A 168971-nucleotide genomic window follows, 5' to 3' on the forward strand; every position below is an offset into this window, starting at 1 on the left:
ACCCTGCGGATAATTATAGGTCCTGATTCTTTCAGAGCGGTCTCCTGTACCTACCTGTGATTTTCTCTCATCAGCAATGCCTTTATTTCTCTCCTGTTCTGCAATCTCATATAATCTGGAACGAAGTATCTTTAGGGCTTTTTCTTTGTTCTTCAGCTGAGATTTTTCATCCTGAACAGCCACCACTAGCCCGGAAGGCATGTGCGTGATTCTGACAGCAGAGTCAGTGGTATTTACAGACTGTCCGCCGTTACCTGAGGAGCGGTACACATCCACACGGATATCATTCATGTTGATTTCCACGTCAACTTCATCCACTTCAGGAAGCACCGCTACCGTTGCTGTGGATGTGTGTATTCTGCCTGAACTTTCTGTATCTGGCACTCTCTGAACTCTATGAACGCCAGATTCGTATTTCATCAGTGAGTAAACACCCTGTCCTTTCACCATGAATACAACTTCCTTGAAACCACCGATATCTGTTTCATTAAGGCTCATAATCTCTACTTTCCATCTTCTGCTTTCTGCATATCTGGAGTACATTCTGAAGAGATTATAGGCAAACAGCGCCGCTTCATCCCCGCCTGCTCCACCTCTGATTTCAACGAAAACATTTTTGTCGTCATTGGGATCCTTTGGCAGCAGCATAATCTGAAGTTCAGACTCAATCTCTTCCAGTTTCACTTTGATATTTCTCACATCTTCATTGATCATTTCACGCATGTCCTGATCGTCTTCCACCTGAAGCATCTCCATATTGGCATCAAGCTCCTCCTGAAGTCCCTTGAATTCACGGTACTTCATGACGATGCTCTCAAGATCGGAATGCTCCTTTACCAGTTTCTGCCATCTTTCATGATCAGCAATCACATTGGGATCACTGATTCTCATGGTCAGCTCTTCATATTTACCTTCTACAAAACTTAATCTGTCTAACATTATTTTTACTCCTTTTTATTTGCACTTCTCCTAAAAATAACATCAGGAAAGCTAAGTCTCCGGAATCAGCAGGCCAGATACTACTCTGGAAAGTCCGGAAAAGTCTTTTATCGTATGAACATTTTTAAATCCATATTCTTTCATCATCTTCTCCACCTCACTGCTCTGATCATAACCGATTTCAAAAATCAGCATCCCGTTTTCTCGAAGATAACTTGAGGCCTGTTGTGTGATCGATCTATAAAAATCCAGACCGCTATCTCCACCATACAGGGCTAAATGCGGCTCATAGTCGCGAACAGTCTTCTCCAGCTTTCTCATATCCTCACCGCTGATATAAGGAGGATTGCTTACAATGAGATCATAGGAATCTTCTATGCTGGAGAATAAATCAGAACACACAATCCGGACTCTTTCTTCAAGTCCCAAACGCACAGCATTCTCCCTTGCCACATCCAAGGCCTCTTTATTTATATCAGAAAGCGTTACATTTGTAAATTCAAAAGAAGCAGCAATGGAAAGACCGATGGCTCCCGAACCACAGCAAAGATCTAAAACCTTTCTGTATCCATGGCTTCTGATGGCTTCCAAAGCCTCTGTCACAGCAATTTCCGTGTCCGGTCTTGGAATAAGAGTGTGTTCATTCACCCTGAACACCATCCCCATAAATTCCTTGCTGCCCGTGATATAAGCTACAGGCATCCCCTGTTCCCGTTTTTGCAAAAAGAGCTCATAAAGATCCTGCTCTTCCTTTGAAAGACTTTCATCCCCATGAACGAGAAGATAGGTATCGTCTTTTTTGAGGACATGCTTAAGGAGCACACGCGCATCTAAAGCAGGTGTCCCAGAAGCTTCTCTGATTCTAGCGGCGCCTTTTCTCAAGGCTTCACGAATGCTGTTCAATTTCCATCAGCCCTTCCGCCTCTTTCAGCGCTCTTATGGAAACCTCAAGCATTTCATCAAGAGGTTCTTTTGTGGTCAGTCTTTGGAGCATCATACCTGGATAGGCAATAGCAGTTTGAAGGGGCCCTTTGGTTTTGCCAAGCCACCTTAAGATTTCGTAGGTAATTCCCGATATGAGAGGCAGCAGCAGTATTCTTGTAACAACTCTTATGACAGGATGTGTCCATCCAGTAAAACTGAACACCACAATACTCACCGCCATCACAAGAAACATAAAGTTGGTGCCGCATCGTTCATGGTACCTTGTACAGGTTCGCACATTCTCCACCGTCAGTTCCATTTCATTTTCATAACAGATGATGGCTTTATGCTCTGCACCATGATACTGGAATACCCGGTAGATGTCCTTAAGCTTGCTGATGCCATAAAGGTATCCAATAAAGATACTGAGTCGAAGCACTGCTTCTGTGATGTTCAGCACGATGGCAGGAAAATCATATCTTCTCAGAAGTCCTGTAATCAGCGTTGGCAGCACAAAAAACAGCAGAACGCTAAGCCCCAGGCTAAAAATGAGCGTCAGTGTCTCTATGATCTTCTCTCCTTTTTCACCGAACTTGGCTTTCAGAAAAACCTCAAATTTTGTAGGTTCCTCTTCCTCTCCAAATATTGACGCGGACCAGTTCAGGCTCTTGATCCCAATTCTCATGGAGTCCACCAGAGCCACAGCGCCTCGAACGAGGGGCCATTTGAAAAAAGCGTGCTTTTGGGACAGGGGCTTTGTGTCATCATGGTGCACTACAATCTCCCCTTCAGGATTTCTTACTGCGGTGGCTATTCCTTTTAGCCCGCGCATCATGACGCCCTCGATCACCGCCTGACCGCCTACTGTTGTATTTCTCATTCCTTCACCTTATCTTTCTATAAATTCTTCTTCTTTTCCTCTGCTTTTTTTCGGTACTTAAAGTAACAGTCTGCGCAAAGCGACTGATACTCCACATCACCTTCCAAATCTATGGCTACTTGAGCACCCTCAAAAATAAATTCCCCATTGATTTTTCTGCCATTTAGCAGCGCTTTTTTCCCACAGGTGCAGATGGTTTTCAGCTCTTCGATGCTATGGGCCAACAGAAGGAGCCTTGCGCTGCCTTCAAAACCATTCATGAGAAAATCGGTTCTCAGACCATAGCAGATGACAGGAACTTTCAGCACAATGGCCACCTTCAGGAGCTGGTCGATCTGCTCTGCTTTTAAAAACTGCACCTCATCCACAAGGATACAATGGATTTTTCCTTCATTCTGAATCCATTTTTCTGTAACTTCATAAAGATCATCCTGGATTTTCACACTGAAATCCGCTTCTCTGACAACACCCAGTCTGGAAACCAGTCTGTTTCCTCCTTTTGTATCCACTTGAGGTTTGAATATTTTTACTTTCATCCCTCTTTCTTCATAATTATATGCCACCTGCATGAGATTCGTGGATTTCCCTGAATTCATTGCACCATAGCGAAAATATAATTTACTCATTCATCTTCCCCCTGTACTCCTTCATACCCAATCCATTATATCATTTTAGGTATCCATTATCCATAATATTGTTGACTCAGAGAATTCTAAGTGTTAGAATTGAATAGTTAAAAAATGATGAAATTGAGGTGAAATAAATGAAAGAAGGCATACATCCAAAGTACAACAATGAAGCTGTTGTTAAGTGTGCATGTGGAAACACATTCGTTACTGGATCAGTAAAGGATGAGCTTAAGGTTGAAATATGTTCTCAGTGCCATCCATTCTTCACAGGTAAGCAGAAGATTGTAGATGTTGGCGGAAGAGTAGATCGTTTCAAGAAGAAGTTCAACATCACATCCACAGAAGAATAGAATCTTCATTTATGAAAGGCCCGATTTTATCGGCCTTTTTTATTTAATGAAAAACAGGAAGTCAGAACTGCTGATTTCCTGTTTTTTTGCTTTATTAGAGTAACCCAAGCTCTTCTGCCAGCTCATTCAGGTAAGTCCATCTCTCCATCGCCTCTTCAAGAGCATTCTCTAACTTAGCTTTCTCTTCAAGTAGAGGCGAAAGTTTTTCAAAATCAGCTGCATGAAGACTCATACGCTCCTCCACAGAAACAAGCTCCTTTTCTAGCGATTCGATCTTTCCATCGATCTCATCAAACTCTTTCTGTTCTTTGTAACTGAACTTTGTTTTAACCTTCTCTTTGGGCTTTTCTTTCTGAGCTTCCTGAGGACTTTTTTCCTCGACAGGCATAAGCTCTGATTCACTCTTTCTTTTTTCTTCAAATTCCGTGTAATTTCCAAAGTAGATTGAAACTTCTCCTTCTCCATCAAAAGAAAAAATCTTCTCTGCCACCCGATCCAGGAAGTAGCGGTCGTGGGACACCGTGATGACTGCCCCAGGAAAAGTCTCCAGGTAATCTTCCAAAACACTCAGCGTTTTGATATCCAGATCATTGGTCGGCTCATCCAGTAGGATCACATTTGGTTTTTCCATGAGCATCCGAAGAAGCATCAGTCTTCTCTTTTCACCGCCTGAAAGAAGCGTAATCGGTGTCCACTGCTCTTCCCCTGTGAAAAGAAATGTTTCCATCATTTCACTGGCACTCACTGTCCCCTCAGATGTTTCGATAACTTCAGCAGCTTCCTTAATATACTCGATGGCTCTCATCTTCTCGTCTGGAATGGTATACTCCTGTGAGAGGTATGCAATCTTCACTGTATCTCCTACATCCACACCTCCTGCGTCAGGTGTGATCTTCCCCGCAAGGATTTTAAGAAATGTGGACTTACCGATGCCGTTCTCTCCCACTATCCCGATTCTGTCACCCCTAGCCACCATATAAGAAAAGTCCTTCAGAAGCGTTTTATCTCCGTAAGCCATTGAAACTCCTTCGATGGAAATGATTTTCTTTCCGAGTCTCGATGATAACGCTTTGATCTCAAGAGCCTCCTCTTTTAAGAGGAGCTCCTTGGATGAGAGCTCTTCAAACCGGTCAATACGGGCTTTCTGCTTTGTGGTACGCGCTTTTGCACCGCGCCTGATCCATGCCAGTTCCTTCACTAGCAGCTTCTGTCTTTTTCTTTCTGAAGCTTCCAGAATGTCTTCTCGTTCTGATTTCATTTCCAGATACTTGGAGTAATTGACGGGATAACTGAAGACCATGCCCCGATCTATTTCCAGGATCCTGTTTGCCACACGTTCCAAAAAATAACGGTCATGGGTCACCATAAGCAGCGCTCCCCTTCTATTTTTCAGATACTCTTCGAGCCATGCAACGGATGCGTTGTCTATATGGTTCGTCGGTTCATCCAGGATCAGCATATCAGAGGGAGTAATGAGCGCCGTGGCCATGGCTACCCGCTTCTTCTGTCCGCCTGAAAGCTCTTTCATTTTTTTATGAAAATCTGTGATACCAAGTTTTGTCAGAATCATTTTTGCTTCCGCTTCAAGGGACCATGCATTCGAGGTCTCCATATCATTGGAAAGCTTCAGCATTTTCTTTTGAAGTTCTTCATTTTGTGGATCTTGTTCCAAAGAAAGGATTCCTTCCTCATAGGCTTGAAGAATCTTCAGGACTGGCGCTTCCCCATGGAATACCTGCTGAAGCACAGTATAGTCTTCTATGATTTGTGGTTCCTGTGAAAGATAGGATAAAGAAGCCTTGGATACTCGCTGCACCAATCCGGTATCTGGTGATACTACACCTGCAAGCACTTTCAGAAGAGTCGATTTGCCAGTCCCATTGACTCCGATGATCCCAATCTTATCTGTATCCGTCAGTGTCAGTGTGACGGAATCAAATAGCTTTTTCATTCCATAATTTTTCGATATATTTTCTGCGGTAATGATATTCAAAATAATTTCTCCTTAGCGAACAAACGATCACCCGTTCTCATGATGAAGCAACTAGAAAACACCTGAAAGACTCATGATATGAATCTTCAGGTGTTTAATTATACCACTAAATTAGTTTGCCATGAAGAGCTCAATGTCTTCATCCACTTCTCCGATGGTGGCGATTCCAAATTTTTCAACCAGAACGTTAGCAACGTTTGGAGAAAGGAATGCAGGCAGTGTTGGTCCAAGGTGAATGTTTTTGACTCCGAGGTATAAGAGGGCGAGCAGTACAATGACCGCTTTCTGCTCATACCAAGCGATGTTGTAGGCGATGGGAAGATCGTTGAGGCTGTCAAGTCCAAAGATTTCCTTGAGCTTCATTGCAATGACAACTAGAGAATAGGAGTCATTACATTGTCCAGCATCCAGTACTCTAGGAATTCCTCCGATATCCCCCAAAGGAAGTTTATTGTATCTGTATTTTGCGCATCCAGCTGTTAAAATCACAGCATCCTGTGGCAATTTTTCCGCGAACTCAGTATAGTAATTTCTTTGGTTCATTCTGCCGTCGCAACCTGCCATAACAACAAATTTACGGATAGCCCCACTCTTCACTGCATCCACTACCTTGTCTGCCAGCGCCACTACCTGTGCATGGGCAAATCCACCAATAATCTTACCTGTTTCAATTTCTGTTGGTGCTTCTAAGGTCTTAGCCAGCTCTATAATCTCAGAGAAATCTTTCACTCCATCCGCATCTGCTTCGACATGTACACACCCTGGGTATCCTGATGCACCAGTTGTAAAGATACGGTTTCTCAGACTCTCATTTCTTGGGGGAACAATGCAGTTGGTTGTGAAGAGAATTGGTCCGTTGAAGGACTCGAACTCTTCCACCTGTTTCCACCATGCATTTCCATAATTCCCCACAAAGTTGTCATATTTTTTGAACTCAGGGTAATAGTGGGCTGGCAGCATTTCACTGTGAGTATATACATCTACACCAGTTCCTCTTGTCTGCTCCAGGAGCTGCTTCAGATCTGTAAGATCATGTCCTGAAATCAGAATTGCAGGTCTGTTACGGACACCGATATTCACCTCTGTCACTTCTGGATTCCCAAACATAGAGGTATTCGCATTATCAAGCAGAGCCATAGCCTGTACACCCAGTTCACCGGTTTTCAGTGTCAGTGCAACCAGGTCATCTGCCCCTAGACTGTTGTCCTGAGTTGCCGCCAAAGCCTCATAGACGAATCCATAAATTTCATGATTCTCTTTCCCAATATTCAGTGCATGATGAGCATATGCTGCCATACCTTTTAATCCATAGATAATCAGTTCTCTAAGGGATCTGACATCTTCATCTTTCGTAGAAAGAACACCAACCAAAGCCGCTTTTTTCAGCATGGAAGCACGATTTGTCACCTCAAAGTTCATCGCATCGGATTTTACGTCCAGATTCAATGAAGACTTCAGTTCATCCCGATAGGCAATCATCTTTCTGATTTGCGCTTCAATGGCATCCTCATCAAAGTTCGCATTGGTAATGGTCATGAAAAGTGAATTGATGACTTCATGATTGACTTTTGTCAGTGTTGAAGCTTCTAAGCCTCCAGCCATAACGACCTGTGAAACTCCTTTCAGGGTATAGATCAGAAGATCTTGAAGATTCGCCACTTCAGGACTTTTTCCACAAACACCAATGATTTCGCAGCCTGTACCACGGGATGCTTCCTGACATTGATAACAGAACATATTTGACATTTTAGTTCCTCCTAGCTCTCGCATATTATATGTAAGCCCATAGACTCCGAATGATACTGACCTTTCGGAACAAGTATGGACTTCTTATCTCTACGTCATCGATTATAATAGAACAGCGGAAGAAAAACTGTAACACCTGTTACACATTTAGAGAAAAAATCGAAAGATAATGGAGCATAACATTAACAGCTTTTAGAAAAAACCCCTCCGAGTGTTTCACTCTGGATTATTCCATTTCCTTTGATTTCAAGCTATAATATTAGGGTCCAGAAGTATGAAAAGAGGTATCAAGATGAAAGAATCCATACAAGGTCTGCTGAAAAACGCACTTTTTAACAATATAGATGAAGATGAACTAAATAGAATTTTGAGCTTCGAAAGCTGTAGAGAAGAAGTCTATGAGAAGGACAGTCTGGTTGTTCAAGAAGGAGACTATTGTGACACCATAGGTTTCGTTCTTGAAGGAACTCTTACCATTCAGCAGTACGGGAGAAGCGGTGATGCCCTTACAATCAATATCTTCCGACATGGTGAATGTTTTGGTGCACCACTTCTATTTACAAAGAAGGCAAAATATCCTTTTACTTTGGTAACCACCTCAAGGAGCAAGGTTCTGTTCATCCCCTTCAAAGAAATGCGACATATGCTTGAATCCAGCAAAATATTCAATTTAAATTACCTTACATTCCTTTCAACACATATCTTTGTATTAAAGAATAAAATTAAAATACTGGCACACAATGATGTCCGCTCCAGATTGATGATTTATCTTGCCAAGGAGATGGAGCATGCCGGAAGCTCCCACTTTAAAATGAGACACAAAAAAACCGAAATCAGTGAGATCATAAAAGTCGCCCGCCCTTCTGTGTCCAGAGAATTATCCAATATGGAAAAAGATGGGCTCATTAAAATTGAAGGCACCCATGTGACTATACTTGCAGAGGATGAGTTTCTGTTGTAGTTTCTGAGCTTGAATCTTTCCCGATCAAAAAAACAGCACCCGATACACAACCGTGCATCGGATGCTGTTTTTATTTACTGAAAACCTGATTGATTTTAAGCGCTTCGATAAACTCTTCATTAGTTCCAGACTGACTCATCATCCTGATCAAATCTTCAGTGACTCTGTCCTGTGCAGAAATAGAGTTCATTTGTCTTCTGATATTCATGGACATTTCGTATTCATCCTGCGAAAGAAGTGCCTTTTCTTTTCTTGTACCTGATTTATAGATATCTATGGCTGGGAATACTCTTCTTTCCTGCAGCCTCCTATCCAGATGAACTTCCATATTTCCTGTGCCTTTAAATTCTTCGAAAATCATATCATCCATTCTGGAGCCAGTTTCTACCAATGCGGTAGCAAGAATGGTAAGGCTTCCACCTTCCTCCATGTTACGGGCTGCTCCAAAAAACTTCTTCGGCATGATAAGTGATGCAGGGTCCAATCCTCCCGATAGTGTTCTGCCTGAGGGTGTCACGGTCAAATTATATGCTCTGGCCAGTCTTGTGATGGAATCCATGAGGATTACCACATCCTGCTTCTGCTCCACCATTCTTTTCGCACGTTCCAGAACCATTCTCGCGACTTTTGTATGATGCTCCGGTTCTTCATCAAAAGTGGAATAAATCACTTCCCCATCGATGCTTCTTTGCATGTCCGTCACTTCTTCAGGTCGTTCATCTATAAGCAAAACAATAATTTTAATGGTAGGATGATTTTTAGCAACATTTTGGGCGATTTTTTTCAGTATCGTTGTTTTACCTGCCTTTGGCGGTGCAACAACAAGCCCACGCTGACCTTTGCCCATGGGTGCCATGAGATCTATGATCCGCATGGATATATCATTCTCTCCAGGTGATTCTAAATGTATCCGCTCTTCGGGATAAATAGGAGTCAGTTTTTCAAAATAAGGTCTGCCAACGGATTTCTCAGGATTCTCTCCATTGATTTTCTCGATGTATGTAAGACCCGCGAATTTTTCACCTTCTCTTGGATACCTGGCATACCCTATGACCTCATCGCCGGTTCTTAAATCGAATCTCCGGATTTGTGGCGGTGACACATACACATCATCTGTACTGGACAAATAATTCGTCCCTCTTAAAAAGCCGAAATTATTTGTTTCCAGGATTTCAATAACACCACGGACATCATACTCATTGCTGTATTTCACTCTACGTCCGCCCTCTGAACGGTTGACTTCCCTAGGTGCTGCATTCTTTTGGGGAACCTCTTCCTGATCATTATCATCTTCAGGATTTACTGAAGGATCCTCTACTGCTGGTGTCTTCACAGGCTGCTCTCTTGTTATCTCTTCCGGTCTATTTTCTTGGTTCTTCTCGTTTTTTTGCGCATAATGCTCTTCCAGTAAAGCAATCAGCTCATTCTTTCTGTACTTCTGAAAACTCTTTATTTGAGCATCTTTAGCAAGCTCACGAAGCTCTGTCAGTTTCAGCTCATGGAACCTGTCTGTTTCAGTAACAGTCATCGGCATGCCCTCCTTTTTTATTCTGTTTCTATGATTGTGCAAATTGTTATGAAATCTATGCGAAGATAGAGATGTGACATTTATAGAAGCTGTTTCATCAGTCTGAATTAATAATCAGGAAACTCACTAGAATAAGCACAGAACTTATAAGATCATTCATAAAGATATTGAGCGAATGTAGCGGAGACATCCCCACAACTTAAAAGATGGGTGTATTTCACGTTACATCTCATTATACCAGATGTTTGCCGTCGAAAAAACAGCATCCATACGGAACCATACGGAATGCTGTTTTGATTTCAGTTATTTTTGAGGTAACCGGTCATGGTAAAGTGCATGCTCAACAAATGAAGCAAACAGTGGGTGAGGGCGATTGGGCCTGCTCTTCAGTTCAGGATGGTATTGAACCGCAACAAACCAGTCTAACTCTGGAATCTCAACAATCTCCACCAAATTCTTCTGAGGGTTCCTTCCACTGAATTTCATACCCGCTTTTTCAAACTCGTCCATGAAGAAATTATTGAATTCAAACCGGTGTCTATGTCTTTCAGAAATATTTTCCTCTCCATATGCCTCAAAAGCTTTAGAAGACCTCTCAACCTTTGCTTCATACTTACCTAGTCTCATGGTTCCACCTAGTCCATGAATGTTTTTCTGCTCTTCCATAAGATCTATCACAGGGTATTTGCCATCCGGAACAAACTCGGTGCTGTGAGCCCCTTCATATCCAAGGACATTTCTCGCAAATTCCACCACGGCAGCTTGCATACCAAGACATATGCCAAAAAATGGTATGTTGTTTTCTCTTGCATAAGAAATGGCTTCAATCTTTCCTTCAACGCCTCTTTCTCCAAAGCCACCAGGAACGAGTATACCATCTACATCTTCAAAGATCTCTTTCGCCCTGTCTTTTCTGACTTCCATGGCGCTGATCCACTTCACACGCACTTCTGCATCATGAACTAGTCCGCCATGGGACAGAGCTTCCACCACAGAAAGATAGGCATCATGGAGCTCCACATATTTCCCAACTAATCCAATGGTTACACGCTTTTTAGGTTTCTTGATTTTTTCCACCATATGTTCCCATTCTGTATTATCAGGTTCCCCGCAGGTAAGGTTCAGCTTTTTACAAACAATGGCATCCAATCCTTCTTTATAGAGCAGAAGCGGAACTTCATACAATGTATCCGCATCCAGATTCTCAATGACCGCTTCTTCTTCCACATTGCAGAAGAGACCGATCTTTCTTTTGAGTTCAGAGGATATCTTCTTCTCAGATCGGCACACAATAAGGTCCGGCTGAATACCGATGCTTCGGAGCTCCTTTACACTGTGCTGTGTAGGCTTTGTTTTCAGTTCCCCAGCTTTACCTAGAAACGGCACCAAAGTCACATGGATGAAGAGCACATTGCTTGAACCAGCGTCATATTTCATCTGTCTGATTGCTTCCAGAAATGGAAGGGACTCGATATCTCCCACAGTTCCACCAATCTCAGTAATCACAACATCCACATCATCACAAGCAGCATCCTTGATCTTCTCTTTGATTTCCGATGTGATATGAGGAATCACTTGGACCGTTCCTCCAAGGTAGTCACCTCGACGCTCTTTAGAAATCACACTGTGATAAATCCGACCTGTGGTGACATTGCTGTTTTGGGAAAGATTCTCATCAATAAACCGCTCATAATGACCCAGATCTAAATCAGTCTCAGCACCATCTTCTGTCACAAACACTTCTCCATGCTGATAAGGGCTCATGGTGCCAGGATCCACATTCAGGTATGGATCAAATTTCTGAAGCGTAACCTTCAACCCTCTGTTTTTCAGCAGACGTCCCAAGGATGCCGCAGTGATTCCTTTCCCCAGAGATGAAACCACACCGCCAGTGACAAAAATAAATTTAGTCTTTTTCATAAAAATACCTCCAAAGATGTTGACAACAATTCCACCTTTGGTATAATAAGAATTACCCCCTTATTGATAACATAGGCTTTTTGTGTCTTTTTGTGCAATAAATATAAAAATAATGATAGCATAGTTTTCGTTCCCATGCTACCATTATTTTTGTATTTATTTTTTTATTTTCTAAAACAGTCCCACTTTCCACACGCCCTTCATTATTATGAAGGATTTACTTGATCCTGACCGATCTTTTCAATCACATGAATCGTCATTTCATTCTGCTCAAAAGAATCCCCTGCAATTTCAAGCTTATACCGAATATAAATCCGCATCTGCCTTCCTTCTCTCCATACACTCACTTTTTCTGTATCCAAAACCATGGACATGGAACCAACTTCCATTTTGTACACAAGTCTGTCTCTGTGGTTCTCTCTGAACACCATGGTCGCCTGAATATTTCCAGTTCGCACCAGTGTGATTTCTTCACCACTCACTTTAATCTGAGTATGGACCCCTTCCATACCCGTAAGCGCACTTTCATCATAAGATAACCTGTCCACACCTTCAGTCATTTCGCGGTATCCCCAGTAGACCACCTCTATGGGATCTTCATTGACTCTGCTGTTCTTAACTTCAATCTTTACTCTCTTCACGATATCACCCCCAAGCCACTTCTACAGTATAAGGTTTTTTTAAGAATCAACACCCTGTTTTTAACATGACATTAATATTTATATTATAAACTAAAATAGAATTGTTACCACATAAGTTGTCAATATTCAAAATCAATGATGATGTGGTAAAATAAACTATCCAAATCAATTACTGCCCTGAAGATCAGATACCATTGGATGAGGTGTACCATGAGAGCTTTAATTCTTTCTGTTTCCACCGGTGGAGGCCACGCCAAAGCCGCAGAAGCAATCAAAGAATCCATTATGAAAAACGAACCCCAATCAGAGGTTCAAATCATTGATACAATAAAATACATCAGCCCGTTTTTGGACAAACTTGTGGTGGGAACCTACCTGAAGAGCATTCGGTATTATCCCTCTTTTTTCAAGTTCTTATATAAACATTCAGACGAAGAGGGCCGCTTTACAAAATCATCCACCTTAGGGAATGATTATCTCACAAATAAGCTGTACCCTACCATCGTTGATTTTGAACCAGACATCCTGATTGCAACCCACGCATTCACCGCACAGATCCTTTCTATATTAAGAAAGAAGTTTCAATGGCACAAGCCATCCCTTGTAGTGATGACAGATTACGCCTCTCACGCTTTCTGGGTTCATAGAAACGTGGATGCTTATATTGTCTCCAATGAGGATATGGTTGAGGAGCTTACATTACGAGGCCGAAATAAAGACCAGATATACCCTTATGGAATCCCAATATCCGAAAAGTTTTTAAACATCAGCAAAAAAGAGAGTATCCTGTCAAAATACAACCTCAGCCAGGACAAAAAGATTATTACCATCATGGGCGGAAGTTTAGGCATCGGAAATATTGAGGAAATCCTCAACGAAATCCTCCAAATTAAGAAACCCTATCAGATCATCGTTCTCACAGGGAAAAATGAAAAACTTTATGAAAAAATGTCCGAACTTCAGGCCAGATGCGACCACTGCCTCACCCCCCTCGAATACTGCGAAGAGATGAACGATATCCTCAGCATCACAGACGTTCTTATCACCAAACCTGGAGGTCTGACCATCACAGAAAGTTTTATTACAGGAACACCGCTGGCCATATACTCTGCGATACCAGGCCACGAAGTTCAGAATGCTGATTATCTTATCAGGCACGGCCTAGCTGTGGATCTTGGCACCGGAGAGCACTGTGGTCCTCTCATCGAGAACCTGCTCGAAGATGACATTTTCCTGCATTCTATGAAAGAAAAATCAAAAAATAACGCAAAACCCCATGCAGCGCAGCACATTTTCGAATTATGCAAAGAGCTTATTGAAGAGAAGTCGCTGCATCGTGACACAAAACGGATTGATTTATAGTTTTATTTAAAAAGAGTAGGAAAGCACTTTCCTACTCTTTTGTATTGCCTCTCGCAAGAAGCACTCAGACCGTCTCTGTCAGAATCACTTCATTTCCATTCTTTCTCAACTCATCCAAAGCACGAACTGCGGTCTCTTTATTTTCATAGATCCCATAAACTGTCGGACCACTGCCACTCATCAGCGTTACTCTCGCCCCAGTTTTCACCACTCTTTGCTTGATGCTCTTAATCACAGGGTAAGACTGTATGACTACATTCTCCAGAAGATTCCTCGAATAATAGTGCACACCATTCAAATCATCTTTCGCAAGGGAATCCATCAGTTTTTCCGTTTCCACATGTCTTTTGATCTTCTCCAGGTTAAATGCTCCATAAGCATCTTTTGTTGATACACCAAAGGGAGGTTTCACCAAAACAACCACATGACCACCGAAGGATTTGAGTTTCGTGATCCGTTCCCCCACCCCTTCACATAAAGCAGTGCCACCCTCAAGGCAGTAAGGGACATCGGCGCCCAGTTTCAAACCTAATGCTTTGAGCTCTTCATGCGAGAGCCCCAAAGAAAACATTGCATTCATGCCTTTAAGCACAGCTGCAGCATCTGTACTTCCTCCAGCAAGTCCAGCTGCTACAGGAATGTTCTTATTGATATGAATATGAATTCCTGACGTCAGCCCGGATGCCTCCATAATCAGTTTTGCCGCTTTATACGCAATATTTCTTTCATCCACAGGTACATAAGCCTTATCACAGGAAAGCGAAATCCCCGACGTTCTTTCCGTAAGAATCACCTCATCATGCAGTTCCACAGTTTGCATGATCATCTCCAGGAGATGATACCCATCATCCCTTTTCCCCACAATATCCAAAGACAGATTAATTTTCGCATATGCTTTTAAAATCAACTCTTACACCTACTTTTCCAATATAGACTCTATTATGGCAAATTCTTTGAAAATATGCAAAAAAAAAAGAAGCGCCAGCACAAGCCAGCACCTTACATACTAATTATTGTATGACAGAGTCACAGTTTTTGTGAGCACATCAGAATAACTGAATGAAACGCATCCCTTAGACTCATTGTCTAACCGGACCACGAAAATACTTGGATAAACCTGCTCAATGGTCCCAGTACTCTCATACATTTTCCGCCTTCCCACATTGGCTTTCAGTTTTACATCGCGTCCTACATTCTTTTCAATTTCTTTGCGAATGTCGGTAATATTTTTTAAATATTCCACATAACCACCTACTTCCATATATGATTATACAGAAAATTTATTCAAATGTCAAATCCATAACTTTTTATATTAGCACCTGACATACCCATTGTCAATAGTTCATGCAAAGTTTTCTTTTGGTTCATATTACCTTTACATATTGACTGAGGAAATAAAAAAGCCGATTGCACTTTCAGCACAACCGACCATCTATTCTAGGACTCTTTCCTGAAGATTTCCCAGTCTTTCAACTGACTGATTTTCTTCACAGCGGTAATCTTTGACATGTGATAGATAATAAAATTCGCCGCAATACCAATAAAGATTCCAGTCCCGATACCAATGAACGTCAGAACCGGGAGATACATCATCACAGACCAGTTGTTGACAATCATCGAAGCCACTACAAGCTGCCCAATATTGTGACTAACCGCTCCTGCGCCGCTGACACCGATGATCGTCACCTTTTCTCTAAATATATTCTTCACTGCAGCCATGGCCAGAAGACTTAAAAACCCCCCACTGATACTGTACAAAAACGAAGAAAGTGTTCCACCAAACATCGTTGCAAGAACAACTCTTAATCCCACCACAAGAACTGTAGACTTAAATCCCAAAATGTACAGAGAGATGATGGTGAAAATATTTGCCAGACCAAGCTTGGCTCCAGGGATGCCTATAGGCAGAGGAATCATTCCCTCTATCACGTGAAGCACAAGAGCCTGCGCAACTATAAGTGAAATGAAAATCATTTTGGTTGTCTTAGTCATGGTTGTCACTTTTAAACCCAGTGATGATGTCCTCATCATCCTCTTGTGGTTTTTCTCCCTTTACTTCAATTACAATTCGATTAGGCAGACAGACAATGGTCTCACCAGGTCTGGAAATATATTCTGGCGAATAACACACTTTGTCAGGACAGTCTGCTTCATACATACCGACTTTCTCATCAATAATCTCCACAATATTGACACCCAGATCAGTTTCAATACGTATTTCATCTCTACCAGTATGCCCTGTCAGTTGAACTCTTTCATAGAATTCTCCCTGAACTTTGATTTCCACATAGTACCCATCTGATGCAGATCTTGTATTCAGCGTGAATATCAATGCTGGAATAAATGAAGCAAGTACAAATATTCCAATGATGATCACATCCCATTTTTTCACTTTCATCGTAACGCCCCCTTGCACTGTATCCCAAAAATATATTATATCAGATATCAGTTCTCCTGTGAATGAAATCAGCTTAACTTTGATAAAAAAGTCACATTCAGTGAACAGTTCAAAATACCACAAAACAAATTGCATAAAATTTAAAATTCAGTTATGATAAAGTAAGAATCCAACTATATGGAGGGATCTGTTTGAAAAAATCAATAATCTCTATTGCTGTATTGGCATTTATTGCCCTGTTTTTGTCCTCATGTACTACAGAACCTGTATCTCCTTTGCAGGACGGTTCTTATTCAGTTACCTTCGATGATTTTGACTCCACCGGTTGGAAAGCTTATCTTGTGTTACACGTGAAAAACCAGAAAATCGGGAGTGTGGAGTATGATTATATCGGTTCCACTTCAAACGGAGGCAAATTGAAATCAGAAGACATCTCCTACGCCGAAGCAATGTTCTCCGTCGCGGGAACCAAGCCAGAACTGTATATCCGCCAGTTGGTGGACAGTCTCTTAACCCATCAGGATCCGGATCAGATAGAAGTTGTATCCGGTGCCACTACTTCCACAAAGGACTTTAAAAAATTTGCGATGCTCGCCATAGAAGCAGCAAGAAAAGGCGATACATCCCCTATTACAGTCTCTCAAAATGAGTAAAGTAAGCACAAAACTGTGCTTACTTTTTTTTACGGTTTACTTTCATTTATCTCATCTGGTTGTGTATCCACTTCAGCACCATCTCCATTGCCCTGATTCTCAAAAGATGTAATGGGTTCTGGCAGATCGTATTCATACTTTCGGACATAGTCAGGATACTCTGTTTTCAGCTGCTCCTCAAAGTACTCTTCAAAAACAGCCAAAGCCGCAGGCACAACAAATGCACCTCTTGTCACATCATAAATCACAACTGCCACGACGATTTCTGGATCATCAATGGGGGCGACAGCCGTATACAATCCGAAGGCATCTCGTCCAACTTCTGCCTGATTGTCTTTAAATGTTGCTGTTCCTGTTTTCCCTCCAGTCGCAATAGGAAAATCTTTAAATGTGCTGTAACTACCACCACCTGGTAAGGTGGAAGCTCGGAGCCCATCAAGCAGCGCATTCACTGAGGATTCTTTAATACCCGTTTCTTCCAGTACAACAGGTTCATTTTCCTGGATGACATTCCCTTCCGTATCCGTGATTCTCTGAACCAGGTTGGTTTTATACCGCGTTCCACCATTGACTATGGTGGCAAGAGCATTGGCAATCTGGAGCAGTGAAGTCTGGTTGTCACCTTGTCCGATGGAAGAGTTCAGAACATTTCTAGGGCTTATGATCTCTGTTGTCTGATCATATACGATCTTAGCAGCAATCTGCTCTGCATAAAACTTGGAGGATTCCAGACCCGTTGCTTCCTCTTCAGGCAGTATCGCAATGTACTCTTCAAAGGCTTCCCGAAGACTCTGCACTACCTCGGCATAGTCCTGTCTGACATACTTGTTTGCATCGTCGATAGAAATATCAAAGGCATCTCTAACCGCTTGTTTGATCTTCTCTTTGCCAAGCGCTTTCTTTTCCTCATCCGCCCGGTTTATACCGATATCAATCGGTGTAAAACTACGGGAGGTATTTCTGGCTTTTCCTGCATTCAAGAATGCGACAACATCAAACATGAAGAGCCTTTTTGTAATTTCTACTTTAGAATAATGATTGTATACATTACCTGATATATTCTCGTTGATTTCTATCCCTGTCGTACTATGGGACTTCTCTTGTGGATCGTGACCCATTCCAAGCTTCCAGGCCCATTCAGCAATGGCGTTGAGTCCTTTTGCTTTATAGAGCCTATATCCTACATCCGCAAAGAAGACGTTGGATGACTTAGCCAGAGCTTTTGCCAGATTGATATTTCCGTAAACTCCTCCACCATCATTGGTGATGGGATTTCCCACTTGGTCATTGGTATAAGCGCCAGTATCACGGATGATCGTATTGGGTGTCAGAATGCCTTCCTCCAGCGCTGCAAGACCTGTTATGACCTTAAATGTGGATGCTGAGGGCACAAGACCCTGAGTCGCATAATTAAAGAAAGGTTTCGCATAGATGTCATTAAAATCTGTCACTGTACCGTCCGCATTGAACCGAAACAGATCTTCCGGCACCGCAGGCCTTGTTTCATTGGTTTTTTCATTCACAGTGGTTCTCAGATTCATTTTACGAATCAGCTCTTCTGCATAGGCTCTATAATCAGGAGTGAAGAACTCCTGATACATTTCATTTGTCAGCCTGCCTGGAACAGCGAAAAGATTCGGATCAAAGCTTGGATTGCTTGCCATTGCCAGAATATTTCCCGTATCTGCCTCCATTACAACAATAGCACCTCTAGTGGCATTGGTGGAATTCTGTGTATATCCGGCAACTCTATGGACTGTATTCACTTGAGAGTACTCATAAATCAGATCACTAAGAACCTTTTCTGCTGTATTCTGAAGATTCGCATCCAAAGTGAGCTGAACATTGTTTCCCGGATAGGTCTCGAGCTCGAACAGTTCACTGATGGTTCTTCCATTCTTGTCCACTTCAACGGTTTTTACCCCTTTACTGCCACGAAGCCAATCTTCATAAGCGGATTCAATCCCAGAAACGCCTATGTAGTCTTTGGAAATATCATACCCTTTTTCCATATAGTAGTTCTGGGAACCTGCAGGAATAGGATTAAGATATCCGATGATGTGGGCTGCGGTAGTCTGATAAGGATATAACCGAATAGGATTCGTCTCCACATCAATACCAGGGAGCTTGCTCAACTGCTGAAAGAAAGTGAACGCTGTCTCCTCTTTCATATTGCTCATAAGCGTAACCGCTTTGGACCCCTGATAACTTTCCATCCTGATACTGTCTCTGATTACCAGGTAGGTTCTGATGGTTTCCCAGTCGAACTTTTTTAGAAGCTCTTCGTGTATTTCACGTCCTGACATCTTTTCATACAGTTTTTTTTCCTCAGCCGTTGGTGTGAGCGCTTCATACATCTTATAGAACTCTATCAGGTAGTAATAGGTATCTTCCGGAGAAAAGGCTAAAATCAATTCGTCCAGCTGATCTGTCTCCTTCTCATTGAGTTCTGATATTTTGCTTTTCCCAGTTTCTTCACGCAGCACTGTTGTAAATAGATAATCGTTGATTCCACGATCTTTCTTCCATCTCAGCTCAGATCGTCTGATGAAATCAGAATCCTCGGACCCAAACTCAAACCGGAAAGGGTCTGTCTTCAGACTGAACGTATCATTGATTTCTTCTCCACTGCTTCTCAGGAGAGCACGCACCTCATCAATGGTCTGATACAGCACTTTTCTGGATTCAGTCGTATCTACATAAATCAGATTATAGCTTTTCAGTGACGTTGCAAGCACCCTGCCATCCGCATCCAGAATTTCCCCTCTTGGTGCTGCATAATCTATGTTTTTGATAAACTCCACATTGGCCCTGGCAGAATATTCTTCTCCATGAATCATTTGAAGAGTCACCATCTCGTTGATCAGCAAGGAGAATATTATAATCATGATGATCAAAAGCCCAGTATATCTATTGAATTTCTTTTTCTTTTTATTATTCATATGCTCACCTTAGCTTTATTTGAAAGATCCCATCCGGATCCCAATCCATTTCTCATTTTCCAATTCAGAATTAATCACACAGAATAGTATACCTGAAAGTTCTTAAGAAGACATTAATCCCTTGTGAAAAACAAAGAATGATTTCTATTGGCTGTATTGATTTTATAGTATAATGTTTTTGAAAGTATTCATTACAGTCAACACCTTCACCAACTTTTAAGGTTTATCCTTCTTCAATTTAAGGTGTTTTACATACAATAGAACTAATAGCTAGGATTCCGGTGACTGAACCGGTGAGCCAATGGAGGTACCAATGGAAAAACAGACCATACTTATTGTAGATGACGAAAAAGAAATCAGAGATCTCATTGAGATCTACCTCAGCAATGAAGGATACGAAACAATCAAAGCCAGCAATGGAGTGGAAGCGTTGGAAACTGTTGAGAAGCATCATGTGGATCTCATCATTCTCGATATCATGATGCCGAAAAAAGATGGTATTCAAGCATGTATGGAGCTTCGAAAGACGAAGAACATGCCGGTAATCATGCTTTCTGCAAAAAGCCAGGATATGGATAAGATTCTTGGCCTTACTTCAGGTGCGGATGACTATCTCACCAAGCCTTTTAACCCGCTGGAACTCATCGCACGAGTGAAGTCACAGCTGAGAAGATATTATACATTGAATGCGGATAAACCTAGAAATGACAGTGTGCTGACTCTAGATGATATCACCATCAATATCAATACAAGAGAAGTCAAAAAGGGAAGTGAGTCCATCAAACTCACCAAGACAGAGTTTGATATGCTTGAGTATATGACAAGAAATACAGGCATAGTTCTTTCTGTGGAAAAAATATATGAGAATGTATGGAAAGAGGAGTTTCTGGAATCTGAAAATACGGTGATGGTTCATATCAGAAAACTTCGCGAGAAGATCGAAGACGACCCTAGAAACCCAAGATATATTAAAACCGTTTGGGGAGTAGGATACAAAGTTGAAAAATAAGTTCATGAAGTCACGGACAAAGAAAGCCCTCCAAAAAGAAAGCAGAATAGACCGTTTCTTTTTGAGAATGGATAACTTCATACGCGCTAAAATCAGCAGCAACATCCAGCTTGAATTGATCTTTGCAGTGGCATTCTGTTTAGTTCTGGCTTTTCTTGCATACAACATCACATTCAATATGACAAGAAAAGTAACACTCAACCAGTTTATTTCTTATGAACAGGGAATGCAGGACATCTCCGCTTCTGCCAACGACATCGCTGAACGCATGCTGAATGATCTGAGATATAAGGAAGAAGAGGAAATCACGGAAGAAATGCGTGACAATGCCAGATATCCTTCTGAAAACAATCCGGATGCCAAACAGTTCAATCTAGAGCACGCCATGCAAAACCTCATCAGGGATTTTTCAAGGACAAGCACCCTAAAGCTCATGGTTACGGATTTACAGGGAGAGATTCTGTTTAAAACCGATAACGTCACGGAAGCTCGTGTGGATATATTTTCTGTCATTAAATCAGCCTACGACATCGACTTTTACAAAGATGGCCAAATTGATGAAGACAGCGCCGGTGAGCTTATTTTTGTGTATCCAATGAACTTCCTGAAGCGTGACATCTACCTCATCATCAAAGATACACCCATCGCTGACATTCAGACAACGCCCTACTATTCCTATAATACTTCCCTCTCCATCTTTGTCGGATTCTTTTTCTTTATTTCTGGATTTTTGATTCTTACCAAAAACAAGATGGACTATATTCAGGAGCTGTCCAATACCGTCCGAATCATCTCCACCGGGAACTTAAAACATAAAGCCCCAGTAAAAGGAAACGACGAACTAACTCATCTGGCTAAGAGCATTAATCTCATGGCTCAGGACATTGACGAACGTATTGAAGAGGAAAGAAATCTTGAAAAGACCAAACAGGAGCTGATCACAAACGTTTCCCATGACTTGCGGACTCCGCTTACTTCGATCATCGGTTATCTCGGACTCGCAAAATCAGAAAAAATAAGTTCGGAACAAAAAAATGAATATATCGATATCGCATATTCCAAATCGGAACGTCTGAAAGAACTGATCAGTGAACTGTTTGAGTATACAAAACTACAAAGCCCTGACAATAAATCCGTTTTCTCTCCGGTGAACGTGGTGGATCTCCTGGATCAGCTCATTGAAGAGATGATTCCAATCGCGGAAGAGCGGGGAATTCAGATTCATAAAGCCGCAAAGTCCAAAGACGTTGTGCTGCAAGCTGATGTCCCTCAGCTCGTTAGGCTCTTTGAAAATCTGATTTCCAACGCAATCAAGTACGCATACACCAACGACCCCATTCTGATTACAGTGGAAGGCGCTGACGCCAGCGGTTTTTCAACTCTGACCTTTGAGAATACCATTGATCATATCACAGATGAGGAGATTGAAAAAATGTTTGAGCGTTTTTACAGATTAGAAAAAAGCAGATCCAGTGAAACAGGTGGAAGTGGTTTAGGTCTTGCCATCTCAGAGAGTATAGTGCATCTTCATCAAGGCAGAATCTACGCAAAGAAGATCACGGATCAGCGGATCAGCATCATAGTGCAGCTGCCTGTTATCCAAATCAGCTGAGTGAAGATACCCACTATATATTTCGTGGATTTCATACTATAATATAAAAAAACGATAATGCAATGTCAGATGGAGGAACTATATGGATATACTCAAAAAGGTCTTCAATAGAAAATTTATCTATGCTTACATTTTTCTATTGTTACTCCTTGCATTTTTATATTTTAACAACAAGTATCAGAAAGACGAAATATTTTACGGAATGATCTATATCCTGGTAGGATTTATGATTTCCCTGTTCTATGTGCTGAAAGATTTTATTTACTCACCTGACAGACTTCAGTATAAACAGGTAATCATGGAAGATGCTCTTTTCAATCATAAAGGTGAAATCATTGAAGATTTCGAAGCATATCCTCTTTATGAAGAATTCATCGCTTTTCATCTTTCAAGAAAAGATGAGGACCCCTATAACGATACTGTCACTTCACTTCAGGCTGTTCGTTATAAGAAGAGCAAAATGATAGACTCTCTTTATATTCCACTGAAACCAGAAGACCCTCTATTGAACAAGTACGTCATCCCGTTAAACGAAGCCATAGGAAGATTTTTAAGATATGCTGACAGCCTGCCCATTATCATCTATAACCAGCCCTTTACGCATACATATCTGAACATCAAACTGGATAAAGAGGTTCATATCTCTTTCATCGATGCAATGAAAATGAGTAAAGATCTGTATGGAATCACAAACAAGCCCATCTCTCATCTTCAGAAATATCTTGGTTTCTATAATCTTGGTGGAGACCTTGTCAAGGATGCAAAAGTAGTAGGCGCAATTTATCTGGACTATATTTATACCGTTTCAAAACACCGGGCAAAACTCGAAAAAAAATCCGGATTGAATCCACTTCAAGGTTTGACACAGAAAGTGAAACACATCACAAATCCTGTCTCTGAAAAACCTTCAGCGCATACTTCTCCGTCAAAAGGCAGCCGTAAGCCGTCACATGAACGCACCGGTTCCATTTTAACCGAAGAGAAAACAAACGAACCATCAAAAAAATAGCAGGTGATTGTATGAAGCGATATCTCATCATATTTCAAGGCCGTGTTCAAGGTGTCGGATTCCGCTTCTTCACGTATGAAACCGCAACGCGTCTCAAGATGACAGGAAAAGTACGGAATATGACAAATGGCCATGTAGAATGCGAAATCCAGGGTGAACCTGAGGCTTTTCAACGCTTTTTCGCTCTGATCATGAAAGGCAACGGCTTTCTCAAAATTGAAGATTACACACTGAAAGAGTTGCCCGTGGTTTCCGAAGAGCAGTCTTTTAAAATTGTTGGCTGATTTCAAAAAGAAGTATCCACATGTAAAATTGTGGATACTTCTTTGTATATACCGCTTTATTTGATATACTACTATCAGAATAATTTGAAAAAGAGGTGCAATATGGATCAACCACAAAAAGCCGGAAACGGTCCGATTCTGATTGATATGAATGCTGGAGAAACTCGTTATTGGTGTGCTTGCGGAAAAAGTTCATCACAGCCCTTCTGTGATGGCAGCCACAAAGGTACAACAGATATTATCCCTCTCTTGTTCACGGTGGAGGAAAGCGGTGCCAAGGCACTCTGCAACTGCAAGCAGACGAAGACTCCTCCCTATTGTGATGGTTCGCATCTTACAGTAGACTAAATCATAGGACAATATAAGAGGAAAAGAAACTCTCCCAACATGGAAGAGTTTCTTTTCATTTCGATGATTTATTTTTTCAGGTTTTCAAGTTCAGTGATCCGATCCACTTTCGCTTGGGATCCTCCACAGGAAAAATCTGATGCCAGCCAAATATCCAAAAGATAGGTGGCCAGTTCAGGAGCTACCACCCTGGCACCCATGGTCATAATCTGGCAGTTGTTGCTTTTTCTTGATCTTTCTGTTGAATAGGGGTCATGGCATACAGCTGCACGGATCCCTGGCACTTTATTGGCTGTGATGGCCATTCCAATTCCAGTCCCACAAAGGAGAATTCCTCTTTCAAATGATCCATCAGCAACTTCACTGGCCACGCTATACGCAACATCGGGGTAAAGTACCGATTCATCTTTGAGGGATCCAAAGTCTTTCACCTCAATGCCTTTCATTTCTAAATGCTTCATTATGATATGCTTCAGATCATAAGCTGCTTCGTCACAACCGATTGCTATTCTCATTCTTCTTTCGTTCCTTTCTTTTATCTTATAATGACAGTATAGATTTAAAATTGTCTTTCAGCTTTGGATACAGTGCATCAAACTCATGATATACACTTTCATATGCAGCGACATTCGCTTCAACCGGTGCATAGATCTCATCACGCATTTTAATGATTCTATTGCATGCATCCACGACACTGTCGTAGGATCCACATCCCACCATAGCCAGTATGGCTACACCAAGAGCCGCACTGTTTTCAGACTTCATGGCTGGGAGTGATACAGGTAGATCATACACATCTGCAAGAAGCTGTCTCCAGAATTCACTCTTAGATCCTCCTCCGCACATGTGCACATGATCTACTTCAACCCCGGTATTTCTGATACCAGACATAATATCCTTCAGCGCATAGGTAACACCTTCCATCACCGCACGGGTCATGTCGGCTTTCGTGTGTATCGCTGCCAGTCCAACAAAGGAACCTCTACAAGTCAGATTGAAATGTGGAGACTGCTCGCCGTTAAGATAAGGCAGATAAACCAGTCTGTTTGCGCCAATAGCCGAAGAAAGTGCATCCTTATTGATGGCCTCATATTCCAGGTCTTCTGGATAGAAATTGTTTCTCCACCATTTCAATGAACCTCCCGCAGAGTTCACACTGCCCATATAATGCCACGCACCTGGAATCGGCATGCAAAATGTGTATACAGATTTATGAGGATCCAGAAGCGGTTTTTCTGAATAAGCAAAGACAGTACCCGATGTGCCGATTGTTGTCATAGCACGTCCAGGGGAAACAATGCCTGTTCCGACCCCCGCGGCCGCATTATCACTGGCACCACCAACAACCGCACAGGCTGTGGTGAGGCCTGAAGCTTCTGCAACTTCAGGAAGGATGTATCCTGTAATCTCATGGGACTCGTATACTTTTCCAAGCATCTCCTCTGTAAGATCCATTTTTCCCAAAATTTCCGTTGCCCATTTTCTGTTGGGAATATCCAGAAGCTGCATTGCTGAAGCATCAGACACCTCAGTTGCATATTCTCCAGTCAGACGGTATCTCAAATAGTCTTTTGGAAGATGGATGTGGGCAACCTTTTTATAAAGTTCCGGCTCATTATCCTTCACCCATTGGATCTTTGCAGCTGTAAGACCTGGTCTTGCAGGTGTAAGGGAATATTTCATAAAAAGATCATCCCCAACGATCTCTCTCACGTGTTCGCAGGCTTCTGAAGTTCTTCCGTCGTTCCATAAGATTGCTCTTCTCAGCTCTTTTCCATCTTGATCCATCATGACAGCCCCCATCATCTGCCCTGAGATACCAAGGCCTTTCACAGACTCTGCAGGCACACCACTCTTCTTCATGACATTTCTTATGGTCTCTATGGATGCCTGATACCAATCTTCCGGATCCTGTTCAGACCAGCCATTCTCTGGCTGATACAAAGGATACTCCATCTCGGAAACAGCAACCTCCTTCCCATTCACATCAAAAAGTACAGTTTTCAGGCTTCCAGTCCCCAAGTCCAATCCTAAAAAATAATTCATGTGTATTACCCCTTTTTATTTATTTGATGTTTATGATTACATGATTTTCTGGAATTTCTTCCATGGGATATTCAGCTTTTCCCCATGATTGAGTAGGCCATCCACATGCATTAGAAGCGGATAATCCTCTACGTTCACAATCCCTCTCTTTGCCAGCGCTTTTACCGCTTCCGCAGTTCTTGTTGCAATAACAACAGCCTCCAAGGTCTGCCCTTTCAGCTCTTCCATAACAGCTTCGATGGGATATCCTTTTCCAAGAAGAAGTCCCACGGTTCTGCTTCTGCCCGCTGCCACAGTAACATTGAGATCTCCTGCGGCAAACATGATATTTTCTGGTCTTCCCCCCACAATCTTGAGAAGCTCCATCATTTCTTTGACACTCTGCTGAAATAGAGCCGCTTCGGAATTATTATGGTCTACACCATCATCTCCAAGTTTTTCAGCCATTCCGATCGCCAAGGCAGTGCCCAAGGCATATCCATTTTTTAAAGCCACTGCCGATTCAAGTCCAACCACATCCTCTGTCAGACTGATCACATAGTAATCCGTCTCAAACAAGGACCTGATCCATTTGAGTTTTTCCAGATTTCTTCCACAGAATCCCACAAAAGACTGATCATGGTCAGACAAGTCTCTGGCTGTACATGGCCCCCCAATGGCGTAAATCCCCAACTTACTGCCTGTCTGCAGTTTTCGTTCCCAGTACTCTGGATAAGTGACAAGGCTGCCATCTTCTTCATTGAGCATCCCCTTTGTCACGGATAAAACCGGGATGTCTTCATCCAGCACGGGAAGGATTTCATCCGCAAACCAGTCTACTCCGAAACTGGAAACTCCGCATACTACCAAATCTGCATCTTGTAATGATTCATTCAGATCCTCTATTTTATAATATCTGATTCCATCATGCAGAGTTCTTTTCAAATTTATATGATATCTGTCCTGTCTTAAGCGATCTATGATGTCTCCATCCAGTGGGCTACCCACCAGCCGGACTTCATGTCCATTCTCTATCAGTGGAAAAGAAAGAGCTGAAGCCATCTGTCCAGATCCAATCAAAGTTACAACACTCATGTTCTACCTCCAAAAACGTTTACTTCTTTTATTTCTCTCATCATAATCCTCGTTTTGGGAAAAATCAATAGGCATCTGGGAATTTTCCCAAATCACAAAAATCCCCCGGATGTAATTACGAGATTTCTCCCAAATACACTGAAAAAATTCCCCAATATTGATTATAATGCTGAAAACCTTGACAGAAACAAGAATTATCTATATTTTGAAATTATCAGTTATCAAACGGAGGAAGTATGGATACAACGAAAATCAGCCAAATATTGCGCATCTCAAAAATGTACTATGAACTGAACATGGGGCAAGTGGAAATCGCTGAAAAAGAAGGTATCAGCAAATCCTCTGTCAGCAGACTCCTTAAAAATGCCATGGACATTGGCCTGATTGAGGTCCGCGTGAAAGAATCTGTATTGTCTTACAGCGAGTTGGAAAAAGAACTGACAGAGAAATTCCCTCTAAGGCGTGCTGTCATTATTCCTGATCTTGTTGGCAACAGACAGGTTCTTCTTCAAGATGTATGTGGTGCTCTTGCTGAAGATCTTCCCCGCTTCCTGAAAAATGACTCCATTTTAGGAGTCCACTGGGGCCATACTCTAGCGGTTCTTGCCAAGCAGCTCCCTTCACTCCGTTTGAAAGGAGTTTCCGTCATTCAGCTCAGTGGAGGTTTTTCGAGAGCTGTATATGAGTCAGGTGCTCTAGATATTTTGAAGAATTTCGTGGACTGTGTCAATGGAACAGGCTATCAGATTCCTGCTCCCGCCATGGTGGATCAGAGTTTCATCGCTGACGCCATTAAGCAGGATGGTCAGATCAAAGAGATTCTCGATATGGCCGATCGCTGTCACACTGCGATTTTTTCTGTTGGAAACTTAGAAAGACCTTCTGTACTGTATGAAATGGGCGTAATCAACGAGGACAGCTATCGTGAAGTCCGTGAAATGGGTGGAATTGGTGACTGCTGCTCACATTTCATCGACAAATCAGGGAATGTGCTGGACGAAAAACTGGACAGCCGTGTCATTGCTACTCCTCTGTCCGTCATAAAAAAAATCCCCAACAAGATGCTCATTGCTGTAGGAAAGGAAAAAACAGAGGTCATCATTGCAGCATTAAAGGGCGGCCTTGCCGATAGTTTATACATAGATGCCCCAACTGCTGAAGAAATCTTAAAACAGTATCAGGGATAATGTACAGGTTGCGAAGGCAACCTGTTTTTTATCTCTTTACCGAAATCGTAAAAAGAACTGAAAATATTAGGCTTCAAACTCATGATTCGAAAAAAACATCAGAATTTCATGATACTTTTCACATCTCTTCTATAAGTATTTGAGAATTTCATGTGGTAAAATTGTTAAATCTAAGATATAATACCTAAGGAAGGCTTAATGAATATTGAAATTTCATATCTATGAAATAGCGCCAGAACCTATAGCGATATAGGTTGACGAGGACGAAGTTATCGAATTTTCGGCGGATGCTTCGCGGTAGACACTACCGATATCTGACAGAGAAATCCAAAAAGTGATTTTTGGGACAAGGCTGTCAGGGTGTATTAAGCCTGTCTAAAAATATTTAGAGAGGTGTTTTTTTATGTGTGGAATTGTCGGTTATGTAGGAAACAAGGATGCGTCGGAGGTTCTCATCAGTGGACTTTCAAGACTGGAGTACAGAGGATATGACTCTGCGGGAATCTCCGTGCTTCACGATGGAGAGCTTACTGTCAAAAAAGCAGCTGGAAGACTTAAAAATCTAGAAGAGAAGCTCCAGGAAGAAAAAGTTCACGGTCATATGGGAATAGGACATACACGTTGGGCTACCCACGGTGCTCCTCTGGACAAGAACTCCCATCCTCACAACAGCAATAATGGCAAGATTTCAGTAGTGCACAATGGTATTATTGAAAACTATATGGAAGTTAAGGAAAGGCTTCAGGGACTGGGCTACGTCTTTTACTCTGATACAGACACAGAAGTGATTCCAAATCTAGTTGATTACTACTACAGTGGAAACCTGCTGGAAGCTGTAAAAAAAGCCGCTGCAGATCTTAAAGGAAGCTATGCTCTAGGAGTCATGGCCCTCAATGAGCCCGATAAAATTGTAGCAACCAGAAAAGATTCTCCACTTGTTGTGGGCGTTGGCGACAAAGAATATTTTATCGCATCGGATGTACCTGCAGTGCTGAATTACACAAAATCCTTTGTATATCTGAACGATGGAGAGTTTGCAGAATTGTGCAAAGACAGCTTGCAGTTCTTCAATCAGGATGGAGAGCAGATCGAAAGAGAAGTCACTGAAATCACTTGGAGCGCAGAGTCTGCAGAAAAAGGCGGTTATGCACATTTCACCATCAAGGAGATTTACGAGCAGCCGAAAGCTCTAAAAGATACCATGACCGGAAGAATTGTTCCTGGCAAGAAGGTTAAGCTTGATGACATCCATATCACGAAGGAAATGCTGGAAGACTACTCCAGAATCTATATCATTGCTTGTGGAACCGCGTATAATGCAGGACTTATCGGTAAAGTAGCCATCGAGAACCTTGCTAGAATCCCAGTGGAAGTAGATGTGGCATCAGAGTTCAGATACAGAAATCCAATCATCGATGCTAAAACTCTTGTGATTGTCATCAGTCAGTCCGGTGAGACAGCTGATACTTTGGCTGTTTCCAGAGAAGCACAAAAGTTTGGTGCTAGAGTAATCGCCATTACAAATGTAGTTGGAAGCTCTATTGCACGTGAGGCAGATGATGTGTTCTACACCTGGGCTGGTCCTGAAATCGGGGTTGCTTCCACCAAAGCATATCTGACGATGCTGGTAGCGATCTATAGCATTGGCATATATTTTGCAGAGCTCCTAGGCACACAGCAAGAGTCTTATCTGGAAAATCTGAAAAAAGAGCTCTTGACCTTACCTGAAAAAGTAGCTTCTATCATAGCAGATACAACGCGAATCGAACACTTTGCTGATAAGATTCACACCGAAAAGGATGTGTTCTTCTTAGGTAGAGGTCTTGATTATCAGATTGCTGTAGAAGCATCACTGAAATTAAAGGAGCTTTCTTACATTCATTCTGAAGCATATCCTGGTGGTGAACTAAAACATGGCTCCATCGCCCTCATCGAAGATGACATCACTGTCATCGCCAGTCTTACACAAAGAGATCTTCTTGAAAAAATGCAGAGCAACATAAAAGAAGTAGTCTCCCGAGGTGCAAAGGTTATGGCCATCACCTTCGAAGACAATCACGATGTGGAGCACTTCTCAGATGAAGTGATCATCATACCAAATACCATGGATCTCATCGCTCCAATTCTTGCAGTAGTACCACTTCAGCTTTTAGCCTATTATGTTGCCTTATATAAGGGCCTGGATGTGGACAAGCCAAGAAATCTTGCAAAATCGGTTACCGTAGAGTAATATATTCAACCGCAACAAAGCCATCTGCTTCTGCAGATGGCTTTTATTCATATACCGTTATCGAATTCTAATATACTTCCATTTATTGGATCGGAATCTTCCATAGACAAAAACCCATCTGATCAGCTGGTCAATCAGCACAGCAATCCAAGCGCCCATCAGTCCCAGTCCTAAAACCTTAACGAGAAGATAAGCAACAACCACCCGGAATCCAAATACACCGATGAAAGTCGCAACCAGTGGCCAGAACGTATCTCCAGCTCCTCTTAACGCACCCGCTAAAATCAGCTGTGAGGACTGAAATGGCTGCACAACTGCTATAATCTTCAGTGCCATGGATGCATTGTCAATGATCACAGGATCCGTTGTATACAGACTGACAATCTGGGGTCCGAAGAAGAAGAAAAGCAGTGCCATCCCCGTAGAAATGATGGAACCGATCTTTCTTGTCTCTTTTGCATAAAGCTCTGCTTTCTTCAGGTTCTGTGCCCCCAGCGATCTTCCTACCATAGAAGATGCTGCTATCCCGAAAGCTTGACCTGGCTGAAAAGAAAGGCCAAGAATACTCAATGCAATTTGGTGTGATGCATATACAACGGTTCCTAAACTTGCAACAATCCTGACAAACATCATGACACCGATTCTTAGGGCCAGTGACTCCAATGAAGCTGGCACCCCTACTTTAATCAGGTTCTGAATCACAATCTTGTTGTATTTGAATTTTTTCCGAAGATCAAGTTTCAGCGGACTGTCCTTTCTCGTAACAAACCGAACCATCAGCACACTAGCCACCACTTGAGACAACGCCGTAGAGACACCAGCTCCTGTGACTCCTAGTGCCGGGAAGAAAAGAAGACCATAGATGAGTACCGCATTTCCTATGACATTTAGAAAATTGACTCTAAGATTAATTCTCATAGGTGCTTTGGTTTCTCCAATTCCACGCAGTGCCGCAGTAATGGACATGTTGAAGCTCTGGAAAAGATACCCCACCATAATGACCTTGAAATAGGTGCTTCCAGCAGATATGGTGTCCGCTTCAGCCCCCATGAACCTCATGATCTCCTCAGTAAAGACAAGACCAAAAGTCGCAAGCGGGATAGCCAAGACAAAGATATTGAGGAGAATCACATGCTTCAACACAGAATCCACTTTATGAGGCTGCTTCGCTCCTACATATCTTGCAATCATTGCTGTTCCCCCGACATTTAGTGCCTGGGCTAAAGAAAGTCCAATAAACATAGGCTGATTTGTGATTCCGACTGCAGCTACTGAAGCTGCGGACAAAGCCTTATCTGCAATCCATCCGAGCATCATCATATCAATCATGCCGAAAAGTGAACCTAATAGAAGTTCAATCAGAATCGGCCATGCCAGTTTCACCACATCTTGCCGTATTGGATTTTTAATCAGCTGATCCCAACTCTTTCTTGTCCGTTCCTCGTGGTTCCACTTGTCATCTGCATCAATATTTTGACTCTGTTTCTCATCATTCATCTGTTAATCCTCTAATTTCATCTCATATTATGTGAACACATGAATCATTATAGCACAGGCATTCAGTAATCTTTGAGTTCAACAATACAAAACAGAGAGGATGTGCAACAGATTCCAATGTAAAAAGCCAGAAGATCAGCTTCTGGCTTAAAGAGTCTTTAATAATCATATTCTGTATACTGTTCACTGATTTTTATCTTAAGTTTCTGGTCCTCCAACAATTTCTTGTAAGAAACCAGAAACTCATTGAGCTCATTATCTGAAAGGTCTACCCTCGTGGCAGAAGTTAAGATGACTGTCGTCCCATCGAGATATATAGACACCTGATTCCGGTCATTTCTGATTTCATAGGAAAATCCTTTGAAATCTTTTATTTTTCCTTTGTACTTCTCCGTGAACCCCAACTGTTTACGATATTTTTCATATTCCGGGTTATTGGTAAGATTATACTGACTCTCCACATCCGCCATGGATACACCATATCGCTCCATGAGCTTATTCTGAATCTCCATAAACTTCTCCATGGAGATATTGTTCTTCTGCATATATTCCATCACGGCACGGTTTATGGAGGCTATAGTTTCTGTTCCCTGTCCCATCTTGCTGTAAAGCGTAAAAATATAGTTTTCAAAATCATCGATATCCTTATCCCGCACTTTATTTTTCAGTTCATTGAAATCAATGACATCACTCAAATTTATTCCTCCTCGAGGCTCTTCAGATAATCCAGAAGATCAGATTTCTGCACCCGGTTCACACCACTATGCTCAATGTCAAAACCTGGATCTATCTTCTCGCCATACTCTCGTTCCATAATCTCAATGACCCTTGGTTTGCAGAACTCCCCTTGGCACCAACCCATGCCCGCTCTTGTTCTTCTTTTTACTCCGTCTACTGTTTTCACTCTGATTCCACGGTGGAGTGCATCCACAATTTCATCTTCTCTTACCTGTTCACATCTGCATACAATTCGGTCCTTTGACCCTAGAGGAAGCTCAATGAACTCTTTTATATCCTTTAAGGGCTGCAGTGGTTTTTTGGTCACAATAGGCTTTCTGTATGGGTCAAAATCATTATTGTCTTCCCATTCTAATCCTGCATCCTTAAGAATTCCTATAACCATTTCTGCAATAGCTGGTGATGAGGTCAGCCCTGGAGACTGAATGCCGGCCACATTGATGAAGCCTTTCACCTTTGTTTCTTCAATGATAAAATCATCCGTTGAACTTCTTGCACGAATTCCAGTGAAACTTCGTATGAACTGCTTAGAATTGATCTTGCCATACAGTGCCTTTGTCTGCTGGTAGATTTTAGCAACCCTTTCAATGTGAGTTGATGTATCGTCTTTTCCACCTTCATCTGATGCATCAGGGCCAATGAGGAGATTACCGTAATAGGTGGATGCCACTAGAACGCCTTTCCCATACTTCGTAGGCAGCTGGAATATCACTGTGTTGATAGGATCTCCAGTGCCTCGGGTGAAAAGTATATATTCTCCTGATCTTGGAAAAATTTCGAAATTGTTCACACCAACCATTTTAGATATTTCATCCGCATATACACCTGCAGCATTCACCACATATCTACCCTGGAACGCTTCTTTATCTGTGGTAACTTTGAACACATCTCCGTCTTTCTCAATACCTGTCACTTGATGCTCAAGCTTAAGCGTCACACCATTTTTGATGGCATTCTCTGCCATGGCGATGGCCATTTCATAGGGGGAGCAGATTCCTGCACCTTTACAGTACAGTGCCCATTTCACATCATGGGTCAGTTCTGGTTCCAGCTCTCTGATCCGTTCAGGTCCAATGATTTCCAGATCGTCCAGTCCATTTTTAATACCATTTGCCATGAGTTTCTCCAGGGGTTCTTTGTCGTCCTCCATGGAAATTACGAGGGACCCTGTTTCTTTGAATCCAAAGTTCAGCTCCTCATCCAATTTTCTAAACTGCACTCTTCCTTTGTAGCACAGCCTTCCTTTTAACGCCTCGTGTTTTTCCGCAAATCCGCCATGGACAATGGCACTGTTTGCCTTGGTTGCTCCCATGGACACATCAATGCCTTTTTCAAGTATCAGAACTTTAGCATTTGATTTAGACAGTTCTCTTGCGATTGTGGTACCTACGATACCTGCTCCAATAATAATTACGTCATACATGACTCATCCCTACCTTCCTTCTCACATTACATGTAAACATTTACTTATTACATTGATTATAACAAAAATATCAATTGTCTGATATTTTTTGTACAAAAAATGTGGGCCTAAGCCCACATTTTCTTACATATCTCTTGTCGCAACAATATTAGCACCAGTACCAAGAATATTTTCAATGATTACTGTGCCTACCTTGATTGGAGAAGTCACTTCAACTTTAGCAAGTTCTTCCATGACTTTGAAATTCAATCCCTTAGGGATATCCATTGAGGTTTTGACTGGAAGTCTCTTATGAATTCCACCGTGAATCTTCACCGTAGATGTGATTACTCTTGTGGGATTTGTCAGTTCTTTCTGAGCATACGGAATTCCACGATTGCATCCATTTCCCATGACGATGATTTCACCATCTGGTTTCTGATCCACACTCAGTCTGCATCCTTTTGGACATACAATACAAATCATTTCTCTCATCTTACATCACCTCTTCCAAAGCTATGGTAAGAAGTCCATTTGCTTTTTCGATTTCTTCTCTCTTCAGCTTGATCTTTTCCATTTCTCCAGGTGCAACCACAGGTCTTCTCAGCTTTTTGATCAGCTCGCCTTCCTGATTACGTACAGTAATGTTCACATTTTTGAACACGTTGGATACTCTGAACATAATTTCCTGACCATCCAGAATGTTCTCCAGTCTGATCTTCTGAGGCACTGTATAGTTCACTCTCTGGCCATTCTTAATTTCAGTAACCGCCTGTCCTTCCAGCAGTTCATTCTTGATGAATCTTGAAGCGCTGAGTCCAGCTTTCTTACCTTCTTCACTAACGAAATCCACCAGGTCATGAACGTGAACAACGTTACCACACGCGAATATACCTTTCACGTTGGTCTCCATGGCTTCATTGACAATAGGTCCTGATGTTCTAGGATCTAATGCGATTCCCGCATTCTTTGTGATTTCATTTTCCGGAATCAGACCAACAGACAGAAGCAGTGTATCACATTCGATGGTCTGCTCGGTGCCAGGTATCGGATTTCTGTTTTCATCCACTTTCTGGATTACAACCGCTTCCAATCTATGTTTACCCACAATATCTGTAATGGTATGTGCAAGAAGCAGTGGAATATTATAATCATCCAGACACTGCACAATGTTTCTGTTCAGTCCGTTGGAGTAAGGCATAAGTTCCACACACGCTTCTACTTTTGCCCCTTCCAAAGTCATTCTTCTTGCCATGATCAGACCAATGTCACCGGATCCTAAGATCACGACTTTCTTTCCTACCATGTATCCTTCCATATTGACATATCTCTGTGCGGTACCTGCTGTAAACACACCGGAAGGTCTTGCTCCTGGAATCTGGATTGCTCCTCTTGTTCTTTCACGGCAGCCCATGGACAAGATGATTGCTCTTGTTTCAAGACTGAGATATCCTTCTTCCATGTTGATGGCTTCCACTTTTTTGATGTCACCATCATTTTCAATGGACAGTACCATGGTATCCAGTTTGGTGGATACTTTTGTTGACTGCAGCATCTCAACATATCTCTGTGCATACTCTGGTCCAGTGAGCTCTTCTTTAAAAGAATGCACACCGAATCCATTATGGATACACTGGTTGAGTATACCGCCAAGTTCCTTGTCTCTCTCCAGAATCAGAATATTTTCGATTCCATTGTTGTACGCTTCATATGCAGCTGAAAGCCCCGCAGGACCTCCACCAATTACGATTAAATCATATATCATCTCATTCACCCCTACTTCTTTGTTTCGCCGATCAGAATATAGGATCCATTGGTATCCTGCATCACTTCTTCCAGAGAAACATTTTTCTCTCTAGCAATGATTTCAAGAACTCTTGGTCCGCAGAATCCACCTTGGCATCTACCCATACCAGGTCTGACTCTTCTCTTCACACCATCCAGGGAAAGCGCTCCCACAGGTCTCTTGATGGCTTCCACAATTTCACCTTCGGTGATGTTTTCACAGCGGCAGATGATTCTTCCAAATCTTGGATCCTCTTTGATCTTTGCTGCTTTTTCCTCAGGAGAAAGGCTCATGAAATGGGTCTGTCTTCTTGTTGGATTAAAGTTGTCTTTTTTCGTTAATGTCAGTCCTGCTTTTTCAAGCAGATCTCTTGCATCTTCTGCAATGGCTGGAGCAGAAGTAAGTCCTGGAGATTTGATCCCCGCAAGGTTGATGAGACCTTTCACAGACTTGGACTCTTCAATGATAAAGTCAGAACGGTCAGATTGTGCTCTTAAGCCTGCAAAGTTTCGAATACTTTCCCTATAATTAATTCCCTTGATCGATTTTTCTGCAGCATCTCTGATAAATTCCATTCTTTCTTTGGTGGTGGTGGTATCATCTCTCTCCACATTATCTTCAGCATCTGGTCCGACAATCAGGTTGCCATGAACAGAAGGTGTCACCAGAACACCCTTTCCAAGCGCGGATGGACACTGGAAAATGACATGATTGGCAAGTGGTCCCTGGCTCTTGTCCAGCACAAAATACTGGCCCTTACGAGGCTTGATCTTAAATTCTCTTTCTCCAACCATTCCTAAAATAACGTCACTGTAGATACCCGCTGCATTGACGATATACTTGGTCTGAATTGGCTCGAGTTCAGGATTGCCTGTGAAAATCGTAAACGTTCCGTTCTCTTTTTTGATATCCACCACTTCAGTGTTGAGATAAAGCTTTACACCATTTACCACAGCATTTTCTGTCAGCGCAATACAGAACTCCCAAGGTCCTACAATACCCGCACTTGGAGAATGCAGAGCCCCTACCGCTTCATCTCCGATGTTGGGCTCCATCTTCAGGAGTTCTTCCCGGTGGATGATTCTTTGATCAGGAACACCATTCTTGTTTCCTCTCTCAAAAAGCTCTTCGATGGTCTCCATCTCTTCCTGTGAGAAAGCCACCACTAAAGATCCAATTTTCTTATATGGAACATCCAGTTCCTTGGCATAGACTTCAGTGAGATGGCATCCCCGCACATTCAGTCTCGCCATGGCTGTACCATTCTCAGGATCATAGCCAGCATGCACAATCGCACTGTTTGCTTTGGTAGCCCCTTCAGAAACATCATTTTCTTTTTCAATCAAACACACATTGAGGTTATACCTGGATAACTCTCTTGCAACCGATGCGCCAACAATACCCGCACCAATAATTGCTACATCAAACATATTTTTCCCTCCTAACACAAAAAAAGAGCAACACAACAGAACCTGTCAAAACAGGCACTTTTTGCTTACTCTTACACTCTTAGCACAATATGAACTTAAGTTAATTTTAACACGTTACCGAATCGTTGTAAACCTTGACATTTACAATGTCCAGATGGTCGTGTCTGTGGAAGATATGGCGGTGGCTCCAGCAGAAAGCGCTGAAATCACATCTTCCTTGTCGGAGATGAGCCCCCCTGCAATGAGAGGAACACTGGCAATGTTGGAAAGCATGGTGATAATTTTGTACATCCCCCCAGGAAGAACTTCATAAGTATCCGCATGTCCTGCTTCGATGTACTTTATGACATTCTTCAGTGAAAGGGAATCGATGAGGAAGAATCTCTGGACGGTAATTAGGCCCAGATCTTTTGCCGCACTGATGATGTTGGCCTTGGTACTGATGATTCCATCTGCCAAAGTATTGTACTTGATAAACTTCGCTGCAATCTCTTTGCTGCCAAGCCCCTCGATGAGGTCCACATGTACAATGGCGATTTTGTTCTTCGCTTTGATTTTCTTTACAATCATAGAAATATCTGTGATATTTCCAAAGAGCACAAAGACAACTTTATTCTCTGTCTCTAAAGCCATTTCCAAACCGTTAAAATCCTTCACAGCGGTAACCACAGGGAAATCTTCCAAGGCGGTATAGAATTCTTCTTTCATACCCTACCTCCTTTTTTATGGTCACATTTCATTATACATATTCTATCCCACTTGTAAACCAATACAATGTTAATAATTTCATGTTTTTTTACCAATACCACAAAAAATCTTGAAAAAATCTCGAAAGACTCTAAATTCTGTGGGTGAGCACAGATATTGTTTCTTCATATGGTGTACAGTAACACTTCTTTCCCCATCTCCAGCAGAACCTTCTTTAGTTCATGCACAATCTCAACTTTCTTCTGATAATTGAATACAAACCCTTCTGACTGATGTGCGGGATTCACAGCCGTTCCCAGCCATATCACTACTTCACTGGCTTCGTTTAGAATCAGTTTTGACAGTTCAGAAGCTCCGTGGTCCTCAAAAAGCTCTTGCAAGATTTCTGTGCTTTTTTTCCCATCTCTGTATCCTTTCAGCAAATCAACCACTCTGCTCATGGTCAGAATCCCTTCTGTTATGAGATCCGCTCCCTCCATCACTGCAGTCGGCGGAAGGTCCTTCCTCAGGTCATCAAGTTTTACTCTCAGCTCATTTCCAGTTTTATCCGCAATGATTTTTGCTGTTGTGCCACCAGAAATGACCTTGATCCCTCTTGCTTCCATAAAAGCTTCTGCAAGAAATTTATCATCCGTGGGATTCTTTGGCGGACCGGTAAAAAGATGAAGGGTTTTCTTTTCTTTATAGGTTAGCGCTGCTACGCTGGCATCGTCTCCAGGCATGAAGTCATACAGTATATTTGTGTAGCTCATGATCTCATGGCTCAGGGAGGTAGTGCCTGAGGTCCGCATTGTATCTTCTATAAAAGCAGACACATCATTCCATTGCCATCCGAAATTCAGCAGTTTCCCCACTCCTGCATGGATGACGCCATCGGATACCAGTATCAGCTGATCGCCGAGCTTCATCTTCAGCGAAGACTCAAATACAATTTTACCATGAATCTCTCTTCTGATCTTTGGCACTTCACATAAAGCACCTTTGTCCAGATAGAAATAAGATGGATTATCAAATTCAAAAATATTCACTGTACCATCCTTTGACGCTTTCACAATACTGAAGGTTGAATAGGAAAGTTTGCGTACAGCGCATACGGGCAATGTCTTCATGATGGTTTCAATGGTATCCTCCAGAGTGGCATTTTCCTTCAGCATCGTTACGGCAATCTTTGATGTGAGCGTTGCAAGTATATTGGCTTTCACACCGCTTCCGAGACCATCGGAGAGCACAAGGATTTTACCATCCTTTGTATCAGCAATCTCAATCTGGTCGCCACATAGCTCTTCTCCCTGTTTGTTCACTGATAATGCGACAGTATCAATAAAATACTCCATCTCATCTGTCCTCCATCACAAGTTCTTTGAGACGGTTTAGTGCAATCTTTGTCTCCGCTGTGGTTTCTCCGAGAAGACTGGCAATCTCATGAGCTACTCTCATCTGTTTCTCAATGACTTTTCCTGTAATCTCAACGGTCTGCTCTTTCATTAGATTCAACTCTTTTCTTCGTCTCTCTTCTTCTGTGATATCTGACATAATGATGAGCAGCTGATTGTCCTTCGGAAGATGAATCACACTTTGCATCACCACAAGATTATGCTCCCGATAACTGATCCGTTTATTAAGCGCATGCTTTCCGGTATCCATAACCCTTCTGATTCCCTCATCCGGAAGCAGCACAGAAATGGGCATATACCGTAAATGTTCTGATTTCTCCTCGAATGTCTTTTCAGCAGAAGGATTCATCTGGCAGATGCATAAATCCTCATCCAAGATAAAAATGATATTCGGTGAGTTATAAAATATGATATCATTCATGTGCTCTGCTCTTGTACGCATGAAGGGCATACACATTTCCACATCAGACATACCTTCAAGAACCGCTGCCGCTTTCTCTCTGCAGCTGTCATATCCGCAGGCGCTGCAGTCCAGCTCATCTTTTTTCTTTGTTTTTCCCATCCTGGCTAAGGTTCTGGTGATCTCTTCTTCAGTGAATATTTTTTTCTGGAACAGATTCTCTTTATAAGTATAGTTAAGATCGCACCCCTCAAAAGTCAACACTTGAGGTTCCTCGGTCCATCCTTCCTTTGCATGTTTTTTTACAAGCTGTTTTCTTTTGTACGTACTCCAGGATTTCTTTGGCACACATGGACCAGAAATACAGGATTCATGACAGGCATTGAGCTCAAGAAACGATGGGTCAAGAGCACCTTTTTCAATCTCCTCAAGCACCTCTCTCACCTGCAGAATTCCTTCCACATGAAGAACATCATATCCATGGGATGAAAGGGTTTCATGGAACCCTTCTCCAATAGCCCCCTTTACTGGATAGCTTCTTGCATTTGTCGAGCCATAATAATCCGGAGAAGAGTACGGAAGACTTTCCACCTGGAGATGATCCTCTTGAAACAAGGACAACATCTCATCCATGGTCAGTACAGCGTCCACATAACCCTCCTGCCCAAACATGAATGGTTCGCATTTCTTGCTGAGACATGGGCTGATAAACACAGTGAATGATTGAGGCTCCTTGTTCTTCAGAGCTTTCGCCGTAGCCATCATTGGTGAAACTGATGGCAGAAGATACTTCGCAACCCCTTTATAATATCGTCTGATGAGAAGATTCACGGTAGGACAGCAGCTGGAAATGGCATACTTTGGTTTCTTCTCCGCAACGAACTCTCTATACTTTTCAGTTACTTCCTGGGCTCCCAGAGACACTTCCGCAACTTCCTGAAACCCAAATCTTCTTAATCCTTCTACAACCCCTCCTGGATTCTCAAAGAACCCGGTAAAGGATGGAGCAATGAGCGCCACCATTCTTTTTCCTGCTTTTCGCGCGTCCAACACCACATCCAAATCGCTTTGAATGTCTCTGGCATTTTGGGGACACGCAAGAAAACATTGCCCGCAGGCAATGCATCTCTCCTCATCAATAATGGCCTGGTGGTCCTGAAACCTGATGGCTTTCACAGGGCAGGCCCGAACGCACTTATAACAGTTTTTGCAATTGGCTTCTGTAAAATTAATCAGCTGCATCTCATTTCTCCCTAAGTTTTTCTGATAGAAGTTCAACTACAGTATCCTCTGAAACTTGAAGAACTGCACCATCAATTTTCATGCTGACACCTTCTGTACAGTGTCCCATACAGAAGCATCCTTTCAGTTCGATATCCTGTTCTAGGCCCTGATCTTTCACAAAGGCTTCCACATTTTTAACCACTTCGTAAGAACCCCGTACATGACAGGAACTGCCCACACATATCTCTATCTTCATCTTTACTCCCCCTTAGCTAAAGGTTTCATCGTACATAGCTCAAATTATATCATTTGGTTAATTTTTTAACAACTTTATCCGGACTGAAATCTCTTGACAAATCCTCTTATGAAAATTATTATTATATTAGATTCATTATTAATTAGCACCGCACATGCTTGTTGATTCTGATCATTACATGAAAAGAGGAGCGTCCGCTCCTCTTTTTTTGCTCTTATTCTATTGCATCTTCTCTTCAGAACGTATCCTGATTTCACGATGAGGATACGGAATCTCAATCCCCTGTTCTTCAAAGACCTCTATCACGGCCTCATTCAATCCGTAAGATACTTCAAAGTAGTCTTCTCTTTTGGCCCAGACTTTGAGATCAAAATCCACAGAAGACTCATTATGTTTTGATACCCCAAGCATCACGCCACGGTCTTCCAGTATTTTTTCGTTGGATACGACGATGTTCATCAGGATTTCCTTTACCTTCTGCACATCAGTGCCATAGGCCACAGAGTAGATTTTATCCACCCGTCTGTACGGTTCTATACTGTAGTTGATGATGTGTGAGGTGGCCAGATGATTGTTGGGCACCATCACTCTTTTATTGTCCGCAGTATTCAGGGCCGTGTACAGAACCTGAATAGAAAGGACTGTCCCGGAAACATTAGAAGACTCTATGAAATCTCCTACGCTGAAGGGTCTCGTCACAAGGAGCAGAATCCCTGCCGCAAAATTTGAGAGACTGTCCTTTAACGCAAGTCCTACAGCGAGCCCAGCAGCCGAAAGCATGGCGATGAATGTCGTCGTGGGTACTCCAAGAATTCTTGCACTGGTGATCAGCACCACAAACTTCAAAAGAAAGCTTGCCATGGTCAGCAGAAATCCATGGATAGAGACATCAATCTTACTTTTCTTCAGATTCTTTTCCAGCAGACGCACCAAATACTTAGCCAAGCTCCACCCCACAAGGAGCACAACAAGAAAGGCCACCAGTTTTAGTCCATATTCTATGAGCAGTTCTTCCATTCTTTCAAACAATATTCATTCCTCCGTTTCATTCACCAAGCTCTTCATACAGCTCATTGGTGAGCTCTTCAATCTCATCAATGATGCTGCCAATATATGCAATGGTATTTCTCAGGGGTTCCTCCGTTGTGATATCCACTCCTGCCATCTTTGAAAGCTCCACAGGATCTTTGGTTCCTCCAGCTTTCAGCACCTTTTTCCAGTCCTCCACTGCAGACGCCCCTTCTTTCAGAATTCTGCCAGATACCTCAGTGGCTATGGTGAGACCTGCACTGTATGTATAAGGATAGAGCCCCTTATAATAATGCTGCTGCCTCATCCAGGTATTCTCTGCACCTTCCAGAACTTTTACATCTTCTCCCCAGAACCCTTCCAATGTGGCTTTCTTCAGTTCATTGAGTTTTTTTGCACTGAGGCTGCCACCTGCATCAATAATTTTATATACTTCCCTTTGATAATGGGCCTCCAGCATATGGGTTACAAAATTGTGATAATAGGTTCGGGAGATCATAGAGGACAGGACCCATCTTCTGAACCGCTTATCCTGACTGGTTGTCAGCAGATGGTTTGCCATGATCATTTCGTTCATGGTGGACGGCGCTTCGATGAAATAGAGAGAAGGCCGTGCATCAAAAATATTCTGATGGCTCTGCGACAGATAAAAATGTCCTGCGTGGCCGAGTTCATGAGCCAAAACAAAAACTTCCCGCATTCTTTCCGTCCAGCTGATGAGTATATAGGGGTGCCTGCCATAAGGGCTGGAACAGAATGCACCCGTGGATTTTCCCTTGTTCTGAACAAAATCGATCCATCTTTCTCCAAAAGCTCTTTCGATCATCTTCAGATAATCCTCTCCAAGAATTTTCAATCCTTCCATCACATACTTTTTGGACTCTTCCACTGTGATTGGCGGTTCGAAGGTTGGATCCACAGAAAGTTTGAGATCATTGAAGGTCATCTCCTCCAAACCATGGATTCTCTTCAAGAGTTTTGCATATTTTCTCATATGAGGAGCAAGTTCTTGATAAATCACATCAATCTGTCTATCATACATTTCCCTGGTAACCTTCTGATCAAAAAGCAGGTAATCAATCACTGATTCAAATCCTTTCAGTTTTGATAAGGCTTTTTCTTTCTGTACCTGGGTCTGGTAAACACCTGCAACTGTATTCTCATACTCCTTCAGCTTCTTGGTAAACGCAGAAAATGCAGCTCTTCTGATCTTCTTGTCATTGTCATAATCATAATGGTTTTCATAAAGCACAAAACTCAATGGATGGCTCTTCCCCTCTACGTCAAAGCTGCCAAAATCCATATCCTGCAGTTTGGCCTTATTGTAGATACTCATGGGGGAGTTCATCACCGGAGAAAGTACTGCAAGAGCTCTTTCCAGTTCTATAGAGAGAGCATGAGGTTTCTCCCGAAGAAGATCCTCCAAAAAATGCTGATTCTCCCTGCTTGTTTTTGCTGCATCCATCAGCACAGACTCTTCATTCATGAGAATTTCCCCTTGAATGAATGACAGTCTTGCCATCACATCGGAAATAAGATTCGCTGCCTCTACGCTCTTTCCCTGATTCTCATGATCTGTCATATCCACACTGACTGCCAGGAAGCGGAAGCTCGAAATCAAACCAGCAAGTTCTACCACTTCCCGATATCCATCCAGACACAGATTGATGGAGATCGGCGTCGTAAGCTTCCCCCTAAAATTCTTCTCCAGCTCCATGGATTTCTCATAAAGAGCCTTTTCTGCTTCTTTAACACGGTCATCATTTTCATATATTCCACTTAAATCCCATGTTTTATCCACATCTACTTCACTTCGTAAAACTACTTTTTTATCCATACGATCCTCCTGATTTTGTTTTTATCAGTATACCTGAAATACCCTTTTATTTCGAAAAGAGGAATACAGAATATGAAAAAAACAAGCTAGTTTCTCACAGGAATAGAAAACCAAAATGGTCAAGTGCACTACTCCTTTTAGATCTCTTTCTGATAGATCCGATAGGTTTTATAAGGTTCACCCGTGAATCCAAAGGCATCGTTCTGCATAGGCCGATTATATTCCCACACCGTACTGCCCTCCACTTTAGTGAAGCCTCTTGCAATGCCTTTTTTCAGCCCTTCATAGTAGATGGCTGCTGTAACCCCTTTTTTCCGGTACTCAGGTGTCACAAAAAGCACAAAGATCCTTAATGCATCAATCTTTTTCCTGAAATAAAGGAACTTCAGAATCCCAAAAGGGAAATATCGTCCTTTCATCCTGGACAGCACCTGATTGTAATCGGGCAAAGCAATATCAAATCCAATAGGGTTCCTCTCTTTGTCTCTGGCGATGTATATAAAATCTGGATCCGCAAAAGGCAGCAGCTGATTTTTGATCATCCGGATCTCTTCATCTGTCGGAGGCATAAAATCATCCCAGTCCTTCGGCATGGCTTCTTCAATGATTCTCTTGATATCCTGCATTTCTTTCTCCATATCATTGAGGTTCAATGGCTCCACCGTGTATCCATACCGCTTCATGGCATAGGGCACCAGCTTTTCCAGCCTCTCCTTATCCTCCATGGTGAACTTTCCCTCGTAGGCGTAACAGTCGAAGTACTTGATAAACCCAGCCTTCAGGAACTGGTCATTGTAGTACTTCTTGTTGTATGTATTCATCACATAGGTGGGATCTGTAAAATTATCTATGATAAATCCTCTGTAATCATCTCCACCCGGTACGGACAACGGACCTTTCACCTTTTCAATCACATAGCTTTTCAAAAATTCTTCTGCGAACTGGAGCATTGCGGATGAGACTTCCTCATCTTCCATGCATTCATAAAGGGCGATATATCCTTCTCTGATTCCTTTATACTGGTTCAGCTCTTCGTTGATTCCAACAAGCAGCCTTCCTTGAGGCGCTCCATCTTTATAGGCCACAACAGCCACATGGGGGCCTGCTTTGTAAAGGCTGTTGTTCTTTCCTCGTAGAAGGTTCTTCATCTCATGAATCAGCGGGGGTACCCATGAAGAATCTTCTTTATAAAGCTGAAAAGGCAGCATCACAAAATCACGAATCTCTCTCCTTGTTTGTATCTTCCTGACATGAACCATTTTCAACCCTCCAGTCCCAACAAAAACCATAGCACCTTATCTGTAATAATCCTCATACAAGAGGTCTGTGTAACGGGCACAGGACAAAGACATCTCCTTATCCATCACCGGACTATGTAGAATCCCCTGTCTGATACAAGCATTGATGTGATCTACTTCATAGAACATCTCAAAGGGTTCTGGAAACTCAATTTTCTCTGATTCTCCACTCCTATCTATAAGCTCTGCTTCCCTGGCCTTCCAGAAATCTTTAATATAGATCTTTCCCTCTGTACCATAAAGAACACATCGGCTTTCCCCCTTGGCCAGGGTGGAAATCTTACAAGAAGCCAGCACCTCATCTTCGAATTTCATCAGAAAGGTGCACTGAAGATCCACTTCATCCCCTAGAACTGCCTGACCTTTCAGCTCCGTCAGATCACTTTTTTCCAGATACAACGCATGGGAAAAGATGTAGTTGCCACTTCCTAAGAGAGCACCTCCGCCCATATCCCGATGGTAAAACCATTGAAAAGAAACATCCGGAACAAAAATATCGTATTCCATAAGATTCAGCTTCCCGATCCTTCCTTCTTCCAGCCACTCTTTGACTTTTGCGGTTACTGGGAGAAACAGTGATTTCTGGGCCTCCATGATAAACCGTCCTCTTTTCTCAGCTTCCTCAAACAGCTCTTTCGTATCCTCATGGGTAAGAGTCATGGGCTTTTCCACCACCACATGTTTTCCATGTGCAAGTGCGAGAAGCGCATGTTCTTTATGCATGAAATTGATGGTCGGCACATACACCACATCCACCATCGGATCTTTCACAAGCTCCTCATAGGATCCATACCATGTAGTGATATGAAGCTCAGAGGCTTTCTTTCTTGCACTTTCTTCTGTCCGGGAACAGATGGCATAGATCTCACCTTCTGAAGATGTGCGCACCGCTGAAACAAAACGATCCACAATTCTCCCAGTGCCCATCACGCCATACCTTAATTTTTCCAAACAATCCACCTCCTGCATTCTCTCGTGTTCACTCTAAACCGTCATATATCTCTATTATACACCCAAACTCAAAATAGCCTATGCTATGATACAATAGAAGAAAAACCTGGAGGTATGTTTATGAATAATGTCATTGAACTCCTGAAAAGTCACACAAGCATTAGAAACTTCAAGGAGTATCCTGTAAGTGATGAAACTGTCATTGAACTTATAGAAGCTGGGCAAAGCGCTGCATCTTCGAACTTTGTACAAGCCTATACGGTGATTCAGGTAAAGGATCCTGAAAAACGTAGAATCATGGCTGAGATTGCCGGAAATCAAAAGCATGTGGAAACATCTCCAGTTTTCCTTGTCTTTGTAGCAGATCTGGAACGTGCCCGTTTATGCACCACACTCCATGGCGAGAAAATGGAGGAAGGTCAGACAGAAGCCTTTATCATTGCCACCGTGGATACAGCGCTCATGGCTCAGAACCTGATGATTGCTGCTGAATCTATGGGTCTTGGTGGCGTATACATCGGAGCACTTCGGAACAATCCTCAAATTGTCTCAGAATTACTCGAACTGCCAGAACACACCTATCCTCTTTTTGGCATGTGCCTTGGATATCCTGCATCCATAAACGAAAAGAAACCCAGACTCCCTGTCAAGCTGGTTCTGAAAACAGATACCTATCAGAATGGTGCTGAAGTTCAGCTTCTGGAAAAGTACGATCAGACCATTTCGGAGTATTACAGCAAGAGAAGCAGCCTGAACCGGTCCGATACTTATACGCAGCAGTTGGCCCGAATGTTCTCTAAACCTTTACGCCCCCATATGAAAGCCTATCTTTCAGAACAGAAGCTGAATACGAAATAAGAACCTGTCCTCTTTTCTGCTTTCATCATTTTGTCACCCGCCGCCCAAACGAAAAGCGTATGATAAACCTATCAAATACGAATGGAGTGAACCCCCATGAAACGCTCCCTGTTTACATTTTTTCTGATGACTCTGTTTCTGATGCTTTTATTCGGTTGTGCCCATCTGGAATCGCCTGATGAAGTGGAAGAAAACTCTAAAACTCCAGTGGAGACGGAAAACGGCGGGAAAGGTGGAATATTAGAGGAGATTGTTGTTGAAAGCCGCGATCTTCAGATGGATGAGTTTGACAAGGAGTATTACACTGAAGCAGATTTGGATGGGGACGGCATCAAGGATACCATCTCTTTAAGAACCGCCATCAACCCCTATTATGACGAAGTAATCTCCTATGAGCTTCATGTCAATGAAGAAGTAATGTCCTATGAAGGAGAAATGATCAGTCCTTTATTTCATGTGACAGATCTTCTCGCCACAGACAATCTTTTGGAAATCGCAGTTAGTGAGGAAGGACCCAGCAGTGATTATGCCACAGTGTTTTACCGATACATGAATGGAAAGCTCACAGTGCTGTCAAAACTGGAAGGATTTCTTGGAAAAATCCCAAATTCCGACATGAGCGGAAATCTCATTGTTCATGGAGACGGAAGAGTATCTACACTCTCCCGGGGTCAAGTGATGCAGACGTTCTTCTATGAGGATGAATATCTTCTCGTTTCTCCAACAGAACTGAAACATGTGGAAAAAGATCTTTATCCTATGGAAACTAAGGTTACTCTGCTGAAAAAACTGAAAACCGTCGTCAGCAGGTCTGACTCCTCAATCGCCTATGAGTTTCAGCCTGGTGAAAAAGCCGTTTTACTCGAAACAGACAACCGTAGCTGGGTATCGATCCGAAATGAGGACGGAGAAATATCATGGTTCCGTATCAAAGACTTCGGTATGATCCTTGACCAGGAGGAAAACGGGTTCTCCACAGACTTTTTTGATGGACTGAACATGGCAGACTAAAAAGAAGCTCTTTCCACATCCACGGAAAGAGCTTCTTTTTTCATGTTCTCAATGTCTTACTCCAGTTCCAGAAGAACACTTTTCAGTACCATTTCTATTTGTTTTCTGGACACTTCCTGAAGATCAAAGCCCTGTTCTTTCAGACACCAATGAAAAATGATTCCACGTGAGGTCATAAAGAGCATATCTACCACATCATCGGTGTTTTTCACATAGTACTCATTAAGTTTAGGCTGACGGTTCTTCAGTATGGTTTTCAGAACGTCCTGCATGGGACGCTTCCCTCTCACGAAGTAATGATTCCCCGTATTGTAGAATCGCCTGATAAATTCAAAGTCGTAAGTCAAGACAAATTGAACATAATACTCCATATATTCCAGGATCAGCTCATAAAGATTCTGTTTGTATCTCTCCGCCTGAAGAAAACGCTCAAAATTCAGGTCTGCACGTCGGAATGTTTCATAAATGACCCCTTCTTTATTTTCGAAATGGGTATAGAAAGAACCGATGGAAACCCCCGCCTCTCTACAGATTTCAGAAATGGAAGTATGTTCAAGACCTTTTGTGATGAATTTTTTCATGGCTACTTCATAGATTTTATCCTTTGTCTCCAATGCTTTTTCCTGTCTTGTCGTTCCTCTGGTTTCTTTCACAATATCCCCTCCGTATCTGAACACATTATACCCCAAACTTTCAAACTACTCCAAGAAATTAATATTTCTTGTCAATTATTGATAATATTTTAACTCCATGTTATTGTTTTAGTGAACTAATTCACCGAATATGTTCGTCCAAATATTATCAATTCAGAAAGGGGAACGTTATGAAAAAGATCGGAAAAAAAATTACTGCTGCGTTACTGCTGCTGCTCTCGATTTCATTTGCAGCATGTGGCACCAAGGAGCCAGCAGCTCCAGAAACGCCAGAAACACCTGCTACCAGTGAGGAGGACCTGTTCACACCTGGCACATATGAAGGAACGGCCAAAGGGTATCATGGGGATATTACCCTTACAGTGACCGTAGATGAGAACAACATTCTTGAAATCAAATCAGAACACACAGAAACAAAGGGTCTTGGAGATAAAGCTGTAAGCACGCTCACTGAAGCAGCGCTTGAAAAAGCTTCCTTGTCCATGGACCTGGTCAGTGGAGCAACCTATTCTTCCCAAGGATTTCTTGCCGCGCTTGAAGCTGCCCTGGTGAAGGCTGGTGCAGATATTGAAAAATTAAAAGTCAAAGAATCCGTAGAGGTGGAGAAAAAAGACCAGGAGTTTGACACAGAAGTAGCAATCATCGGTGGTGGAGGCGCAGGTTTAGCAGCTGCCGTTTCGGCTCATCAGAACGGTGCGAAGGTTCTGCTTGTAGAAAAAATGCCAAACATTGGTGGAAACACCATCATCTCTGGCTCAGCCTTCAACGCAGTAGACCCAAAGAGACAGTCTGCTCAGGGCATCGAGGATTCTGTGGAAAAACACTTCCAGCAGACCTATGAAGGCGGAGATAAAAAAGGCGATCCAGAACTGGTTCGAGTTCTGGTTGAAAATGCTTATCCAACCATCGAGTGGCTGGAGTCACTGGGCATGAAGTTCACAGACAAAGTATTCACCGTCCTTGGCGCTCTATGGCCAAGATCACACAAGCCCGTGGAGCCACTGGGTACAGGTTATGTCAATACCTTTATGAACTACATCAATGAACATAAAGATGACATTACAGTGCTTACTGAAGTGGAAGCAAAAGAGCTTCTTGTAAATGCGGACGGCGCTGTTACTGGATTCCTTGCTGAAGGAAAGAACGGAAAGATCACTGTAAATGCCAAGAATGGCGTCATTATCGCCACAGGCGGATTTGGTGCAAACGTTGAAATGAGAGATCAGTATAACACCATCTGGCCAAAGCTTACCAACATCAAGACCACCAACCACAGAGGTGCCACTGGTGATGGAATCCTCATGGCTGAAAAGATCAATGCATCCATTGTTCAGATGGAAAACATTCAGCTGCTTCCTATGGGAGACCCTGAAACAGGCAGCCTTTCCGGGAATATCGAGCAAGGTGTGGAAAACAGAATCTTCGTCAATGCGGAAGGAAACCGATTCGTGGATGAAGGAGCTCGAAGAGATGTGATGACCAGAGCACTGATGGAACAGGCAGATTCCATGATGTGGGTCATCGTCGATCAGCATTCTTATCCCACTGGCGATACTGTAAACAACTTCAATGAAACCATAGATTCCCTTGTAAAAGAAGGAAGAGCCTATAAAGCAGATACCCTGGAAGATCTTGCAAAACAGATCGGGGTTGAACCAGAGAATCTTGTGAAAGCCGTAGAAGCTTTCAATGCATCTGTTGATGGTGCAAAAGATGAATTCGGAAGAACACTGTTCATGGATAAACTTGATACAGCTCCATTCTATGCCGGTAAGCGCGTTCCTACCGTACATCACACCATGGGTGGAATTAAAATCACTCCTGAAACCAGAGTGGTGGACCAGAACGGAGAAATCATCAAGGGGCTCTTCGCCGCTGGTGAAGTCACCGGTGGAATCCATGGCGCCAACCGTTTAGGTGGAAATGCCCTGGCTGATGTTCATACCTTTGGACGTATCGCTGGTGCTACAGCTGCCACAGAAGGAAACGAATAAAAAGATTATTTTAGAAGGGGCCGTTGCAAAATGGCCCCTTTAGCGTGCAGATGATTTTATAGCTGCTATCAATTTTCCTGCCATTCTTCAGTATCTAGACAATTTTCGAAGATTCGGTATAAATGTGGGAGATATTCAGAAGGTATGATTACACTCTTCCCGTGAGTGGTTCGTAATGAGGAGGCAGCAGCTTAAATCAACAATTTATAGTTTAATCAAGAATAAAACCTATAAAATACCTGGTATGAAACAGCACAGCATAGTATGAAGATATGATTGAGGTTGAAAAATAAATGAGAATATCTCAAATGGAATGTACAAGATAAAATAATAATAACAAGGATACCTTAGAAATAAAAATTGACACGGTGTCATTTGTTGCTATAATGAATAATGACACGGTGTCAATAATGAGGAAGGAGAAAATCAATGCCTAAGGAAAATTTCTATAATCTTCCAGAAAAGAAACGGAACTTAATTTTAGAGGCTATAAAAAAAGAGTTTGAAGAGCATTCAATAAAAGATGCCAGCGTTAAAGATATCGTTGAAGCGTTGGGCATCTCAAGAGGAAGTTTTTATACGTATTTCAAAAATCTTGAAGAAAGCTACTTTACGATTCTTGAACGGGAGACTATTGAATTCCATGAAATATTCTTAAAACTTTTTCGCCGTGAAAATGGGAACCTCTTTAAAGCACTAGATTTTTTTGGTCAGGAATTGGCGAGGGAGTTATTCAAGAAAGAAAAGTATGCTCTCTACAAAAATCGTTACTTATACTGGACACCCGACCTGGCTGCACTCTGGAGAGAGTTCCATATGGAGAACAGGCATGTGAACAGCCTTGAAATGGATGTAGCGTTCAAACAGGTTGAAGATGGAAGGATGAAAGAGTTCATGCATTATATCAAGGCTGTTGTTCATGAGCTCATCAGGAGATCCTTTCTTGAAAACTGGAGCCAAGTGATTTTTCTGGAGCATTATGAAAAGCAAATATCATGGGTAAAATATGGCTTAAAAGATATATTAGAATAACAGAATAAAGGAATAAAGGTGAATTTAATGGGATTATTTGAATCGATATTTGATCTTAGTTATTTAATACTTGTCATTGGTTTTGGCGTCAGACTACTTCTTCTAAAAGACAAAGGCGCAAAGCTCTTTGGTCTCATGGGAGTGCTCCTGGGCGCAGGAGATGCTTTCCACCTCATCCCCAGGGTGATTTCCCATTTGAGTGAAGGCGGATTTGAAGCCAATGCCACAGCTCTTTCCTGGGGGCAGTTTGTGACATCCCTCACCATGACCCTCTTCTACCTGCTGTATTACTACTATTACAAAAGACAGACCCAAAAGGGAACAAAGCTTAAGGATATTCTTGTCTACGTTCTTGTACTAGGGAGAATTATTCTGGTCCTCTTACCTCAGAATGAGTGGGGAAGCATACCGGGAAATTATACATTTGGTATTCTTCGTAACATTCCTTTTGCTCTACTTGGTTTGCTGCTCATCAAATGGTCATGGGATGAGAGAACCAAAGACGGGATGAAACATATGGCGGTACTGATCTTCTTCAGTTTTATTCTATATGCGCCAGTGGTGCTGTGGGCACAAGCTTATCCTTGGGTCGGTGCGTTTATGATGCCCAAGACTGTAGCGTATCTTCTGCTGGTTTATGTAGGTTTCAAACACTATGTTAAAGAGTTTAGAGTCCAGAGCTTGATCGAGTTGTCCTTTGCGAGTCTTATTCTAGGACTTGTTGGAGGGGTGTTTTACCGCGAGTTTACAAAGGTCTATGGGTTTACTGATTCGACCTATCTTGGGAAAGTCCATGTCCATGCCCTGGTGCTGGGTTTCTTGAGCTTACTTGTATTCTACAGCATTGTCTCCAGAAGCAATAAAAAAGACCTCACCAAAAGTCTACGAAGGCCTATCTATTTATGGGTATCAGGTCTTCTCTTAAGTATTGTGATGATGATGATCCATGGCATCATAGAGGTAACAGGAAATTATTATGGTTCAGCACCTGAGGCGGCCATTTCAGGTATAGCTGGAATGGGGCATATTCTCCTTTCAGTGGGCATTGTCTGGAGTATGCTTATCCTCAGCAGAGAAGATGTGAAGAACAGCTAAGCTAACCATTGCGATGAAGTGGAACTCATGATGATGGCGAAAAGTAAATATCGTAACAGTCATGGTACTATGAAGTTTTTATTAATGCGTAAATTGGGTTGCATTTCAGCCTCATAATACTTTTTATACGAAATAGATCATGCTAAGGCGTAAATATTCTTCTGCTTCTTTGAGGGGCTGTTGCAAAACAGCTCCTTTTTTGCACAGATAGTTTAACTTGGGGTTTCTATCTGTTATTTCCTGTAAATAATAGGAAGAACTTCTCTTAGAGCCGGTTCCAATAAGTACTAATCAAATTATACCGAACAGAATAACTACTGCGATTTTAACAGTGATATCCCATGGTTGAATTCTATATAAATTTAATGCAGCTAAGAAAGATTTTAAAACTGACCTAGGCTTATTTCTCATGCCTTGAAAATTAATGCTGGATATTCACGCTTGATTAAGCATGTCTATGAAAGCTTATGTTTATCAATATTCGCAAGAAAAAAAGAGCTTCCAAAGAAACTCTTTGCGTATTTATTCACTCATTTTCCTCGACTTGTCCACACAGGCATCCACAGCTGAAATCACTGCATGCCGCAGCCCTTTTTCTTCGAGAACCGCTACCGCTTCAATGGTCGTTCCCCCAGGAGATGTGACCATATCTTTGAGCATTCCCGGATGAATCCCTGTCTCCAACACCATTTTTGCTGCGCCAAGCACGGCCTGAGCAGAAATGTCATAGGCTTCTTTTCTAGGCAGTCCGTTTTTCACTGCAGCATCTGCCATGGCTTCAATAAACATATATACATACGCCGGAGAAGAACCTGCGATGCCAGTGATGACGTCCATGTGTTTTTCGTCTATGACAGACACCTTCCCCATCACCGATAAAAGCTCTGTTACTTCTCTTCTTTCTTCAGAGGTCAAGCTGTCTGAAAAACTGACGGCTATGACACCTTCCGATACCGCCACAGGCGTATTGGGCATAATCTTTACAATCTTGCGCTCCTGCCCCAGATACTCCTTCATCTTGTCAATGGTGACACCAGCCGCCAGACCAATGATCAGTGCATCATCCTTTAGAGCGCTTCTTGATTCCTTCATCACAGTTTCATATGCATAAGGTTTCACTGCAAAAAACAGAATATCTGATTCCTTTGCTACTTCCTGATTTTTCTCTGCGACCCGCACACCGAAGGTTTCTTTGATGTTCTCTCTGGTGGTTTCCCTTTGTGTGGACACAATGATTCCTTGGGGCAAAGCAATCGCACTTTCTATGAATCCTCTTACCATGGCTTTTCCCATATTTCCGCAGCCGATAAATCCTATGGTTTTCTCCATATATATACCTCCTGAGCTTAGACAATTACATTCTGTTTCGTTCTTTCACTTCACGGTCCACATCTCGTTTGTGTGCCTTTTCAAGAAGTGCATCACGCTTGTCGTAATTCTTCTTTCCTTTCGCCACAGCAACAGCCAGCTTCACACGGCCATTCTTAAGATAAAGGGACAAAGGAATGAGTGTATACCCATCTCTTTGGCTTAACTGCTGAAGCTTCAGAATCTCTTCTTTATGCAGAAGAAGTTTTCGGTCTCTAAGAGGATCCCGATTGAAGATATTGCCCATTTCATAAGGCGAAATATGCATTCCTACAATAAACATCTCTCCATTTTTAATTTCAGCATAGCTCTCTTTCAGATTTACTTTGCCCATTCTGATGGATTTCACTTCTGTACCAATGAGCTCAATACCAGCTTCATAGACTTCTTCAATAAAAAAATCATGTCTGGCTTTTCTGTTCTCAGCAAGGGTCCTGTTTTTTCGTTCTTTTTTATCCATGCCATCATCACCTCGTATTCAACCCCTATTTTATCACAGGTTCCATTTACTTGCCTATCTTTGTTGCCCATAGTACTACTGTTCAGGAAATTTTAAGCTAATTTTGGGGTACATTCTCTATAATTCAATGGTATTATTATCTTTTAGAGGAAGAATCCTTATTATTTCATAAAAGGAGTATTTATGCGCAATTATAAAATCATAACCGATTCTACTTGTGATCTTCCATCCACTGTGATACGGGAACTTGACGTTCATGTTATCCCAATGGAATATATTCTGGATGGCGTCAGTCATTTTCAGGATCTTGAAGATGAAGGTGAGAAAACTGCATCTTTTTATGGGCGTCTACGGGAAGGAAAAGTATCCAGCACTTCCATGATCAACACAGCAAGGTTCATGGGTGTTTTTGAACCCTATCTGAAGGCAGGCCAAGATATACTTCATATATCTTTTTCTTCAGCACTCAGCGGCAGTTATAATGCCAGCAGAATGGCAGCCGAAGAACTGAAAGAACTCTATCCTGAACGTAAAATTCTGGTTTTGGATTCTATCGCTGCTTCTATCGGACAGGGACTCCTTGTCTACCACGCGGTACTGAAAAAACGGCAAGGTTTGACTCTTGAGGAGCTTTATGTGTGGCTGGAGGAGAATAAGAAGCAGATCTGTCATTGGTTTACAGTGGAGGATCTGATGCATTTGAAAAGAGGCGGCCGAATCAGCGCACTCTCCGCAAATATCGGTACAGCACTGAACATAAAACCCATCCTTAGCGTGAACATGGAAGGAAAGCTTGTGAATCTCGGAAAGGTCATGGGCAGAAAGAAATCTCTTTCTGAACTGATCATAAAAATGAAAACCTCCATTGGAACTCCTGAAAACCAAGTGGTCATCATCGGACACGGTGATTCATTAAAAGACGCAGAATTCCTTTCATCGAAACTGAAAAATGAACTTCATGTGAAAGAGGTCATTATGACACAGATTGGGCCTATCATAGGAAGCCATACGGGTCCAGGCATGATTGGTCTGACCTACATGGGAGAACGAGAATCTCAACAGCCCTCATAGTGTGATTAAAAAGGACAGAATGCAAGAAACCGCATTCTGTCCCATTTTATTGGATCTGTTATGAAGCTACTGGCTGATTTTCTCCTGAATGTAGGTCTCAATCTCTTCCAAGGATGTTGCATTCATAATCTTCGGAAAAGTATCCCTTGCAAACAGCAGCCCTTCAGCGGTTTCCATAAATGCAAACCGCTCCGTGTCGAGAATCGCGTACTCAGCCACATCTTTCATCTTCAGCACCTTTCCATTTTCTTCCCACACTTCCTCATTCTGATATTTCAGAGGCAGGAATATTCCTCTTTCTCCTGGTTTCATGGCTCTGGTGATGTTGAAATCAGCTCCCATCACCTGTCCCGTATCCACGGGTCCAGGCAGCATCACACGGACGGTTTCTCCTGGAGAAAGTTCTCCATCGTATACCTTCTCCACTTTCAGTATGGCCATGGCCCGGTAATGCACCATACCATCAAAATCCATACTGATATTTTTCACATCCTCCACGGTTCCTAAAAAAGCATCCGTATCAAATAGAGTAAACACATCCTTCTCTGTGAAAAGCATCGTTATGGCTCCTGCGCCAGTATTTTCAAGTTTCACTTCAGAAACTTCCTTTATTTCTACTCCGTTACTGGAGTACAGCACGTCGCCCTTATCCTTTCCCATGAAATAACTGGCACTGAAAACCAGCATCAGCAGCGCCGCTACTGCACCTGTCATCCAAATAGATCTTCTGTTTCTCATTTTTAATCCTCCCTTTTTCTCATGAGCAAGCCTCTCCTGATGTAAAATATTCTGATACATCCTATTTTTTTCCAGTTCAGTAGGTTTTACATTTTCCAGAGCTTTCTTTAATCTATTTCCCATCAATAAAGCCACCTCCTAGTTTGTTCTTCAGTGCTTCTCTGCCACGCTCAAGATGTGTCCGAACCGTTGAATGAGATATCCCGAGCATTTCTGCAATCTCTTTACTTTTGTATCCTTCAAAATAATGTAAGTACAAAGTAATTCTGTATTTTTCAGGAATTTCCCATAACGCATCCATCACTTCCCTTGTATCTTCCTCTTCCATGAATACAGGCAAGTTCCAGTCTTCCACTGGTGATCTTTTAGACCACCAGTGTTTCAGATGATTTTTGCAAAGATTCCCAGCTGTAACAATAAGCCATGCTTTCACATGTTCTTTGGACTGAAAGGAGTCCGATTGTTCCATGAGTTTTATGAATGTATTTTGCACCATATCTTCTGTATCCGCAGTGTTTTTCAGATAGGTGAAGCAGATACGGTACACCATATCCACATTAGTTTCATAGATTTCCTCAAAATTTTCTCTGCTTCGAAGCATAGTCTGCAGCAATCTCTCCCCCTCCTTTCACTTGTAATACAATCCTAAAGGGTTAAATGTCTCAAGAAGTGACAAATACTTTTCTTAAAGATAAAAATCAAAACATTTCTTCTGTTCTTTTTTTGAAGCTGCCCCCAGATCCTAATGACAAAAAAAAAGAGCCCTTTTACAAGGACTCCAGAACAGTCTATACGTAATATAAGTTTTCAGATGGGTAAACAGGTTCACAGGTCACATCAATGCCCAGTTTCTTTAGAATCTGCTCATCATCCTTATTGAGCATCACCGTGGAATGGGCCTGTACCCCCTCCAGCTCTCCGAGTTTCTCCACAGCAAGCTGAGCAGTGGGATTGGTCACTGCCCCGATGGTCAGCGCAATGAGCACTTCATTTGCATTCAGTGTGGTGATTTTACTGTGAAGCTTATCTTTTTTGAGGCTTCTTATGGTTTCAATGATAACAGGAGACAGAAGATAGATCTCGTCCCCAATGTGTCCCAGATACTTGATTGCATTGAGAATCGCTGCGGAGCAGGAATCCATAAGATTGGAGCTTCTTCCGGTTATGACTGTGCCGTCATGAAGTTCAAAAGCCATCACAGCAGGAACTTCCTTATTCTCACATCTTGATTTGAGTTTCTCCGAATACTCTCTGGCTGGCCTTACTGGAACCCGATCCTCTTTCTTTAATGCCAGCTCCTCCATGATCAGTTTCATACGGTTTAAGATCTCTTCATCCACCAGACCTTTCTTATAGTCACATTCGGTGATAAAGTTTCTTCGGATGATTTCTTGTCTGGAAGCTTCTTTAATCACTTCATCGTCAATGATGCCAAACCCCACCCGGTTGACCCCCATGTCTGTAGGACTCTGATATACAGATTCTTTTCCTGTGATTTTTTCGATGCTTCTTTTGACCACTGGGAACATTTCCAGATCCCGGTTGTAATTCACAGACACCTGCTGGTATCTCTCAAAGTGGAAATAATCCATCATATTGACATCTTTCAGGTCCACCGTGGCAGCTTCATAGGCAATGTTCAGAGGATGCTTCAGTGGCACATTCCAAACCGGAAAAGTCTCAAACTTCGAGTACCCCGCATGATTGCCAAGCTTATACTCATGATACAGCTGATTGAGGCATGTGGCGAGCTTACCGCTATTAGGGCCTGGCGCTGTGACTACTACGATGGGCTTTGTGGTAGGAATGTATGGATTTTTTCCATAACCTTCCTCACTGACAATCATATCCACATCAGAAGGATATCCTGGAATGGCACGATGGGTATAGACTTTGATGTTTCTTCTCTCCAGTTTCGCAATGAAGACCTTGGTCGAAGGCTGGTCATTGTACCTTGTGATAACCACGCTGTTCACCGTAAGCCCGTATCCCCGGAGCTCATCAATCTGTCTGAACACATCCATATCATACGTGATGCCATAATCACCACGGATCTTATTTCTTTCAATATCTCCCGCATAAACGGCTATAATAATTTCTGCTGAATCTTTCAGTTTCTGAAGAAGTTTGATTTTGGCATCTTCATCGAATCCTGGAAGCACTCTTTTGGCATGCTTGTCTCCAATGAGTTTCCCTCCAAACTCCAGATATAGTTTATCGTAGTCATTCACACGCTCCAAGATAAATTTGGACTGTTCCTCAATATATTTTTGTGGATCAAAACCCTGTTTTCTCATGCCATCCTCCAGCTATTTATTCATCTTTACTTCGTTTCATATTTCTCAACCTAAACTATAACATGTCATGGAAAAAATGTTAAGTTTCATATTTGGGGTCAAAGGCATCGGCTAGGTTCATGAAAAGGTTTTTAGCATATTATTCATAGTTATTGGTCATATTTTCCATTTCTTTGTGATACCTTCAAAGTGAAAGAAATCGGAAGGAGTGTTGCAGTCATGAAAAAACACCTCATAAAACCCATTGCAGCTTTATTGGCAGTACTGCTTTGCTTCCTGGCTGTTCCAGGACTTCGGATGATTTTTATACTCCCATTTTTTGATCTGTACTCCGGAAAAAACAGCGTTGAAAATAAACTTGGATTTGAACTGACAATGCCTCTTCATGGCACTTCCATGCAGCCAGTGCTCCTCACATACAATGACTCTAATCGAGCTTCTAAGGCTCTTCATATGCCTGTTTCTTTCACGGTGGACTATACCTTCAGCAGGCCATCTTTTTTTCTAGGCAGAAGCCATGTCATGGATCCTGATGAGTCACTCTACAGCTCCTTTGCTGGCGTCTACTGGGTTTCAGGAGCTGGTCATCCACTAGCCCTAGAGGAGCTTGCTCTTCTTGTGGAGTTCGATGTGAAAAAACTGCTGCTGCCTTCCTTTGGTCTATCCTCAAGCGAGGTGGTGTTTGAAAAGAAACATGTCCTGAAATCTGGTTCTCCTGTGATGATCAGATCCGATGCATTCACGAAATATACCGGTTCATTTGACATGTCAACTCCACTTCATCCAAGAGACTTTCAGCTTTCCTACCTTCTTTATGGGATTCCCCCAAAAAGCTTCGAGTTCTATCCAGTTCAGCCCATGCATGGTGTTCTCCTCCAGCATTATTATCCAGACGAGGATCTGAACCTCATTCTTTATGCTTTGGCTTCCAGTGAAGATACCGTACAGAGTCTTGAAGAAACCCTACTTAAGAAAGTACAGATTAAAAGAGACGCATATTGACCGTTACTTAAACTCTTTTCTCTTCTCTTGATCTCATCTGGTACTGCTTCGGTGTGATTTCATAATGCTTCTTGAACGTTCTGATAAAATAGGAGTAATTCTGAAATCCACAGCGAGCTCCTATTTCCATGGCGGAAAGATCCGTCGCTTCCAGAAGCTTTCTTGATTTTTCCAGCTTCAGCATTGTGAAATAATTGAGATAACTGGTTCCAGTATAGTTCCTGAAAAACTTGGAGAAATAAGAGGTGCTATACCCTGCAAACTGCGCTGCATTAGCCAGTGTGATTTCTTCTGTTAGGTTTTCCAGAAGCCAGTTGGTCAGCTTTTTCATCCGTTCCATCTGACCTGCGGCAATCATTGGATCCTTGGAAGTCAGCAGCGTATGTCTTAGCCCGTGCAGCAGCCGGAACAGATCACTTTTCACAAGAAATCCAATTCCTTCCTCCTCATGCTGTTCCCGATAAGAGATGAGACTTTTTATGGTGTGAAGCACTTCTTTCTTTCCTTCCTCCTCGAAAAAAGACTCCACCTGAAAATGCTTCGATCCCAAAAGAAGTGGATGCAGCAGCGATTCATTGAGATGATCCTCATCTTCTTTCGACATTAAGAAGTTCAGATGAAAGAGTACGTTATAGTAAACAGCATGCTTTCCTGGAATTTCCTCCATGGCATGGATCATGCCCGGAGAAACCACATAAAACTTTCCTGCTTCTGCTGTATATTTCTGTCCATTCACCATCAGCGTCAGCATCCCTTCTTCCACATACAGCATCTCCATTTCCTCATGCCAGTGCATTGGATAATAGGTGAAACCTTCGGGAATCTTTGAGCGGTACACAGCAAAAGGGAGCCGGTCTACGCCGTGTCTCTTTATTTCATATTGATGCAGTCCGATATTAGGATTCTTTTGTATCATTTTTCATCACATTCCTACAAGTTTTTCTATTAATTAGATTATATACTATGATATGAGAAAAATTTTATCAAATGAGGATGATTATATGAATGAACAAAAGAAACTGCTGAAGCTCTCCTTCCCACTGTTTTTTGAGAGCCTTCTATTTTCCGTCATCGGGAGTGTGGACACACTGATGCTTTCAAATTATAGTGACACTGCTGTAGGGGCTGTAGGGGTTGCAAATCAGATTCTCTTTCTGGTTCTTATTGCAGGAAATGTCATTGCTCAAGGAGCCGGTATCCTCATGACACAATTTGTGGGAGCCAAAAGAAAATCTGAAGATCTGCAGACTCTGACAGTCACAGCACTCATGGTGAATACCGCTTTGGGACTCTTCTTCAGCACCCTGCTCGTCCTGTTCTCCCAGGAACTTTTAGGCATTATGGATCTGGATGGGGAGATGCTTAGATTCTCTTCTGAATACTTCGTCATCATATCAAGATACCTTTTCATACATCTGATGACCATGACATTTTCCGTTTATCTCAGATCCCATGGTGAGACAAAGACAGCACTTAAAGTCTCCATTCTCATGAATGTTGTGAATGTACTGCTCAATTACATCCTTATTTATGGACATGCAGGATTCGATGCGCTGGGTGTTCAAGGCGCTGCCTACGCTACCGTGATATCAAGAATTGTTGGATTTTGCGTACTAGGGTCCATTGTGTACAAAATGGGGTTCCGTCTGAAGAGCTTCCGATTCAGACTGGCTTCTATGAGGCAAGTTCTGCCACGCATCTTAAAGCTTGGGGCTCCAGCTGCAGGCGAACAGATTTCATATAATCTCGCAAAATTTGTCATGATGATTTTTATCACCAGACTGGGAGATGTGGCCATCACAGCCTACTCCTACAGCAATACCCTTGCAGGTTTTGTCTACATTTTCTCTGTATCCTTAGGACAAGGAACTGCCATTATGATTGGATGGTATACTGGGTCGGGACACAAAGAAAAAGCAAAGTTCCTCGGAACTCATTCCGCGAAGCTATCCTTCTCGATCAGTATGATTCTCTGTACACTTCTTGTTGTTTTCCGAGTTCCCCTTTTGGGCATTCTCACAGACAATCTTGAAATCGTAGCCCTTGCAGGACATGTTCTGCTCTTCAACTTCATCGTGGAGGCTGGCAGAAGCCAGAACCTTATTTATGTGAATGCTCTGCGTGCAGTTGGAGATGTGCATTATCCCTTCAGAGTCTCACTCCTCTCGATGTGGGGCATCGGTGTCTTCTTCTCCTATATTTTCACTTTCTCTTTTTCTTTCGGGCTGCCTGGCATCTGGATTGCCCTGGGTCTGGATGAGATAGTGCGAGCACTTCTTTTCAGAAAAAGATGGATCACCGATTCTACTCAGGCAATATGGTCACCAATAGAAAAACAGGTGTAGAAATCAAGTCTCTACACCTGTTTTATTCTTGTTTCTGAAATCAGTTTGTGGTAAATCGGCGTAATATCCGGTTCATCAGCCTTTACATCAATGTCCTCCAGCAGCACCCATTCAATACCTTTGGTCTCAGCTTCGTTCACTATGCACTCTTCTTCCTCTTTCGCAATCAGTACAAAGGCAGCATTGAGGTGCAGATGAGGAGAAACGTAAGATCCGTTCTTCAGATGGCCTTTTACTGGCAAAATATCCAGTCTGTAAAGAAGTGCTCCATTTCTGCTTATAACTGGACTGAAATGGCTGAGTCCGGTCTCCTCCTTCGCTTCCTTTATGGCCACATGAAGTAAATCTTCTTCACCATCAGCATGTCCTCCCTGCCATGTCCAGGCATCATATATTCTGTGATGAATCATGAGCATCTTCGTGGCAGTTTCATTCAGTATGACCGTGGAGGCCGTCATATGAGCCATCGGATCTTCTCTCGTAAGCACTGCTTCTCTATTTCTCTCTATATAGTTCAGTATGGAGTCTCTGATCGCTTTATCTTCTTTCGTCTGTGGCAAGTACTCTTCCACAAGAGCATAATAGTTCGTTCGCACAAGCAGTCACCTTTTCCCTTTGTTCTTACTATCCTTTGTCAGCAAGAGCTGTTTTTGAGCATCTTCAATAAACACTGAATGTAATAGATTCTTTTCTCCGCAGTATCAATATTTCTGCTGTATAACCCATCGTTGGCATTGTCTTCCGTTGGGTGGACCATCGCAGACATAAAAATCATCTTTTTGATTTCCAGCTCATGCTCACCAAGATATTCTTTCAGTGAAGCATTTAATAATGTAAACATATGGTTCAGTGTTCGGATCAGCTCCTCGGAAGCTGAACTCTTCACTTCACTTCTGTAAGCATCTTTTACTAAAACAACACTGTTTGGATACAATAACGCATACTTCATGGTCTCATTGGCATAACGGATCAGTCTTTCTTCCAAGTCCATGGTTGGATTCTCCAAAAACTCTACTGTTTTCAGCATATTGTCCGTATAGAACTCACGAACCAGAGAAAGAAGCTGTTCTTTTGTCTCAAAGTAATAATTGATTGCACCAAGATTTACCTTTGCTTCTTTGACAATCGTCCGGACGGGTACATCGACGGTTCCCTTTTGACCTATCAGGTACAAAGTACGGTCTACTATTCTCATCTCAACTGTATTTAAATCTCGCATGAAACTCCCCTCCTTACTTGAAGTCTAAACCAAATTTCCTATGAATTCATTAAAATCAAGCATTCATAAAAAATAAATAGAGTAGAACAACAAGTACAGAGCTTCTTATGTGATTTTAGGTTTTATGCTCCTATTCCGGTGTACCTTTTTTCTTGCTCTCGCCTGATGCTCAGGTCCCATCTGTTGGATTCAAACCGTCTCCTTCATCTTTTTTACTGTGACTCGATGCCATGCATTGAAAGAGCGTGTTCTTTCACTTTCACCTTTTCGTCTCATTGACATGTTGCTTTCTAGAGAAGCACATCAAATATCTTATCTTCTTCTATTGGCTTGTAAAAATAATATCCCTGTACCAAATCGCATTGATGTGACTTCAAATAATTCAGCTGCTTTTCGTTTTCTACGCCCTCCGCTATGACAGTATGCCCTAACCTGTGGGCCATGACAATAATATCTCCAGTGATGGCAGAGTTCTCCTCTTTTTCCGTTAGTTTGTCAATGAAGGACTTATCAATCTTCAAACAGTTGATATTGAGTTCTCTCTCCCTTGATAGAGACGAGTATCCGGTCCCAAAATCATCAATGGATATATGGATACCATGAGCTTTCAAAACTCCCAAAGTCCTATTGATGTCATCATAATCTGATGAGAAAACAGTCTCCGTAATTTCAATATGGATAGACTCAGGTGAAACCTGATACAAACTCATCGCATTGAGCAGATAAGCGCAGAAGTCTTCCTTCAAAAGCTGGATCGGAGAAATATTGATGGATACCCAGTAGGTTGTGAAGCCTTGATGATAAAGCCTCTTGATAAACCTCAGCGCCATATCAATGATACGTTCACCTATAGGAATAATAAGCTTTGATTTCTCTGCAACTGCGATGAACTCAACAGGAGAAACCTTTCCTAAATAAATACTGTCTAATCTGGCCAATGCTTCAAACCCAACAATGGTATGATCTTTGATGTTCAGGATGGGCTGATAATGAAGACTCAGTCTTTCCGGATTTATATGATCAGTGATCTGCACCAGTTCTTTCTTGATCTCTTCTTCTCGTACGAGACCCGCTTCCATTTCCTCGTCAAAAAAACTGATGGGCAGCTGCTCCTGATTTTCCAATCCTTTCTCGGAGGCAATGAGCATGCTCTTCAGCAGTCTGTCGCCATCCGCATTCTGGTGACTTTTGAACTCCACCACACCAAATCCAAGATTGATTCTTTCAAGTAGAAGGAGATTTTCAAGGCTTTCATGAAGATCTTTCGCAAACTGCAAAATATCCTCTTTTGAGGAAACCTCATGAAAGTAGAAAACAAACTGGTTATCCTGAAATTTATACAGCGACTTATCCGAGCTGCAGTAAAGAAGTAATGTATCCGCAATCTTCTTGATCAGGTCCTGCGTATAATGATATCCATATATCAGCGTGACAACGTGAAGATAGCTGAGATTCACCGCCATAAGGGCTTTTGAAGATCCATCATGACGATTCAGCTCACCTGTAAGAACTTTATCCAATGAATACTGGTTCCTTATGCCAGTCCAGCTGTCATGGGCCATCTGAAACTTCAGATTCTCCTCCATTCTCTTTTTCTCTGTCACATCCAGAATAATACCTTCCAGAGCTTCCAGTTCGCCTTCCCCATTGAAGATCCCTTGACCTTTCTCAAGAACCCATATTCTGCTTCCGTCTTTTCTGACGATTTCATACTCTGCATTTAATGTCTGACGTAACGGAAGAAGTTCACTCCATGCTTTACGCAGTGTATTCCGGTATTCTACACCAATAATATCTTCAAAAGGGATGGCCTGATTATGGAGAAGCTCCTCCGGATCATATCCCGTCAGCTCCTTCGCACCATCTGAGACAAACTCCATGGTCCAGTTCTCATCATATTTACACCGGTAGGCAAGTCCTGGCAAATGGGAAAGCAGGACAGATTTGCTGCGTTCGCTCTCCATAAGCCTCTGCTCTGCTTCTTTTCGTAATGTGATGTCTTGAATCATTGAAACATGATTGTACTTATGGTTTGCATGAAGATCAATCTTGGAAACCACCATGTTCACCCATACATAAGTGCCATCCGGCCTTAGAAATCTCTTATCCATGGTGTACCCTTCGATCTCCCCTAAAACCATCCTCTCATAATAATGAAGGTTCTCAGAAATATCATCCGGGTGCGTTAAAGTCTCCCATCCGATCCTCCGGAGCATCTCACTGCTGTATCCTGTGATCTCCTCATATACAGGATTGATGTTAATATAGGGATTTTCATCTTCTGTGCATGGTTCCCTGTTGAAAGACACTGCAATCCCTATGGGTGCCTGCTGGTAGATCTTATTATAGGTCTGAGTCTGCTTGGAGAACTCTTCCTCCAGTAATTTCTGCATCCGAAGCAGTTCTGTATGGATTTCGATTCTCGCAATGAGAGATTCCAGCTGGATGGGTTTTCTGATATAGTCCACAGCCCCCATCTGAAGACCTCTGATTTCATTATCGTTCTCATCATAGTTTGTCAGGATCATGACTCTTAGATTTCTTAGAAGTCCCTTCTGTTTTATGATTTCTAAAAACTCGAACCCATTCATCACCGGCATATTGATGTCCAGGATGACCATATCAAAAGGTCCTTCAGCCTCTAAAAGCGCAAGCCCCTCCTGTCCGTTGGAAGCTGTTTGAACTGTATAATGACCGAGCATTGACTTTATCATCAGTCGATCTGCCGAAGAATCATCAACCACTAGTATTCTTGTTGTCATTCTCTTATCTCCTCTTGGACGCGTTATTTTTCAACATAGTATTGGATTTCCACAAGAAGTCTTTGAAAAAGACCTGTAAAATCACTCTTATACATAAGAATATCTATATCTTTACCGTCTTGCAATACTTTTTGAAATTTCACACAATAGTCATATATTTCTTTTGCACCAATACTGCCTGAGCTGCTTTTCAGTTTATGAATGAGATGCTCCGCCTCTTCATATGCTCTGCTCTTTATCACTCTATCCAGTTCAGAGAGAAATTCCTGATTTTCTTTCAGGTACTCCCGTAGCACTTCCAAATACAGCAGTTCGTTCCCGCCCATGCTTTTCAGACCTGATGGAACATCCAGAAGCATGTTTCTTTTGAAAGAGCCTTCCGTCTCATCTAAAAAGGCAGCTACTTGGCGGATAAAATCATCTGGGTCAAAAGGCTTGCTGATGAAATGATTCATCCCATGCTTTTTGCATTTCTCTTTAACGCCAAGAACCACATCAGCAGTCATCGCAACAATAGGCACTTCCTTATCAAGAGCTCGGATGATTTCTGCAGATTCAAATCCATTCATTACCGGCATGTGCAGGTCCATGAGAACCAGCCCAATGGCCTTCTGATGCTCTTTGAACAGATCCACCCCTTGCAGACCATCGGATGCCACAATGGTGTCAACCCCAATTCTTGAGAGAAGAGATTTTGCAATGAGCTGATTGGTTTTGTTGTCTTCCACGAGAAGCACTGATTTTCGCATTTTCATCCCTTCTTTCCCCTGGTAGAGCTGCACCTCTTCATGTATTCCTGTGGTGGCTTTCGCTTCAAAAAGATCTACGATACCATCCAGAAGCACAGAGGGTATAATGGGTTTTCCTATTGCGAGATGCACTGGATAGTTTTTCACTTCATCAAAGAGTTCTTCCCTCATCATGGGCACAAGTAGAAGAATCTTAGGCTTTACGGTTATTCTCGAGTTTTCATAGATTTCTTTCGCAAACTGAAGCCCGCCGTTTTTGGGTGCATCATAATCCAGAATCAGCAAATGAATCTGCCCTGCAAAGGGTTTTGCACCGTTTTCCAGAATACTCAGGGCACTCTTTTCAGAGGTTGTCAGTTCGCACTGCATACCGAATGATCTCAAGTAGCTTTCGATGAGATTCATGCTTGCTCCATTTTTTTCAAGAACCAAAGTTCGGATGTCTTTGAACTGACTGGAAGAGAGTCTCCTGGAATACTGATCCTGACGCCCTTCATCCACAGGTAAAGTGATTTTCACTGAAAATGTTGAACCTTCATTTTCTGTACTGTACACTTCAATGGTTCCATGCATCAGTTCAACCAGATGTTTAACAATGGAAAGTCCTAATCCAGATCCACCAAACCTCCTGGTTATGGTGGAATCTGCCTGAGTAAAAGGCACAAAGAGCCTGCTGATCTGGGTGTCATTCATGCCAATCCCCGTGTCTTCGACAGTGAAACAAAGATGGTACTTCGATCCCTCCCTTGCCAAAAGCCTTATTTCCAGAAGAACTTCACCTTTTTGGGTGAACTTTGAAGCGTTGTTCATTAGGTTTAAGAGAATCTGCTCCAATCTTTTTCCATCTCCCAAAAACCAGTTGGGCACCTTGGAATCTTTGATCAGTCTCAGTCCTATCCCTTGTTCATCAATCTTGTAAGACACGATACTGATCACATTCTGGATCACCTGATCTAAGCTGAAGGAAGTGATTTCCAGTTCAACTTTTCCTTTTTCGATTTTGGCATAATCCAGTATGTCATTGATGATGCTGAGCATATTATTGGATGCCTGAGTGATCCGATCAATATAGGTTCTTTGGGTCAATGTAATTTCGGTCTTTCGCAGAAGATAGGACATACCGACAATCGCGTTCAGAGGAGTTCGGACTTCATGGGACATCCGCGCAAGAAAACTGGATTTGAAATCATTTGCCTCCTCGGCCTCCATCTTTGCCGCCTCCAGTTCCAGCTGTGTCTCTTCCCTGTACTTCACTTCTCTTTTCAGCTTAAGGATCCAGTAAAAGGATACCCCAAGAATCATCAGTGCTATTGCTCCGATGAGGGCTATGATTCGAAGGAACGGACCAAAGTCCGGTTCACTGGAGACGGAAATCCATCTTGAAGCGATCTCCATGCGCTCCTCGTCCGTAATGGTATCCAGTGCTTTATTCAATATGCCAATGAGCACTGGCCAGTCTTTTCTGACTGCAAAATGGATGCCCAGATTTTTATCCGCTTCAAAAGCAGTAAACTTAAGATTGGTCAGCGCAGAATTCTGTATCAGATAGTTGGTGGTTGCCAGATTGCCCACAAAGGCGGCTTCAGTTCCATTCGCCACTGCAGTGAGCGCATCCTCCACAGAGTCGTAAAGACTCAGATTTATATTTGGAAATCCTAACAGATAGCTGTGATGTGAACTTCCTTTCTGAACCGCTACCAAAGAGCCCGAGAGATCTTCAATTCCTTGTATGCCCTTTTCATCCGTTCTTGTCACGATCACTCGTTTGAAATGGTAGTAGGCTTTAGAAAAAATGAAGTACTGCTCACGGTCCTTAGTACGAGATATGGCTGATAACATAGGTATCTCATGAGACAATGCCTTTTCATAGGTTTCAGGCCATGTCAGATTTTTCCGCACTTTAAATGTCAGCCCAGTCCGAGCTTCCAAAAGAGCCAGATAATCTGCAGTGATTCCCTTATATTCGCCATCCCGATCAAGAAACTCGAAAGGAACAAACAGGGGATCTATCCCAATTTCAATGATAGGATGCTCCTCAATAAATGTTTCTTCTTCTTCACTCAGGGCTATTTTTTCAGATGCTCGTCCATTCTCTGTGAAGAAAAGTGAAATTATAATTATACTGATGAGTACAGTAGCAATGAGATAAGCTTTTTTGAACACTAGATCTCCTGCTGCTCAAAATATGGACATCTCTACCCATGATAAGACTTTCCCAGTTTAGCGTGTCTGTCTTCGTGAGTGCAAATAATACACTCCACTTATTTAATAAACTTATAGAACACTCCCAGGGTGAAACTCCCCAAATAGCCTTGAGTACACACTTCCATCAGTAAGAATCTCCTGGTCTGTACGCCATTGCATCTCTTAGATACACGCAGACTTGAACACTATAACTCTGACTGATGCAGTTTCTGTACTTTGACTACTTGTTCATAGATATTTTGTCGAGCAGCTTCTCCTTTCTTATTTTGTTTCGTTGTTTCAGACATTCCTATTTCCTTGAAAGTCTTACTTTCCCGCGCTTTGGTTTCTTCTGTTGATTCATGATGTTTATCAGATCTCCATTTCTGTGGTTCTTGTAAAAAGTGTGTCTTCGGTAAAATTGGCATTGGAAAGCCATCTGAAAACACCAAAAATCAGTTGTATTTTACGTTTGTTCTTTGTTTGCTTCAGCTCGTCTTTATAGGCTCTTCAAAATGTCTGTGAATGAGATCTTCCTTACAGCACCCCTTTAATTCAAAGCTGAATATTCTGAGTATTTTTGGTAGTATTTCATATTTCTCAACAAAAGCAAATAATTTTCTCTATCTGTTTTCTATTCTTTTAGTTTAACACTACATAAGATTTATAGACAAATTCATTTTTTCGCCATTCTTCTTGAATTTATGTATAGTTTGCTGAATTATTATTGAAATCACTAAACATCATGTACAACTCGATATAAAGAACATCTTGTCCAATATGACGACTTCTCTGATGCTGATATGCTTCTCCATTAATTGAATGAAATCCAATATGAAATAAAAAACACAACTTCACAGAAAGCAATGATTTTGGACAATTAAGTAGGAAACTTGCATCAGAACAAAAATTATATTGACAAACTATTACGAGTAGCATAAAAATAGAGGGTAAATGTAAAATAAGCCTCTTAAATCTAAAGCGGGAAGTGGATCATGGAAAGCTCCAAACTGAAAGAAACTTATGAAAAGCAGCAATATCAGAACCAGGCAAACTTAGTTTATGTGAACACAATCATTATTGGCGCCATCCTGGTTTTCATCTATTTTTTTGTCCTGCAGACCTATAGAGTTGCATTCGCAAACGTTCTGCTCCTGGCAGTTTCTTATATGTCCATCAAGCTCAACCGTAAGGAACAGTACGCCCTGAGTTCTCTCATTTTCATCACCATGGTAGCCTTTACCGCATTTCTCCAGATTCATGAGTTCGGTCTCCGTACCGGATTCCAGTATTTTTATCTTAATCTCTCAGGACTTGTGATGTTCACCAACTGGAAACCATGGCAGAAAGCAGCTGGAACAATACTTCTGGTTTCCATTTTTATCCTTTCATTTAGGATGAGTTATCAGGTTTCTCCTCCAGTCGAGTTGAACTACTTTTGGGTTTTCTTTTTGCATTCGGTGAATATTCTGCTCAATGTGGCCGGTGTCGCAAACTCCGCTAATTACTACATCACCATCACAAAAAAGGCTCACCAGACCCTCACCGATCTGGCCATGAAAGATTATCTGACGGGTTTGATGAACCGGACATCCTTCGACCACTTTCTTCTCGAGCTTTGTGAAAGCAGAGTGAAGAAAGGCCACGGCATGTCCATCCTGCTGCTGGATTTGGATCATTTCAAGCGGATCAATGATACCTATGGACATCTCTGTGGAGATGAACTGCTTCGTCAGTTTGGTAAGATTCTTCAGGAACAGACTCGGAAAGAAGACTGCGCTGCCAGATATGGTGGTGAGGAATTTGTCATCGTCTCAAAGTCAGACTCCTTGATGGAGACGTCGCTGTTTGCTGAGAGCATCCGTAAAAGAGTCCATGACATGCAGTTTAACTATAAGGGCCAGATGATCTCGGTGACCTTGAGCATTGGTGCCCTTTTTATCTCTCCTCAGGCTGCCACCCATAGACAGGAAGCCCTGGAGCTTGCCGATCAGCTTCTTTACAGGGCAAAATCAGGCGGACGTAACAAGGTTATTTCTGACCAGCTGGCCAGCTGAATCTCAACACAGAAAAGCTCCTGGTTTCATTACCAGGAGCTTTTCTATGCGGCTACATACTTTTGTTGGTTCAAGACTCTGAGAGGATTGCACGTACTCTTGAATTGTTATACATACTATTGGGTCTTTCATTGGGAATCCTCTGGAGGACTTTCTTCGCGTTCTCCAGTTCTCCAAGATCAAACAGGTACAGTCCATAGGTATAAAGCACTTCTTCAAAATACACACCGTCCGGGAATCTTGTCAGATACTCTTCATACCACTTCTTAGCCTCCTCCGTCTTTTCCTGCCTCTGATATGTATTGGCAAGATAAAACACAGCTTCAGACTTATACTCAGGGATCTCTCCATTGTTCAGAATATGGTGAAATGCTTCCGCAGCTCTGTCATAATTGCCTGCTCTAAAGTCAGAAAGCGCTTCATCGTGCACTGCAACCTCATCCTCTGAGAAGACTCTGCCTGGAGTCACCGGTCCAGGTTCTTCAGTGACAGGTGGTTCCTCCTCAGGCTCTTCCACTACGGGTGGTTCTACTGGTGTCTCTACTGGTGTCTCTATTGGCGTTTCAACAGGTGCTTCAGGCTCTGGATTCTCCTCTGGCTCTACTACAGAAGGTTCTTCCTCTTTCGCCACTTCTTCACCCGGCTCCTTGGGTGCACTGAAATCCAGTGCTCTGGATAAACTATATCCAGCTACACCAAGAAAAACGAGAAGAATGAGGAATGAGGCCAAGGATTTTCCAGGATTCTTTCTTTTTTTCACAGATAACACCGACAGCTCATCCAGATATCTCAAAGCCTTCTCATTGCTGCTGTCAAGCAGTAATGCCTGATTCATATATTCTCTGGCATCATCCAGGCTGCCATTCAGAAAATGGCAATGCCCCATATGAAGGAGAAGCCCAACCATTTCAGGTTCCCGTTCGAAAAGATCCTTAAACACGCTGATGGCTCTTGTGTAATCGCCTTGATCTTCTGCACGGATGGCTTCTTTATAGAGTTTTTGAAAATCCTGGGCAGTATCTGCCTTATATTTCAGTAAGTACTCCACAGCCTTATTGTCTCGTGCTTTCACAGAAATACTTTTATTCCAGTAATATTTTGCTTTATCAAAGTTACAGAAAAGATACTCACAGTATCCCAAAAGGTTCATCGTTTCAGTATCTTCTGGATTTACCAATAGGCTGCCTTCTAGTATATCCCTTGCTTTTGAAATATTATTTTCTTCTAATGCGACTTGCGCTTCTTTCACGTTCTTGCTTGCTTGTTCCATTCGTTACCTCTCCTATCCTGTCTTCTGGCCACAACTCCATATGGCACTGTGCAATCAAATGGTATCTGATTTCTGTTCTATTCTATCGTAACTCTAGGGGAAAATCTATGACTTCCAGGTTATTTTCACTTTTTCATCAGATTATCTTCATGAACTTCATACTTTTTGAACTGAAAAACAAGAACCAGTTTAAAAGCTACTCCTTTGAAACTGGTTCCTGTTTGATCTCATCTTTTTGTATTGTCTGGACTGCTGGTATTACCTTTTATGATCAGAAGAGACTAATCCTCTGTGACCTTTCGTATTTCCAATATACTGTCATTATAGGACAAATCCCGCATTACTTTGAGTATATCGAGAGACTTTGGTAAATTCAGTGTATATATACACCCTTTCACGCCTTCGCCAGAACCTCTAATAAAATCCATATCGATGACGTGTATGTTCTTCGTATCAAAATAGGTGTCTATAAACTCAATGGTCTTTGATTTCTTAGTGAACTCCACTTCAAGCTTGATGTTTTTTCCACTATGAAACAGTCTGTCCTGAATTTTCTTCAGGGAGATCAGCACAATGACACAGATTACAAGGGCTGCCATGCTGATGATGTAATATCCGTAACCGATGGCTAGACCCAGACAAGCTACCAGCCAGAGTGTTGCTGCTGTAGTCAGCCCTTTAATGGATCCTTTGGTATGTATGATTGTGCCCGCTCCAAGAAAACCGATTCCACTGATCACTTGTGCAGAAAGTCTTCCATAATCCGCTCTAAGAATGTCCTGGAGCCTGCTGTCTTGTAGAACCCTCTGAATGATCTCTTCATTCATGGTTGCCTGAATCAGCGCAATAACGCAAGCGCCAATACATACCAGTATATGGGTCCTGAAGCCCGCTGGACGGTTTTTATACTCTCTCTCATATCCAATGAGCCCTCCTGCGAAAACTGCGATTCCAAGCCTGAAAAGCACTTCTCTATAATCTATCTCAATCACCTCCTGCTCGTATTTTATCTCTGGTTCAGTTCATCTAAACCTTTACATTCTGGTTTATATAGAAGGTCTCCCTATCTTCATAAGGAGACCTCCTCAGTGTATTAAAGATCTTGTATCATATATTTCACTGATGGAAAAGAAAAATCAGCTCGAATTGGACTGGCTTCATAATCTTCAGTTTTGGTCTCTCCAGAGAAAACAACCACAGCCGTTATGCCTGCATTGATTCCAGTTTGAACATCTGTATAGAGGCGGTCACCCACCATGACCATTCCAGATTTATCAAGACCATATTTGTCTGCAATGCTTTCCACTACCTCTTTATTGGGCTTTCCAATAACCTTAGGCTTTTTCCCAGTGGATGCTTCAATAAGAGCTGCCATAGCGCCCGCATCCGGCATAAAAGCATCGTTTGGCAACGGACAGTTGAAGTCAGGGTGAGTCGCAATATACTCTACTCCAGCCGCAATATACTCGCATGCTCCCCAAAGCTTTTCATAGGTGAGCGTTGTATCGAATCCAAGCACCACATAATCCACTTCCTGGTGTCTTTCTTTCACCAGCTGAAAGCCTTCCATCTCAAATTCCTCTTCCAGAGCAGGCGTCCCCAGCAAATAGATTCTGGCACCTTCCTTCTTTCTCTTGAGGTATCTTGTAGTGGCTTCCCCTGATGTGAAGATGTCTTCCTTGTCCGCATGAATTCCAAGCCTACCTAATTTTTCCACATACGAGAGTTTATTTTTCGACGAGTTGTTCGTGAGAAAAATATATCTCTTTCCCTTCTCCTTGATGGTCTCAAGAAAATCCAGAGCACCGTCTATCAGTTCATTTCCCAGGAAAATCGTACCGTCCATATCAAGAAGAAAAGTCTCTTTATCTTTTAATCTATGCAAAACATTTCTCCTTTAATTGAATAAGTTATAGGTGAACAGTGCAACTCCTTCAGAGTAAGTAATAAGGAGCAGTACCGCAATAAGTGCAATAATAAATGGCCATACTTCTTTTAGGAAGTCTTCCAGCTTTAGCCCTACAATGGTGCATACCGTAAACATCATGGAACCAAAAGGCGGTGTCAAACCTCCAATCATGATATTAACAATAAAAATCATACCAAAATGAATTGGATCAATCCCAAAGGATACAACAGCCGGTACTAGAAGTGGTGCAAGTATTACAAGTGCTGCGCCACCTTCCAGGAACATTCCAATAAACAGAAGAAGTGCATTAATAACCAAAAGAAGTACAATCGGACTGTCCGTCATATTCATGAGGAACTCCGTAATCATCTGAGGGATTCTTTCTAATGTCAGATAATATCCAAATACTTTAGCACTTGCAATAATAGCCATTACTCCACCGGTACCTTTTACAGTATCCATAAGAATAACAGGGATATGCTCCAGCTTAAGCTCTTTATAAACAAAGAATCCAACAATCACTGAGAAGAATACTGCAACGGCTCCTGCCTCAGTAGGTGTGAACATCCCCATTCTCATACCCATAATAATTACGAATGGAATAACAAGGGCCCAGATTGATTTGATAAACTGTCTGAGAATTTCACCAATACTAGCCATTTTTTGTCTTTGAGGAGTATAGTTACGCTTTGCTGAAATGATATGAACTGCAATCATAAGCGCAATCGTCATAAGGATACCCGGCATATAAGCTGCAAGGAACATATCTCCTACGGTCACATTCGCAATCAGCGCATATAGAATCAGATTGGTTCCAGGAGGAATAACTGGGCTGATGGCTGATGATGCTGCGGTAATCGCTCCGGAAAATGGTAGAGAAAACCCTTTCTTTACCATTTCAGGAACAAGGATTTTAGATTGCATCGCTGCATCTGCGTTCGCTGAACCAGAAATACCACCCATGAACGCACTAAGCAGAACATTTACTTGAGCAAGTCCTCCTTTTGTATGACCTACAAGAACATTGGCGAAATCCATCATCGCACCTGATATTCCTGAATAGTTCATGACAGAACCCATCATGACAAAGAAAGGCACTGCCAGATATGGGAAAGATTCAACTGCTGTTACATACTGCTGAATCACCATTTCTGTAGGCATTGAGTTATTAATGAAAATAAAATAAAAAAGTGATGATCCTATCAGCGAAAACGCAACAGGAATGTTCATGAAAAATAATACAAAGAGAACTATAACCGGTAATAACGCTTCCATTACTCTTCTACCCCCTGATCCTCTGGATCACCAATTTCCAGTTTGACATCCCTCTTCAGGAATACTTTTCTAATGCTCTGCACCAGGAAGTAAATAGAGTAGATGGTGATTAATCCGAACGAAATTACAATGGCAACATATATGAACTTATAAGATAACTCCAAAGCTGCAGTAATCTTTGTGGAATTCATAAAGTAAAGGAAACTAAGGTAAAACATAGTTCCTGATAATACTGTCACTACACTTGAAGTAATCATCAGAACTATTGGCTGATATTTATCTGGAACCAGATTGGTCAGAACTTCAATTCCAATAAGTCCTTTGGTCTTATATGCAGACGCAAGCCCCAGAAAAATTACCCAAACAAATGCTCCAACCGCTACTTCTTCCGTCCAGTTGAAAGTAAATCTTAAAAAATATCGGGTAAAAACATTAATAAGTACAAGAACCGAGGTGATGCTTAAGAAAACTGAACCAATAATCAGTTCAAAATGAACAAAAAAATTACGTAAATGCCCTTTCATCGTATCCTCCTATTAAACTTAAATTTAAATGCCTAAAATTTTCAATAGCATTCCCCTGATCACAGAGGAATGCTATGAAAACTACTATTCAGCTATTACTGTCCAGCTTTAATCTTGTTCAGTTCCTCTATGATTTTTTCATAGATGCCAGGTGTCCACTGCGGGAACTTTGTGTATACTGGCTCTGCAGCCTTCAGGAATGCTTCCGCATCAACTTCATGGAAGTTCACGCCTTCAGCTTTCAGAAGTTCTGCAAACTCGGATTCTGCCTTGATTGTCTCATCCAGGTTGTCCTGCATGCCCTTTTCAAACTCTTCAGAAATAATAGTTCTCTGTTCTTCGGTCAGTTCATCCCAAAGCTTTGTGGAAAGAACAACTGCAGATACACCAAGAAGGTGGTTCGTCAGAGAGTATTCTTTCACGTTTTCATACTGCTGTGTTCCATAGTAAGTCATGATGGAACCTTCAACACCGTCGATAACACCCTGCTGAATTGCAGCATAGGTATCTGGATATGGCATGGAAACAGGGTTTCCTCCCATAGCTTCGATGGTGTAAGTATACAGCTGGCTTGTGGGAACGCGGATGTTAAGACCTTTCATGTCTTCTGGGCTCTTGATTGGCTTCTTGGTCATCATGCTTCTGAAACCAAACACCCAATCCAGTGAAAGCACCTTAGCACCATGCTCTTCTTCCAGCTTCTTGTTCATATCCTGAACCAGTGGAGTTTTTGTCATAGCAAAATACTCATCAAATGTTGTGTACAGGAATGGTCCTGTTACAGCATTGTAGTCTGGCACGTAGTCACCAAGGAAGTTTACACCATCCACCAGGATCCAGTCTGCACCGGAGACAACCTGCTCCATACCATCTTTACCGATTGGAAGAATTCCACCGGTGAAAAGCTTCAGTTCCAGAGAACCGTTACTTCTCTCATTTACTGCCTCTACTACTTTTTTCAGCGAGATGGCGGTCTGCTCATCGTCTACAAACTTAGTGCTGACGGTGATCTCTTTTTTCTTTGGTGCTTCAGTTCCTGTGCCTGATTCACCTTCATTCTTTGCGCCACAAGCAACAATTGTTGTAGCCATCAGAACGGTTGCAATGAGTGTTGCAATTTTCTTCATATAGTACCCCCTAATTTTTGTTTGAAACCATATAAAAGCACTGAAGCAATAAGTACCTCAGTACTGATAACGATTTCCTGTTCATTGTTAATTCATAATAGCATAATGTTAAATCCATGTAAAGCTTTAAATTGATGCTTTATTTTATAAATTTATAGTGGTAAAATAAAGGATTATTTCATCAGAAAAAAAGTCCATGGAATCTCCTGTACTGGGACTCCATGGACTTTTTTTCTTATTGTCTGTTCCACTTCACTTTCGGTCTTTCCTTGTGACCATAAATTCTAGGCATGAACTTTTGATCAATGAATGGCGCAAGACCATTCATAATGAGAATTGCAAATCCAACGCCTCCCGGATAGGTGAAAAAGAACCTGAAAAGCGCTGTCAACACACCAGCCCCTACGGCAAAGACAGTCTTGCCTTCGGGAGTCAGAGCCCCTGAGCTGTAGTCCGTCGCCATATAGGTAGCACCGAAGAACAAGGTGCCCGAAAGCGCATGGGACATCATAAACTCAAAATTGAAGGAAGAAAAAATTCCCATGAGGAGCGTTGTGGTTAAAATGTAGAGCACGGGTATTTTCGGATTGATGATTCTTCTTAAGATCAGATAGAGCATCCCCAAGAGAATCAGTGCTTTACTGGTTTCTCCCACATTTCCCCCAAGATTGAATCCGAAAAACAGATCCCTGAGACCTGGAACCATATCCGGTACGGAGGTTACACCCCCACCGATGTATTCCAGCGGAGTAGCAGAGGAAACGGCATCAGGTCCCGGAAGGACCCAATTGGTAATCCATGGAGAGAAAAACGCCTTCAGCATGACTCTCGCTGCTACAGCCGGATTAAACACATTTCTTCCGATTCCTCCACCAAACTGCTTTACCACGACGATGGCGAAGACGGATCCGACGACAACACTCCACCATGGAGCGCTGACCGGAAGGCTTAGACCAAGAAGAGCACCTGTCACGAGAGCACTTCTGTCTTGAATGGTGATTTTCTTGTAGGTCCATTTCTGATAAAGATATTCACTGAGCACTGAAGTTCCCATCCCCAAAGCAATCATCAGGATTACTTTGGGTCCGAAAAAATATATGGCTCCAGCTGCAGGAAAGATCAGGGCAATGAGCACCTCTGTCATAATCTGAGCTGTGGTTCTTGGCGTTCTGATATGAGGTGAAGCTCCATGTTTCAATTTTTTCAGAAGTTCCATCTTAAGCCCCCTCCTTTTTCTTCTCATCCAATGTTCGGATGGCCGCCTTGGCATCTCTGATGTTCTGCAGCAGAGGAATTTTGGATGGACAAATATAGGTGCAGTTACCACATTCAATACAGTCCATGGCTCCTAAGGCCCGAGCCTTTTCCAAATCTCCCCGTCTGTACGCCTCACTGATAAGTACGGGCTGAAGGTTCACTGGGCAGACATGAATGCATTCCGCACATCTGATGCAGTCACTTTCTTCTCCGATTCTGGACTCTTTCTCATTGAGTGCCGTAATGGCAGTCATAGCCTTCATCACAGGTATTTGCAGGTCTGAGAGGGTTCTTCCCATCATTGGCCCTCCACTTAATAGCTTCTCAGGGGACTTTATAAAGCCTCCACAATCCTTCAAAAGGCTCTCCACTGGCGTTCCGATCCTTACCAGAAGATTCTTTGGACTTATCACTGGAGTGCCTGAGACAGAAACCACTCGTTCATAGAGCGGCTCTTTGAACGCTGCAGCCCGGTAAGAGGCTCTTACGGATGAAACATTCATCACAACGCATCGGACTTCCGCAGGAAGCCCGCCAGGCCTTACCTCTCTACCTGTAAGAAGCTTGATGAGATTCTTTTCAGATCCTCTGGGATACATGGTCTTCATTGGCACTACCCGTAGATTGGAAAGGTGCGCACCTGCATTCTCAACCGCTAATATGGCATCTTTTTTGTTATCCTCTATGGCTACATACACATTCTGAAGTTTCGGGAAAAGATTCGATACTGTCTCAATTCCTTTGATAATCTCTTCTGTATACTCGAGCATCACCCGGTGGTCTGAGGTGGAATATGGCTCACATTCTGCTCCATTGATGATCAGCGTGTCAATGACACTGCCTTTGGGAGGATTCAGTTTCACTGCTGTTGGAAAAGCAGCTCCACCCATGCCTACGATGCCTGCTTTCTGAATTCTTTCCAGTATGAGTGCAGCCTCTGTGATCTGCTCTGCTTCTATTCTAATCTCTGCACTCAGCGTATCAAGACCGTCATTTTCCACTACGACGCAGTCTGATAAACCATTTAAAGTCGGTCTTTTTTCAATAGCTATGACTGTTCCGGATACGGAGGCATGCACATTGGCCGAAATCATCCCCGGAGCTTTCGCAAGAAGGGTACCGATATGCACTCTGTCACCGACGGATACCACAGGTACTGCGGGTGCTCCAATATGCATGGACATCGGATAGATCAGTTGCTTTGGAATCGTTGCTTGTTCAATGGGTAACCCATTTGTTCTATCCTTCATCTCATTTGGGTGACTGCCCCCATGCTTTCCCATAAAAAATAACCTCATGAAATCATTCCTTTCAAAAGTTCCCTGGAGTCATGATGTTCATCAAAACCCATCTATTCTTAGTATATTATATTTCACCTAAGAGAGGAGATAATTCACAGATAATTCAAAAAATCTCTCCAATGGGAAAGCCCTTCTCCGATTTTAGAAGAAGGGCTCTCTGTAAACAGTACAGTTTTATGCTCTTATGAGATGCAGCAAGGAGTCTCCCTTCTTGCTGAGTGATATGATTTTCTGATTGGCGCTGCCAATAAAAGGTCTGTCTAATGTTCTTTCATCCATTATAAAAGGCCCGTCTACAAGAAGATCCGTTTCTTGGAGAAGTTTCTTCACGGAAGGAGTTTTCATCTGGAGCTTTAACAGCTCCTCATGGGTGTAGCCCGTATACGTAATCACATTTCCTCCAAGCTTATGAATCTCCTCTCCAAGAAAAGCCAAGACTTCTCCCTGCAGAAATGGTTCTCCTCCAGATATGGTTATGCCGGCTGCTCCACTGTTCTTGTATGCATTCACAATCTCGGAAGTACCAATGAGTTTTCCGCCTTCTACACTGTGTGTTTCAGGATTATGACATCCTTTGCAGTTGTGCACACATCCTTGGGTAAAAACTACAAACCGAAGGCCCGGTCCATCTACAATGGACTCCTCAATGATTCCAGAGATTCTGATCATCTTTTCATCTGAATCTGTCTTCAACCGGTAATTTTGTGATAGTCTATCAGACATGTTTCACTCTTTCCTTCACTTCCGATCGCTTAGCATCATTGAAACGGTCTAGCGTACCTACGAGATACCCGGTGATTCTTCTGATTCGTTCAAAAGGAAGCTCCAGTGTTTCTACTCTATGGCATTTTGGACAGCTGTCGCCAATCACTCCCTGATATCCACAAACCGGGTCCCGATCCAAAGGATGGTTGATGGAACCATATCCTACCCCTTGGTTCTTCATATGTCTGATGATCATTTCCATAGCAGAAGGATTAAACCTGGCATTTCCATCCAGCTCCACATAGGTGATATGTCCTGCATTGGTAAGCTCGTGATACGGTGCTTCCAATGAAATCTTCTTTAAGGACCCAATGGGGAAATATACTGGTACATGGAAAGAGTTTGTATAAAACTCATGATTTGTGATTCCAGGAAGACATCCAAATCTCTTTCGGTCGATGTTTACAAATCTTCCTGAAAGACCTTCAGCAGGTGTTGCCAGAAGAGTGTAGTTCAGCTTTTCTTTTGAAGCTCTCTCATCACACTTACTTCTCATAAAGCGGATGATCTCAAGACCAAGATCCTGTGATGCCTCCTCTTCTCCATGATGGGTTCCACGTAAAGCAACCAAGGTCTCCGCAAGACCGATAAATCCAACTGAAAGAGTGCCATGCTTGAGAATCCTGTCAATTTCTTCTTCTGCACCAAGGGTTTCAGAGTCAATCCAGACACCTTCTCCCATGAGGAACGGATAATTCTCCACTCTCTTTCTTTTCTGTATCTCAAAACGGTGTCGAAGCTGTCTGAAGCAAAGTTCCATTCTATCTTCCAGAAGTGCATAGAATTTCTCCAACGATCCTTCTGCCATGATCCCGATTCTGGGCAGATTAATGGACGTAAAACTGAGATTCCCTCTACCTTTTGTCACTTCCCTTTCCGGATCAAAAACATTCCCCATTACTCTTGTTCTGCACCCCATATAGGATACTTCAGTGTTGTCGTCTCCTTCTCTATAATACTTGAGATTAAAAGGCGCATCCAAGAAACTGAAGTTCGGGAAGAGTCTCTTGGAAGACACTTCAATGGCTCTTTGGAAAAGATCATAGTTAGGATCCAAGGCTTCACTGCTGATTCCTTCTTTTACCTTGAAAATCTGGACTGGGAAAATTGGTGTTTCTCCATTTCCAAGCCCATCTTCCGTAGCCTGAAGAATCATACGGATAACAAGTCTTGCTGCCGGTGTGATTCCAGTGCCATAATTGATGGAACTGAACGGTACCTGTGCTCCCGCTCTGGAGTTCATGGTATTGAGATTATGAATCAGTGACTGCATAGCCTGATAGGTGGAACGTTCGATCTTTCTTCTGGCAAGGTTGAGAAATTTCCATTCAAATGAGGATACATCCCCAGCTTGCTCCAGCCCAGCCAGATAGTTGTGAAAATCATTATAACTTTCAAACTCTGGAAGAGCACCTTTATCCTCAAAACTTCCAAGAAAGAGCTCTTTTTCTTCTCTAAGGTCTTTCATGATCTTTTGGAATGACTTTTCTACCCCCTTGGCCATGGCATTATCAAAATTTGGGATAGACTGTCCGCCGTGCATTTCATTCTGATTGGCCTGAAGCGCTATGCAAGCAAGAGCAGCATAGCTTTCAATGCTTTGAGGTTCTCTTAAAACTCCATGTCCTGTAGAAAAGCCCCCCTTGAACAGTTTATCCAGATCAATCTGACAGCAGGTTTCGGTAAGAAGATAGAAATCCTTGTCATGAATATGGATATCACCCTCTTCATGGGCTTTTGCCATTTCTTTGGGCAGTACATAATGGTCGATAAAATATTTTGAAGACTCCGAACCATACTTCAGCATCATCCCCATGGCGGTATTTCCATCCACATTGGCATTTTCCCGTTTGCCATCATCTGATGCCGCATCTGTATAGGATAGTTTTTTGAATCTTTCCATGAGATAGTCTCGACTCTCACGTAAGCTTGCTCTCTCGCTTCTATACAAAGTGTACGCCTTCGCGGTCCTGTACACTCCTTCCTGCATCAGTATAAGCTCAACCAGGTCCTGAATTTTTTCCACTTCGGGCATTACTTCAGTATCTAAAGAAGATACGACAAGGTTTGTCAAGTAATCCAGTTTATCCCCAGTAAGCATTTCTTCAGGCACTTCACGGTTCGCCTTTTCTATGGCTTCTCTTATTTTAAAATAGTCGAAAGGAACTGTGCTTCCATCTCTTTTTCTGATTTCTCTTGGTGTCCATAAAGGTGTACTATTATTAACCATCTCGTTTCCCCATTTCTAAATTTTTAACACACTTTGTATCATAACATGATTCCATCGTATGTATTTTCTGATTTCATCTGGTTTCCTATAAGAAATCCCAAATGAATGTCTCCATGTCTGTATGTCTGTATGTGAGCGCAGAATCAGCATCTTTTTTCTGCATCACCTCTCTTTCCATAAAATAAAAAGAACCTGGCAACGCCAAGTTCAAATCCTACAAAAATCTGATTTTGCTTGACGCGAGCTGTGCATACCTCTGATAAAGGATCGGACTATAACCGTTGCGCGACAGTGCTGGAATCTCACCAGACTTCACTTTCATCAGACACATATTTACTTTATACACTACCATACCCTCATTGAAAGCACAATCCTTGAAACTTCTTTGAGACTGCTCTGCCCTTGCACAATAGCTCTTCTGATCTTCCTTCCTATGAGCAGAAAAAAGGAGCGACCCCAAAGAAAGCAGGTCTGCTCCAGCATCTATTTCTTCTCTATGAAGGTTCGCAGTTTTTCAACACTATACTGCTTTTTTATTTTTTGATGGGCTTTTTTTATATCCAGTCTTGTTTACCTGACTCTTCTTCGAAAAACTCTGTGAAGACTGGTTTACTCCTGATTTATGCTTCTGTTTCTGCTGATTCTGTTTTTGGTCCACAGGTTTTGTCTGTGCATCCACAGTATCGAGAATCTCCAGTGGATACTTATGGTCTTTCACTTCAGGAATCCTTTTGCTGATCAATTTTTCAATATCCCTCAAAAGATTTACCTCTGCAACATCACAAAAGGAGATGGCAATGCCTCCAAGTCCCGCTCTTCCAGTTCTTCCGATTCTATGGACATAAGTCTCCGGAACTTCAGGAAGATCAAAGAGAATCACATGGGAAAGTTCTTCCACATCTATCCCTCGGGCGGCGATATCCGTCGCTACCAGAATTTTCGTCTCTCGGTCTTTAAAATTCTTCAGCGCCAGCTGCCTTGCTGTCTGTGACTTGTTTCCATGGATGGCCTGAGCTTTATAGTTCATCTTGACAAGAGCTTTCACAATTTTATCCGCTCCATGCTTCGTTCTTGAAAAAACAAGAACACGGTCCATCTCCAGCGTTTCAAGGAGATTGGTCAGCAGATGGATCTTATTCACCTTATTCACTTTATAGACACTCTGTTCTATGGTATCTACCGTTGACGCCACCGGAGTAATGGTGACCTTAGAAGGTTTTGATAAAATTGAGTTTGCCAGCACTTCTATTTCCTTCGGCATGGTAGCTGAGAAGAAAAGTGACTGTCTTTCTGAAGGAAGATGAGTGATGATTTTACGGACATCGTGAAGCATCCCCATATCCAGCATCATATCTGCTTCATCCAGCACAAAATGCTCCACATCTTTCAAAGAAATGAACCTCTGCTGGATCAGATCCAAAAGTCTTCCTGGTGTTGCTACAAGTATATCAATCCCTCTACCCAGCACTTCAGTCTGTGGATTCTGGGATACACCACCAAAAATAACCGTGGTCTTCAGTTTCAGATATTTGCTGTAGGTCTTAAAACTGTCACTGATCTGAATGGCAAGCTCCCTCGTAGGTGCAAGAATCAGTGAACGTATTTTTCTTTTTCCTGAGAAGGTCTGTGTTTGGGACAAAGCTTCCAGAATGGGCAATGCGAAAGCAGCCGTTTTTCCTGTACCTGTCTGTGCACAGCCAAGAAGGTCTTTCCCTTCTAAAAGAAGTGGTATGGACTGTTCCTGGATTGGCGTAGCATAACTGTACTCTGCCTCTTTCAGCGCTTTCTGAATTGGTATGGATAGATTTAAATCGGTAAATAACATAAGTACTCCTTTTTCAGCATCTTATTGTGCTGTAGTAAATATTGCATCTTATAAATTCTGGCAAAATCAGAAAAACCATAAAAAACAGGAACACACAATGCGTTCCTGTACATTGAATCCGATTCATTTCTGATGACCAAAACATAATACTGCAAAGAAGTATACAAATGGTCTCTACCTGAAAAGTTGCTTTTAAAAGTATATCATACTTTTTCATTATTTGCTTGATAATTTTTAGCACAGCTTGTTTCAACCTTAAGTTATAAGGTATTCAGAAAGCATTCCGCAATTTCTGGCAGAGATTTGTCTTCATGAATTGACTCTATTTCCCCTTGGTTCTCATCTTCTCAAAATAATAAATGCCATTAATGATCAGTGCGCCTAAAGCAATGTATGCTGCATAGCTGTCTTTAGCCCCATGTATGGTGTAATACTCCACATAGCTCAGACCACTTTCCAGAGCTTCCTGCCGATAGGATACTTGGGGCCACAAAATCAACCCATAGACAGCAATGGCAAAAACAATGTTCATAACCAGCATTTTTTTCTCTTTCATAACAGCACTCCTTTATTCATATATCTAATACTATAACACGAACCATTTTTTGTAAATTCAAATATTTCTGATATCTATTGCCCTATATTCAATGAAGGCGGTGAAATATAGTACGTGCTGCCGCGGAAAGGCCCCTTCTTTTCTGATTCTCCATATTTTTTATTGATTTTTAAGAAATGCACCGTATAATGTAGTATATACCTTCATGGGGATGTATTGGCTTCGACGGGGGTATGGAGCACTTGATAAGCGAGTAGAAGGAAGCTATGGACCTGCTTTAAAAAACTATGGCGAAAAGATAAACGCAGAAGATAATTTTGCACTAGCAGCTTAGTCTGCTACGTTCTACCTGGGATGTCCGCTGCCTGGGATAGAGCGCCGATTAGCGGAAAAACGAGCCTGAGTAAGCTTTGCCTCAGGAACGGAATAAATGAAGCTACCAACGGCCAAGTCTGCTTGTAAACTAAGCCAGAGGGAATTTTAATTACAAAGCTACACTCGTAGAAAGTCCTGTTCTTCGACTTTCGGACAGGGGTTCGACACCCCTCATCTCCACCACACAAGGTCTAGACCATTTAGGTCTAGACCTTATAATTTTTTGCGGTGAAAAGCACACATCGCTCAATACGTCAGAAGCAAACACTAAGAGTGCTGTAGAAAATGGTTCAGGAAGTCCGGGACTTCATCTGCATGGCTTTTGGAGACATCTTAAAGGTCTTGACAAAAGCTTTGTAGAAGGTAGCGTAATCAGAAAACCCACTCTCATAAGCAACTTCAGAAATATTACGGCCAAGAAGTATCGCATTCTTCGCATGAACAAGCCTTTGCTGAAGTACTGTCTGATAGAACGTCAAGTTATGTTTTTCTTTGAAAAGGTGTGTGATTTTTGACTTACTTACACTAAATATCTCAGACATTCTCTGTAAGGATAAGTCTTCCACATAGTGCTCCTGAATGTAATTAATCATATCTTTCATAAGTTGTGCGCTGTCTTTTTTCTCTACAGTTTTAAGCTTTCTAAAGTACAAAGTTCTGTTCAGATGAACAAGTGTAGAGATAAAAAGCGCTTCGATGGCTGGGGAGCAGCAGATATTATGTTGTACTTTTTCTGAATACATCATAAAGGCAACGGAATGCAGCCCTTGCCAAGTGGCACTTGGTGTTCTAAGTACATAACAGTTCTCTCCGTCCGGAAACTCAAATACTTCCTTGAGCTCTGGATATCTTTCTACAAGGCTCCTCCAGAAGTTTTCTTTGAAGTATACAACAATAGAAGCTTTCCTCTTCTCCATCTCGCCCGAGCCGGATATTTTTATGTCGGTGTTCGCTTTTGTTAAAAGAATATCTCCTTCTTCTAAGGAAAAAAACTGGTGATCATGCATAAAAGAAAAATCGCTGCACTTATTGAACAGCAGTAGATATCTTTCAGTATAAGTCTCCATATTTTCATTCTCAAGTAGAAACTCTTCTAAAGTGCATACGCAAAGGTCTCCGTTTCTTTGGTCCATCTTCACCCTCAATCCTCCATTTCTTCAGTACTCTACTGTACGAAAATTTTGCTATATTTGCAATGTTTTATATGATTATAGCAATTTTTTCAATGTATTCACAGTGTTATATTGTCATGAGAAAATACGTTTTCAGATGATCAACAATAATTACACAAGGAGTACAATATGAAAAAATTTGGTATAAGAGATCAGGTAGGATACCTCTTTGGAGACATGGCCGGAAGTTTTGTGAATCTTTATGTGGATGCTTTTTTTCTTACATTCTGCACCTACGTGCTTGGTGTGAGTCCTTACTTTATGGCTTCCCTTTTCTTGGGTGCAAGACTGTGGGATGCAGTCAATGATCCGATTATCGGTTCATTCCCAGACAGATGGTCCCTTGGAAAATCAGGTGACAAGTTCAAACCCTACATTAAGGTTGCTATGTTTCCCTTGGCATTATCTGTAATGCTCGCATTCTACGATGTCTCTCTATGGTCCGAAACAGCCAAACATATCTGGATAGTTGCTGTTTATGTGTTTTATGGTATGTGCTATACCGGAACTTCAATGCCCTATGGCTCTTTAGTTGCCGTAATCACAGATGATCCAGTAGAACGTACTAAACTTTCCAGAGCACGTTCCTTTGGCGGTCTCATCGTAGGTGCAGGATTCCTCTCTGCAGTCCCACAGTTCATATTCAACAAAGAAGGGCACGTGGTTCCAGAAAACTTTTTCTATATCGGTATTTTATTTGGTGTTCTTTCACTGCTTAGCTACATCCTGACTTTGAAACTCACCACCGAACGAGTTCGCCAGAAAAAAGTGGAAACTGAGAAATTTAATTACAGCAAGGTTCTCAAAAGTGTGCTGAAAAACCGCCCTCTCATCGGAGTGATGGTAGCAACAGTTGGAAGTCTTCTATATATCACTGGAAACAGCCAGCTTGGTGCGTACATTTATAAAGAGTATTATCATGCGCCTCAGCTTCTGACCCTTGTTTCGTTAAGCTCTATTCCCATAATGTTTGTAGCTTTTCCAGTGATACCAAAGCTGTCAGCAAAATACGGAAAGCGGAATCTGATTCTTCTGTCCACCGCAGTAAACTTTGTTTTTTCCTTGTTCTTGCTTATTGTTCCTATAAAAGACGTATATCTTTTCCTGCTTCTATATACTATAAGCAATGTCGGTCAGACGGTATTTATCATGCTGATTTGGGCTTTGGTCACAGATACTTTAGATTATCATGAGTATATTACGGGAGAGAGAAGTGATGGTTCTTTGTTCTCCATTTACACATTCTCTAGGAAAATCGGCTCTACACTGGCCTCAACATTAGCCAGCATGATGCTGGGAATTGTTGGTTTTGTTTCAGGTGCTGCTGCTCAAACTCCAGAGGTTGCAGAAAACATCAGGACTCTTACCACTGCAGTGCCTGTTCTCACCACTCTACTCCAGCTCATTGGAATTGGTCTCATTTTCAACTTATCAAAAGAGAGAATGGATGAGATTCAGCTGGAACTGAAAAATAAACGATTGTCAGCAGCCAACTAAAGGAGGTTTCACATGAGAACTAGAATTTTTTCAAAATTAACCAATTATGAAGCGGAAGCCTACCTGCAAAATAACTCCACCATCATCGTACCAGTGGGAACTGTAGAGATGCACGGAGACTTTCCGCTGGACTGTGAGACGGTGGTTTCTGAAGCCATTGCCTTGAAAATGGCAGAAAAAACAAACTCTGTCATCCTGAACAATCTTCCCTACTTTTACGCAGGTGCTACACTTGCCGGCCGAGGAACTGTCCAAGTAGGAATCCGTGAAGGAATCGATTACCTATTTGCCATCGCAAAATCACTAAAAAGACAAGGATTCAACCGTCAAATCTATCTCAGTTTCCATGGTCCAGCCCACATGACGCTCAGTCCATTGGTGAGAGATTTTTTTGAAGAGACAAAAACGCCCATACTTTTTGTGGATATCATTATGGCTCTTATGAAACACGCAAAAGACCTGATTCCTAATGGAAATTTCTACGATATTTACGTTGGAGCATATAAAATCATGGGAAGACTTGATGACGTTCCATTATGTCCCGATAAAAAGGAGGAACCACTAACTGAGTCATCCGTATCACAGTTCCAGAATGTCTTTTCCCTGGCCTATCAGTCTGCTGCCGTCGGATACTACTTCGGCGAGAAATCAGATCACGCACAAACTCCAGTCATAAGAAACGCTGAACAAAGACAGGAAATGGCAGACCGTGGTGTGAAGATCATAGAAGATCTCGTCGAGAAAATCAATCTTCCTTCTATACTAACCTCATTAGACCAGCTGGACGATTTCTATCATAGTGAAGTGCTGAAAAAATATGGTGAATGGCTTTAAAAAATAGAATATATGGAAGTTTACCACAAAAAGGAAGGAACCCCCTTCCTTTTTACATTTTATCGATGAACCCTTTGCATAGGCTCTTCAACTGAATCATTCATCTGTTGTGTCTGTTTTCCATATCTCTTCCTCGTCAATGAAGTCCAAAATACCAAGAATTAACAAATTAAAATGTTAATAAATATTTAACTTTTACATGTTATGGTGTAAAATATCAGTATCAGTAAAATACCCAAACAGGTGGTGATAAAATGACACTCTATATCATCGGAGACAGCTTGGTTACAGGATTTGGTGTTGCTAACGGCAAAAGTTGGCTGGACCTCGTTCAGCAAGAATCCACTCAGTCACTGATAAATAAAGGTAATGATGGTGATACTACTTCTGATATACTCCTCCGATTACATGAGGATGTTATTTCCCATACTCCGGACACCATGTTCATCCTTGCAGGAACAAATGATGCGTTGGCCGGAAGGACAGCCAATACCATCTATAATAATGTGTTGCAGATCATAAAAGAATGCATCAATTCGGGCATTGTACCGATTATCATTCTTCCTCCATTTATTCATGTGGAAACAGCAGCGAAGCAACATCCTGACTCCAGGGAGTCCTTCGAAAGTGCTTCTACGACACTGAAAAGATACAGAAGGCTCATCGAAGACTATTGTATTGATGAGCGAATCGATACCATTGACTTTAATAAAGCATTCATACTCTCAGACGTGGAACTGGAACCTGAACTGTATTATCTGGATGGGATTCATTTCACAGAAATGGCTCACAAAAAATTTGCAGACAAGTTTTTATATAAATACAATTATATACTGGCTCATAAGAACCCAGCAGACTATATCATCAATTATGATACTGTCATTACCACAGAGAACTGAAAATGAGGACCCGCATCATTGCGGGTCCTCATTTTTTGCATTAGTTTTCTTCTTCTTCAATTTCAAAGAATATTTCACGGGAATCAAGATTCACATTGGCAACAAGCACACGGATTTTTTCTCCAAGGGCATACTTTTTGCCAGTCCTTTCGCCAATGAGCGTCATATACCTTTCATCGTACACATAATAATCATCATAGAGACTGGTTATATGGACCAGTCCCTCAATGGTGCTTGGAAGCTCCACAAAGAGTCCAAAGTTGGTAACAGAAGAAATGATACCCTCAAACACTTCTCCGATGTGCTGCTGCATAAACTCTGCTTTCTTCAGCGCATCCAGTTCACGTTCTGCATCAACTGCTACTCTTTCCATCTCAGATGCCTGTTTCGATGCTTCAGAAACGATGGGAACCAAGGTTCTGACACGTTTTTCATCGATCTTTCCATGCAAGAATTCCTTAATAATCCGGTGAATCATCAGATCCGGATACCTTCTGATGGGCGAGGTGAAATGAGAATAATACGTGGCAGCTAATCCAAAATGGCCAATATTCTCTGGTGCATATCTAGCTTGCATCATACTTCTTAGAAGAAGCTTTGAAAGAACTGGCTCTTCCTTCTTTCCTTCCACCTTCTTCAGCACTTCCTGCAGCGACTTCGGCTGAACACCTGCATAGAGCTTCACTGGATATCCAAGATTATAAGAAAACTCTGTGAAAGCTTTGAGCTTTTCCTCATCCGGCTCCTCATGCACCCTGTAAATAAACGGCATATGAGTCCAGAACATATGCTCAGAAACTGTTTCATTGCAGACAAGCATAAACTCTTCTATGATCTTATTAGAAATCTCACGGGGATACAGAGATACTTCCACTGGTTTTCCCAGCTTATCCAGTTTGATCTTGCTTTCAGGAAAATCAAACTCAATGGCTCCACGCTTTTCTCTCTTCTTTTCAAGGATTCTCTGAAGATCTCTCATGTCTTCAATCATGGGAACAAACTCCTGATATTTAGCAAGGGATTCATTCATCTCTCCCTGAAGCACTTTTGTGACATCCTCGTAGGTTGCCCGGAGCTTTGATTCTATGACAGACTCATAAATTTCATGCTCCACCACTTTACCTTCACCGTCAATGATCATATCACAGCTGAGCGCCAGTTTCGGTTCAAAAGGATTCAGTGAACAAAGGCCATTGGATAGTTTTTCAGGCAGCATGGGTATCACAAGATCCAGAAGATACACAGAAGTCGCTCTTTTAAATGCTTCTTTATCCAGCGGTGTATTTTCCCGAACATAATGGGATACATCCGCAATATGAACACTCAGTTTGTATAAGCCGTTTTCAAGTTTCACCACAGATACCGCATCATCCAGGTCTTTTGCATCTGCGCCGTCGATGGTCATGATTTTCTCACCACGCAGATCCCGTCTTTTGGAAAACTCTTTTTCCTCAGCAGTCTCCGAGAGCGAATCTGTATAGCTGAGCACTTTTGGTGGAAATGCTTCTGGTAGGTTGAATTTTTTAACCACCGTCAGGATGTCTACCCCTTTGTCTCCTTTTTTGCCCAATATCTCTAGGATAATACCTTCGGGATTTCTGCCTTTTTCTGGCCACTTGGTGATTTCCACCACAACCACATCTCCAGTCTCAGCGAAATTACGGTTGCTTTTTGAGATGAAAACATCATGCTGCAGTTTCTGGTCCTCTGGGCTGACAAATCCAAAGGCTTTGGTCTGTTCGTACACTCCGATGATTTTACTGTTTTTTCTTTCCAGAACTTCTAGAATCTCACCTTCTGCTCGTCTTGTTCCTGCATTCTCACGAATGAGCTTCACTTGAACTTTATCTCCGTTCATTGCAGTTTTTAAGGCATTTTCGGGAACAAAAATATCCCCTTTCCCTTCTCCACGGAAAACAAATCCAAATCCTCTCTTGTTCACATCAATTCTTCCCACATAAACGCCATAACGCTCTGGAAGAACAATCTTCTCTTTTTTGATTTTCAGAAGAGAACCTTCTTTTAGAAGCTCCTCCACGGTATTTCTCAGTACTTTTTTCTCCTGTTTCTCAAACCCTAAAACTTGCGCCATCTCATCTATCGTCATAGGACGGTACTGATGGTCACTGACCATGGCCAGTATTTTCTCCACTAACATATATGCCCTCCAATCAATTGGTTTTCTTGCTTTTACTCGTTATCTTTAGTATACAGAAAAAGTGTGAACGATGTTCGATATTTTTTGGAATACTGTATTATACTTCATTATTTTACGAAGTATTTACATGTTTATTCCAGAAATGATCAAAAATACAGAAGTCATCCCGAAAAAAGCCAGGATATACCCGGCTTGGATCTCAGCTTCTATGAAACAATCAGCTTCAGCAATATCCCACCATATTCCACAATGACTGGGGCAAACACAAGTGCGACGATAGACATCAGCTTGATGAGTATATTCATGGAAGGACCGGATGTATCCTTAAAAGGGTCTCCCACAGTATCACCAACGATTCCTGCCGTATGGGCTTCACTTCCCTTTCCTCCATGTTCTCCGGACTCAATATATTTCTTTGCATTGTCCCACGCCCCACCGGCATTGGACATCATAATCGCAAGCAGAACGCCAGTGACAACAGCTCCAGCTATAAGTCCTCCAAGGGTTTCAGCTCCAAGAAGAAGCCCCACCCCCACGGGAATGACAACAGCCAGTATCCCTGGAAGAATCATCTCACGAAGCGCAGCTTTCGTGGAAATGGCTACACATCTGTCATAATCCGGCTTTCCTGAGCCATCCATGATTCCATCAATTTCTCTGAACTGTCTTCTTACCTCCATGACCATTTCATTGGCTGCCTTTCCAACAGAGTTCATGGTAAGTGCAGCAAAGAGAAATGGAAGCATTCCACCGATAAAGAGTCCTACCAGACTCAATGGGTTCAGAAGATTGATGCTGGATAACTCTACACTTTCTGCATAGGAAGCAAAAAGAGAAAGTGCTGTTAGTGCTGCTGATCCAATGGCAAATCCTTTTCCCATGGCAGCCGTTGTATTTCCAACAGAATCCAGCTTATCTGTGATTTCACGCACTTCAGGTGGAAGATCCGCCATCTGTGCAATCCCTCCCGCATTGTCCGCGATGGGTCCATAGGCATCCACTGCAACGGTGATTCCCGTTGTGGACAGCATACCCACCGCCGCTAGAGAAATACCATATAGCCCCATGGTGGCATTCTCATTCCCTCCCATAACAAAGTAAGAGAGAAGCACCCCAAGTACAATCAGCACCGTGGGCACCATGGTTGAAAACATGCCCACGCCTAGACCCGATATGATGTTGGTTGCAGAACCTGTCACTGAATCCAGCGCGATGGTCTTGACACTCCTGAAGTCTGCTGAGGTATAGACTTCCGTGATTCTACCGATTAGAATTCCGATGATAAGACCAGCAGTTACTGCAAAAAATGCATTGTAGGAATCCAGCACTACTTTACTTAAAATAAAGGTGCCCACCATAACAAGAAGGCCTGCTGTATAGGTTCCTGTATTTAGTGCTTTCTGCGGATTTTCTCCGTTGGCCTTTGTCGCTATGATGATGCCTATAATAGAGGCTAGGATGCCTATGGATGAAAGGACCAGTGGAAATACGGCTCCATACTGTTCAAGTACCAGATAGCCAAGGGTTACGGAGGAAATGATGGAGCCCACATAGGATTCAAAAAGATCGGCGCCCATTCCCGCCACATCCCCCACATTATCCCCCACATTGTCCGCTATGACAGCAGGATTTCGGGGATCATCCTCAGGGATATGTGCTTCCACCTTGCCCACAAGATCCGCGCCAACATCGGCAGCTTTCGTAAAGATTCCTCCACCCACTCTGGCAAAAAGTGCGATCGAAGACGCACCCAAGGCAAATCCTGTAAGAGGAATCGCATCCTCTGAAAAGATTGTCAATAAGAACCCGATACCGATAACTCCTAATCCCACGACGCAAAGTCCCATGACTGCTCCACCGGAAAAAGCGATACGAAGCGCTTTATTCTGACTGTGGCGTGCTGCTTCTGCGGTTCGCACATTGGCTTTTGTTGCAACCACCATACCTAAAAATCCGGCTAGGATTGAAAAAACTGCACCCACAAGGAAAGCGAAGGCGGAACGGAGATCCACAGCAAAAATCAGAATAAAAAAAACAGCGGTGATGAACAAACTGAGATATTTGTATTCACTCTTCAGAAAAGCCAAAGCTCCCCTGTGAATGTACTCAGAAATCTCTTTCATTCGTTCAGAACCACTGTCCTGTTTTCTGATGTGCAGCGCCAGCAGCAAAGCCCAGAAAATCGAAAACACCCCAACAACACCCGTCACAAGAAAAACCGTTTCCATAACATACCCCCCATATTATTATGATGAATGAGTTCTCATGTTCCAATTTTATTGTAATTTTTCTAAAAATTCAATAAGTTTATTCAGAAAATCCTCATGAAGAGGTAAATTTTCCATACTGTAGGTGGCAAGATTCCCTTCGCGGTCTTCCGGTGACTCTTTCAGAATGTGGTTCATTCCTTCAATGATTTCCAGTGTTCCGTGAGATGAAGCATGAAAGAGAACAGAAGCGTCTGTCACGGGCACCTGCAAATCTCGATCTCCATGAAGGATTAGTGCTGGCTTATCAATATTCTCCATGAGGCTTTCAGGATCATATGCAAACCAGGAAATGAGATAAGGCTGCACAGAGGGTCTGAAAAGAGAAAACAAAGAAACAGGAACCTTCGGAACCTCGTCTCCATTTTTTAGAGAGGCAACAATAGGTTCTGCAAGGTCCGCCAGATCCTGATCTGCAGATTTCAGCTGATTTAGTATAAGCTCATCTGCAGGTGACGCGGACCCGGAAACAAGAATCAGCCCTTCATAAAGAGACGCCTTCAACATAGCCGCTTCTGCGATCAATGCGCCTTCACTGTGTCCTAAGAGAATGAGTCTGGAAAAACCAAGTGACTTCAGTTCTTCTGAAATCCTCACCACATCCTCGATGGCAAGATCGAAAGTAAGCTCGCTTTCTTTCTTCACAAGACCCTTGCTTTCTCCAATGCCTCGCTTGTCATACCGAAGAGTCGCATATCCATTTTGTGCAAGTGCTTCCGCAAGAAGCCTCAAATGATTGTTTCCTTGAGCCTGAGGGTTGTTACCATTGCGATCTGTAGGTCCTGATCCCGGGACAAGTATCACTACAGCTTCTATGATCTTATCTGCAGGATACATGATAGAACCATGCAGTGTTCCTTCCTGAACCTGCAGCACAAATGGTTCCTCTGGAAAGGCACTTTTCATATCATCTTTTTCTTCCTTGCTACAAGCAGTTAAAGTCAGAAGACTCAAGGCAAACACAGTTAAAACTAATTTCGTTATATTCATACCGTACCTCCCCCAACGCAAAAATGCTGCCCGAAGGCAGCATTCATCACTAAATCATATTCATTGCTATGGTATTAATTGCAAACAAGATCGCAGTAATCACAGTAAGCTTTTTCAGGAAAGCTTCCCCGGTTCTTCCACGGTTTTTGCTGAAGAATGAGTCCTGTGAGCTTCCACCTGTAAGACCCTTCAGTCCGTCAGACTTGCTCTGCTGCATTAAGACCAGCGCAATCATAATAATGGCCAGAATAAATTCCACAATAATCAAAACAGTTTCCATACTATCCCTCCTGATTCACTAACATCTTATTCTAGCATACTTCTTCTTCTGCCACAATAAGAGGATACAATTCCATGTGATTTCTCTCTCCTATGATACCATAAAAGTCCTCAACCTCATAGATTTTGCAGAAAATAACAGAGGTGCTTTCAAAAGAAAGCACCTCTGACTATTTACGTTAAAGTACTACTTCTTCAGGTTGAAGAAGCCGTTCAGACCTCTGTACTGAGCTACTTCATCCAGTTCTTCTTCAATTCTGAGAAGCTGGTTGTACTTCGCAACTCTTTCACTTCTGGCAGGAGCACCTGTCTTGATCTGACCTGCATTCAGAGCAACAGCCAAGTCAGCGATGGTTGCATCTTCAGTTTCTCCAGATCTGTGGGAGATAACTGCAGTGTATCCAGCTCTGTTTGCCATTTCAATAGCATCCAGTGTTTCTGTCAGGGAACCAATCTGGTTCAGCTTGATCAGAATGGAGTTTGCAACGCCTCTTTCGATACCCATCTTCAGTCTTTCAACGTTAGTTACGAACAGATCGTCTCCAACAAGCTGAATCTTGCCGCCAAGCTTTTCTGTGATCAGCTTCCAGCCTTCCCAATCTTCTTCAGCCATACCATCTTCAATGGAGATGATTGGATACTTTTCAACCAGTTCAGCATAGTAGTCTACCATTTCAGCTGGTGTAAGCTTTCTGCCTTCACCCTTCAGGTTGTACATACCATCTTCGAAGAACTCAGAGGAAGCTGGGTCCAGAGCAATGAACATATCCTTGCCTGGTGTGAATCCTGCTTTTTCAATGGCTTCGATGATAACCTGAATGGCTTCTTCATTGGAGTTCAGGTTTGGAGCGAATCCACCTTCATCACCAACACCAGTAGCAAGTCCCTTATTCTTCAGAATACCCTTCAGAACATGGTATGTCTGTGAGCACATCTGAATAGCCTGGGAGAAGCTTTCAGCTCCTAAAGGCATAATCATGAATTCCTGAAGATCCACGTTGTTGTCTGCATGGGATCCACCGTTGATGATGTTCATCATTGGCGCTGGAAGTGTCTTAGCGTTCACACCACCGATATACTGGTATAGTGGAAGACCAAGGGATCCTGCTGCTGCCTTAGCTACTGCAAGGGATACTCCTAAGATTGCATTTGCTCCAAGGTTTCCCTTGTTCTTTGTTCCGTCCAGCTCAATCATCAGCTTGTCGATCATTACCTGATCAAATACGTTGAGTCCAATGATTTCAGCAGCGATTGTGTCATTAACATTTTCTACTGCCTTCAGAACACCCTTTCCACCAAACACAGCCTTGTCTCCATCTCTCAGCTCAACAGCCTCGAACATACCAGTGGAAGCACCTGATGGAACAGCTGCACGTCCTACAGTACCATCTTCCAGATATACTTCCACTTCAACAGTTGGGAATGCTCTGGAGTCCAGAATCTGTCTTGCAACAACATCAATAATTTCTACGTAGTTTTTCATGAATGAATTCCTCCTTGGAATCGAATATATTTTTTTGTTGGTTACTTGGTAAGTAGAGATTGCCCTGTCATTTCTACAGGAATCTCAAGACCCATCTCTTCCAGCATGGTAGGCGCTAAATCAGCAAGTTTGCCACCTTCCATGAGTTTCTTCTCTGGATCGTTGGTCACGTAAATAAGAGGTACTGGATTCGTTGTATGGGCAGTCATAGGCCCTCCAGTGACATAATCGATGAGCTGCTCTGCATTACCATGGTCTGCAGTGACAAACACCGTTCCATTCTTTTCAAGAACCTTATCGATGACCCTTTTCATGAATGTATCGATATTTTCCAAAGCGTTCACAACAGCTTCCATGACACCGGTATGACCTACCATATCAGGATTTGCATAGTTTAGGATTACAAGACCGTAGTCTTCATGATCCATGGCCTCGCAAACTTTCTCAGTGATACCTTCTGCACTCATTTCTGGTTTCAGATCATATGTGGCAACCTTTGGTGATGCCACAAGCACACGGTCTTCTCCAGTATTTGGTACTTCCACGCCACCATTGAAGAAGAAAGTTACGTGAGCATACTTTTCAGTCTCAGCAATTCTAAGCTGCTTGATACCATGATCTGCCACATACTTTCCTAATGTGTTGTCGAAATTCGTTGGCAGATAAGCCACATGAACATTCTCCAGTGTGTTGTCATACTGGGTCAGTGTCACATAAGTAAGATCCAGAGTTTCTCTTTCAAAACCTGAGAATACCTTATCATTCAGCGCTCTTGTCATTTCTCTTCCACGGTCAGGTCTGAAGTTGTAGAATATGACCGAATCACCATTCTTGATGGTGGCTGTAGGGTTTCCTTCTGTTCCGATCACAGTAGGCAGCACAAACTCATCTGTCACTCCACCTGCATAAGTATCTACCATGCACGCTTCAGCTGACTCCTTGTATTCTCCCTTGCCATACACAAGAACATTGTAGGCTTTCTCAACCCTCTCCCATCTGTTGTCTCTGTCCATGGCGTAATAGCGTCCACTGATGGTCGCAATCTTCCCAACACCAACCTCTGAAAAATATGCTTCCAGCTCTTTGACAAACTCGATACCGGAGGTTGGGGACACATCTCTGCCGTCCATGAATCCATGGACGTAAACACGGTTTAGACCTTTATCTTTTGCAAGCTTTACCAGTGCTTTGATGTGATCAATGTGGGAGTGGACTCCTCCATTGGATAAAAGCCCAAGAAGGTGAAGATCTCCACCATTCTTAATGGCATTGTCAACAGCAAGATTGAGGTTCTCATTGCTGAAGAAATTTCCTGTCTTGATTTCGTGGGTAATTTTGGTCAGTTCCTGGAAGATGACTCTTCCGGCACCGATGTTCATATGGCCAACTTCTGAGTTTCCCATCTGCCCTTCGGGAAGACCCACCGCAAGGCCTGATGCCTCTATGGTAGTATGAGGATAGTTTTCCCAGTAGTAGTCAAAATTAGGAAGATTTGCAGCTTTTACTGCATTTCCCAGGGTGTTGTCTGTTAAGCCGAATCCGTCCAGGATCATCAGCATTACAGGTTTTTTCATGAATATTCCTCCAGTTTGTCTTTAGATCGCAGGGAAGAATGACTCTTCCCTGCGCTTGGAAGCTTCGCTTCTTCACATCATAGACTTAGAATTTTACAATCTTAGAAAAATCATCTGCCAGAAGACTGGCTCCACCAACAAGTGCGCCATCGATGTCAGACATGCCCATCTGTTCCTTGATGGTGCTTGGCTTCACAGAACCGCCATACTGAATACGTACCGCAGCTGCAATACCAGCTCCATAAAGATTGCCCACCATTTCTCTGATCTGTCCGATGGTCTCATTAGCCTGCTCACTTGTGGCAGTCTTTCCAGTACCAATGGCCCAGATTGGTTCATAAGCAATGACTGTTTCCTTTGCATCTTCAGGGCTTACTTCAAAGAAAGCTTTGTTGATCTGATTTTCAATCACATCCTTGGTGGTTCCATTTTCTCTTTCTTCCAGAGATTCTCCCACACAAAGGATTGGCTTCAGACCATGTCTGTATGCTGTTTTCAGCTTCATGTTCACAGTCTCGTCTGTTTCATTGAAGTACTGTCTTCTTTCAGAATGTCCGATGATGACATATTCCACTCCGAGATCCGTCAGCATTGCAGGTGCAATTTCACCGGTGAATGCGCCTTTCTCTTCGAAATGCATATTCTGTGCACCCACTTTAACATTGGTGCCTTTCAGCTCTTCCACAAGTGCGGGCAGCTGAATGTAAGGAGCGCAGATGACAACATCTGCTTCTGCATCCTTCACCAGTTCCTTCAGTTCTCTTGCAACTTTCACCGCTTCATCCACAGTGTAGTGCATTTTCCAGTTACCAGCAATAATTGGCTTACGCATTATGTCGCCTCCTCTATTTATCGTTCAGGGCTGCAATACCAGGAAGAACCTTGCCTTCCAGGAATTCAAGTGATGCGCCGCCTCCAGTGGAGATGTGGCTCATCTTATCACCAAATCCAAGAATGTTAACTGCCGCAGCAGAGTCTCCTCCACCGATGACTGTAGTCGCATCCGCTTCTGCCATAGCTTCCGCTACTGCGATGGTTCCCTTGGCAAAATTCTCAAATTCGAAGACACCCATTGGCCCGTTCCAGATAACGGTTTTTGCGCCCTTTACCGCATCTGCATAAAGCTTCGCGGACTTTGGTCCAATGTCAAGTCCCATATATCCTTCAGGAATATTCTGGTCTTCTGTCGTTACAGGTTCTGCATCTGCACTGAACTTGTCTGCAACCACGTTATCCACAGGAAGAAGAAGCTCAACGCCTTTTTCTTTGGCTTTGTCCATCATATCCTTCGCATAATCTACTTTATCTTCTTCCAGAAGAGAAGTACCTACAGTATATCCCATAGCCTTCAGGAAGGTGTAGCTCATACCGCCACCAATGATGAGGGTATCCACTTTATCCAGAAGTGCATTGATGACATTAATCTTGTCTGAAACCTTCGCTCCACCAAGAATCGCAACAAATGGTCTTACTGGATTGTTTACCGCTTCTCCCAGGAATTTCAGTTCCTTGTTGATGAGATATCCGGCAACGGCAGTATCCACAAATTTTGTTACCCCTTCTGTGGAGGAATGGGCTCTATGTGCGGTACCGAATGCATCATTCACATACACATCACAAAGCTCGGAAAGATCTTTGGAGAAGGCTTCTCCATTTTTGCTTTCTTCTGCTCTGAATCTGGTATTCTCCAGTAGAACCACGTCTCCGTCATTCATCTCTGAAACTGCTTTACGTGCATTCACGCCTACCACTTCATCGTCTGCTGCAAAAACAACATCCTTCTCAAGAAGTTCTGAAAGCCTCTTGGCTACTGGAGCCAGTGTGAACTTCGCATCTGGTCCCTTTGGTTTTCCAAGATGGGAACAGAGAATGACTCTTCCTCCATTGTCTATGAGATACTTGATGGTTGGCAGTGCGCCTAAGAGTCTGTTTTCATCGGTGATGGTTCCGTCTTTCAGTGGTACGTTGAAGTCGCATCGGACAAGTACTTTCTTGCCGGAAACCTTTATGTCTTCAATGGTCTTTTTATTATAACTCATTCTTTTCACCTCGAATTTTATTACACCTTGAAAAGGTCTGGCCCCATAGCCAAGACTATTCGACCAGACCTTTCTGTTTTAAATGTTACTCAGCGTCTACCTTTGCTGCATAAGCAACCAGGTCTACCAGCTTGTTGGAATAACCCCATTCGTTGTCATACCAGGATACAAGCTTTACAAAGTTGTCGTTCAGGGAAATTCCTGCGTCTGCATCGAAAATACTGGTTCTTGGGTCATGGATGAAGTCTGTGGAAACCACAGCATCTTCTGTGTATCCAAGGATACCCTTCAGTTCATTTTCGGAAGCTTCCTTCACAGCAGCCTTGATTTCTGCATATGTTGCTGGCTTTTCCAGTCTGCAGGTAAGGTCTACAACTGAAACGTTGATGGTAGGAACTCTGAAGGACATACCTGTCAGCTTGCCGTTCAGTTCTGGAATAACCTTTCCTACTGCCTTAGCAGCACCAGTGGATGATGGAATGATGTTAGCAGCTGCAGCTCTTCCACCTCTCCAGTCCTTCTTGGAAGGTCCGTCAACAGTCTTCTGTGTAGCTGTTGTGGAGTGAACAGTAGTCATAAGACCTTCAACAATACCAAACTTGTCGTTGATTACCTTAGCTAGAGGAGCCAGGCAGTTTGTTGTACAAGAAGCATTGGAGATTACTGTCATATCCTTTGTGTAGCTCTTGTTGTTGACGCCCATGACGAACATTGGAGCATCAGCTGAAGGTGCGGAAATAACAACCTTCTTAGCGCCACCCTTCATGTGAGCGGATGCCTTGTCGATGGTGGTGTTGATTCCGGTACATTCAAGAATATACTCAGCTCCTACACTCTTCCAGTCGATGTTTCCAGCTTCCATTTCAGAGAAAATCTTTACAGTTTCTCCATTGACGATGAGGCTGTGGTTAGCTTCGTCCACTTCAACTGTTCCTTTGAACTGTCCGTGTACGGAATCATACTTGATCATGTATACCATGTAGTCTAAATCGATGAATGGATCATTGACTCCTACCACTCTTACTTCTGGATTCTCTAGAGCTGCTCTGAATGCAAGTCTACCAATTCTACCAAAACCATTAACACCTACTAAAACTTCTGCCATTTTTAACTCTCCTCCTAAAATATGTTTATTTATTTAAAACTCAATGTATTGAGATTTTAATATCGATACGATTTTTCTTGCAGCGCCCTCATCTGTAATCAGGACTGCATTGTCATTCTTCAATCGGACTGCCTCAATGGCTTCTGCCTTTGAAGAGCCCCCAGTTACCGCAATAAGATGTCTTACTTTGCTGAAATCATCGAGAGATACGCCTACAGAATTAATCTTCCTGATAACCCTGCCACTCTTCCCGAAATAGGCACCAAAAGCCTCTCCTACAGCACCATCCACAATGAGTTCCGAGATTTCATCCTCCGACAGGCCTCTGCGTTTTGCCATTTTGTCCGCTCTACCAATTCCAAGCACAACAATCTGGGCTTTCCGTATGAGATCCACCACTTCTTTGATCTCACGCTCTTTTAGGAGCACTTCCAGTGACTCACTGCTCAAATTATCCGGCACATTCAGAAGCTTATATCCTGCATTCACTTTCTCAGCTAATGCGGCTACCACATTGTTTGACTGAATATCCAGGATTTTCCCGAGGCTTCCCCGTGCAGGAACGATGAGATTGTCTCTGAAATCCATTTTCGGAAAGCTGGTCACCATTTCTTTGATGGTGCTTCCGCCCGTGAGCGCAATAACATCCTGGCTTCGAATGACACTGGATAAGTATAGTGCTGCCACGTTTCCAAGCTCTCTTTTCACATTCGGATCTTTATCAGAGTCTCCGGGAACCACGATGATTTTTTGATAGCCCAGTTCTCTCTTGAGCACAGTCTCCATATCATCCAAACCTTTGATTTCAGAAACCAGCGCCCTCAGATTATTCAGCATATCAATGCCTTTCTCTGTTAAACTGACACCAGGCAAAGACACATCAATGAAGTCCATGGATTTTAAGAAATCCAGATCTCCACGTACGGTCCGTTCTCCCAGTTCCAGCTTTTGGGACAGGGTTCGTCTTCCAATGGGCTGATGATTGAAGATGGTCCTTAAAATGTTGTAGCGCCTTTCAAGCAGCGCAGTGGCTTCAGGAATTATCTTCTGCTGAATTTTTAAGAAACTATTCACCTGAATTCACCCCTGTACTTTTTTGTCCCACCATATCCATTTTTGTCCCACAGGTACATTATACTCCATACACTCCTATTTTAAAATAGATTTATGTAAAAAAAGAGAAGAATACTGTAAACAAATCATTAACTCTCAGCGCATATTATGAATGGAATTGGAACCCAAGGATTTAATGTGCTTTATCAGAAGTTCCAAACTTGTCATTCATCACGTCCTGGCGTACATATTTGTCCCACTGAGGTTCTGCCATATTATTAGTTCTACTAGCAGCCAACTCTGTGCTATAATAAAACCAATTAAATTTTACACAATCGGAGACTGTGAAGCCTCTTTATCTGAATATCAGGAGGTCCTATATATGACAAATCACGAAAAAAACACGGAACATACAAAAACGACGATGCTGATCTTTGGAGGTACAGGTGACCTGACCCACAGAAAACTGATCCCAGCGCTGTACCAGCTGGAAATCAACGGTTTTCTCCCTAAGGATTTTTCAGTTATTTCCATTGGGCGCAGAGACAAAACATCAGATGAATACCGTAGTGAGATTCTGGAATCCACCAAGAAGTTTTCTTCGAGAAACTTTGAAGAAGAGAGTTATGAGGAGTTTTCTAAAAAGGTATCCTATTTCAAATTGAAATTTGAAGATGCAGAAGACTACAAAGAGTTGAAGAACCTCCTCGAGCAGTCCGGAAAGGACGAAAACAAAGAAAACAGCTATCTCTTTTATCTGGCAGTTTCTCCGGATTACTTCAGCGAAATCGTACACCAGCTGGAGAACAGCGGTATTAGAACAATGGACTCAGCATGGCAGAGACTTGTCATCGAAAAACCTTTCGGGCAGGATCTTTCCAGCGCTGAAAAACTCAACGCTTCCATTTCTGAAGTGTTCGAAGAAAAAGACATATATCGAATCGATCATTATGTGGCAAAAGAAATGATCCAGAACACCCATATGCTGAGATTCCAGAACGCAATCTTTGAATCAATCTGGAACAGGCACCACATAAACAATGTTCAAATCACCGTACTCGAAAAGGAAGGAGTGGGCACTCGAGGAGGATACTATGACCATACAGGTGCACTGAGGGATATGGTTCAGAACCATTTGCTGCAGCTTTTGGCAGTCACTGCAATGGAACCCCCAAAATCACTGGATGCGGATGATGTGCGGAATGAAAAAGTCAAAGTCTTTGAAAAACTGGTCCCTTTCCAGCCTGATACTCTAAACGAGCAGCTGATTCTTGGCCAGTATTCCGGATACAAAAAAGAAGACAAGGTCTCAGCGTCCTCTCAGACAGAAACACTGGTGGCCACAAAGGTCTACATTGACAATGAGCGGTGGCAAGGTGTACCTTTCTACCTTCTTACTGGAAAGGCTTTAAAGAACAAAACCGCTCAGATCACCATAGAGTTTAAGAAAAGCACTCTATATGGTGAAGAAAAGGACAGTGAGCCGAATATTCTAGAAATCAAAATCCAGCCTGATGAGGGCATCACCCTTCATCTTAATGTGAAGAAACCTGGCGTAGTGGATCAGATGGCCATGGTGGAAATGGATTACTGCCAAAGCTGTCTCTATCTGTTCAACTCTCCTGATTCATATGAAAAACTCATTCTGGATGCGCTTCATGGAGACTCCACTCTCTTCACCAGATGGGATGAGCTTCAGCTCACCTGGAAATACGTTGATGCCATATTCAGCACTTTAGGCGAGGATCGCACCTCATATCTGGAATCCTATGAGAGGGAGTCCAACGGCCCTGAATCCTTGGATACCTTCATACATTCGGGCGCCAGAAAATGGTGGTACCGGAATCGGGAATACTAGACAAAATAAAACAGCTGCACGAAGCAGCTGTTTTATTTTATCCGCTATTTTCTCTACAAGTCTAGTGTAATGTAAGTTCAGGCATAGAGGTCGTGGTCACTACAGGTTCACCATCCTTGTGGGAGAATTCAGCAAAGTCATACCGATACGTAAACCCAAGTTTATCTTTCATGACCACTGCAAGGCGAATCTGATCCAGCTTTGTCGCTTTCACAGAAAGGCTTCCCACTCCTCCTTCATAAACTAGAGCATCAGGAATATCCGTGTCTGATTTGGAAAGATCTCCCCGCTCCATGACTACCCCATTCTTTTCCAGGATGTACTCCGAGCGCACAAGCTCCCAATCTTTTTTCGCAGAAATCATCAGTTCTGTGCTGAAGGACAAATTGAGCTCTTCTCTTTCGCCGTTATAGGTGGAGTTAAAATCCAGCAGATTGAATGAAGTGTCTGCAATGTATGTCTTATAAAGTTCAAGCTCATTGACAAGATTCTCAATCCGCTTCTCTCCATACTTCTCCACCATAAGATCAATGCGAATAGGCTCCAGAACATTGACTTCCCGGTCAACCGAATATGTGGTGTCATTCAGCAGATGTGCCTCCATCAGCACAGCCTCCTGGTCTCCTGATTCAATGGAAGCGTAGACCCTGGCACTTGAATCCATGGATCTTAGTTTGAACTCTATATGAAGAAGGGCGGTTTTCTCCTCTTCATCCACCAGCTCAGATATTGTCCAGTTGACATCCTCTAATATGGATTCCACATGACCACCGACCTTCATGGCGTCTTCCACCAGAGTGTCGATGTTGTCCTCCAGATATTTAATCCGATTGGTATTGATGTTCACTTGTTTATTCGCGCTCCAGACGACCTGAAGCAGCACCAAATTAATTAGAATAGAAATCCCCAGAAAAACCGACACACCAGTCAGAATATGCTTATATCGCATGTTTTGCCCCCTTGTCCCATACGCTGCCCAAAGCGTACAGTCTCATTCTGTCCATCATATACTGCAATAATTCAAGATCATCATAGATTATCATCTGATTCTTCCATTATTTTAGCTGATTTTTGTCAGTAATTCTACCAATTTCTTATAATATGCTTAATTTTTAATAAGAAACTGTTATTCTTTGATTTTTATAGGTGTCATCCTCAATGAGATCTACAACTGCAGAGGCAAAATCCTCCATGCTGATGAAGGATCTCCCTTGTTCATCCATGAGAAGGTGATCATCCGCACCGATTCTGTACTTTCCTGTTTTCTCATCCGCTTCAATGGTTTCCGCGGGACTGACATTAATCCAATCGAACTTCTTTCCTTCCAGGCTTTTATAAATGTCCAACGCTCTTTTGTGAATATCAGATATTGGCTTCACGAAATCAGGAAACCCTTCTTTTTCCATGAGCATTTTTCCGTCGGGTAGAAGAAGACTTCCTGCGCCACCTACGGTGATCAGCTTCTTTACAGCTGCCTTTTCTGCCACTTTAATCAGATTCTCCGTGGCGGTGAGAAAACTCTCAAGATCATGGGGATCCGGACTGATGGCGCTGATGAGCACCTCATTTTCCAGTGCCATCACATGTCCTGAAATCACTTTCTCGTTCATAATGTCACCCTCACATCCGATGATCAGTGTGCTTCCGGGCAGATCAAAAGCATTTCTTGAAATCGCTGTGATGACATAACTTCTTTCGATAAGTTCCATAAGAATTCTGGACCCTATTTTTCCTGTGGCACCGAGTATTGCAATCTTTTCCATATTTTCCTCCATTTAACCTGCATAAGCTGCAGCGTAATTTAAATTTTACACAATTATATTGTAAGGCATTTTTATCATCTTAGCAAATACAGCAGACTCATTATGTCAGATTTCCTGTAGAGTTTCTTTGATATGGGTCAAAAATGAAAAGAGAAAGGTCTCCCTTTCTCTCGGTTTTCCCTTCTCTCTTTCTCTTTTGTTATAACTTATAGAGGCTTATGGACGTTCTTTCAATATCCATGGACAGGATACGAAGATACGCAGACATCTTATCTAAACTTGTCATCAGTTCCACCTTTGACTCTATCGCTGCTCTTCTGATTCTAAAGCCATCTCGTTTCACATCATTTCCTTTGGTAGGTGTATTGAGAATCATGTCCAGTTTCTGCTGCTCGATGAGATCCAGGATAGATGGTTTTTCTTCGTCCAGTTTATGAACAAGCTCTGATTCAATTCCCCATTCATAAAGTTTTCTTCTGGTACCCTCGGTTGCGTAAAAATGGAATCCAAGAGTCTTCATCATTCTGGCCAGAGGCTCAAACTTCTCCTTGTCCGTATCTCCAAGGGTGACCGCAATGTTTTTTCTTTCAGTCCTCAACTTGATGCCAGCCCCCAGAAATCCTTTATACAGAGCTTCCTCCAAGGTATGGCCAGCGCCGAGCACTTCTCCGGTGGAACGCATCTCCGGTCCTAGGGAAGCCTCCACTTGGGGTAGCTTCTCAGTAGAAAACACTGGCACTTTTACCGTGGAGCCTTCAATCTCCTTATAAAGATCTATACCGTATGGCATCTCTCTCAGTTTTCTGCCCAGCATCACTTCCGTGGCAATGGCTATGACCGGAAGACCTGTAACTTTTGTCATAAAAGGCACAGTCCTGCTGGCTCTAGGATTTACTTCAATGATGTAAAGCTCCTCTCCTTTTACGATGAACTGCAGATTCATCATCCCCACGATGTTCAACGCCTTGGATAAAGTTCTCACCACTTGAAGAACCCTTTCTTTCATCTCGAAAGACACATTTACCGGCGGATAGATGCTGACACTGTCTCCTGAATGGACGCCTGCATGCTCCAGATGTTCCATGATTCCTGGCACAAGAATATCTTCCCCGTCACATATGGCATCCACCTCCAGCTCCATCCCATCAATATACTGATCAATGAGCACCGGTGTCTTCTGATCTTTCCTAAAGGCATTCTTCAAGTAATAGTTCAGTTCCTCTTCTTCATGGCAGATTTCCATTCCCTGTCCTCCCAGGACATAAGAAGGCCGAACTAAGACAGGATATCCTGCTTCCCGTGCAAAGGCCTCTCCCTGCTCCACAGCCCAGACTCCTTTTCCTACTGGCCGTTTAATGCCATACTGCTCCAGTATCGCCTCAAACTTCTCTCTGTCCTCTGCAGCATCAATGGCTTCGGGTGCTGTACCTAAGATCGGCACATTTTTCTCCAGAAGGAATTTTGACAGTTTCACTGCGGTCTGTCCACCAAATTGGAGGATCACTCCTTCAGGTTGTTCCAGGGCAATGATATTAAAGACTTCTTCTTCCGTTAATGGTTCGAAATAGAGTTTGTCCGAAATATTGAAGTCCGTACTGACTGTTTCTGGATTGCTGTTCACAAGAATTGTTTCATAGTTGAGGTTCTTTAACGCTTTTATGGCATGAACACTGGAATAGTCAAACTCAATGCCCTGACCGATGCGGATGGGACCAGAACCAATGACCATGATTTTCTTTCTTCCCGACGGCACTGATTCTGTCACCTGATCATACGTGGAGTAGTAATAGGGCGTTCTTGCATCGAATTCTCCTGCGCAGGTATCCACCATTTTATAGGCGGGGTGAATGTTCCACATCATTCTCATCTCAAAAATCTCATTGGGTGAGGTCTTTACAAGATCTCCAATCCCTTTGTCAGAAAACCCTTTCTGCTTGAGATTTCTCAGAATCTCCTCGGTGATGTTCTCCTTTTTCATGGATTCCAGCTGCTGCTCTAGTTTTACTATCCCTTGGATCTTATGGAGAAAATACCGGTCAATTCCAGTCTCCTGAGAGAGCTTCAGTATATGCATCCCTCTTCGTAAAAGCTCTGCCAGATAAAAAATCCGTTCATCATTGGGATACATCACTTTTTCCTTTAATGTGAGAAAGCTCATATTTCTTGCTTCCTCATGGCGGAGTGCGTACTTCTTGATTTCCAGAGACCGCAGTCCTTTCAGCAGAGCACTTTCAAAACTGTTGCCGATGGACATGATTTCTCCTGTGGCCATCATCTTCGTACCCAGCTTCCGGTCTGCAGTATAGAACTTATCAAAGGGCCATTTGGGGATCTTCACCACCACATAGTCCAGAGAGGGTTCGAAGGCCGCTGTGGTTTTTTCTGTCACAGCATTGGGGATTTCATGGAGATGATACCCCAGCGCAATCTTCGCTGCAACCTTTGCAATGGGATATCCGGTAGCCTTGGATGCAAGAGCGGATGATCTGCTCACCCTTGGATTGATTTCTATCACCGCATACTGAAAACTATGGGGGTCTAACGCAAACTGCACATTGCATCCGCCTTCGATACCCACGGCATCCACGATATGAAGCGCTGAACTTCGTAGCATCTGGAGTTCTTTGTCTGTAAGCGTCTGAGCTGGGGCCACGACGATGGAGTCTCCTGTATGAATCCCAACGGGATCCATATTTTCCATGCTGCAGACTGCGATGGCGGTACCATTACTGTCTCGCATGACTTCGAACTCGATTTCTTTCCATCCTTTCACAGATTTTTCCAGAAGAACCTGATGCACACGGCTCAGCATAAGACCTTTTTCTGCCGTTAGAAGAAGCTCCTCCTCATTTTCTGCTATGCCTCCTCCAGTGCCCCCCAATGTATAGGCCGGTCTAACCACGATAGGAAACTTCAGCATTTTCGCCGCTTCTTTCACCTCAGAAAGGTCGGAAGCAATGAGGCTCTCCACCACCGGTTCTCCGATCTCTTCCATGAGATTTCTGAAAAGCTCCCGGTCTTCTCCTTTTCTTATGGAGTCGATGGATGTGCCTAGAACTTCCACCCCATGGGCTTCCAGTACACCAAGATCATATAATTCCAGCGCCAGATTCAGTCCTGTCTGCCCTCCCATGCCTGGAAGGAGCCCCTGGGGTTTTTCATTTTCAATGATTCTCGTAACAACCTCCACCGTCAATGGTTCCACGTAGACGATATCCGCCGTTTCCTTGTCTGTCATGATGGTTGCAGGATTGGAGTTCACAAGCACAACTTCCATTCCTTCTTCCCGGAGACTTTGACAAGCCTGGGCACCTGAGTAGTCAAACTCAGCTCCCTGCCCGATGACAATGGGTCCAGAACCCAGGACAAGCACTTTTTTCAGATATTCTTTCTTAGGCATTCTCTCTCTCCTTTTCCATCTCCAGCATCTGGTCAAAAATCACGCCTGCATCAGATGGCCCCGGAGATGCCTCCGGATGAAACTGCACACTTCGCACCCGCAGCTTTTCTTCACAAATCCCTTCTACAGTGCCATCTTGAAGGCTTCTATGGGTAACAGATACCCCTTCTGGCAGCACCGTCACCACATAACCATGATTCTGACTGGTGATGAAGACCTTGCCGGTTTCCAGGTCTTCTACCGGATGATTGGCGCCACGATGACCATAAAGAAGCTTTTCCGTTTTTCCACCCAAGGCAAGGGACAGTAGCTGATGTCCAAGGCATATGCCCAGCAGCGGCACTTTCCCCATGAGCTTTTTCACTTCCTGTAGAATCTCCTGGTAGGACTCCGGGTCTCCTGGGCCATTGGACAGGAGAACTTTATCCGGACGCTCCGAAAGTATGACTTCTGCACTGGTATCCGCAGGAAAAACTGTGACTGTCCAGTCTCTTTTCACAATCTCCTCCAGGATCCCCCTTTTGATGCCAAAATCCATCACAGCTACATGATGTTTCCCGCTTCCAAGGGTATACCGCTCTTTGGTGGTCACCGCAAGGGCTGGCTTCACATTGTCAAAACTTTGGAGCTTTTTTCGAATTTCCGTAGCAGTCTGTCTTCTTTCAGATAAAAGCCCTTTCATGGTGCCATGTTCCCGAAGAACTCTGGTCAGGGCTCTGGTATCCACAGATTCCATTCCAGGAACTCTGTGATGCTCCAGAAAATCTGGAAGGGGAATCTCACACCGGAAACCTGATGGTTCTTTTACTGCCTCCCGGACAATGAGCGCTTTCAGCTTAGGTCCATCGGACTGTAGATCTTCCAGGGTGATTCCGTAATTTCCCACCAGGGGCTGCGTGAGCACAACCATCTGTCCATGGTAGGAAGGGTCTGAGAGCAGCTCCTCGTATCCAGTCATCCCTGTATGAAAAACCACCTCTCCTATGGTTTCTTTCATCTCACCAAAAGACTGACCTTCGAAAACCATCCCGTTTTCCAAATGTAGAAAATTTTTCATGCTTCCTCCTAAAATATGGTTCTGCTTCCGGGTTTCACAACTTCCATTCCACTTCTGCAAAGGGGACAGTCCTCTTTTTCATAGGTGCTGAACTGATAGGACACAGCACTGATCACAGGCAGATCCTCCAGCATGCTTTCTCCTCTCCGGTCGATGATGGATGCCACTGCAACCACCTCTGCACCATAGGCCTCCAGAACCTTCCGGGTTTCCAGTGTAGATTTCCCTGTGGTAAGCACATCTTCAGAGATGACCACCTTATCGCCTTTGTTCAGTTCAAACCCTCTGCGAAGACTCATGACTCCATCAGTTCTTTCAGTAAAAATGGCTTCAATCCCCAGCTGTCTGCCAAGTTCATAAGCGACCAGAATCCCTCCCATGGCTGGTCCTACAATTTTGTCTATCTTCATTTCTTTCAGTTTCTCTGCCACAGGCTTCAGGATCACTTCTGCTTTATCAGGGAATCTCAGCACTTTCGCACATTGCACATATCCTCCGCTGTGTTTTCCAGATGACAGCAGAAAATGTCCACTGAGCACCGCCCCAGTTTCTGCCAGTATTTCTTTAATCTTTTCTTCCATTTTCCATTCCTCCCACATTCTCTTTACACGATGCCTCGAATTTCTCCAATGTTCATCAGGTTTTCTTTTTCACAGTATCTTTCTAGATCTTCCACCATTTCTTTTCCCAAATATGGATTTACAAACTGTCCTGTTCCAATCATCACTGCAGCAGCACCAGCCATGAGAAAGGAGAGGGCGTCTTTATAAGATGCAATGCCGCCCATTCCCACCACAGGAACTTTTACAGCCTTTGCCGCCTGATGCACCATTCTTAATGCAATGGGTCTTACCGCTGGCCCTGAAAGACCCGCATAGGTCTGATCAAACACCGCTTTTTTTCTATCCACATCAATGGCCATTCCCTGCACTGTATTAATCAGCGAAATCGCATCGGCTCCAGCCTCTTCACAAGCCTTTGCCATGTCCCCGATATGAGTCACATTGGGAGAGAGCTTTACCATAAGTTTATGTTTTGTGGCTTTTCTCACCGCTCTTGTTACTTTTTCTGCGCTCTTTGGATCCACCCCAAAAGCCATTCCACCTTCTTTCACATTGGGGCAGGAGATGTTCAGCTCCAGCACATCAATGTCCGCTTCATTAAGAAGTCTGGCCCCTTCCACATACTCTTCCAGCGTGTTTCCCCCCAGATTCACCACAAGCAGAGAGTCAATGGCTCTCATTCTCTTGTATTCTTCCTCAAGGAATCTTCCTACAGATGGATTCTCAAGTCCAATACTGTTCAGAATTCCAGAAGGTGTTTCCCAGATCCGGATTCCTGAATTTCCTTCTTTGGGGAAAAGCGTGAGTCCTTTACTCGATATGCCCCCCAGGAGACTGGGGTCATAAAAGGAGCGAAACTCCTCTCCATACCCGAATGTTCCTGATGCTGCAGTGATGGGATTCTTCATGGTAAACCCTAAAAACTCTGTCTCCAGCCTATTCATAGAATACCTCCTCACCGGGGAATACCGGACCTTCTTTACACACTCTTTTGTTTCCTTCCTTTGTCTTGCAGGTGCAGCCAAGACAAGCTCCTACGCCGCAGGCCATATGTTTTTCCAAGGAGACGAAGACAGGCTTCCCAAACTCTTTGCCGTGGCTGGAGACTCTTCTCATCATCACCTCAGGTCCACAGGTGTAAAACACATCATGCTTTTCATAGTCCACTTCTTCTGAAACATAACCTCCGAAATTTAAGATGAGCGGAAGATTCAGTTCTTTGAAAACATCTACCACAGCATTTTCCTTCTGGAATCCGAGATACAGTGTAATCTCTTGATCCGGATTCAATTCTCTCATGCGTTTTGCCGTATAGAAAAGTGGTGCTGCTCCCATACCACCCCCCACCAGGGCAACATTCAGGCCTTCTGGGGTCAGATCAAATCCTTTGCCGAAAGGGCCGTAGAGGTCAAGCTCCATCCCCTGAGAAAGCCTTGAAAACTCTTTGGTTCCTTCTCCGATGACTTTATAAAGAAATGAGATGCTGTCTTCCTGAACATCAAAAATACTAAGAGGTCTCGACAGTAACGGAAAGCTTCCTGCGCTTCTTATCATAAAAAACTGACCAGGTTCTGCCTTTCCTTCATACTGTGCAGAAAGAAGATACATCTCGTCGCCAAGAAATCTGTTTTCAAGAATTACTGCCATCCGATCAGATCCTCCTTCATAAGAAGAGCTGCTTCACGGGCGAAGGAAGTAAAATCCATTCCTTCAGTTTTCCCTACATGAGCAGCGATGATTCCCCTGGAAGAGTTCACCACACCATTGATTCTTTTTTGGAACACAGGTCTTAAATCCTCTCCTCTTCCTCCTTGGGCACCATACCCTGGAATCAGGAAGAACATATTCGGGTAAAGCTCTGAGAGTTTTTCAAACTCCTTTGGATAAGTCAGCCCTGCCACAGCGCCCACCGCACTGAAACCTGAAGCGCCCTGATAAGGTCTGCCCCATTTCTCCAGAAGATCCCCCATATGGAGATACAGCTCTTTCTCGCCTGAAATGAGTTCCTGAAGATCCCCTGCACTCTCATTGGAGGTGTGGAGAAGTACAAAAATCCCTTTCTCCTTCTCCGTCATATATGGATAGAACGGAGATACCGCATCTTCCCCCATATAGGCATTCACTGTGACGATGTCTGCTTCAAACTCCCCTGTCAGATGGGCTTTGGCATATTCTGACTGCGTAGCGAGAATATCTCCTCTTTTGATGTCTCCGATGGATAGAATATTCTTCTCTCTCAGATATGCCAGGGTTTCTTTGTATGCGACCAGTCCTTCCAGCCCCAGTGCTTCATAGTAGGCAATCTGGAGTTTGAAACAGGCAGCCAGATCCTCCGTATGATCGATGATCTGCTTATTGAAGTAAAAAATCTTTTCGGATAAGGACCAGTCCTTCTCTTTCAGTTCTCTTGGCAGGTAACTTAAGGAAGTGTCCAGTCCCACACAAATGGGGCTTTTTTCCAGCGCCTCTTTTTGAAGTCTATCGATGATCATAATATAGTTCTCCTCTCTTCATGGTCATTTTCACCTGACCTAATACTCTTCTCCCAGCAAAGGGTGTGTTTTTTCCCCGGGAGATCAATTCATCCGGATTGATCTCTGTGATTTTATGAAGATCCACCAGAACCAGATTGGCCTCGCTTCCTTTTTCGAAAGACCCCATTGGCAAACCCAGTTTTTTTGCTGGATTCTCACTTAAGAGCTCCACCAGCTTGGATACTGAAAGATCATTTTCCTGGAAGACGGTATGATACATGGAAAATGCATATTCAATGTTGGATAAGCCCGGCATACCTTCCAGCTTGTCCTTTGCCGTATGTGGGGCGTGATCTGTGGCTAAGTGATCTATGGTGCCGTCTTTGATCCCTTCTATGAGTGCAGCCACATCTTCTTCCCTGGCGAATGGCGGATGAACTTTATAAGGAATGCTGTGTGCAAAAAGGTGGTGGGGCGTGACTTCACAGGTGACTTTAATTCCCTGCCTTTTTGCTGTTCGTATCAGATCCACTGTTTCTTTTTCCGATACATGACATATATGGAGATTTCCACCAATCCTGCTGTTCAGTTCCAAGTATTTTCTGGTATACTCTGCCTCGGGCTCACAGTGGCAGGACACCGTGAAATCCAGTTCTTTGGAGTATTCCAGAGCTTTTTTCATGGCTTCCATAGAGTCCAGGTTCTTCCCGTCATTTGAGAACATAGTGGTCACTGAGCGCAAGGACTGAAAATCAACCAGTGCATTCTCAGTATTTTGAAACGCCTCTGTCACCGCGGCAACCTGAGTCAGATCGCATAATGAGAGCTGCTTTGCTTTCTCAAGATTTCTTATCACTTTTTCTTTCGAATCGGTGACAGGTTTCGTATTGGCCATGGCGGTAAGGTGTACGAATCCACCTTTCAGTGCGGCACGCATGCCTGACTCCATATCTTCCTTCTCTGGAAATCCAGGTTCTCTCAGATGGGTATGAAGATCCACAAAAGCGGGCAGAAGCGCGTATCCCTTCCCATCTATCACGTGCTCTCCCAGAGGAAACTGTTCTGGCAGTACCTCCTTAATGAGTCCATTCTCAATCACCAGGCTGCCTCTCAGTTCTCTATGGGCATCAATCATAATCACATTGGTTATTATCATATCTGTCTCCTTATAAGCTGGTATACGTATCGCAGTAGCTGCATCGGTACATTTTTTTCTCCACACTGCTGAGAAAGAAGTCCGGATATGGAATCTCCTCCTGATGCGTGATGCACCTTGGATTCTTGCATTTCATGATTCCTGTGACTTTCTCCGGCAGTGTGAGCTTGATTTTATTTACCCGCATCCCGTCTTCGATGTAGTTCACTGTGATATTGGGATCCAAAAGACCAAGAACTGTCAGGTCTATGCATAAATCTGTCTCGATCTTAATCAGGTCCTTCTTTCCCATCTTGTCACTGGGCACGTTCTGCAGAAGCACTACAACCTCTTCGATATCCATGAGCCCCAGCTCCCGATAGATCCGGAATCCACATCCATTTCTGATATGGTCTAGTACGATACCTTTTTTGATGTCAGATACATTGATCATGAAATCTCCCCCTTTTCCAGTAAAGTCATTATTAAAGCCATTCTCACATACATGCCAAGTTTAGCCTGCTGAAAGTACACAGCTCTCGGATCGGAATCCACATCCGTTGAGATCTCCATGACTCTTGGAAGAGGATGCATTACTATGAGCTCTTTTTTTGCTTTTCGAAGTTTGTCTTTAGACAGCACATAGAAATCTTTCAGCCGTTCATATTCCTCCGCACTGAAGAACCGTTCTTTCTGAACTCTTGACATATAGTGCACATCGGCTTCGGTTAACGCATCCTCCAGACTCTCCATTTCCACATAGGTGTCTGCAGACAAAGAGTCCTTGATGTACTCTGGCATTCTCAGCTCCTTAGGCGAAACAAAAAGAAATTTGATTTCTGGATACCTGCTCAGAGCTTTCACCAAAGAATGTATGGTCCTTCCAAAGAGCAGATCCCCACAGACAGCTACTACCATATGATCCAGCCTCTTTTTATAGCTGCGGATGGTCATAAGGTCTGTCAGTGTCTGAGTGGGATGCTGGTGTCCTCCATCTCCGGCATTGATCAGCGGCATGGCTTTCAGATACTGGGAAGCAAGTTTTGCAGCACCCTCTTTAGGATGTCTCATCACTGCCACATCTGCATAACACTCCACGGTTTTTAATGTGTCACCCAGACTCTCCCCTTTCGCCACCGAGGATCCGCTTGGGTCATCAAATCCTATGACTTCTCCCCCAAGTCTTAACATTGCAGCTTCAAAACTGAATCGGGTTCTGGTGGAAGGCTCGTAAAAAAGACTGGCTAAAAGATTTCCTTTGCACACATCCAAATACTTTTCTGGATGCTGCTGAATCTTCTCTGCCAGCCCAAAGAGCCTTTCAAGCTCTTCCATATTAAAATCCTGTGAGTCCAATAGATGCCTTGCCTTGTTCATTTTGTCCACTTCCTTTTATAAAAAATTCCATGAAAAAAGCCTTCCCGATAATTGGGAAGGCATCTACTTACGAATATACTCAGCAAGAATATTCACTCCTGCTAAAAATGAAAGGTGACTTGCCTGTATTTTATCCTGTGAATAAAATACACCTGTCTCCTTCAATAATTCATACCTTCCTGATCTCTCGTATCAGATTAAAAGTAGTTTTTTCATTTCCCCCATTCTACTGGAGATGGGTCTCTCTTGTCAAGGATTCTACTGCAAAAAAATATTATGTGCAGAAAAAGAACAGAATAAAAGGAGGTGCTTACCTTGGCAAGCACCTTCTTAACAGCTCACTTATTCCGCTTCGCCAAGGTATTTCTCACAGGATATCGCTGCCACTGCACCATCTGCCGCTGCGGTAACTACCTGTCTTATGGTGGTTTCTCTGATATCCCCTGCTGCAAAGACACCAGGCACATCGGTTCTCATATAAACATCAGTGATGATTTCACCAAACTCATTCATTTTGATCTTTCCCTGGAAAAGATCTGATATGGGCTTATATCCTACAAAAACAAACACGCCTTCCACCTGAAGATCTGATTGTTCTCCTGTCAGCACATTCTTCAGTCTAAGACCGGTCAGAAGGCCTTTTTCCTCCGTTGCTTCTTCCACAACAGAATCCAGGATGAATTCAATCTTCTCATTTGCCTTCGCTTTATCCACCAGATACTGAGCCGCTCTAAACCCTTGTCTGCGGTGTATGATGGTCACTTTTGATGCAAATTTTGTCAGATACAGTGCTTCCTGCAGTGCAGAATCACCACCGCCAATGACTGCAATGGGGAAATCCGTATAGAAATCCGCGTCACAGGTGGCGCAATAGGATACACCTCTGCCTCTCAGCTCTTTCTCCCCTTTGAATCCAACCATCTTAGGTTCTGCACCTGTAGCGATGATGACCGTTTTGGCCTGATACTCGCCTTTGGCAGTCTTGATCACCTTGATTTTCTCATCCAGCTGCACATCTATAATATCTTCTTTGATAAAATTCGTTCCAAAAGCTGCTGCCTGCTTTCTCATCTTTTCAGAAAGTTCCGGACCTGTGATCCCGATATCTGTTCCAGGATAATTGTCCACTTCAAATGTGGTTGCTACCTGTCCACCATAAGTTGCCTTCTCAATGAGTAAAGTGTCCAGTTTCCCTCTGCCTGCATACAAAGCAGCAGAAAGACCTGCAGGGCCTCCCCCCAAAATGATGGTATCGTAAATATGTGTCATAATGATCCTCCCCATGAATTCTCTTGTTCTATCATAATATAGATGTGGTTTTCATGCCATACCCTATTCTTATATTATACCCTATCCGGGTGTTTTGTAAATAGGTTGCATGCAATTAAATCTAGTGCACTTTTTCAAAAAAAAAAGAGTGTCCCAGCGACACTCTCCATAACTTTATGCACTTAGGCAGAAAACGCCTACTAGTTTAGGTCCAGCATGAACACCAAGAACGCATCCAACCTGTATCTCATAATAGCCAATGCCTTTGTCTTCCAGATGCTTGATGACGGCTCTATTGGTTTCACTATCCAAAGAGTTGATTACTACAACTTTGGAGCCTTCTCGTACAGGTGTGTTATCGATGAAGGCTTTCAAAGCACTCAGTGCCTTTTTATTTCCTCTTACCTTATCCATCATTTCAAGTTTTCCGTCTTTCAATGAAATTAAAGGCTTGATTCCAAGAAATCCTCCAATAGCGCCTACAGACTTGGGAATTCTTCCACCTTTGGCTAGAAACTCCAATGTGTCAAAGGTAGCAAGAAGCTTCACTTCTTTCGCAGTTTTTTGAATTGCTTCCACAACTTCTGGGAAGCTTTTCCCTCTTAGAATCATTTCCCCAGCTTCAACTAAAGATAAGAAAATCACACCAGATACTCCTTCCGTATCAATGATGGTCACATCTTCCGTCTCCAGCATATCCTTAGCAATCACAGCCGACTGGAGTGTCCCTGAAAGGTGGGAGGAAATATGCACTGAGATGATCTTATATCCTTCATCCAGATACTGCTTATAAACATCATGAAATTCTTGTGGGTTCACCTGGCTCGTTGTAGGAAAAGGTCCTCCATTGAGTACCCCTTGATACATTTCTTCCAAAGAAATGGACTCACCATCTTTAAAACTCTGGCTCCCGATATGCACAGTCAGAGGCAATACATGAATATCATATTTTTTAATAAGTTCTGGGGTAAGATCACTTGTACTATCCGTAATCAGTTTTATTTTCTCCATTTGCTCCACTCCAATTTCTATTCTATTTATTTGTCTTTCAAAATAATTTCTGTACTGAAAGTATACATTTATATGCTTTGAAGCTCAAAATAAAATGGAGGAAACTAAGAAAATTTTAAGAACTGATGGTTTTCCGGACACCAGACATGGACATGGCTTTATGAAGAAGCACTGCAGCTCCTGTATTGAGAACTGAAGTCGGAAGAACAATCCCCATATACAGCGCGCTGAATGAGATGGGCGCTCCACTGACATAAAGTCCCACTGACAAGAAAATAAACCCGCTGATCAGCGTGCCAAATAATGTCCCTAGGAGTATTTCGTTCTTTGGTTTCATGAGGTGAGAGAAGTTCTTGTGTACAGAAAAAAGTAAAGTTCCTGTAATAACTTTATCCACAAGATTGGCAATTTGCCCTCCAGGAAATGTTGTAGTCATGGCAGTAATAATCCCACAAACCAGAGATACCGCCAACGCTTCTTTATAGGTATCCATCAGAAGCAGTGAGAGAAACATCATCACGAGAAGAAAATCCATCTTCATTCCACCAAGAAAAGGCACCCCTGGCACCAGCTGGTGAAGAATATAGCCAAGAGCAATCAGCAGGGCAGCATACGTCATTTTTTTTACATTCATAATCTAACATTCCTTTCAGATTCATATTGAAGCAGTCTTTTTGATGACTAAGTATCGCTGTCTTTCACCACATACCGATTCCTCCTTTCAAAATAAAATGGCAACAAAAAAGACTCCACCCACACAGGGCGAAGTCACTCGCGTTGCCACCTGATTTCGCGTATTGAAAATACGCATCTCATTTTCAGATACTAACATATCCTATCCCTTGTAACGGCGGGCACCCGTCAGATACTACTGCTATAGATTCTATAGGTTCGCTCTGCCTCTAGAAAGTCCATTCGGTCACGAAATTCTATGGAAGTTCCACCTATCTCCCACTCTCTTTAAGAATCCTCACTGACGTACTTCTCTTTCTCACGGAGTTTCATTTTTTATGATTATATACCCCCCAGAAAAAATATGCAAGAAAAACCTCCTGAACATTCGTCCAGGAGGCTAAAAAACAACTGATGCTTTTGATGCTTATCTCTGAGATTTATCGTATGGGATACCCTCTGCTTTAGGCGCTCTAGACTTCTTGGATGTGAAGGCAAGAACCACCATAGTCGCAACATAGGGAAGCATCTTATAGTAGGTCTGATTGATGCCAAGGTTGTTCAGGAATGGAATCAGTGAAACAGAGTAAGCAAGAGTTCTTAAGAATGCAAAGAACAGTGCAGCTCCAAAAATCCGTATTGGTTTCCACTGACCAAAAATCATAACAGCCAAAGCAAGGAATCCAAATCCGGCAACTCCTGTATGACCGTTGATATTTCCATCCAATACACCGATGGAGTAGAAGAATCCTCCGATACCGCCAAGGATACCCGAAATGCTCACTCCAGCATATCTCATGACATAAACATTGATTCCTACAGAATCTGCAGCTTGTGGATGTTCTCCACAGGCTCTCAGTCTTAGACCAAATCTGGTTTTATAGAAAATTATGGTTGCAATCACAAGGAAAACCAGACCAATATAAACCGTAATATAAGTATTCTGGAAGAACAGTGGCCCAATTACTGGAATATCACCCAGTCCTGGTACACTTCTTATAAAGAATCTCACATTTGTCGTAACACCATCAGAATTGAAGAACATCTTAGAGAATAAGAGTACCAAGGCTGGAATCAGCATATTCAAAGATGTACCTGTAATGGTCTGATTGGCCTTCATGGTCACAGCTGCAAAGGAGAGCAGCAGTGAGTAAATAAATCCAGCAACTGCCGCAACCAGCATTCCAGTGAGGAGTATCGTCTGAGGTCCCATCCCTGTGCCCTGAACATTATAAACATACAGAGCGCCGAAGTAGGCTCCGAAGAGCATGATACCTTCAAGACCGATATTAATCACACCGCTTCTCTCACTGAACATTCCGCCCAAAGCTACAAGAAGAAGAGGAATTGCTACTGGAAGCATATTTTGTATGAGATAATATAAAGTTTCCATTATTTTGCCTCCTTTGTATTGCTGGACGCATCTTTATCCCCAATACTCTTTGCTTCAGAGACTTTATGCCTTCTTTCTCTTAAGTTCTTCAAGAACTTTGCAAAGCCTGCGTTCATAATCATAGCAAATGCAGAGAAGTAAATAATAACGGCAATAACCACATCGATGATCTCAGGCTTAAACCCATGAAGGCTCGCCAGTGTTCCACCTCTCTGGATATGAGAAATAAACACTGAGGAGAAAATGATGCCAATGGGATGTGCACTTCCGAGAAGTGCTACCGCAATACCATTGAATCCGTTGGCGGCGATGATATTGATTGGTTCATAAGTCATACTGCTTCCTGCAATGGCTGAAGGAGCCAATATGGCGAAAGCACCACCTAAGCCCGCCAGACCACCAGCAATGACCATGGTCAGGATGATATTTCTCTTTCCCTTCATACCTGCGTAATCCGCTGCAGTTTTATTGAATCCCGTGGCCTTCAGTTCATATCCAAAGGTGGTCTTCTGAAGGACGATATAAAGAATAACGCCGATGATCACCGCAAAAATAATACCAAAATTCACATTGGAACCTTCCACACCTAGCGTTGGAATCTGCACATGCTTTGGCAGATAATTGGTTCTTGTTGTGGAAGAAACATACATGGTTCCATTCCCTTGAATCAGCATATCCACCAGATACATACCAATATAGTTGAACATAATGGATGTAATTACTTCATTTACATTCAGAAGTGCTTTGAAGATACCAGGAATGAATCCCCAGATCATACCACCCACGAGACCTGCAAGGATAGCCACTACCCAGTGAATTCCCTGTGGCAGATCCCACATGAATCCCACATAAAGAGCAAAGAACATACCCATTGTGTACTGGCCTGATGCACCAATATTGAAAAGGCCCATTTTAAAGGCAAATCCAACTGCAAGACCGGTCATCAGGATTGGAGTTGCAAAATAGAACACATCTCCAATTCTCTGGAATCCTCCGCTCACAACACTCTCAAACCCTTTAAATGCATTACCGGCATCTGCCACAAGCATTACAATGAATCCGAACACAAGTCCTAGAACAATGGCCAGAAGTGCCGCTGTAAAAGAGGAGAATCCTTTGCTGTGCGTCATATCTTTCAGTTTTTCGCCAAAACTTTTTGCATTCTTTTTATCCTGCATAACTAGTCTCCTTTACAGTATCCCGCTTGGCTCCGGACATATAGAGTCCGAGTTCTTCCACGGTAGTATTCTTAGGATCCAGTTCACCAACAATCTCGCCTTCATACATAACGAGTATACGATCGCTGACATCCATAACTTCGTCCAGTTCCAGAGAAACAAGAAGTACGCCTTTTCCTTTGTCTCTTGTTTCCACAAGCTGTTTGTGTATATATTCTATGGCACCAACATCAAGACCTCTAGTTGGCTGTACTGCCACAAGAAGTTCATGCTTCTTATCGATTTCTCTCGCAATGATGGCCTTCTGCTGATTACCACCAGACATACTTCTAACCTGGGTCACGGGTCCCTGCCCACTGCGGACATCAAAACGGCTGATTAAGGTCTCAGCATATTTTCTCATGGCATCAAATTTCAGGAAACCGTTTTTCTGGAATTCTGGCTGCCAGTATCTTTGAAGGATCAGATTTTCCTCCAAGCTGTAGTCCAGAACCAGACCATGCTTATGTCTGTCTTCAGGAATATGACTGATTCCTGCAACAGAACGCTCTCTGATGGATGATTTTGTAAGATCCTTTCCAAGAAGAGAAATGGTTCCACCTGACATTTTTTCAAGTCCGGTGAGGGCAGACACAAACTCAGTCTGACCATTTCCATCAATTCCTGCTAAGCATACAATTTCACCCGCTCTTACATCGAAAGAAACATTCTTCACTGCATTATTCTTATGGGTCTTGCTGGGTACTGTGACATTACGCACAGACAACACAACATCCTTAGGTTCTGCTGGTGTCTTCTCAACGCTGAAGCTGATGTCACGTCCAACCATCATTTTCGAAAGCTCTTCCTTCGTGGTATCCTTTACATCGACGGTACCAATATATTTACCTTTACGCAGAACAGTACAGCGATCTGCTACTGCTTTGATCTCATTCAGTTTATGCGTGATAAACAGAATAGATTTTCCTTCCTCAGCAAAGCCTCTCATAATCTGCAGAAGTTCTTCTATTTCCTGTGGTGTAAGAACAGCCGTTGGCTCGTCAAAGATGAGAATTTCGTTTTCTCTGTAGAGCATTTTAAGAATTTCCACTCTCTGCTGCATACCTACGGATATTTTTTCAATTACTGCATCCGGGTTTACTTTAAGACCATATTTTTCGCTTAATTCGACAACTTTCTTACGTGCTTCAGCCTTTTGAAGGAAGCCCATTTTATTTGGCTCAACACCCAGAATGATATTCTCAAGCACAGTAAAAATCTCCACCAGCTTGAAGTGCTGATGAACCATTCCAATTCCCAATGCATTGGCATCATTTGGGTTATTGATCTTGACGACCTTCCCATCTTTCAGAATTTCGCCTTTTTCTGCCTGATACAATCCAAAGAGGACGCTCATCAGCGTAGATTTCCCTGCACCATTCTCACCAAGCAGTGCGTGAACCTCACCTCTTTTCAAGTTGAGGGTTATATTGTCGTTCGCGATAATACCGGGGAATTCTTTTGTTATATTTTTCATTTCAATAATATAATTTTCCACTTTAACCTCTCATTATCACTTTATTTTTTAGTTGGAAAATGGGGGAAAACTCACGCCTTCCCCCATTGATAACTCATACTTGCATAAGGCAAAGGCCACTATGACATGAATGCTTTACCTTACTATCTTACAGAAACCTTAACCTTAGCCAGTCCAAGACCTGCAACAAGCTCTTCAGCAGTCGCATATCCAGTTTCAGCTGCAACTTCAATGTTTCTAACTGGCACTACAGATCCATCAGCAAGCTTAGCGAATTCTTTATCGTATGCAGCTTTGTCGAACTTTTCGAATCTGTCGAATGCATCAGCCTTGTCATCTCCGATAACGATGGTTGGAAGACCAACACCGTCATTGGCAGCGTTGAAGTATGTGGTTACTCCACCATAGGTATCCCAGCTGTTTGACTTGTAGATTGCATCAAGAACAGCAACTACAGATGCAGCAAGTCCCTTGGTAGCAGAAGTGATAACAGTTTCGCTGTCATATCTCTGGTCAACGTCAACACCGATTACCTTAGCATCGGATTCAGAAGCTGCGGACATTACAGACTTACCAACTGCTCCACCAGCAGCGAAAATTACTTCGATGCCTTCCTGGTACATGGTCTTAGCTGTAGCCTTGTTGGTGTCGTTTTCTTCAAAGTTTCCTGTGTAGTGATAGATTGCTTCGATAGCACCATCAGCAAGTCCAAGCTCTGCTGCTGCTGCTTCAGCTCCCTGAAGGTATCCATAACCGAAAGCCTGTACAGCTGGTACAGCCATACCACCCATGAATCCAAGCTTTGTCATGCCGTCCATTACAGCAGCATATCCAGCAAGGAAACCGGACTGTTCTTCAGAGTACATTACAGATGCAACGTTCTTTTCAGTTTTGAAAGTAGCGTAGTCAGCTGTATGAGGTGCTCCATCAAGAAGGATGAACTTCACTTCTGGGTACTTTGTCTGTGCTTCATAGATTGGCACTTCAAAAAGGAATCCAGGAGTAACGATTACTTTTGCTCCACCAGTTACAGCAAGATCGATGGATGCAAGGTATCCAGCATCAGAAGCTTCTTCTGGCTTGTAGTACTTATGAGTGATGTTGTTGGCTTCTGCAAACTCAACTACACCTTCCCATGAACCCTGGTTGAATGACTTGTCGTCAATATTTCCCTTGTCGGTGATCAGAGCAATTTCGAATCCTGAGCCTTCGCCTTCAGACTTAGATCCGCAACCAACCATGATCATACCAACCATCAAGATTGACATAACAATTGCAAGCATTTTTTTCATTAAAAAACCCTCCAAATAATTCGTTCGACTTTAATGTCGTTGGTCTTATTATATCTTTTTTACAAAAAAACCACAACTATTATCGTCTCTGAAATGCCGTAATGTACGTGTTTTTTTTGAAAACCGCATTTTAATTATGAACAAATAGTGAATAAACCTATATCGTTTACACTGAAAATTAAAGAACCGATTTTCAAACCCATTGAAAACCAGTTCTTTTGGTAATACATTGCCCACTTTATATATTTATACCATGTTTGGATATTCCATTTGCCTCAATGCTTCATAAGCTACAATAGCTACAGTATTCGACAGATTCAGACTTCTTGTTGTGGTCTCAATCATAGGTATCCTGAACAGCTGCTCCTGGTTTTCCGACATAATATACTCCGGCAGCCCACTGGACTCTCTTCCAAAAACAATGAAGTCATTATCCTGAAACTTAACCTCAGAATGAAACTTTTTTCCTTTGGTACTGGAAAAATAAAAGGTAGCATCAGGGTACTTCTCTCTCAATTCTTCATAACTGCCGTAAAGCGTCACATCAAGTTCCTTCCAGTAGTCCAGCCCTGCTTTTGCTACAGTTTTATCATCAATGTGGAAGCCCATTGGGCCGATAAGATGAAGCTTCGCCCCCGTAAGTACGCAAGTTCTCCCAATATTCCCCGTATTTTGTGGTATTTCTGGTCTGAATAAAACGATATTGATCACTTAACTACCCCTCGTTCAATATGAATTTCTCAATTAATGTGGCAACGCCATCATTCATATTGCTTTCCGTGATATGTTTTACATAAGGGAAAACACTTTCCATGGCATTCCCCATGGCCACAGGCATTCCAACAACCTGAAGCATAGGCAGATCATTTTCTGAATCTCCCACGGCAATAATCTCTTCTGCATGAATACCCAGCTCTCTTGCTAAAGCCAGCACACCCAGTCCTTTGTCCGCCTTGTAGGAGGTGAACTCCACATTATCTGCACCGGAGCTTACAACTTTCACTCTCTTGTTTTTCATCACTTCTTCTTTGATGGAAGCAATCTTATCCATGGAAGGGAACACAATTCCTTTTTGTATGGTATTTCCTGTCTCAGATAAAATATCTTTCAAGGTGAACTCCTCATTGATGTATCGGATATGGATCCTCCGATTCTCTGGAAGTGTTTTGCTAAGCCTTTCATAACGGCCGACATAGTCTCTGTACTCCGCCACGTACATGGTTCCATGGTTGTACCAGTTGATTCTGGTATCGAATTTTTTCAACGTTTCATCTATGCTGAGTATATCTTCAAGAGCCAAGTTCTCTTCGTAATAGATTGTTTCTCTGTCACGGTCACTGACGTAAGCTCCGTTCGAAGATACAATGGGGTCTGTAAGTCCCAGTTCATCCGAATACTGCAATGCGCTCTGATGCATTCTACCTGTGCTGAGCGCTACCACAATCCCCTTTTCTTTAGCTTTTCTTACCGCATCTTTTACCCGTTCTGAAACAGTCAGATCGTCACGGATCAGTGTTCCATCAATATCAATACAAATCATTTTATACATTCTATATCCTCCTGGCCTCATTTCTACTATCATATCATATTACAGAAAATGCTTTTTCATGAAAGCAAAGATTGGACCACGATAATCCTTCACGATACCGTATACATCTTCATAAAACTCCTGTCTTTGAGTAAACTCACCAGGTTCTCCACTGAACTCTTCTTTATAGACTTCTGAAACAAGTGTCTCCATCTGAGTTCGGATCTCCTCATCTTTGATTCTGGCTGCCATCTCCAAATAAGTTTCTCCTGGTTCTTTCCTGTAATAGATGAATGAGAAAAGCTTCAGCATTTCTCTGAAATAAGGTTTTAGAGATCCGCTGTTTATCATCCTCTGACGCTTCATCTTCTTATATGCTGCCCTTGACGCAGCCACTAATGAAAGAAGCCCAATAATAAGAAGGATCACATTTCTTCTGGTCCGCTCTACCTTCTGCTCTTCCAGACTTTGTCCTGGAGTATCCGTACCTTCCTCTTCTTGTGGAACTTCAGTTTCTGGCGTTTCAGATGGTGTTTCCACCCCTTCTTCACCTTCTGGATTTTCTTCTTCCGGCTCTTCTCCATAAATCAGCTCCCGAGGAGTTCCTGTTGCATCAAAAATCTGCCAGATATCATTTTCTTCGTCAATGAGCACCTCAGTCCAGGCATGGGCATCACTGTTTCGTATGATATACTCTCCATCGACAACCTCTTCCGACATTTTGAATCCTTCCACATATCGGGTGGGTACTCCCGCTATCCGAAGCATAACGGTCAGTGCTGTACCAAAATAAACACAGTATCCTTCTTGTACTTCAAACAGAAAGTAATCCACGAAATCTGTATTTTCCGGGAGTGCTCCTGGCGTGAGGGTGTAGCTGTAATTCTCTCTAAGATAGTTTGTCAGCACCTCCGCTTTTTCATAGTTACGCATGGAGTCATCCACAAGGCTGTTCACAAGATCCACCGTTCTTGGTGTCAACGTGCTGTGGATCTGCAGATAAGGACTGTACTTCATGTAGAAATCTGAGGCGTGGACATTCTTCGGTAATCTTCTGATATGATCCTCGATAAGATCTTCTCTGAAGTAAGTAATATCATAATTGTTGATGACAGTTTTATTGCTTGTGTAGGTGCTTCTTTCATCATTATAGAAGAGAAGTGCCAAGTTATTGGAGAATGCGACTTCTTTTGTATATATGCCGCTGAAAAGGTTTGATGTCATTTCCACTATGGGTCTGATCTCTATTCTTCTGAGATCCTCATTAACTGTCAACCGCTCATAATACGCTGTTTTTTCTGGAGAGAGGTTTCCATTGGGCTCATATTCAATCACATCTCTAGCCCAGCGGTCTCCTAAGTATTCAGTCCTCACAGTTCCCCGTAAATAGATAGGCTCCTCACCAAAGGCTCTCATCACCTCATCTTCACTGATGGTGATGTCCCCTCCGAGAAGTGTTTCTGAGTCATTATACCCCGTCATCGCAATGCCGAAGGGATCTCTGATGCTTGAGCCCGTAATGCTTCCCTGAGGCACAACCTGACCGTTGAAATAATTGAAAAGTCTATCAGAATAAATTCCCTTTGCTTCCACATCAATAAATGCAGATCCAATTGTGATGATGAGCGTAAGCACCACAGCTTCGACGAGTCTTCTGTTCCGATTTACCTTAAGCACTTTAGCTTCCTGATCCACAAGAGTTGTTCTGTAGAAAAGAAGACTGAATGCCCACACAGGAACAAAAAATCTGGCATACTCATAGGTATTGCCATAATAATCTACGATCCATAGAAACAGGAGCAGCCCCATATCCAGAATCACCATATTGTATGGAAAAATGTACAAAGTTAAGCTCAGTATCACCGCCCCAGTGAGCATCATGACTTTCAGCACATTAAGAAAGTCGATGAACTGAATGCTCAGGCCATCCATGATGGTGGCGTTGATGACTGCGATATCTGAGGGAATCTGCATTAGATCAATAGTTTTCACGGCATGGTAAAGAAAGTATGCTGATACTGCACCGAGCAAAAAGAAACCAATCCGGTAATAAAGGTTCTCTCCTTTCAGCATCCCCAAAAAACCCAAAGTCAAGAGAACTGGCAGCAATGCGAACGCCATAATCTCTGTATGCCTGAATCCTTCAATAAAATATGCACTTTCCATGACCATCCCCATGATGATCATATTAAAAAAAATGATCACCAATGGAATGACTTTATTTTTTAATTGGCTCATACTTATTCCCCTATATATTTCAGTGTGATTCCTTCATAGTCCGCATCTTTTTTCAGGTCATCCTCCACCGCAAACCAAGTGATGGCATTGTATTTATCTTTCAGCTTCAACACCACCTTGGTCAGCAGCGGGCTTCTGTTGCCTGTGAAAAGGATAATGGAAGAAGCACTTTGAAATAAATCTGTTTTCTCGTTCATAAAGTCCTGCATCGGCTTTTTCCCGGTGGAATCATGATCCACCATATACTCCACCAGAGCCTCATGCTGGCTCATTCTTCGAAGATCAAACTCTTTCCTTTCTAATCCATTGATCACAACTTTATGTTCCTTCCCTTCCTTCAGAAGAAGAGCTGACACTGCAAGAGCTTCGGCAATCAATGCCTCTTCTTTTGCCCCATCCTGATCCAATCTGTAAATCTCTTCACACATATCAATGACAAGGAGGTAATCAATCCCTTTGTTCTGTTCTCCTCGACGGACATAAAGCTCTCCATATTTCGCAGAAACCTTCCAGTTGATCCGTTTCAGACTGTCTCCTACATTATATCTTCTCATTTCCCGTATCATATGAGGATCTTCCAGATTTGACCTGGAATGTTTGATTCCTTCGCTGCCCACACCAAGTTCAAAGAGAGTTTCCGGAAGCACCCTGGATTTAGGGTATACCCTCACGCTTTCATTTCTCAGATTTTTTCTGACGGTGAAAATATTGAAAAAATCCCGAATCTCCAGACTCAGATTCTGAAATTCATAGGTTCCTCTCTTGGGGAAATAGAAATGAAACATGATCTGCGCCCTGTTCCTTGCACTGACGCTCCGGGTCTCTATTTCGGTATATTGGTTGATTGCGGTGACATAAGGGAGAAAAAGCCTTGAATCGTTGAAAATCTGAAGGTTCAGCTTCCCTGTCTCAAAGACTTCATATCTGTCCTTCATATAGGTCAGTTTACCGGATACTTTTCCTGAGAAAACCGTAATATAAGCCACCCCTAGAACAAACATGCTGACCATGATGAAATATAGTGACGTGAACACAATCCCACCAATGGTGTAATAAAGCAAGAAAGAAATCAGAAGACCGATGATAAACCTAAAATCCATCTTCATGGCTATGCATCCATTCTTGGAGGCTCCACAGAGGCGACTATGAGCTGCACAGCTTCATAGGCACTGCTGCCTTGTCCTCTGGCATAAGATGATAGAATCAGTCTGTGGGCCAGGACCATTCCCGCATTCTCCTTCACATCCTCTGGAATCACATAGTTTCTCCCCTGCATCAGGGCTGAAGCCTGACTGATTCGCATGAGGGCAATGGACGCTCTGGGACTTGCTCCGAGTGCAAAAAACTTACTTTCTCTTGTTTCTTTGACAATATCCACAATATACTTGTAGATGCCTTCCGTAACCTTCACTTCTCTGGTTTTTCGCTGAAGCATCATCACATCTTCTTTGGAAGCCACTGGTCCAATATTTTCAATGGGAATCTCCTCCCTAGTGTTCCGAAGGATATGCATTTCATCTTGAATGGAAGGATACCCCATTTTGATACGGATCATGAATCTGTCCAGCTGAGCTTCCGGCAAATTGAAGGTTCCTTCGTACTCGATGGGGTTCTGGGTGGCCATGACAAAAAATGGTCTTTCTAGTAAATAACTCTTGTTCCCTTCAGAAACCTGAGTTTCCTCCATGACTTCCAAAAGCGCTGCCTGGGTTTTGGGCGACGTACGGTTGATCTCATCAGCCAAGACCACATTTGCAAAAACAGGCCCTTTGCGGAACTCAAAACTCATCTCTTTCTGATTGTAAATGGATACCCCCAAGATGTCTGAAGGCAGAAGGTCTGGTGTGAACTGGATTCTGGAATAGCTGAGATTTAAACTCTTGGCCAGAGCCTTCACAAGAGTGGTCTTTCCGATTCCCGGGATATCTTCGATGAGGATATGTCCTCCTGCTAGGATTCCCTTCAGAATATTTTTTACGACATTATTTTTACCAATGATTACTTTTTCCACATTCTGTTCAATCTTTTTTACATATTCCATTTAGCGATGCTCCTTTATTCCTGAATAATTCAAGAAAGTTCTTTCAATTTTCTGCTGTCTTATTCATTTTAACATAGGAGTTGTGTGTAAATTATAAATTTATGGTTACAATCACAAATGAATAAGACTTTCCCTGAAAAAACAAGGAAAGTCTTATCATTTATTTACTTATTAACCATTGGCTCCTGTTTCTGGTGCTTCTGATCCTGGAGTTTCAGGTGCTGGTGCTGGAACTGTTTCTTTAGGTTTTGTTCCCACACGAGTGACTCCGTCTACTTTTCTGTAACTGTCCTGAGAAATCAGTTCAGTCTTCACTACTTTACCGTCTTTGATGGTCTGTCTGTAAGTTTTTGAGGTGTAGCCCGTCACTGGCTTCTTTTCCACCACTTCTTCACCAACAAACAGTGTATTATCATCCACTTTTGTCATGGCAGGTTTCAATACAGATGTAGTTTCACTGAATACTTTATAGCTGTATCCGCCTAAATCCGCCTGATGTCCATAAATGGAAACGCTCAGATTATTGTTGTCTCCATAGGCCTGGATATACACAGGATTCGGATAATTGTTCGTGAACTTGAGATCAAGATATGGACCATATACGACAGCGTCCATACCTGGTTTCAGATAAGCAACCGCCATGGAGTGGTTTCTTCTCTGCTCAATCCCCATATTGCTGTGAAGAGCTGCCTGATAGAGGGTGCTGGAAACTTGGCAAAGTCCGCCACCAACGCCTTCTTCCACCTTATCTCCCACAAATATACCAGCGTTTCTAAACCCTGCTGCAATGGTGATGGGGCCAATTTCTGCGTTATAGCTGAAAGTCTCCCCTGGCATTACCACAGTTCCGTTGATTAATGATGCTGCAAAACCAACATTGTGCTTTCTGCCAGCCGCTGATGTGGAGTAATTTGTTGTATATGTGGACAGTCTTCCATCGATTTTTCTCAGTGCATCTGAGGTCACCTTTGGTTCATCAATCACCAAAGCTGCTTCCACCTTAACTTCTGGCTCGAGCTTCGGCAACACTTCTTTAAGACTGGCAATGAGCTTCTCTTCCTCCAAAACCATACCGGTCTGATGCTCAGTGACAGCAAATCCATCTCCACTTTTCTTGATGGTTGCATTCTTTGCATTGACATTGATTTCAGAAGCCACCGTCTTCACATACTCCGTAAGCTTTTCTTCAGAGTATGTATAGGGAACTTTCACTTCTTCCATGGTTTTTGAATAGATTCTCTGGAGCTTTTCTGTTTCCTCTAAATCTTTCCCTTCCGAAACTATTTCTTCAGCGATAGACTGTACATCAAGCACTGGATCCAGATCCCCCAGAGTGAGTTTGAACTCCCGGTCTTTAACAACAACGGTTAAAGTATTGGTTTTAACCGCTTCAAGTATCTTTGTCTCCAGAAGACTTTTCACCTCAGGAAGTGTCATTCCTGAAAGGTCTTCTCCCATAACAGAAACACCCGGATACACCTTATCCTGCCACTCTGCAATGACTTTTTTATTTTGGGCTTCTTCCATTTTTCGCGCTGTTTCCACCGCGGATACATGAATCGCCTCCTGTTTCTCCCATTCTTTTTCCAGGGCATAACTTCTGTAAGCCATGGTTCCAGCCCCAGATAATGTAAGTACAAGTATAATAGCTGCAATTAATTTTTTCTTCATATACTGTTGGGTAATCCCTTCCTCCTTCATGCGATTTCATTTGCCTTTCAATTCCAAGTAGCTTTATTTTACCACAGAATCTGAAAAATACTTCACAAAAAAATTACATTTGTTTGTTAATTTTATGAACAAGTCATTTGCTGCTGACAGTTCTTTCGGCAGCAGTACAGAAAATGCTCTGGAGTGTTCTATACAGAAAACAGCATTTACGATAGGATAGAGGTAACTAAGCTAGGAGGTATTATTATGGCTTTTGAAACTACTGTAAGAGAAACGCTGAAATCATTGATTGAGATTCACAGCCCCACAGGCTACCATGTGGATGTGATGAAGTACATCGAAAACACTCTGAACTCTATGGAAGTACCCTTCAAGACAACAACAAAGGGCGCTGTCCTGGTTACACTGCCTGGAAAATCCGAAGAAGGCAGGCTTTTTTCCGCCCATGTGGATACACTGGGTGCCATGGTGAAATCTTTGAAGAACAAGGGCACCTTGGAGTTCACACTCATCGGCGGATATATGTATAATACACTGGAGTCCGAAAACTGCACTGTGATGACATCCACCGGAAAGACATACTCAGGCACAATTCAGACCATCAAACCCTCCGTTCACATAGATGGACAGGAAGCAAGATCTCTGGAAAGAAAGCAGGACACTATGGAAATTGTCCTGGATGAAAAAGTCTTCAATGCATCCGATGTAAGTGCTCTGGGGATTGAAGTAGGTGATTTTGTTTTTATTGACCCGAAACTTCAGTTTACAGAAAAAGGCTTCATCAAGTCCCGTTATCTGGATGATAAGGCCAGTGTGGCTGTCCTTCTGGAAGCCATTTCAGCATTGAAGTCCGTTCCACTAGAAAAAACCATCCACTTCTTCATCTCGAATTATGAAGAAGTGGGACATGGAGCCAAAGCTGCTTTACCAGAGCATCTTACAGAGTTTATTGCTGTGGACATGGGTGCCCCTGGAAACAATCAGAACAGCTCTGAGTACAAAGTGAACATCTGTGCAAAGGACAGCTCTGGCCCTTATGATTATGAACTGAGAAGAACCATGGAGAGCATCTGTAAAGAGAATCAGATTCCCTACGCTACTGATATTTATCCCTTCTATGGTTCCGACGCCTCCGCTGCTTTAGGATCCGGATATGATATTCGCGCTGGGCTCATCGGCCCCGGGGTGTTCGCTTCCCATGGTTACGAAAGAACCCATATGGAGTCTTTGAAAGCTACTTATGACCTCATTATTGAACTGGCAAAAAGATAATAAAAGAAAAGCATCTAAAGTTTTCACTTTAGATGCTTTGTCTACAGTCTGAAACCTCTCCAGAATGAAGGAGAGGTTTTTTAATTCATCTATTTTGCGCGAAGCTTTAATGAAGACTGTATGATACGGTCCAAGAGGCCTTGATAGCTGAGCCCTATGCCCTTAGCACTCTTTGGGAACAAGGAGGTTCTCGTCATGCCTGGAAGTGTGTTGATTTCCAGAAGATAGGGCACTCCATCTCTGACAATAAAATCCACTCGGGCGTAGACATCACATTTCAATGCAGAGAATGTTGTCAACGCCAGATCATTGATTTCGGACTGAAGCGCTTCTTCATATTCTATGATCACTTCCTCCGCTCCACCATCCTCATATTTGGACTGATAATCAAAAAAACCTCCCTTCACAGGCTTAATGATCAGAGTTGGCAAAGCCTCACCGTCCAGGATCGGCACTGTGATTTCATCTCCTTTGATAAACTCTTCCACCATGACCTCAGAATCAACTTTCAGTCCTTCTTTGACTCCTTCAACAACTTCATCGAAGGATTTACAGATGAATGTGGCTACAGAGGATCCGCCTCTATTCGGCTTCACCACCACAGGATATTTTAGTGCTTCCACCATTTCTTTTGTTACCTCTGCAGCATTTTTTACAACAAACCACTCCGCTGTCCTTACCCCATGATTTCTGAGCACTGTCTTTGTCAGGTCTTTATCCATACAGAGAGCACTGGAGAGCATACCACACCCAGAATATGGAATCTCTAACGAATCCAGAATGCTCTGAACGGTTCCATCTTCTCCATATTTACCATGAAGAGCCAGGAGAGCAAAATCAATTCCTTTTACTTTTTCAAATATGTCTGTTTTGGTATCCAGGATAATCTCAACACCCTCATAACCATTAAAATTAATATGATTCAGTATTTCTCTGCCGGAAGACAGGGAAACTTCCCTTTCACTGGAAATACCACCCATGATTACACCAATCTTCATTATCTACACTCCATTTTCTTATACATTGAAACTCTAAATTCCATTATTGCACCAATCATTTTTTCTTTCAAGACCATAGAATCATGGTTAATCGCTTACAGAAAATAAAAAAGGCAGCTTTTTCAAGCTACCTGTCTGAAGTCTGAAGATCGGAAAACTCAATGTCCACTCGATTTGTCGTTTTCTCATAGAAATCAATAATGCTGCCGGAATCCGATTCTCCTGGAATTCTTACATCAGGAAGAATGAGACGGAATGTGGTCCCAACATGAAGCTGGCTTTCCACCACACAATCTCCACCCATGAGATTCATAAGTTTCTTTACAATGGACAGACCAATTCCCGTTCCCTCATTATCTCTGGTGGTAGATTTGTTCACCTGAATAAACCTGTCAAAAATTGTATCCACATTTTCAGGAGCAATCCCAATACCCGTGTCTTTCACATCAATAAAAATCTTTCCCGCTTCTTCATCCATGGTGAGATTCACAAATATTGTTCCTCCATCTTTGGTGAACTTAATGGCATTGCTTAGCAAATTGAGCAGTACCCGTTCCATGGATGGAAGATCGAACTGTACGACATGTTCTTCCACTTCCGTGTCAAAAATAATCTTCAGTCCTTTGTTTTCCGCATAATGAAGAATGGACATCACCGTGTCCTCTGTGAAGGTGACAATGTCATAATTATGCATATTCAGTTTGTAGAATCCAGAATCCACTTTTGTGATGTCCAGAATATTCGAGACAATACGCTGCAGTCTATACGAGTTGTGTCTGATGAGCCCCGCATACTTTTCTCCTTTTTCCGCGTCAAACCCAGAGATTTCCATCATATCCAGTGCTGAGAGTATGACATTGATGGGTGTACGAAGTTCATGGGACATATTAGCAAAGAACTCATTGAACATTTTCTCATTCTCAGCAGCGATATAGAGTTTTCGAAGATTCGCCTCATTTTCTATCCTCAGCTCATGGAGCTTCACGGAATTTGTCACATTTCTTAAGAAAACCAGCATCTGCCACTTGTCTTTTTCTACACTGATGAGACGGAAATTCGGTTCAACGTATACATCCTGTCCTTTCTGGTCCTTCACCTTGAGGATATCAAGTTTCAGAATTTCTCCATACTGGATTTTATTGCCGATTTCGCTGAGTTCTCTATAGGAAAGCCCCATGAATCGCTCTTCCATGGGATTCCTGACAAACCGGTTGTTTGGGATGTTTTTGAAGTCATTGTATACCATGTCATTTGCTTCAATGACTCTGTTTTTCCCGATATCATAAAGAAAAATGAAATCCGGAATGAGATTGAAGAAACTACGATATTTGTACTCAGACCGTTCCAGAGATTCCTGCATTGCTCTGATGACCGTGATATCTTTGGCTGTGATACAGAAAATCTCTTCTGTGTCCTGTTCAAGATAAACCACATCCACATCCAAAATATACTGTTTCCCTTCCATCTCCAGTTTCATGGAAGCAGAATAGTTCATATTGTATTTGATGACTTCGTACTTTTCTCGGATATATCCTGATAAGTATGAATCCAGATATTTTCTGTAATGATTGAAGAACTGCTTGTATTTTGCATTGGCATACAGAATTTCATATTTCGAGTTCACAAACACCGTGATATTCTCGTTATACTCTGCCGACTTAAAAAACATAAAAAGACTCTGCTTCAGTTCATTTGTTTTCAGAATCATGGCATCTTTCTCTTTTATGATCCTGTAGAAAGCCACAGGTACAAATACGAGAAATGTGCTGTAGGTGAAAAGCATGAGCCTGTCTGATACAAAGAAAAGTCTTGAATCTGAAAACTCCACTGCCAGGCTCTCTGTGAAAACTGCTGCAAAATAAAGAAGACTCGTATAATAGACAGATAAATTCATGACATTCTTTTTCGTGAAAAAGGTATGGTAATACCATCCGCCCAGAAGAGGAACCGTTGCAAGCATCATAAGCTCGAAGACCTTCAGACTGGAATCCTGGAAAACCACAGCATCCTTGAACACGTAGTAGTTGAGTACGGTAAAGGCTATGAGTATCACAAGGATAGACCATACCATAACTTTCATATTGATCCGGATCACTTCATTGTATGAAAAAGCGGCTGACATTGTAAATATCAGCATGATCAGCATGATGAGGTAAAACCCCAGAAAAATAGAGCTGATTCTGCCGTCGATGAGGAAGAACCTGTTGCTGTATTCGATGATGGAACCAAAAAAGAACGAGAAAGCCAGCACATTGAAATACGCTTTCTTGGTGTACGATGCATAAAAAAACAGCATGAGTGCGGATAGACCTGCCATAACCACAGTAGACGCACCATTGCTTTCCAGAAGAAACTCACTTCCGAAGCGCTGTGCCATAAACGCAAAAAAATAAGACAGACCGAAGAGCATAAATAGGGTCAGAAGAATCAGCCCATTGGCGGCAATCAGGGTTCCGATGGTTTGTTTTGATTTCAACAGGCTCACATCCTTCCGAAAATACGCCTACTTCTCTTTTGGCATCAGCGTCTTTTTATTCTTCTTGTAGTAGGTGCAGAGATGATTGAGAGGGCATGCTCCGCACTGAGGCGATCTGGCAGTGCAGATTCTTCTTCCGTGGAAAATGAGCAGGTGATGCGCATCAATCCATAGATTTTTGTCCAGCTTCTTCATCAAAGATTCTTCTGTTTTTTCTACGGTTTCTTCTTTGACGATGCCAATGCGGTTTGCCACACGGAACACATGGGTATCTACGGCAATGGCTGGAACGCCATAGGCATTGGATAGAACGACATTGGCAGTTTTTCTGCCTACACCAGGAAGTAAAACCAGCTCTTCCATGGTGCGGGGGACTTCTCCGCCATGTTTCTCCTTCAGGATCGGAAAAAGCTTCATCAGATTACTTCCCTTGGATCTGTAAAGCCCTATGACTTTAATGTAGCTTTCAAGCTCCTCCATGGTCATCTGCAGGAAGTCTTCCAGTGTCTTATACTTCTGAAACATCTTCTCTGTAACTTCATTCACTTTTTTATCCGTCGCCTGTGCCGACAGTATCGTTGCTATCAGTAGCTGAAGCGGCGTTTCATGCTGGAGCTCACATTTTGCATCCGGATGAGTCCGGTATAGGATCTCCAGCACTTCTTTATTCTTTTTGTTCATTATATATCCTTTCTATGCGCGATACACTCCTTGATATTCTGTGGGAAGAAGCTCTGCGATACGGGTCATGATATAGTTCAGGGCAAAGAGATCATACTCTTCCTTGGACTGCTCTGGAGTTTTTTCTGGGACTTTAAAACTCTTTCCGACTCTTAAATCTATGATTCCCTTATGGAGTTTTTCTCCAGTCATATTCCCATCCTGATTGATGGGCAGAACCTTTTCTGATCCTGTCATTCCAAGAGGCACGATCTTCGCACCGGTCATTCTGGCAATGAGAAGTACTCCTTTCTTCCCTTCAATCATAGAACCGACTCTGGACCTGGTGCCTTCCGGGAAAATCATCACATTCTGCCCACTACGCAAAAGATTGATGATCTCTTTCATTGCCGCCTTATCCGGGGAGTTGGGCTTGATGTTGATGCTCTTGAACACCTTCTTGAAGAGTCCTGTAAACAGGTCGCTGGATAACTTCTGTCCTGCCACGAAGGTGAGATCATATTCCGGCAGCACTGACTGTATGGCCGGGCCGTCTATATTGCTCAGATGATTGCATACAAACAGAATCGGCTCGTCTTTCCCGGGCAGATTCTCTCTATTATGAAGCTTCACCGTAGCAATCTTTGTGAAGATATACTTTAATCCTCTTTTTGCCACAAATCTCTGGACACTTTCTGGTGATGAAGCCAAAGCTTTCAATATCATTTTTCTCAAAATTATTACCCCTTTTACTTTACTGATTCTAATTATAGGTTGAAAATCTTCTCCAGTCTATGGTAGTACTCCCGGAGATACTCTGTAGGGAGCTTTTCCACATCCAGTGTATTGCCCTTTCTCACGAGCTCCACCATGGCATTTCTCTGCAGAAGCTTTTTCCCCCGCCATCCAGAGGATGTCTCTTTGTACTTCAGAAACTCCTGATTGGTGAGTTCTAAGAGTTCCAAGAGATTGGGATACTTCATATACTCTCGAGGTCTGAAAGCCTCAATAGAGCTGGTATTTACCTTTCTGTTGAGAGGACAGGATCTTTGACAGGTATCACAGCCAAACAGCCTCCCTTTAAAGAGGAGAAGGTCCTCATCAGGCACTTCCTTGCTCTGTGTAATGTATGACATGCATCTTTTGGTGTCATAAAACTCACTTCCTAAAATTTGAGTCGGACATGCTTTGATGCAGTTGGTGCAGTCTCCGCAGATGGCATGTAGAGGAATCTCCTGATAATCCCGTTCCCGGGTCTCCAGGACGAGATTTGTAAGTATCTCTCCCAAGAAAACATAGCTTCCGTACTCTTTTGTGATGAGCATATGATTCTTTCCAATCTCACCCACATAAGAAGCATAGGCGATATATCTCTCCGGCAGAGAATTGTTGTCCGCAAAGACTTTCGCTTCATATCCATGGCTTCGGATCACTTCTGCCAATTTCTCCAAATAGTCTTTCACAACAATATGATAATCCTGACCTAAGGTGTAAAGAGAAAAATACCCTTCTTTATGGATATAAGCATCATAAAAATATGGAAATGCTACAGATATGATGGTTTGTGCATTTTCCATTTCCGACTGGAGGTTCACTTTTCTCATCAGATCATTTTCTTCAAAGGACGTTGTGAAATTCCTTTCGTCTCTTTCTCTGAAATAAGCCAGGCTGTCACGGGAAAGCGCCTGGGCTTTCATAAACCCATAATGCCTTAGCCCCAGGTCTTCAAGCTTTTCAATGACCTTACTCTGTATTCCTTCTGCTGACATGCCATTCCCTCCTCATCCTTCATTACTCTTATTATAGTCGAAGTATCTTCAGAAAAAAACCGAAAAAAGAAGCTTCTCTGTCACCAGAAAAGCTTCCCTCAATTATATATAGTTATAATGGAGAAACCGTACTTCAGATTCCTCATTCTTCTGCACCAGTATTCTGGCAGGAATGCCCACAGCGGTTGCTCCTGCTGGCACACTTTTCAGCACCACAGAATTGGCCCCTACCTTAGCACCACTGCCGATGGTGATGGGTCCGAGTATTTTTGCTCCAGCTCCAATCAGCACTCGGTCACCGATATCAGGATGCCTTTTAGGTGCATCACAATCCGTTGCACCAAGGGTCACCCCATGATAAATGATACAGTCATCTCCTATGGTGGTGGTCTCACCGATGACAACTCCCATACCGTGGTCTATGAAAAGCCTTCTGCCGATTTTCGCTCCAGGATGGATTTCAATCCCGGTGGTGAATCGCGCAGTCTGACTGATCAGTCTTGCCAGAAAAAACAGTTTTTTTCTATATAAGAAATGAGCCATCCGGTAAGCAAAGAGGGCGTGTATCGTCGGGTACAGCAAGAGCACCTCCAGATAAGATTTTGCCGCTTTATCATTTTTTAACACATTTTTTATATCTTCATGCAGCCCTCTAAACATTTTACACCTCTACTCTGACTGATTAATCAAATAGTCCCATGGAAATATACTTTTCTCCGCCATCTGGAGCCACTGTAACAACCTTTTTGCCTTTACCGAGTTTACGTGCAACTTCAAGTGCGCCATAAAGGTTTGCCCCCGATGAGATTCCGATGAGAACGCCTTCTACCTGCCCAAAGGTTTTAGCTGTACTGAAGGCGTCTTCCGTGGACACTTTCAGGATTTCATGAACAAATTCTCCATGGTAATTGTCCGGAACAAACCCAGCACCAATTCCCTGGATCTTATGAGGACCAGGATTTTCTCCGGATAGGACTGCAGAGGTGGCTGGCTCCACTGCCACAATCTTTACATTCTTGCCATGCTCTTTTGCATACTGTCCAAATCCGCTGATGGTTCCACCTGTGCCCACCCCTACAACAAAAGCATCCACATCTGGAAGATCTTCAAAAATCTCTTTTGCAGTGGTCTGATAATGCTTATTAGGATTTGCCTCATTCATAAACTGTTGTGGTATGAACCCAAGAGAACCAATTTCTTCTTTGATCTCTCCAGCTTTCTTGATGGCACCTTTCATTCCTGTGGCTGCTTCAGTCAGCACAAGTTCCGCGCCATATGCCTTAATAAGGGCTCGTCTTTCCTGGCTCATGGACTCCGGCATCACAATGATCACTCTGTATCCCTTCGCCTTTCCAAGCATGGCAAGAGCAATCCCTGTATTTCCGCTGGTTGGCTCAATAATTACAGAACCTTCTTTCAGAAGACCTTTCTTTTCAGCTTGCTCCAGCATACCAAGAGCAGCTCTATCTTTTGTACTTCCGGCGGGATTCATTTTTTCCAGTTTCACATATACTTCTGCACGGTTTTCCGCATCAAATCCATTTACTTTCAGCAGCGGTGTTCCGCCAACAAGTTCAATCGCATTTTGATAAATCATGTATTTTCAACCTCACTTTTATATCCTAGTGGATTACTAGGAATTCTGTTGTAAATATTACATCAAGCACAATCTTTTGTCAATAAAATATGTACAGGAGAAGAAAACATCTGTATCGGAAAAACAAGAGGCGCTATTAAGCCCCTCTTATCCCGTCTTGTTCCTTATATATGATTAGGGTCCACGCCAAGAACTTCAATTCCTCCTGCGATGCATTGAATATGAAGCGGAAAGTCCGGACCACGCTCTCCATCGATGTCGCTGACAATGAGTTCATCCGTTGTTTCAATAAACAGTTCCTTCGTCTGGAAATAGAGAAGTCCCACCGGATCTTCCAGATGATCTCCCCGTAGCATTTTTGCCAGAAGAGGAACAATTTCCTTAAAACTGGCTTTGATCAGGATCACATCCAATAGTCCATCATTGGCTTTTGATTTGTAGGCAAAATCCAGATTCCCGGCGGTTCGTCCATTGAACACAAGAAGCGCATACATATCTCCATCATAGGTCTTTTCTTCCGATGTGAACTTCACAGGAATTTTTCTGAATGTGGGAATCTGTTCCAGACCTTTTATGTAATAGGCCAGCTTACCGATGGCATTTTTTAATTCACTGTGTGTTTTCTGGGACACATCAGTTAACAGTCCGGTACTGGCTACATTGATAAAATATTTCTCGTTGATTTTGCCTACATCCATCTTCATGGGTGGCAGCCTGAACATTTTCTCCAAGGCTTTCGAAATATCCTTTGGTATTCCTATATACTTGGCATAATCATTGGCAGTTCCCATGGGCAGGATCCCGATGGGCAGCCTGATATTTCTTTCCATCATATGGTTGATGAGAATATCCACTGTACCGTCACCACCGGCAATGAGAATCTGACTGTAGCCCTCATGGATGTCCTCCATGGCAACGGCCATGTTATGTTCCTCATCCAGTCTTTCAGGAACCACACGGTATCCATGTTTCTGGTGCACATCGATTACCTCGTCCAGTTTATCCATGATATAGTTGTCTCCTGCATAAGGATTGTAGATAAATTTCACTTTTTTCATGGGATTCCTCCGAAATCATTCTTCTTAGATTCATTATATCGCAGATTTGAATCTTATGTGAGTATGAACTGCCGTTGATTGTATCTCTTTATTCTAGATTTTCATACTAGAACTCTGTGGGGCTATTCTATACCGTACCAGAAACTCGTCTTTCTTGCCATTCTTCCTTTTCATACACAGATATGATCTCTTTTTCTCCTTCCTTGCTTCTCCTTTCTATGAATTGCTCCATCTTCTGAAAAAAGATTTTGTGAATCTCTCCACATCGTTTATAATAAATGTATTCATGAAATTTTTAACGAAAGGAGAAGGATAATTTCGGCATTATCCGTACTTATCTATGCAAAGAGGATTTATCCCAAATATCTTAACATTCCTTAACCTCTCCCTGGGAATTCTCTCCATCATTGCTACGGTGAAAGGAGATTATCTGAACTCTGGACTCTTTATTCTAGGTGCTGGACTCGTTGACCGTTATGACGGAAGAATCGCCAGGCTGCTCCATGCGGAAAGTCCCTTGGGAAAAGAGCTGGATTCTCTTTCAGATCTCGTTTCCTTTGGCGTTGCTCCTGCCATTCAGACCTACTTTATGTTTGGTCTGGAAGATCTCACTCTTCTTGGCATCCTTCCAGTGCTTATTTTTCCAGTGGCAGGTTCTTACCGCCTGGCAAGGTACAATTCTCAGCACTTTGACGGAGTGTTCATGGGGCTGCCCATCACCATTGCGGGATGTGTGCTGACACTGTTTCTTCTGCTTCTTAGAAACAGTCTCAATTTAAGATTCCTGGTCATCTTCCTGATGTTCTCCTTAGCCTATCTTATGGTTAGCACCATAAAACTTCAAAAACGTTAGTAAAAAAGCCTGTCAGTTTTCAAACTGGCAGGTTTTTGTTCTTTATACCCTCATTCTCTCATTCGACTGTTCATTGACATAAAATATCAATTGATAATTTCTTGACAATTATATCGTAATAACGTAATATATCGATGTAACGATTGAGAGAGGGGATTGAGATGGAGAACAATATAAATAAATTCACAAACGCAGCTGAACTCTTAAAGACATTGGGTCACCCGGTGCGTCTTTGTATACTGAAAGGAATCCTGGCCACTGGAGGATGCAATGTGAGCCATATGACAGACTGCCTGGATCTTCCTCAGTCCACCATTTCTCAGCACATTCAGAAGCTGAAAAGCGCCGGGATCATAGAAGGAGAACGGAAAGGGCTGGAAATCACCTATAAGCTGGTCCATGACAAAGCACGACAGATTATTGAAAGTATTGAACTTCAGGAGGATAAATAAATGAGTAAAACACTGATCATTGGTGGAGTCGCCGCCGGAGCATCCGCTGCCGCAAGACTTCGAAGACTGGATGAATCCATGGAAATTGTAGTCTTCGAAAAAGGACCTTATATTTCCTTTGCAAACTGTGGACTTCCCTATCACATCGGAGAAGTCATCAAAGAAAGAGACCAGCTGATACTCCAGACACCTCAGGCCATGAAGGACCGTTTCAACCTGGATGTCAGAGTTTTTTCCGAGGTGGTGAAAGTGGACGCTGAGAGAAAACTCGTCAAAGTCCACAGCAAAGACAAGGGATTCTACGATGAATCCTTCGACTATCTGGTGATTGCTCCGGGAGCAAAACCAGTGAAACCACCGATTCATGGAATCGACTCTTCTCTGATCTTCTCCCTGAGAGATATCAGCGATATGGACAAGATCAAAGAAAAGGCGGAAAAGAATCTCAAAGGAGAAGCCATTGTCATTGGTGGAGGGTTCATCGGTATTGAAACCGCGGAGAATCTTCACGAGCGTGGCATGAAAGTTAGTTTAGTGGAAGCAGCTCCTCATATCCTTGCTCCCTTTGACTCTGAAATGTCCATCCAAGCAGAGCACGAGCTGGAAGAACATGGCATTTCCCTCCACATCAATGATGCGGTCTGCGCTTTTGAAGAAATCGACGGACGCATTCAGGTAGAACTTTCCTCCGGTAAACTGTTGAAAGGCGATTTTGTGGTGTCAGCCATCGGTGTTACCCCAGACACGGCATTTCTCAAAGACTCAGGCATTTCTTTAGGTGCAAGAGGGCATATCCTGACAGACGAGTATCTTCGCACCAACTATCCGTATATCTTCGCTGCTGGAGATGCTGTAGAAATCACAGATTATATGATGGGTGGGAAGACCGCTATTCCTTTGGCTGGACCTGCCAACCGTCAGGGAAGGATCATCGCCGACAACATCGCAGGACGCAACGTTGTTTATAAAGGTGCCATCGGAACGTCTATTCTTAAGATTTTTGATCTCACCGCTTCTTCCACAGGGATGAACGAACGTGTGGCGAAGATGAAGGGCCTTCAGCCTAAGTCCATCTTCATCCATCCAAACAATCATGCGGGTTATTATCCAGGTGCGACGCAGCTGACCATCAAGCTCGTTTTTGATGAGAACAGAAAAGTGCTCGGTGCTCAAGCTTTAGGGTATGAAGGTGTCGATAAATTCATCGATGTCATTGCCACTGTAATTAAGTTTGGTGGTACCGTGGATGACCTGAAAGAACTGGAGCTTGCCTATGCTCCACCCTACTCCAGCGGAAAATCCCCTGTAAATATGGCTGGATTTGTAGCGGAGAACACCTTGGATGGTCTGGTGGACAACGTGACTCTGGAAGACTACGAGAAGAACTTTGATCCAAACACCATGCTGCTTGTGGATGTCCGAGATCAGGTGGAAGTAGAGAATGGTTCTCTGGAAGGGCGGATCCATATCCCCCTCAACAGTTTAAGACAACGTATGGGCGAACTGCCAAAGGACAAGACTCTTTATCTCTACTGCCAGGTGGGTCTAAGAGGATATATCGGTGCAAGAATTCTTCAGCAGAACGGATATAAGGTGAAGAACATCACCGGAGGGTTCAAGCTTTATAAAGCCATGCAGCCCGTAGAAAAAAATACAGAGCATATGCTTTCTGAGGAGCCAGCAGTCTCTTTTGCAGCTTCTGAAACAGTAGAACTGGATGCCACAGGACTCTGCTGTCCAGGACCGCTCATGCGAGTGAAAAGCACCGTGGACCAGGTGAATCCTGGAGACACCATCAACATCACTGCCTCTGATATGGGCTTCTACGAAGACATCAAAGCCTGGACCAGAAGAACCGGCAATGAGCTTCTTGATGTAAAGAAAGACAAAGGACTCATCAAAGCTTCCATCCGGAAAGGTATTTCTGCAAAGGAAGATAACCTGACCGTGTCCTGCAGCAGCAATAAAACCGGCAGTGCCGAGAATATGACCATGGTGGTTTTCTCCGGAGACCTGGACAAAGCCATCGCTTCTTTCATCATCGCCAATGGCGCAGCAGCCATGAACAAGAAAGTCACCCTGTTCTTCACTTTCTGGGGGATCAACATTCTTAGAAAGTCTGCCCATGCCCCAGTAGAAAAGAATTTCATTGAAAAGATGTTCGGCTTTATGATGCCCAAAGGATCCAAAAAGCTGGGACTTTCCAAAATGAACATGGGTGGAATCGGACCTAAAATGATCCGTTCCATCATGGAAAAGAAAAATGTGCAGTCCCTGGAAGAGCTGATCAAAGCTGCCATGGACAGTGGTGTGGAGATTGTCGCCTGCCAGATGAGCATGGACCTTCTCGGCATCAAGGAAGAGGAACTTCTGGATGGCGTGAAATTCGGTGGTGTAGGTTATATGCTTGCTGAATCCGACGAATCCAACGCAACGCTCTTTATTTAATCTCACACAAAAGGTTCAGCAGTTTTGCTGAACCTTTTGTTTATTTCTATTCATTTCCAACATGTGGATTCTTTTCATCAGGATCCGCCTCTTATGGAGCAGAGAACCTGATGAACCAGCTATTCCTTTGGGGCATAAGAAGGCACTCTTTGTGTCGTGTCAAACATACGCTATGGGACAACTGCCTTATTCTTCTTCTTTCTCTTCCTTTTCCCCATCAAAAGTATCATCATTCATCTTGTTCTTCGATTTTCCATTTTTGGAGCCAAAGATCTCTTTCTTCAGTTTCTTTCCAGTCTTTGTTCCCGCGAGGCCACCGATTCCAGTTTCTCTTAAAGCCTCCGGCATGACTTTCCCAATGGAGTACATGGCCGCTACGGTGTCATCAAATGGAATTCTGGAGACTACTCCAGCAAGGGTCATATCCGCTGCTGTAATTGCACTAACAGCTCCTGCAGCGTTTCTTTTGGCACAGGGCACTTCAACGAGGCCCGCAATGGGATCACAAACCAGGCCTAAGGTGTTTTTGAATACTATGGCACCGGCATTGAGGCACATTTCAGGTGTTCCCCCCATCATTTCCACCACCGCAGCAGCAGCCATGGCTGCCGCAGAGCCGCACTCCGCCTGACATCCGCCTTCAGCTCCTGAGATGGTGGCATTCTGGGCAATGATGGCTCCCACTCCTGCGGAGGCGAAGAGCCCCATGATCAGGTCCTTTTCTTCGATCTCATGTTCTTCTTTCATGGTCATGATGACTGCAGGCAAAATCCCGCAGGCACCTGCTGTAGGACATGCGACGATCTTACCCATGGATGCATTCACTTCAGAACACGAAAGGGCGTAACTCATGGCTTTCACCATGACTCTTCCCGAAACGCTCTGACCTTTGTCCAGATACTTCCCCATGCGGTACGCATCTCCGCCAATGAGTCCAGAGACAGAAATTACTTTCTCTCCTACTCCTTTTGTGGTGGAGAACTCCATGACACGGAGGTTTTCCACCATACGGCCATAAACTTCTTCATAGCTTAAGCCGCTTTCCTCCATTTCCTGCTTCAGGGTGAACTCTCCAATGGTGAGATTCTCCTCGCTGCATCTTTTCAGCAGTTCTTTTCCGTTCTTTATATTCATAACTCTTGCTTCTCTCCTCTTTAGACTACAGGGTAATTGATCACATTGCTCGTCAGCGGAACAAAACGCACATGTTCCACTGATTCCACCTCAGTGAGCTTCTCAAGAACCGAAGGATCGATGTTCTGGTCCAGCTCAAAAATCATCATGGCTTCCCGCCCTTTCTGATCTCTGAACAAAGACATATATGCAATATTCACGCCGCAGTCATAAAGAAGCTTCGAAACATTGGCCACGACACCAGGCACATCTTTCTGCGTGATGAGAAGTGTTGGATAGTTTCCGGAAAACTGAATCTCTTCTCCATCAATATTTGTAATCTCCACAGCACCGCCCCCAATGGAGGATCCTGTCACAGACACTGTTTTCCCATTTTTCTGCACCATATCCACACGTACAGAGTTCGGGTGTACATCCCCCAGATCTTTTTCGTTAAAGGAGATTTCCATACCCTTTGCTTTGGCCAGCTTCAGAGAATCTCTGAGATTGTCATCCGCAGGGTCCATACCCAGCACTCCTGCAACAAGGGCTCTGTCTGTGCCATGTCCTTTATAGGTTTTGGAGAAGGAGCCATGAAGGAAAAAATGCACTTCCACAGGTTCTTCTCCTGCAATCCCCCGGGCGATCTTCGCTAGTTTTGCTGCTCCTGCTGTGTGCGAACTGGAGGGTCCGATCATAATGGGTCCTATGATATCAAAAACACCATATTTTTTCTTCATATCTTCACTGTCTGCCATAATGATTCAGCAAACAGATTTCACCTGCCTTTTATATTTTGTCTTCTGTTAATAATCGTAAAACTGGCTTCCACCAATGAACTCTCTCAGCAAAGAATTGGTAGGCACCATCTGGTCGTCGATGTCCTCAAAAAGCCTCAAGATGGTAATAAGCCGCTTGGCCTCCTCATACGTGCTGCTCTCTTTCGGAATCTTCTCCAGCTCTTTCAGAGTATGCTTTTTCAGCACTGAAAGTTCATAAAAGAGTGTGGAGTTGAACATGGCATCCGCTTCCTCCTGATAAGGGAAGATGTTCTCTTTTTCCCCCGCAGAAACCGAAGGGAATATGAGTAGTGTTTCCTCAGGACTATATCCTCTGGAAAGGAAATCTCTTGCCATACGTCTCAGCTTTCTCACATCTGTTGTTGCAATCCGGCTGTGGTTGTCTAAGTTAAGAACCGTCAAAGCGCTGATGTAGACTTTAAATTTCAATGCATTATCTATCCCTGCAAGAAGTCTTGGATTCAGTCCATGGATTCCCTCAATGAGGAGTACCCCATTCTCCGGAAGTTTCACCTTAGTGGTTGAAAGCCCTCTGGTGCCTGTTTTAAAGTCAAACTTCGGCAGAAGCACTTCCTTCCCTTGGAGTATTTTTTTCATATCCGATTCAAAAAGATCCAGTTCTATGGCTTCTAAAGATTCAAAGTCGTAGGATCCGTCTGCCTTCTTTGGCGTAAGACGACGGGGCACAAAATAATCATCCATGCTGACAGGAATGGGCATAAGGCCATTTACCCGAAGCTGAATGGCCAGCCGGTTCGCAAAAGAAGTTTTACCCGAAGAGCTTGGCCCTGCAATGAGCACGATCTTCACTCCGCTTCTTTCCTTGATGTCATCCGCGATATAGGCAATTTTCTTTTCATGGAGAGCTTCTGTGATATTCACTAGAGTTCTAGCTTCTCCGTTCCGGATCTTTTCATTCAGATTCCCCACATAATGGATGCCAAGGAGCCTGTCCCATTTGGCAGTTTCCTTAAAGATTTCAAAGAGCTTATCTTGTGGCGTAAAAGGACGGACCAGTTCTGGCTCCCTCACCGTAGGATAGCTCATGACAAAACCGTCTTTATAGCAAACCAATGAGAACAATGGAGTATATCCAGTAGATGGCGCCATCTTTCCATAGAAATAGGCATAGCGGTCCAAAAGATGATACATCTTCACCTCATGGAACTTCGCGTGGGCAAGCAGCATAAATTTATCCATTTCTCCATTCTCTTCAAAGAATTTCAGTGCATCTTCCAGCAGAAAACACTCTTTTTTTATAGGGTGATTCTCTTCAACGATGGTTCTCATTTCTTTATCCAGACGGTGCAGCATTTCTTCTGTTAAAATCTCATCCCGTACCCAGCAATAAAGTCCTCTGCTGATGGAATGGTCAATGATGAGTTCTTTATTAGGCCAGAGCCTGTAGAAAGCAGTGACCAGAATGAATGAAAGGGTTCTTTCATAGGTTTTATGGCCGACATAATCTTCACGGAACACGGGGTACAGATTGTTTTTCCCTTTCAGTTCCTCTGTCAGCTCAAAATACTCTCCATTGGTCCTTGCAAGAATTGGCTGCTGGGTGCCCTTTCTCAAACTTTTCAGTTCATCATAGGTATAGCCTTTACTTTTTTCCATAAGCTTCTCCTTTTTGCTTCATGAGGTCCTTTGGCACATTCATGCTCTATCCTCTTCATTATAGGGGAAAACACCAAAAATGGCATCATATTCTTCCTTTTCAGATACAGCACCGTAAACCATTTCACTTGAAAATCAATTGTAACCATTCCTTGAATCTGTTTTATGATATGGTTTCATGCGTAAAAATGCTATATAATAGAAGGAGAGTTTAGAATGATTTTACCTCAATGAGATGAAAGAATCCCTAAACACAGTATCCAAAAGATAAACTGAAAGGTGGTTGTATTAATGGCATTAGTCACAACAACAGAAATGTTCAAAAAAGCCTATGAGGGCAAATATGCGATTGGCGCATTCAACATCAACAATATGGAGATCATTCAGGGAATCGTTGATGCCTGCAAAGTGAAGAACTCTGCAGTAATTCTTCAGGTTTCCAAGGGTGCAATGAAATATGCCGGACCAAGATATCTGAAAGCCATGGTAGATGCTGCTGTAGCTGAAACCGGTCTTGATATCGCACTTCATCTGGACCACGGCCCAGATCTTGCCACAGTAAAGGAAGCCATCGATGCTGGATTCACTTCTGTGATGATCGACGGATCCCATCTGGATTTCGAAGAGAACGTAAGAATCACGAAGGAAGTTGTAGAGTATGCACACTCCAAGGGTGTTGTTGTTGAAGCTGAACTCGGTATCCTTGCTGGTGTGGAAGATGATGTACATGCAGAAGAGCACGTGTATACCGATCCTGACCAGGCTGTTGAATTTGTGGAAAGAACAGGTGTGGATTCCCTGGCCATCGCCATCGGTACTTCCCATGGTGCATTCAAGTTTGCTGGAAAGCCTGATCTGAAGTTCCATATTCTGGAAGAAATCCAGAAGAGACTTCCTGGATTCCCAATTGTTCTTCACGGTGCATCTGCTGTCAGCCAGGAACACGTTGCTATGTGCAATGAGTTCGGTGGAAACATCAAGGGCGCACAGGGTATTCCAGTAGATATGCTGAGAAAGGCATCTGCTATGGCAGTTTGCAAGATCAACATGGACACCGACATTCGTCTTGCCATGACCGCGTCCATCCGTAAGGCGTTTGCTGATAAGCCAGATGGTTTTGACCCAAGAGGATATCTTGGTGCTGCAAGAAAAGAGATTCAAGCTCTTGTTGAAAAGAAAATCGATGAAGTTCTTGGTTCAGCAAACTCCATGAACTAATCACCAACCCGTTTCAGTATGAGAGACAGGACTCCCCAAAAAGGAGTCCTGTTTTTTTAGTGGCTTCAGCTCTTTTTCCATATTCAATAAAAGAAAACATGCCTTCATTTATTGAAGACGAAGAAAATAGAGCTGCAGTTCACCAATCTCTCGATGAACTGCAGCTCCATTTTTCTTTTCCCAGGTACCTTACAACCGTTCGTACAGGGACATCTTCAGTTTCTTCTCCTTCTAACTTAGAAAGAAGGCTTTATCTTTTGTCTGTTTCCACAGATTCTGTGGGCTTTTGTACTTCACCATATGTTTATGGCTCATCTTTTGTTTGAGGATTCAATCTTTTGTTCCCTCTTTTGAAGTTCTATAAACTTCCTGCAGTCAGCTGGATCTTTTCGAGCTTGTGCTTTATATTAAAAAACTCATTTTCTAGAATATTGATTTTTTGTTCAATCAGATTCCTGTTGGTTTCCTTAACTGCAGCACCAAGTTCTTTGGACAGAATGCTCAGCTCATCACTGATGGCATAAATCCTTTTTGTAGCTTCATATGCGTTCATATTCTACACCTCACTTAATGACATTTTCTCTAAGGCCCGTGGGAGATTCTTTTAAAACCCGGTACATACTGTACCTCTTAAAGGAATAAATGTATAATAGCTTCAACAAGGTTTTTTCCTTGTTACAACTGCATTTTAGACTGACTTATGTAAACAGTCAAGGCCGTTTACATAAGTTTATGACAATGGTTTATGAAACTGTTTCAATACTTTGGATTTGCTATGGTAAAGGATATCATTTTACGGCTTTTTTTCAGTTTTTCAAATGAAAAAGCCTTCTTCAGATGTATCCTTATGCATCACAAAACCATTGGGAACTAAGATATGTAATGTTTTCACAAATATTCATAAAGGAGCCGATTATGGAACTGGAAGTAAAAATACTGGACATCAACATTGAGAAGATCCGCCACATCATGAACGAAGCAGGTGCTGTTCTTGTGAAGAATGAGCTGCAGGAGAACTTTATTCATGACTTCCCAGACCGAAGACTTTTGAAGCATAACGGATATGCAAGAATTCGCTTCGTGAAGGATCAGGAGACCGGCGAAGAGAAAGTCTTCATGACCACCAAAAAACTCATTTCAAGAGATGTGTACAAGAAGATGGACGAGCATGAAACTCTCATCGAAAACAAAGAGGTTGGACTTGGCATCTTCAGTGCACTGGGATTGGAGCTTCTGGAAAACGTAAAAAAAACCAGGGAAAGTTATCAGTATAAAAATACTTTGGTAGAAATTGATGTCAATGAGAAGACCTATGTGCCCTTTCCTTACCTGGAGGTGGAAAGCCCCTCTGAAGCAGAACTGGAGGAAGTGGTTTCGCTTCTTGGCTACACCATGGATGACACCTCCGCTCTAAGCATTCATGAAATTCTAAGGGCAAGGGGAATTACACCAAACTCCCCAGAAGGACTTTGATGGATTCCGATCAAGCGCTCTACACAATCGTAGATTCATTCTGAAAGGTGGGATTCCTATGAACCAGGAAAAAGCACTGGATCTTATCATCCATAAGATCAAAAAAGACTATGCTGAAGATGTGGCTTTTCTGGCCATTATGGGCTCTTATGCTCGAGGAACCCATCATGAGCATTCGGATCTTGATCTTTTCTTTCTTCCCTCAACCCCAAGAGGAGAATCTTTGGGGTTTACCTTTATCCTTGATGGGATAGGCTATGACCTCTGGCCCATTTCTCTCAGCCGTCTTCAGAACATTGCAAGTCAGAAAGAGCCTTTAGCGAGCATCCTTGCTGAAGCAAAAATCAAATACTGGCATACTGAAGAAGATCTGGAAAGATTTCTGGCGTTGAAGGAGAAAGCGAAGACATCAGCGTCGAAGGAAGTTCTACTGGAAAAACTTCCTTTACTGAAATCCAAGCTGCAGGAATCAGCCTTTTCTCTTCTTCTCATGAAAGATCTGGCAGAATTTCGGAAAATAGCCATGAAACAGGTAAAAACCATTTTTTATGTGCTTTCTCTCCTTCATGGCACTGCTCCTTCGGGAAACTATCTGAAAAACAAAGAAAACCTCATTACTATGACCGGTGTTCCAAAGGATTTCTATGCCCATTTGGATGGACTCTTTGAAGAGGACACCCTGGAAGAGTTGAAGACCCATGTGATTGATGTCACTGAAACTGCAGTGCATCTCATAGAAGACTTTCTGGGCAGTGCCGAGGCGAGACGTTCCCCTGCAAAAGAAGTTTTTAACGGGTTCTATGAGGAACTGGTCAATCACTACCACAAGATCAGACACGCTGCTGAAAGAAATGATCCTAAAGAATGTCTCCTGGCTGCTGCATCTTTGGAGAATGAAATTTCTGAAACACTCGCTCATGTATCGGGTAATCTTCCTGTTCTGCCGCCTTTGGTGGGCGCTTTTCATCCAAATGATCTCCGGAGCATGGTCGATGCAGCCAAAATCCATGAGGACGCATTCCTTCTGTACCTGAAGAATGAAGAGGTGCCGTTGAGAGTCTTTGAAACCATAGAGGAGTTCAGTGCCTATCTGGACAATCTCTCGTAACTTTTGGCGTTGACAATTCGCCGCTGATTCTTTATAATCTCGTTATATATGCAATGAAAAGGAAGTAGTAGCATAGCAACCATCTTAGAGAGTCCCTGTCTGGTGAAAAGGGATATGGCCAGTATGTGAACTCGTCTTTGGAGCATGGGCACGAACCCCGGTTGGACGCGTTATAGTTCCTGAAAGTGAAGCTTAGGCTTAATTAGAGTGGTACCACGGATGTTTACTTCGTCTCTTATCGGAAGAGACGGAGTTTTTTTATTTTGGAGGAGGATACAAATGGCAAATTACGGCAAACACACAGATCTGAAATGGCAGAAAAAATGGGAAGACTCTGGAGTCTTTAAGTTTGTGGAAAACAAAGAAAAAGAAAAACTATACGTACTGGAGATGTTTTCCTACCCTTCAGGAAGCAAGCTTCATGCAGGACATTGGTTCAACTATGGTCCTACAGATTCCTGGGCACGCATGAAAAAGATGCAGGGATATAATGTGTTCCAGCCCATGGGATTTGATGCTTTTGGTCTTCCCGCGGAAAACTTTGCAATCAAGACAGGCATCCATCCCATGGATTCCACACTGAAGAACATCGAAACCATGGAAAAACAGCTGAAGGAAATGGGAGCCATGTTCAACTGGGACCACGAGGTGGTTACCTGTGCTCCAGACTACTATAAATGGACCCAATGGCTGTTCACGGAGCTCTATAAAAATGGTCTCGCCTACAGAAAAAAAGCACCCGTAAACTGGTGTCCCAGCTGCAATACTGTTCTCGCCAACGAACAGGTGGTGGATGGTGCCTGCGAACGATGCCAGACCCTCGTCGTGAAGAAGGATCTGACTCAGTGGTTCTTCAAAATCACAAAGTATGCGGATGAGCTTCTGGAAGATCTGGACAAGCTGGACTGGCCTGAAAAAACAAAGTCTATGCAGAAGCACTGGATTGGCCGCTCCTATGGATCCCAAGTAAGCTTTAAAGTTCAGGATAAGGATCTGGATTTTTCTGTCTTCACAACCCGTGTAGACACCCTCTTTGGTGTTTCCTATGTGGTCTTCGCACCTGAAAATGACATGGTGAAAGAACTGACCACTCCTGAACATCAGGCTGAGGTGGAAGCATACATCGAGCAGGCTAAGATGCAAAATGAGATCGACAGACAGTCTCTTTCAAGAGAAAAGACCGGTGTCTTCACCGGATCCTATGCCATTAACCCAGTGAACGGAAGAGTCATCCCCATCTGGGTAGGCGACTACGTACTGAACACTTACGGTACAGGAATCGTTATGGCAGTACCTGCCCATGATGAGAGAGATTATGAGTTCGCAAAGAAATATGAACTTCCCATTGAGCGTGTCATCGAAGGTGGAGATGCTCTTCCTTATACCGAAGTTGGGCCTATGGTGAACTCCGGAGAGTTTAATGGACTTCAGGGTGATGAAGCCAAAGAACAGGTGACCAAGTGGCTTCAGGACCGTGGTCAGGGCGAACTGAAGGTGAATTACAGATTACGTGACTGGCTGGTATCCAGACAAAGATACTGGGGCGCTCCCATCCCTGTGGTTTACTGTGATCACTGTGGAGAAGTGGTCTTAGAAGAAAAAGATCTGCCAGTAGAACTTCCCTATGATGTGGAGTTTGCACCAGACGGAAAGAGCCCTCTAGCAAAAAGCGAGGCTTTCCTCCATACCACTTGTCCAAAATGCGGTGGACCAGCTACACGGGAAGCGGATACACTGGATACCTTTGTCTGCTCCTCCTGGTACTATCTGCGCTATGTAGACAATAAGAATGCCGATGCTCCCTTTGACAAGGAGAAAATCAACACCATGCTGCCTGTTGACAAGTACGTCGGTGGCCCCGAGCATGCAGTGATGCACCTGCTTTATGCCAGATTCATCACAAAAGCTCTGAGAGATATGGGTTACCTGTCCTTTGACGAACCCTTTAAATCACTGACCCATCAGGGACTCATTCTAGGACCAGACGGGCAGAAAATGAGTAAGTCCAAGGGAAATACCATCTCTCCAGATGAATACATCACCCAGTATGGATCCGATGTATTCCGTATGTATCTGATGTTTGGATTCTCTTATGCAGAAGGAGGTGCCTGGTCTGACGAAGGCATCCGTTCTGTTTCCAGATTTGTGGATAGAGTAGAAAGAAACTTCCACAACATCAGAGATATTCTCCACAGCTCCAGCAGCACAGAGGATCTGAGGTCTGAGGATAAAGACCTTCTCTACTGGAACGCCAATGCCATCAAAGGAGTAACAGAAGACTCTGAAAAGATGCAGTTCAACACGGCCATCGCCCGTATGATGGAGCTGACCAACGCCCTGACCAAGTACATTCCGATGGAGAAACATAATCATGAAGTGCTAAAGAAAGTCACATTGGACTTTATTAGAATCCTGGCGCCATTTGCTCCACACTTCTCTGAAGAAATCTGGGAGATGTTTGGACACGAAGGTTCTGTCTTTGATGAATCCTGGCCAGCTTTCGATGAGAAAGCCCTGGTGAAGGATGAAGTGGAAATCGCCATCCAGATCAACGGTAAGATCAAAGAACGTATCATGATTCCATCAGATGCCAACGACGAAGAAATCAAAGCACTGTCTCTGGCAACTGCTGCCATCCAGAAGGAAACCGATGGGAAGACCGTCGTAAAAGTCATTGTCATCAAGGGAAGACTGGTCAATATCGTTGTAAAATAATCTATAATACAAATAATACCACTATAAAAAACAGATGCTGCAGAACAAAAATCTGCAGCATCTGTTTCTTTATATCACCTTTTCACTTGAATTCTCCAGCAAAAACCGGATGGCATCTTCTTCTGTCAGAGGCCTTGAAATATAGTACCCTTGAAGCACATCACAGTGGTGTTTCTCCAGATACTCTTTCTGCTCCTGAAGCTCCACACCTTCTGCAATGACTGTAAGTTTGATCTTATGAGCCATACTGATCACATCTGCTGTGATGATCTCTTCTTCTGCAGATTCTGTGATTCTGTTGATAAAATAACGGTCTACTTTCACGGTATCAATGTGCAGGGATCGAAGCCTCGCAAAGGAGGAGAAACCAGTCCCGAAATCATCCAAGGCCACAGAAACACCTAAACGCTTTACTTCAGAAAGCTTCTCATTGATGAGTTCAAAATTGTCCATGAGAATGGACTCTGTGATTTCAAACTCCAGATTCTTGCCTGAAACCCCTTTCTTCAGGAGCATCCTGTGAACGTCTTTGGTGAAGTCTTCTCTCAACAGCTGAATGAGAGAAATATTGATGGCGATGAGCTGATCATCGTATCCTTCTTCTTTCAACAGATTGACAAAATCACAAGCCTTCGCAAGGATAATCATTCCCAGGTCATAAATCAGGAGATTTTTCTCCGCAAGATCAATAAACTCCATAGGCGATACTGCTCCTATCCCCTCCACATGAAGTCTTGCCAATGCTTCAAATCCCATGGTTTCATGAAGTTTCACATTCCACAGCGGTTGAAAATGAAGGGTAAAAGATGTAGTGTCGATGCCTGAAATCACCTGGCGCAACGTTTCTTCAATGGCTTCTTTCCGGAGAATGTCATCCTGCATGGTATCGCTGTATAGAATGATCTGGCGGTTATCGTAGTGTTTCAAATGTGATAAAGCTAAGGAAACATCCTTCAGCACTTTATCTGAAGAGATATGCATCCCAGTTAGTTCAAGCACTGCCACCTGTACATCCAGATACTCATCTTTTGAGCCTCCATCCACTGGTTGCCTGAATACGGCAAGAAGTTTATTCGCCAAGGAAAGGAGCTCATTTCTTGATTTGAAGTCCTCTACTACAATGACAAAACGGTCCGCATTGAAACGGAAGAACATTTTCTCCTCCCGAAGCACAGTTTTCATTTTTTCAGAAATTTGCTGCAGAATCCTGTCTCCATATTTATAACCAAAGGTCATATTGAGTGTCTTGAAATTAGTGCAGTTTAAAAGCAGTACTGCTCTTCTTCCTTTACTGGGTGTCACCACCAGTTCTTCCAGATATTCTTCCAAGTAGGTTCCATTGGGCAGTCCTGTCAGCTCATCGTAATAAGCAATCTTAATGTTGGACTTGTCTTTCCGGTAGGCATAATAAAGAATTGCCCCGCCAACACACATCAGAATCAGAAACTCGATAAACCCTTCCATGATGATACTTCGAATCTCTTCATCCACAAGATTTCCAGGCCAAATGAAAAGAAGTGTTCCTAGATATTCATTCTCACTGAAAACAGGAGCAGATACATGAATGATCTCCTCTCCTTCATAAACACCATGCTGGACTACCAGCTTTCTTTCATCTATATAGCTGCGTACCGTCTCATCCTTTATCTCATTTCCTCTGGTATCTGAAATGCTGGAGGCAAGAATCTTATAGTCGTTGCTGATAAAAAGTGCATGATCCACTTCTTGCTTCGCCAGGATATCCTCGATGAGATTCTGCAGTTCAAACTGCTGGGTGAACTGATTGAGGTTCTCATCCAAAACACCAATCTGGACAAAGGTGCTGTCATCCTTACGGACATATCCGAATTTGTAATATTCTCCACTGACCGTATCCGATCTGGACTCTTCCATAAAAGATTCCAAAGCGCTGTTCTTGAAATAATAAGCAGGGTGACCCTCATAGGTCGTCCACCCCACGTAGTCTTCGATGTTGCTGGCGATGATCTCCCCATCCTTGTTGTAGAGATTGATCTGATCCACCTGGAGATCTGATGCCAGTTTCTTTAATGATTCCGTTGTGCTGTCATTGTCGTCAATAAGAAGCACGGCTCTGCTGGCTACAAGAATTTTGTCCTCCAGAAGGTTCACCGCAATCTTGTAGGCATCCTGATAATTCAGAAGTGCTGCGGTGTAGCTGCTTGCAATATTAAGTGACGACTTTTCCATCATGCTGTATACATCTTGAACCCGTTCCTTCGCTGTATAATACGTTAAAGTACCTACACCTAACGTAAGAATCAAGAAAGGAATGATGAAAAAGCTGAGATCTTTTCTGGTCAGTTTATCTTTTTTCATTTTTTCTCACAATACCTTTTATTATTTTCAGTCGGTCTTATCAGTCTATCGGTATATTGTATTTCATCGAGCTGATCTCATGGAGATAATGGACGATTCCCATGAACAGAACCCTTTTCTTTCCAAGAGCCACTACTTCAATGTACCATGTTCAGTTATATATCGTCAATATAGATAAATCTCACTTCAGGAGTTTTGCATGATTCTTGTAATGATGATCCCATGAAAAAAACAGGATCTGACTCCTGTCGAAATCGGATCCTGTTACTTTGATGTTATCTAGACTATTTTCCTTCTTTGTACTTCTTCACCTCATCAATGAATGCCGTGGTGTACACATGAAGATCCTTAGGAGATCTGGATGAAATGATATTTTCTGATACTACCACTTCTTTATCTACCCAAGTCATTCCTGCACCTTCCAGATCTGCTTTGATTTTCTTGGTGCTTGTTCCTGTTTTTCCTCTAAGAATATCTGCAGTCACAGGAACCCAGCCTGCATGACAGATCATTCCAATGGGTTTCCCCTGCTCATTGAACTCTTTTGTAAGCCTGATGCAGTCTTCTTCAACTCTCAAAATATCAGGAGCATAGCCGCCTGGAATGAGAAGACCATCATAGTCCTCTGATTTCACTTCATCATAGGTTTTGTTGGCCTCTGCCTTTAGGCCATACTTCCCTGTGTAGACTTTTTTCTTGTCAAGGGCTACCACATCCACTTCCCATCCTTCTTCTTTGAGACGGATTAAAGGATACCATAGTTCCAGATCTTCAAAGATATCAGCAACAAACGATAAAATTTTCATGGTTTTTCCTCCTAGTACTTATCATTGTTTTCATTGTACCGTAAATATTTGCTTTCGCCGTACACTTTCAGAAGAATTAATGAAGTTTTTACACCTTTGTGTTCTATTCTCTTCTGTTTTCATCAGAAGTTTTGCTGCTGCGCTTTACAGATAAACTCCATGACTCTCAGCTCATACCAGATTTCTTTTCCATAGGAAGCTAAAAGCAGCGCCTTGCAGTTTTTCTCAAGATATTCTGATAAGTACTTTGTTTCAGCGCTCTTTCGTATGGTCAGCACCTGGATTTCATTTCTTCTTAAGAAAAATGAAATCCGAAGCAGGATCTCCTGGATCTCCTGGCCCAGCAGGTCCACCTCCCATAAAGTCACTGCCATTCTTTTTGCTGTGCACTTGAGCTCAATTTTCCCACCAGGCGTAAGAAATATCACGAAAAGAAAACCTTCTTTCTCTTTGACTTCCACCATGGTGGAGCCAACATAAGTCGACAGTCTGTCCCGAATGGGCATAAACAGGACCTTCAGCAATGCATCCTTCTCATAGAATTTTTCATTTCCCATTGCAGTCCTCCTTATTCACAAAATGTTTTCAACAATTAATTGAGAATCACTTTCAATTTTGCACAATCTATGTTACTATAAGTACATAACACACACACAACATATTTCGAAATACGAAAGACCGTAATAGTATTTCATATTTCCCCCTTTTATACGAATATGTATACTGAATGAAAGCCTCTGAGTTTCCCCGACTCGGAGGTTTTTCATTGATACTCCTTCTTCTTTCATTGTACCTGAAAATAAGAAGAGGAGCATCTATAGGAAAAAATTCTCCTGAGTTCTATCTTGCGAACCAGGAAAAAGAAATAATTCAGGACTTTTTAATGCTTTTTTGATAGAATAAGTTCATGTTCTGAAGAATCCTTATTCTTCAGTGCTTTCCCCGGATTTGCCTCAGACCAAATTGATTTGAAGAATCTTTCAGATTGTTATATAATGGAGTGGTAAATCAGAGTAAATTTATAAGAATTAAAAGGGAGTTGTTTTAATTGATTAACACAATGACAAACATGATAGAGATTTCTGATGCCGGATATCAGGAATTCAATGACTTACTTGAAGCCAATGATATCGAACCTAAGGTCGTAAGACTTGCACTGGCTGGCTTCGGCTGCAGCGGTCCGAGATTTGGACTCATGGTGGATGAAGCTTCTGACAGTGACGTTGTAGAAGTCATCAAAGATATTACTTTCATCGTAGCTAAGGATCTTTATGATGAGTATCAGGGATTCGTGATTCTTTCTGATGAAGAGAACTACGGTGGCGGAATGTCACTAAGACCAAAGAAAATTGATGAAAACATCGGCTGTTCCACCTGTGCAACAGGTTGTGCTGTATAATAGAATCAAAAAAGGGGAGATTTTAGAATGGAAACTCTAAAAAAGGAACTTCTTGCGATGAGCGATGCTGCTTATGAGGAGTTTGTCCAATTCCTGAGAAGCAATCAGGTGGAAAAAAACAATATCCGTATCACCTTGGCAGGCTATGCTTGCAGTGGTCCTAGATTTGGACTCATGGTGGATGATAAGAAAGATGGAGATATGGAGACTGTCATTAAGGATCTGACCTTCTATATCGAGTCCAATCTCTATGATGAATTTGAAGGTTTCCAGATTCTCTCCACAGAAGAAAACCTGGGACAAGGTATGGTCCTAAGACCCAATAAGGTCGTTGAATCTGACTGTGGAACCTGCAGCAGCTGCGGCTAAAATCCATTTGATTTTACTGAAGAGCCCCATGAAGGATGATGTCCTTCATGGGGCTCTTTTAAATTGGTTAATTTGCGTATAGTTTACTCTGATACTCTTTATCTTGCCCAGTCATGAAGAAGCGCACGCATCACCTGGAGTCCATAGACTGCATCGCCTTCTTCTTTATGGCTTTTAATTTTCACCACTTCACCATAAGGCTCCTTTAGAGACAGTTTGTCTCCTTTGACCACCCAAATGGTTTTATGGTGGTAAGGTCTCAGTTCAAGCTTTGATTCTCCTAATCCATCGGTGAAATAAATAAGAAGTGTATTTCTCAGATTCTCTTCTTTCAGATAGGAAAATACCGGTGAGAACTTTGTGCCTCCTCTTCTTTTCAGTAGAGGCTTCATATCTTTCAGATTTCTTATGACATAGTCTCTTCTCACTTCATTGTCACACTCAATGATTCTGATGGTCTCACTGTATGCTCTGGAAAGCGCCAGGATTTCTTTTAGAAAATCTGTCATGGACTTGTCATCAATGCTTCCAGAAATGTCAATGGCCACGGTGAGATCCGGCACATGATTTCGGAGTTCTCCACGAAGATCCATCCGTTCCGGTTGTCTCCGATTGACCCTTGTCACTGTTTTTTTCTTTCCTTTCGGCAGTGTCCTGATAGCTTTTCTGATGACTTGAGTCCAGGGCACTTCACCTTTCAGCTGATCTTTGACAATCCTTAATATCTCATCCGGGACACCATTTCTGCTGGCTAGGAGCAGCGTTGATTTCAGCTTGTCTTTTACTTCATCACTTTCCTCATCCTCTGATTCTACCCACCTGTCATGTACTTCCTCATAGTTCACCTGGTCTTTTTCAAGAAGTTCTTTCACTGCTTTTGGATGCTCCAGGATGGCTTTGTGAATCTCCTCTGTATAATACTCCAATGTTTCATTGGTTTTCAGATTCAGGTCAAATCTCATATTCACAGAGTTGATCCGCTCCACAAACGCCGGCAGATGATTGATGTACTGATTCACAGAAATGTCCATAGCCAGATTGATGGCCAGTTTTCTAAATTTATTCTTCAGCGCTTTCTCTCTGCCGTGGTGCTTGAGAAGAATATGAAGAATTTCATGCTTGATCATGGCCACCGCTTCCCGCTCTTCCAGCTGCAGAAAAATCTGCGGATTGAACAGAAACTGTATTTTACTGCCCCTCAGCACACTGGCGGTGGGAAACGGAAGATTGAAGTCTATTTCTCTATAGGTGTCCCCCATAAATAGGGCATAGTAGTCTTCTCCGCCATTGAGCATCCGAAAGGACAGCTCATTAAGATACGCAAAAAAGTCTTTGCTGAAGCCCTTTCTTAAAGTATCCTCTTCCATATAAGTTTTCAAGTCCAGAAGAAGCACTCTTCTCTTTTCCATGAGCTCATCTTTCTCTTGGAACTCTTTGTTGAAATTAAGATCTACCATAACAATCAAAGAACCCTTCAATAAATAAATCTGAGTTTAAAAGGATGGGGTACACATCCGGATAATCGCTCTTCAGCTCTTTCATCACAGAGATGCGAAGATCCTTGGGCATCAGATTGAGCACTTCAGAGAATCTGTCCGCATGCTTTGGGGTCATATGATCCCGAAGCTTCAGGATCATGTTCTTGGATAGAATGTACAGCCTGGAATGACTTGCCTGACCAATCTCATCCCGGACAAACTGGGACAGCACTTCCATCTCATAGAGATCCTCTGTGGAAATGAGAGGATTCTTGTTGTCTTCCAAGAAAGTCATGAACTCCTGAGCGAGCTTTGTGCCCACATTTCCTTTTACCAGATGATATAAAGTCTTATTGTCATAATTTCTTTTTTCAAACACTTTCAGCGCATTGGAGACTCTCTCCCAGCTTCTCGGTGTCGCTTTGATATATTCTTCTTCACTGCTGTAGCTGAGATATTCCCGGAAATTGGAAATAAACTGCAGCACTTGCTCGTGTATTTCTCCATCTTCCATTCCCCATCGGATCCACTCTTTCGGGTCTGAGTCCATATGGAACCAGATGAAGCGGTCTTCCTGGGCGGGGTCCATGTCCACTACCTGATAGTCGGTGTCCCGGTAGTCATCCATTTTGTTTGTTGGGTTCATGGCTGCTGCAACCAGCACCCTGTCTGAGAGTTTATATCCATTGATCTCACGGTTCAGGATAAGGTTCATTAGCTCCTGCTGGACACTATGGTCACAGCGGTTGATCTCATCAATGAACAGCATGACTTTACCAGGATTGTTCTGCAGCCAGGTGTCAATCTCCATGAGTTTGTGATGGGTGGCATAATAAGTCTTCCCTGCCACCACCATAGGCAGTCCGCCGATTTCCCCTTCTTTCAATAGATTGGCATCGATATTCACAAGATACAGGTCATGCTTCTTGGAGAAATCCTTGAGAAGTGAGGTCTTTCCGATTCCACTTTCTCCGATGATCAGAGGAACAGATCGGCTAAGTAGAGCCAGTTCCACTGCTTCTAATGTTTCTTTATAATTCATTTAATCCTACTCTCCTATCTGCTCAGTACATAGTCCATGAGTTTTTGTTTTGTCACTCGGGATCCGTGATCTCTGATGAAGTTGACCTTATTGATATCCAGAATCTGGAGTTCCATGAAGTCTTTGATGTAAGACTCCGATACATCCTCGGACATGAACTTCTCCTCAAGAACCTCATAAAGCATCGCAACATCCAGAGAATCATAAATATACTTCACAATTTTCACGTTGGCAGACAAGTAAAGACGAAGCTCTTCCTCTGTATAGTCACTGACATAGGTGATGGCTTGCTCACTCTTTCCTACGGCCAGAACCTTAGCTTCCAGACATGGCTTTTTCACATATTTGATGGCACTCCAAAAGCTCTTCACCGCTTCCACCTGAACTTCGCAGGATGGCTCCTTTATGTACTGTATGGCGTCAAAGTCCCTTTTTACGGCTTCCAGCTGAAGCTCAAGATTCTGATCCTTCACATACTGGATGGCCCAGCCTTTATTTCTTACCGCAGCAAGCTGCACTTCATAAGGCGCATCCTTTATAAACCGCAGGCTGTTCCATCCGCCAAGAACGGCCGTGACCATAACAGCCACAGGGGGATTTTTGATATGCTGTATGGCTGAAGGCGTTTTTCTTACAGCCTCCATCATCACATCAAAGGATGGATTCACCATGTGTCTGATTTCATTTCCATTTTTCTTTACTACTTCCAAATCTTTATCCAGTTCCATTCATCTCACATCATTTCTTTATTTTTTCTCTACCGTCCATTATACTATTAAATTTTGTGAAATCAAAGAAGAAGTAGCAATCTATCTCAGAATGTGTGCTTTAGTCTAAATCATCTGATTCATCGAATCATTCATCACAGCATTACCGTAAATGAAGATTCTCAGTTCATCTCTATTTTGTGACAAACATGAAAAAAAGAGCCTCTCAGCTCTTTTTCCCTCTATGCGTGATTAGTAACTTGAAAACTCAATATTCTCCAGATTTTCGAATCCCATTCCACCACCATGAAAATTCACGTGGGGTGAAAAAACATCATAGATCTCCTTCGATGATGAAACAAAGGTGCCATCATGTCCAACGAATGAGAACTCTTCCATCATCTCATCTGCCAGAACAAAGATCCATTCAGTCCTCATTTCTGGATTGAAATTCGTGCTTTGCACGGTATATATGTTTTTATGAAAAACAGAGGAATAGATGCGCGTTTCACTTTCCATGGTAATCCCTAAAGCAGGGATTTCTAGTCTCCCCTCGAATCTGTCCTCTTTCTGAAACAGATATCGAGTTTTCCTTCCTTTTATTTTCACATAAGTCTCTTCGATATTTACGTTATCTTTATATACCTCGGCAGGAACTTCTATGGTGACATCTTGCCAGAAAGGCAACTGGTTCAGTCCCCAGAAAGCTACTGCAGCAAAAATCATCAAATAGATTCCGATTTTTACCTGCTTACTCATTCGCTGCCTCCTTTTATATATTAAATATAAATATATTATATATTTATGTATTTTAAAAGTCAATACTAAATTATATGATATTCAATTTATTGTTTTTTCGGTTTGCTTCTCTCATTTTCCTTTGTATCTTCTGTTTTTGGTAATAATACCCACCAACAAAGATCAGGATCATGACAAGCAGTGCGGCGCCTTGCATCACCATTGCTGTCACTGAGGTCACCTGATGAGAAGTCGCTTCAAACAAAAAACCGACTCTACCCGTAAAAAAGCTGAACGGTGCACTAATAAGTGGTGAGAACATAAACCTCATGGCGAGCTTTCTTCCCATTCCAAAGGGCATATGCTGTGAGCAGAAGAGTGCAAGTGAAAGCACTCCAAGTAAGTTCGCACCAACAATGCTTTTGACTTCATCCAGATTTTCCTCTGCAAAAACTCCTCCTGTATAAAACCAGAATGCCATCAGGATCAAGGGCGCTGGATAGCCAAGAGATGGTATGTATTGCACCAGCATATTAAATATAAATCCGATCAGGACTGGTGACAGAATCAGTATACTCAGTTTTACTTTTCTCATCTCTTTCTTCCTTCCTTAGATCCTTTTCCTTTGTGTCCCGTATGACTACGTCAGGGTGAAGATTCCATAACAGCCATACCCTTACTCCTCAATTTTTCTAAAAACCAGACTCTCTGCCATTTTCATGATATCTTTCTCGCTGACATACCCTCGGATCAAAAACTCCATCTCATGGTTATGCCATAGTAGCATACTTCTTCTCCCTTTTAGAACAAGGAATCCTTTGTATTCTCCAATGTACACTTCCTTCACTATGGCATTCTCCGTATCAAGATTGTAATCCCCAGCAGTACTTGCTTGGAGCATTGAGATCTCTTCTTCTCCGTTGGTGTATTTGAAGAGCGCCATATCTGTGGACACCGTAAACTTCTGAAACAAGTATCCTTCCGGAAGCTCCTTGGGAAAGTAGTATCCTGAAGGAGCTTTTGCTTCTTCCATCTTATCCCCGCTGATGTCCACTCTCTGAAATCTTGTATATCTTTCCTGAACCTCTGTGACAAATTCATAGACCTTAGTCCTTACTCCATCTACACTCAAAGTCATCATAGACATGGCGCCTAATATAAGTACAAAGAACATGGCTGCTTTTCTTGTTTGAAACATATAGGGTCTCATTCTTTGCTTCTTCTTGCGGCTCCTCTTCTTATGATCAAACCAAAGATGGAAATCAGTGGGATATTCCATCTTTAGAATCCGGTCCTGAGACTGGTCCAAAAGTTCCAGGAGATTAGAAAGATGAGCTTCTCCAAGCAGTCTGAAGATTTCTTCAGGCTCTCTCTTTTCAAAAGATTTCATCCTCATCCTCTCCCCATTTTATTTGTACAACCTTAGTAGCTGATCGGATTGCTTGCTTTTTCATCCTGTTCTAGCAGTAAGCCATTTCTATATAGATATATTGACGATTTATACCGATACGTCCCTGGCCCCACCATCAATGTATTCGTAATCTTTGCTTCTGTGCCATTCACTTTCCTGCTCCAACTTCCTATGGAGATCCATTGTCCACTGATCTCCTTCTGAAGAGAACCGTAGACATGAACAGCATCCACATTGTCTCCTGAGGCAATGGTCGTACAGGATGCTGCACCCGTGCTTGAAGTTTCAAAATGATCCCGGTATGTTTCAATATAGAGATACTGAACGCCCATGACATTCTCATCCAAGACCATGTCTATCTCCGTTCCAACAACAGTTAGACTTTTGCTTTGTACGCTCCAAAGAATGATCATAAAAACCATCATCCACCTGAAGATTCTCTTCATGAAAACACCCCCTTCACTATATAAACGTTGAAGGGGGGTGTTTTGTTACACTTTTTTTGTATTATTTTCTATATTATTTTATAAACATTGATCTTTTGTCAGTTTCGTTTCTCTGTTCTTTTCAAGCTCTCTGCAAATCTCATAATCTCTTTCTCAGTAATGGTGCCTCTGACTGTATATTCTTTCTCATCATTCTGCCAGTAGAGCTGGTTCTTCTTGCCGTTGGTGATAAGAAAACCAGAGTATTCTCCCACCATCACCTCTTTCACCACAGCGCCTTCTGTATTGAAGGTGAAGTCCCCTGCGGTGTCAAACTGATAGAAAATGATTCTTTCCTCGCCCTTTGTAAAAATCATATTCACGATATCGTAGTCTTTAGAGTACTCCTTCAGCGTGTAGCCTTTGGGCAGAACCGTTGGATAATCATAGTTGTCAAACTCAAATAGAGGATCATGAAACTGAGTCATCTCATCGGTCCTGTAGATTCTCATAGCCGTCTCTTTCATTTCCACCACATACTCAAAGAGTTTATATCTCTGTGCTTCCACTGACAAGGTGGTGATGGCAAATCCTCCCAAAAGAACCAGGAGAAAGATGGCTGCTTTACTGGAAGTGAATCTGTTTCTTTTCTTTTTTCTTTTAGAACTGGTCTCAAGCTTCACAGCCCAGTCTTTCATGGACTGACTGATTTCAATGTCTTCAATCTGATCTTTCTTTCTGTCCAAGTCTTCTGTGAGGTTCATGAGATGCGCTTCAGCAATGGCTTTAAAAGTAGCATCCTGTAAAGTGTCCAGCGCTTTAGGTCCTTGATTCTTTTTACTCTTCACTGTCATCACCTCCAATGATTTTCTGACAGGCTTTTCTTGCACGAGAGAGCTTTGTCCTGACATTACCCTCTGTCATATTGAGAAGTTCTCCAATTTCTTTATCTGAGTATTCATAGATATATTTCAGCGTCAGAATGTCCATGTAGCTTTCATTGATTTTTGCCATGAGATCTGCCACATACCTTCTGTCTTCCATTTTCAGGATGTTCAGTTCTGGACTTGCCGTATGCACATCACCAAGGGTATCCCTGAAATCATCCACATTGCTTTCATTTCTCCGTTTTCTCTGATTATATACATCATAAGAAAGCCTTCTGACGATGATCACAAGAAGACCTCTGATGCTTTTAGATTCAGCATCTGTTGTTTCGTCGATATAGTCCGATACTTTAATCATAGCCGTCTGCACAATATCCTCGGCCTCATGATAATCCTGAAGAATTCCGTGAGAAACAAAGATCAGTTCTTTGGCATACAGTATATAGATACTTTCCAAATGATTGCGTACCGCTTGATTTTCGATGACAGATAAAAATAGCAAAATATAAACACCTCATTGCCGCTTCTCGTGTTTGTCAGAAGTTCATAAGAAAATATAGGAATATCACCTTCTCATTATATGCCAATGTTGTGTTTACATCAATGAATCTATAATTTTCCACCAGTTTCATCTTGGACTTTTGTACTCACTCTATTGAAACTTATTACATAAATCTATAGAAGTCCTCTCTTTTAGACTATTCACTTGGCAATTCATTGTTCTTTTGACACTCCCACAGCTAAAGCAATGGGATTCTTGGGTGATTAAACGCCAGTCTGTTTCCAGTAGGCGAGTATGACCCCAAGCTGAGGGCATGCCATCGCCCCTCCTAAGACAGTACATTTAGTATCTTAGGCTGATAGACTTTTACCATCTATCACAGGTGCTTTGATGATATTCATTGCACCAACTCTATCTCTATGTGTTTTGAAACCACATGAGCATTTATATTTTCTATCCCTTGCCTTGTTTTTTTCTCCACACTCTGGGCAGATTTGACTGGTATATTTGGGGCCTACATACTCTACTTTTAT

Annotated in this window: 149 protein-coding genes, 1 other RNA gene, 1 riboswitch and 2 other annotated features (1 of these 153 cut by a window edge); of the genes, 35 read left to right on the plus strand and 115 right to left on the minus strand. The window is 42.7% G+C overall.

Annotation, left to right across the window (positions count from 1 at the left end; translation table 11 throughout):
• The 4 genes in view from prfA to BM243_RS03810 are tightly spaced (at most 48 nt apart) and all read right to left on the minus strand, a layout consistent with a single transcriptional unit that may run on beyond the window.
• Positions 1 to 942 carry the 5' portion of a peptide chain release factor 1 gene (gene prfA / locus BM243_RS03795; protein WP_074910522.1) on the minus strand. The gene continues 141 nt to the left of window position 1, outside the view, so 942 of the gene's 1083 nt are visible here — the first part of the coding sequence; the start codon lies at positions 940 to 942; the stop codon falls past the left edge of the window.
• Between the two features lie 48 nt (positions 943 to 990).
• Complete coding sequence (gene prmC, locus BM243_RS03800) at positions 991 to 1842, minus strand: peptide chain release factor N(5)-glutamine methyltransferase (protein WP_074910524.1); 852 nt, start codon at positions 1840 to 1842, stop codon at positions 991 to 993.
• Positions 1826 to 2743 carry a DUF1385 domain-containing protein gene (locus BM243_RS03805; protein WP_074910529.1) on the minus strand — a complete coding sequence of 306 codons (918 nt, stop codon included), beginning with the start codon at positions 2741 to 2743 and terminating at the stop codon, positions 1826 to 1828. The genes prmC and BM243_RS03805 overlap by 17 nt, the downstream gene beginning before the upstream one ends.
• Positions 2744 to 2760: 17 nt before the next feature.
• Positions 2761 to 3369, minus strand: a complete 609-nt coding sequence (locus BM243_RS03810) for a thymidine kinase (RefSeq protein ID WP_074910531.1) — start codon at positions 3367 to 3369, stop codon at positions 2761 to 2763.
• Between the two features lie 137 nt (positions 3370 to 3506).
• Between BM243_RS03810 and rpmE the strand changes: the two genes are divergently transcribed.
• Positions 3507 to 3722 carry a 50S ribosomal protein L31 gene (gene rpmE, locus BM243_RS03815; protein WP_031573325.1) on the plus strand — a complete coding sequence of 72 codons (216 nt, stop codon included), beginning with the start codon at positions 3507 to 3509 and terminating at the stop codon, positions 3720 to 3722.
• A gap of 94 nt (positions 3723 to 3816) precedes the next feature.
• On the opposite strand, the gene BM243_RS03820 is transcribed toward rpmE, so the two are convergent.
• Positions 3817 to 5715, minus strand: coding sequence for an ABC-F family ATP-binding cassette domain-containing protein (locus BM243_RS03820; RefSeq protein WP_074910534.1), 1899 nt, complete (start codon positions 5713 to 5715; stop codon positions 3817 to 3819).
• A gap of 111 nt (positions 5716 to 5826) precedes the next feature.
• Positions 5827 to 7461 carry a hydroxylamine reductase gene (gene hcp, locus BM243_RS03825; RefSeq protein WP_074910537.1) on the minus strand — a complete coding sequence of 545 codons (1635 nt, stop codon included), beginning with the start codon at positions 7459 to 7461 and terminating at the stop codon, positions 5827 to 5829.
• A gap of 292 nt (positions 7462 to 7753) precedes the next feature.
• Here hcp and BM243_RS03830 point away from each other — a divergent pair, with 292 nt between their 5' ends.
• Positions 7754 to 8422, plus strand: coding sequence for a Crp/Fnr family transcriptional regulator (locus BM243_RS03830; RefSeq protein ID WP_074910539.1), 669 nt, complete (start codon positions 7754 to 7756; stop codon positions 8420 to 8422).
• A 70-nt stretch (positions 8423 to 8492) separates the two neighbouring features.
• Here the strand turns inward: BM243_RS03830 and rho are convergent, their stop codons facing one another.
• The 3 genes from rho to BM243_RS03845 form a co-directional block, all read right to left on the minus strand.
• The gene (gene rho, locus BM243_RS03835; RefSeq protein ID WP_074910541.1) at positions 8493 to 9950 is read right to left on the minus strand and encodes a transcription termination factor Rho; all 1458 of its coding nucleotides are present in this window, start codon (positions 9948 to 9950) and stop codon (positions 8493 to 8495) included.
• 303 nt (positions 9951 to 10253) lie between these two features.
• On the minus strand, positions 10254 to 11870 hold the full coding sequence (locus BM243_RS03840; RefSeq protein ID WP_074910544.1) for a CTP synthase: 1617 nt from the start codon (positions 11868 to 11870) through the stop codon (positions 10254 to 10256).
• A 206-nt stretch (positions 11871 to 12076) separates the two neighbouring features.
• A complete protein-coding gene (locus BM243_RS03845; RefSeq protein WP_074910547.1) occupies positions 12077 to 12511 on the minus strand; it encodes a YwiB family protein in 435 nt (144 codons plus the stop codon).
• A 210-nt stretch (positions 12512 to 12721) separates the two neighbouring features.
• Here BM243_RS03845 and BM243_RS03850 point away from each other — a divergent pair, with 210 nt between their 5' ends.
• Complete coding sequence (locus tag BM243_RS03850) at positions 12722 to 13873, plus strand: MGDG synthase family glycosyltransferase (protein WP_074910549.1); 1152 nt, start codon at positions 12722 to 12724, stop codon at positions 13871 to 13873.
• A gap of 64 nt (positions 13874 to 13937) precedes the next feature.
• Here the strand turns inward: BM243_RS03850 and ispE are convergent, their stop codons facing one another.
• The 4 genes from ispE to BM243_RS03870 form a co-directional block, all read right to left on the minus strand.
• The gene (gene ispE, locus BM243_RS03855; RefSeq protein WP_074910551.1) at positions 13938 to 14780 is read right to left on the minus strand and encodes a 4-(cytidine 5'-diphospho)-2-C-methyl-D-erythritol kinase; all 843 of its coding nucleotides are present in this window, start codon (positions 14778 to 14780) and stop codon (positions 13938 to 13940) included.
• Positions 14781 to 14879: 99 nt separating this feature from the next.
• Positions 14880 to 15116: a Veg family protein gene (locus tag BM243_RS03860; RefSeq protein WP_074910554.1), complete on the minus strand. Its 237-nt coding sequence runs from the start codon at positions 15114 to 15116 to the stop codon at positions 14880 to 14882.
• Between the two features lie 194 nt (positions 15117 to 15310).
• Positions 15311 to 15865 (minus strand): Gx transporter family protein, encoded by a 555-nt coding sequence (locus tag BM243_RS03865; RefSeq protein WP_074910555.1) that lies wholly within the window; start codon positions 15863 to 15865, stop codon positions 15311 to 15313.
• On the minus strand, positions 15858 to 16271 hold the full coding sequence (locus BM243_RS03870; RefSeq protein WP_074910558.1) for a NusG domain II-containing protein: 414 nt from the start codon (positions 16269 to 16271) through the stop codon (positions 15858 to 15860). The genes BM243_RS03865 and BM243_RS03870 overlap by 8 nt, the downstream gene beginning before the upstream one ends.
• 191 nt (positions 16272 to 16462) lie before the next feature.
• On the opposite strand from BM243_RS03870, the gene BM243_RS03875 reads away from it, so the two are divergent.
• The gene (locus tag BM243_RS03875; protein WP_074910561.1) at positions 16463 to 16924 is read left to right on the plus strand and encodes an FMN-binding protein; all 462 of its coding nucleotides are present in this window, start codon (positions 16463 to 16465) and stop codon (positions 16922 to 16924) included.
• 29 nt (positions 16925 to 16953) lie between these two features.
• Here the strand turns inward: BM243_RS03875 and BM243_RS03880 are convergent, their stop codons facing one another.
• A complete protein-coding gene (locus BM243_RS03880) occupies positions 16954 to 19866 on the minus strand; it encodes a penicillin-binding transpeptidase domain-containing protein (protein WP_074910564.1) in 2913 nt (970 codons plus the stop codon).
• Positions 19867 to 20179: 313 nt separating this feature from the next.
• Between BM243_RS03880 and BM243_RS03885 the strand changes: the two genes are divergently transcribed.
• The 5 genes from BM243_RS03885 (at position 20180) to BM243_RS03905 (ending at position 24128) form a co-directional block, all read left to right on the plus strand.
• On the plus strand, positions 20180 to 20875 hold the full coding sequence (locus BM243_RS03885; RefSeq protein ID WP_074910567.1) for a response regulator transcription factor: 696 nt from the start codon (positions 20180 to 20182) through the stop codon (positions 20873 to 20875).
• A complete protein-coding gene (locus BM243_RS03890) occupies positions 20865 to 22487 on the plus strand; it encodes a sensor histidine kinase (RefSeq protein ID WP_074910570.1) in 1623 nt (540 codons plus the stop codon). Before BM243_RS03885 ends, BM243_RS03890 begins: the two co-directional genes overlap by 11 nt.
• An 82-nt stretch (positions 22488 to 22569) precedes the next feature.
• A complete protein-coding gene (locus BM243_RS03895; protein WP_074910572.1) occupies positions 22570 to 23496 on the plus strand; it encodes a hypothetical protein in 927 nt (308 codons plus the stop codon).
• 11 nt (positions 23497 to 23507) lie between these two features.
• Complete coding sequence (locus BM243_RS03900) at positions 23508 to 23780, plus strand: acylphosphatase (RefSeq protein ID WP_074910575.1); 273 nt, start codon at positions 23508 to 23510, stop codon at positions 23778 to 23780.
• Between the two features lie 102 nt (positions 23781 to 23882).
• On the plus strand, positions 23883 to 24128 hold the full coding sequence (locus BM243_RS03905; RefSeq protein WP_074910578.1) for a CDGSH iron-sulfur domain-containing protein: 246 nt from the start codon (positions 23883 to 23885) through the stop codon (positions 24126 to 24128).
• Between the two features lie 68 nt (positions 24129 to 24196).
• Here BM243_RS03905 and rpiB read toward each other — a convergent pair whose 3' ends face one another.
• Genes rpiB through BM243_RS03920 form a run of 3 tightly spaced genes read right to left on the minus strand, consistent with a single transcriptional unit; the run spans position 24197 to position 27248 of the window.
• The gene (rpiB, locus tag BM243_RS03910) at positions 24197 to 24643 is read right to left on the minus strand and encodes a ribose 5-phosphate isomerase B (RefSeq protein WP_074910582.1); all 447 of its coding nucleotides are present in this window, start codon (positions 24641 to 24643) and stop codon (positions 24197 to 24199) included.
• Between the two features lie 25 nt (positions 24644 to 24668).
• Complete coding sequence (gene xylB, locus BM243_RS03915) at positions 24669 to 26174, minus strand: xylulokinase (protein ID WP_074910584.1); 1506 nt, start codon at positions 26172 to 26174, stop codon at positions 24669 to 24671.
• Between the two features lie 36 nt (positions 26175 to 26210).
• Entirely contained in the window at positions 26211 to 27248 is a 1038-nt protein-coding gene (locus tag BM243_RS03920; protein WP_074910587.1) for a glycerol-3-phosphate dehydrogenase, read from the minus strand.
• Positions 27249 to 27484: 236 nt separating this feature from the next.
• On the opposite strand from BM243_RS03920, the gene BM243_RS03925 reads away from it, so the two are divergent.
• Together BM243_RS03925 and glmS are read left to right on the plus strand one after the other, a co-directional pair.
• The gene (locus BM243_RS03925; protein WP_074910590.1) at positions 27485 to 28435 is read left to right on the plus strand and encodes a sugar-binding transcriptional regulator; all 951 of its coding nucleotides are present in this window, start codon (positions 27485 to 27487) and stop codon (positions 28433 to 28435) included.
• A 403-nt stretch (positions 28436 to 28838) separates the two neighbouring features.
• Positions 28839 to 30665 carry a glutamine--fructose-6-phosphate transaminase (isomerizing) gene (gene glmS, locus BM243_RS03930; RefSeq protein ID WP_074910592.1) on the plus strand — a complete coding sequence of 609 codons (1827 nt, stop codon included), beginning with the start codon at positions 28839 to 28841 and terminating at the stop codon, positions 30663 to 30665.
• A 57-nt stretch (positions 30666 to 30722) separates the two neighbouring features.
• Here the strand turns inward: glmS and BM243_RS03935 are convergent, their stop codons facing one another.
• From BM243_RS03935 to BM243_RS04000, 14 genes are all read right to left on the minus strand, one after another.
• Positions 30723 to 32162, minus strand: a complete 1440-nt coding sequence (locus BM243_RS03935; protein WP_083422589.1) for an MATE family efflux transporter — start codon at positions 32160 to 32162, stop codon at positions 30723 to 30725.
• Positions 32163 to 32320: 158 nt separating this feature from the next.
• On the minus strand, positions 32321 to 32857 hold the full coding sequence (locus BM243_RS03940; protein WP_074910595.1) for a DUF3867 family protein: 537 nt from the start codon (positions 32855 to 32857) through the stop codon (positions 32321 to 32323).
• 2 nt (positions 32858 to 32859) lie between these two features.
• Positions 32860 to 34323 carry an NAD(P)/FAD-dependent oxidoreductase gene (locus BM243_RS03945; protein WP_074910598.1) on the minus strand — a complete coding sequence of 488 codons (1464 nt, stop codon included), beginning with the start codon at positions 34321 to 34323 and terminating at the stop codon, positions 32860 to 32862.
• A gap of 123 nt (positions 34324 to 34446) precedes the next feature.
• Positions 34447 to 34797: a DUF1667 domain-containing protein gene (locus tag BM243_RS03950; protein WP_074910601.1), complete on the minus strand. Its 351-nt coding sequence runs from the start codon at positions 34795 to 34797 to the stop codon at positions 34447 to 34449.
• Position 34798: 1 nt separating this feature from the next.
• On the minus strand, positions 34799 to 36067 hold the full coding sequence (locus BM243_RS03955; RefSeq protein ID WP_074910603.1) for an NAD(P)/FAD-dependent oxidoreductase: 1269 nt from the start codon (positions 36065 to 36067) through the stop codon (positions 34799 to 34801).
• Between the two features lie 11 nt (positions 36068 to 36078).
• Positions 36079 to 37518, minus strand: a complete 1440-nt coding sequence (locus BM243_RS03960; RefSeq protein WP_074910605.1) for an NAD(P)/FAD-dependent oxidoreductase — start codon at positions 37516 to 37518, stop codon at positions 36079 to 36081.
• A 141-nt stretch (positions 37519 to 37659) separates the two neighbouring features.
• On the minus strand, positions 37660 to 38226 hold the full coding sequence (locus BM243_RS03965; RefSeq protein ID WP_074910608.1) for a glycerol-3-phosphate responsive antiterminator: 567 nt from the start codon (positions 38224 to 38226) through the stop codon (positions 37660 to 37662).
• Between the two features lie 164 nt (positions 38227 to 38390).
• Complete coding sequence (locus BM243_RS03970; RefSeq protein WP_074910611.1) at positions 38391 to 39560, minus strand: SpoIIE family protein phosphatase; 1170 nt, start codon at positions 39558 to 39560, stop codon at positions 38391 to 38393.
• Position 39561: 1 nt separating this feature from the next.
• The gene (locus BM243_RS03975) at positions 39562 to 41262 is read right to left on the minus strand and encodes a [Fe-Fe] hydrogenase large subunit C-terminal domain-containing protein (RefSeq protein ID WP_074910613.1); all 1701 of its coding nucleotides are present in this window, start codon (positions 41260 to 41262) and stop codon (positions 39562 to 39564) included.
• 1 nt (position 41263) lies between these two features.
• Complete coding sequence (locus BM243_RS03980; RefSeq protein WP_074910616.1) at positions 41264 to 41500, minus strand: (2Fe-2S) ferredoxin domain-containing protein; 237 nt, start codon at positions 41498 to 41500, stop codon at positions 41264 to 41266.
• 219 nt (positions 41501 to 41719) lie between these two features.
• A complete protein-coding gene (locus BM243_RS03985; RefSeq protein WP_083422590.1) occupies positions 41720 to 42529 on the minus strand; it encodes a mechanosensitive ion channel family protein in 810 nt (269 codons plus the stop codon).
• Between the two features lie 16 nt (positions 42530 to 42545).
• Positions 42546 to 44366, minus strand: a complete 1821-nt coding sequence (pepF, locus tag BM243_RS03990; protein ID WP_074910618.1) for an oligoendopeptidase F — start codon at positions 44364 to 44366, stop codon at positions 42546 to 42548.
• Between the two features lie 137 nt (positions 44367 to 44503).
• Complete coding sequence (locus BM243_RS03995) at positions 44504 to 45625, minus strand: hypothetical protein (protein WP_074910622.1); 1122 nt, start codon at positions 45623 to 45625, stop codon at positions 44504 to 44506.
• A gap of 36 nt (positions 45626 to 45661) precedes the next feature.
• On the minus strand, positions 45662 to 46615 hold the full coding sequence (locus BM243_RS04000) for a Gfo/Idh/MocA family protein (protein WP_177213452.1): 954 nt from the start codon (positions 46613 to 46615) through the stop codon (positions 45662 to 45664).
• Positions 46616 to 46735: 120 nt separating this feature from the next.
• Here BM243_RS04000 and nfsA point away from each other — a divergent pair, with 120 nt between their 5' ends.
• Both nfsA and BM243_RS04010 read left to right on the plus strand, forming a co-directional pair.
• Positions 46736 to 47473 carry an oxygen-insensitive NADPH nitroreductase gene (gene nfsA, locus BM243_RS04005; protein ID WP_074910629.1) on the plus strand — a complete coding sequence of 246 codons (738 nt, stop codon included), beginning with the start codon at positions 46736 to 46738 and terminating at the stop codon, positions 47471 to 47473.
• Positions 47474 to 47569: 96 nt separating this feature from the next.
• Positions 47570 to 48484, plus strand: a complete 915-nt coding sequence (locus BM243_RS04010; protein ID WP_074910633.1) for a hypothetical protein — start codon at positions 47570 to 47572, stop codon at positions 48482 to 48484.
• Positions 48485 to 48540: 56 nt separating this feature from the next.
• Here the strand turns inward: BM243_RS04010 and BM243_RS04015 are convergent, their stop codons facing one another.
• Positions 48541 to 49137 (minus strand): TetR/AcrR family transcriptional regulator, encoded by a 597-nt coding sequence (locus BM243_RS04015; RefSeq protein ID WP_143093532.1) that lies wholly within the window; start codon positions 49135 to 49137, stop codon positions 48541 to 48543.
• A gap of 170 nt (positions 49138 to 49307) precedes the next feature.
• On the opposite strand from BM243_RS04015, the gene BM243_RS04020 reads away from it, so the two are divergent.
• The 3 genes from BM243_RS04020 (at position 49308) to BM243_RS04030 (ending at position 53258) form a co-directional block, all read left to right on the plus strand.
• Positions 49308 to 51131, plus strand: coding sequence for a flavocytochrome c (locus BM243_RS04020; RefSeq protein WP_074910639.1), 1824 nt, complete (start codon positions 49308 to 49310; stop codon positions 51129 to 51131).
• A gap of 429 nt (positions 51132 to 51560) precedes the next feature.
• Positions 51561 to 52163 (plus strand): TetR/AcrR family transcriptional regulator, encoded by a 603-nt coding sequence (locus BM243_RS04025; RefSeq protein ID WP_074910642.1) that lies wholly within the window; start codon positions 51561 to 51563, stop codon positions 52161 to 52163.
• 27 nt (positions 52164 to 52190) lie between these two features.
• Positions 52191 to 53258, plus strand: a complete 1068-nt coding sequence (locus tag BM243_RS04030) for a DUF2871 domain-containing protein (protein WP_074910645.1) — start codon at positions 52191 to 52193, stop codon at positions 53256 to 53258.
• A 522-nt stretch (positions 53259 to 53780) separates the two neighbouring features.
• Here the strand turns inward: BM243_RS04030 and proC are convergent.
• Together proC and smpB are read right to left on the minus strand one after the other, a co-directional pair.
• Positions 53781 to 54587 carry a pyrroline-5-carboxylate reductase gene (proC, locus tag BM243_RS04035; RefSeq protein ID WP_074910648.1) on the minus strand — a complete coding sequence of 269 codons (807 nt, stop codon included), beginning with the start codon at positions 54585 to 54587 and terminating at the stop codon, positions 53781 to 53783.
• A gap of 25 nt (positions 54588 to 54612) precedes the next feature.
• Positions 54613 to 55086 carry an SsrA-binding protein SmpB gene (gene smpB / locus BM243_RS04040; RefSeq protein WP_074910650.1) on the minus strand — a complete coding sequence of 158 codons (474 nt, stop codon included), beginning with the start codon at positions 55084 to 55086 and terminating at the stop codon, positions 54613 to 54615.
• A 183-nt stretch (positions 55087 to 55269) separates the two neighbouring features.
• Between smpB and BM243_RS04045 the strand changes: the two genes are divergently transcribed.
• Complete coding sequence (locus tag BM243_RS04045) at positions 55270 to 56157, plus strand: DegV family protein (protein WP_074910653.1); 888 nt, start codon at positions 55270 to 55272, stop codon at positions 56155 to 56157.
• A 66-nt stretch (positions 56158 to 56223) separates the two neighbouring features.
• Here the strand turns inward: BM243_RS04045 and BM243_RS04050 are convergent, their stop codons facing one another.
• The 3 genes from BM243_RS04050 to BM243_RS04060 all read right to left on the minus strand — a co-directional run bounded on the left by BM243_RS04050 (position 56224) and on the right by BM243_RS04060 (position 59192).
• Positions 56224 to 57018, minus strand: a complete 795-nt coding sequence (locus tag BM243_RS04050; RefSeq protein ID WP_074910655.1) for a hypothetical protein — start codon at positions 57016 to 57018, stop codon at positions 56224 to 56226.
• The gene (locus tag BM243_RS04055; protein ID WP_083422591.1) at positions 57008 to 57508 is read right to left on the minus strand and encodes an RNA polymerase sigma factor; all 501 of its coding nucleotides are present in this window, start codon (positions 57506 to 57508) and stop codon (positions 57008 to 57010) included. The genes BM243_RS04050 and BM243_RS04055 overlap by 11 nt, the downstream gene beginning before the upstream one ends.
• Before the next feature lie 175 nt (positions 57509 to 57683).
• Positions 57684 to 59192, minus strand: a complete 1509-nt coding sequence (locus BM243_RS04060) for a DUF1846 domain-containing protein (RefSeq protein ID WP_074910658.1) — start codon at positions 59190 to 59192, stop codon at positions 57684 to 57686.
• Between the two features lie 219 nt (positions 59193 to 59411).
• Here BM243_RS04060 and BM243_RS04065 point away from each other — a divergent pair, with 219 nt between their 5' ends.
• Positions 59412 to 60194 carry a hypothetical protein gene (locus BM243_RS04065; RefSeq protein ID WP_074910661.1) on the plus strand — a complete coding sequence of 261 codons (783 nt, stop codon included), beginning with the start codon at positions 59412 to 59414 and terminating at the stop codon, positions 60192 to 60194.
• Between the two features lie 7 nt (positions 60195 to 60201).
• On the opposite strand, the gene BM243_RS04070 is transcribed toward BM243_RS04065, so the two are convergent.
• Entirely contained in the window at positions 60202 to 61110 is a 909-nt protein-coding gene (locus tag BM243_RS04070) for a helix-turn-helix transcriptional regulator (RefSeq protein ID WP_074910664.1), read from the minus strand.
• Between the two features lie 85 nt (positions 61111 to 61195).
• Between BM243_RS04070 and BM243_RS04075 the strand changes: the two genes are divergently transcribed.
• Entirely contained in the window at positions 61196 to 62539 is a 1344-nt protein-coding gene (locus BM243_RS04075; RefSeq protein ID WP_074910666.1) for an MATE family efflux transporter, read from the plus strand.
• 11 nt (positions 62540 to 62550) lie between these two features.
• On the opposite strand, the gene BM243_RS04080 is transcribed toward BM243_RS04075, so the two are convergent.
• The 5 genes from BM243_RS04080 to BM243_RS15205 form a co-directional block, all read right to left on the minus strand.
• Positions 62551 to 63135: an NUDIX hydrolase gene (locus tag BM243_RS04080; protein ID WP_074910669.1), complete on the minus strand. Its 585-nt coding sequence runs from the start codon at positions 63133 to 63135 to the stop codon at positions 62551 to 62553.
• Positions 63136 to 63173: 38 nt separating this feature from the next.
• The gene (locus tag BM243_RS04085; RefSeq protein WP_074910672.1) at positions 63174 to 63758 is read right to left on the minus strand and encodes a TetR/AcrR family transcriptional regulator; all 585 of its coding nucleotides are present in this window, start codon (positions 63756 to 63758) and stop codon (positions 63174 to 63176) included.
• A gap of 290 nt (positions 63759 to 64048) precedes the next feature.
• Positions 64049 to 66520 carry an EAL domain-containing protein gene (locus tag BM243_RS04090; protein ID WP_074910675.1) on the minus strand — a complete coding sequence of 824 codons (2472 nt, stop codon included), beginning with the start codon at positions 66518 to 66520 and terminating at the stop codon, positions 64049 to 64051.
• Between the two features lie 23 nt (positions 66521 to 66543).
• Positions 66544 to 69432, minus strand: a complete 2889-nt coding sequence (locus BM243_RS04095; protein WP_074910680.1) for a response regulator — start codon at positions 69430 to 69432, stop codon at positions 66544 to 66546.
• A gap of 227 nt (positions 69433 to 69659) precedes the next feature.
• Positions 69660 to 69881 carry a hypothetical protein gene (locus tag BM243_RS15205; RefSeq protein WP_074910683.1) on the minus strand — a complete coding sequence of 74 codons (222 nt, stop codon included), beginning with the start codon at positions 69879 to 69881 and terminating at the stop codon, positions 69660 to 69662.
• Between the two features lie 567 nt (positions 69882 to 70448).
• On the opposite strand from BM243_RS15205, the gene BM243_RS04105 reads away from it, so the two are divergent.
• Positions 70449 to 71510 carry a GGDEF domain-containing protein gene (locus BM243_RS04105; RefSeq protein ID WP_074910686.1) on the plus strand — a complete coding sequence of 354 codons (1062 nt, stop codon included), beginning with the start codon at positions 70449 to 70451 and terminating at the stop codon, positions 71508 to 71510.
• A gap of 70 nt (positions 71511 to 71580) precedes the next feature.
• Here the strand turns inward: BM243_RS04105 and BM243_RS04110 are convergent, their stop codons facing one another.
• From BM243_RS04110 to BM243_RS04165, 12 genes are all read right to left on the minus strand, one after another.
• A complete protein-coding gene (locus BM243_RS04110; protein WP_074910689.1) occupies positions 71581 to 72780 on the minus strand; it encodes a tetratricopeptide repeat protein in 1200 nt (399 codons plus the stop codon).
• Positions 72781 to 73061: 281 nt separating this feature from the next.
• Positions 73062 to 73772 carry an MgtC/SapB family protein gene (locus BM243_RS04115; protein WP_177213453.1) on the minus strand — a complete coding sequence of 237 codons (711 nt, stop codon included), beginning with the start codon at positions 73770 to 73772 and terminating at the stop codon, positions 73062 to 73064.
• Positions 73773 to 73873: 101 nt separating this feature from the next.
• The gene (locus BM243_RS04120) at positions 73874 to 74665 is read right to left on the minus strand and encodes an HAD-IIA family hydrolase (RefSeq protein WP_074910691.1); all 792 of its coding nucleotides are present in this window, start codon (positions 74663 to 74665) and stop codon (positions 73874 to 73876) included.
• Positions 74666 to 74677: 12 nt separating this feature from the next.
• On the minus strand, positions 74678 to 75964 hold the full coding sequence (locus BM243_RS04125) for a TRAP transporter large permease (protein WP_074910694.1): 1287 nt from the start codon (positions 75962 to 75964) through the stop codon (positions 74678 to 74680).
• Positions 75964 to 76488 carry a TRAP transporter small permease gene (locus BM243_RS04130; RefSeq protein ID WP_074910697.1) on the minus strand — a complete coding sequence of 175 codons (525 nt, stop codon included), beginning with the start codon at positions 76486 to 76488 and terminating at the stop codon, positions 75964 to 75966. The genes BM243_RS04125 and BM243_RS04130 overlap by 1 nt, the downstream gene beginning before the upstream one ends.
• A gap of 95 nt (positions 76489 to 76583) precedes the next feature.
• Positions 76584 to 77615 carry a C4-dicarboxylate TRAP transporter substrate-binding protein gene (locus BM243_RS04135; protein WP_074910700.1) on the minus strand — a complete coding sequence of 344 codons (1032 nt, stop codon included), beginning with the start codon at positions 77613 to 77615 and terminating at the stop codon, positions 76584 to 76586.
• A 235-nt stretch (positions 77616 to 77850) separates the two neighbouring features.
• On the minus strand, positions 77851 to 78831 hold the full coding sequence (locus BM243_RS04140; RefSeq protein WP_074910703.1) for an RnfABCDGE type electron transport complex subunit D: 981 nt from the start codon (positions 78829 to 78831) through the stop codon (positions 77851 to 77853).
• A 1-nt stretch (position 78832) separates the two neighbouring features.
• Complete coding sequence (rsxC, locus tag BM243_RS04145) at positions 78833 to 80155, minus strand: electron transport complex subunit RsxC (protein ID WP_207646159.1); 1323 nt, start codon at positions 80153 to 80155, stop codon at positions 78833 to 78835.
• Positions 80156 to 80347: 192 nt separating this feature from the next.
• On the minus strand, positions 80348 to 80896 hold the full coding sequence (locus BM243_RS04150; RefSeq protein ID WP_207646160.1) for a 4Fe-4S single cluster domain-containing protein: 549 nt from the start codon (positions 80894 to 80896) through the stop codon (positions 80348 to 80350).
• A complete protein-coding gene (locus BM243_RS04155; RefSeq protein ID WP_074910711.1) occupies positions 80889 to 83168 on the minus strand; it encodes an anaerobic ribonucleoside triphosphate reductase in 2280 nt (759 codons plus the stop codon). Before BM243_RS04155 ends, BM243_RS04150 begins: the two co-directional genes overlap by 8 nt.
• 256 nt (positions 83169 to 83424) lie before the next feature.
• A riboswitch (adenosylcobalamin-variant (AdoCbl-variant) riboswitch) is annotated at positions 83425 to 83493 on the minus strand.
• A 195-nt stretch (positions 83494 to 83688) separates the two neighbouring features.
• Complete coding sequence (locus BM243_RS04160; RefSeq protein ID WP_074910714.1) at positions 83689 to 84993, minus strand: DEAD/DEAH box helicase; 1305 nt, start codon at positions 84991 to 84993, stop codon at positions 83689 to 83691.
• Positions 84994 to 85315: 322 nt separating this feature from the next.
• Positions 85316 to 85549 (minus strand): hypothetical protein, encoded by a 234-nt coding sequence (locus BM243_RS04165; protein ID WP_074910716.1) that lies wholly within the window; start codon positions 85547 to 85549, stop codon positions 85316 to 85318.
• A 207-nt stretch (positions 85550 to 85756) separates the two neighbouring features.
• On the opposite strand from BM243_RS04165, the gene ssrA reads away from it, so the two are divergent.
• Positions 85757 to 86107, plus strand: a transfer-messenger RNA (tmRNA) gene (ssrA, locus tag BM243_RS04170).
• 107 nt (positions 86108 to 86214) lie between these two features.
• Here the strand turns inward: ssrA and BM243_RS04175 are convergent.
• Positions 86215 to 87057, minus strand: a complete 843-nt coding sequence (locus tag BM243_RS04175; protein WP_242943508.1) for a helix-turn-helix domain-containing protein — start codon at positions 87055 to 87057, stop codon at positions 86215 to 86217.
• A gap of 168 nt (positions 87058 to 87225) precedes the next feature.
• Here BM243_RS04175 and BM243_RS04180 point away from each other — a divergent pair, with 168 nt between their 5' ends.
• The 3 genes from BM243_RS04180 (at position 87226) to BM243_RS04190 (ending at position 90326) form a co-directional block, all read left to right on the plus strand.
• The gene (locus BM243_RS04180) at positions 87226 to 88593 is read left to right on the plus strand and encodes an MFS transporter (RefSeq protein WP_074910721.1); all 1368 of its coding nucleotides are present in this window, start codon (positions 87226 to 87228) and stop codon (positions 88591 to 88593) included.
• A gap of 12 nt (positions 88594 to 88605) precedes the next feature.
• Positions 88606 to 89427: a creatininase family protein gene (locus BM243_RS04185; protein WP_074910724.1), complete on the plus strand. Its 822-nt coding sequence runs from the start codon at positions 88606 to 88608 to the stop codon at positions 89425 to 89427.
• 254 nt (positions 89428 to 89681) lie between these two features.
• The gene (locus BM243_RS04190) at positions 89682 to 90326 is read left to right on the plus strand and encodes a GDSL-type esterase/lipase family protein (protein WP_074910726.1); all 645 of its coding nucleotides are present in this window, start codon (positions 89682 to 89684) and stop codon (positions 90324 to 90326) included.
• A 40-nt stretch (positions 90327 to 90366) separates the two neighbouring features.
• Here BM243_RS04190 and rnr read toward each other — a convergent pair whose 3' ends face one another.
• The 10 genes from rnr to BM243_RS04240 all read right to left on the minus strand — a co-directional run bounded on the left by rnr (position 90367) and on the right by BM243_RS04240 (position 103295).
• Positions 90367 to 92484, minus strand: a complete 2118-nt coding sequence (gene rnr, locus BM243_RS04195) for a ribonuclease R (RefSeq protein ID WP_074910729.1) — start codon at positions 92482 to 92484, stop codon at positions 90367 to 90369.
• 206 nt (positions 92485 to 92690) lie between these two features.
• Positions 92691 to 94712 (minus strand): sodium-translocating pyrophosphatase, encoded by a 2022-nt coding sequence (locus BM243_RS04200; protein WP_074910732.1) that lies wholly within the window; start codon positions 94710 to 94712, stop codon positions 92691 to 92693.
• Between the two features lie 48 nt (positions 94713 to 94760).
• Positions 94761 to 95741, minus strand: coding sequence for an alpha/beta hydrolase (locus tag BM243_RS04205; protein ID WP_074910735.1), 981 nt, complete (start codon positions 95739 to 95741; stop codon positions 94761 to 94763).
• 49 nt (positions 95742 to 95790) lie between these two features.
• A complete protein-coding gene (gene secG, locus BM243_RS04210; RefSeq protein ID WP_031573518.1) occupies positions 95791 to 96021 on the minus strand; it encodes a preprotein translocase subunit SecG in 231 nt (76 codons plus the stop codon).
• Between the two features lie 186 nt (positions 96022 to 96207).
• Positions 96208 to 97503 (minus strand): phosphopyruvate hydratase, encoded by a 1296-nt coding sequence (gene eno / locus BM243_RS04215; protein WP_031573520.1) that lies wholly within the window; start codon positions 97501 to 97503, stop codon positions 96208 to 96210.
• A 41-nt stretch (positions 97504 to 97544) separates the two neighbouring features.
• Positions 97545 to 99077 (minus strand): 2,3-bisphosphoglycerate-independent phosphoglycerate mutase, encoded by a 1533-nt coding sequence (gene gpmI, locus BM243_RS04220; RefSeq protein ID WP_074910738.1) that lies wholly within the window; start codon positions 99075 to 99077, stop codon positions 97545 to 97547.
• 85 nt (positions 99078 to 99162) lie between these two features.
• Positions 99163 to 99909 (minus strand): triose-phosphate isomerase, encoded by a 747-nt coding sequence (tpiA, locus tag BM243_RS04225; RefSeq protein ID WP_074910740.1) that lies wholly within the window; start codon positions 99907 to 99909, stop codon positions 99163 to 99165.
• 13 nt (positions 99910 to 99922) lie between these two features.
• Complete coding sequence (locus tag BM243_RS04230; protein WP_074910744.1) at positions 99923 to 101116, minus strand: phosphoglycerate kinase; 1194 nt, start codon at positions 101114 to 101116, stop codon at positions 99923 to 99925.
• Positions 101117 to 101201: 85 nt separating this feature from the next.
• A complete protein-coding gene (gene gap, locus BM243_RS04235) occupies positions 101202 to 102221 on the minus strand; it encodes a type I glyceraldehyde-3-phosphate dehydrogenase (protein WP_074910747.1) in 1020 nt (339 codons plus the stop codon).
• A gap of 33 nt (positions 102222 to 102254) precedes the next feature.
• Positions 102255 to 103295 carry a sugar-binding transcriptional regulator gene (locus BM243_RS04240; protein ID WP_074910750.1) on the minus strand — a complete coding sequence of 347 codons (1041 nt, stop codon included), beginning with the start codon at positions 103293 to 103295 and terminating at the stop codon, positions 102255 to 102257.
• Between the two features lie 361 nt (positions 103296 to 103656).
• Between BM243_RS04240 and zwf the strand changes: the two genes are divergently transcribed.
• Entirely contained in the window at positions 103657 to 105132 is a 1476-nt protein-coding gene (zwf, locus tag BM243_RS04245; RefSeq protein WP_074910753.1) for a glucose-6-phosphate dehydrogenase, read from the plus strand.
• A gap of 61 nt (positions 105133 to 105193) precedes the next feature.
• Here zwf and BM243_RS04250 read toward each other — a convergent pair whose 3' ends face one another.
• From BM243_RS04250 to BM243_RS04365, 24 genes are all read right to left on the minus strand, one after another.
• Entirely contained in the window at positions 105194 to 106081 is an 888-nt protein-coding gene (locus BM243_RS04250; protein ID WP_074910756.1) for a hypothetical protein, read from the minus strand.
• A 163-nt stretch (positions 106082 to 106244) separates the two neighbouring features.
• Entirely contained in the window at positions 106245 to 106895 is a 651-nt protein-coding gene (locus BM243_RS04255; RefSeq protein WP_177213454.1) for an NAD(P)-dependent oxidoreductase, read from the minus strand.
• Positions 106896 to 107094: 199 nt separating this feature from the next.
• On the minus strand, positions 107095 to 110295 hold the full coding sequence (carB, locus tag BM243_RS04260) for a carbamoyl-phosphate synthase large subunit (protein WP_074910761.1): 3201 nt from the start codon (positions 110293 to 110295) through the stop codon (positions 107095 to 107097).
• Entirely contained in the window at positions 110288 to 111352 is a 1065-nt protein-coding gene (locus BM243_RS04265) for a carbamoyl phosphate synthase small subunit (RefSeq protein ID WP_074910764.1), read from the minus strand. The genes carB and BM243_RS04265 overlap by 8 nt, the downstream gene beginning before the upstream one ends.
• An 8-nt stretch (positions 111353 to 111360) precedes the next feature.
• A complete protein-coding gene (gene pyrE, locus BM243_RS04270) occupies positions 111361 to 111933 on the minus strand; it encodes an orotate phosphoribosyltransferase (RefSeq protein ID WP_074910767.1) in 573 nt (190 codons plus the stop codon).
• 23 nt (positions 111934 to 111956) lie between these two features.
• Entirely contained in the window at positions 111957 to 112859 is a 903-nt protein-coding gene (locus tag BM243_RS04275) for a dihydroorotate dehydrogenase (RefSeq protein ID WP_074910769.1), read from the minus strand.
• Complete coding sequence (locus BM243_RS04280) at positions 112852 to 113562, minus strand: dihydroorotate dehydrogenase electron transfer subunit (RefSeq protein WP_074910772.1); 711 nt, start codon at positions 113560 to 113562, stop codon at positions 112852 to 112854. The genes BM243_RS04275 and BM243_RS04280 overlap by 8 nt, the downstream gene beginning before the upstream one ends.
• The gene (pyrF, locus tag BM243_RS04285; RefSeq protein WP_074910775.1) at positions 113553 to 114407 is read right to left on the minus strand and encodes an orotidine-5'-phosphate decarboxylase; all 855 of its coding nucleotides are present in this window, start codon (positions 114405 to 114407) and stop codon (positions 113553 to 113555) included. Before pyrF ends, BM243_RS04280 begins: the two co-directional genes overlap by 10 nt.
• On the minus strand, positions 114394 to 115545 hold the full coding sequence (locus BM243_RS04290) for a dihydroorotase (protein ID WP_074910777.1): 1152 nt from the start codon (positions 115543 to 115545) through the stop codon (positions 114394 to 114396). Before BM243_RS04290 ends, pyrF begins: the two co-directional genes overlap by 14 nt.
• Positions 115546 to 115555: 10 nt before the next feature.
• Entirely contained in the window at positions 115556 to 115978 is a 423-nt protein-coding gene (locus tag BM243_RS04295; RefSeq protein ID WP_074910780.1) for an aspartate carbamoyltransferase regulatory subunit, read from the minus strand.
• Positions 115975 to 116901, minus strand: coding sequence for an aspartate carbamoyltransferase (pyrB, locus tag BM243_RS04300; RefSeq protein WP_074910783.1), 927 nt, complete (start codon positions 116899 to 116901; stop codon positions 115975 to 115977). The genes BM243_RS04295 and pyrB overlap by 4 nt, the downstream gene beginning before the upstream one ends.
• 342 nt (positions 116902 to 117243) lie before the next feature.
• The gene (gene trxB / locus BM243_RS04305) at positions 117244 to 118170 is read right to left on the minus strand and encodes a thioredoxin-disulfide reductase (protein ID WP_074910785.1); all 927 of its coding nucleotides are present in this window, start codon (positions 118168 to 118170) and stop codon (positions 117244 to 117246) included.
• A 174-nt stretch (positions 118171 to 118344) separates the two neighbouring features.
• On the minus strand, positions 118345 to 119181 hold the full coding sequence (locus tag BM243_RS04310) for a DegV family protein (RefSeq protein ID WP_074910787.1): 837 nt from the start codon (positions 119179 to 119181) through the stop codon (positions 118345 to 118347).
• Between the two features lie 115 nt (positions 119182 to 119296).
• On the minus strand, positions 119297 to 119815 hold the full coding sequence (locus BM243_RS04315; RefSeq protein WP_074910788.1) for a tryptophan transporter: 519 nt from the start codon (positions 119813 to 119815) through the stop codon (positions 119297 to 119299).
• Between the two features lie 121 nt (positions 119816 to 119936).
• Positions 119937 to 120185: a binding site (T-box leader), on the minus strand.
• 95 nt (positions 120186 to 120280) lie between these two features.
• Positions 120281 to 121246: an ABC transporter permease gene (locus BM243_RS04320; protein WP_074910790.1), complete on the minus strand. Its 966-nt coding sequence runs from the start codon at positions 121244 to 121246 to the stop codon at positions 120281 to 120283.
• Complete coding sequence (locus BM243_RS04325; RefSeq protein WP_074910791.1) at positions 121246 to 122424, minus strand: ABC transporter permease; 1179 nt, start codon at positions 122422 to 122424, stop codon at positions 121246 to 121248. Before BM243_RS04325 ends, BM243_RS04320 begins: the two co-directional genes overlap by 1 nt.
• On the minus strand, positions 122414 to 123961 hold the full coding sequence (locus BM243_RS04330) for an ABC transporter ATP-binding protein (RefSeq protein WP_074910793.1): 1548 nt from the start codon (positions 123959 to 123961) through the stop codon (positions 122414 to 122416). The genes BM243_RS04325 and BM243_RS04330 overlap by 11 nt, the downstream gene beginning before the upstream one ends.
• Positions 123962 to 124083: 122 nt before the next feature.
• Entirely contained in the window at positions 124084 to 125232 is a 1149-nt protein-coding gene (locus BM243_RS04335; protein ID WP_074910794.1) for a BMP family lipoprotein, read from the minus strand.
• Between the two features lie 246 nt (positions 125233 to 125478).
• The gene (locus BM243_RS04340) at positions 125479 to 125943 is read right to left on the minus strand and encodes a tRNA (cytidine(34)-2'-O)-methyltransferase (RefSeq protein ID WP_074910796.1); all 465 of its coding nucleotides are present in this window, start codon (positions 125941 to 125943) and stop codon (positions 125479 to 125481) included.
• Between the two features lie 4 nt (positions 125944 to 125947).
• Positions 125948 to 126781 carry a Cof-type HAD-IIB family hydrolase gene (locus BM243_RS04345; protein ID WP_074910797.1) on the minus strand — a complete coding sequence of 278 codons (834 nt, stop codon included), beginning with the start codon at positions 126779 to 126781 and terminating at the stop codon, positions 125948 to 125950.
• Positions 126782 to 126820: 39 nt separating this feature from the next.
• Complete coding sequence (locus BM243_RS04350) at positions 126821 to 128998, minus strand: transglutaminase-like domain-containing protein (RefSeq protein WP_074910799.1); 2178 nt, start codon at positions 128996 to 128998, stop codon at positions 126821 to 126823.
• 2 nt (positions 128999 to 129000) lie between these two features.
• A complete protein-coding gene (locus BM243_RS04355; RefSeq protein WP_074910800.1) occupies positions 129001 to 130104 on the minus strand; it encodes a DUF58 domain-containing protein in 1104 nt (367 codons plus the stop codon).
• 2 nt (positions 130105 to 130106) lie between these two features.
• Complete coding sequence (locus BM243_RS04360) at positions 130107 to 131039, minus strand: AAA family ATPase (protein WP_074910802.1); 933 nt, start codon at positions 131037 to 131039, stop codon at positions 130107 to 130109.
• A gap of 171 nt (positions 131040 to 131210) precedes the next feature.
• Positions 131211 to 132710, minus strand: a complete 1500-nt coding sequence (locus BM243_RS04365; protein ID WP_074910804.1) for a VanW family protein — start codon at positions 132708 to 132710, stop codon at positions 131211 to 131213.
• Positions 132711 to 132956: 246 nt separating this feature from the next.
• Here BM243_RS04365 and BM243_RS04370 point away from each other — a divergent pair, with 246 nt between their 5' ends.
• On the plus strand, positions 132957 to 133982 hold the full coding sequence (locus BM243_RS04370) for a M42 family metallopeptidase (RefSeq protein ID WP_074910805.1): 1026 nt from the start codon (positions 132957 to 132959) through the stop codon (positions 133980 to 133982).
• An 89-nt stretch (positions 133983 to 134071) separates the two neighbouring features.
• Here the strand turns inward: BM243_RS04370 and BM243_RS04375 are convergent, their stop codons facing one another.
• The 8 genes from BM243_RS04375 to BM243_RS04410 form a co-directional block, all read right to left on the minus strand.
• Positions 134072 to 134980 (minus strand): D-alanine--D-alanine ligase, encoded by a 909-nt coding sequence (locus BM243_RS04375; RefSeq protein ID WP_074910807.1) that lies wholly within the window; start codon positions 134978 to 134980, stop codon positions 134072 to 134074.
• Between the two features lie 127 nt (positions 134981 to 135107).
• Complete coding sequence (locus BM243_RS04380; RefSeq protein WP_074910809.1) at positions 135108 to 137456, minus strand: ATP-binding protein; 2349 nt, start codon at positions 137454 to 137456, stop codon at positions 135108 to 135110.
• 27 nt (positions 137457 to 137483) lie between these two features.
• On the minus strand, positions 137484 to 138137 hold the full coding sequence (nth, locus tag BM243_RS04385; RefSeq protein WP_074910810.1) for an endonuclease III: 654 nt from the start codon (positions 138135 to 138137) through the stop codon (positions 137484 to 137486).
• A gap of 12 nt (positions 138138 to 138149) precedes the next feature.
• Positions 138150 to 138842, minus strand: a complete 693-nt coding sequence (locus tag BM243_RS04390) for a lysophospholipid acyltransferase family protein (RefSeq protein WP_242943509.1) — start codon at positions 138840 to 138842, stop codon at positions 138150 to 138152.
• 41 nt (positions 138843 to 138883) lie between these two features.
• Entirely contained in the window at positions 138884 to 139885 is a 1002-nt protein-coding gene (queG, locus tag BM243_RS04395; protein WP_074910814.1) for a tRNA epoxyqueuosine(34) reductase QueG, read from the minus strand.
• Between the two features lie 102 nt (positions 139886 to 139987).
• Entirely contained in the window at positions 139988 to 140545 is a 558-nt protein-coding gene (gene epsC / locus BM243_RS04400) for a serine O-acetyltransferase EpsC (protein ID WP_074910815.1), read from the minus strand.
• 22 nt (positions 140546 to 140567) lie between these two features.
• Positions 140568 to 141482 (minus strand): cysteine synthase A, encoded by a 915-nt coding sequence (gene cysK, locus BM243_RS04405; protein WP_074910817.1) that lies wholly within the window; start codon positions 141480 to 141482, stop codon positions 140568 to 140570.
• A gap of 164 nt (positions 141483 to 141646) precedes the next feature.
• Positions 141647 to 142540: a YegS/Rv2252/BmrU family lipid kinase gene (locus BM243_RS04410; RefSeq protein WP_074910819.1), complete on the minus strand. Its 894-nt coding sequence runs from the start codon at positions 142538 to 142540 to the stop codon at positions 141647 to 141649.
• Between the two features lie 340 nt (positions 142541 to 142880).
• On the opposite strand from BM243_RS04410, the gene pssA reads away from it, so the two are divergent.
• The 3 genes from pssA (at position 142881) to BM243_RS04425 (ending at position 146293) form a co-directional block, all read left to right on the plus strand.
• Complete coding sequence (pssA, locus tag BM243_RS04415) at positions 142881 to 143393, plus strand: CDP-diacylglycerol--serine O-phosphatidyltransferase (protein ID WP_074910820.1); 513 nt, start codon at positions 142881 to 142883, stop codon at positions 143391 to 143393.
• A 161-nt stretch (positions 143394 to 143554) separates the two neighbouring features.
• The gene (locus tag BM243_RS04420) at positions 143555 to 143845 is read left to right on the plus strand and encodes an ArsR/SmtB family transcription factor (RefSeq protein ID WP_074910822.1); all 291 of its coding nucleotides are present in this window, start codon (positions 143555 to 143557) and stop codon (positions 143843 to 143845) included.
• Entirely contained in the window at positions 143846 to 146293 is a 2448-nt protein-coding gene (locus BM243_RS04425; protein WP_074910823.1) for a DsrE/DsrF/DrsH-like family protein, read from the plus strand.
• A gap of 186 nt (positions 146294 to 146479) precedes the next feature.
• On the opposite strand, the gene sdaAA is transcribed toward BM243_RS04425, so the two are convergent.
• Genes sdaAA through BM243_RS04440 form a run of 3 tightly spaced genes read right to left on the minus strand, consistent with a single transcriptional unit; the run spans position 146480 to position 149823 of the window.
• Positions 146480 to 147427, minus strand: a complete 948-nt coding sequence (gene sdaAA, locus BM243_RS04430; RefSeq protein WP_074910825.1) for an L-serine ammonia-lyase, iron-sulfur-dependent, subunit alpha — start codon at positions 147425 to 147427, stop codon at positions 146480 to 146482.
• A 20-nt stretch (positions 147428 to 147447) separates the two neighbouring features.
• A complete protein-coding gene (gene sdaAB, locus BM243_RS04435) occupies positions 147448 to 148164 on the minus strand; it encodes an L-serine ammonia-lyase, iron-sulfur-dependent subunit beta (protein ID WP_242943499.1) in 717 nt (238 codons plus the stop codon).
• A gap of 48 nt (positions 148165 to 148212) precedes the next feature.
• Positions 148213 to 149823: a nucleoside kinase gene (locus BM243_RS04440; RefSeq protein WP_074910826.1), complete on the minus strand. Its 1611-nt coding sequence runs from the start codon at positions 149821 to 149823 to the stop codon at positions 148213 to 148215.
• 291 nt (positions 149824 to 150114) lie between these two features.
• Between BM243_RS04440 and fba the strand changes: the two genes are divergently transcribed.
• Entirely contained in the window at positions 150115 to 151041 is a 927-nt protein-coding gene (fba, locus tag BM243_RS04445) for a class II fructose-1,6-bisphosphate aldolase (protein WP_074910828.1), read from the plus strand.
• A 358-nt stretch (positions 151042 to 151399) separates the two neighbouring features.
• Here the strand turns inward: fba and BM243_RS04450 are convergent, their stop codons facing one another.
• Entirely contained in the window at positions 151400 to 151594 is a 195-nt protein-coding gene (locus BM243_RS04450; RefSeq protein WP_031573638.1) for a hypothetical protein, read from the minus strand.
• Positions 151595 to 151953: 359 nt separating this feature from the next.
• On the opposite strand from BM243_RS04450, the gene BM243_RS04455 reads away from it, so the two are divergent.
• From BM243_RS04455 to leuS, 3 genes are all read left to right on the plus strand, one after another.
• Positions 151954 to 152514 carry a class IV adenylate cyclase gene (locus BM243_RS04455; RefSeq protein WP_074910942.1) on the plus strand — a complete coding sequence of 187 codons (561 nt, stop codon included), beginning with the start codon at positions 151954 to 151956 and terminating at the stop codon, positions 152512 to 152514.
• 58 nt (positions 152515 to 152572) lie between these two features.
• Positions 152573 to 153622, plus strand: a complete 1050-nt coding sequence (locus BM243_RS04460; protein WP_074910829.1) for a nucleotidyltransferase domain-containing protein — start codon at positions 152573 to 152575, stop codon at positions 153620 to 153622.
• A 44-nt stretch (positions 153623 to 153666) separates the two neighbouring features.
• Positions 153667 to 153861 (plus strand) — a binding site (T-box leader).
• A 40-nt stretch (positions 153862 to 153901) separates the two neighbouring features.
• On the plus strand, positions 153902 to 156337 hold the full coding sequence (gene leuS, locus BM243_RS04465) for a leucine--tRNA ligase (protein WP_074910831.1): 2436 nt from the start codon (positions 153902 to 153904) through the stop codon (positions 156335 to 156337).
• Between the two features lie 69 nt (positions 156338 to 156406).
• Here leuS and BM243_RS04470 read toward each other — a convergent pair whose 3' ends face one another.
• From BM243_RS04470 to BM243_RS04480, 3 genes are all read right to left on the minus strand, one after another.
• A complete protein-coding gene (locus BM243_RS04470) occupies positions 156407 to 158674 on the minus strand; it encodes a putative bifunctional diguanylate cyclase/phosphodiesterase (protein ID WP_074910832.1) in 2268 nt (755 codons plus the stop codon).
• 284 nt (positions 158675 to 158958) lie between these two features.
• A complete protein-coding gene (locus tag BM243_RS04475; protein WP_074910834.1) occupies positions 158959 to 159480 on the minus strand; it encodes a type 1 glutamine amidotransferase domain-containing protein in 522 nt (173 codons plus the stop codon).
• 122 nt (positions 159481 to 159602) lie between these two features.
• On the minus strand, positions 159603 to 160037 hold the full coding sequence (locus tag BM243_RS04480) for a hypothetical protein (protein WP_074910835.1): 435 nt from the start codon (positions 160035 to 160037) through the stop codon (positions 159603 to 159605).
• A 491-nt stretch (positions 160038 to 160528) separates the two neighbouring features.
• Between BM243_RS04480 and BM243_RS04485 the strand changes: the two genes are divergently transcribed.
• Together BM243_RS04485 and BM243_RS04490 are read left to right on the plus strand one after the other, a co-directional pair.
• A complete protein-coding gene (locus tag BM243_RS04485; protein WP_242943500.1) occupies positions 160529 to 160879 on the plus strand; it encodes a HesB-like protein in 351 nt (116 codons plus the stop codon).
• 27 nt (positions 160880 to 160906) lie between these two features.
• A complete protein-coding gene (locus BM243_RS04490; protein WP_074910837.1) occupies positions 160907 to 161248 on the plus strand; it encodes a HesB-like protein in 342 nt (113 codons plus the stop codon).
• A gap of 98 nt (positions 161249 to 161346) precedes the next feature.
• Here BM243_RS04490 and BM243_RS04495 read toward each other — a convergent pair whose 3' ends face one another.
• From BM243_RS04495 to BM243_RS04540, 10 genes are all read right to left on the minus strand, one after another.
• Entirely contained in the window at positions 161347 to 162705 is a 1359-nt protein-coding gene (locus BM243_RS04495; RefSeq protein ID WP_242943510.1) for a vWA domain-containing protein, read from the minus strand.
• On the minus strand, positions 162692 to 163768 hold the full coding sequence (locus tag BM243_RS04500) for an ATP-binding protein (protein WP_074910839.1): 1077 nt from the start codon (positions 163766 to 163768) through the stop codon (positions 162692 to 162694). Before BM243_RS04500 ends, BM243_RS04495 begins: the two co-directional genes overlap by 14 nt.
• A gap of 14 nt (positions 163769 to 163782) precedes the next feature.
• Positions 163783 to 164496: a DUF4116 domain-containing protein gene (locus BM243_RS04505; protein WP_083422598.1), complete on the minus strand. Its 714-nt coding sequence runs from the start codon at positions 164494 to 164496 to the stop codon at positions 163783 to 163785.
• A 231-nt stretch (positions 164497 to 164727) separates the two neighbouring features.
• Complete coding sequence (locus BM243_RS04510; RefSeq protein ID WP_074910841.1) at positions 164728 to 165234, minus strand: hypothetical protein; 507 nt, start codon at positions 165232 to 165234, stop codon at positions 164728 to 164730.
• Positions 165235 to 165304: 70 nt separating this feature from the next.
• Positions 165305 to 165808, minus strand: a complete 504-nt coding sequence (locus tag BM243_RS04515) for a hypothetical protein (RefSeq protein ID WP_074910842.1) — start codon at positions 165806 to 165808, stop codon at positions 165305 to 165307.
• A gap of 81 nt (positions 165809 to 165889) precedes the next feature.
• Complete coding sequence (locus tag BM243_RS04520) at positions 165890 to 166603, minus strand: DUF4367 domain-containing protein (protein WP_074910844.1); 714 nt, start codon at positions 166601 to 166603, stop codon at positions 165890 to 165892.
• A gap of 32 nt (positions 166604 to 166635) precedes the next feature.
• Positions 166636 to 167070 carry a hypothetical protein gene (locus BM243_RS04525; RefSeq protein WP_074910845.1) on the minus strand — a complete coding sequence of 145 codons (435 nt, stop codon included), beginning with the start codon at positions 167068 to 167070 and terminating at the stop codon, positions 166636 to 166638.
• Between the two features lie 98 nt (positions 167071 to 167168).
• Positions 167169 to 167897, minus strand: coding sequence for a DUF4367 domain-containing protein (locus BM243_RS04530; RefSeq protein WP_177213455.1), 729 nt, complete (start codon positions 167895 to 167897; stop codon positions 167169 to 167171).
• Positions 167887 to 168438 carry an RNA polymerase sigma factor gene (locus tag BM243_RS04535; RefSeq protein ID WP_177213456.1) on the minus strand — a complete coding sequence of 184 codons (552 nt, stop codon included), beginning with the start codon at positions 168436 to 168438 and terminating at the stop codon, positions 167887 to 167889. The genes BM243_RS04530 and BM243_RS04535 overlap by 11 nt, the downstream gene beginning before the upstream one ends.
• A 350-nt stretch (positions 168439 to 168788) precedes the next feature.
• On the minus strand, positions 168789 to 168971 hold a 183-nt coding region (locus tag BM243_RS04540; protein WP_143093534.1), incomplete at its 5' end, for a zinc ribbon domain-containing protein.

Source organism: Proteiniclasticum ruminis, assembly GCF_900115135.1.
GTDB classification, from domain to species: domain Bacteria; phylum Bacillota; class Clostridia; order Clostridiales; family Clostridiaceae; genus Proteiniclasticum; species Proteiniclasticum ruminis_A.

Coding starts and splice junctions, on each gene's coding strand:
- BM243_RS04495 (WP_242943510.1), bottom strand. CDS start 162,705: ATGGTAGATCTTAATTTCAACAAAGAGTTCCAAGAGAAAGATGAGCTC.
- leuS (WP_074910831.1), top strand. CDS start 153,902: ATGGCAAATTACGGCAAACACACAGATCTGAAATGGCAGAAAAAATGG.
- BM243_RS04420 (WP_074910822.1), top strand. CDS start 143,555: ATGGAGAACAATATAAATAAATTCACAAACGCAGCTGAACTCTTAAAG.
- BM243_RS04515 (WP_074910842.1), bottom strand. CDS start 165,808: ATGAGAAAAGTAAAACTGAGTATACTGATTCTGTCACCAGTCCTGATC.
- BM243_RS04345 (WP_074910797.1), bottom strand. CDS start 126,781: ATGTATAAAATGATTTGTATTGATATTGATGGAACACTGATCCGTGAC.
- BM243_RS04070 (WP_074910664.1), bottom strand. CDS start 61,110: ATGATACAAAAGAATCCTAATATCGGACTGCATCAATATGAAATAAAG.
- BM243_RS04525 (WP_074910845.1), bottom strand. CDS start 167,070: ATGAAGAGAATCTTCAGGTGGATGATGGTTTTTATGATCATTCTTTGG.
- BM243_RS04060 (WP_074910658.1), bottom strand. CDS start 59,192: ATGAGAAAACAGGGTTTTGATCCACAAAAATATATTGAGGAACAGTCC.
- BM243_RS04140 (WP_074910703.1), bottom strand. CDS start 78,831: ATGGAACTTCTGAAAAAATTGAAACATGGAGCTTCACCTCATATCAGA.
- BM243_RS04390 (WP_242943509.1), bottom strand. CDS start 138,842: ATGATATTGAAAGCTTTGGCTTCATCACCAGAAAGTGTCCAGAGATTT.
- BM243_RS03995 (WP_074910622.1), bottom strand. CDS start 45,625: ATGGTTCATGTCAGGAAGATACAAACAAGGAGAGAGATTCGTGATTTT.
- BM243_RS04320 (WP_074910790.1), bottom strand. CDS start 121,246: ATGGAAACTTTATATTATCTCATACAAAATATGCTTCCAGTAGCAATT.
- fba (WP_074910828.1), top strand. CDS start 150,115: ATGGCATTAGTCACAACAACAGAAATGTTCAAAAAAGCCTATGAGGGC.
- BM243_RS04310 (WP_074910787.1), bottom strand. CDS start 119,181: ATGGAGAAAATAAAACTGATTACGGATAGTACAAGTGATCTTACCCCA.
- BM243_RS03970 (WP_074910611.1), bottom strand. CDS start 39,560: ATGGAGTATTTTATTGATACTGTCGCATTATCAGTGAACAAACAGGGA.
- BM243_RS03865 (WP_074910555.1), bottom strand. CDS start 15,865: ATGACTAAGACAACCAAAATGATTTTCATTTCACTTATAGTTGCGCAG.
- BM243_RS03980 (WP_074910616.1), bottom strand. CDS start 41,500: ATGAAGATAGAGATATGTGTGGGCAGTTCCTGTCATGTACGGGGTTCT.
- BM243_RS03895 (WP_074910572.1), top strand. CDS start 22,570: ATGGATATACTCAAAAAGGTCTTCAATAGAAAATTTATCTATGCTTAC.
- BM243_RS04475 (WP_074910834.1), bottom strand. CDS start 159,480: ATGAAAATTTTATCGTTTGTTGCTGATATCTTTGAAGATCTGGAACTA.
- BM243_RS03840 (WP_074910544.1), bottom strand. CDS start 11,870: ATGAAAAAGACTAAATTTATTTTTGTCACTGGCGGTGTGGTTTCATCT.
- BM243_RS04020 (WP_074910639.1), top strand. CDS start 49,308: ATGAAAAAGATCGGAAAAAAAATTACTGCTGCGTTACTGCTGCTGCTC.
- BM243_RS04130 (WP_074910697.1), bottom strand. CDS start 76,488: ATGAAAGGGCATTTACGTAATTTTTTTGTTCATTTTGAACTGATTATT.
- BM243_RS04440 (WP_074910826.1), bottom strand. CDS start 149,823: ATGGAAAAAAGTAAAGGCTATACCTATGATGAACTGAAAAGTTTGAGA.
- BM243_RS04110 (WP_074910689.1), bottom strand. CDS start 72,780: ATGGAACAAGCAAGCAAGAACGTGAAAGAAGCGCAAGTCGCATTAGAA.
- rho (WP_074910541.1), bottom strand. CDS start 9,950: ATGACTGTTACTGAAACAGACAGGTTCCATGAGCTGAAACTGACAGAG.
- BM243_RS04065 (WP_074910661.1), top strand. CDS start 59,412: ATGAAAAAACACCTCATAAAACCCATTGCAGCTTTATTGGCAGTACTG.
- rnr (WP_074910729.1), bottom strand. CDS start 92,484: ATGTTAGTGGAGAAAATACTGGCCATGGTCAGTGACCATCAGTACCGT.
- BM243_RS03880 (WP_074910564.1), bottom strand. CDS start 19,866: ATGAATAATAAAAAGAAAAAGAAATTCAATAGATATACTGGGCTTTTG.
- nfsA (WP_074910629.1), top strand. CDS start 46,736: ATGAATAATGTCATTGAACTCCTGAAAAGTCACACAAGCATTAGAAAC.
- BM243_RS04010 (WP_074910633.1), top strand. CDS start 47,570: ATGAAACGCTCCCTGTTTACATTTTTTCTGATGACTCTGTTTCTGATG.
- BM243_RS04085 (WP_074910672.1), bottom strand. CDS start 63,758: ATGCGAGATTTAAATACAGTTGAGATGAGAATAGTAGACCGTACTTTG.
- BM243_RS04505 (WP_083422598.1), bottom strand. CDS start 164,496: ATGGAACTGGATAAAGATTTGGAAGTAGTAAAGAAAAATGGAAATGAA.
- BM243_RS04290 (WP_074910777.1), bottom strand. CDS start 115,545: ATGATAATAACCAATGTGATTATGATTGATGCCCATAGAGAACTGAGA.
- BM243_RS04155 (WP_074910711.1), bottom strand. CDS start 83,168: ATGGTTAATAATAGTACACCTTTATGGACACCAAGAGAAATCAGAAAA.
- BM243_RS03950 (WP_074910601.1), bottom strand. CDS start 34,797: ATGAGAGAAATGATTTGTATTGTATGTCCAAAAGGATGCAGACTGAGT.
- BM243_RS03850 (WP_074910549.1), top strand. CDS start 12,722: ATGAGAGCTTTAATTCTTTCTGTTTCCACCGGTGGAGGCCACGCCAAA.
- BM243_RS04280 (WP_074910772.1), bottom strand. CDS start 113,562: ATGGCAGTAATTCTTGAAAACAGATTTCTTGGCGACGAGATGTATCTT.
- BM243_RS04160 (WP_074910714.1), bottom strand. CDS start 84,993: ATGTTATTTACCGATTTAAATCTATCCATACCAATTCAGAAAGCGCTG.
- BM243_RS03870 (WP_074910558.1), bottom strand. CDS start 16,271: ATGAAAGTGAAAAAATGGGATGTGATCATCATTGGAATATTTGTACTT.
- BM243_RS04410 (WP_074910819.1), bottom strand. CDS start 142,540: ATGAAAAAAGTGAAATTTATCTACAATCCTTATGCAGGAGACAACTAT.
- pepF (WP_074910618.1), bottom strand. CDS start 44,366: ATGGATAAAAAAGTAGTTTTACGAAGTGAAGTAGATGTGGATAAAACA.
- BM243_RS04075 (WP_074910666.1), top strand. CDS start 61,196: ATGAATGAACAAAAGAAACTGCTGAAGCTCTCCTTCCCACTGTTTTTT.
- BM243_RS04205 (WP_074910735.1), bottom strand. CDS start 95,741: ATGAATATAACGAAATTAGTTTTAACTGTGTTTGCCTTGAGTCTTCTG.
- rpmE (WP_031573325.1), top strand. CDS start 3,507: ATGAAAGAAGGCATACATCCAAAGTACAACAATGAAGCTGTTGTTAAG.
- BM243_RS03900 (WP_074910575.1), top strand. CDS start 23,508: ATGAAGCGATATCTCATCATATTTCAAGGCCGTGTTCAAGGTGTCGGA.
- BM243_RS04350 (WP_074910799.1), bottom strand. CDS start 128,998: ATGAGCCAATTAAAAAATAAAGTCATTCCATTGGTGATCATTTTTTTT.
- cysK (WP_074910817.1), bottom strand. CDS start 141,482: ATGATTTATCAAAATGCGATTGAACTTGTTGGCGGAACACCGCTGCTG.
- BM243_RS04480 (WP_074910835.1), bottom strand. CDS start 160,037: ATGGGAAATGAAAAATTCTATGAGAAGGATGCATTGCTGAAGGTCCTG.
- BM243_RS04105 (WP_074910686.1), top strand. CDS start 70,449: ATGGAAAGCTCCAAACTGAAAGAAACTTATGAAAAGCAGCAATATCAG.
- BM243_RS04180 (WP_074910721.1), top strand. CDS start 87,226: ATGAAAAAATTTGGTATAAGAGATCAGGTAGGATACCTCTTTGGAGAC.
- BM243_RS03945 (WP_074910598.1), bottom strand. CDS start 34,323: ATGTATGACGTAATTATTATTGGAGCAGGTATCGTAGGTACCACAATC.
- trxB (WP_074910785.1), bottom strand. CDS start 118,170: ATGACACATATTTACGATACCATCATTTTGGGGGGAGGCCCTGCAGGT.
- BM243_RS04050 (WP_074910655.1), bottom strand. CDS start 57,018: ATGGGAAATAGATTAAAGAAAGCTCTGGAAAATGTAAAACCTACTGAA.
- BM243_RS03810 (WP_074910531.1), bottom strand. CDS start 3,369: ATGAGTAAATTATATTTTCGCTATGGTGCAATGAATTCAGGGAAATCC.
- xylB (WP_074910584.1), bottom strand. CDS start 26,174: ATGAATTATTTTTTAGGATTGGACTTGGGGACTGGAAGCCTGAAAACT.
- BM243_RS04500 (WP_074910839.1), bottom strand. CDS start 163,768: ATGAATTATAAAGAAACATTAGAAGCAGTGGAACTGGCTCTACTTAGC.
- rpiB (WP_074910582.1), bottom strand. CDS start 24,643: ATGAGAATAGCAATCGGTTGTGACGAAGCAGCTTATGATCTGAAGCAT.
- BM243_RS04460 (WP_074910829.1), top strand. CDS start 152,573: ATGAACCAGGAAAAAGCACTGGATCTTATCATCCATAAGATCAAAAAA.
- pyrF (WP_074910775.1), bottom strand. CDS start 114,407: ATGATCATCGATAGACTTCAAAAAGAGGCGCTGGAAAAAAGCCCCATT.
- BM243_RS04355 (WP_074910800.1), bottom strand. CDS start 130,104: ATGAAGATGGATTTTAGGTTTATCATCGGTCTTCTGATTTCTTTCTTG.
- BM243_RS04230 (WP_074910744.1), bottom strand. CDS start 101,116: ATGAGTTATAATAAAAAGACCATTGAAGACATAAAGGTTTCCGGCAAG.
- nth (WP_074910810.1), bottom strand. CDS start 138,137: ATGAACAAAAAGAATAAAGAAGTGCTGGAGATCCTATACCGGACTCAT.
- BM243_RS04510 (WP_074910841.1), bottom strand. CDS start 165,234: ATGAGTAAGCAGGTAAAAATCGGAATCTATTTGATGATTTTTGCTGCA.
- BM243_RS04200 (WP_074910732.1), bottom strand. CDS start 94,712: ATGGAAACGGTTTTTCTTGTGACGGGTGTTGTTGGGGTGTTTTCGATT.
- gap (WP_074910747.1), bottom strand. CDS start 102,221: ATGGCAGAAGTTTTAGTAGGTGTTAATGGTTTTGGTAGAATTGGTAGA.
- tpiA (WP_074910740.1), bottom strand. CDS start 99,909: ATGCGTAAGCCAATTATTGCTGGTAACTGGAAAATGCACTACACTGTG.
- hcp (WP_074910537.1), bottom strand. CDS start 7,461: ATGTCAAATATGTTCTGTTATCAATGTCAGGAAGCATCCCGTGGTACA.
- sdaAB (WP_242943499.1), bottom strand. CDS start 148,164: ATGGCAGACAGTGAAGATATGAAGAAAAAATATGGTGTTTTTGATATC.
- BM243_RS04125 (WP_074910694.1), bottom strand. CDS start 75,964: ATGGAAGCGTTATTACCGGTTATAGTTCTCTTTGTATTATTTTTCATG.
- rsxC (WP_207646159.1), bottom strand. CDS start 80,155: ATGGGAAAGCATGGGGGCAGTCACCCAAATGAGATGAAGGATAGAACA.
- pssA (WP_074910820.1), top strand. CDS start 142,881: ATGCAAAGAGGATTTATCCCAAATATCTTAACATTCCTTAACCTCTCC.
- BM243_RS04370 (WP_074910805.1), top strand. CDS start 132,957: ATGGCTTTTGAAACTACTGTAAGAGAAACGCTGAAATCATTGATTGAG.
- BM243_RS04045 (WP_074910653.1), top strand. CDS start 55,270: ATGCGCAATTATAAAATCATAACCGATTCTACTTGTGATCTTCCATCC.
- smpB (WP_074910650.1), bottom strand. CDS start 55,086: ATGGATAAAAAAGAACGAAAAAACAGGACCCTTGCTGAGAACAGAAAA.
- BM243_RS04365 (WP_074910804.1), bottom strand. CDS start 132,710: ATGAAGAAAAAATTAATTGCAGCTATTATACTTGTACTTACATTATCT.
- BM243_RS04295 (WP_074910780.1), bottom strand. CDS start 115,978: ATGATCAATGTATCTGACATCAAAAAAGGTATCGTACTAGACCATATC.
- BM243_RS04265 (WP_074910764.1), bottom strand. CDS start 111,352: ATGAAAAATTTTCTACATTTGGAAAACGGGATGGTTTTCGAAGGTCAG.
- BM243_RS04490 (WP_074910837.1), top strand. CDS start 160,907: ATGGAAACTCTAAAAAAGGAACTTCTTGCGATGAGCGATGCTGCTTAT.
- BM243_RS03830 (WP_074910539.1), top strand. CDS start 7,754: ATGAAAGAATCCATACAAGGTCTGCTGAAAAACGCACTTTTTAACAAT.
- BM243_RS03925 (WP_074910590.1), top strand. CDS start 27,485: ATGGATACAACGAAAATCAGCCAAATATTGCGCATCTCAAAAATGTAC.
- BM243_RS04185 (WP_074910724.1), top strand. CDS start 88,606: ATGAGAACTAGAATTTTTTCAAAATTAACCAATTATGAAGCGGAAGCC.
- BM243_RS03960 (WP_074910605.1), bottom strand. CDS start 37,518: ATGTTTGATGTAGCAATTATTGGTGCGGGTATTGTTGGCGCATCGGTT.
- BM243_RS04315 (WP_074910788.1), bottom strand. CDS start 119,815: ATGAATGTAAAAAAAATGACGTATGCTGCCCTGCTGATTGCTCTTGGC.
- BM243_RS04255 (WP_177213454.1), bottom strand. CDS start 106,895: ATGGAAAAGATTGCAATACTCGGTGCCACAGGAAAAATAGGGTCCAGA.
- BM243_RS15205 (WP_074910683.1), bottom strand. CDS start 69,881: ATGCCAATTTTACCGAAGACACACTTTTTACAAGAACCACAGAAATGG.
- BM243_RS03920 (WP_074910587.1), bottom strand. CDS start 27,248: ATGAGTGTTGTAACTTTGATTGGATCTGGACAGATGGCTTCAGCTCTT.
- BM243_RS04090 (WP_074910675.1), bottom strand. CDS start 66,520: ATGACAACAAGAATACTAGTGGTTGATGATTCTTCGGCAGATCGACTG.
- queG (WP_074910814.1), bottom strand. CDS start 139,885: ATGTCAGCAGAAGGAATACAGAGTAAGGTCATTGAAAAGCTTGAAGAC.
- BM243_RS03975 (WP_074910613.1), bottom strand. CDS start 41,262: ATGCAGCTGATTAATTTTACAGAAGCCAATTGCAAAAACTGTTATAAG.
- carB (WP_074910761.1), bottom strand. CDS start 110,295: ATGCCTAAGAAAGAATATCTGAAAAAAGTGCTTGTCCTGGGTTCTGGA.
- gpmI (WP_074910738.1), bottom strand. CDS start 99,077: ATGAAAAAACCTGTAATGCTGATGATCCTGGACGGATTCGGCTTAACA.
- BM243_RS03805 (WP_074910529.1), bottom strand. CDS start 2,743: ATGAGAAATACAACAGTAGGCGGTCAGGCGGTGATCGAGGGCGTCATG.
- BM243_RS04190 (WP_074910726.1), top strand. CDS start 89,682: ATGACACTCTATATCATCGGAGACAGCTTGGTTACAGGATTTGGTGTT.
- pyrE (WP_074910767.1), bottom strand. CDS start 111,933: ATGGAAGAAAAGATTAAAGAAATACTGGCAGAAACTGGGGCGGTGCTC.
- BM243_RS04275 (WP_074910769.1), bottom strand. CDS start 112,859: ATGAATAGGCTGGAGACAGAGTTTTTAGGGTTTACCATGAAGAATCCC.
- BM243_RS04520 (WP_074910844.1), bottom strand. CDS start 166,603: ATGAAATCTTTTGAAAAGAGAGAGCCTGAAGAAATCTTCAGACTGCTT.
- BM243_RS03905 (WP_074910578.1), top strand. CDS start 23,883: ATGGATCAACCACAAAAAGCCGGAAACGGTCCGATTCTGATTGATATG.
- glmS (WP_074910592.1), top strand. CDS start 28,839: ATGTGTGGAATTGTCGGTTATGTAGGAAACAAGGATGCGTCGGAGGTT.
- sdaAA (WP_074910825.1), bottom strand. CDS start 147,427: ATGAATATAAAGAACGGAAAAGAACTGCTGAAAAGATGCAGCGAGGAG.
- BM243_RS03885 (WP_074910567.1), top strand. CDS start 20,180: ATGGAAAAACAGACCATACTTATTGTAGATGACGAAAAAGAAATCAGA.
- zwf (WP_074910753.1), top strand. CDS start 103,657: ATGACAAATCACGAAAAAAACACGGAACATACAAAAACGACGATGCTG.
- secG (WP_031573518.1), bottom strand. CDS start 96,021: ATGGAAACTGTTTTGATTATTGTGGAATTTATTCTGGCCATTATTATG.
- BM243_RS04250 (WP_074910756.1), bottom strand. CDS start 106,081: ATGCGATATAAGCATATTCTGACTGGTGTGTCGGTTTTTCTGGGGATT.
- BM243_RS04175 (WP_242943508.1), bottom strand. CDS start 87,057: ATGGACCAAAGAAACGGAGACCTTTGCGTATGCACTTTAGAAGAGTTT.
- BM243_RS04450 (WP_031573638.1), bottom strand. CDS start 151,594: ATGAACGCATATGAAGCTACAAAAAGGATTTATGCCATCAGTGATGAG.
- BM243_RS04335 (WP_074910794.1), bottom strand. CDS start 125,232: ATGAAAAAAATGCTTGCAATTGTTATGTCAATCTTGATGGTTGGTATG.
- BM243_RS04135 (WP_074910700.1), bottom strand. CDS start 77,615: ATGAAGAAAATTGCAACACTCATTGCAACCGTTCTGATGGCTACAACA.
- BM243_RS03935 (WP_083422589.1), bottom strand. CDS start 32,162: ATGAATGATGAGAAACAGAGTCAAAATATTGATGCAGATGACAAGTGG.
- eno (WP_031573520.1), bottom strand. CDS start 97,503: ATGAAAAACTACGTAGAAATTATTGATGTTGTTGCAAGACAGATTCTG.
- proC (WP_074910648.1), bottom strand. CDS start 54,587: ATGGAGAAAACCATAGGATTTATCGGCTGCGGAAATATGGGAAAAGCC.
- pyrB (WP_074910783.1), bottom strand. CDS start 116,901: ATGAACAAGGCAAGGCATCTATTGGACTCACAGGATTTTAATATGGAA.
- BM243_RS04025 (WP_074910642.1), top strand. CDS start 51,561: ATGCCTAAGGAAAATTTCTATAATCTTCCAGAAAAGAAACGGAACTTA.
- BM243_RS04165 (WP_074910716.1), bottom strand. CDS start 85,549: ATGAAAGAGAAAAAAATGCTGGTTATGAACATTGTTTTTGCCATTGCT.
- BM243_RS04150 (WP_207646160.1), bottom strand. CDS start 80,896: ATGTCTGATAGACTATCACAAAATTACCGGTTGAAGACAGATTCAGAT.
- BM243_RS04030 (WP_074910645.1), top strand. CDS start 52,191: ATGGGATTATTTGAATCGATATTTGATCTTAGTTATTTAATACTTGTC.
- BM243_RS04470 (WP_074910832.1), bottom strand. CDS start 158,674: ATGAAAAAAGATAAACTGACCAGAAAAGATCTCAGCTTTTTCATCATT.
- BM243_RS04375 (WP_074910807.1), bottom strand. CDS start 134,980: ATGAAGATTGGTGTAATCATGGGTGGTATTTCCAGTGAAAGGGAAGTT.
- BM243_RS03965 (WP_074910608.1), bottom strand. CDS start 38,226: ATGAAAGAAGAATTCTATACCGCCTTGGAAGATTTCCCTGTGGTTACC.
- BM243_RS04360 (WP_074910802.1), bottom strand. CDS start 131,039: ATGGAATATGTAAAAAAGATTGAACAGAATGTGGAAAAAGTAATCATT.
- BM243_RS03955 (WP_074910603.1), bottom strand. CDS start 36,067: ATGATATATGATTTAATCGTAATTGGTGGAGGTCCTGCGGGGCTTTCA.
- BM243_RS04425 (WP_074910823.1), top strand. CDS start 143,846: ATGAGTAAAACACTGATCATTGGTGGAGTCGCCGCCGGAGCATCCGCT.
- BM243_RS04325 (WP_074910791.1), bottom strand. CDS start 122,424: ATGCAGGATAAAAAGAATGCAAAAAGTTTTGGCGAAAAACTGAAAGAT.
- epsC (WP_074910815.1), bottom strand. CDS start 140,545: ATGTTTAGAGGGCTGCATGAAGATATAAAAAATGTGTTAAAAAATGAT.